This window comes from Pseudomonas sp. MT3, from assembly GCF_054720805.1.
In genome coordinates this window covers 1-174,458 of sequence record NZ_JBTVPY010000002.1, presented here as the reverse complement: position 1 = coordinate 174,458, position 174,458 = coordinate 1, and the positions used below count along the sequence as shown (strand labels likewise).

Here is a 174,458-nt window from a genome sequence, read left to right as displayed (position 1 = left end):
CCCGCCGTGGCCGAGGGCGTCGACCTCAGCCTGGATGCGCCTTTGGCGCTGGACGAACTGCCCGGCAGCGTCGAACCGGTTGCCCCGGCGGACGCGCTGAGCTGGGACCTCGAACTGCCCGCCGCCGAACAGCCGCTGGTCAGCGATGACAACTGGACCCTCGGTGAGTCGTCCGAGACGCCCGCCGTGGCCGAGGGCGTCGACTTCAGCCTGGATGCGCCGCTGGAGCTGGAAAGCCTGACGCTAGAGGGCGCTGACGAACCGCTCGCGTCGGTGGAGGACTGGAGCGAGCTGGATATCGCCGACCTCGACCTGCCGGAAATCGAGCTGCCGAGCCCGCCGCTGGTGGTGGAGCCGGTCGGCGAAACGCTTGAGAAACCGCTGTCCCTCGCCGAGGTGATGGCCGCGCCGACCCAGGCGATCAACCCGCCGGCGCAGGATGTGCCGCCCAGCCTGCTGCCGCCGCCCGCCGACGAAGAGCCGATGGACGAAGAGCTGCGCGAGGTCTTCATCGAAGAGGCCGGCGAGGTGCTGGAAACCATCGGCGCCCATCTGCCGGCCTGGCTGGCGGATGGCGATGAGCGCGACGCGTTGACCGAGATCCGCCGCGCCTTCCATACCCTCAAGGGCAGCGGGCGGATGGTTCGCGCGCTGGTGATCGGCGAGCTGGCCTGGTCCATCGAAAACCTGCTCAACCGTGTGCTCGATCGCAGCATTTCCGCGACGCCCGCCGTACAGCAGGTGGTCCAGGACGTGGTTGCGCTGATGCCGGAGCTGGTCGAGGAGTTTGCCGCCAACGCCCAGCGCCAGCGTGACGATGTCGATCGCCTGGCCGCCACCGCGCATGCCCTGGCCAAGGGGCAGCCGGTCCCGCCGCCCCGTGGCGGGCAGCCGGAAGCCGGCGCCGAGGGCGACCGCGCGAACGTTGTGCCGAACGCCGTCGAGGTGGACGGCGAAAGCCTCGATCCGCAGTTGCTGGACATCTTCCGCAACGAGGCGGAAACCCATCTGGAAACCCTGGTCGGCTTCCTCGCCGATTGCGCGCAGCAGTTGCCGCAGCCGGTGACCGACGACCTGCAGCGCGCCCTGCACACCCTCAAGGGCAGCGCGCACATGGCCGGCATCCTGCCGATCGCCGAAATCGCCACGCCGCTCGAGCGGCTGATGAAAGAGTTCAAGACCAACCTGCTGCAGATCGACCTGCGCGAGGCCGAATTGCTGCACGGCGCCGAGCGCCTGTTCCGGGTTGGCCTGGATCAACTGCTGGAAGGTCACCCGCTGGCGCCCATCGACGGCAGCACCGAGCTGCTGGCGCGCATCGCCCAGGTCCACCAGGAGCGCCTGGAGGCCGCCGAGGCCAAGCGTCGCGGCGAAAGCGGCGAGGGCAGCGATCCGAAGCTGATCGGCGTGTTCCTCGCCGAGGGCATGGACATCCTGCTGGACGCCGAAGACCTGCTGCGGCGCTGGCGCGAACACCCGCAGGAGCGCCAGGAGCTGGGCGCCCTGCACGATGAACTGGAAACCCTCAGCCGAGGGGCGCAGATGGCCGAGCTGCCGCAGATGGCCGAGCTGGCCGATGCGCTGCTGGCGGTCTATGGCGCGGTGCAGCAGGGCCGCCTGGAGGTTGGCGAGGCCTTCTTCAGCGCCGCCGAGGACGCGCACGAAGCGCTGATCGGCATGATGGACCAGGTCGCCGCGGCCCTGCAGGTCAGCCCGCGCGCGGAACAGGTCGATGCGCTGTGCCGCCTGCTGGACTCGGCGCCCACCGAGCCGGAGCAGGACTTCGTCGATCCGGAGAGTCTGACCGCCGAGGATTTCCCGCCCGAAGACGAAGAGTTCCTGCTCGATGCCCGGCCCGTGGCCGAGGATGACCTGCCGGACGGCCTGACCTGGCCGCCGCGCGGCGAGAACGCCGAACAGGCGCGTCACGCCGATGACGACGAAGTCATCACCGCCGCCGACCCGCGCCCGCACGCCGCGCCGCGGCATCCGCCGCAAGCGCTGGACGAGGAAATGGTCGCGATCTTCCTCGAAGAGGCGGTGGATATCCTGGATAACGCCGGCCAGGCGCTGGAGAAGTGGCTGCAGTCGCCGGATGCCCTGGCGGCCCTGTCGACCCTGCAGCGCGACCTGCACACCCTCAAGGGTGGCGCGCGCATGGCCGAGATCCGCGAGATCGGCGACCTTTCCCACGAACTCGAATCGCTTTACGAAGGACTGCTGGACCATCGCTTCCAGCACAGCCCGGCGCTGGGCGATCTGCTGCGCACCTGCCACGACCGCCTGGCGACCCAGCTCGACCAGTTGCAGGCCGGCCAGGCGCTGACCGATCCGGCCGATCTGGTGCAGATCATCCGCACCTTCCGGCAGAACCCGTCCGCCGGGCTGAGCGCCCTGCTGTCCCAGACCCCGCTCGACGCGGAAGCGGAGCAGGCGCCGCTCGAACAGGCGATCGAACTGCCCGCCGACGCCGAGCTGGAAAGCGACGCCGAGAGCGCTGAACAAGCGTCGGCGGCGCTGCCGGAGATCGACCTGCAGTCCTTCCTCGACAAGGCCGAGGCGGGCATTGACGAAACACCGCCGGCGATCGTGCCGGAACCCGTCGTCGACGCCGGCTACGAGCTGGACGACGAGCACGACCAGGAGCTGGTGGAAATCTTCCTGGAGGAAGGTTTCGACATCCTCGAAAGTTCCTCCGGCGCCCTGCAGCGCTGGATGGACAACGTCGACAACAGCCTCGAACTCGAAGCCTTGCAGCGCGATCTGCACACCCTCAAGGGCGGCGCGCGGATGGCCGAGATCCGCCCCATCGGCGACCTCGCCCATGAACTGGAGTTTCTCTACGAAGGCCTGTGCGGCGGGCGCCTGCGTGCCAGCCCCGGGCTCTTCGAACTGCTGCAGCGTTGCCATGACCGTCTCGCGGAGATGCTCGAGGCCGTTCAGGGGCACCGGCGGATTCCGGAGGGCGACTCGCTGATCGAGGCGATCCGCCGATTTCGCGCCAACCCCGACGAGCAACTGAGCATCCCCAGCAGCGTCAGCCTGCAGGCGCTGAGCGCCGAGCCGAACCTGCCGGAAGGCCCGGAAGCGGACATCCTCGACATCTTCCTCGAAGAAGCCGACGACCTGCTCGAGAGCATGGAGCAGGCCCTGGGCCGCTGGGACGGCGAGCGCGAGAACGGCGCGCTGGACGAACTGCTGCGCATTCTCCACACCCTCAAGGGCGGCGCTCGCCTGGCCGGCCAGAGCGCTCTGGGCGATCTGGCCCACGACCTCGAACAGCACCTGTCCGAGGCCCAGCAACAGGGCGCGCCCTGGCCGGAAAGCCTGCTGCTGGACGTGCAGTCCGGCTTCGAAGGGCTGCAGGCCGAAGTCGACCAGTTGCGCCAGCACCTGGGCGAGGCCGAGGCGCCCGCTGCGCCGACGCCGCTTCAGCCCGAGCCGCAGACGCTGCCGGCGGTGCTGCCCGACGCGATCATGGCCGCGGTCGAAGCGCCGCGCGTCGAGGCGCCGGTGGTACTGCCGTTCGTGCGCCGCGCCCAGGAGGCCGCCCAGGAAGCCGCCGCCCGCCGTGCGCCGCAGGAACTGGTGAAGGTCCCCGCGCAACTGCTCGAAGGCCTGGTCAACCTCGCCGGCGAAACCTCGATCTTCCGGGGCCGCGTCGAGCAGCAGGTGAGCGACGTCGGCTCGACCCTGACGGAAATGGAAGCCACCATCGAGCGGGTGCGCGACCAGTTGCGCCGTCTGGACACCGAAACCCAGGCGCAGATCCTCTCGCGTCACCAGGCTGACGCCGAGCGCGCCGGCTACGAAGACTTCGACCCGCTGGAAATGGACCGCTACTCGCAGTTGCAGCAGCTCTCGCGCGCACTGTTCGAGTCCGCGTCCGACTTGTTCGACCTGAAGGAAACCCTGGCCGCGAAGAACCGCGACGCCGAGACCCTGCTGCTGCAACAGGCACGGGTCAACACCGAGCTGCAGGAAGGCCTGATGCGCACCCGCATGGTGCCGTTCGACCGCCTGGTGCCGCGCCTGCGCCGGATCGTCCGCCAGGTGGCGAACGAGCTGGGCAAGCAGGTCGAGTTCGTGGTCAGCAACGCCGAAGGCGAAATGGACCGCACGGTGCTCGAACGCATCGTCGCGCCGCTGGAGCACATGCTGCGCAACGCGGTGGACCACGGTATCGAGTCCGGCGAGGCGCGCCGCCTGGCCGGCAAGCCGGAAGTCGGCACCATCCGCCTGACCCTCGGCCGCGAGGGTGGCGACATCCTCCTGACCCTGGGCGACGACGGCGGCGGCATTCGCCTCGACGCGGTGCGGCGCAAGGCCATCGAACGCGGCCTGATGACCGACGACAGCGACCTGACCGACCACGAGGTGCTGCAGTTCATCCTCGAGGCCGGCTTCACTACCGCCGAGAAGATCACGCAGATTTCCGGCCGTGGCGTCGGCATGGACGTCGCTGCCTCCGAAGTGAAGCAACTGGGCGGCTCCATCAGCATCCACTCGACGCTGGGCGAGGGCACGCACTTCAACATCCGCCTGCCGTTCACCGTGTCGGTGAACCGCGCGCTGATGGTGCTTTCCGGCGAGGACCTGTACGCCCTGCCGCTGAACACCATCGAAGGCATCGTGCGGGTTTCCCCCTACGAGCTGGAGGCGCTCTACGAGCAGGCCTCAGCCGAGGGCAACGCCGCGCCGCGCTTCGAATACGCCGGCCAGGGCTACGAGCTGAAATACCTGGGCGATCTGCTCAACAACGGCCAGCACCCGAAGCTGGTGGGCCAGTCGCTGCCGCTGCCGGTGATTCTGGTGCGCTCGGCGGACCACGCCGTGGCGGTGCAGGTCGACGCCCTGGCGGGCTCCCGCGAAATCGTGGTGAAGAGCCTCGGTGCGCAGTTCGCCGGGGTCGCCGGCATCTCCGGCGCGACCATCCTCGGCGACGGCCGCGTGGTGGTGATTCTCGACCTGCTGGCGACCATCCGCGTGCGCCATGCGCACGCCCTGCAGGCGCAGCCGCGCCGCCAGCTGGCGGGGCCGGCCGTGGCGGAAATCGAGCATCAGCGCCCGACCCTGGTCATGGTGGTGGACGACTCGGTCACCGTGCGCAAGGTCACCAGCCGCCTGCTGGAACGCAACGGCATGAACGTGCTGACCGCCAAGGACGGGGTCGACGCCATCGCCCAACTGCAGGACCACAAGCCCGACATCATGCTGCTGGACATCGAGATGCCGCGCATGGACGGCTTCGAGGTGGCGACCCTGGTGCGCCACGACGAGCAACTCAAGGATCTGCCGATCATCATGATCACCTCGCGTACCGGCGAGAAGCACCGCGACCGTGCCCTGGCCATCGGGGTCAACCAGTACCTGGGCAAGCCGTACCAGGAAAGCGAACTGCTGGAGAGCATCCTGAGCCTGGTGAAGTCCCATGTCTGAGCAGAGCACGCCGCGCATTGCGGTGATCGCCGATACCTCGCTGCAGCGCCATGTGCTGGGGCAGGCCCTGGCCGGCCACGGCTACCAGGTGGTGCTCAACGCCGACCCGGCGCGCCTGGACGGCGAACAGCTGGACGCCTGCGAGACCGACCTGTGGCTGGTGGACCTGGCGCAGCAGGAAGACTCGCCGCTGGTGGACAACCTGCTGGAACAGTCGCGGGTTCCCGTGTTGTTCGGCGAGGGGTACGCGCCGGAGCGGCATTCCGAACATTATCCGCGCTGGGAGCGGCGGCTGGTGTCCAAGCTGCGCAAGCTGGTGGGCGACCCCAGCGCCGGCGTGGGCCGCAGCCTCGCCGCGCTGCTCGATGAAGCGCAGCGGCCCAGCCGCGTGGCGCTGCCCGACGATCTTGCGGCATCGCCGCTCAAGGCCGGCGAGCCGGCCGCGCAGGTCTGGCTGCTGGCGGCGTCGCTGGGGGGGCCGGCGGCGGTGAAGGCGTTCCTCGATGCGCTGCCCGGCGCCTTGCCGGTCGGCTTCCTCTATGCCCAGCACATCGATCCGGCGTTCGAGGCCAATCTGCCGCAGGCGGTCGGCCGTCACAGCCAGTGGCATGTGAACACCGTGCGCAATGGCGACCCGGTGCGGTGCGGCGAAGTGGTGGTGGTGCCGATCAGCCAGGAGCTGGGGTTCGACGGCGAAGCGCGGATGCGCGTTCTGGAGCGTGCCTGGCCGGAGCCGTACAGCCCGTCCATCGACCAGATGATGCTCAACCTCGCCCAGCAGTACGGCGAGCGCTGCGGCGTGATCGTCTTCAGCGGCATGTGCAGCGACGGCAGCGCGGCGGCCGCGTACGTGCGCCGGCAGGGCGCGGAAATCTGGACCCAGCGCGCCGACAGCTGCGCCTGTTCGAGCATGCCCGACAGCCTGCGCGAGGGTGGCTACAGTACGCTGTCCGCCGACCCGCGCGAGCTGGCGGCGGCGCTGGTCAACCATCTGGCCGCGCAGTGCGTGGCCGAAGTGACGCAATGAGACAGCCGGTCAACAGCGGAGTGGTGCGATGAGTGATCTTCCCGTGGTCAAGGAAGGCGGCCAGTCCGCCGTGGCAGCCAACGCCGGACCGGCGAGCCTGACCGGCCTGCTGGTGCCGCTGGCCGACCGCAACCTGCTGCTGCCCAACGTGGCGGTGGCCGAGTTGATCACCTACCGCGCGCCGCACCCGGTGGACGGGTTGCCGTCCTGGTACCTGGGTCAGGTGGCCTGGCGCGACCTGCGCCTGCCGCTGCTGTCCTTCGAGGCAGCCTCCGACGGCCAGGCGCAGGTCAGCGCCGGCGCCCGCGTACTGGTGCTCAACGCCCTCGGCGGCCGGGCCAGCGTCAAGTTCCTCGCCCTGCTGGTGCAGGGCATTCCGCGTTCGCTGAAGGTCGGTACCGATTTGCAGCGCGCCAATGTGCCGCTGGCGCCGCTGGAACTGGACGCGGTGAACCTGGGCGACGAGCAGGCACGCATCCCCGACCTGGTCGCGCTGGAGCAGATGCTGGCCGATTCCGGCCTGATCTGAAGCCGCCTGGGCGCGCCCTGGCGCCCCATCCGCCTGTTCGGTGCTCTGCTGCTTCTGCTGTGCGGCGCTGGTGGACTGGCTGAGGCACAACGCCTCGCCGTGCTGGCAGCGGATGAGCCATGCGTTGTGCGGGTTGGTGTTGGCGGGGTTGGCGTTGCGGGGAATCTGAGTTGACCGGATGCGCCAGAGCTGGGCGGTTCGCGAGCAAGCTCGCTCCTACAGCTCGCCGGCTAGCTCGGAGCGATTTTCGTAGGAGCGAGCTTGCTCGCGAACCCGCCTGGCATCGGCGCTGCCGGCTCCCTCTCCCTCAGGAGCGGGGCGCAGCCAGGGCTGGGGTGAGGGGCTTCTCGGCGAGCGCGAATCCCGACTTCAGAAATCACCCCAAAGCTGCTGCGCCACGCTCAGCGCCACCACCGGCGCCGTCTCGGTCCGCAGCACGCGCGGCCCCAGCCGGGCGGCCTGGAATCCGGCGTCCTTGGCCTGCTCCACCTCCGCATCGCTCAGGCCGCCTTCCGGGCCGATCAGGAAGGCCAGGCTCGTCGGCTTGTCATGGCTGGTCAGCGGCTCGGCCACCGGGTGCAGCACCAGCTTGAGCTGCGCCTCGCAGCTCTCCAGCCATTCGGCCAGGGTTACCGGCGCATTGAGCACCGGCAGCACCGAGCGGCCGCACTGTTCGCAGGCGCTGATCGCCACCTGGCGCCAGTGGGCCATGCGCTTGTCGGCGCGCTCGTCCTTCAGGCGCACTTCGCAGCGTTCGCTGACGATCGGGGTGATCTCGCTGGCGCCCAGTTCGGTGGCCTTCTGGATCGCCCAGTCCATGCGCTCGCCACGGGACAGGCCCTGGCCCAGGTGTATGCGCAGCGGCGATTCGGCCTGGCCGTCGAAGGCTTCGCGCAGTTCCACGCGGACGTTCTTCTTGCCCACCTCGATCAGTTCGCCCAGGTATTCGTGGCCGGAGCCGTCGAACAGCTGCACGGCGTCGCCGGCCGAGTGCCGGAGCACGCGGCCGATGTAATGGGCCTGGGCTTCGGGCAGCTCGTGCTGGCCGAGGGAGAGCGGGGCGTCGATGAAGAAGCGGGAGAGGCGCATGGCGATGTCGAACTGATGGGGGAAAGCGGCAAGCTTAAAGCTTTCGGCCTGCCGCTTGTAGCCGATCAGCCCGGATCGCGATGCTCGGGGAAGCGTTCGCTGATCGCCACGCTCACGCTGTCGCGGGTGGCGATATCGATGCCTTCGCTGGCGACCTCGGCGAGGAAGTCGATCTGTTCGGGGGTGATGATGTACGGCGGCAGGAAGTACACCACGCTGCCCAGCGGACGCAGCAGCGCACCACGCTCCAGACCGTGCTGGAAGACCTTCAGGCCGCGGCGTTCCTGCCAGGGGTAGGGTTTTTTCGTGGCCTTGTCCTGGACCATCTCGATGGCGAGGATCATGCCGGTCTGGCGGATTTCCGCGACGTGCGGGTGGTCGGCCAGGTGCGCGGTGGCGCTGGCCATGCGTGCCGCCAGGGCTTTGTTGGCCTCGATGACGTTGTCCTGCTCGAAGATGTCCAGGGTCGCCAGGGCGGCGGCGCAGGCCAGCGGGTTGCCGGTGTAGGTGTGCGAGTGGAGGAAGGCGCGCAGGGTGGCGTAGTCGTCGTAGAAGGCCTGGTAGACCTTGTCGGTGGTCAGCACCGCGCTCATCGCCAGGTAGCCGCCGGTCAGCGCCTTGGACAGCACCAGGAAGTCCGGGGTGATGCCGGCCTGCTCGCAGGCGAACATCGTGCCGGTGCGGCCGAAGCCGACGGCGATCTCGTCGTGGATCAGGTGTACGCCGTAGCGGTCGCAGGCCTCGCGCAGCAGCTTGAGGTAGACCGGGTGGTACATGCGCATGCCGCCGGCGCCCTGCACCAGCGGCTCGACGATGACCGCCGCGACCTCTTGGTGGTGCTGCTCCAGCGCCTGCTCCATCGCCGCGAACATCGTCCGCGAATGTTCTTCCCAGCTCACGCCTTCGGGGCGCAGGTAGCAGTCGGGCGTCGGCACCTTGATGGTGTCCATCAGCAGCGACTTGTAGGTCTCGGTGAACAGCGCCACGTCGCCCACCGACATCGCCGCCACGGTTTCGCCGTGGTAGCTGTTGGTCAGGGTGATGAAGCGCTTCTTCCGCGGCTGGCCGAGGTTGTGCCAGTAGTGGTAGCTCATCTTCAGCGCGACTTCGATGCCGGCCGAGCCGCTGTCGGCGTAGAACACCCGGGAGAAGCCGGCCGGCGCCAGACGCAGCAGGCGTTCGGACAGCTCGATCACGGGCTGGTGGCTGAAGCCGGCGAGGATCACGTGTTCCAGCTGGTCCACCTGGTCCTTGATGCGCTGGTTGATGCGCGGGTTGGCGTGGCCGAAGACGTTGACCCACCAGGAGCTGACCGCGTCGAGGTAGCGCTTGCCTTCGAAGTCCTCCAGCCAGATGCCTTCGCCACGGCGGATCGGAATCACCGGCAGGCGTTCGTGGTCTTTCATCTGGGTGCAGGGGTGCCAGAGCACGCTGAGATCGCGCTGCATCCACTCGGCATTCAGGCCCATTGGGGTACTCCTAATCTGGCTGGTCGTCTGATGGACGGCTTGAGAGGGTCGGGCAAGCCTATGCAATGCGCTTGAGATGGACAAGGACGCGTCCGACGACACATGTCGCCGATTGCCGACCAAGACGTCTATCCGCCCTTCAGGCGCTGACGTATGCTTCGCCCTTTTGCACCATTTGGGGAATCGTGGCGATGAAGACGGGATGGCTGCGCGCTGCTGCGTTGCTTGCTCTGGGGGTGTTCAGCGCGGTGGCGCTGGGCAAGGACAAACAGCCGACGGCCATCGTGGTCGGTGGCGGACTCGCCGGCCTGTCGGCGGCCTACGAGCTGCAACAGAACGGCTGGCAGGTCACCGTACTGGAGGCCAAGCCGCAGGTGGGTGGCCGTTCGGGCCTGGCCACCAGCGAGTGGATCGGCAACAGCAAGGTGCAGCCGACACTCAACAGTTACCTGGATACCCTGAAGATCAAGGCCGTTCCGGCGCCCGACTTCGTACGTACGCCAAGCTACCTGATCGACGGCGTCTACTACTCCAGCAGCGACCTGAAGCAGAAGATGCCGGCCGTCGCCGCGGACCTGGAGCGCTTCGAGAAGTCGCTGGACGAGCTCTCCGCCTCCATCGAGGACCCGCTCAACCCGCTGTCGAGCAAGACCCTGTTCGCGCTGGACCAGATGAACGCCGCGCGCTGGCTGGACAAGCTGAACCTGTCGCCGACCGCTCGCCTGCTGGTCAACCAGCGCATCCGTTCGCGCTATGACGAACCGTCGCGCCTGTCGCTGCTGTACCTCGCCCAGCAGGGTCGCGTGTACCGCAACGTCAATGACCGCGACCTGCGTGCCGCGCGCCTGCCCGGTGGCAGCCAGGTGCTGGCCCAGGCCTTCGTCAAGCAGATCAAGACCATCAAGACCAACGCCAAGGTCACCTCGATCAGCCAGGACAAGGACGGCGTGACCGTCAAGGTCGGTCCCACCGGCTACAGCGCCGACTACCTGGTACTGGCCGTGCCGCTGCGCGCCCTGGGCAACATCCAGATGACCCCGGGCCTGAGCGAGAAGCAGCAGGCCGCGCTCAAGAGCACCAACTACGGTTGGCGCGACCAGATCCTGATGAAGTTCAAGCGTCCGGTATGGGACGACAAGTCGCGCCTGTCCGGCGAGATCTACAGCGACCAGGGCCTGGGCATGATCTGGGTCGAGCCCGCGACCAAGGGCGGCGCCAACGTGCTGATCAACCTGTCCGGCGACAACGCCCGCGTGATGCAGGCCTTCGGCGATCGCCAGGTGCTGGAGCAGGTGCTGATCCGCATGAACAAGTACTACCCGAAGATGCGCGGCGCCTACGCCGGCTATGAAATGCGTCGCTACAGCACCGACGTCGGTACCGGCGGTTCCTACCTGGCCTTCGGTCCGGGCCAGATCAGCCGCTTCTGGCGCGTCTGGGAAACCCCGGTGTCCCGCGTCGCCTTCGCCGGCGAGCACACCGATGCGCTCTATCCGGGCACCCTGGAAGGCGCCCTGCGCAGCGGCAAGCGCGCCGCCAGCCAGGTTCGTGACCTGTATGCCGGCAAGACCCCGGTGCTGGAAGGCAAGGCCCTGGTTGCCGAGAGCAAGCCGGCCGCCAGCGACAAGGCTGCCGACGGCAAGGGCGAGAAGAAGGGCATCCTGTCCTGGCTGCCGTTCTGATCGGATGCGTCCCGCACACAATGCCGGCGAAAGCCGGCATTGTTGTTTCTGGGCCCTGGTACGCGCGTTTCAGAGGGGATCTATCTTGTGAATCGATGTTTCAAAGCAGGATTTTCCACTTTTATTCGATCAATTTGTCGATAGTCTTGGACCTCCGTTATTCAAGGATGTGGATCGATGCAATGGCGTAATTCCCCCGCTCGCTACGGACTGGTCAGCCTGTTCCTGCACTGGGGCAGTGCGCTGGTGGTCTTCGGCCTGTTCGGCCTGGGCCTGTGGATGCGTGAGCTGGACTACTACGACACCTGGTACCACCGCGCTCCGGAAATCCATAAAGGCATCGGCATCCTGCTGTTCATCGCACTGGCCCTGCGCGTGGTCTGGCGCTTCGTCAGCCCGCCGCCGCCGGCACCGGCCAATCATGGATCGCTCACCCGGCTGGGCAGCAAGGTCGGCCATCTGGCGCTGTACGCGCTGCTGTTCGCGGTGATGATCGTCGGCTACCTGATCTCCACCGCCGAAGGCAAGCCGATCAGCGTGTTCGGCTGGTTCGACGTACCCGCCACCCTGAGCGGGCTGCCGGACCAGGCCGACGTCGCCGGCGTCATCCACCTGTACCTGGCCTGGGCGCTGGTGGTGCTCGCCGTGCTGCACGCCCTGGCGGCCTTCAAACACCATTTCATCGATCGCGACGCCACGCTGACACGCATGTTCGGCCGCGCCGCGAAGTAAAACCTCACCCACAGGGAGATTGTTCAATGTTGAAGAAGACCTTCGCCGCGCTGGCTCTGGGCACTGCGCTGTTCTCCGCCGGCCAGGCCATGGCTGCGGACTACAAGATCGACAAGGAAGGCCAGCACGCCTTCATCGAGTTCCGCATCAAGCACCTGGGCTACAGCTGGCTGTATGGCCGCTTCGACGATTTCGACGGCACCTTCACCTTCGACGAGAAGAATCCGTCCGCCGACAAGGTCAAGGTCACCATCAACACCAACAGCGTGAACTCCAACCACGCCGAGCGTGACAAGCACCTGCGCAGCCCGGACTTCCTCAACGTCGGCAAGAACCCGACCGCGACCTTCGAGTCCACCGCTGTGAAGGCCGATGGCAAGAACGCCGAAATCACCGGCAACCTGACCCTGAACGGGGTGACCAAGCCGGTCACCATCAAGGCCGAACTGGTTGGCCAGGGTGACGACCCGTGGGGCGGCTACCGTGCCGGCTTCATCGGCACCACCACCCTCAAGCTGAAGGACTTCAACATTCAGCGCGATCTCGGCCCGTCTTCCCAGGAAGTGGAGCTGACCCTTTCGGTCGAAGGGGTGCGACAGTAAGACGCGGAATCGCGAAAACGCCGGCATTCGCCGGCGTTTTCGTTTGTATGGCTTATGCCGTACGGTCTGGCAGGCACTGTTGGAGCAGGTGGGTGAGCATCTGTTGCTGGGCGTCGTCGAGTGGCGCGAACAGATCGTCATGAGTTCGTGCGAGGATGGCCAGGGTGCGTGTCTCGATGCTCCGGCCAGCCTCGGTGAGGAACAGCTGGAAACTGCGCTGGTCGTCAGGGTTGCGTTCGCGGCGGACCAGTCCGAGCGCTTCCATCTCGCGAATCTTGCGGGTGACCAGCGCCTTGTCGCGGCACAGTTTGCGGCCCAGGCATTGCAGGCTCTGTCCGGCGTCTGCGCCGATCAGTTCGAGCAGGCGGATGTCCGGCGGGGCGAGGTCGATACCCTCGGCGCACAGCTTGTCCTGGAGGCTTTCGCGCATGTGGTCGAAAACCTTCATCAGGGCTTGTGGCAACTCGGGATTCACGGTGTGGGTCATCGGCGCGGTCACGGTAAACGGAATGTAAATTCGATTGATCGGATCAACCATTTTTCTTATTTTAGTTGATCTTATCAACTTTGTGCTGCCAGACCTCCGCCTTGCGGGAAACCTACTGCCGATTCGGCAAACGACTAAATCGTTTCAGTAGCTTTCCCGCAGGGCTTTCGGACGTTTACAAACAGAGCTGAATGTAAGTATTTTTGCCAGCTTTCCGGACCGGCAAGCCCAACGCCACCCCGGATGCTTTGCTCATGAGGATAACGATATGCAACGAAAGCCAGCCATGCGCGCCCTGGTTCCGACCCTGCTCGTCGCCGTGGCCACTCTTGCCGGCTGTGACAAGAGTCAGGCTCCGCAGGAGACGCCGACCCCTGAAGTGGGGGTGGTGACCCTGCAGGCGCAGGAGGTGACCCTGAGCACCGAGCTGCCCGGCCGCACCACTGCCTATCGCATCGCCGAAGTTCGTCCGCAGGTGAACGGCATCATCCTCAAGCGCCTGTTCAAGGAAGGCAGCGACGTCAAGGAAGGCCAGCAGCTGTACCAGATCGACCCGGCCACCTACCAGGCTACCCTGCAGAGCGCCCAGGCCAACCTGGTGTCCACCCAGCAGCAGGCCGAGCGCTACAAGGAACTGGTGAAGGACGAGGCGGTGAGCAAGCAGCAGTACGCCGACGCCCAGGCCGCCTATCTGCAGGCCAAGGCCGCGGTGGACAATGCCAGGATCAACGTGCGCTACACCAGGGTCTACTCGCCGATCTCCGGCCGTATCGGCCGCTCCTCGGTCACCGAGGGCGCGCTGGTGCAGAACGGTCAGGCCGACGCACTGGCCACCGTGCAGCAGCTGGATCCGATCTATGTCGACGTGACCCAGCCCTCCACCGCGCTGATTCGCCTGCGTCGCGAGCTGGCCGCCGGGCAACTGGAGAAGGCCGGCGACAATGCCGCCAAGGTCAAGCTGTACCTGGAAGACGGCTCGGAATACCCGCTGGAAGGCAAGCTGGAGTTCTCCGAGGTGTCGGTCGACCAGGGCACCGGCTCGGTCACCGTGCGCGCGATCTTCCCCAACCCGAACAAGGAACTGCTGCCGGGCATGTTCGTCCACGCGCAGCTTCAGGAAGGGGTGAAGAAGCAGGCGATCCTCGCCCCGCAGCAGGGCGTGACCCGCGATTTCCGTGGCCAGGCTACCGCGCTTGTGCTGGGCGAAGGCGACAAGGTCGAGCTGCGTACCCTCAAGGCCGAGCGCACCGTCGGCGCCTACTGGCTGGTCAGCGAAGGCCTCAAGCCCGGCGATCGCCTGATCACCGAAGGCCTGCAGTTCGTCCAGCCGGGGGGGCAGGCCAAGGCCGTACCCGCGAAGAACGTGGCGCCCGCCGCCGGGGCCACCGACAAACCCGCCGCCGCGCAACCGGCCAAGCAGGGTTAATCAAGGGGATTCGTAATGTCGAAGTTTTTCATTGACCGGCCCATCTTCGCCTGGGTGATCGCCCTGGTGATCATGCTGGCGGGCGGTCTGTCGATCCTCAAGTTGCCGGTCAACCAGTACCCGGCCATCGCGCCGCCGGCCATCGCCATCCAGGTGAGCTACCCGGGGGCCTCCGCCGAGACGGTGCAGGACACCGTGGTGCAGGTGATCGAGCAGCAGATGAACGGTCTCGACCATCTGCGCTACATCTCCTCGGAGTCCAACTCCGACGGCAGCATGACCATCACCGTGACCTTCGACCAGGGCACCAGCCCTGACATCGCCCAGGTCCAGGTGCAGAACAAGCTGCAACTGGCCACGCCGCTCCTGCCGCAGGAAGTGCAGCAGCAGGGCATCCGCGTGACCAAGGCGGTGAAGAACTTCCTGATGGTGGTCGGCGTCGTCTCCACCGATGGCGGCATGACCCGGGAAGACCTGTCGAACTACATCGTCTCCAACATCCAGGACCCGCTGTCGCGGACCTCCGGCGTGGGCGACTTCCAGGTGTTCGGCTCGCAGTACGCCATGCGCATCTGGCTGGACCCGGCCAAGCTCAACAGCTTCCAGATGACCCCGGGCGACGTGAGGGCGGCGATCGAGGCGCAGAACGTACAGATCTCCTCCGGCCAGTTGGGCGGCCTGCCTGCGGTCAAGGGCCAGCAGCTCAACGCCACCATCATCGGCAAGACCCGTCTGCAGAGCGCCGAGCAATTCAAGGAGATCCTCCTCAAGGTCAACGCCGACGGCTCCCAGGTTCGCCTGAAGGACGTCGCCGACGTCGCCCTGGGCGGCCAGGACTACAGCATCAACGCCCAGTTCAACGGCAAGCCGGCCTCGGGTATCGCGATCAAGCTGGCCACCGGCGCCAACGCGCTGGACACCGCCAAGGCGATCCGCTCCACCCTGAGCACCCTGGAGCCGTTCTTCCCGCAGGGCATGCAGATCGTCTACCCGTACGACACCACCCCGGTGGTTTCCGCCTCCATCCATGAGGTGGTGAAGACCCTGGGCGAAGCGATCCTGCTGGTGTTCCTGGTGATGTACCTGTTCCTGCAGAACTTCCGCGCCACGCTGATCCCGACGATCGCCGTGCCGGTGGTGCTGCTGGGCACCTTCGGCGTGCTCGCCGCCTTCGGCTTCTCGATCAACACCCTGACCATGTTCGGCATGGTGCTGGCGATCGGCCTGCTGGTGGACGACGCCATCGTCGTGGTGGAAAACGTCGAGCGGGTGATGGCCGAGGAAGGCCTGTCGCCCAGGGAGGCCGCGCGCAAGTCGATGGGCCAGATCCAGGGTGCGCTGGTGGGTATCGCCCTGGTGCTGTCGGCGGTGTTCCTGCCGATGGCGTTCTTCGGCGGCTCCACCGGGGTGATCTATCGGCAGTTCTCCATCACCATCGTCTCGGCGATGGCCCTGTCGGTGCTGGTGGCCCTGGTCCTCACCCCGGCGCTTTGCGCCACCATGCTCAAGCCCATCGAGAAGGGCGACCACGGCGAGCACAAGCGCGGCTTCTTCGGCTGGTTCAACCGCATGTTCCTCGCCACCACGCACGGCTACGAGCGTGGGGTGGTGTCGATCCTCAAGCACCGCTTCCCGTACCTGCTGATGTACCTGGTGATCCTCGGCGGCATGGTCTACCTGTTCACCCGCATCCCCACCGCGTTCCTCCCCGACGAGGACCAGGGCGTACTGTTCGCCCAGGTGCAGACGCCGGCGGGCTCGTCCGCCGAGCGGACCCAGGTGGTGGTCGACGCGATGCGTTCCTACCTGCTGGAACAGGAAAGCAGCGCGGTGGCCTCGGTATTCACCGTGACCGGCTTCAACTTCGCTGGCCGCGGCCAGAGCTCGGGTATGGCGTTCATCATGCTCAAGCCCTGGGAAGAGCGTCCGGGCAAGGAGAACAGCGTGTTCGAGCTGGCCCACCGCGCCCAGGAACACTTCTTCACCTTCAAGGATGCGATGGTGTTCGCCTTCGCCCCGCCGGCGGTGCTCGAGCTGGGTAACGCCGTGGGCTTCGACATCTTCCTCCAGGACCAGGCCGGCGTCGGCCACGAGGTGCTGATGGGCGCGCGCAACCAGTTCCTCGGCCTGGCCGAGCGAAACCCCGCGCTGCAGCGCGTGCGTCCCAACGGCCTGAACGACGAGCCGCAGTACAAGCTGCTGATCGACGACGAGAAGGCCAGTGCCCTGGGGTTGTCGCTGGCCGACATCAACAGCACCCTGTCCATCGCCTGGGGTTCGAACTACGTCAACGACTTCATCGACCGTGGCCGGGTGAAGAAGGTTTACCTGCAGGGTCGTCCGAATGCGCGGATGAGCCCGGAAGACCTGGACAAGTGGTACGTGCGCAACGACAAAGGCGAGATGGTCCCGTTCAGCGCCTTCGCCACCGGCGAGTGGAGTTATGGCTCGCCCAAGCTTTCGCGCTACAACGGCGTACCGGCGATGGAAATCCTCGGTGAACCGGCTATGGGCCGCAGTACCGGTGAGGCGATGGCGGCGGTCGAGGAGATCGTCAAGCAGTTGCCCAAGGGCGTGGGCTACGCCTGGACCGGCCTGTCCTACGAGGAGCGCCTGTCTGGCTCCCAGGCCCCGGCGCTCTATGCCCTGTCGCTGATCGTGGTGTTCCTCTGCCTGGCAGCGCTGTACGAGAGCTGGTCGATTCCGTTCTCGGTGATGCTGGTGGTGCCGCTGGGCGTCATCGGTGCGCTGCTGGCGACGTCCATGCGCGGTCTGTCCAACGACGTGTTCTTCCAGGTGGGCCTGTTGACCACCATCGGCCTGTCGGCGAAGAACGCGATCCTGATCGTCGAGTTCGCCAAGGAACTGCACGAGCAGGGCAAGGGCATCGTCGAGGCGGCCGTCGAGGCGTGCCGGATGCGTCTGCGCCCGATCGTCATGACCTCCCTGGCGTTCATCCTCGGCGTGGTGCCGCTGGCGATCTCCACCGGCGCCGGCTCCGGCAGCCAGCACGCGATCGGTACCGGCGTGATCGGCGGCATGGTCACCGCGACCGTCCTGGCGATCTTCTGGGTGCCGTTGTTCTACGTGGTGGTCAGTACCCTGTTCAAGGACGCCGCGTCCAAGGAACAGGAAGCCACCGAGAAGGGGCATTGATATGAGAAAGTCCTTACTGTCCCTCGCGATAGCCGCCGGCGTGTTGTCCGGCTGCTCGCTGATCCCCGACTACGAGCGCCCCGAGGCGCCCGTGGCGGGGGCCTATCCGCAGGGCGATGCCTACGTGGCGGCGCAACCGGCCAACGCCGGCGCCGACATCGGCTGGCGCGAGTTCTTCAAGGACCCGCAACTGCAGCGGCTGATCGAAGTGTCGCTGGAAAACAACCGTGACCTGCGCGTCGCCGCGCTGAACATCGAAGCCTACCGGGCGCAGTACCGCATCCAGCGGGCCGACCTGTTCCCGGCGGTGGACGCCGGCATCAACGGCTCGCGCCAGCGCCTGCCTGCCGACCTGTCGACCACCGGCAACTCGATGATCAGCAGCCAGTACGGCGCGACCCTGGGCGTCACCTCCTGGGAGCTCGACCTGTTCGGTCGCCTGCGCGCCCTGCGTGACCAGGCGCTGGAAACCTACTTCGCCAGCGAAGAGGCCCGTCGCAGCACCCAGACCAGCCTGGTGGCCAACGTCGCCAACGCCTACCTGACCCTGCGCGCCGACCAGGCTCAACTGAAGTTGACCCGCGACACCCTGGGCACCTACCAGAAGAGCTACGACCTGACCAAGCGCAGCTACGACGTCGGCGTCGCCTCGGCGCTGGATCTGCGCCAGGCGCAGACCTCGGTGGAAAGCGCGCGGGCCACCCTGGCGCAGTACACCCGCCTGGTCGCCCAGGACCAGAACGCCCTGGTGCTGCTGCTCGGTTCCGGCCTGCCGGCGGACCTGCCGCAAGGCCGCGAGCTGTCCGAAGAGTTGCTGGCCACCGTGCCGGCAGGGCTGCCGTCCGACCTGCTGCAGCGTCGCCCGGACATCCTCCAGGCCGAGCATCAGCTCAAGGCGGCCAATGCCAACATCGGCGCGGCGCGCGCGGCGTTCTTCCCGAACATCAGCCTGACCGCCAATGCCGGCAGCCTCAGCCCGGACCTCTCCGGCCTGTTCGACGCCGGCTCCGGCAGCTGGCTGTTCCAGCCGTCCATCAGCCTGCCGATCTTCAACGCCGGCGCCCTGCGCGCCAGCCTGGACCTGGCCAAGGTGCAGAAGGACATCAACGTGGCGCAGTACGAGAAAGCCATCCAGACGGCCTTCTCCGAGGTCGCCGACGGCCTCGCCGCCCGTGGCACCTTCGGCGAGCAACTGCAGGCGCAGCGCTCGCTGGTGGACGCCAGCAGCGAGTACTACCGCCTGGCCGACAAGCGCTACCGCACGGGTGTGGACAACTACCTGACCCTGCTCGATGCGCAGCGTTCGCTGTTCAGTGCCCAGCAGCAACTGATCAGCGACCGGCTGAACCAGCTGACCAGCGAGGTGAATCTGTACAAGGCCCTCGGCGGCGGTTGGCAGGCCACGGCGGCGGAGGCCAAGCCGATCTCCAGCGAAGCGCCCAAAGGCTGATCTTCACTGGCTGGAAACGAGAACGCCGCCCTTCGGGGCGGCGTTTTTGTTCGTGCGGGTAGGGTCGGAACGCAGGGCGCCGGAGTCTGGGGTGGTTCGCGAGCAAGCTCGCTCCTACAGGTCCGGCTTGCGTGCTCGCGAGCCCTCGGACTACAACATCGCACTCCGCGTCGCCGGCTGGATATGGTTGTCCGCCAGCCAATCCAGCGCACACTCGCGCAGGCGTTCGCCCTGGTAGACATACCAGGCCTGCAGCAGCTCGGGGTACCCCATCAATACATGGCGGAAGGCCTTGAACGGCTTGCGCCCCTCGATGGCGTTGGCCAAGGCGGAATAGGCGTGGGGCTCGGGCACTTCGCGCAGGAAATCGCGCATCAGGTCCAGCGACTGGCGGCTGCTCAGCGGCTCGATGGGCAGCAGGCGCTCTGGCTCGCGGTGCAGCAGTTCGGCCAGTTCCGGGTCGGGATCGTCCTCGGGGATCAGCAGCACCTGACCGCTGAAGAGATCGAGGTAGTGCTCGATACCCTGGGTATCGAGCGCGAAGGCCAGTTCGTCGAGGTCGATGGTCAGCGGGCGCATGGTCACTCTCCCAGTGTGGCGAGTGACTGATCCTACGCCATGCGCATGACAACTGTCCTGCCGTTGCCGGCCGGCGCGGGAGCACCGACCGGTTCGACGGTCACAGGCGGAAGCGGCCCACCTGCAACTGCAGCTGGTTACCCAGGCGCGCCAGTTCGGTGCTGGAGCCGGCGGTCTGCTCGCTGGCGGCGGCGGACTGGTCGGCGATCTCGCGGACCTGCACCACGCTGCGGTTGATCTCCTCGGCCACGCTGCTCTGCTGTTCGGCGGCGGAGGCGATCTGCAGGTTCATGCCCTGGATGTCGGCCACGGTGCGGGCGATCACGCCCAGCGCCTCGCCGGCGCGGCGGGTCAGTTCCACCGAGCTGCCGGTCAGGCGGCGGCTGCCGTCCATGCGTTGCGCCGCGTCCTGAGCGCCGCGCTGCAGGCCGGCGATCAGTCCCTCGATTTCCTCGGTGGACTGCTGGGTACGCTGGGCCAGGCCGCGTACTTCGTCGGCCACCACGGCGAAACCGCGCCCGGCCTCGCCGGCACGGGCCGCTTCGATGGCGGCGTTGAGCGCCAGCAGGTTGGTCTGTTCGGCCACCGACTTGATCACATCCAGCACGCTGCCGATCTTCTCGCTTTCCTTGCGCAGCGATTCCATCGCCTCGGCGGAGCGATCCACCTCGCTGGCCAGCCGGTCGATCTGCGCCACCGCGTCCTGCACCACCTGGTCGCCCTGGCGGGCCTGCTGGTCCGCCTGCTGGGCGGCCAGGGAGGCCTGCTCGGCGTTGCGCGCGACTTCCTGCACGGTGGCGGCCATTTCATGAATGGCGCTGGCCACCTGCTCGGTTTCCACCCGCTGGGCGTTGACCCCGGCGCGGGTCTGCTCGGTGACCGCCGAGAGCTCCTCGGCGGCGGTGGCCAACTGGCCGACGCTGCCACCGAGCTGGCCGATCAGTTGGGCCAGGTTCTCGCGCATGCGCAGCATGACGCGTTGCAACTGCCCCAGTTCGTCGGGGCGCTGCAGGTTCAGCTCGCGGACCAGGCCCTGCGACAGGTCGCCCTGGGCGATGTGCTCGGCCAGTTCCAGCGCCTCGTGGAGCGGGCGGACGATCTGTCGGTTGATGGCCCAGCCGGACAGCAGGCCGAAGGCCAGGGCCAGCACGGCGATGAGGATCTGCCGGGTCTTGGCGGCGGCGGTTTCCGCGGCGTTGCGCTGCAGGGTGTCGTCGTACAGCCGGGTGCTGGCGCCGAGCATCGCCTGGCTGGCGCCGTCCAGGGCCTGGCGCGCCTGCCGCGTGGCGTTGACGCCGTCACGGAAGTGTTCGATGCCGCTGCGGTAGCCCTGCAGCTCGTTCAACGCGCTGGCCAGGTCCTCGGCGGCGTCGGCCGGCAATTGGCCCTGCAGCGTCGCGCCGCTGTCGCGCAGGGTGTCGAAGGCGGCGAAGGCGGCCTGCTCGGCGCTGGCCGACTGTTCGAAGACATAACCGCGCACCTGGTAGCGCACCTGCAGCAGTTGCTGGTGCAACTGGCCGGCGGCCTGGGCGCTGTGCAGCAACTGGGCGTCGCCGGGCTGTCCGGCGAGCCGGTCGAAGAGCTGCCTGTCCAGCGCCTCGAAGGTCTGCAAGGCGCGTTGGGCGCTGCCCACCAGGGTGCCGCGGGCCTCGCTGCGCTGCTCGACGGCGCGGGTCAGGCCGGCGAACGCCTGGCGATAGTCGGCCACGGCCTGGCGCGCGCTGTCCAGCGGGGTCGCATCGATGTCGCTGTCCCGCAGGCGCTGTTCGATCAGTTCCAGCATCTTCGTACTGTGCTGCTCGACGCGCTCGGCCTGGGCACGGTCGCCGCCCAGTTCGAACTGCAGACGGGCCAGGTTGGCCTGCTGGCTGAGGTCGTTCAGCTCGGTGATGGTCGCCAACTGCTCGCCGCGCCGGGCCTGGTTGTCCAGGCTGCGCAGGCCGCCGAGCAGGACCAGCAGGGTGAGGAACAGGAGGATACCGAAACCCACCGCCAGCTTGAGGCTGACGTTAAGGCGTCCCAGCTGTACTACTAGCCAATCGTACATGTCGAATACTCCAGGCAGGCGTCGCCACGGGATCGACGGCCCGTGGCTGGCAAATACAGGTGTGCAGTGGCGAGGCGGAATTGTCGGGGCGCATCTTCGTGCGCCAGAGGCTATCGGCGGCGAAATGGGAAACTGAAGGCGGGAATTTGTCGCGATGTCGCGCATGCGACGCTTTCTGTAGGAGCGAGCTTGCTCGCAAACAGGCCCCGTCGCGGAATCGATTCGCGAGCAAGCTCGCTCCTACGAAGAGCCAAAGCTCCTTGGCCGCGCGTTAGCCAGCCTCTCCCAGATGGGGTGAGGGGAAGCGCTGGCGCCGATGTCCGGGCATGGAAGAACAGAAAAGGCCCGCATTGCGCGGGCCTTGTTCGTTGCGGGGCGGATCAGACGCGGAAGCGGCTGACCAGCATCTGCAGCTCGTTGCCCAGGCGCGCCAGCTCCATGCTGGAGGCGGCGGTTTCCTCGCTGGCGGCGGCAGTTTGCTCGGAGATGTCGCGCACGTTCATCACGCTGCGGTTGATTTCCTCGGCCACGGCGCTCTGCTGCTCGGAAGCGGCGGCGATCTGCTGGTTCATCGACTGGATGGTCGACACGGTACGGGTGATCGCACCCAGGCGCTCGCCGGCGCGGCGGGTCAGGTCGACGGTGCTGACGGTCAGCTCGCGGCTGGTTTCCATCATCTGCACGGCCTGCTGGGTGCCGCTCTGCAGACCGGCGATCAGCTCCTCGATCTCCTCGGTGGAGGACTGGGTGCGCTGCGCCAGGGCCCGCACTTCATCGGCGACCACGGCGAAGCCGCGGCCGGCGTCGCCGGCGCGAGCGGCCTCGATGGCGGCGTTGAGGGCCAGCAGGTTGGTCTGCTCGGCCACCGCCTTGATCACGTCCAGCACGCTGCCGATCTTCTCGCTTTCGCGCTTGAGCTTGAGCACCGATTCGTTGGAGCGGTCGACCTCGCCGGCCAGGCGGTCCATCTGCCCGACGGCTTCGTTGACCGCGCCTTCGCCGTCGCGGGCCTCGCGATCGGCGGCGGAGGCGGCCTCGGAGGCCTCCTCGGCGTTGCGCGCGACTTCCTGCACGGTGGCGGCCATCTCGTTCATCGCGGTGGCGACCTGGTCGGTCTCGGATTTCTGGTTGTTCACGCCGGCGCTGGTCTGCTCGGTAACGGCCGACAGCTCCTCGGCGGCGCTGGCGATCTGGGTCACGCCGTCGTGGATGCGGCCAATCAGTTCGCGTAGGGACAGGTTCATGCGCTGCATGCTCCGCTGCAACTGACCCAGTTCGTCGGAGCGGCTGGTGTGGATGTCGTGGCTCAGGTCGCCGTCGGCGATGCGCTCGGCATGCCCCAGCACGTCACGCAGCGGATTGACGATCTGCCTGGTGATGATCCAGGCGGCGATCAGGCCCAGTACCAGGGCGATGAGGGCGGACAGCGCCAGCAGGGTTTTCGCCTGGCCGACGCCGGCATCGCGCTTGGCGGTTTCGCTGAGGGTCAGCTCGTTGCTGATCTTCTCGATCTGCACGCCGCCGTCGCGCATGCGGTCACGGGCGGCCTGGCTGGCGTTGACCTCATGGCGATAGCCCTCGAGCGCCGCGCGATAGGCCGACAGCGCGTCGAGGGCGTTCTGGTAGTCGGCGGCGAGTTCGACGGGAGCGCCGCGCATGCCCGTCTGCACGGCCTGGATGGCCTGCTGGAGAGCGTCGACGGCGGGCGTCTCCAGCGCGGGATTGTCATTGCTGGTGTAGGCGAGCACCTGGAAGCGCGCCAGCATCACCTGGCGGCCCAGGTCGGCCAGTTGCTGCAGCGGGCGGAGGTTCTCGGTGGCGCCGCCGGCGACCAGCGTCTGTTCGGCTTTCTCCAGCCCCCCGGTGATGAGCGCGGCGTTGCGAATGAGGTTCTGCTTGGCGGCGTCGCGCGCGTCGAAGGACTTCAGCAGTTCGCCGAAGAGGCGGCGATACTCGGTTGCCAGTTCGCGCTGCTGGTCCATCTTGCGACGATCTTCCGCCGTGCTGAATTTGTCGTAGAGCGCGCCGTGGCTCCGATCCAGCTGGTCCAGGGTGTCGACCACCAGCTTGGCGTCTTGCGGCGAGCGCGTGGACTGGAATTTCAGGCGTGAGACGCGCAGGTCCTTGGCGACCGCCGCCAGCTCGGAGATCTCGCCGAGCTTGTCGCCACGGTCGATCACGTTGCCCAGGTTGATCCAGCCGGTGAGGGCGATCAACAGGGTGAGCAGCAGCACCAGGCCGAAACCTGCGGCGAGTTTGAGTTTGACACTGAGGTTGTTGAACCAGCGGAACATGACAGCGGGGCTCCAGCGATGAACAGGGCCGGTGCGTAGGGCTGAGCGGGAGGTGCGCAGGGTGGGGACGACCGGTATCGCGGGTATCGGCGTTGGTGTCCGGAACTGAAGGGCGCGCGGTGTTTTTCTGACTGGCGGTTCAGGCTGGAAACCTTGCGGTTCCTGGCTTAGAACAAGCGTGCCAACAACGCGGTGACGGCGGTTTCGACGCGCAGGATGCGCTCGCCCAGTTGCACCGGGTCGAGCCCGGCTTCGCGGAGCTTTTCCACTTCGTAGGGAATCCAGCCGCCCTCCGGTCCGATGGCCAGGGTGACCGGTTCGGCGAGGGCGCGGGGGCACGCCGGCCAGGGGCCGGGATGGCCGATCAGGCCGAGGCTGCCGGCGGCCATCGCCGGCAGGCGGTCCTCGACGAACGGCTTGAAGCGCTTCTCGATGATCACCTCGGGCAACACGGTGTCGCGGGCCTGCTCGAGGCCGAGGATCAGTTGTTCGCGAATGGCGTCGGGTTCGAGGAACGGCGTCTGCCAGAAGCTCTTTTCCACCCGGTAGCTGTTGAGCAGCACCAGGCGCGGCACACCCAGGGCCGAGATGGTCTGCAGCACGCGGCGGAGCATCTTCGGGCGGGGCAGGGCGAGCAGCAGGGTGATCGGCAGCTTGTCCGGCGGCGGCTGGTCGAAGCGCACTTCCAGCTCGGCTTCGTTGGCCTCCAGGCGCAGCAGATGGCCTTCGCCCATCAGGCCGCCGAGACGACCGACGCGTAGCCGGTCGCCGCTTTCGGCGCGGTGGACGTCCTGCATGTGGACCAGGCGGCGGTCACGCAGGATCACGCGGTCCGCCGCGACGAAGTCGGCGTCGTCCAGCAGCAGCAGGTTCAAGAACGGGTCGCCGGCGGCTGGTCGCCCTTGGATTCTTCTTCCGGTTCCGGGCCGCGCTTGCGGATCAGGTGGCTGAACAGTACGCCGGCCTCGAACAGCATCCACATCGGTACCGCCAGCAGGGTCTGCGACAGCGGGTCCGGCGGGGTGAGGATCATGCCGACCACGAAGCAGCCGATGATCACGTAGGGGCGGATCTTCTTCAGGTAGGCCACGTCGACCACCCTGATCCACACCAGCAGCACGGTGGCCACGGGAATCTCGAAGGCCACGCCGAAGGCGAACAGCAGGGTGAGGAAGTCCAGGTAGCTGTTGATGTCGGTCATCGGCGTCACCCCTTCCGGGGCCTGGCCGAGGAAGAAGTGGAACATCAACGGGAACACCAGGAAGTAGGCGAAGGCCATGCCGGCGTAGAACAGCACGATGCTGGAGGCCAGCAGGGGCAGGGCGACGCGCTTCTCGTGCTTGTACAGTCCCGGCGCGATGAAGCCCCAGACCTGGCCGAGTATCACCGGCATGGCGAACAGCACGGCGACGATCATGGTCAGCTTGAGCGGCGCGAGGAAGGCCGACGCCGGGTCGATGGCGATCATGGTCGCGCCTTCGGGCAGGAAGCGCCGCAGTGGCTCGGAGGCCAGCGCGTAGATCTTCTGCGAGAAGTACAGCAGGCCGATGAAGATCACGAAGATCGCGATCACGCAGCGCAGCAGGCGGTTGCGCAGTTCGGTCAGGTGCGAGACCAGGGGCATTTCCTGGTCTTGTTCGGGCTGGTCGGGCTTTTCGGCGCTCATGGGGTACGCGGCGTCTCGGGCGAAGCGGACGGCTGGCTCGACGCTGGCGCCTGGGGCGCGACGGTCGGCTCGGCCGGTGCTGTTTCCGGGTTGGCGGCAGGCGCAAGGCCCGCGCCCGGCAGGCTGTTCAGGTGGCCGTTGGGCGCGATGGCCGGTGCCGCGGGCGGGGTTTCCGCCTGCGGTTGCGGGGTCAGGCTGTTTTCGACCTGGGACTGCAGGTCGTTCAGCGGCGCCATCAGCTTCTTGGCTTCCTGCTCCATCTGCAGGATGTGCTCGTTGTGCAACTGGCGGCGGATTTCATCCGCGCCCAGCTCACGCTCCACTTCCGTCTTGATGGCGTTGAAGCTGCGCTTGAGCCGGCCGATCCACAGGCCGGCAGTCCGCGCGGCGACCGGCAGGCGCTCGGGACCGAGCACCAGCAGGGCGACCAGGCCCACCAGCAGCAGTTCGCTGAAGCTGATACCAAACATGGTTTATTCCATCAGTCCTTGCGCGCCGGTTCTTCGACCTTGTGCGCCTGGGCGTCGATGGTGTGCGGCTGGTTCAGCGGCGGGTTGCCGGCAGCGGCGTTCGGGTCTTTCTTCTCGTCTTCCTCGGTGTTCATCGCCTTGCGGAAGCCCTTGATGGCTTCGCCGACATCCGAACCCAGGTTCTTCAGGCGCTTGGTGCCGAAGACCAGGACCACGACGATCAGGATGACGACCCAGTGTTTCCAGTCAAAGATGCCCATCTTGTACTCCTTGAAATGATAGGGGTCAGGCCGACGGCTGGCGGGCGGCTTTTTCGTCGTGCCCGGAAAGGCCGAAGCGGCGGTCCAGCTCGTCCAGTACCGCCTGTGGGTGCTGGCCGAGGGCGGCGAGCATCACCAGGGAGTGGAACCAGAGGTCGGCTGTTTCGTAGATCAGGTCAGTGCAGTCGCCACTCGCGGCGGCGTCCTTGGCAGCGATGATGGTTTCCACCGATTCTTCGCCGACTTTCTCCAGAATCTTGTTCAGGCCCTTATGGTACAGGCTGGCCACGTAGGAGCTGTCCGCTGCGGCATTCTTGCGCGCTTCGAGGACTTCCGCCAGGCGGGCGAGGGTATCAGTGCTCATGGGGTTTTCCTGTACCTACGTGGGAGTAGATGGCGTCCGGATCCTTGAGCACCGGGTCGACGGTCTGCCAGGCGCCGTTCTCGAACACCCGGTAGAAGCAGCTCTCGCGGCCGGTGTGGCAGGCGATGCCGCCCAGTTGCTCGACCATCAGGATCACCACGTCGGCGTCGCAATCCAGGCGCAGTTCGTGCAGCTTCTGCACGTGGCCGGATTCCTCGCCCTTGCGCCAGAGCTTGCCGCGCGAGCGCGACCAGTAGATGGCGCGGTTCTCGGCGGCGGTGAGGGCCAGGGCCTCGCGGTTCATCCAGGCCATCATCAGCACGCGACCGGTGCGATGGTCCTGAGCGATCGCCGGCACCAGTCCATCGGCATTCCAGTTGATTTCGTCCAGCCAGTCTTTCATCTCGGGTTCCGTCGGGCGGTCACACAGGGTGCCCGCAGCCACTCTCTACTAACGGTTAAGTGTGCCAGCCGGGGCGGCGACTGGCTATCGGCGCAGGATCAGATACAGACCGCCGGCCAGCATCGCCCAGGCCGGCCAAGCCCCGAGGGAATGGGTCGCCAGGCCGGTTTGGGCCGCGCCTGCGACCAGCACTGCGCCAATCAGTCGCGCCGGCCAGGCACTGCTCATGCCTGTCTGGCCGGCGCCGTCGCGGGTTTCGGGTTGCGCTTCGCGGGACAGCCGTTCGAGGGTGTCGCGGGTCATCTGCGCCAGGTGCGGCAGTTGCTCGATGTGCTGCTGGGCATTGCGCAGCAGCTGGCCGGGGCTGACGCGGTCGCGCATCCAGCGTTCGAGGAAGGGTTGGGCGGTGGTCCACAGGTCCAGTTCCGGGTAGAGCTGGCGGCCCAGGCCTTCGATGTTGAGCAGGGTCTTCTGCAGCAGCACCAGTTGCGGCTGCACTTCCATGTTGAAGCGCCGCGCGGTCTGGAACAGGCGCAGCAGCACCTGGCCGAAGGAGATGTCCTTGAGCGGCTTCTCGAAGATCGGTTCGCACACGGTGCGGATCGCCGCCTCGAAATCGTTGACCTTGGTCTCGGCCGGTACCCAGCCCGAGTCGATGTGCAACTGGGCGACCTTGCGGTAGTCGCGCTTGAAGAAGGCGATCAGGTTGCGTGCCAGGTAGTCCTGGTCCTCGTCGGTGAGGCTGCCGACGATGCCGCAGTCCACCGCGATGTACTGCGGGCTCCAGGGTGTGCGGGTGCTGACGAAGATGTTGCCGGGGTGCATGTCGGCATGGAAGAAGCTGTCGCGGAACACCTGGGTGAAGAAGATCTCCACGCCGCGCTCGGCCAGCGCCTTGAAGTCGGTACGCTGGTCGCGCAGGGTGTCCAGGTCGGTGACCGGGATGCCGTAGATGCGCTCCATCACCAGCACCTTGGGGCGGCACCAGTCCCAGTACACCTGGGGCACGTAGAGCAGCGGCGAACCGTCGAAATTGCGCCGCAGCTGCGAGGCGTTGGCGGCTTCGCGCAGCAGGTCGAGTTCGTCGTAGATGGTCTTCTCGTAGTCGCTGACCACCTCCGCCGGGTGCAGGCGGCGGGCATCGGCGGAGATGCGCTCGGCGGTGCGGGCGAGAATGTGCAGCCAGGCGATGTCGGAGCGGATCACCGGTTCCAGGTTCGGGCGGATCACCTTCACCACCACTTCCTCGCCGCTCTTGAGCTGCGCGGCATGGACCTGCGCCACCGAGGCCGAGGCCAGCGGCTCGCGCTCGAAGCGGGCGAACACCTGCTCGATCTTCGCCCCCAGTTGTTCCTCGATGCGCGCCACGGCGAGCTCTGGCGGGAAGGGTGGAACCTTGTCCTGCAGGCGCGCCAGCTCGTTGGCGATGTCGTCGGGCAGCAGGTCGCGGCGGGTGGAGAGGATCTGGCCGAACTTGATGAAGATCGGCCCGAGGTCTTCCAGGGTCAGGCGCAGGCGCTCGCCGCGGCTGAGCTGCAGCGGCTTGCGTGGCAGCCAGCGCCACGGCAGCAGTCCGCCGACCAGCCGCAGCCACCAGGGCAGGAAGGGCAGTTCGAGGACCATGTCGTCGAGTCGGTAGCGGATCGCTATGCGCTGGATGCGCAGCAGGCGGCGGAAGGCGAGCAGCTTCATGCGTCGGGCTTGGTCTTCTGGGTCAGGCGGGTAATCCGCGCGTCGAGGCGGTCGAGGGCGATCTTCAACTGGTCCAGCTCTTCGAAGCGGGCTTCGGCTTCGTGCTGGCCGACCAGGCTGCGACTTTCCTCGGCCAGGTAGTCGGCCAGGCTCAGGCGCAGGCTTTCCAGGCTGCCGCCGGCCCAGGCCATGCCGCCGCGCAGACGCGCGCCGAGCAGGTGCGCGGGCACCGGGCCGAGCCAGCGGGAGACTTCGTATTCCCAGTCCAGCTCCAGGCTCTGGAGGATGTCGGCCAGTTCCAGGAGCATGGCGCTGTCGCCGCCCATTTCCACTTCCGGGCTGTGCAGCACGCGGGTCTTGTCCCGCGCCAGGGCCAGTTGCAGCAGGCTGCCCGCCGGGGCGCGCAGGGTGCAATCGACTTCGGCCTCAAAGTGCGCGGCCAGGTGCAGGCCGTCGGCGTCGGGGAGGATGAACAGCCTGAGCGCGGGCGCCTGGCAATCCACTTCCAGCACTTCGCCGGCGAGTCGGCCCAGGCGCTGCAGCGCCACGCCGTCCAGCCGCAGGACGCGGTTCAGGGTGGCTTCGGCGCTGGCCAGCATGGCCTGGGTCAGCAGGGTCAGCAGGGTCATCAGGGCTTGATGCCGCGATGCAGGGCGACGATACCGCCGGTCATGTTGTGGTAGGTGACGCGGTCGAAGCCGGCCTCCACCATCATCGACTTCAGGGTTTCCTGGTCGGGGTGCATGCGGATCGACTCGGCGAGGTAGCGGTAGCTCTCGGAGTCATTGGTGACCAGCTTGCCCATCAGCGGCAGGAGGGTGAAGGAGTAGGCGTCGTAGGCCTTGGACAGCAGGTTGCTGGTGGGCTTGGAGAACTCCAGCACCAGCAGGCGGCCGCCCGGCTTGAGCACCCGCAGCATGGAGCGGATGGCTTCGTCCTTGTGGGTGACGTTGCGCAGGCCGAAGGCGATGGTCACCGCGTCGAAATGGTTGTCCGGGAAGGGCAGCTTCTCGGCATCGGCCTGGACGAAGCTGACGTTGCCGGCAACGCCGCTGTCGAGCAGCTTGTCGCGGCCGACCTTGAGCATCGAGGCGTTGATGTCGGCCAGCACCACTTCGCCGGTCGGGCCGACCAGGCGGGAGAACTGGCGGGTCAGGTCGCCCGTGCCGCCGGCGATGTCCAGCACCCGGTTGCCGGCGCGCACGCCCGACAGCTCGATGGTGAAGCGCTTCCACAGCCGGTGGACGCCGCCGGACATCAGGTCGTTCATCAGGTCGTACTTGGCCGCGACCGAGTGGAACACTTCGGCGACCTTCTCGGCCTTCTCGCTCTCGCGCACGGTCTTGTAGCCGAAGTGCGTGGTGGGATCGGCGCCGTCCTGGCCGGCTTGGGGCTTGCGCGGTTCGCTCATGGCATTTCTACCCTGGAAGTCAGTGGCGGGCATTCTAACAGGATGCGGAGAAAACGCCGCCCCGCTCGACCCTGCTCCACACTTACTGCGCCGGGGTGCGGCGATACGGCGCGGCGCGTATGATCGGCGGGTCAGTCATTCGCGGAGTTCCAGCATGTCCCGTATCCACGTCGAACGTCCCCACTCCATTGGCCGAGAGGCCGCCCGCGCCAAGGCGGAAAAGCTCGCCGACAAGCTCTCCCGCGAGCACGGCGTGAGCAGCGAGTGGCAGGGCGACACCCTGGTGTTCAAGCGCAGCGGGGTGGACGGGCGCATCGAGGTGGGCGATGACAAGGTTGCGGTGGACGTGAAGCTGGGGCTGATGCTCTCGGCCATGAGTGGCCTGCTCAAGGGCGAGATCGAACGTGCTCTGGATAAAGCGCTGGCGTAAGCCAGTCGCTTTATCCAGAGCACGAGTTGCACGCCACAAGCATCAGGCCGCAAGAGGGTTTTCGCTGGCAGCTTAGGGCTTGAAGCTTGCCGCTCCCGTTGTGCCGACAACGGCTGGTATGTGTTTTCTAATTTTCCCCGATACCTTGGCTCACAGTCCCGCCTTTCGCGGGTCGCTATTGGACATAGTCGAATCCGAAACCTGTGAGGTGCCATCATGGCCAAGGCTGTCAGCAAGAAGAAAGTCGAAGAGCTCGAATCCTCCCTCTATAGCGATGCCAGGCGCTACGCGCGGCAGATCTGGCTCGCGGGCCTGGGCACCTACGCCAAGGTCGGCCAGGAAGGCCACGAGTACTTCAAGGACCTGGTCAAGGCCGGCGAGTCGGTGGAGAAGAAAGGCCGCGAGCTGGTCAACACCCAGATCGACGCCGCCAACGACAACGTCAAGGGCCGTTTGCACAGCGTCAAGGCCAGGCTCAACCTGGACAGGATCGAGGAGGCTTTCGATGCGCGTGTCGCCGCTGCGCTGAACCGTATCGGGATTCCCTCCAGGCGTGATGTGGCGGCGCTCTCTGCTAAGCTGGATGAGCTGAGCGAAGTGCTCGAGCGTGTCGCGAGAACTCAATAAGGAGAGCAGGATGGCTGGCAAAAAAACGACTGATAAAGAGCCCAGTTGGATCGGCGAGATCGAGAAGTACTCGCGGCAGATCTGGCTGGCTGGCTTGGGGGCCTACTCGAAGGTCAGCAAGGACGGCAGCAAGCTGTTCGAGACCCTGGTCAAGGATGGCGAGAAGGCCGAGAAACAAGCGAAGACCGAGGTCGACAAATCCGTTGGCGCGGTGAAGTCTTCCGCGCGTTCCGCCAAGTCCAAGGTCGAGGCGGTCAAGGGCAAGGCGATCGGTGCGTGGGGCGAGCTGGAAGAGGCGTTCGACAAGCGCCTGAACAGTGCGATCTCGCGCCTGGGCGTGCCGAGCCGCAACGAGGTGAAGGACCTGCACAGCAAGGTCGACAGCCTCACCAAGCAGATCGAGAAGCTCACCGGCGTCAGCGTCAAGGCCGCCGCCAAGCCGAGCGCTAAACCGGCTGCCAAGGCCGCCGCCAAGCCTGCTGCGAAAGCCGCTGCCAAGCCGGCCGCGAAACCCGCGGCGAAGACCGCGGCCGCCAAGCCCGCCGTCAAGGCCGCTGCCAAGCCTGCGGCGAAACCGGCTGCGAAAGCTGCCGCGAAGCCTGCTGCCAAGGCTGCCGCCAAACCGGCTGCGAAGCCGGCGGCCAAGCCCGCTGCAAAACCTGCCGCCAAGGCTGCTGCCAAGCCCGCCGCTGCGAAAGCTGCCGCGGCGAAACCGGCTGCCGTGAAGAAGCCGGCGGTAAAGAAGGCTGCCGCACCCAAGCCTGTCGCTGCCAAGCCGGCGGCTCCGGCTGCCACCCCGGCACCGGCGGCTCCCGCCGCTACGCCGGCCGTGACGCCCGCCGCCGCTCCGGCGACGCCGTCGACCCAGGCCTGACAAACCTGTCGCCGTACCCACGCCCGGCCTTGTGCCGGGCGTTTTCATTTCAGCGATCCAGGTAGTCCTGGGCCAGGCGCTCGGCGATCTGTCGCGATTCATCCCGCAGGTGCGGGGCCACCAGCATCATCACCTGGTAGACCACATGGCGCACGTCGCCCGGGTGGCCGAGGATGCGCTGGTAGTCGAGGGAGAACAGCAGGGTGAGGGTGATCTGCTCGACCAGTTGGCCGAGGGATTGGGTGTCGCTGTCCAGCTCTTCGCGGGCCTTGAGCTGCGCCAGCAGGGTCGCCAGGGTGCGCTTGAGTCCGTTGAGCCAGCCGCGCATGCCGCGCGCCAGCTTGGGCAGGCGGCCAGCGAGGTTGGAGAGGTCCTGGAACAGGAAGCGGTAGTGCGCCAGCCGCTCGACGATCAGGTGCAGGAACAGCCAGTAGTCCTCGGCGCCCAGGCGGACGTCCTCGGGCGGGTCGAGCAGGGGCGCCAGTTCGTCCTGGAAGCGTTCGAACAGCGCCAGCACCAGCGGCTCCTTGCCGTGGAAGTGGTAGTAGAGGTTACCGGGGCTGATACCCAGTTCGGTGGCGATCTCCAGGGTGGAGACGTTGGGCTCGCCCTGCTCGTTGAACAGCTGCAGGGCGCATTCGAGAATCCGGTCGCGCGTTTTCATCCGTGTTCAGGTTCCAGCCGCAATGGGGCCGACGATAGCTTCGGTGAGCGGCGGCCTGCAATTGCCGACGCGCAAACTTTCGAAGTGTCGGCAAACCTGTAGGAGCGAGCTTGCTCGCGAACCGCTTGATGTCCTGCGCTCCTCGACGAGGTTCGCGAGCAAGAACTTGGCGTCCCCCTCGCTCCTACGAAAATCAGCACGGTGCCAGCGACCAACCGCAGCGGATAGCGGCACTCAGCGCACGTGTACGTAGGTCCCCGGCGCGGCCTCTTTGGCCGGGTACTCGGTGTTGCCCAGCTCGAAACTCACCGGCCGGCGCTCGCCGGAGCGCTGCTGGATCCACTCCAGCCACAGCGGCCACCAGCTGCCTTCGTGGCGCTGGGTGTCGTAGTACCAGGCGCGCGGGTCGGAGCTCAGCTTGCCGTTGTCGAAGTAGCAGGCCTTGGGGTTGCCCGGCGGGTTGAGGATGCTCTGGATGTGCCCGCTGTTGGACAGCACGAAGCGGCTCTCGCCGCCCAGCAACTGGGCCGAGCGGTAGACCGCGTCCCAGGGGGTGATGTGGTCGGTGATGCCGGCGACGTGGAAGTTGTCCACCGCGACTTTCTTCAGGTCGATGGCGGTACCGTTGACCTCCATCGCCCCTGGCCGGGCCAGCGGGTTGTGCTTGAAGAAGTCGAGGAAGTCGCCGTGCAGCGCGGCCGGCAGGCGGGTGTTGTCGTTGTTCCAGTAGAGGATGTCGAAGGCCGGCGGCTGCTTGCCCAGCAGGTAGTTGTTGACCCAGTAGTTCCAGACCAGGTCGTTGGGGCGCATCCAGGCGAAGATCCTGGCCATGTCGCGACCATCCAGCACGCCGTGCTGGTAGGAGCGGCGCTTGCTGCTTTCCAGGGTCTGCTCGTCGGCGAACAGCGCGGCGGGGGTTTCCACCTGGCTGTCGAGCAGGCTCACCAGGTAGGTGGCGCTGGCGACCTTGCGCAGTTGCCGGCGTGCCTGCAGGTGGCCCTGCAACGCGGCGATGGTCAGGCCGCCGGAGCAGGCGCCCATCAGGTTGACGCTGCGGCTGCCGCTGATCGAGCGGCAGACCTCGATGGCCTCGTCCAGTGCGCTGACGTAGGTGGACAGGCCCCACTCGCGGTGGCGCGCGTCGGGGTTGCGCCAGCTGACCATGAACAGCTGCAGATTGTTCTTCAGGGCGTACTGGACGAAGCTCTTCTCCACCGTCAGGTCGAAGATGTAGAACTTGTTGATCTGCGGCGGCACCACCAGCAGCGGCCTGGCGTGCAGGTGCTCGCCCAGCGGCTTGTACTGGATCAGCTCCAGCACTTGGTTGCGGAACACCACGGCGCCGGGTGTGGTGGCCAGGTTCTGGCCGATCTCGAAGGCGCTGCGGTTGACCTGGTTGGGCATGCCGCCGTTGTGCATCAGGTCGTCGAGCAGGTGCTGCGCGCCCTTGAGCAGGCTCTGCCCGCCGGTGTTGAACAACTCCTTCACCGCCAGCGGGTTGAGCAGGGTGTTCGAGGGCGATGCCGCATCGGACAGGATCGACAGCAGAAAGCGCGCGCGGGCGCGGTCGTCACCGTCCAGGTTGCTTTCGTCGATCCAGGCCAGCAACTGCTTCTGCCAGGCCAGGTAAGCCTGCACGGTGCGCCGGTAGAGCGGGTTGAGGCGCCAGGACGGATCCTGGAAGCGCGTGTCCTGCGGGTTGGGCTGCAGCGGCGAGTCGCCGATCAGCACCCGCCCCATCTGCTTGCCGAAGGCCGCCAGGTGCCGGGCCGAGTGGACCGGCTGGCGGACACCCTGCAGGGCGAGCATGCGCAGGGTGGACAGCATGTCCTTGCCGCGCAGGCCGACGATGGCGCTCTGCACATTCATGAACTCGGTGGGGACGGGGACGCTACCCGGCTCGGCTTTCTCTCGCATGAACAGCACTCCGTAAGGGGTCCGATCTACCAATGGCAAAGCAAGGCCTGTACCGGAGTCGGGAAGACCCCATGACAGACGGCTGTCGCCGGTTCGAGGGGGGACACGGGTATCGGCGCGAGAGGAAAACTGCCCGAAAACAGGGCAGTGGATCGGCAGTTGGGCAGCAGTCCGGCCACCGTGGAGCAGCCAGGACCTGCCGGCCCGAGTCAGGCGCTACGTGTCGATACCCGTGAACACGCCTGTTTGTTGTTAGTCACTGCGAAATGCTTGGTCAAGGCAGGATGCCTGCCGACTATGACGAAGCTGTGATACTCAACCGGCCTTGGGAGTGAACGGGCGAGGGTGGATGACCGCGCGTTGCCGTTCTTCCCGGAGGAACTTCATGATGATCGGCGCCACGCTCTCGGCGCGGGTCACCAGGAACAGGTGGCCGTCGTCGATCACGTGCAGCTCCGCGTTGGGGATGCGCCAGGCGAGCATGCGCATGTTGATCAGCGGGATGATCGGGTCGTCGTCGCCCGCCAGCACCAGGGTCGGCTGACGGATCTTGTGCAGCCAGTGGATGCTGGTCCAGCCCAGGCCCGCGAACAGCTGCCAGTAGTAGCCAAGCTGGCCGGAGGAACGCACCTTGCTGGCGAAGGCCAGGGCCAGTCTGGGGTCGCGGCGGAAGGCGCCGCCGTAGATGTCCGGGGCGATGTGCACGCCGTAGGAAGGCTGGATGTAGCGGCGCGGGCTGGCCATGCGCCAGAGCACCTTGGGCTTGCCCGGCACCATCACCGCGCCGGCGGCGGTGGCGGCGAGGATCAGCTTCTTGCAGCGCTCCGGGTAGTCATGGGCGAACTGCTGCGCCAGGGCGCCGCCCCAGGACACGCCGATGGCCGTCACCTGGCCGTAGTCCAGGTAGTCGAGCATCCGCGCGGCCAGCTTCGCCAGGCCCGGGAAGCGGTACGGCGTGCTGGGCGTGGACGAGCCGCCGACGCCAGGGACATCGAAGGCGATCACCTCCAGGTCCGGGTCCAGCGCGGCGACGAAGGGAAACACCAGCTCCAGGTTGGCGCCGATGCCGTTGAAGATCAGCAGCGGCGTCATGTGCGCCTTGCCCGGCCGCACGGCGGTGCGGATGGTCTGCCCGTCGAGTTCGATGGTGCGGAACTCGAAGGGCTGGGCGGCCGGCGCCTTGCTCGGCGCCGCCTCCTGGCTGCTGCGCCGGGCCTTGGCGCGCCGGGGCTCGGCGATCACCTCGGTGGCCGCTGGCAGTTGCGGGGCGACGTCGTTCTCGACGGCGCCTGCGGGCGGGACAGGTTCTGTCTTCATCGTTCGTGTACGTAGGTTCCGGGGGCGGCTTCGGCGGCCGGGTGGGCCTTGTTGCCCAGCGCGGTGGGCGCCTTGCGGGTCTTGCCCGAGCGCTCGGCCAGCCAGTTCTGCCAGTGCAGCCACCAGGAGTCGGCATGCTTGCTGGCGTGTTCCTGCCAGGTCTTCGGATCGGCGGAGAGCTCCGGTCCGGTCATGAAGCGCGCCTTGGGGTTGCCCGGCGGGTTGAGGATGCTCTGGATGTGCCCGCTGTTGGAGAGGATGAACTCACACTTGCCGCCCAGCAGCCGCGCGGAGCGGTAGCAGGCTTCCCAGGGCGTGATGTGGTCGGACAGGCCGGCCACGCAGTAGAAGTCGCAGGTGACCTGCTTGAGGTCGATCGGCGTGCCGGACACTTCCAGCGCGCCCGCGCGGGTCAGCGGATTGGTCTTGAACATCTCCACCAGCTCGCCGTGCAGCGCGGCCGGCAGGCGGGTGGTGTCGTTGTTCCAGAACAGGATGTCGAAGGCCGGCGGCTCGTTGCCCAGCAGATAATTGTTGACCCAGTAGTTCCAGATCAGGTCGTTCGGCCGCATCCAGGCGAACACCTTGGCCATGTCCTTGCCTTCCAGCACGCCGGACTGGTACGAGCGGCGCTTGGCGGTCTCCAGGGTCTTCTCGTCGGCGAACAGGGCGATCTGGGTGTTCATCTCGAAGTCCAGCACGCTGACCATCTGGGTGAAGGCATGCACCTTGTTCTCGCCCAGGGCCGCGTAGTGGCCCAGCAGCGTCACCGTGGTGATGCCGCCGGAGCAGGCGCCGAGCATGTTCAGGTCCTTGCTGCCGGTGATCGCCAGGACCACGTCGATGGCTTCCTTGAGGGCCTCGATGTAGGTGGTCAGGCCCCACTCGCGTTGCGCCTTGGTCGGGTTGCGCCAGCTGATGATGAAGGTCTGCACGCTGTTGCGCAGGCAGAAGCGCGCCAGGCTCTTCTCCGGCGACAGGTCGAAGACGTAGAACTTGTTGATCTGCGGCGGCACCACCAGCAGCGGGCGCTCGTGCACGCTCTCGGTGATCGGCTTGTACTGGATCAGTTCCAGCACATCGTTGCGGAACACCACTGCGCCTTCGGTCAGGGCCAGGTTCTTGCCGACCTCGAAGGCGTCCATGTTCACCTGGCTGGGCATGCCGCCGTTGTTCACCAGGTCCTTGGCCAGGTGGGTGAGGCCGTCGAGCAGGCTCTTGCCGCCGGTCTCGAAGAAGCGTTTGACCGCCGCCGGGTTGGACAGCGTATTGGTCGGTGCCATCGCCTCGGTCATCAGGTTGATGACGAACTGGCCGCGACTGATGTCCTGGCTGGACAGGTCGCTGTCGCCGATCCAGGTATGCAGCTCCTTGCGCCAGGCCAGGTAGGTCTGCAGGTAGCGACGGTAGAGCGGGTTCTGGCTCCAGGCCGGGTCGTTGAAGCGCCGGTCGTCGTCCGAGGGCTTGAGGTCGGACCTGCCGAGCAGCACGTTCTTCAGCTCAAGGCCGAAGTGGGCCACGTGCTTGGCGCTGTGGAACGGCTGCTTGACCGCCTGCAGCAGCACCATGCGGGCAGAGGTGAGCAGGTCCTTGCCCTGGATGCCGATCACCGGGCTGAGATTCAGGGTGTTTTCCGCGGCTTGCTGAGGCAGATCGTTGTTGTTCTTCTGGGTCATCGGCGACGCTCCATTGTCCTGAGACGAATACTGGCGAGGCTCATCTGGAGTGACGCGGCCAAGTACTGCTCGGGTTGGCGGAACGTGGAGAACACTCCACGCGGTTCATCACTTGGCGGCAGCACTGGGCGTCAGGAACCTCGAGTGCGCTGCATTGCACTGCCTTGGTTACCCGAGTTTCCTTCACCGCGCAAGCTGGTGCAGCGTGGGCCAACTCTTAGGAGTATGTCGGGAAAAGTTAGAAAACGCGCCCTAGAGCGGGGGCATCTTCCAAACTCGTCCACAGCGACCACGCGACCGTCAGTCTGCATGGCGAATGTTGCAAATGGCGTGCCCCGAGGCGATTGCCCGACGAAGGTTTGTGCAGTGAGAAGATGAGTGCCGGCGATCCCGAGAGGTTGATGGCGTTCGGGATCGCCTTCACCCCAACCTTCTTCCAGGGGGAGAGGGCGCGCAGCCGGGGGAAGGTGAGGGGGCAGGATGGGCCGAGTCCACGCGTCGGATAGCCCTTCGTAGGGGCGAGCTTGCCCGCGAACCGCCCAACCCCTATGTCGCCGGACAACCCCGTTCGCGAGCAAGCTCGCTCCTACAGGGAAGGCGTGCCTTACAGCATCAGCTTGACCACGGACTCCGACGGGTCGCGCGACTTGCCGGCCTTCTCCAGTTGCGCCAGGTAATCGGCCCACATCTCGTCGTGGCGAACGCACAGTTCGTGGAGGTAATCCCAGGTGAACAGCCCGCTGTCATGGCCGTCGTCGAAGGTCAGCTTGAGCGCGTACTGCCCGGCCGGCTCCAGGCCGCTGAGGCCGACGTTCAGCTTGCCGACCTGCAGCACCGGGTTGCCGTGGCCCTGCACTTCCGCCGAGGGCGAATGCACGCGGAGGAATTCCGCGCTCAGGCTGTAGCGTTCGCCCGGGGCGTATTCCAGCTCCAGGGTCTTCGAGGCTTTGTGCAGTTTGATGGCGGTGGGCAGGCGCATGGGAGGCTCGCTGGCTACAGGCTAGGCTACAGGCGGCTCTTCGTAGGAGCGAGCTTGCTCGCGAACCGGGCAGGTACGGCGCCAGATCTGGTTCGCGAGCAAGCTCGCTCCTACGGGGGCTCTTACAGGATATACCGCGACAGATCTTCATCCTGCGCCAGTTCGCCCAGGTGGCCGTTGACGTAGGCCGCGTCGATCACGATCGGCTTGTCGCTGTGCTCGCTGGCCAGGTCGGCGGCGTCGAAGGACACCTCTTCGAGCAGGCGCTCGAGCAGGGTGTGCAGGCGACGGGCACCGATGTTCTCGGTCTTCTCGTTGACCTGGTAGGCGATCTCCGCCAGGCGCTTGATGCCGTCGGCGGCGAACTCGATACCCAGGCCCTCGGTGTTGAGCAGCGCGGTGTACTGCTCGGTCAGCGAGGCGTGCGGCTCCTTGAGGATGCGCTCGAAGTCGCTCGGGGTCAGGGCTTTGAGCTCGACACGGATCGGCAGGCGGCCCTGCAGTTCCGGCACCAGGTCGCTGGGCTTGGACAGGTGGAAGGCGCCCGAGGCGATGAACAGGATGTGGTCGGTCTTCACCATGCCCAGCTTGGTGTTCACGGTGCAGCCCTCGATCAGCGGCAGCAGGTCGCGCTGCACGCCCTCGCGGGAGACGTCGGCGCCGCCCACGTTGCCGCGCTTGGCGATCTTGTCGATCTCGTCGATGAAGACGATGCCGTTCTGCTCGACCGCTTCCAGGGCGCGGGCCTTGAGGTCTTCTTCATTGACCAGGCGCTGGGCTTCCTCGTCGCGGATCAGCTTCATGGCCTCGGCGACCTTCAGCTTGCGGCTCTTGCGCTTGCCCTTGCCCATGTTGGAGAACAGGTTCTGCAACTGGCTGGTCATCTCTTCCATGCCGGGCGGGGCCATGATTTCCACGCCCGCCGGAACGTCGGCGACCTCGATGTCGATTTCCTTGTCGTCCAGCTGGCCTTCGCGCAGGCGCTTGCGGAACAGCTGGCGGGTGTTGGAATCCTCGCGCGCCGGCTCGTCACCGAAGCCACCGGTACGCGCCGGCGGCAGCAGGGCGTCGAGGATGCGCTCTTCGGCGGCGTCTTCGGCGCGGTACTTCACCTTCTGTACTTCCTGCTCGCGCAGCATCTTGATCGCGGCATCGGCGAGGTCGCGGATGATCGACTCGACGTCGCGGCCGACGTAGCCGACTTCGGTGAACTTGGTCGCTTCCACCTTGATGAACGGCGCATTGGCCAGCTTGGCCAGGCGACGGGCGATCTCGGTCTTGCCGACGCCGGTCGGGCCGATCATCAGGATGTTCTTCGGCGTCACCTCGGCGCGCAGTTCGGCCGGCAGCTGCATGCGCCGCCAGCGGTTGCGCAGGGCGATGGCCACGGCGCGCTTGGCGTCGTCCTGGCCGATGATGTGACGGTTGAGTTCGTGGACGATCTCGCGGGGAGTCATGGACATTTGACGTGCTACTCCGGAACGACAGCGCTTAGATGGCGCTGTCGAGCTCCTCAAGGGTCAGGTTCTGGTTGGTGAACACGCAGATGGAGCCGGCGATGTTCAGGGCGGTCTCGGCGATCTCGCGGGCGCTCATGTCGTCGCTGCCTTTCTGCAGCAGGGCCAGGGCCGCCGCCTGGGCGAAGCCGCCGCCCGAACCCATTGCGATCAGGCCATGCTCGGGTTCGACCACGTCGCCGTTGCCGGTGATGATCAGGGAGGCGTCCTTGTTGGCCACGGCGAGCATGGCTTCCAGTCGGCTCAGGGAACGGTCGGTGCGCCAGTCCTTGGCCAGTTCGACGGCGGCGCGCACCAAGTGGCCCTGGTGTTTCTCCAGTTGCTGCTCGAAGCGCTCGAAGAGGGTGAAGGCATCGGCGGTGGCGCCGGCGAAGCCGGCTAGCACTTCACCGTGGTACAGGCGGCGGACTTTCTTCGCGTTGCCTTTCATCACGGTGTTGCCCAGGGAAACCTGGCCGTCGCCGCCCATGACGACTTTGCCGTTACGGCGGACAGATACGATGGTGGTCAAGGGTCTTACTCCACACTGCGGGGCATTGTGCCCGAATGCAGAGTCAGATGGGGACGCGGGGGGCGGGGTTCAAGTCCTGCGCCGAGCGGTGAGCGCGCTTTTCGCGCACCGCCCGTCGGCGCGGAGCCTGATGCCGCTGGGGCTCAGCGGGTCTGGCGCTGCTGTAACAGCAGATTGCTGAAGCCGTTGCCGGCCAACTGCTTCTGCGCGGCCGAGGCCTTGGTGCGGTCGCCATAGGGACCGACCATCACCCGGTACCAGGTTTCGTCGCGCACAGTGCCCGATTCCACGCGGGCGTTCTGACCCATCATGATGATCTGTGCGCGCAGGTGGTCGGCGTCGGACTGCTTGCGGAACGAGCCGGCCTGCAGGTAGTACTGGGTGGCGGCCACCGCCGGTGGTGGCGTGGGCTTGGCGGGGGTGGCCGGGGTCTGCGCCTGCTTCTGCGCCGTCGCGACCGGGTTGGCGGCGGTCGACGGCTTGACCACCGCGGGCGGCGGCGGATTCTGTCCGCTCAGGGCGGCCAGGGCGCGCTGGGTATCGATCTTCTCGGCTTCTTCCTTGGTCGCCACCACTGTCTGCGGCGGCTGTGCGGGTTGCGGCTTGGCCGGCGGCGGCACGGCTTCGGGCGGCACGGCGACTTCCGAGCCGGGCAGCAGGGTGTAGAAGTCGTACTTGGGCTTCACCCCGGTGGGTGCGGCCGGCTGTTGCTGCATGGTGCCGGAGGGCTTGTTGGAGCCGACCAGGGCCTTGGGCGCCTCCGGCTTCTCGCGTTTGACGTCGTTGCGACCCGGCTCCAGCTTCATCAGGAACATGATGAAGCCGCCGATGGCCAGGCCGGCGACCAGCCAGACCCAGCCGGGGACCGAACTCTTCTTGGCCGGGGCCTGGTAGCGGCTGGCGCCGCGCTTGGGAGCGGGTTTCTTCTTCGCCATGAGGCTTACATGCGCTCCAGGGTTTCCAGGCCCAGCAGCTCCAGGCCCTGCTTGAGGGTGCGGCCGGTCAGCGCGGCGAGGCGCAGGCGGCTTTCCTGTTGCGCCGGGTCTTCGGCGGTGAGGATCGGGCAGTGCTCGTAGAAGCTGGAGAACAGGCCGGCCAGCTCGTACAGGTAGGCGCAGAGGATGTGCGGCACACCCTTCACAGCGACGTTGTTGAGCAGGTCGGCGAACTGCGCCAGTTGCGCGGCCAGGGCGATTTCCTGGGGCTGCTGCAGATTGATCCTGCCGCCCACTTCGTCATAACCCTTGCCCAGCTTGCGGAAGATGCTCGCCACGCGGGTGTATGCATACAGCAGGTACGGCGCGGTGTTGCCCTCGAAGCACAGCATCAGGTCGAAGTTGAAGCTGTAGTCGCTGGTGCGGTGCTTGGACAGGTCGGCGTACTTCACCGCGCCGATACCGACGGCGTGGGCGATCTGGCGCAGGTCCTGCTCGCTGAAGTCGGGGTTCTTGCCCTTCACCAGGGTATAGGCGCGCTCTTCGGCCTCGATCAGCAGGTCGATCAGCTTCACGGTGCCGCCGTCACGGGTCTTGAACGGCTTGCCGTCGGCGCCGTTCATGGTGCCGAAGCCCATGTGCTCCAGGTCCATGCTGGCCGGGACGAAGCCGGCGCGGCGGGCCACTTCGAACACCTGCTGGAAGTGCAGGGCCTGGCGCTGGTCGACGAAGTACAGCACGCGGTCGGCATGCAGCACCTTGTGGCGGTAGCGCATGGCGGCGAGGTCGGTAGTGGCGTAGAGGTAGCCGCCGCCGGCCTTCTGCACGATCACCGGCAACGGCTCGCCTTCGGCGTTCTTGAACTCATCGAGGAACACGCACAGGGCGCCGTCGCTCTCGACCAGCAGGCCCTTGGCGGTAAGGTCGGCCACCACCTGCGCGAGGTCGTCGTTGTAGGCGCTCTCGCCTTTCACGTCGGCCATGCTCAGCTTCACGCCCAGCAGGTCGTAGACCTTCTGGCAGTGCGACAGGGAGATGTCGTTGAAACGGGTCCACAGGGCCATGCACTTGGGATCGTTGGCCTGCAGCTTGACCACCAGCTCACGGGCGCGGTCGGCGAACTCGGGGGACTCGTCGAAGCGCTTCTTGGCGGCGCGGTAGAAGACTTCCAGGTCGTGCAGCTCGGCCTGGGCGTCCACCGGTTGTTCTTCCAGGTAGGCCAGCAGCATGCCGAACTGGGTGCCCCAGTCGCCCACGTGGTTCTGGCGGATCACGGTGTCGCCGAGGAACTCCAGCACGCGGCTGACGGCGTCGCCGATGATGGTCGAGCGCAGGTGGCCGACGTGCATCTCCTTTGCCAGGTTCGGCGAGGACAGGTCCACCACCACGCGCTGGGCCGCACCGGCCTTGCGTACGCCGATCTGGCCGTCGGCCAGGGCCTTGTCGAGGCTGGCGGCGAGCCAGGCCTGGTCCTGGAAGAAGTTCAGGAAGCCGGGGCCGGCGATCTCGACCTTGGCCACTTCCGGGCTCTGCGGCAGGGCGGCGACCAACTGGGTGGCGAGGTCGCGCGGCTTCATGCCGGCCGGCTTGGCCAGCATCATGGCGATGTTGCTGGCGAAGTCACCGTGGGTTCGGTCCTTGGTGTTCTCCACCTGGATGTCGGGCGTCAGGCCGGCCGGCAGCGTGCCGTCTTCGGTGAGGCTGACAAGGGCTTGCTGGATCAGGTGGCGAATCGTGTCTTTCATGGTTTTCTCCGTGCTCGCGCGCATCCGGCGCGCGCGACCGGTTATCGGGCTCAGAACCGCGCATTATCCGTGGCCGGGCATGGCTTGCCAACCGCGGAGCGCTCCTTGTTCAGTCTCGCCGCTGTGCCATCCGTCGCGGCTGATGGAAGTCAATGTAGGACGGATGCGCAAGCCTGGACGGTTTATCCGTGCGGAGCATCTGTCAGAACAGGTCGATCGGGTCCACGTCCAGCGACCAGCGCACCTGGCGTCCGCTGGGCATGCCTTCGAGTGTCTGCAGCCAGGGTGTCAGCAGGCGGTGCAGTGGTGCGCGGGCGGTGCTCATCAGCAGCAGTTGCGCGCGGTAGCGGCTGGCGCGGCGCTCCATGGGCGCCGGCACCGGGCCGAGGAGTTCCACGTCGTGGCCGAGGGTCGCCTGTAGGCGTTCGGCCTCGGCGCAGGCTTCGTCGAGGAAGCCTTCGGCCTGCCCCGGCTTGTGCGCCTCGGCGCGCAGCAGGGCGAGGTGCGAGAAGGGCGGCAGGCCGGCGGAGCGGCGCTCGGTGAGGGCCTGGTCGGCGAAGGCGAAGTAGCCTTGCTCGGTGAGCTGTACCAGCAATGGGTGGTCGGCCAGGTGGGTCTGGATCAGTACGCGGCCCGGCTCCTCGGCGCGCCCGGCGCGGCCGGCGACCTGGACGATCTGCTGGGCCATGCGCTCGCTGGCGCGGAAGTCGGCGGAGAACAGCCCGCCGTCGGCATCGAGGATCGCCACCAGGGTGACGCGCGGGAAATGGTGCCCCTTGGCGAGCATCTGCGTGCCGACCAGGATGCACGGCTCGCCTTTATTGATAGTGGCGAACAGGTCGCGCATGGCGTGCTTGCGCGAGGTGCTGTCGCGGTCGATGCGCAGCACCGGGTAGTCCGGGAAGAGGATGCGCAGGCGTTCTTCGGCGCGCTCGGTGCCGGCGCCGACCGGGCGCAGGTCCACGGTGCCGCATTTCGGGCAGTTGCGCGGCGGCCGCTCGCGGTGGTCGCAGTGGTGGCAGCGCAGTTCGCCGCTGCCCTGGTGCACCGTCATCCGCGCGTCGCAGCGCGGGCACTGGCTGATCCAGCCACAGTCGTGGCACAGCAGGGTCGGGGCGAAGCCGCGGCGGTTCAGATAGACCAGCACCTGTTGGCCGGCGGCCAGGGTTTCCTTGATCGAGCGTTGCAGCGGCATGGAGATGCCCGAATCCAGCGGCAGGCTCTTCACATCCAGGCGGTGGAACTTCGGCTGGTGCGCGCCGCCGGCGCGCTGGGTCAGGCGCAGCAGGCCGTAGCGGCCACTCTGGGCGTTGTGCAGGCTCTCCAGCGCGGGGGTGGCCGAGCCGAGCAGGATCGGCACGTTCTCCAGCCGCGCGCGTACCATGGCCAGGTCGCGGGCGTGGTAGCGCAGGCCCTCCTGCTGTTTATAGGAAGCGTCGTGTTCCTCGTCGATGATGATCAGCCCCGGATTCTTCAGCGGGGTGAACAGCGCCGAGCGGGTGCCGATGACGATGTCCGCCTCGCCGTCGCGGGCGGCCAGCCAGGCGTCGAGGCGCTCGCGGTCGGTCAGCGCGGAGTGCAGCAGGGCGATGCGCGCGTTGAAGCGGCGCTCGAAGCGGGAGAGGGTCTGCGGGCCGAGGTTGATCTCGGGGATCAGCACCAGCGCCTGCTTGCCGGCCTCCAGGGTCTCGCGGATCAGCTGCAGGTAGACCTCGGTCTTGCCGCTGCCGGTGACCCCGGCCAGGAGGAAGCTGTGGAAGCTGCCGAAACCGGCGCGCACCGATTCGTAGGCCGCGCGCTGTTCACTGTTCAGCGGCAGTTCCGCCTGTGCCAGCCACGGGCCGTGGTGCGGCGGCACGCTGTGCACGCGCACTTCCAGGGAGACCAGGCCTTTTTCCTGCAGCAGGTCGAGGCTGTCCTTGTTGATCTGCAACTGGCTGAGCAGGTCGTGGGCGACGCCGTGGGGATGCTGCTTGAGGATCTTCAGCGTCTCGCGCTGGCGCGGCGCGCGAGCCAGGCGCGGGTCTTCCTCGCGGGCGCCCGGTTCGGCGTGCCAGAAACGCTGCTGCCGCGCCTCGGCCGGGTCGCCCTGGCGCAGCAGGTTGGGCAGCGCCCAGGAGAGGGTGTCGCCCAGGCTGTGCTGGTAGTACTGCGCCGTCCAGCGGCACAGCTCCAGCAGGTGCGCCGGCATCGGCGGCTCGCGGTCGAGCACGGCGAGCGCCGGGCGCAGCTTGTCCGCCGGCACCTCGGAGGTTTCCACCTTGTCCACCAGCACGCCGACCATCTCGCGCCGGCCGAACGGCACGCGCAGCCGCACGCCCGCCTGCAGGCGCGCTACGTCGACCCCGCGCGGGGGCAGGTAGTCGAACAGGCGGCGCAGCGGCGAGGGCAGGGCGAGGCGCAGGATGGACGGTGAAGGCACGCGGCGGATTCCGGAGCGGCGGGGAGCGGCGATCTTAGCACCCGGCGACGATCGGTCGAGGCTTGACTTGCGTGGAAAAACAGCTCTGGTATGATCCACGCCCTTAATTTGTGCGGTGCCCGGTAAAGATCCCGCCTGCGGTCCTCGATGACCGTGGCTCGGCTTCTGACAGAGACTGGGTGGCGGCACACCAACCAGAGAGAAGACATCATGAAACCGGAAATCCATCCCGCTTACGAAGACATCGAAGCTACCTGCAGCTGCGGCAACGTGATCAAGACCCGTTCGACCCTGTGCAAGAGCATCCACCTGGACGTCTGCTCCGAGTGCCACCCGTTCTACACCGGCAAGCAGAAAGTCGTCGACACCGGCGGCCGTATCGATCGCTTCAACCAGCGTTTCGCCATGTTCGGTGGCAAGAAGTAAGATCGATTTCCGGGAAAGGCCCTCGATGGTTTTTCACGGCATCCCGAAAAAGGCGTCCCTGGTGGGCGCCTTTTTTGTGGCCGTCTGCCTGGTCGCGGACGTGTCGGCCGCTGCCTGTCCGAAGCCCGGATCGCCCGAAACGGTGCGCGTGGCGCGGGTGGTGGATGGCGACACGCTGAAGCTGGCCGACGGCCGCAGTGTGCGCCTGATTGGCGTGAACGCCCCGGAGCTGGCCCATCGCGGTCGCCCGGAAGAGCCTTTCGCCGTCGCCGCGCAGCGCCGGTTGCAGGCGCTGGTAGCGGCCAATGACGGCGAGGTCGGCCTGGTTGCCGGCCGGCAGGGCAAGGACAAGTACGGCCGCACCCTGGCCCACGTCTACGATTCGCGCGGCAACAACCTGGAGTCCCGGCTGCTGGCCGAGGGCTTGGGCTACCTTGTAGCTATTGCTCCGAATACCGATCTCACCGCCTGCCAGCAAATGGCCGAGCGCGAGGCGCGCAATGCCGGGCAGGGACTGTGGAAGCGTTCGCCGGTTCAAACGGCGCAGCAACTTCACGAAAGCGGCTTTGCCGTGGTTCGCGGTCGGGTCGAACAGGTGCAACGTAATGGCGGCGGCCTGTGGATCGATCTCGACGGTCCGCTGGTGCTGCGCATCGCTCCGCGGCTGGTGAAGCGTTTCGGCGATGCAACCCTGCGTGAGCTGCGCGGTCGACACGTGGAAGCGCGTGGCTGGGTGATCGACCGGTCCGAGCGCGGTGCAATCAATTCTGGACAGGCACGCTGGATGCTGCCTTTGACCGACCCGGCGATGATGGAGGTATTGCCATGAGTGTGCGTTCGTTCGGAACCCTGGCCGTGCTGGCGCTGCTCGGTGTCCTTGGCGGCTGCGCCACCAACCCGGCCACCGGCAAGTCTGACTTCGTGATGATGAGCGAGCAGAGCGAGCTGGACATGGGGCAGAAATACAGCCAGGAAATCCTCAAGCAGTACCCGCGCTACGAGGACGAGAAGCTGCAGGCCTACGTGCAGCAGGTCGGCGAACGGGTCGCCCGCGCCGGCGACCGGCCCAACCTGCAATACCACTTCACCGTCATCGATACGCCCGACATCAACGCCTTCGCCCTGCCCGGCGGCTACGTCTACATCCATCGCGGCCTTATGGCCTACCTGGGCTCGGAAGCGGAGCTGGCCGCCGTGCTCGGCCACGAGGTCGGCCACGTCACTGCCCGTCACAGCGTGCGCCAGCAGAGCCAGTCCAGCGCCTGGAACATCCTCGGCCAGGCCGTGGCCATCGGCACCGGGGTTGGCGCCGCCGCCGACCTGACCAACGTGCTCGGCACCGCCTTCGTGCGCGGCTACGGCCGCGACATGGAGCTGGAAGCCGACGGCCTGGGCGCCAAGTACCTGGCCCGCGCCGGCTACGATCCGACCGCGATGATCCAGGTGGTGCGGGTGCTGAAAAACCAGGAAGACTTCGCCCGCGACGAAGCCGTGCGCAAGGGGCAGGCGGCTCAGCCGGTCGGCTACCACGGCCTTTTCGACACCCACCCGGACAACGACCAGCGCCTCAAGCAGGTGGTCGGCCCCGCTCAGGCCCTGGCCGGCGGCCAGCAGGAAGTCGGCGCCGAGCGTTACCTGAAGGCCATCGACGGCATGCCGTTCGGCGACTCGGCGTCCAGCGGCATCCGTCGCGGACAGACCTTCTACCATTCGGAGCTGGACTTCACCCTCAGCTACCCGGCGGGCTGGGGCATTCTCAACCAGCCGACCGCCCTGGTGGGCTTCACCGCCGACCAGCAGGCCTATATCGGTATGAAGCTGGTGCAGCGCGATGGCCAACTGACCCCGGCGGAGTTCCTGCGCAAGGGCGCGGGCGGCCGCCTGGCGGGCGAGGAGAGTTTCAAGCAGGCCGGCCTGGACGTCGCCACCGGCGTAGTGCCCGGTTCGCCGGCGCGCCGCGTCGCGGTGATCTACCAGAAGGAGCGTGCCTACCTGTTCGTCGGTGCGGTCAAAGGCCGCGCGTCCCTGGAGACAGTGGACGACCAGTTCCTGCAGGTGATCCGCAGCTTCCGGCCGATGCGCGCCGATGAGAAAAAACTCGCACAACCGCGCAGGATCGACGTCGTTCAGGTCAAATCCGGGCAGACTGTCGAGGAGTTTGCGAAAGCGGGGCCGGGGCTGGAATCTGACGCGATAAATCGTATACGCTTATTGAATGACTTGTATCCAATTGGCCAGCCAAAATCTGGTGATTGGCTAAAGGTCGTACGCTAGAGGTCTTGACAGCAGGGGCTTGGGCTACCTTGGCAGGTGCGGGCTTTCTGCGTATGCTCGGACCCCCGTCTGTCCAACAAGCAACAAAAGCGGAAGTGCCCAAATGTCTGATCTCAAGACCGCTGCCCTCGAATATCACGCCCAACCCCGCCCCGGTAAACTGAGCGTCGAGCTGACCAAGCCGACCGCCACCGCCCGCGACCTGTCGCTGGCGTACAGCCCGGGTGTCGCCGAGCCGGTGCGCGAAATCGCGCGTGATCCGGAACTGGCCTTCAAGTACACCGGCAAGGGCAACCTGGTCGCGGTCATTTCCGACGGCACCGCCATTCTCGGCCTGGGCAACCTCGGCCCGCTGGCCTCCAAGCCGGTCATGGAAGGCAAGGGCGTGCTGTTCAAGCGCTTCGCCGGTGTCGACGTGTTCGACATCGAAGTCGACGCCGAAAGCCCGCAGGCCTTCATCGATACCGTCAAGCGCATCTCCATCACCTTCGGCGGCATCAACCTGGAAGACATCAAGTCGCCCGAGTGCTTCGAGATCGAGCGCGCGCTGATCGAACAGTGCGACATCCCGGTGTTCCACGATGACCAGCACGGCACCGCCATCGTCACCGCCGCCGGCATGCTCAACGCCCTGGAAATCGCCGGCAAGAAGCTGGAAACCGCGAAGATCGTCTGCCTGGGCGCCGGCGCCGCCGCCATCTCCTGCATGAAGCTGCTGGTGAGCATGGGCGCCAAGGTCGAGAACATCTACATGATCGACCGCCAGGGTGTGATCCACGCTGGCCGCAACGACCTGAACCAGTACAAGGCCGTGTTCGCCAGCGAGACCGACAAGCGCACCCTGTCCGACGCCCTGGAGGGCGCCGACGTATTCGTCGGCCTGTCCGGCGCCAACCTGCTCAGCGCTGAAGACCTCGCCCGCATGGCGCCGAACCCGATCGTCTTCGCCTGCTCCAACCCGGACCCGGAAATTCAGCCGGAACTGGCCCACGCCACCCGCAATGACGTGATCATGGCCACCGGCCGTTCGGACTACCCGAACCAGGTGAACAACGTACTGGGCTTCCCCTTCATCTTCCGCGGTGCCCTGGACGTACGCGCCACCCGCATCAACGAAGAAATGAAGATCGCCGCCGCCCTGGCCCTGCGTGACCTGGCCAAGCAGCCGGTACCCAAGGACGTGTGCGACGCCTACGGCGTGAGCGCCCTGGAGTTCGGCCGCGAGTACATCATTCCGAAACCGATGGACAAGCGCCTGATCACCGTCGTTTCCGACGCGGTGGCCAAGGCCGCCATCGAGACCGGTGTGGCGACCCTGCCGTACCCGGCGCACTACCCGCTGCAGTCCGTGGAAGACGTCTTCAAGGGCTGATTCCCGCTGCATCTGGAAAACCCCGCTTCGGCGGGGTTTTTCGTTTCCGGCGGGAGGTCGGGCCGGGGAGCTATGCTTAGGGAAGGGCGTCGTTCATTCATTCGCCGCGACGCCCACCGGCTTCGGCCGGGGAGGCGCCATGTCGAGGCTGCTTCGCCTTTTCGCCTGTTTCCTGCTGCTTGGCGCAGGCGGGGTGCTGGCGGCTCCCACGGTGGTGGTGCTTGACCTGGACGGCGCCATCGGCCCGGCCAGCGCCGACTACGTGGTGCGCGGCATCAGCCGTGCCGCCGACGAGGGCGCGGCGCTGGTGGTCCTGCGCATGGACACCCCCGGCGGGCTGGACAGCGCCATGCGCAGCATCGTCAAGGCGATCCTGACGAGCCCGGTGCCGGTGGCGGGCTACGTCGCTCCCGGCGGCGCACGCGCCGCCAGTGCCGGGACCTACATTCTCTACGCCTGCCACGTCGCCGCGATGGCGCCGGGCACCAACCTGGGCGCGGCGACGCCGATACGGATCGGCATGCCGGATGCGGAAAAGCCGCAGGACAAGTCCGCCGACAAGCCCGATACCGGGACGGACACGCTCGAGCGCAAGCAGATCAACGATGCCGCGGCCTACATCCGTGGCCTGGCGCAACTGCGCGGTCGCAACGCGGAGTGGGCCGAGCGCGCGGTGCGCGAGGCGGTCAGCCTGGCGGCGGACGAGGCGCTGAAGCAGAAGGTCGTGGATGGGGTGGCGCCGGACATTCCGATGCTGCTGACCATGATCGATGGCCGCAGTGTCAGCGTCGACGGTCGCGATGTGCGCCTGGAGGTGGCCGGTGCGGCGTTGCTTCAGCGCGAGCCGGACTGGCGGACCCGGTTGCTGGCGGTGATCACCGATCCCAGCGTGGCGCTGATCCTGATGATGATCGGCATCTACGGCCTGATCTTCGAACTGGCCAACCCCGGCATGGCGCTGCCCGGGGTGTTGGGAGCGATCTGCCTGCTGCTGGGGCTGTATGCGCTGCAGATGCTGCCGGTGAACTACGCCGGGGTGGCGCTGATCCTGTTGGGCCTGGGCTTCATGGTCGGCGAGGCCTTCATGCCCAGCTTCGGCGCGTTGGGGCTGGGCGGCATCGTCGCCTTCGTGGTCGGTTCGCTGATTCTGATCGACACCGATGCCCCGGGTTTCGGCGTTCCCCTGGCGCTGGTGATCACGCTGGCGACGGTCAGCGCCCTGTTCATCGGCGGCATCCTCGGTGTGGCGCTCAAGGCCAGGCGGCGCGCGGTGGTCAGCGGGCCCGTGGGGCTGCTGGGCAGCCTGGCGACCATCCAGTGGGTGGCCGACGATGATCCCTGCGCCGGCTGGGTCGTGCTGCAGGGCGAGCAGTGGCAAGTCCACGCCAATCGCCCGCTGCACTGCGGCCAGCGGGTGCGGGTGATGGCGCGTAACGGCCTGAGCCTGGAGGTGGCGGCCAACGACGATTCAGGAGGTGTGTGATGGGCTTTCCCTTCGGACTCTTGGTGGCGCTGATCCTGCTGCTGTTCCTGGTGCTCAGCGCGTTGCGAATCCTGCGTGAGTACGAGCGCGGGGTGGTGTTCCAGCTCGGCCGCTTCTGGAAGGTGAAGGGGCCGGGGTTGGTGCTGGTGATCCCGGTGGTGCAGCAGATGGTCCGGGTCGACCTGCGTACCGTGGTACTCGACGTACCGCCGCAGGACGTGATCTCCCGCGACAACGTCTCGGTGAAGGTCAACGCGGTGGTGTACTTTCGCGTGCTCGATCCGCAGAGGGCGATCATCCAGGTGGAGAACTTCCTCGCCGCGACCAGCCAGTTGGCGCAGACCACCCTGCGCGCGGTGCTGGGCAAGCACGAGCTGGACGAGATGCTGGCCGAGCGCGAGCGGCTCAACATGGATATCCAGAAGGTCCTCGATGCGCAGACCGATGCCTGGGGCATCAAGGTGGCCAACGTCGAGATCAAGCACGTCGACCTCAACGAGTCGATGATCCGCGCCATCGCGCGCCAGGCCGAGGCGGAGCGGGAGCGGCGGGCCAAGGTCATCCATGCCGAGGGCGAGCTGCAGGCTTCCGAGAAGCTGATGCAGGCCGCCGAGATGCTCAGCCGCCAGTCCGGGGCCATGCAGTTGCGCTACATGCAGACGCTGGGCTCGATCGCCGGCGACAAGAACTCCACCATCGTCTTCCCCATGCCCATCGAACTGTTCCAGGGGTTGCTGGAGCCCGGCGGCAAGTCCGCCAAGCCTGACTGAAGACAAGGTCTGCCAGAGCATCAGCGTCTATAGTTGCGGGCTCATGCACTGACGCGTCCATTCCAGGACGAGATGGACGCCCTGGGGGAATGATGAACTCTACCCTGCTGACGGCCATGACCCTGGCCGTTACCGCTGGCCTGGTCGGTTGCGCGGGCACGCCTCAGATGAGCTGGTCGCGCGTGGGCGACTCCGCGCAGCGCGCGGTGGTCAGCCCGGACGTCTGGGCCCCGGTGGCCGGCGCGGCGGTGATCGCCGCCGGCAACTGGGACCACAAGTGGCAGCGCTCGGCGAGCGACCACGACTGGTTGTTCGGCGGCGATGCCAACCAGGCCGCCGACAGTATGCTCAACCTCGCCACCGGCCTGAGCGTGCTCAGCGCACTGGTCGCCGCGCCCAAGGAGGCGGATACCGAGGAGAAATGGAGCTGGCGCGGGCGCAACCTGGCGCTGCTGGCGGCGGACCGCTACGCCGTGACCGGATTCGTCGAGGAGGCCAAGGAGTGGTCCGGGCGCGAGCGGCCCGACGGGATTCCCGACGATTCCTTCCCGTCCAAGCACACCGCCGTCACCGCCGTGCACACCAGCTTCACCCGGCGCAACCTGGACTACATCGACATGGATCCGACCCTGCGCTACACCGCCAAGGCCGGGCTCTACACTCTCGACGGACTGACTGCGCTGGCGCGGGTCGAGGGCGACAAGCACTATCCCACGGACGTGCTGGTGGGCATGGCGGTGGGTAACTTCTTCGCCAATTTCACCTACAACCTGTTCCTCGAAGGGCCCGAGCGCGACCGTTACAACCTCACGGTGATCCCCGAGACCGGCGGCGGCATGAGCCTGCGCGCGGCGATGCTGTTCTGACCGGGTTGGCGCTCCAGCGGGGGCTGCGGCTAGTCTTGCCTGATTCTTTCCCCGAATGAGAGCGTCGATGCCGCTGCGCCTGCTGCTGTTGCTGTTGTGTCTCGTCAGTGCCGCGCCGCGCGCCGATGATGTGCTGCGCGTTGCCGCCGACCGCTGGCCGCCCTATGCGGACATCCGGCTACCCGACGGCGGCGTGGCGGTGCATCTGGTGCGCGCGGCCCTGCAGCGTGCCGGCTACGCCAGCGAGTACGTCGAGGTGCCCTGGCCGCGCGTGCTGCATGGCGTGCGCGGCGGCGAGTACGACCTGGTGGTGGATGCCTGGTACAGCCCGGAGCGGGAGGCATTCGGCGTCTTCTCCGAGTCCTACCTGAGCAACCGCGTGCGCCTGCTCAAGCGACGCGGCTCGCCGATCACCTTCGCCCACCTTGCCGACCTGTACCCCTACCGGATCGCCGTGGTGCGGGGCTACAGCTATTCCCCCGAGTTCGACAGCGACCCGAGGTTGCGGCGGGTGCCGGTGCTCAGCTTCGCCAACGCCGCGCTGATGTTGCAGGCCGGGCGGGTGGACCTGACGCTGGAGGACGAGATCACCGCTCGCCACCAGTTCGCCGGGGAACTGGCGGCGGTCAGGGGCGAGCTGGAGTTCCTGCCGGCACCGCTGGCGGAAAAGGGGCTGCACATCCTGGTCAGCCTGCGCAATCCGAAGCACGCGCAGATCGTCGCGGCGTTCAACGAGGCCATTCGCGCGATGCGGGCGGATGGCAGTTATGACGCGTTGATGCGGGAGCATGGGTTGTAACGGACAGTCGGGCTGGGGCTTGCCGGGATGGCTTTTCGTAGGAGCGAGCTTGCTCGCGAATGAGCTCTCCCGGCGGCAGCGGTGCCGTGCGGTTCGCGAGCAAGCTCGCTCCTACAGAGAAGGAGTGCTCAGGCCGTCTCGGTCTGCTCCGTACCGATCTCCTTCTTCAGCAGATGCGCCGCCAAGGTGCGCAGCGGCGTGAGCTGGCGGCAGATCAGCGCCAGCTGGGTCTGTACCAGGCGGTGCGCGTCGTCCTGTTCTTCGGGGAGTTCTTCCAGGCGCCGGGCCAGGGCGTCTTCCTCGTCGCTGTAGATCGCCACCGGGCGCCGTTCGGTGAGGCGCGTGGCGATGTCGTCGAGGCTGGCGGTGAGGTGCTCGGCGGCTTCGCCGATCAGCGTGTCGCTCGGCGCCGTGGGCAGGCGGTCGCGGTGCGCGCCGAGGGCGGAGAGGTAGCTGAGCAGGGTGTGGGACAGCACCAGGAAGCGGAAGCCGATCTCCGCGTCCTTCCGGAAGTGGCCGGGCTCCAGCAGCATGTTCGACAACGTGGTCGAGAGCGTCGCGTCGGCGTTGTGCGCGTTGCGCCGGGCGGTGCGGTAGGCGAGGTCGTCGCGCTTGCCGTTGGCATACTGCTGCATGATCTCGCGCAGGTAACGGCTGTTGCACGCCAGGGTGCCGCCGACCAGGCGGTGCAGGCTGCGCCCGTGCCAGTCGGGCAGCACCAGGAACACCGCGACGCCGGCGATCAGTGCGCCGAGCAGGGTGTCGAACAGGCGCGGCAGGATCAGCCCGTAGCCGTCGCCCACCTGGTTGAAGCAGAACAGCACCAGCAGGGTGATCGCCGCCGTCGCCAGGGTGTAGCGGGTGCTGCGGGTGGCGAAGAAGGCGACCCCGGCGACCACCGCCAGCAGCGACTGGATCAGCGGGTTGGGGAACAGGTCGATCAGCGCCCAGCCGGCCACCAGTCCGACCAGCGTGCCGAGGATCCGCTGCACCAGGCGGATGCGCGTGGCGCCGTAGTTCGGCTGGCAGACGAACACCGTGGTGAGCATGATCCAGTAGCCCTGGGTCGGGTGGATCAGGTGCAGCATGCCGTAGCCGGCGGCCAGCGCCAGCGACAGGCGCAGGGCGTGGCGGAACAGCAGCGAGGTCGGCGAAACCTGCAGGCGGAGACGTTCGAGCGCGTCCTTGACCGAGCGCGGCGAGCGGTCGAGCAGGGTGCTGTCCTGCTCGTCGTCGAGCATGTCGGGGTTGCTCGCGCCGCTGAGCTTGCGGTCCAGCGTGGTGAGGTTGGCCGCCAGCGCGCCTAGGGAGCGCAGCAATCCGCGCCAGGCCGGCTTGCCCTGCTGGCGCAGGTAGTCCAGCGAGGCGTTGAGGTCGGCCAGGGCCAGTTCGCTGTCGTTGTAGTCGAACGGCTGGCGCAGCTGGATCGCTTTCGCCAGCGCCTTGCACGCCTTGCCCTGCTGGTTGAGCAGGCGCTGGCAGCGGAACAGCACGTCGCTGTGGAAGAAGGTTTCGGCTAGCTGGTTGTATGGATAGTGCGAGGAACTGGCGCGCTCGTGGACGTCCTGGGCGATGAAGTAGAGCTTCAGGTAGCGGCTGATCTTCGGCCCGGGCCTGCCGTGGGACAGGCGTGCGAGGATGGTTTCCTTGGCCTGGTTGAGCGCCACCACCACCCGCCCGTTCTGCCGCGCCAGGGCCAGGCGCTGGGCCTCGACGTCGAGATGGCGCAGCGGCTCCAGCAGGGTCGACTTGATCTTCAGGTACTCGCCCAGTTCGAGGAACAGTCTGGCCAGGCTCTGCTGCACCGGCTGGTTGGCGAACAGCGCGTTCCACAGTACCGAAAGCAGGCCGTACCAGAGCGCGCCGGCCACCAGCAACAGTGGTTCGCGCCAGAAGTCGCTGGGTGTGCCGCCGCGCTGGTCCACGCCGATCATGGTGTAGATCGACAGGATCAGCGTGGCCGAGGCGATGGCCGCGTAGCGCTCGCCCAGTGCGCCGAGCAGGGTCATGGCAAAGGTCGAGAGCGCAAGGCCGGCGACGAAGACGAGCGGGTAGGGGAACAGCAGCTCCACCGCCAGCGCGGCGATGCTGAAGCACGCCAGGGTCACCAGCAGTGCCTGCAGGCGGCCGAGCCAATGGTCGTCGGTTTCCGCCAGGGCGCTGGCGATGACGCCGAGGAACAGCGGGATCACCAGCTCAGGCCGGCCTTGCAGCCAGCACGCCAGCATGGCTCCGCTGAGGGCGACGAACACCCGCAGGCTGTAGGCGAACTTGTCCAGCGCCCAGAGGCGCCGCAGGGACTGGAACAGTGGGGAGGACGGCATGCGAGTCGGAGGCTTCCGGGTGTCTGCCGCCCAGACTAGCGGAACGCTCCGGGTGCGGCTATCGCGAGCGCGACAGGGTGTGGCACGGATGCTCTTCGTAGGAGCGAGCTTGCTCGCGAACAGTGTTCGCCGGCTGCTGCGCTGCCATGCGGTTCGCGAGCAAGCTCGCTCCTACAGAAAAGCTGTGTCAGAGGATGCGCGCCTTGAACGAGCGGCCCTTGATCCTGCCTTCGTTGAAGTGCTTCAGCGCCTGCTTGGCGCAGTCGCGTTCCACGGCGACGAAGGCCTGGAAGTCGAAGATGGCGATCTTGCCGACCTGGGTGCCCTTGAGCCCGGCGTCGCCGGTCAGCGCGCCGAGGATGTCGCCGGGGCGCAGCTTGTCCTTGCGCCCGCCGGCAATCGCCAGGGTGGTCATCGGCGGCAGCAGTGGGGCGTCGTTGGCCTTGAGGAAGTCGATGCGCTCCCAGTTCAGCGGCGCGCCCTGCAGGTCTTCGATGGCCTGCGCGCGGCTGGCTTCGGCGGGGGTGACCAGCGACAGCGCCAGGCCCTTTTCGCCGGCACGACCGCTGCGACCGATCCGATGAATGTGGACCTGCGCATCGCGCGACAGTTCGACGTTGATCACCGCTTCCAGCGCGGCGATGTCCAGCCCGCGCGCGGCCACGTCGGTGGCCACCAGCACGCTGCAACTGCGGTTGGCGAACAGGGTCAGCACCTGGTCGCGCTCGCGCTGCTCCAGGTCGCCGTGCAGGGCCAGGGCGGAAATCTTGCGGGCGTTGAGTTGCTCCACCACTTCCATGCACTGCTGGCGGGTATGACAGAAGGCGACGCAGGATTGCGGGCGGAAATGCTGAAGCAGGCGTACGACCGCATCGAAGCGTTGCTTCGGATCGATCTCATAGAAGTGCTGTTCGATCTGGCTGTCGTCGTGCAGCGCTTCCACTTCCACGCGCTCGGGATTCTTCAGGAACTTCGCCGCCAACTGGCCGATGCCTTCGGGGTAGGTGGCGGAGAACAGCAGGGTCTGCCGGCGCGCGGGCAGTTGGCCGATGATGTCGGCGATGCTGTCGTAGAAGCCCATGTCGAGCATGCGGTCGGCTTCGTCGAGCACCAGGGTGTTCAGGCCGTCGAGTTTCAGGGTGCCGCGGCGCAGGTGCTCCTGCACCCGGCCCGGGGTGCCGACCACCACGTGGGCGCCGTGCTCCAGCGAGCCGATCTGCGGGCCGAAGGGCACGCCGCCGCAGAGGGTCAGCACCTTGATGTTGTCGGCGGCGCGGGCCAGGCGGCGGATCTCCTTGGTTACCTGGTCGGCCAACTCGCGGGTCGGGCACAGCACCAGCGCCTGGCAGCCGAAGTAGCGCGGATTGAGCGGGCTGAGCAGGCCGATGCCGAAGGCGGCGGTCTTGCCGCTGCCGGTCTTGGCCTGGGCGATCAGGTCGCGGCCCTTGAGGATCGCAGGCAGGGCGGCAGCCTGGATCGGAGTCATCTCGCGGTAGCCGAGGGAGTCGAGGTTTGCCAGCAGGTCGGCCGACAGGGAAAGGCTGGAAAATGCGGAGGTGGTCACGAAAGAGGCCCGGTGAATCCATTGGTCGCGCAGTGTAGCAGGCGAGCGCCCTCCGGCGGGCTGTGATGCCGACGGTACAAGGCTTTGCGCCCACTCGTCAGAAATCCCGCGACTGGCTATCTATGGTTTTTTATACAGATTCGCTTTCCGTAGGTTTTTGTCGTAGAGTGCCTGAACTGTGTTTGCATGGGTCGCCGTCGATCGTGACCTGATGCGGTCGGTTATTCCACCCCGTCCTGCTCGACTCCTTGTAACTCCTTGCAACTCAGTTCCTGGCCACTCGTGGCTAATTTTCAAAATATGTTCCAAGGAGAACACCATGTCGAATCGTCAGAACGGCACCGTCAAGTGGTTCAACGAGACCAAAGGCTACGGCTTCATTACCCCGGAAAGCGGCCCGGACGTTTTCGTTCACTTCCGCGCCATCGAAGGTAACGGCTTCAAGACCCTGGCCGAAGGCCAGAAGGTCAGCTTCGAAGTCGTGCAGGGCCAGAAAGGCATGCAGGCCGAGCGCGTTCAGGTGATCAACTAAGATCCCCTGGCGTCAGCCAAAAGAACCCCGGGTGGAAACATCCGGGGTTTTTTATTGCCTAATGCGTCGTCATCCCTTCCGGAGCTCCCATCCATGCCGTCGCCCGTCCTTCGCCTGCTGGCCCTCGGTCTGTTCGCCTTCACCGGCACCTGCGCGGTCGCGGCCGGCGAGCCCGCTCAGCCCAGCACCTGGGGTTGGGTCGAGACGCTCAAGCTGATGCCCGAGGATGCCGCGCTCAAGGCCAAGCTGGATACCGGGGCGCAGACGTCCTCGATGGACGCGCGCAACATCACCCGGATCAAGAAGAACGGCGAGCGCTGGGTGCAGTACGACGTGATGGTCACCGACTCCACCACCGGCAAGGAACTGCGCCTGCCCTTCGAGCGGCGGGTCGAGCGCGTGCTGAAGTTCAAGACCGCCAGCGGCATCGAGCGCAGCCCGGTGGTGCTGATGGATGTGTGCCTGGGCAACAAGGTCTACCGCGAGCAGTTTTCCCTGCGCGACCGGCAGACCCTGGACTACCCGGTGTTGCTCGGCCGCCGCAGCCTGGAGCACCTGGGCAGCGTGGACGCCTCGAAGACCCAGACCCTGGCGCCCACCTGCAAGCCTTGATCAGTGTTCGTTGACGTTGTTTTCCGGGTCGACCCGGCGCGGAGTCGTGCGGCCGTCGTCGGAGTTGAGCTGGAAGAAGATCGCCGCCGCCAGCATCGATAGCAGGCCAACGCTGAAGTAGGTCGCGTGGAAGGCCGACAGCACGTCGCCCTGCGCGCTTTCCTGATCGCCGTTGAAGCCGCCCAGCAGCGCCGCCGCGCAGGCGATGCCCATGCCGATGGACAACTGCATCACCACCGACAGCAGGCTGTTGCCGGCGCTGGCGTTGTCGTCGCGCAGGTCGATCAGCGAGAGGGTGTTCATCGCGGTGAACTGCAGCGAGTTGATCCCGCCCAGCACCGCCAGCTGCGCCAGCAGCAGCGCGTAGGGTGTGTTCTGGTCGACCAGCCCCAGACTGGCGATCAGCGCGCCCAGCAGCAGGGTGTTGCCCACCAGCAGCCTGCGGTAGCCGAACAGCTCCAGCAGCGGCTTGGCCAGCGACTTGATGACCATCGCCGCCAGGGCCATCGGAATCATCGTCATGCCGGCCTTGGAGGGCGAGAAGCCCAGGCCGACCTGCAGCAGCAGCGGCGTGAGGAAGGGCAGGGAGCCGCTGCCCAGTCGCGCGAACAGGTTGCCCAGCACGCCCACGGCGAAGGTGCGGGTGGTGAACAGTGCCGGTGGGAACAGCGGCGCCTCGATGCGCAGCGCGCGCAGCCAGTAGGCCGCCAGCAGCACCAGGCCGCCCACCAGCAGCAGGACCACGCGCACGTGGGGCATGCGCAGCTCGCCCAGGCCTTCCAGGGCGATGGTGATCAGCACCATAGAGCCGCCGAACAGCAGGAAGCCGATCGTGTCGAAGCGCGTCGCCCGTACGCCGCGCAGGTCCGGCATCAGGCGCAGGGCGACGAGAAAGCCGATCAGCCCCACCGGCAGGTTGATCAGGAAGATCCAGTGCCAGCTGGCGTACTCCACCAGCCAGCCTCCCATCGTCGGGCCGGTCAGTGGGCCGAGCAGGCCGGGGATGGTGACGAAGCTGAGGATCCGCACCAGCTCGCTGCGCGGGTAGACCCGCAGGATTACCAGGCGTCCCACCGGCATCATCAGCGCGCCGCCGACGCCCTGCACCACCCGGGCGGCCACCAGGGTGCCGAGGGTGGGGGAGAGCGCGCAGAGCAGCGAGCCGAGGCTGAACAGGAAGATCGCGAAGAGGAACACCCGGCGCGTACCGAAACGGTCGGAAATCCACCCGGAGGAGGGGATCAGCAGCGCCACCGTGAGCAGGTAGGCGATCACCACGCCCTGCATGCGCAGCGGATCTTCGTTGAGCGAGTGGGCCATGCTCGGTAGCGCGGTGTTGAGGATGGTGCCGTCCAGGGCCTGCATGAAGAAGGCGATGGCCACCAGCCAGGGCAGCAGGCGGGCCACGCGGGGCGTCAGGGTGAAGGGTTCGCTCATGATCGATCCATCGGTCAGGGATGGCTCTAGCTTAGGGAATCCTGGCGCAAGTTGGAAAATTCGCGCCGTCGTGACCTGGCCGGATGTTTCGGTGCCGGGACCGGCTGCCCATCGCAGGTTCAGGTTCCGCAGTTCGGAACACCTGTGCTAGACCTTTATCGGCCCCTTTCTTCCGCCGTTGTGATCGAGTGCCGCGTTCCGCCGCGGGCGTCGGACATGGCGGAACGATGTCACTGCCGACCGGTCGATATGGCGTCCGGTCGCTTGCCGGAATTTCCAGAGGAGACAGCGATGTCCGTCAAACCCCGAGTCACCCTCGCCCTGGCCACCGTGCTGGCGGCGTCTTCCGCATTTGCCTTCAACCTCGGTGACGCCGCCAAGGCGGTGTCCGGCGCTACCGGCGGCAGCACCGCGCAGGTCGCCACCACGCCACAGGCCAGCGGCCTGCTCAGCGCCCTGACCGGCCAGCTCGGGGTCAGCGACGAACAGGCCCTGGGCGGTACCGGCGCGCTGCTGGGACTGGCCAAGAACAAACTCAGTGGCGGCGACTACTCGCAATTGCTGCAGGCCGTCCCCGGCCTCGACAAGCTGTCGGGCAGCAGTGCGCTGGGCGGCCTGGGCGGTCAGCTCGGCGACCTCGGCGGCAGCGCGTCCAGCGGCCTGCTGGGCAACGTCAGCAACCTGGGCGATGTGAACAAGGCCTTCGGTGCGCTGGGCATGGATCAGAGCATGAGTGGCAAGTTCGCCGGCGTGCTGCTGGACTATTTCGGCAAGCAGGGCGTGAACAGCCAACTGCTGAGCAGCCTGAGCGGGCTCTGGGGCGCAGGCGCCTGAGTTAACGGGCCGCCGGCCGGTGCGGAACCGCTGGCGGCCCGCCGGGTCGAATCGGCGACCCGGTCCCTGTTCGGGGCCGGGCATCCTCCTCGGAGTCGTCGATGTCCGCCAAATCCGCCGTTGTTCTGGCCGCCGCCTGGCTGGCCGTATCTCCCGTGTTCGCCGCCACCTTTGCCGAGAACGCCGAGCCGGCGCCGGCAGCCGAAGCGCCCGCGCAGACGGCCAGCGCGCTGCTGACCCACCTGACCCATCAGTTGGGTGTCAGCGAACAGCAGGCCATTGGCGGCACCGGCGCCTTGCTGGGACTGGCCCTGAATACCCTGAAGGACAGCGACAGCACCCAGTTGCAGAAGGCCATGCCGGACATGCAGCAGCTCGCCGGCAGCGGTTCCGTGGGCGACCTGGGGGGCATGCTGGGTGGGCTGGGCGGCGCCGCGGCGCTGCTCGGGGGAATCAACAACCTGCAGGATGTCGACCAGATCTTCGGTGTGCTGGGCATGGACCAGTCGATGATCGGCCGCTTCGCCGGGGTGATCCTCGACTACTTCACCGAACAGGGTCTGAGCAGCCAGTTGCTCGGCACGCTCGGCGGCCTCTGGGGCATGCCCGCCTCGCCGGCATTGCAGACTCCGCCGGTCACCGGGCGCGGGGCGTAGGCCCGGTTCAGAAGGTCTGGCGCAGCGCCTCGATGCGCGCGTCCTTCTCTTCCCACAGGCGTGACACCCAGGCCTGCACGTACTGGCGAAACTCGGGGTCGTTCTCGTAATCGCCCTGCCACAGCGCAGGGTCGATCTCGCGGGCCTGGATATCCACGATCACCCGCGGCACGCGTCCGCACAGCAGATCCCAGAAGCCCGGCCGCGGGCCCTTGGGGTAGACCAGGGTGACGTCCAGCAGGGTATCCAGTTGCTCGCCCAATGCCGCCAGCACGAAGGCCACGCCGCCCGCCTTGGGGCGCAGCAGATGCTTGTAGGGGGATTGCTGGTTGGCCTGCTTGGCCGGGGTGAAGCGGGTACCTTCGAGGTAGTTCACCACGGTCACCGGCATGCGCTTGAACTTCTCGCAGGCGGCCTTGGTGATCTCCAGGTCCTTGCCCTTGAGTTCCGGGTGCTTCTCCAGGAAGGCCTTGCCGTAGCGCTTCATGAAGGGGTAGTCCAGCGCCCAGAAGGCCAGGCCGAGGAAGGGCACCCAGATCAGTTCCTTCTTCAGGAAGAACTTGAAGTAGGGCGTCTTGCGGTTGAAGGCCTGCACCAGCGCCGGAATGTCGACCCAGGACTGGTGGTTGCTGATCACCAGGTAGGAGGTGTCGCCACGCAGGTTGTCGCCGCCACGGATGTCCCAGACGGTCGGGGTCATCAGCGCGAAGACGGCCTTGTCGATCTCCGCCCAGGTCTCGGCGATCCACATCACCCCGCGCGAGCAGGCGTCCCTGGCCGCCTGGCCGGGGACGATCAGCTTGAGCAGCGCGATCAGCAGCATCGGGCCGATCAGGATCAGGGTGTTGAGCAGCAACAGGACGCCGGCGATGACGCCGGTCAATGCCTGCAGGGAGTGTGCCCGCATGACGATCCGATTCCTTGTGCGACGGTGGCGCGGCCATGATACGCAGACAATTCCCGTGGCCCAAGCGGGGATGGTATGGCGAACCAAGGGCCGTCGTGCTAGTCCTATGCGCACATGCCTCACCCCGGAGATTCTGCGTGAAACGCGCCCTCGCCCTGCTTTCCCTGTTCGCTCTGCCCAGCCTGGTGCTGGCCGCCGAACCCAAGCTCTATGGCCGCTACGAATGGGTCAGCCTGCCCGAACTCGACCAGACGCTGCAGGCGAAGATGGACACCGGTGCCTACACCTCGTCGCTGTCGGCCAGGGACATCCAGATCTTCCAGCGCGACGGCGAGGACTGGGTGCGCTTCAAGCTGGCCACCAAGGAGGGCGGCGACTCGGTGTACGAGCACAAGCTGCTGCGCATCTCCAAGATCAAGAACCGCTCCGAAGGCGCCGCCGAGGACGAAGAGGAAGACAGCAACCCCGGCCTGAGCCAGCGCCCGGTGATCGAGCTGCCGGTGTGCCTGGGCGGCGACCAGCGCACTATCGAGGTCAACCTGACCGACCGCAGCCACTTCAACTATCCGTTCCTGATGGGCACCAAGGGCCTGCGCAAATTCCACGTCGCGATCGATCCCGGCGAACGCTTCGCCGCCGGCAAGCCGACCTGCTCCGGCGGCTGAGACCCCGATTGACGCGGTGCCGGGCTTGCGGCACCGTGCCGGCAGTTTCCACGGAGCCGGAGCCTTATGCCGCACATCCTCATCGTCGAAGATGAAGCCGCCATCGCCGACACGCTGCTCTACGCGCTGCAGGCCGAAGGCTTCGCGACCACCTGGCTGAGCCTGGCCGGCGTGGCGCTGGAGCGGTTGCAGCGCGAGGCGTTCGACCTGGTCATCCTCGATGTCGGCCTGCCCGACATCAGCGGCTTCGAAGCCTGCAAACGGCTGCGGCGCTTCTCCGAGGTGCCGGTGATCTTCCTCACCGCCCGCGACGCCGAGATCGACCGGGTGGTGGGCCTGGAGATCGGCGCCGACGACTACGTGGTCAAACCATTCAGCCCGCGCGAGGTCGCCGCGCGGGTGAAGGCCATCCTCAAGCGCACCGCGCCGCGCGAGGCGCCCATTGCGAGCAATGGCAGCGGAGCGTTCGAGGTGGACGAGGAGCGTGCGTCGATCCGCTATCACGGCCAGCCGCTGGCGCTGACCCGCCATGAGTTCCGCCTGCTGCAGACCCTGCTGGCGCGCCCCGAGCGAGTGTTCAGCCGCGAGCAGTTGCTCGATGCCCTGGGCGTCGCCGCCGACGCCGGCTACGAGCGCAACGTCGACAGTCACATCAAGAGCCTGCGCGCCAAGCTGCGCCAGGTCGCCGCCACCGCCGAGCCGATCCAGACCCATCGCGGCCTGGGCTACAGCTACGCGCCGGACAAGAGCTGATGCGCCTGTCGCTGCGGATCTTCCTGGTCTATTTCCTGTTCGTCGGGCTGACCGGCTGGTTCGTCCTGCGCACGGTGATGGACGAGATCCGTCCCGGCGTGCGCCAGTCCAGCGAAGAGACCCTGGTGGACACCGCCAACCTGCTGGCCGAGGTGCTGCAGGCCGACGTGAAGAACGGCAGCCTCGACCAGAGCCGGCTGCCCGAGATGCTCCGCGCCTACGGTGCGCGCAGCCCGCAGGCGGATATCTGGGGGGTGAACAAGACGGCGGTGAACCACCGCATCTACGTCACCGATGCGCGCGGCATCGTCCTGCTCGACTCCCTCGGTCAGGCCGTGGGCCAGGACTATTCGCGCTGGAACGACGTCTACCTGACCCTGCGCGGGCAGTACGGCGCGCGTTCCAGCCGTGAGTCGGCGGATGACCCGGAATCCTCTGTGATGTACGTCGCCGCGCCGATCCGCGATGGGGAGAGGATCATCGGCGTAGTGTCGGTGTCCAAGCCCAACCGCACCCTGCAACCCTACATCGACCGCTCCCAGCGTCGCCTGGCGTGGCTCGGCGCCGGGCTGATCGTCCTCGGACTGCTGGTCGGCGCGCTGCTGTCCTGGTGGCTGAGCCGCTCGCTGGATCGACTGACCCGCTACGCCCAGGCGGTCAGCGAAGGCCGGCGAGCGGAGCTGCCGCGCTACCGGGGCGGCGAGATGGCGCAGTTGGCCGATGCGGTGGAGCGCATGCGCGTGCAGCTGGAGGGCAAGGCTTACGTCGAGCGCTACGTGCACACCCTGACCCACGAATTGAAAAGCCCGCTGGCGGCGATCCGTGGCGCGGCGGAATTGCTCGAAGGGGAGATGCCCGCCGAGCAGCGGGCGCGCTTCGTCGGCAACATCGCCGGGGAAAGCGAGCGGCTGCAGCAGTTGATCGAGCGCCTGTTGAACCTGGCCCAGGTGGAGCAGCGCCAGGGGCTGGAAGAGCGGGTGCAGGTGACCCTGCACGAGCTGGTCGATGAATTGATCGACGAGCGGCTGGCGCGTGGGCAGGGCGTGCAACTGGCGAACGATATCCCGCCCCAGGCGACGGTGACGGGCGAGCGTTTCCTGCTGCGCCAGGCGCTGGGCAATCTGCTGGACAATGCGCTGGATTTCACGCCGGCGGGCGGTGTCATCCGCTTTGACGCGCAGCCCGAAGGCGAGGGCTGGCGCGTAGAACTGTTCAACCAGGGCGACGCCATTCCGCAGTTCGCCCTGCCGCGCCTGACCGAGCGTTTCTATTCCCTGCCGCGCCCGTCCAGCGGGCGCAAGAGCACCGGGCTCGGCCTCAACTTCGTGGCCGAAGTGGCGGCGTTGCATGGCGGTGAGCTGTGCGTGGAGAACGCCGAGGGTGGGGTGCGGGCGAGCCTGCTTTTGCCCTCGTAGGAGCGAGCTTGCTCGCGAACCGATTCCGCAGCGGGGATTGTTCGCGAGCAAGCTCGCTCCTACGAAAAGCCAGCGCCACACAAATCCCACACAGTCTCCACATTCCCGCCCAGGCGCCCCCACGCGCGGGCCCCAGGCTTGCTCCGTCGTCCACCTACGGAGAAGCCCTCAATGAATCGCCAACTCGGCATCAAGCTCGGCGCCATCGCCCTGCTGATCGTCCTCCTGCTGATCCCCCTGCTGATGATCGACGGCCTGGTCGACGAGCGTCAGAACTACCGCGACGAAGTCCTGCGGGACATCGCCCGCAGCGCCAGCTACAGCCAGCAGCTCACCGGCCCGCTGGTGGTCGTGCCCTACAGTCGCACCGTCCGTGTCTGGCGCCTGGACAAGGCGAGCCAGCAGCGCGTGTTGCAGGAGCGCGAGGTGCGCGGCCGCCTGTACTTCCTGCCGGAGACCTTCCTGCTCGATGGGCAGATGCGCACCGAGCTGCGCCATCGCGGCATCTACGAGGCGCGCCTGTACCACGCGGACAGCCAGGTCAGCGGCAGCTTCGTGCTACCGGCCAACTACGGCATCGGCAGCGACCTGGAGAGCTATCGCTTCGACGCTCCCCTGCTGGCAGTGGGCATCAGCGATGTGCGCGGTATCGAGAACGCGCCGAAGTTGAAGGTCGGCGACGAGCTGCGCGACTTCCAGCCGGGCACCCAGAGTCGGTTCCTCGGCAATGGCGTGCACGCCGTGCTGCCGTTCAAGGCCAGCGACCGCGAGCAGCGCTTCGACTATTCCTTCGAGCTGTCGCTGCTGGGCAGCAGTCGCCTGGACATCACCCCGGTCGGCCGCGACAGCCAGGTCAACCTGGTCTCTGATTGGCCGCACCCCAGCTTCGGCGGCGAGTTCCTGCCCACCGAACGCAGCGTCAGCGACCAGGGCTTCAGTGCGCGCTGGCGCACCAGCTTCTTCGCCACCAACCTGGAGGACCAGCTGCGCGCCTGCACCGCGCCGGCCCAGGCCGACGTCGCCCGTGCGGTCGAAGCGGTCGACTCGGATGCCTCCCGTGCCAGTTCGGCGGAGTGCAGCGAGTTCGGCCAGCACCGCTTCGGCGTGGCGCTGGTGGACCCGGTGGACCAGTACCTGAAGACCGACCGCGCGGTGAAGTACGCGCTGCTGTTCATCGTCCTCACCTTCGCCGGCTTCTTCCTCTTCGAAGTGCTCAAGCGCCTGTCGGTGCACCCCATCCAGTACGCCCTGGTGGGCATGGCGCTGGCGCTGTTCTACCTGTTGCTGCTGTCGCTCTCCGAACATGTCGGCTTCGAGCTGGCCTATCTGATTTCCGCCGGCGCCTGTGTCGGGCTGATCGGTTTCTACCTCTGCCACGTGCTGCGCAGCCTGTGGCGCGGAGCCGGGTTCAGCGTCGGGCTGGCAGGGCTCTACGGGATGCTCTACGCGCTGCTCAGCGCCGAGGACTACGCCTTGCTGATGGGTTCGCTGCTGCTGTTCGGCGTGCTCGGCGGCGTGATGGTGTTGACCCGCCGGCTGGATTGGTACGGCATCGGCAAGCCCCGTGGCGACGATCTGGAATTTTCCCTGGACGACGTGCGCGTGCAGCGCTGAGGAGAAGACAAATGCCCAACCTGATGCGGTTTTCCCTGTGCCTGCTGGCCGGCCTGCTGCTCAGTGGCCTGTGCCTGCCGGTGCTGATGCTGCTCGGCCGCTTCGACTGGATCGCCCTGCTGGTGGCCACCGGCAAGCCGCTGGCGCACCTGGCGCTGTTGCTGCCGGGCGACCTGTGGACACAACTCACCGGCGTCGAGGATGCGGCGAACAATCCCCATGTGCGTTCCTTCCTGGAAATGTGCATGGGCGTGGCCCAGCTCGGCCTGCTGCTGGCGCTGCCGATCTACCGACTGGGGAAGACGTCATGAGTGCGTGGAACGGACTGCGCGAGGAGCGCGAAGTGGGCCGGCGGCTGGCGCGGCGGGTCGCCGGGTTGTTCGAGCAGGGGATGGGGCGGCGAGTGGTGCGTGACGAGCGGTTTCAGCGCAGGGTGGTGCGGCACGGTCGATGCGAGGTGAAGTTCTGGCGCGCCGGCTATGCCCTCACCCCAGCCCTCGGCTTTAGTGTCCTGCGTCGCCCTACCTCCTGCATCCATGCAGTCGTCTCCCAAAGGGAGAGGGTGCTGGGCGGCGCCGGCTGGCAAGTCTGGAGTCAGCCGGCGCGACACCAGGACTGTTTTGCGCAGGAGCGCAGCGATAGCCATCGATGATTCAGGCAGGAACCGTGGCCTGCATCGATGGCCGCTGGCTGACCTCGGCGAACCACTGGGCCAGCCGCGGGTACTCGGTGCGCCAGTCCCAGTGCGGCTGGCGGAAGTCCAGGTAGCCCAGGGCGCAGGCCACGCCGATGGCGGCGACGTCGAAGCGCTCGGCCAGTTCGGCGTGGGCCGGGCCGTCGAAGTAGGCGAGGGTGCGGACGATCTTCAACTGCTGGTTGTCCAGCCATTGGTCCCAGTGCTTTTCCGGTGGACGCATGGCGGTTTCGTAGCGGATCAGCACGGAGGCATCCATCACCGCGTCGGCCAGCGAGGCCAGGGTCAGGCGCCGCCAGCGGGCCGGGCCCTGGCGCGGGATCAGCGGTTCGCCGGCATGCTGCTGGTCGAGGTAGTCGAAGATCACCCGACTGTCGTGCAGGGTCTGGCCGTCGGCCAGGCGCAGGGCGGGAATCTTGCCGGCGGGGTTGTCCTGCAGCACGCCGGTGTCCGGTGCGATGGGCGTGTGGACGGCGGCGTAGAGCTCGACCCGGTCGAGCTGGCCGGTCTCATGCAGCAGGACCATGACCTTGCGCACGAAGGGCGAGGCGGCGGCGTGGAACAGGATGGGGCGGACGCTCATGGGTTCTCCTCGGCGTTCATTCGTGGATGACCACCAGGCGGTCGGTGCCGGATTCGGCGCCCCAGACCTCGCCCGGCCGGCCCAGCAACTGGCGCACGTTGGCGTGCTCGCGGTCGCTCGGATAGGTGGTGAATCGTTCGCTTTGCGGGTCGAAGCGCAGGATGGCGTTGCTGGCGAAGTCGCTCAGCCAGACCTGGTCCATGCCATCGACGTAAAGGGCGTAGGGCTGCGGATGATCGCCCGGCAGCTTCCAGGTTTTCCACTGGTTGTTGTCGGGATCCAGGCGTGCCAGCTGGCCGGCGCTCCACTGGCTGATCCACAGCCGCCCGACCGAGTCGGACCATAGCCGGCGCGGGCCGCTGGCGGCGCTGGGCGGGTCGATACGGGTGACCTTGTCGCCGACCGGGTCGATATGGCCGACGTAGCCGCCGGCCAGCGAGGCATACCAGAGTTCGCCGTCGGGCGTCACGGCGATACCGTACGGACCCTTGCCCTTGGGCGCCGCCCAGACCTTGAGTGCGCGGGTCGTGGGGTCGAGGCGGCCGTAGAAACCATTCTGCCCGGTGAACCACAGAATGCCATCGTCATCGAATACAGCAGTGTTGAGGTTGGCGTTGGCGGCTTCCTTGGGCAGCGGAATGACTTCCACGCCCAGGCGCTCGCTGTCGACGTGGACGATGGCATTGAGCCCGCCATCGGTGATCCAGGCATCGCCATCGGGGCCGGCGACCACGCCGTGGGGCGCGGAGCCCTTGCCCAGGCTGATCTGCTCGGTTTCGCCGGTTTGCGGATCGAGACGGCCGAGTGAGCCGAGGCGTTGCGCGGTGTACCAGACCTTGCCGTCCGCGGTGGGCGCTACGTCATGGGGGCCGGAGCCCTTGGGCAGGTCGAAGTACTTCACCTCGGCGGCATGGGCGCCGCTGGTCAGCAGCAGGCCGGTCAGCAGCAGGCCGGTCAGCAGCAGGCCGCTCAGGGGGAGGGGCAGGACGCGAAGCATGGGGCTCTCCTTGGCAGAGTCCAAAGGGTGATGAGACTGTACGCCGGTCAGTGTGGCCGACGAAACGAAGGAGAACGGGGTGTGACGACGATTTCCGTACGCGGGGCAGCCTGCCGCCAGGGTTCACCGGTGAACGACGATGCGATCGGCTACACCGCGCAGGCGGCCTGGGTGCTGGACGGTGCGACCAGTCTCGGACAGGGGCTGGTGGGTGGCGAGAGCGACGCGCGCTGGCTGGCGCAGAGCGCCAATGCGCACCTGCAGCGGCTGCTGGAAGAGCAGCCGTATCGACCGACCAGCGAGCTGCTGGCGCACTTGCAGGCGGGTATCGCCGCGGATTTCCAGCGCGATTCCGGCGTGGCGGTGAGCCTGGATCTCAACCTGCCCACCGCTTGCCTGAGCCTGCTGCGGGTGCTGGGCGACGGCTCGCTGGAATTGCTCAACCTCTGCGATACCTGCATCCACCTGGCCTGGGACGATGGCCGCGTCGAGAGCTTCGGCGACACGCCGCTGGAAGAGATCGATCGCCAGTCGGTGCAGCGCCTGCTGGCACTGCGCGAGGCGAACCCGGAGTGGAGTCATGCGCAACTCTGGCAGGCCAGTCGCGAATGGGTGCGGCGCAACCGTGCGCTGGCCAACACGCCGGAAGGCTACTGGTGTCTGGACCCGAGCGAACGCTGGATTCCCCATGTGCAACGCCGAGTGCTCGACCCTGCGGGCCTGAAGGCGTTCATGCTGGTGACCGATGGCTTCGGCCGGTTGCTGGATTTTCGCCGCTACGACCTGGACGCGCTGTTCTGGGCATTACCCGAGCGTGGCGTGGAAGCGCTGATCGAGGAATTGCGCGCACTGGAAAGCGCCGATGACCAGGCGCTGGATTATCCGCGCTTGAAGATCCATGACGATGCGAGCGTGGTCTGGGGAGAAGTGGTGCGTTGAGCAGGGCCCGCGTTGCGCGGGCCACCGGGAGCGTAGGGCGAATAACCTGGAACAGGTTATCCGCCGTTGTGCCGGCGGATAACGCTGGCGCGTTATGCGCCCTACGGGTGCCTGTGGCGCTGCGTGGGCGTCAGAACTTGTAGTTGACGCTTGCCACCACGTTGCGACGGTCGCCGTAGTAGCAGTAGAAGCCGTCGCAGGTGGAGATGTATTCCTTGTCGAATACGTTGTTGGCATTCAGCGCGACGTTCAGGCCGTTGAGGCTGTTGTCGAGGCGGCCGAGGTCGTAGTGCACCGCGGCGTCGTAGAGGGTGTAGGAACCGGTGTCGCCGTCCGACTTGTCGCGCACGTAGCCCATGCTGCCGATGGCGATGTTGTGGGTCTCGCCGACGTAGCGGGTGCCGAAGCCCAGGCCGAAACCGTCGAGCAGACCGTCATGCCAGGTGTAGTCGGCCCACAGCGAGGCCTGGTTTTCCGGGGTGAGCGGCAGCGGACGGTTCTTGTCCAGCGGGTTGGCGACCTTGGTCATCTTGCTGTTGGCGTAGGTGTAGGCGGCGGTCACCTTGAGGTTCTCGGTGACGTTGCCCACTGCTTCCAGTTCGAAGCCACGGACCTGCGCTTCACCCACCGGGCGGCTGATGAAGTCGCTGCCGGTGAGGACGATGTTCTTGCGGGTCAGGTCGTAGACGGCGGCGCTGAGCATCAGGTCGGTGCCGAGCGGCTGGTACTTCACGCCCAGTTCCACCTGTTTGCCGGTGCTCGGCTCGAAGGCCGCGCCGTTGGTGCCGCCGGCTTCGGTCTGGAACGACTCGGCGTAGGAGACGTAGGGCGCCACGCCGTTGTCGAACACATAGCTGAGCGCCGCGTTGCCGCTGAACTGGCTGTCGCGGCGGGTATCGGTAGCGCCATCGGCGTTATAGAACTTCGAACCGGTGTGGGCCCAGTCCTGGCGGCCGCCGAGGGTCAGGCGCCAGTTGTCGAGGGCGATCTGGTCCTGGGCGTACAGGCCGGTATCGCGCATCTTCTGGTTGTAGTCGTTGTACGCGGTGTAGACGACGTTGCTGAAGTCCTGGCCGTAGATCGGCTTGTTGATATTGCTGGTCGGCGCGGTGCCATACAGCCATTTGTAGTTGGTGTTGGCGCGCTGGTGATCCAGGCCCAGCAGCAGGGTGTGCTTGAGCGGGCCGGTGGAGAAGTCGGCCTGCAGGTTGTTGTCGATGGCGAACTGGCTGATGTCTTCATCCACCACGTTGGCGCCACGGGACAGGGTGCCGTCGTCGGCCACCGAGGTCGCGCTGCCGCCGGCGGTGATGCCCTGGAAGGACAGGTCGCTCTTGGTGTAGCGCAGGTTCTGGCGGAACTGCCAGACGTCGTTGATGCGGTGCTCGAAGGCGTAACCCAGGGCGTAGTAGGTCTTGTCGTAGAACTCCCAGTCCGGGTCGCCCAGGTTCTCGTGGTACTTCACCTCGCCTGCCGGGGTGGACAGCTTGGTGCCCTGCAGCGGCAGGAACTGGCTGGTGATGCCGGTGTCGTCGCGGTTGAACTGGGAGAGGAAGGTCAGCTTGGTGTCTTCGTCGAAGTTCCAGGTCAGGCTCGGCGCGATGTTGTAGCGCTTGTTGTCGACATGATCGACCTGAGTGTTGCTGTCGCGCACCACGCCGCTGACGCGGTAGAGCAGGTTGCCAGCATCGTCGACCTTGCCGGTGCTGTCGAAGGAAATCTGCTTGTGCTCGTAGCTGCCGACCTGCAGCTGCACTTCGTGACTGCTTTCGGCCTGCGGACGGCGGCTGGTCATGTCCAGCAGGCCGCCGGGCGGGGTCTGGCCGTACAGCGAGGACGCCGGGCCGCGTAGCAGGGCGACGCGCTCCAGGTCCCAGGTTTCCAGCTTGGGCATCACGTAGGAGCCCTTGGGCAGCGGCAGGCCGTCGAGGAACTGGGTCGGCTCGAAGCCGCGCACCTTCAGCCACTCGGCGCGAGTGTCGTTGCCGTAGCTGCTGGCGATCACGCCGGGCATGTAGCGTACCGCGTCGTCCAGGCTCTGTACGTTGCGGTCCTGCATCTGCTCGCGGGTGGCCACCGAGATGGAGCGCGGGGCTTCCAGCAGCGGGGTGTCGGTCTTGGTGCCGGCGCGGGTGCGGGTGGCGAGGTAGCCGACGGTCGGGCCGTCCGGGTCTTCCTGGGCGGCGCTGATGGTGGTGGCGGACATCGACAGGGTGTCGCTGGGCACCGGGCGCAGGCTGTAGCTGCCTGATGCGCTTTCCACCAGTTCCAGCCCGCTGCCCTGCAGCGCCTGGCGCAGCGCGCCGGCGGCATCGTAGCGACCCTGTACGGCGTGTGCGCTGCGGCCCTGGGCCAGCGCCGGGTCGAGGCTCAGCGACAGGCCGGCTTCGGCGGCGATGCGGTTGAGGGTGCTGGCCAGCGGGCCGGCGGGCACCTGGTAGTCACGCACGGCTTCGGCGGCGACGGCCGAAGAGGTGGCCAGCAGGATGGCGGTGGCCAGCAGGCAGGGACGGAGCGACAGTTCGAACGGGCGGCGCATTGAAAACGACTCCTGAATGAAAACGGTTCTCGATGCCTCCTTGCCGGGCGAGAATTGAAAAGTGATAGGGCTGGGTGAAAATATTTTTGCGATGCCCTCTGTGGTCGGTGCGGATGGCTCTTCGTAGGATCGAGGGGGACGCCTAGTTCTTGCTCGCGAACCCCATTGATGCCTGTGCTTTCGGGAGATTCTGTTCGCGAGCAAGCTCGCTCCTACAGGACAGATATCCCTCAGCCGCGCGGCACCACGCGCGACCACCAGGGGCCGTGCTTCTCGATCCGCACCGGCAGCGCCGGCTCCAGCGAGCTGAGCGCCAGGTCGATGTTCTTCAGCGGGAAGCTGCCGGTGATGCGCAGGTCCGCCACCGCCGGGTCGACGCCGAGGTAGCCCGGACTTTCCCGCGACAGGCGCTCGACCAGGTCGGCCAGGCGCACGTTGTCCACCACCAGCATGCCGTGGGTCCAGGCGTCGGCGGTGACGCTGTTGCCCTGCACCGGCCCGAGGCCGTCGGGCCGTACGCGCACGTGCTGGCCCTGGGCGATGACCTTTTCTTCCGCCAACTGTCCGGGGCGCGCGGCGACCGCCGAGTGCAGGACGCTGAGCAGGGTGCCGTCGTCGCCGTCGCGCTCCACCAGGAAGCGCGTGCCCAGGGCGCGCAGACGGCCGTCGCGGGTCTCGACGATGAACGGCCGGCTGTCGCCGTGGGCGGTTTCGATCAGGATCTCGCCGGAAAGCAGCACGATGCGGCGCTGTCCGGCGTCGAAGCGCACGTCCACGGCGGTGCGGCTGTTGAGCCGCAGCAGGGTGTTGTCGGGCAGGCGCAACTCGCGCTGTTCGCCGGTGCCGGTGAGCAGGTCGGAGAAGGCGTACTGCACGGGTAGGTAGCGGTTGCCCACGCCGAGGGCCAGTGCGCCGACCAGCAGCAGCGACAGGCCGCTGCCCGCCAACCGGCGGACCTTCTGCCGCGCTTCCCGCGGCGAACGCAGCAGGGCATTGCGCGCAGCCAGGGGCGTGGCGCCGGCGAGGCTACGGTCGAGCATGCCCAACTGGCTCCAGGCGCGGGCGTGCTCGCTGTGCTCGGCATGCCAGCGGCTGAAGGCCGCCTCGTCGTCGGGGCGTGTCTCGCCGGAGCCCAGTCGCAGTTGCCAACTGATCGCCTCGTCGAGGACACGCAGGGAGACGGGGCCATTCACGTCGGCGTTCCGTAGAGGGCGATGTAGCACTGGCGCAGGCCCTGGGCAATGTACTGGCGTACGCGGGGCACGGAGACGCCGAGCTGTTCGGCGATCTCGGCGTGACCGAGACCGTCCAGGCGGTTGAGCAGGAAGGCGCTGCGCGCGCGGGCGGACAGGCTGCCCAGCAGGCGATCGATTTCGCGCAGGTCGGCGAGGATCAGGCAGTGCTCTTCCGCCGAGGGCTGCACGGCCTCGGGCAGGTGCTGCAGTTCCTCCAGATAGGCCTGTTCCAGCGCCATCCGGCGCCAGTGGTCCACCAGCAGGCCCTTGGCGACGGTCACCAGGAAGGCGCGGGGCTCGCGCAGGGACGGCAGCTCGCGGCGGCCGAGCACGCGGACGAAGGTGTCCTGGCTCAGGTCTTCCGCGCGCTGCACGCAGCCCAGGCTGCGGTTGAGCCAGGCGGTCAGCCAGTCGCGATGATCGCGGTACAGTGCACCCACGCGTTCGCCATTGCCAATCTGGATGGCCGACACCCTTTGCTCCCCCATGCCCGAAGTCGGGAAATATCTTAATAACGAGAACTATTCGCAAATAATCGCAGACTGCCGCCCACCCTGCAATCCGCGCCCGTCGGCTTTATCGGCCGATCGCTGGTAAATCGACGGCGTTCTCCAATCGATCCCCTGCCTTCCAGCGGATACCGCCGCGACCTTCCTCGCCAACTGGTTCCCGGCGTCCTGGCTGGCGTCGGAGCGCCCGGACGTGGCGCCGTTCCGCGCCACGCTGCTGGCGACCAACCGGCATGGGTTGGCCGGTTCGTTCGCCGCCGTGCAGGGAGCGGATCTGCGGCAGGCGCTGAGGGCGGTTCGTCTGCCGACGCTGGGGATCGCCGGGCAGTTCGATACCGTTACCGCTGCCTTTCATGGCGAGCTGATCGCCGATGCGATCCCCGGCGCGCGCCTGCTTACGCTGCCGGCGGTGCACCTGTCGAACATCGAGTTTCCCCGCGAGTTCGAAGGCGCGGTGCTGGACTTCCTGCTGGTGCCCTGAACGACGAAAGGCCGCCCGTGGGCGGCCTTGTTGTTCATCGACAGACTCAGTGGTGCGCGGCATCCACCGCGATGGATTCGCCGGAAACGTCCACATGGGAGCGCTTGCGGTCGGCCAGGGCGAAGTGGATCAGTGCGCCGAGGCCGGCGCCGAAGAACCAGGAGAACTGCGACAGTGTTTCGAAGGCCGGTAGCAGCGCCAGCACGATGGCGATCAGCGCCGACGGGACGAACGCCGCCACGGCGCGCAGGTTGACGCCGCCGCTGTAGTGGTAGGCGGTGTCGCGGCTTTCGCTGTACAGCTCCGGCAGATTCACCCGGCCACGGCGCACCAGGTAGTAGTCGGTGACGATGATGCCGTACAGCGGGCCGAGCAGCGCGCCCAGGCCGCCGAGGAAATACACGATCACCGCCGGGCTGTTGTACAGGTGCCAAGGCAGGATCAGCACCGCGATGGTGGCGCTGAGCAGGCCGGCGCGGCGGAAGTTCAGCAGGTTCGGCGCGAGGTTGGTGAGCACGTAGGCCGGGGCGACGAAGTTGGCCATGATGTTCACCGCCACGGTGACGATCAGGAAGGCCAGGCAGGCCAGCACCAGGCCGAAGGTGTCGGGGATGGCGGCGACGATCTCGGTGGGATTCTGTACCAGCCGGCCGTCGATGCTGAATTGCGCGCCGGCGAGCACCACGGCGATCAGCGCGAAGCCGAGCATGTTCACCGGCAGGCCCCAGAAGTTACCGACGCTGATGGTGCGGCGGTCCGGGCAGTTACGGGTGAAGTCGCAGAAATTGAGGATCATGGTGCCGTACAGCGAGACCCACAGCGCGGCGGCGCCGAAGACCTTCAGCCACATCGCCGAACCGCTCGGCGCGTTGCCGCTGGACCAGGAGATCGACAGGCCGGCGCGCCAATACATCCAGCCCGCCAGGGAGGCGAAGGCGACCAGGATCACCGGGCCGGCGAAGGATTCGTAGCGGCGCACCATCTCCATGCCGTAGGCGAAGATCACCAACTGCACGCACCAGATGCCGAGGAAGGTGATCCAGCCCAGGGTCGACAGGCCAAGGATCGAGTCCTGGTCGTAGGCCGCAAGACCCGGGGCGATGGCGGTGAGCAGCACGCGCAGGACCACCGAAGCGAGGTAGGTCTGGATGCCGAACCAGGCGATGGCGATTACCGCGCGGATCAGCGCCGGCACCTGCGCACCGTGGATGCCGAAGCTGATGCGGCACATCACCGGGTAGGGCAGGCCGGTCTTCTGGCCCATGTAGCCGGACAGGTTCATCAGCGCGTAGATCACCAGCGCGCCGAAGGCGAAGGCGGCGAGGATCTGCGCGCCGCTCATGCCGAGGGCGAAGAGTCCGATGGCAAATGAATAGTTGGCGATGTTGTGTACATCGTTGGTCCACAATGCGAACAGGCTGTAACGCCCCCAACTGCGGCCCTGGGCCTTGGTCGGGGCGAGGTCGGCGCTGTACAGACGCGGGCTCAGGGTTGGCGCGGCATCATTGCTGGACGCCGCGCTGTCGATAGGTTGGATGGAGGAAACGCCGGACAGGTGAGCGGGACTGGAATTCATGGGCTACTCGGATTTTGTATGCACGGCTTTTTTTGGTTTGTGTGCAAAGCCAGAACCATGCCAGTGCAACCGTCCACAACCTTTCAGCCCTCGCTGAAGGCAGGTGCGAATCCTGGTCGAGCCCTTTATTGGAGCGGCCTGGATGCATGTCTAAGTGGTCAGGAAAATATTTCTCCATAGCAATCATTGACTTGTGAGTCAGGTTGGCAGTGATTCTTCGCGGTGCGTGATGGGGATTTTGTACACAAAGATTGTGCACAGTAGTTACGCTGGTCAGCGTGGCGCCGTTCCCTGTGTAACTATTGAGGGCTATTCGAGCAGGGAGTGGATAGGGAGTGGGTAGCCGTGAGCGATGAACTGAGCTTCGTCTGGACCTGGTACGGCCAGGATGAGCATGCCTGGGCGCTGGCCAGCTGCGAGGCGTTCAGATGCCTGGAGTTCCTGACGCTGGATGCGCAGGAGCAGGAACGTGCCATCTGCGGCTGTCCGGGCTGTGAGACCTGGTCGGGAAAGATCCTGCCGCTGCACGACTGGCTGGAGAAATGCCCGGGAAGCCAAGTTCCGGAGTTTCGCGATGCGCTTCAGGAGGTCTGGGAGCGCTGCAACGAGCTGACGGATGACGCCCTGGGCTGCTACGACCACAACATCTACGCGGATGAAACCTGGATTCCGGTGCGCGCGGCGGCGCGGATCGCCCTGGAGAAGGGCGGCTGGGAAACCCTGCGCGAGCATGTCGAGAGTGTCGTGACCGGCTGCGACCGTCGCCTGTCGCCGTGGCGTTATCGCGAGGAATGAAAAACCGCCCCGGAGGGCGGTTTCTTCAACGCTTGGCGATGTGCTTACAGACCGTTCTTGGCCTTGAACTCGCGGCGGCGGCGGTGCAGGACCGGCTCGGTGTAGCCGTTGGGCTGCTTGGCACCCTCGATGACCAGTTCCAGCGCGGCCTGGAAGGCCACGTTGTCATCGAAGCTCGGCGCCATCGGGCGGTACAGCGGGTCGTTGGCGTTCTGGCGGTCCACCACCGAGGCCATGCGCTTGAGGCTTTCCAGCACCTGCTCCCGGGTCACCACGCCGTGGCGCAGCCAGTTGGCCAGCAGTTGGCTGGAGATACGCAGGGTGGCGCGGTCTTCCATCAGGCCGACGTCGTTGATGTCCGGCACCTTGGAGCAGCCGACGCCCTGGTCGATCCAGCGAACCACGTAGCCGAGGATGCCCTGGGCGTTGTTGTCCAGCTCGTTCTTGATCTCTTCCGCGCTCCAGTTGGTGTTGGGGGCGAGCGGAATGGTCAGGATGTCGTCCACCGAGGCCGGCGCGCGCTTGGCCAGTTCGGCCTGGCGGGCGAACACGTCGACCTTGTGGTAGTGCAGCGCGTGCAGGGTGGCGGCGGTCGGCGACGGAACCCAGGCGGTGTTGGCGCCGGCCAGCGGGTGAGCGATCTTCTGCTCGAGCATGGCGGCCATCAGGTCGGGCATGGCCCACATGCCCTTGCCGATCTGGGCCTTGCCCTGCAGGCCGGTGGCCAGGCCGACGTCCACGTTGCTGTTCTCGTAGGCGCCGATCCACTTCTCGTTCTTCATGGCGCCCTTGCGCACCACGGCGCCGGCTTCCATCGAGGTGTGGATCTCGTCACCGGTGCGGTCGAGGAATCCGGTGTTGATGAACACCACGCGCTCGGCGGCCGCCTTGATGCAGGACTTCAGGTTGACGGTGGTGCGGCGCTCTTCGTCCATGATGCCGACCTTCATGGTGTTGCGCGGCATGCCCAGCACGTCTTCGACGCGGCTGAAGATCTCGGCGGCGAAGGCCACTTCTTCCGGGCCGTGCATCTTCGGCTTCACCACGTACATCGAGCCGGTACGGCTGTTCTTGCGGCTGGTGTTGCCGTTGAGGTTGTGCAGTGCGATCAGGCCGGTGAACAGGCCGTCCTGGATGCCTTCGGGCACTTCGTTGCCCTGGGCGTCGAGGATTGCCGGGTTGGTCATCAGGTGGCCGACGTTACGCACGAACAGCAGGGAACGACCGTGCAGGGTGACCTCGGAACCGTCGACCTTGGAGTAGACGCGGTCCGGGTTCATGGTGCGGGTGAAGGTGCTGCCACCCTTGGTTACGGACTCGGCCAGGTCGCCTTTCATCAGACCCAGCCAGTTGCGGTAGACCACGACCTTGTCGTCGGCATCGACGGCGGCGATAGAGTCTTCGCAGTCCATGATGGTGGTCAGCGCGGACTCCATCAGGACATCTTTCACGCCAGCGGCGTCGGTCTGACCGATCGGGCTGGTGGGGTCGATCTGGATTTCGAAGTGCAGGCCGTTGTGCTTGAGCAGCACGGCTGCAGGCTTGGCGGCGTCGCCCTGGAAGCCGATGAACTGGGCGGCGTTCTTCAGACCGGTGTCGCCACCGCTCTTCAGGGTCACGGCCAGCGCACCGTTCTTCACGGTGTAGGCGGTGGCATCGACGTGGGAGCCGGACTCCAGCGGCGCGGCTTCGTCGAGGAAGGCGCGGGCGAAGGCAATCACCTTGTCGCCACGGACCTTGTTGTAGCCCTTGCCCTTCTCGGCGCCGTTCTCTTCACTGATCGCGTCGGTGCCGTACAGTGCGTCGTACAGCGAGCCCCAGCGGGCGTTCGAGGCGTTCAGGGCGAAACGCGCGTTCATCACCGGCACCACCAACTGCGGGCCGGCCATGCGGGCGATTTCTTCGTCGACATTCTGGGTGCTGGCCTGGAAGTCAGCCGCTTCCGGCAACAGGTAGCCGATTTCCTGCAGGAAGGCCTTGTAGGCGACCGCGTCGTGCGGCTGACCGGCGCGGGCCTGGTGCCAGCCATCGATCTTCGCCTGGAGGTCGTCGCGCTTGGCGAGCAGGGCTTTGTTCTTGGGTGCCAGATCGTTGATCACGGCTTCCACACCTGCCCAGAACTTTCCGGCGTCGACGCCGGTGCCGGGAATGGCTTCGTTGTTCACGAAGTCGAACAGGACTTTGGCGACCTGCAGGCCACCGACTTGAACGCGTTCAGTCATTGCTTGCCTCACTCTGCTCAGGACCAGCTCGGGACACAGGCAAAACGCCTTGTAGTCCGAGCCGCGAAATACTACATGATGCCGTGGGAAAAATCAGTGGGCTTGCGTCGCGGTTAGACCAAAGTACGCATCTCAGTCACGTAGCACTTATTATGTTCGCAAAAAATTCATTGATTGTTCCAGATAAATCTTAAAACTGTACACGTATAGTCCGGCTGGGTATCTGTGGCACCCCGTCGCAGCCAGCTCCGCAAGCCCCGCCTATACTGCTTTCTCCGCCCTGGAGAATCCCGCATGTCCGTGACACTTGCCACCGCCCCCGCCGATCTCGACGACCTGGTGCCGCTGTTCTCCGGTTATCTCGACTTCTACGAAGTGCCCGCGCCCCACACGGCGATCCGCGGCTTTCTCCAGGCGCGCATCGAGCGTGGCGAGTCCACCGTGTTCATTGCCCGCAGCATCGACGGCCTGGCCGTGGGCTTCGTCCAACTCTACCCGTTCTTCGCCTCGTTGACGCTGCAGCCGGCCTGGCTGGTCAGCGACCTCTACGTGATGCCGGCCGCGCGCCGCGACGGTCATGGCGAAGCGCTGATGAACGCCGCCCGCGTCCACGCCGAAGCCAGCGGCGCCTGCGGCCTGATGCTGGAAACGGCAAAGACCAACCGCGCTGGCCAGTCACTCTACGAGCGACTGGGTTACCAGCGTGACGAGAAGTTCTACACCTATTGGCTGGATCTTTCCGCCTGACGGAGGTTGCTCATGGATCACCTCGTTCTCACGGTCATCGCCCCGGACCAACCCGGCCTGGTGGAGCGCATCGCCCAGTGCATCGCCGCCCACGGCGGCAACTGGCTGGAAAGCCGCATGTCGCGCATGGCCGGGCAATTCGCCGGCATCCTGCGGGTGGCGGTTCCCGCCGAGGGCTACGACGAGCTGGTCGAGGGCCTGCAAGGGCTGTCGGCCCACGGCATTCGCGTGCTGCTGGCGGAGAGTGGCATCGAACCGTCGTGCAACTGGAAACCGATCCATCTGGACCTGGTCGGCAACGATCGCCCGGGTATCGTCCGCGATATCACCCGTCTGCTCACCGAACATGGTGTCAACCTGGAGCGCCTGACCACCGAAGTCCTGCCGGCGCCGATGAGCAGCGAGCCGCTGTTCCACGCCGAAGCGCTGCTGGCGGTGCCGCTGACCCTGCCGCTGGAAACCCTGCAGGAGCGGCTGGAGGCGCTGGCGGATGACCTGATGGTGGAAATGAATTTCCACAACGGGGATTGATTCGCTGTCCTTCCATCTCCTGCCTGTGGGTAAGTCTGTGGGCTCTCTGTGATTGGATTCGCAGAGAGCCCATTTTCATTGACTTGTAGCCAGCCCGGCTTATCCACGATCCGCAGCGGCGCTGTGCACAGATCGCGTGGATCGCTCCGTGGGCTTTCTGTTGATAACTCTCTGCAAGTCAATGGATACGAGGCCTTGATGGAATCGTTCGTTTTCTGAGCGGTTCATTCGCTCCGGTCGTCTTGCGTGTTCTATCTGGAACGCCCTCCAGCCACTGTGCACAAAACCTCTGGATGAATCTGTGGAAAGACCGTTGGTGGATGGTTGTAAGCCTTTGCCTGCGGGGGATACGGAGAGTTGTCCACGGACTGATCGGCTTGCCCTGGAAGATTCACAGCATACGGGGATGAGCCTGTGGAAAAGCACCGGGAATCCGGCTGGGTCCAGCCAGTTACGTGGCTTCGAGAGGATTGATCGAAAAATGATCGAATGGCGCGCCGGCGAATCGGCCGATCGGCACCGAGGCAACGGGACTGGGGATAAGGGGCCGGGGGAGACGCTTATTCCCGTCTACGCGGGATTAGGCTGTGGATAATCTGCTGATGGCTTGCTGGAGGCCTCGGATGACGAGGCTTCCAGTGTTGTGATCAAGAACTGATCAGTTGTCGCGGGACAGGCGATACCAGATGTCCGCGCTGTACACCACCAGTGCCAGCCAGATGCAGCCGAAGGACACCAGTCGGGTACCGTCCAGGTGCTCGCCGAACAGGAAGATGGCCTGCAGCAGCACCAGGGTCGGCGCCAGGTACTGCAGGAAGCCCAGGGTAGCGTAGGGCAGGTGGCGCGCGGCGGCGTTGAAGCACACCAGCGGTACCAGGGTGATCGGGCCGGCGGCGGCGAGCCAGAGCGCGTCGCGGGTGGTCCAGAACGCGGCATGGGTGCTCGGGCCGTCGGCGAACAGCAGCAACCAGCCCAGGGCCAGCGGCAGCAGTATCCAGGTTTCCACCACCAGGCCCGGCAACGCGGCGACCGGCGCCTGTTTGCGGATCAGTCCGTAGAAGCCGAAGGTCAGCGCTAGCACCAGCGACACCCAGGGCAGGCTGCCCAGTTGCCAGAGCTGCTGGGCCACGCCGAGCGCGGCGAGGCCCACGGCGACCCACTGCAGCGGGTGCAGGCGTTCGCGCAGGATCACCAGCCCCAGTAGCACGTTGATCAGCGGGTTGATGTAGTAGCCCAGGCTGGCCTCGATCATGTGGCCGTTGTTCACTGCCCAGACGTAGACCAGCCAGTTGCTGGCGATCAGCAGGCCGCTGGCGGTGAGGACGGCGAGGCGCTTGGGATTCTCGCGCAGCTCGCGCCACCAGCCGGGGTGCTTCCAGACCAGCAGGAGCAGGGCGCCGAACGCCGCGGACCAGATGGCGCGGTGGGTGATGATTTCCAGTGCGGGAATGCGTTCGAGCAGTTTGAAGTAGATCGGGAAGAGCCCCCAGATGACATAGGCAGTCAGTCCTAGGGCATAGCCCTGGCGGGGATTGGCGGTAGCCATGAAACATCCTTGGATAGGCAGCTAATGAATGGCCGGCTAATTCTAGGGTGCGCGCGGGGGGCTTGTCTGTGCCGGGAAGGTGGCCGATGCCTGGGGAGCAGTGAATGTGCGTAACGTTGTCTTTACGGGGCGAGCTCTTCGTAGGAGCGAGCAAGCTCGCTCCTGCAGGGGCTGGGGAGCCGCGAACGGTCGTACGCCCGCTGCGGCGCAGGAGCGGACTGCGTCCGCGATCCGGCCAGCAGGCCGGTAATGAACACCGGCGTAGGCTCAGAACAACCGCAACGGCTCCTCATCCAGCGCCGCCAGTTGTTCGCGCAGCACCAGCACCTGGTCGCCCCAGTAGCGCTCGCTACCGAACCAGGGGAAGCTCGGCGGGAATGCAGGGTCGTCCCAGCGGCGCGCCAGCCAGGCACTGTAGTGCATCAGGCGCAGGGCGCGCAGGCCTTCGATCAGCGGTAGTTCGCGTGGGTCGAAGTCATGGAACTCCTGGTAGCCGTCTACCAGCTCCGATAGCTGCCCAAGGCGGTCCTGGCGTTCGCCGGCGAGCATCATCCACAGGTCCTGCACGGCGGGGCCCATGCGGCAGTCGTCGAGGTCGACGACATGGAAGGTCTCGTCGCGGCACAGCAGGTTGCCGGGGTGGCAATCGCCGTGCATGCGGATGGGCGTGTAGCTCACCCGCGCATACAGCTCATCGACCTTCTTCAGCAGGTCGCGGGCCACGGATTCGTAGGCCGGCAGCAGGCTTTTGGGGATGAAGTTGCCTTCCAGCAGGGTCGCCAGGGACTGGTGGCCGAAGTTGTCCGGCGTCAGCGCCTCGCGGTGCTCGAAGGGGCGGTTGGCGCCCACGGCGTGCAGGCGGCCGAGCAATTGGCCGAGGCGATAGAGCTGGTCGAGGTTGCCGGGCTCCGGCGCGCGACCGCCACGGCGGGGGAACAGGGTGAAGCGAAAGCCCGCGTGCTCGAACAGGGTCTTGCCCTCATGGACCAGCGGCGCCACCAGCGGCACTTCGCACTCGGCCAGCTCGGCGGCGTAGGCGTGTTCCTCGAGGATCGCCTCGTTGCTCCAGCGTCCCGGACGGTAGAACTTGGCGATCAGCGGTTCGCTGCCTTCGATGCCCACCTGGTAGACGCGGTTCTCGTAGCTATTGAGCGCCAGCACGCGGGCGTCACTGAGGAAACCGATACTTTCCACCGCATCCAGAACCAGGTCGGGCGTGAGGTCGGAGAAGGGATGGGACATGGCGACGATCCGGGCAGTGTGCAGGCCGCCTAGTGTAACCCCGTGGGCGATTTGCCTCAGTGTTCGTTGCAGTCGTGCTGTTTCAGGTAGTCGAGGAAGTGGGTTGCCAGTTCGTGCCGGTCGCCCCGCACCAGCGTCAGCTCCTGCATGGGCTGCGCCTTGCAGCCGACGGGATGGGGCTTCTCGCCGTGGCCCTGATGGTGCAGGCGGGTCAGCGGCGCGGGTTGAGCGCTGAGCAGCAGGTCATAGGGCGTGCCCTGACGCAGCTGTTCGCCGAGTTCTTCGTCGGCGCCGCCGATCAGCAGCACCTTGTTGTGGGTGTCGAGCTGGTAGCGGTCCACCAGCGGCGCAAGCATCGGCATCAGCGCTTCGCTGGCACCGACGCGCAATACGTCGGGACCGGCATGACCGGCCAGGGGCAGGGACAGCAGCAGGGACAGGGCGAACAGGCTTGGCAGGCGGCGCATGGCGGGGCTCCGGGATGTCTGAAGCACAGGACCCGCCCCGAAGGAGCGGGAGTCGCTGGCGATCATTGGAGCGCGGCATGGCGGTGCGCGGCTTGATGTACGGCAGGGAAACTACAGCGGCGTGCCGAGGATCACCTGGGCCGGGGAGAACTGCGCGCGAACCTGGGCGCCGGGCTTGAGGCGCAGGATCTCGATGCGTTCGGGATCGGTGAGGGCGCAGAGCATCTGCCCGCTGGGCAACTGGATACGCACCTCGCTGGGACCGTCGTCGGCTTCGCGGATGTCGTCGATGTGTCCTTCCAGCGCATTCAGCCCTTCCGGGCAGGGAATGTGCGGCAGGTCGACGTACAGCCAGCCGGCCTTCATCAGCGCCACCACCGGCTGGCCGTCGCGCAGCTCCAGCTTCTCGGTGCTTTCGCGGGTGACCCGCGCCTGGATGCGCGAGCCGCCGGGCAGCTCGATGCACACCAGGTCGTTGAGCCCGGCGGGTTCGATGGCGCAGATATGCCCGTGCAACTGGTTGCGCGCGCTGGTGCGCATCATCAGGCGGCCGATCAGTTCCAGGTCGGCCTGGTGCTCGACGTGTTCGACGATGTGTTCGCGCAGGGCTTCCAGGCGCTGGTAGAGCGTCAGCAGGCGCTCACCGTCGGCGGTCAGGCGTGCGCCGCCGCCGCCCTTGCCGCCGACGCTGCGTTCCACCAGCGGGCGGTCGGAGAGGTTGTTGAGCTCATCGATGGCGTCCCAGGCGGTCTTGTAGCTCATCCCGGCGGCCTTGGCAGCATGGGTGATGGAGCCGAGCTGGGCGATCTGGGCGAGCAGGGCGATGCGTTGTGGGCGGCGGGTGACGTGCTGGGTCAGCAGACTGAGGGTGGTCATGGTTTCGCGAGTGCTTATTGGTATGTCGCGAGGCTCCGTTGCTTGTCGATAAAACGCAAGGGGAAGTTGCCTGGAATGTGGATGAGCGGTCGTCTATTCCGGGGCCGGCGTACGTGCCAGGCAGTAGATGTCCACCCGCCGGGCGCCGGCCTTGCGCAGTTCGCGGGCGATGAACTGGGCGGTGGCGCCGGTGGTCAGCACGTCGTCCACCACGGCCAGGTGCTGGCCGTCGATCCGCGCGCCATCGGCCACGGCAAAGGCCCGGCGCAGGTTGCGCTTGCGCGTGGCGGCGTCCAGGCCCTGCTGCGCCGGGGTGTCCTGGATGCGCCGCAGCAGTCGGTTATCCACAGGCAGGCCGAGTGGCGCGGCCAGCCAGCCGGCCAGCAGGGCGGCCTGGTTGAAGCCGCGCCGGCGCTCGCGTTGATGCGACAACGGCACGGGCAGCAGGCGGTCCGGGCGCGGCAGTCCTTCGCCGAAGGCGTGCTGCAGGTGGCGCGCCAGCAACTGCGCGAGCAGCCGGCCGAAGGGCGCGTTGGCCTGGTGCTTGAAACGGGTGATCAATGTGTCGACGGGGAAGCCATAGCGCAGGGGCGTTTCGACGCGCTGGAAGGCGGGGGCGCGGCGCAGGCACTGTCCGCAGGTGAGACCGGCGGTGGGCAGGGGCAAGGCGCAGATCGCGCAGTGCCCGGCGAGCCAGGGCAGGTCGTCATCGCAGCCGGGGCAGAGCGGCAGGCCGGACGGGTCCGCCCTGCCGCCGCACAACAGGCATTGCACGCGTGGACGCCACCAGACGGGGCGCCATTGCCGGATAGGACTCCATTGATAGAACCGCACTCCATCCCTCCGTGGGCGGCGGCCGTCAGTGGATCAGCCAGCTCAGGACCACCAGGCCCAGCACCGTCCAGATCAGCCCGCCGAAGATCGAGCGCCGCAGGAAGGCGCGGATGCCACTGTAGAGCAGCAGCAGGCCGAGGAAGAGCAGGACGAAGCTGAAGATCGAGACGTCGATTCCGACGGCGCGCGCCAGGCCGTGGAAAAAGTCGTCCATCGCCCGCCAGAGGCCGCCGAGTACCCCCGACAAGAGATCGACGATGAAGCGGATGGCCTTGCCGACCATCTGGCCGAGGCTGTCGAAGAATCCTTCTGTTCCCATCTGGGGATGACTCCTGAATGTCCTGATGGATTGGAGCGGTCTGTGGGGCGCCAGGTTCAGCGGCGCGTGGCGAATGAATATCGATGTGATCATTAAGTGATCACTTGTTGACCTGTGTCGCGTTACTGGTTGACAGCGTCACAGCTCCCAATATGATGCCTTTAGCCTGAATCCCGGTGGCGTGCTGCCGGCTCACTAGACAAAAAGGCGCCCCCGACAGCGTCGAAAGGATATGCCCATGAGTGCCACCGCAGCCCAGGTAACCCGCCACGACTGGACTCTCGCCGAAGTCCGCGGCCTGTTCGAGCAACCCTTCAACGACCTGCTGTTCCAGGCGCAGACCCTGCACCGTGCGCACTTCGACCCGAACCGCGTGCAGGTGTCCACCCTGCTGTCGATCAAGACCGGCGCCTGTCCGGAAGACTGCAAGTACTGCCCGCAGTCCGGCCACTACAACACCGGCCTGGACAAGGAAAAGCTGATGGAAGTGCAGAAGGTGCTGGAAGCCGCGGCGGAAGCCAAGGCCATCGGCTCCACCCGCTTCTGCATGGGCGCCGCCTGGAAGCACCCGTCGGCCAAGGACATGCCCTATGTGCTGGAAATGGTGAAGGGCGTGAAGAAGCTCGGCCTGGAAACCTGCATGACCCTGGGCAAGCTGACCCAGGAGCAGACCCAGTCGCTGGCCGAAGCGGGCCTGGACTACTACAACCACAACCTCGACACCTCGCCGGAGTTCTACGGCAACATCATCACCACCCGCACCTACGGCGAGCGCCTGCAGACCCTGGCCTACGTGCGCGAGGCAGGGATGAAGATCTGCTCCGGCGGCATCCTCGGCATGGGCGAGTCGGTGGACGACCGCGCCGGCCTGCTGATCCAGCTGGCCAACCTGCCCGAGCACCCGGAATCGGTGCCGATCAACATGCTGGTGAAGGTGAAGGGCACTCCGCTGGCCGAGGAGAAGGACGTCGACCCGTTCGACTTCATCCGCACCCTGGCGGTCGCCCGCATCCTCATGCCGAAATCCCACGTGCGCCTGTCTGCCGGCCGCGAGCAGATGAACGAGCAGATGCAGGCTTTGGCCTTCATGGCCGGCGCCAACTCGATCTTCTACGGTGAGAAGCTGCTGACCACCAAGAACCCGCAGGCCGAGAAGGACATGCAACTGTTCGCACGTCTGGGCATCAAGCCCGAGGAGCGCGAGGAGCACGCCGACGAAGTGCACCAGGCTGCCATCGAGCAGGCGCTGGTGGAACAACGTGACTCCCAGCTGTTCTATAACGCGGCTTCGGCCTGATCGCTTTTAATGTAGGAACGAGGGGGACGCCTAGTCCTTGCTCGCGAACCGCCTGGCACCCTGAACCTCCGGGGAACAATGTTCGCGAGCAAGCTCACTCCTACAGGTCCTTGTCTTGGACCACCGCCGACACGGGGTTGCGTATGTCTTTCGATCTCGCCGCCCGCCTGGCCCAGCGCCAGGCGGAGGACCTCTACCGCCGCCGTCCGCTGCTGGAATCGCCGCAGGGGCCGGACGTGGTCATTGATGGCCGGCCGATGCAGGCCTTCTGTTCCAACGATTACCTGGGCCTGGCCAATCACCCCGAGGTGATTGCCGCCCTGCGCGCCGGCGCCGAGCGCTGGGGCGTGGGCGGTGGCGCCTCGCATCTGGTCAACGGCCACTGCGGGCCGCACCACGAGCTGGAGCTGGCGCTCGCCGAGTTCACCGGCCGTCCGCGCGCGCTGCTGTTCTCCACTGGCTACATGGCCAATCTCGGCACCGTCACCGCCCTGGCGGGCAAGGGTGATAGCGTGCTGGAAGACCGCCTCAACCATGCCTCGCTGCTGGATGCCGGCCTGCTCTCCGGCGCGCGCTTCTCGCGCTACCTGCACAACGACGCCGCCAGCCTCGCCGCGCGCCTGGACAAGGCCGAAGGCAGCACCCTGGTGGTGACCGACGGCGTGTTCAGCATGGACGGCGACCTGGCCGACCTGCCCAGCCTTTGCGCGACGGCCCGAAAGCGGGGTGCCTGGGTGATGGTGGACGATGCCCACGGCTTCGGCCCGCTCGGGGCGAACGGCGGCGGCATCGTCGAACATTTCGGTCTGGGCATGGACGACGTGCCCGTGCTGGTCGGCACCCTCGGCAAGGCCTTCGGCACCGCCGGCGCCTTCGTCGCGGGCAGCGAGGAACTGATCGAGACGCTGATCCAGTTCGCCCGCCCCTACATCTACACCACCAGCCAGCCGCCGGCGGTGGCCTGCGCCACGCTGAAAAGCCTGGAGCTGCTGCGCGCCGAGAACTGGCGCCGCGACCATCTCAATGCCCTCATCGCACGCTTCCGCTCGGGGGCCGAAGCCATCGGCCTGCGCCTGATGGACAGCCCGACGCCGATCCAGCCGATCCTCATCGGCGGCAGCCGCCAGGCAATGGCCTTGTCGGCGGAGCTGCGCGAGCGCGGCATCCTGGTCGGTGCGATCCGTCCGCCGACCGTGCCGGCCGGCACCGCGCGCCTGCGTGTGACGCTCTCCGCGCTGCACAGCGAAGCGCAGGTCGATCACCTGCTGGTGGCGCTCGCGGAAAGCTGGCAGCGCGTGTCGTCTAGCCTTCTGGCAGAGATCGATGCCGAGGAGGGCGACGATGCGTGACCAACTGATCCTGCTGCCGGGTTGGGGCCTGGGCAGCGCGCCGCTGGAGCCGCTGCGCGATGCGCTGCTGGAACAGGCACCGCACCTGAACGTACAGATCGAGCCGCTGCCGACCGATGCCGACCCCAACGCCTGGCTCGACGAGCTGGACGACAACGTCCCCCACGATGCCTGGATCGCCGGCTGGTCGCTGGGCGGCATGCTTGCCGCCGAGCTGGCCGCGCGGCGTGGCGAATCCTGCCGCGGGCTGGTCACCCTGGCCAGCAACCCCTGTTTCCGCCGCCGCGAGGATTGGTCCGAGGCGATGGCGGGCGAGGTGTTCGAGGACTTCTTCGAAGCCTTCCTGCTGGAGCCGCAGCTGGTGCGCAAGCGTTTCACCCTGCTGGTCGCCCAGGGCGCGCGCGATGCCCGAACCCTGGCGCGGCAGCTACAGGTGGCGCTGCCGCAACTGGATGCCGCTGGGCTGACCGCCGGCCTGCAACTGCTCGGCCAGCTCGATGCCCGCCCCGCCCTGGGGCGCTACCCCGGTCCGCAACTGCACCTGTTCGCCGACAACGACGCCCTGGTGCCGGCGAGCGCCGCCGATGCCCTGCTGGAGTGGCTGCCGGACATCGAGGTCGCCCGGATGGCCGGCGCCAGCCACGGCCTGCCGCTGGAGCAGCCGGACGAGGTAGCTGGCGCCATCCTGAGATTCATCCACGAGGGCGACGATGCCTGACTGCAGTCATAGCGTGCTGCCTGACAAGCGCCAGGTCGCCGCGTCCTTCTCCCGCGCCGCGCAGACCTACGATGCGGTGGCCGATCTGCAACGCGCGGTCGGCTCGCAGCTGTTGCGGCGATTGCCGGGCGAGCTGGCACCGCAGTGCTGGACCGACCTGGGCAGCGGCACCGGTTACTTCACCCGCGCCCTGGCGGCTCACTATCCACAGGCCCGGGGCCTGGCCGTCGATATCGCCGAAGGCATGCTGCGCCATGCCCGCGAGCTGGGCGGCGCGGAACATTTCATTGGCGGAGACGCCGAGCATCTGCCGCTGCGTGACGGCGCCTGCGACCTGCTGTTCTCCAGCCTGGCGCTGCAATGGTGCGCGGACCTGCCGTCGGTGCTGGGCGAGGCGCGGCGAGTGCTGCGTCCGAACGGCGTGCTGGCGTTCAGCAGCCTGTGCATCGGCACGTTGGGCGAATTGCGCAAGAGCTGGGAGGCGGTGGACGGTTTCGTCCATGTGAACCGCTTCCGCGCGTTCGAGGACTACCAGCGGCATTGCGCGGACAGTGGGCTGGAGGTGCTTGAACTGCGCACCGAAGACCGCGTCCTGCATTTTCCCGATCTGCGCAACCTGACCCACGAACTCAAGGCGCTCGGTGCGCACAACCTCAACCCTGGTCGTCCCGACGGACTGACCGGGCGCGAGCGGGTGCGCGCGCTGATCGCCGCCTATGAACGATTCCGCCAGCCCCAGGGGCTGCCGGCGACCTACCGGGTGGTCTACGCCGTCCTGCGCAAGAACTGAATCCTGTAGGAGCGAGCTTGCTCGCGAACCCGCCCAGCTCTGGTGCTGCCGGTGAGTCCCGTTCGCGAGCAAGCTCGCTCCTACGAAGAGCATCAGAGGAACGCCATGTCCCACGCCTACTTCATCACCGGCACCGACACCGAAATCGGCAAGACCACTATCGCCGCCGGCCTGCTGCATGCGGCGCGGCTGGCCGGACTGTCCACGGCGGCGGCCAAGCCGGTGGCGTCCGGTTGCGAGCGGACGCCCGAAGGGCTGCGCAATGAGGACGCGCTGGCGCTGCTGAGCGAATGCAGCCTGCCGCTGGCCTACGACCAGGTGAACCCATTCGCCTTCCAGCCAGCCATCGCACCGCACCTTGCCGCGCGGGAGAAGGGCGTGAAGCTGCAGGTCGGGTCGCTGGCCCCGGCCGTGCGCTCGGTGCTGCAGCTGGGCGCCGACTTCTCGGTGGTGGAAGGCGCGGGCGGCTGGCGGGTGCCGTTGTCGGGCGAGGAGAGTCTGTCGGACCTGGCGATCGCACTCGGCCTGCCGGTGATCCTGGTGGTCGGCGTGCGCCTGGGCTGCATCAACCACGCGGTGCTCAGTGCCGAGGCGATCCAGCGCGACGGTCTGCAACTGGCCGGCTGGGTGGCGAACATCGTCGACCCCAACACCTCGCGCCTGGAGGAGAGCCTAGCGACCCTGGCCGAACGGCTGCCGGCGCCCTGCATCGGCCGCGTGCCGCGGCTGTCGCCCGCGACACCCGCGGCGGTGGCGGCGCACCTGGACCTGAGCATCCTCGATCTGTAACGACACCTGGCCGGGCGGGTGGAAGTCTGCTTGAATGGTGGCCATTGGCTGTCTTTGTCCTGGGAGACGCACGATGGAAATCTCCGGTAATGCATTTGCCGCGGGCCTGGGTTCGGTCCAGGCCGGCCAGCGCCGCGTCGACCAGGCTGGCGCCGAGATCGCCGGCAACGCCTCCAGCGCCGTCCTGGCCGATCACCTGATGGACCTGCGCCGCGGCCAGCATGAGGTCGAGGCTGGCGCCAAGGTCATCCAGGCCGCCGACGAAACGCTCGGCACCCTCATCGATATCCGCGCCTGACGGCCACTTTCCTCGCGTATGTTCTTCTCATCCCACCGGCTGTCCTCGCGACGCGCCGGCCGCTCTGGCATGGGCTTTAATCAATGGCAGGACGGTGGCGCGAAAGCCCTCCGGCGGTTGCCTTGCTAGCGTGACCGGGCGGTCAGTCTGCATGCTTGACAAGGGTATGGCGTAAACGTATGTTTCAAACGCCTGTTTGACTGTCGGGATGCGTGCGCGCACCGACTGGGCGGCCGGGAACGATCCCGCACTGCGACCGCAACTACCGGTCGCCCATTCACCAGAACCCTTCGTAGAGGTTTACCGCTATGCCTGATTACAAGGCCCCCTTGCGTGATATCCGTTTCGTTCGCGACGAGCTGCTGGGCTACGAAGCGCACTACCAGAACCTGCCGGGCGCCCAAGACGCCACCCCGGACATGGTCAATGCCATCCTCGAAGAGGGTGCGAAGTTCTGCGAACAGGTGATCGCTCCGCTGAACCGCGTTGGCGACCTGGAAGGCTGCAAGTGGAGCCCGGAAGGCGTGAAGACCCCGACCGGCTTCAAGGAGGCCTACCAGCAGTTCGTCGAAGGCGGCTGGCCGAGCCTGGCCCATGACGTCGAGCACGGCGGTCAGGGTCTGCCCGAATCCCTCGGCATGGCCATCAGCGAGATGGTTGGCCAGGCCAACTGGTCCTGGGGCATGTACCCGGGCCTGTCCCACGGCGCCATGAACACCCTGCACGCCCACGGCACCCCGGAACAGCAGCAGGCTTACCTGACCAAGCTGGTTTCCGGCGAGTGGACCGGCACCATGTGCCTGACCGAGCCGCATTGCGGCACCGACCTGGGTATGCTGCGCACCAAGGCCGAGCCGCAGGCCGACGGCACCTACAAGATCACCGGCACCAAGATCTTCATCTCCGCTGGCGAACACGACATGGCCGACAACATCGTCCACATCGTGCTGGCCCGTCTGCCCGACGCCCCGCAGGGCACCAAGGGCATCTCGCTGTTCATCGTGCCGAAGTTCCTGCCCAATGCCGAAGGCGGCGTAGGCGAGCGCAACGCCGTTTCCTGCGGCTCCATCGAGCACAAGATGGGCATCCACGGCAACGCCACCTGCGTGATGAACTTCGACGCCGCCACCGGCTTCCTGATCGGCCCGCCGAACAAGGGCCTGAACTGCATGTTCACCTTCATGAACACCGCTCGCCTGGGTACCGCGCTGCAAGGCCTGGCCCACGCCGAGATCGGTTTCCAGGGTGGCATCGCCTACGCTCGCGAGCGTCTGCAGATGCGTTCGCTGACCGGCCCGAAAGCCCCGGAAAAAGCCGCCGACCCGATCATCGTGCACCCCGACGTACGCCGTATGCTGCTGACCGCCAAGGCGTTCGCCGAAGGCAACCGCGCCATGCTGTACTTCGCCGCCAAGCAGGTCGACATCGTCCAGCGCAGCCAGGACGAAGAAGAGAAGAAAGCCGCTGACGCGATGCTGGCCTTCCTCACCCCGATCGCCAAGGCGTTCATGACCGAAGTGGGCTTCGAAGCCGCCAACCACGGCGTGCAGATCTATGGCGGCCACGGCTTCATCGCCGAACACGGCATGGAACAGAACGTCCGCGACAGCCGCATCTCCATGTTGTACGAAGGCACCACCGGCGTTCAGGCGCTCGACCTGCTGGGCCGCAAGATCCTCATGACCCAGGGCGAAGCGCTCAAGGGCTTCACCAAGATCGTGCACAAGTTCTGTCAGGCCAACGAAGCCAACGACGCCGTGAAGGAGTTCGTTGCACCGCTGGCCGCGCTGAACAAGGAGTGGGGCGACCTGACCATGAAGGTCGGCATGGCTGCCATGAAGGACCGCGAGGAAGTCGGCGCCGCATCGGTCGACTACCTGATGTTCTCCGGCTACGCCTGCCTGGCCTACTTCTGGGCCGACATGGCTCGCCTGGCTGCCGAGAAGCTGGCCGCCGGTACCAGCGAAGAGGCCTTCTACCAGGCCAAGCTGAAGACCGCGCGCTTCTACTTCCAGCGCATCCTGCCGCGCACCCGCGCGCACGTTGGCTCCATGCTGTCGGGCGCCAACAACCTGATGGACCTGGCCGAGGAAGATTTCGCCCTCGGTTACTGATCAGCGCTCGTAACGGACGGTTTGCCGTCCGTCTGCTGAACAGTAGGAAGCCCGCCGCAAGGCGGGCTTTTTCGTATCCGCAATCACGCAAATGCCTGCAGAGGGTGCCATTATTACGCCACTTGCTGGCTTGTTGATCCCGAGTCCGGCGCCAACGCTTCGGAACTTCCTGTGCGACCCACGGCTCCTTACCGGCTCAGCCACTTTCTCACTCCGCTGCTGCTGATCCCAGCGGGCATCGCCGCCGGCTCCCTGGCCGAACTATCCGAATTCTTCACCTCGCTGTTCAATGTCCTGCCGACCCTGTTGCTGCTCCTCGGCGGCGCCCTGTGCATGGTCTACGGTCGCCAGCGCCAGCTGTTCATGCTGACGGTGGTGTACATCGCGTATTTCCTGCTCGATACCCAGGTCGACTATTTCCAGGCGCACCGCGTGGTGATGTCGGAGGCGGCGCTGGTGTTCCACCTGTGTTGCGTGCTGCTGCCACTGCTCTATGGCCTGTACGGCATCTGGCAGGAGCGCATGCACATGCTGCAGGACCTGCTCGCTCGCAGCGCCGCGCTGGTCGCGGTGGCCGGGGTGGCGACGGCCCTGGCCAAGCGCTTCCCGCAGGGCCTGGCGAAACTGCTCAGCGAGGTCTACTGGCCGTCGCTGCACGGCCAGTGGATGAGCCTGGCGCAACTGTCCTACTTCGGCTTCAGCCTCGCCTTCATCGCTCTGCTCGCCGCCTACGCGCGCCAGCCGCGCCCGCTGCACGCCGCGCAACTGGTGGGATTGGTCGGCCTGCTGTGGATGCTGCCCAAGGTCTTCATCCTGCCCCACGCGCTGACCGTGATGACCAGCCTGGTGATGCTCACCCTGGCCGGCGCGGTGGCGCACGAGGCGTACCAGATGGCCTTCCGCGACGAACTCACCGGCCTGCCCGGACGCCGCGCGCTGAACGAGCGCTTCCAGCGCCTGGGCCAGCAGTACGTGCTGGCGATGATCGACGTGGACCACTTCAAGAAATTCAACGACAGCCACGGCCACGACGTCGGCGACCAGGTGCTGCGCATGGTTGCCAGCCAACTGCGGCGCACCGGCGGGGGCGGCAAGGCGTATCGCTACGGCGGTGAGGAGTTCACCCTGGTATTCGCGGGCAAGTCGCTGGAGCAGTGCCTGCCGCACCTCGATGGCGTCCGCCAGGCCATCGAGAAGTACGCGATGCATCTGCGCGATCGCGGACACCGCCCCAGGGACGATCGCCAGGGCCGCACCAGACGCGGTGGTAAGGATGCGCAAGTGGTCTCGGTCACCATCAGCGTCGGCGTGGCCGAGCGCGATGGCGAACGGCGCACGCCGGAAGAAGTGATCAAGGGCGCCGACCAGGCGCTGTACTCGGCCAAGAGCGGCGGGCGCAACCGGGTCGCCGTGCACGGGCAGACGCATCGGGGCGCGGTGCGAACGGTCTGAACGCCCTGCGTTATGACCGCGCATTCAGCGCGTGCAGCGTGATTGTCCAGGGGCTCTTGCGCCGTTAGGTTCAAGGTTTCCGCGCCGCGCTGGCGCCCTGAACCGAACGGAGATTCGCGATGCCCGAGTACAAGGCCCCCCTGCGCGACGTGCGCTTTCTCACCGACGAAGTCTTCGACTTCACCGGCCGCTATGCAGCCCTCGGCGCCACCGACGCCACTCCGGACATGTTCGCCGCCATCCTCGAGGAAGGCGCGAAGTTCTGCGAGCAGGTGATCGCCCCGCTGAACCGCTCCGGCGACGAGGAAGGTTGCCACTTCGACAATGGCGTGGTGACCACGCCCAAGGGCTTCAAGGAGGCCTTCGCGCAGTACGTCGAGGCCGGCTGGAACGGCGTCTCCAGCGACCCGGAGTACGGCGGCCAGGGCCTGCCGCCGTCCCTCGGCCTGCTGGTCAGCGAGATGATCGGCGCGTCCAACTGCTCCTGGGGCATGTACCCCGGCTTGACCAAGGGCGCGATGGCCGCCATCCACGCCCACGGCAGCGCCGAGCAGAAGAACACCTACCTGCCGCGCATGACCAGCGCGGTCTGGACCGGCACCATGTGCCTCACCGAGCCGCACTGCGGCACTGACCTCGGCATCATCAAGACCCGCGCCGTGCCCAACGCCGACGGCAGCTATGCGATCACCGGCACCAAGATCTTCATCTCCGCCGGCGAGCACGACCTCTCCGAGAACATCATCCACCTGGTGCTGGCCAAGCTGCCCGACGCGCCGGCCGGCACCAAGGGCATCTCGCTGTTCATCGTGCCGAAGTTCAACCTCGACGCGAACGGCGAAGCCGGCGAGCGCAACGCCGTGGCCTGCGGCTCCATCGAACACAAGATGGGCATCAAGGCCTCCGCCACCTGCGTGATGAACTTCGACGGCGCTCGCGGCTTCCTCATCGGCGAAGCCAACAAGGGCCTGGCCTGCATGTTCACCATGATGAACCACGCACGCCTGGGCACCGGCATGCAGGGGCTCTGCCTCGGCGAGACCAGCTACCAGGGCGCCGTGCGCTACGCCCAGGACCGCCTGCAGATGCGTTCGCTGACCGGGCCGAAGGCGCCGGAGAAACCCGCCGACCCGATCATCGTGCACCCGGACGTGCGCCGCATGCTGCTGACCATGAAGGCGTTCAACGAAGGCAACCGCGCGCTGGCCTACTTCACCGCGCAGCTGCTGGACATCGAGCACCTCTCCCAGGACGCCGAGGAGCGCGAGCGCGCCGCCAGCCTGCTGGCCTTCCTCACCCCGATCTGCAAGGCCTTCATGACCGAGACCGGCCTGGAAGTCACCAACATCGGCATGCAGGTGTTCGGCGGTCACGGCTTCATCCGTGAGTGGGGCATGGAGCAGCTGGTGCGCGATTGCCGCATCGCGCCGATCTACGAGGGCACCAACGGCATCCAGGCGCTGGACCTGCTCGGCCGCAAGGTCCTCGGCAGCCAGGGCAAGCTGCTGATGGGCTTCACCAAGCTCGTTCATCAACTCTGCCAGCAGCATGCCGAGCACCCGCAGCTCAAGGCGCAGGTCGCGCAGCTGTCGACGCTGAACAAGCAGTGGGGCGAGCTGACCCAGAAGGTCGGCATGGCCGCCATGAAGAATCCGGACGAAGTCGGCGCGGCCTCGGTCGACTACCTGATGTTCTCCGGCTACGTCACCCTGGGCTACTTCTGGTTGCGCATGGCGCTGGTCGCCCAGCAGAAGCTGGAGGAGGGCGCCGGCGAGGCGGCCTACTACCAGGCGAAGCTGGTTACCGCCGAGTTCTATTTCAGCCGCCTGCTGCCGCGCGCGCAGGCTCACGTGGCAGCGGCGGAAGCCGGTTCCGAGGTGCTGATGCGCCTGTCGGCCGAGCAGTTCGCCCTGTAATCCCCACGCCAGACGAGGAGGCCCGCTTCGCCACGGGCCTCCTCGTTTTTCGCTACATATTGTGACCAATCTATAGTTGTGCAGTCACATCATGACGCTTAAAGTCTGAAAAGTTGTTGGAGTAAACTCCGGCGGCGTACCTTCGTGTACCTCCTATTCTGATACCGCTGGCTGCCTGATCAGCCGTCGTTTTCGTTCGAGGATCCATCATGGCTGACTACAAAGCTCCCCTGCGCGACATGCAATTCGTCCTCAATGAAGTCTTCGAGGTCGCCAACCTGTGGGCCGAATTGCCCGCCCTGGCCGAGACCGTCGATGCCGAGACCGCGTCGGCAATCCTCGAAGAGGCCGGCAAGGTCACCGGCGGCGTGATCGCTCCGCTGAACCGCAGCGGCGACGAAGAAGGCTGCAGCTGGAGCGCCGAGGGCGTGAAGACCCCGGCTGGTTTCCCGGAGGCCTACCGCACCTACGCCGAAGGCGGCTGGGTGGGCGTGGGCGGCGCGCCGGAATTCGGCGGCATGGGCATGCCCAAGGTGATCGGCGCCCAGGTCGAGGAGATGGTCAACTCGGCCAACCTGTCCTTCGGCCTGTACCCGATGCTCACCGCCGGCGCCTGCCTGTCGCTGCTCAACCACGCCAGCGAAGAGCTCAAGGCCAAGTACCTGCCGAACATGTACGCCGGCACCTGGGCGGGCTCCATGTGCCTGACCGAACCGCACGCCGGCACCGACCTGGGCATGATCCGCACCAAGGCCGAACCCCAGGCCGACGGCAGCTTCAAGATTTCCGGCACCAAGATCTTCATCACCGGCGGCGAGCACGACCTGACCGAGAACATCATCCACCTGGTCCTGGCCAAGCTGCCCGACGCGCCGGCCGGCTCCAAGGGCATCTCGCTGTTCCTGGTGCCGAAGGTGATGGTCAACGCCGACGGCTCCCTGGCCGGGCGCAACGCCGTGTCCTGTGGCTCCATCGAGCACAAGATGGGCATCAAGGGCTCCGCCACCTGCGTGATGAACTTCGACGGCGCCACCGGCTGGATCGTCGATGCGCCGAACAAGGGCCTGGCCGCCATGTTCACCATGATGAACTACGAGCGCCTGGGCGTTGGCATCCAGGGCTTGGCCACTGGCGAGCGCTCCTACCAGAGCGCGGTGGAGTACGCCCGCGAGCGTATCCAGAGCCGCGCGCCGACCGGCCCGGTCGCCAAGGACAAGGCCGCCGACCCGATCATCGTCCATCCGGACGTGCGTCGCATGCTGCTGACCATGAAAGCGCTGAACGAGGGCGGCCGCGCCTTCTCCAGCTACGTCGCCATGCAGCTGGACACCGCCAAGTACAGCGAAGAGCCGACCACCCGCAAGCGCGCCGAAGAGTTGGTCGCCCTGCTGACCCCGGTGGCCAAGGCCTTCCTCACCGACATGGGCCTGGAAACCACCATTCACGGCCAGCAGATCTTCGGCGGCCACGGCTTCATCCGCGAGTGGGGCCAGGAGCAACTGGTGCGCGACTGCCGCATCACCCAGATCTACGAAGGCACCAACGGCATCCAGGCGCTGGATCTGATGGGCCGCAAGATCGTCGGCAGCGGCGGCGCCTACAGCAAGTTGTTCACCGACGAGATCCGCGCCTTCACCGCCTCGGCGTCGGCTGAGCTGGCCGAATTCACCGGCCCGCTGAACGCCGCCGTGCAGAATCTGGACGAGCTGACCGCCTGGGTCCTGGACCGCGCCAAGGGCAACCCGAACGAAATCGGCGCCGCCTCGGTCGAGTACCTGCACGCCTTCGGCTACACCGCCTACGCGTACATGTGGGCCCTGATGGCTCGCGCTTCGCTGGGCAAGGAAGGCCAGGACGAGTTCTACGCCAGCAAGCTCGGCACCGCGCGCTTCTACTTCGCCCGCCTGCTGCCGCGTATCCACTCACTGAACGCTTCGGTGAAGGCCGGCAGCGAGTCGCTGTACCTGCTGGACGCCGCGCAGTTCTAAGCGTTCTGAGAAAGCCCCGCTCCGGCGGGGTTTTTTATGGGTTATTTCTTTTCCGAAGGGCGCTAGTACGAATCCGTGTAAGCCTAAGCTTACAAGCAGCGGTGGTGATCGGCGTCTTTCTGACAAAGGCTTACAGCGGTAACCTTCTCCTCAGTCAGGACATTGCGCAGGAAGCGCCAACGACAATACGGAAACAAGGGAATCCACCAAGGACGGTGGCGAGCATGGACGTCAGGATATCGGTCTGCAAAACCCCGCTTCGCAAGAGGCGGGGTTTTTTCTTGCCTGCGTTTTCGGCAAGGGTGCCAAAGCGGTGGGGCGCTTTTCTGTAGGAGCGAGCTTGCTCGCGAGTGCGTCCGCGTCGGAGCTTGTTCGCGAGCAAGCTCGCTCCTACAAGAGCCGGCGGCCCTCACACCGCCCCATCCAGCAGCGACTTGAGCAACTCCACCGTCGGCTGCTGCCGCTGCGCATCGCGGTAGACCAGGCCTACGCTCAACGGAATGCGCGGTTCGCTCAGTGGCTTCCACAGCAGGTTCGGATGTCCATGCATCTGCCGTGCGCGTCCCGGCAGCACGGTGGCGAAGCGCCTCTGCGGCAGGCTGTCGAGGATGCCGCTCATGTGGTTGAGCTCCGCCTGCACCCGTGGCCGCCGGCCGATGGCGGCCAGTTGCTCCTGCCAGATCTGCCGGGCGCGGAACTCTTCGCCCAGCAACAGCATCGGCAGTTCCGCCGCCTGGGCCAGCGAGACTTTCTTGAAGTCCTTCAGTGGATGGTCCGCCGGGATCACCAGTTGCAGTTCGTCCGGGTACAGCTCCACGCCGTGCAGCGCTGGCTGGCGCGGTGGCAGGAAGCCGATACCGATGTCCAGTTGCCCGGCCAGCAGGCGCCGCTCGATCTCCACGCCCGAGAGTTCGTAGATGCGCACCTGCACGTGCGGCTGCGCGGTGTGCAGGCGCTCCACCAGGTGCGGCACCAGGTTGGCGTTGACCGTCTGCAATACGCCGATGCTCAGGCTGCGCGCACTCTGCCCACGAAAAGCCCGCAAGGCTTCGCGGGCGCGCTCCAGGCCGTCCAGCAGGGGTACCGCGTGGTTGTACAGGGTGTGCGCGGCGACGGTCGGCAGCAGGCGTTTGCCGTTGCGCTGGAACAGCGCCACGTCGAGGTTCTGCTCCATCTGGCGGATCTGTTGCGAGAGCGCCGGCTGGGAAATCGCCAGGCGTTCGGCGGCGCGTCCGACGTGGCCTTCCTCGTAGAGCGCGACGAAATAGCGGAGCTGGCGGAAATCCATAAGGTCTGCTTATCAACGAAACTGGAAAATCGAAATGGATAGTCGGCTATCCAGGCCACTACTCTAGCGCTTGTCCGCTGTCTCAGATGGGTAGACAAAGGTGGAAAGCATCGTCATCCAGGGCGTTTTCATAGGCAAAGTCGAAGAGCGCTGGGGTGGTCTGCTCAGCGATATCGACAGGCTGGAAACGCATCAGGAAGTCTGGCTCGGCGCCCAAGGGCTGCCGGGGGACGCACGGGCCGACCTGCGCCGCGACGGCGGCCTGGAACGCGCACTGCATCATTACCCGGCCGAGCACTACCGTCACTGGCGCAAGCAGCACCCGCAGACGCGCTGGCGACCGCCGGCCTTCGGCGAGAACCTGTCGACCTTCGGCCTCAATGAGCACGAGGTGTGCATCGGCGACCTGTTCCGCTGGGGCGAGGCGCTGATCGAAGTGAGCCAGCCGCGCTCGCCCAGCTACCGCCTGGCGAAGCGCTGGAATCTCCCCGAGCTGCCGCTGGAAGTGCAGGAGCAGGGCCGCTGCGGCTGGTTCTACCGGGTTCGCCGTTCCGGCATGGTCGCCCCCGACGCACCGCTGGAGCTGGTACAGCGGCACTACCCGCAACTCTCCGTGGCAAGCCTGCTGGACTGGTACTTCGGCCATCCCCTGGAACCTACCGGGCTGCGCCTGATGATGGCCTGCGACGCGCTCTCCCTGCGCTGGCGCAAGACCGCCGCGCAACGCCTCTCCAGTGGCGTGGTGGAAGACTGGACGGCCCGCCTGGCAGGCCCCGAATGCCTGGAGCAGGGCGGCCTGCAAGCCTGAGCCGCACTGCTTCCGCAAACGCCCTCGCGCCCGCCTCCGGACGTCGTCTTGGTCCTGTGGGGCGGCTTTTATTCCCGTCGCCGGGCTCCTCAACGGGGCTCGGCGGCGTTGTCATCCCGTCGTAACAACCCGTTCCTAACCTTCCGCGCATATCTTTCATTGGCAACCCGAGCCGTCCTGCCGACGGCCGTGCGGAAGGAACCCCTCCATGAGCGAACGATTCCAGGACTTCCACGATCGACTGGCCGCCTTCGATGACCAGGTGATCAACCCGTCCGGCAATGTGCCGATGAGCGGGCTGATCGACCCCTCCCGCCGCCGTCTGCTGAAGAACAGCCTGGTGCTCGGCGCGGTCGCTTTCCTTGGCGGAGGTCTGTATGCGCCGCGCCGTCTGTTCGCCGCCGATGCAGCGACACCTTCCGTGCTGCTGGGCTTCAAGGGCGTGCCGGTGCAGCAGGACCCGAAGTTCGACCGGGTGATCGTCGCCGAGGGCTACAGTGCGCGGCCGTTCTTCTCCTGGGGCGACCCGGTGGTGACCGGCGCGCCAGCCTGGAAGGGTGACGCCAGCGAGGATTGGAAAGCCCAGGAACTGCAGGCCGGCGACAACCACGACGGCATGCACTACTTCGCCTTCCCGGATGCGCCGGATAGCCACGGCCTGCTGGTGATCAACCACGAGTACATCAACCCGACGCTGCACCCCAAGGGCCAGACCTTCGAGGATCGCCCCGATGGCTCGCGGGGCCGCCCGGAAGGCGAAGTGCGCAAGGAAATCGCCGCCCACGGCCTGAGCGTGATCGAGGTGAAGAAGGATGCCAGCGGCCAGTGGCAGCGCGTCGAGGGTTCGAACTACAACCGCCGCATCACCGGCAGTTCGCCGCTGGAACTGTCCGGCCCCCTGGCCGGCAATGACCTGCTGCGCACCGCCAGCGACCCCGAGGCCAAGCAGGTACTCGGCACCCTGAACAACTGCTCGATGGGCGTTACGCCCTGGGGCACCTATCTGGCTTGCGAAGAGAACTGGCACCAGTACTTCGTCAACCGCGACAAGGACGATTACGCCAGGCGTGTTTCGCACAAGCGCTACGGTCTGTCCAACGGCGCGTTCAGCAACTACTACGCCTGGGAAGCGGTGGACGAACGCTTCGATGCCACGCCAAAGGCCGGCCAGCCCCACGGCGGCCACGTCAACGAACCGAACCGCTTCGGCTGGGTAGTGGAGATCGATCCCTTCGACCCGACGTCCACCCCGAAGAAGCGCACCGCGGTGGGGCGCTTCTGTCGCGAGTGCTCGACCCTGTCGCTGGGGGCCGACAACCGCATGGCCTTCTATTACGGCGACGACACCAAGGGTGAGTACATCTACAAGTTCGTCCCGGCCGGCACGTACAACCCGGACGACCGCGCCGCCAACCGCGACCTGCTGGACGAGGGCACCCTGTATGTCGCCCAGTTCAGCGACGATGGCAGTGGCCGCTGGCTGCCGCTGGTGCACGGGCAGAATGGCCTGACCGCCGAAAACGGTTTTGCCAGCCAGGCCGAGGTGCTGGTCAATGCCCGCGCCGCCGCCGACAAGCTGGGCGCCACGCCGATGGACCGCCCGGAGTGGGTCGCGGTGCAGCCAGGCAGCCGCGCCGTGTACGTCAGCCTTACCAATAACGATGCACGGGGCAAGAAGCAGCCGGTGGACGCCGCCAACCCGCGCAAGGAAAACCTCCACGGGCAGATCCTGCGCTGGGACGAAGCCGGCGGCGATCCGACTAGCACGAGCTTCCAGTGGGAAGTCTTCCTGCTGGCCGGCGAACAGCAAGGCTCCGGCGCGTCGGAGAACCTGGTGGGCACCATCAACGGCGACATCTTCTCCTCGCCGGATGGCCTGTATTTCGACACTGCCGGCCGCCTGTGGATCGAGACCGACTACGACGATGCCGAGCAACCCATGCGCGTCATGGGCTGCAACCAACTGCTCTGCGCCGCCCCGCACAGCCGCGAGGTGCGCCGCTTCCTGGTGGGGCCGCGCGGCTGCGAACTGACCGGCATCACCCAGACCCCGGATGGCAAGACGCTGTGGGTGAACATCCAGCATCCGGGCATCAGCTTCCCGGCCAGCGACGGCAAGAGCATCCCGCGCTCCACGACGCTGGTGATCACCAAGGACGATGGCGGGGTAATCGGGACCTGATACCCCTCGCGGCACGGACAGGGACTGCTCCCGTAGCGGACCTTGTCCGCGATCCGGCCGGTGGCCAGCAATGGCACCGCTATCGCGGAGAAGTACCGCGCCTATGCGGGCCGGCCTGCTCCTATAGTAAGCGGACTCCGTCCGCAAGGGGCTCCGTGCCATGCGATCGCGGACGAAGTCCGCTTCTGCGAAAGGCGGTTTTGCGCGGGGCTCAGGGGGAGCAGAGCCCGCAGGGATGGCCGGTACACGGGCGGTTCGCGAGCAAGCTCGCTCCTACGAAGAGCGGGCGCGAGCGTCGGAAAGTCGGGGCCTGTAGGAGCGGGCTTGCTCGCGAACAAACCCCGCCGAGCACTCAAAGCTCGACCTCACCTCCCGCCAACGCACACAACTCCGTGAAGTCGACAATCTCCGTCTCCCGCCCATCCACCCGCACCAACCCGTGCTTCTGCAGGCGAGTGAAACTGCGCGACACGGTCTCCACCGCCAGCCCCAGGTAATCGCCGATCTCGTTGCGCGACATGCTCAGGCGGAAGCGCGTGGCGGAAAAGCCGCGGTCGCGGAAGTGCGCGGAAATATTGAGCAGGAAGGCAGCGATCCGCGAGTCCGAGTTCAGCCGCGAGAGCAGCAGCTTCATCTGCTGATCCTCGCGGATCTTGCGGCTCATCATCAGCATGATCTGGTGCGACAGCCCCGGAATCTGGATCGACAGTTCTTCCAGCTGGTGGAAGGGGATCTCGCTGCACAGCGTGCTTTCCAGCGCCTGCGCCGACACCGGGTAGCTGCCTTCGCCCATGCCGGAGAAGCCGAAGATCTCGGTGGCGAAATAGAAGCCGGTGATCTTCTCCAGACCCTGCTCATTGGTGGTGAAGGTCTTGATCGAGCCGGAACGAACCAGGTACACGTTGTGGAACGGGTCGCCCTGGCGGAACACGAAGTCCCCTTTATGCAGCAGGTGCCCCGGCTTGATGATCGCCTCGAGCTCCTGGACCTTGTCGTCACTCAGGGTCGGCGGCGCCAACCGGCAGTTCTTGCAGTACGGTTGCGGTTTGATCATCTGATTCATCCATATCCCCATGCGTCGGCCAATCGCGCGCTAAAAAGCGTTCCTCGGGCGCATCGGCCCCCACGTAAACCATAGCAACTGGCGGCCATCTGTCACTTGTCGGGAGCCCGGCAAAGGCGGCGCCGAATGGATTTTTCATACTGGCTTGACCCTTTCTTCACTGCGCCGACCGCAGTCTTTCGCGCTGTGCATCCTGGGGTCATGGGGGAGCCCGCAGGAACTCCGGGTGCAGACGTCGCGGCCGCCGGGATAGGCGCCCGCCCTGCCCATTTCTGGAGTCTTGTCCGTGAACAAACTGCCACAGATCACCCTGGCCTTCTGGGTGATGAAAATCTGCGCGACCACCCTGGGAGAAACCGCTGGCGACCTGCTGTCGATGACCCTCGACGTCGGCTATGCGGTCAGCTCGCTGATCCTCATCAGCGTATTCCTCGTCACCCTGGTCGGCCAGCTCGCCAGCAAGAGCTACGTGCCCTGGTTGTACTGGCTGGTGATCCTCTCCACCAGCACCGCCGGCACCACCATGTCGGACTTCATGGACCGCACCCTGGAGCTTGGCTACGCCACCGGGTCGGCGATCCTGGTGAGCATCCTGGTGGCGATCTTCGCGCTATGGCGTTTCAGCGGTACCTCGCTGTCGGTGGACAACATCCGCAGCTTCAAGGGCGAGATGTTCTACTGGATCGCCATCCTCTTCTCCAACACCCTGGGCACCGCGCTGGGCGACTTCCTCGCCGACGATTCGGGCCTGGGCTTTGCTGGCGGCGCGCTGCTGATCGGCAGCCTGATCGCCGTGGTGGTGATGCTGCACTACTTCACCAAGCTGTCCTCGGTGTTGCTGTTCTGGGTGGCCTTCGTACTGACCCGGCCGTTCGGCGCGACCCTGGGCGACGTGCTGACCAAGTCCCATGAGAAGGGCGGGCTGGACTTCGGCACCATCGGCTCCTCGGCCATCCTCGCCGGCATCCTGGTGGCGCTGGTGGTGGTGGTCAGCGTGCGGCAGAAGCGCGAGGAGCAGGACGGCGCCGCAGTGCTGTCTTCCTGACGATCTGAAACGCAGCCCGTCCGCAAAAAGCGCGTCGGGCTAGCCTTGTGAAATTTGTTCTGTTATTTTTCATGAAAAATAATCAGAACAATTTCACGAGGTGGCCATGTTCCTGCGTTCGAGCGAGCCGGTCGGTACTTACTATGCCGGCGCCAACCCCGAGCTGATCCAGCCGCGCGATGCGTTGCGCGAACCGCTGGAGTGCGAAGTGCTGGTGATTGGCGCGGGGTTCAGCGGCCTGCACACGGCCCTGCAACTCGCCGAAGGCGGTCGCCAGGTCTGCATGATCGAGGCCAGTCGCATCGCCTGGGCCGCGTCCGGGCGCAACGGTGGCCAGGCCCTGCCGGGCTGGTCCAGCGACCTCGGCCCGATCGAAGCCGACCTTGGCCATGAAGGCGCGCTGCGTCTCTGGCAGGGCATGCTCTGGGCCGCCCATGAACTCCGTGATTTGCCGCAACGCCACGGTTTCGACTGCGACTACCGCATCGGCCACCTGTGGACCGCCGTACTGCCGCGCCGCGTCGGCATGCTCTACGACTGGCAGGCCGAGGCCAACCGCCGCTGGGGCTACGAAGGCCTGCAATTTATCCCCCGTGAAGAGCTGCCGCAGTGGGTCGCCAGCGACCGCTATCAGGCCGGCCTCTACGACCCCAATTCGGCGCACCTGAACCCGCTCAAGCTGGCCTACGGCCTGGCCGGTGCCTTCGAGCGCGCCGGCGGGCGAATCTTCGAGCAGACCCGTGCCCTGAGCTTTCGCGAGAGCGGCAGCGGCTATGAAGTGACCACCGAGCTTTCTAATGGCGAGCGGGGCAGCGTGCGCTGCGCCTCCCTGGTGCTGGCCTGCAACGCCTACATCGACGGGCTGGACCGCGACGTCTCCGAGCGCATCCTGCCGGTGGGCACCTACCAGGTCGCCACCGCGCCGCTGGGCGAGGAACAGGCCTGCTCGCTGCTGCCGAAGAACTGCTGCGTCACCGACAACCAGTTCGTCCTCGACTACTTCCGCCTGACCCCCGATTATCGCCTGCTGTTCGGCGGCGGCTGCACCTACCTGGGCGGCATGCCTTCGGACATTCGCGCCGCCACGCGCCCCTATGTCGAGCGAGTGTTCCCGCAGCTCAAGGGCGTGGAACTGGAGTACGCCTGGGGCGGGCACATCGACTGCAGCATGCGCCGCACCCCGGACATCGGCCGGCGCGGCGAGCTGTACTGGCTGCAGGGCTATTCCGGCCACGGCGTGCTGCCGAGCCTGGCCGCCGCCCACGCGGTGAGCGAAGCCATGTTCGGGCGCAGCGACGAGCTTGACCTCTATCAACGCATCCGCAATCCCGGGTTCCCCGGTGGGCAGCGCTTCGCCGCGCCACTGGAAGCCGTCGGCAAGGCCTGGTATCGATTGCGCGACTTTTTCTGAATCGGACTTCGCCATGACCCAGACGGCCGCCAACGAACACCTCGCCACGCTGATCCGCGACCTACGCAAGCACAAGAACCTCACCCTAGGCGCGCTGGCCGAACAGATCGGCCGCTCGGTGGGCTTCCTCTCCCAGGTCGAGCGCGGCCTGTCGCAACCCACCGTGGCCGACCTCACCGCCATCAGCGAAGCCCTGGGCGTACCGACCACCTACTTCTACGCCGGCGAGACCCGCCGCGAGCTCGACTGGGTGACCCGTCCGGCCGACCGCCGCACGCTCTACTACGCCGGTGGCATCACCGACATCCTCGCCTCGCCGAACATGTCCGGCGGCTTCTCCATGCTCGACAGCATCCTTGCCCCGGGTGCCACCAGCGGCGAGGGGCACCTGAACGACAGCTCGGAGCAGGGCGGTTTCGTCCTCGAAGGCGAACTGACCCTCTGGTACGAGGAACAGACCGTCACGCTCCACGCCAACGACAGCTTCCAGTTGCCGCCGCACAGCCAGTTCCGCTACGGCAACCTCACCGACAAACCCACGCGAGTGCTCTGGATCTTCACGTGAGTTTCCCAAGCCAGCCCACGCGGGTTGGCTTGGGAAAACGATCCGGCGCCGCCCGCACAGAAAAGGCCCCTGCACCATGAACCGCCCGACCTATCCCGACCTGCTCAGTGAAGTCCGTGCCTTCCGCCAGCAATACCCGGACATCCGCTACGTCGACCTGATCTGCCTGGACATCCCCGGCCACTTCTACGGCAAGCGCTACCCCGTCGACATGCTGGAAAAAGTCGCCGCCGGCAGCCCGCTGAAACTGCCGCAGAACTGCGTGCTGCTGGGCGCGCAGGGCGGCTTGCACCCCATCGGCGACTACTGCTTCAACGACGGCGACCCGGATGCGCCACGCCGCCTGATCCCCGGTTCGCTCAAGCCGGTGCGCTGGGAAAACCAGCCGCTGGGGCAGATGCTGATCAGCTCCGACGGTACCCACGCGCCCATCGAGTTCGAACCGCGCGAAGTGCTCGCCCGCGTCATGCAGCGCCTGGAATCCAAGGGCATCCGCCCGGTGGTGGCCTTCGAGCTGGAGTTCTACCTGTTCGACAAGAAGCTCGACGCCGGCCTGCCGCAGTACCCGCGCGACCCGCTGTGCGACGACGAGGATGACCAGCCGAACATGCACATCGAGCGCCTGTCGCGCTTCTCCGATGTGCTCCATGAGATCGTCGAAGCCTCCCGCGAGCAGGGCGTGGACGCCAACGTCATCACCGCCGAGATCGGTCCGGGCCAGTTCGAGATCAACTTCGCCCACTGCGACGACGGCCTGCACGCCGCCGACCAGGCCGCGCTGTTCACCCGCGCCACCCGTGGCGTGGCACTCAAGCACGGCTACCGCGCCAGCTTCATGAGCAAGCCCTACCTGCATGCGCCGGGCAGCGGCATGCACGTGCACGTCAGCCTCTACGACCGTGCCGGCAACAACCTGCTCGAGCGCGACAACCAGCAGGCCCTGCGCCACGCCGTGGCCGGTTGCCTGGAGCTGCTGCCGCACTGCATGCCGATCTTCGCCGCCAACCACAACGCCTACCGCCGCTACGGCTCCCGTGTGAACGCCGCGAGCAAGGCCAGTTGGGGTTTCGAGGACCGCGATGCGTGCATTCGCATTCCCGAGTCCGATGGCAGGAACCTGCGTATCGAACACCGTCTCGCCGGCGCCGACGCGAACCCGTATCTCGTGCTGGCAGCGATCCTCACCGGCATGGAACATGGTCTGGAAGCCCGCCAGGAGCCGATCCCGCCGCTGAACGAAGACCGCGACAGCGGCATCGACTTCCCCCGCGACATGCTCGGCGCCGTCGCCGAGATGGAAGACCACCCGGTGGTCAAGGAAGGCCTGGGCAGCGAGTTCGTCTTTGTCTATTGCGAGAACAAGCGCCACGACCACCTGGACTTCATGAACGAAGTCAGCGCGCGGGAGTACCGCTGGTTCCTGTAACGCCTGATGCAACCTGTAGGAGCGAGCTTGCTCGCGAACAACCCCCACCGCGGGGTTGGGTTCGCGAGCAAGCGCGCTCCTGCGAAAAGCGGAAGCTACCGGCGAGCGCGTTATCAAGCGGCGCACCGATCAGACCCTTTCCCTCCGGGAGAGGAAGACCCTGGCGCGGACCCGACCTGCCCGACGTCAGCGTCAGATTCTCTGAACCCGCTTCGCTCGCCAACGGTCCATTCCATGCAACAGGCAATCTCACAAGGAGCCACCGCATGGACCTCATCCGCATCCTCATCGCCATCCTTCTGCCGCCGCTGGGCGTGTTCCTCCAGGTCGGTTTCGCCGGCGCGTTCTGGCTCAATATCCTGCTGACGCTGCTCGGCTACATCCCCGGCATCGTCCACGCCGTGTACATCATCGCCAAGCGCTGAGGTTTCCTGATGCTCAGGCCGTTTCGGTCAGAGCAATACGCTCGCCATCATCGAACCCGTCGTGTACCGCGAGCGTCAGTGCGACAGGCCAGCTCCAGCCGCCAGCTTTCCACCAGCATTCGGCGAGCCAGGATTTGAGGGTGTTGGCCATCAGCGTGACGCCGCCGAAATCGCCTTCGAAGTACGCCAGGTCGAACTCGGGGATGCTCTGCAGGCCCAACTGCAGGTCCATCGCCTTGCCGGCAAACAGGGTGGGGTCCGAGGCATCCACCCTGTTGTTCTCGCCGCTGAGGTAGAGCCAGGCTTCCGGTACATCGAGACCGTCCTCGCCCAGGAACAGCTGGACCTCCCCCGTGAGTGGTTCATCGGGCAGGGCGCGTGCGAGCAGGGTACGGAGCTTGTCGATTGTCGCCGGTGTCGTGCGCTGCAGGTGGCGACGGTAGCGCTGGCAGAACTGATCGGGACTCAGGCCGTAAGGGATCATGTCTCGAGCTCACGGTGCTGGCGCGAATGGGTAACCCGTCGCGCCGGATGAGGGAAAGGGACATTCTTGGCGAGCCTTGGCCGGGTTCCAGGCTGCCGTCGGCGGGATGTGACCCGGCACATCGCTCGTATCCCTCCAGCCGATGCGGGGTTCGCTCTTACACCCAGATCGGTAACTGGGCGTGTACATGCGTCATCACAGATGCGCTTGAACACACCCGTCTCAGCCGGGGCGCTACTTCTGGAAGCGAGGATCGCGCCGCACTTTAAAGCTATTGCACGCGGGGCACATCAATACCAGTCGAGTACTTCGCTGGAAGACATGCTGGCACTTGCTGCATACAAAAAAATACGGCGGACCATCGTGAAAGGCCGGGCTCATCTCTTTTTTGACAGCGTGAGCAAGAAGCCGCCCCCAGCAGACTGAGATGGGCCATCCTGATCGTTCGGCTTGTTCGTGACGCTCCCCTTGGCACCGATCTTCGCGTCGTAGTCGTTGTACATCGTCAAAAAGGCCAAACCCAAAAGCGTAAGTCCACCGATAGCGGCTATCGCTACCGAGGCGCCTGCGGCCGACAGGCCTGCAACGGCAGCACCAGAGACCCAGCCGACAGGATTCCAACTGTTCGCCACCACCACACCCGCGCCAGCGAGCATGGCCAGTGCAACCGGCTTTTTCACTTTTTTGGCGATATCGACCTTCCTCGCCAAATCAGGGTCGGTGATTGTGATTTCTTTCACCCCGGCATCGAGCGCTGCCTTGAGTTCCGAAACAGTAGACACTGAGCGATGGCTAGACATGATTCCTTCTCCGTCGTGTTGCCATATTTTCATTGAGCAGGCCTGTCATCAAATCAGGCACAGAACGCTGATGTATATCACATTGCCACTGCTGATGGGCGAACGAGAGGCCAGGTCAAACGGACCGGTGTCGTTGAGCGCCAGTGCGGTGTTTACGGGGCCTGGGGGGGCTGGGCGAGCGGGTGATGAGGGGGAGCTGGGTCCCGGAGAGAAGTAGCTGCCAATTTGGCCGCTGGAAAGAAAAATGGGCTAGATCATCCGTCGCCGGATGCTCTAACCCATTGATATTGGTGGTGGGCCCACACGGACTCGAACCGTGGACCAAAGGATTATGAGTCCTCTGCTCTAACCGACTGAGCTATAGGCCCCCAGAGTCGGGTGGGAGCCAGCCATTGCTGGCTGACTCCCCCCTAAGAACCGTACGTGCACCTTTCAGCGCTTACGGCTCAAGCCTACCCAAACCCCCTAAGGGGGCGGTTTGTTCACAGACAGGCCACGTGCGTGGAGCTGCTGGTGACAGGCGGGGTGCAAGAGTACCCGATTCTCCAGGGAGTCTCCACCGCCGTGGGAGCGGTAGATAATGTGGTGGTCGTGCCACCCCGTTTCCCTAGATATCGGTTGCTTGCACAGTGCGCACAATCCACTTTGGCTGGCGAATAGACTGGCGATCTGCTTCCGATACTTCAGCTTGTTCAGCATCCGTCCCATCCGCAGTTTTTCGCCGGCCGCCTCCATGAGCGGGTCGTAGGGGTTGTAATCCCCACTCACCTTCTTGTGACGTTCAATCGGTGTACCCGCGAGCGAGTACAGCTCAACCTCCCGCTTTGTCCCGTTCGGTTCCAGAACCGTGGTAGCGAACATCCAGTTTCGGTCTCCTTTGGAGCGGAAATATTTCTTCCGGATCCATTCCAGTGACTTATTTGGGTGCCGCCTTTTCGCCCAACGCCAGAGTTTCAGGAATACTCTGTTGTCCATCTGACTGTATGCCGCTTTGGCTACAACGGGCTGATGGTAGAGGGCCCATCCCCGCAGGATCGGATTCAGCAGTCGGATCAAGCCCTCTTGCCTAATCGTCTTGTGGGTATCGACCACCTCTCTGACCTTGCCGTATAACGCCTTGACGTTCTTCTTGCTCGGCTTGATCAGCAGCGTTCCGTCGTACTTCCGGAAGTTCCATCCAAGGAAGTCGAAGCCTTCGTCGATGTGGACGATGCGGGTTTTCTTGGGAGAAAGCCGCAGCCCGCGTACCGCCAGGAACTGCTCTACCCAGGGTTTGATCTCGTTTTCCAGTACCTCCGAGGAGGCTCCAGTGATGACGAAATCATCCGCGTAACGCACCACGTTGATTTTCAGCTTCTTCGCCCTCGTCCTCCCCAGGTGTTGCTTGAGGAGTGATTCCAGCCCATCCAGCGCAAGATTTGCCAAGGTTGGGGAGATGATCCCTCCTTGCGGCGTACCTGCGTCCGTTGCGTGCAACTGCCCTCGATGTACAACACCGGCCTTTAACCATTGCCGAAGTATTCGTGTATCCGTGGGGACGTTCCTTATCAGCCAGTCGTGGTTGATGTTGTCAAAGAACCCTTCGATGTCCGCGTCTAAAACCCAGCGAGCTGACACTTTCGCTGATAGACATACGAACAACTGCGCCATCGCATCCGCTGTGGAGCGTTCTATCCGGAAGCCGTAGCTGTTCGGATCGCCCTGGGTTTCTGCGACGGGAGACAGTGCCAGCAGATACAGTGCCTGCATGGCTCTATCCGTCATGGTCGGGATACCCAGAGGGCGTTCCCGGCCATCCGACTTCGGAATAAAGACTCGCCGTAGAGGCCGCGCCTTGTATCCCCGCGTCTTCAACTGACCAACCGCTTCCCATTTCGCGTTGGGTGTATCCCAGAGTTGCTTATCGACTCCCGTCGTGCGGCTCCCCTGATTTTCCGTGACTCTCCGTACGGCCAAGTATCTGGCCGACTTCGAGCGGGTCAGCATCCGTTGCAAGGCTTTCACCCTGCGCCATTTGCCTTCCCGACAAGCCTTCGCAATCCGCACCTGCATTCCCCGGACGTTCCGCTGGACACGACTCCAATCGACGTCGTGCCATTGTTGTGGAGCGCCGGAAAGCGCAGGCCCGGCCTGTTGGCTGAGCTCTTTCATGCTGCTTTCCTCTCAAGTGAACTACCCGAGCGGAAGGTGCACGCCGCCCCTGACGGGGTGAGTGCACCCGCCAGGGTAGGTTTGTTAAGGGCCGATGGAAGCTGACCCTGGGTTCATTGAGACGGTCTCTGTCAGAGCTGTTGCGACGGAAGACCACGCAGAAGTCTGCCCGGTTTCCCGTGGGGTGATGTTTCAACCCCTATCCGGATCATTACAACCCGGCATTCGCTTTCTCTGCGATCCCATACCCGCACCGCCAACAGTTCGCCTTGCGGCTCCCCTGCCCGGAGGGCGGCGATACGGGCTTACCACGTTCCCTATCTGTCACACGACTGGGTTAGGACCCGCCTTTTCACCGGAAGCCTTGGTGGCGACGTATCTCCACTGCCTACAGAGATAGCCGGCTTCGTACCTTTTGGTTCAAGCCTAACAGCAGCTTTGGCTTGTCAATCCTTACGGTGTTTATCAGCGGTTCACATGTGTTGCCCATACCAGCCAGCCTGGCGCCTCAACCCGGTACTGCTCCGAGTATCTGCAGTCTGCCTCGCGGAAGGACTGCACCCTGGATAGGGGGCTACGTTGTCGGACGAGCTTCGCACACCACCGTTGCCAGTGATGCACGTCGTCGTAGGCTACCGTTGGTCGCACAACGAGTCCGCTACCGCACCCTGATGGGTGTGGTTGGACAATGACAGACAGAGCTTTCGCTCATGTCTCCTGTGAAGGGAGGGACCGGGACGATCTACTGATCGCTGGCCTCCAATTTGTAACCTCCTGTTTCAGAATCGCGCAGGAGGTGCCCCAGCGGGGACAGTCTCCCGCATGGGTGGGTATTTAGGATGCTTTCCAAGATCGGTGTTCTGATCCTGCGACCGTGCTGCCGAAAGCTAGACGGTCTTGGGTTTTTAACGCCACCGCCGCTGCGGTAAGTCCTTGAAGGCGTTGGACTTCTGGGCGGGTTTTGGTTCCCAGGGATGGATACCTGAGTATTCGATTTCCTTGGGGAAATCCTCCAAGCTGACCCTACAGCTTGGAGCTAGGAGACACGCACACGCGTGTCGCACAGGCCGGCGGATTATACCGATGCGTTTTCCGTAGCGCCAACCGGGTTGAGCGGAGTGAGGAATCGGTTGGCAAATGCGTCGGCTGGCAGCGGTGGGCTGAGGGCGTAGCCCTGGATCTGGTCGCAGCCTTCGGCTTCGAGGAAGTGCTCCTGGGCCTGGTGTTCCACGCCTTCGGCGATCACGGTGAGGTTCATGCTGCGGCCCAGGGCGATGATGGCGCGGGCGATGGCGGCGTCGTGTGGGTCGTCGGGCAGGCCGTGGACGAAGGATTGGTCGATCTTCAGGGTGTCCAGCGGCAGTTGTTTGAGGTAGCTGAGGGATGAGTAGCCGGTGCCGAAGTCGTCGATGGCCAACTGTACGCCGAGGTTCTTCAGGCTGTGCAGGATGGATAGGGCTTCCTCGGTCTGGTGCATGAGGAAGCTTTCGGTGATCTCCAGTTGCAGGCGCGACGCCTGCAGGTGGTATCGGGCGAGCAGGTCGCGGATGCGTTCGACGAGGTGGGGCTGGCGCAGTTGTGCGCCGGCGAGGTTGACCGAGAGCGGGCCGAAGGCGGCGTGGCTGTCCTGCCAGCGGCTCATCTGGCGGCAGGCTTCGCGCAGCACCCAGTCGCCCAGTGGCAGGATCAGGCCATTTTCCTCGGCCAGGGGGATGAAGCGGTCCGGAGAAATCGCACCGAATTGTGGATGTTTCCAGCGGATCAGGGCTTCGGCTCCGACCAGTTGGCCGCTGCCCAGGGCCAGCTTGGGTTGGTAGTACAGCTGTAGCTGGTCGCTTTCGAGGGCACGGCGCAGTTCGTGTTCCAGGGCCATGCGTTCGGTGGCCTGGAAGGTGAGTTCGCGGGTGTAGAACTCGACGCGGTTGCGGCCCTGGGCTTTGGCGCGGTACATGGCGGCGTCGGCGTTCTTTACCAGGGTGGCGACATCGTTGCCGTCGACGGGATAGAGGCAGATGCCGATGCTGGCGCTGACGAAAAATTCCTGTTCGCCGGCGATGAACGCCGTTTCGAAGCAATGCAACAGCTTTTTCGCGACATGCTCGGCGTCTACCGCCCGATGCAGGCCGGGCAGCAGGATGATGAATTCATCGCCGCCCTGACGGGCCACGGTGTCGATGTCACGTAGTTGGTCGCGCAGGCGTTGGGCGATGGATTGAAGCAGCAGGTCGCCGACCGGATGGCCGAGGCTGTCGTTGATGTGCTTGAAGCGGTCGAGGTCGAGGAAGAGTACGGCGCCCTGGTGATGGTCTTCCTGGGCTTCCTTGAGTGCCGTGGTCAGACGGTTTTCGAAGAGCAGACGGTTGGGCAGGCCGGTGAGTGGGTCGTGGTGGGCCTGGTAGTCGAGCTTCGCCTGGGCGTACTTGAGGGTGGAGATGTCGGCGAACACGCCGACGTAGTGCGACAGTTCGCCGTCGGTGTTGCGCACGGCGCTGATGGTCAGCCACTCCGGGTACAGCTCATGGTTCTTGCGACGGTTCCAGATTTCTCCCTGCCAGTGGCCTTCGGCGTTGAGCTGGTGCCAGAGGGCGATGAAGAAGCTGCTGTCGTGCTGGCCGGAGGCAAGCAGGCGCGGCGAGTGGCCAAGCGTTTCCTGTTCGCTGTAGCCGGTGATTTCGCTGAAGGCGCGGTTGACGGCGATGATGCGTTGGCTGGCGTCGGTGATCATCACGCCTTCGGCGGTGCTTTCGAACACGGTGGCGGCCAGTTGCAACTTTTCCTGCATCTGCTGGCGTTCGGTGATGTCGCGGGCGATGGTCAGCAGGCAGTCGTCGCTGCCGATGGTGATGCGGTGGGCGGAGAGCTCGCACAGGCGCAGGCCGCCGTCACGGGTGCGGATCTGCACGGTGAAGTCCTGCACGCCGGATACCTGGTCGACGGCCCTGAGCAGCCGCTCGCGGTCGCTGGGATTGGCCCAGAGCCCGAGGCTGAGGGTGGAGCGCTGGTCGACGTCGTCCCGGGCGTAGCCGGTGATGCGGGTGAAGCCGTCATTGACCTCCACCAGGCGTCCGTCGCTGATGCGGGTGATGAGCATGCCGTCGGGTGAGGCGTGGAAGGCTTTGGCGAATTTTTCCTCGGAGACGCGCAACTGCTGCTGGGTTTGCTTGACCTGGGTGATGTTGCGCACGACCACGACCAGCGCGGGGGTGTCGTCGAGGACAATGTGCTGGGCCGAGAGCAGGCCGGTGAAACGGCTGCCGTCCCGACGATTGAGAGGGATTTCGATGTTGTCGAGGTTCTGCCCCTGCAGGCGGGCGAGTATCGCCGGGCCCATGCCGGGTTCGCCCCAGATGCCCAGTTCGGTGGAGGTCTTGCCGAGCGCCTCGCTGGCCGGTACGCCGATCTGCTGCTCGAAGGTGCTGTTCACCGCCAGCAGTCGGCCGTCGGCGCGCTGGGCGAGAACGATGATGTCCGGGCAGTGGTGGAACACCGAGGCAAACTTCTGCTCGGACAGGCGCAGCGCCTGTTCGGTCTGCTTGGCCTCGGTGATGTCGATCATCAGGCCGCGCAGGATCAGGTCGTCGCCATGCTGGATCAGGGTGACGATGTCGCGAATCCAGACCACCCGGCCATCGGCGGCGAGCATGCGGTAATCGAAGCTGTGGTTGCGCCCCGCCTGGCTCTCGCTCATGCAGTAGGCGACGGCGTGGTCGGCGTCGTCCGGGTAGAGGGTGCGCTGCCAGAAGCCGGGTTCCAGCCAGTCCTTGATCGGGTAGCCGAGTAGCCGCTGGGCGTGGGGGGAGACGTAGGTGAAGCGGTTTTCCGTCAGGCGCATTTCCCAGGCGATGGCTGCCAGGCTCTCGACCAGGCCGCGATAGTGCTGTTCGCTGTCGCGCAGGGCCTGTTCGAGCTTTTCCCGCCGCTGCATTTCCCCGCGCAGGCGGCGGTTCATGGTGACCAGTACCAGGACGGTGAAGGCGATCAGCAGGAGGATGGGGACGGCGATGCCGAGCATTTCGCGCCAGACCGGCCGCTTGTCGAGCAGGCCGCCGACCCAGGGCTCCTGCAGGGCTTCCACGTCTTCGGGTTTGAGCTCGGCGACTACCTTGTCGATGATGTCGGCGAGGATGGCCTGGTCCTTCGGAACGGCCATTGCCAGTTGGTAGCGATAGGGCGTCTCACCGCTGATCTGCACGCCTTCGAGCTTGAGCTGGCGCAGGGTCCAGACGCTGGAGGCGAGGTCGCCGACGAAGGCGTCGACCTGACCGGTGGCCAAGGCCTGGAGACCGGCGGCGATGCTGGGGAGCGGCTGCAGGTTGAGGTCTGGATGGTTGGCGACCAGCAGTTCATAGGGCGCGTAATGGACGACCACGCCGACCTTCAGGCCGTATAGGTCCTTGAGGGTGCGCGGCGCCGGCCCGTCCTTGCGCCCGAGGATAATGATCGGGAAGTCCAGGTAGGGGCGGGTGAACGTCAGGTATTCCAGGCGCTCCGGCGTCGCCATGATGCCGGGGAGGATGTTGATCCGCCCGTCGCGGGCCTGCTGCAGGACTTCACCCCAGGTGGCGGGCTCCACCGGTTCCAGCTGGACGTTCAGACGTTGGCTGATGAGGTTGACGTAGCTGGCGGACAGGCCCTGGTAGTGGCCGTCGCTGTCGCGAAATTCGAAGGGCGGCCAGGAGGTATCGACGCCCAGGCGCAGGCTCGGATGCGCTTGCAGCCAGTGCTGTTCTTCAGGCGATAAATCCAGGGCGAGCGCCTGTCCTGCCCAGAATGCGAGACACCACAGCAGAACTGCCAGCAGGCGCGGCATGAAGGGCCTCATTCCAGGGGGGGATTATGCCGAAGTGTAGACGTGGCACTTTGCCCAGTGGAAGGCCCCAAAGAAAAACCCCCGGCTCGGGCCGGGGGTTTTTCATCACTCGTCGAGGAAGGAGCGCAGGTGCTCGCTTCGCGACGGGTGGCGCAGCTTGCGCAGCGCCTTGGCTTCGATCTGGCGGATACGCTCACGGGTTACATCGAACTGCTTGCCGACCTCCTCGAGGGTGTGGTCGGTATTCATGTCGATGCCGAAGCGCATGCGCAGGACCTTGGCTTCGCGAGCGGTGAGACCGGCGAGGACTTCGCGGGTGGCTTCCTTGAGGCTCTCGCTGGTCGCCACTTCGATCGGCGACTGCATGGTGGAGTCCTCGATGAAGTCGCCCAGATGCGAATCTTCGTCGTCCCCGATCGGCGTCTCCATCGAGATCGGTTCCTTGGCGATCTTCAGGACCTTGCGGATCTTGTCTTCCGGCATGTCCATGCGTTCGCCCAGCTCTTCCGGGGTCGGTTCGCGGCCCATCTCCTGCAGCATCTGGCGGGAGATGCGGTTGAGCTTGTTGATCGTCTCGATCATGTGCACCGGAATACGGATGGTGCGCGCCTGGTCGGCGATCGAGCGGGTGATCGCCTGGCGGATCCACCAGGTGGCGTAGGTCGAGAACTTGTAGCCGCGACGGTATTCGAACTTGTCCACCGCCTTCATCAGGCCAATGTTGCCTTCCTGGATCAGGTCGAGGAACTGCAGGCCACGGTTGGTGTACTTCTTGGCGATGGAGATCACCAGACGCAGGTTCGCCTCGACCATTTCCTTCTTGGCGCGGCGAGCTTTCGCCTCGCCGATGGACATGGCGCGGTTGACGTCCTTGATCTCGGAGACGGTCAGCTGCGAGCTGGTTTCCAGGTCGGCCAGCTTCTGCTGGTTGCGCTGGATGTCGTCCTTCAGGCGTTCGATGGCCTCGGCGTACTTGGGCTTGCCCTTGAGCACGCTGTCGACCCAGGCGGTGTCGGTTTCGTGGCCGGGGAACTGGCGCAGGAAGTCGGCACGCGGCATGCGCGCGTCACGCACGCACAGTTGCATGATGGCGCGTTCCTGGCGACGAACGCTGTCCAGCGCATCGCGGACCTTGGCGACCAGGGCGTCGAACTGCTTGGGCACCAGCTTGATCGGCATGAACAGTTCGGCCAGGGCGAGCAGTTCCTCGCTGGCCTGTTTGCTGCTGCGACCATGCTTCTTCAGGGCCTTCTTGGCCTTGTCCAACTGCTCGGAGACGGCGCCGAAACGACGGGCGGCTTCTTCCGGGTCCGGACCGCCATCGCCCTCGTCATCGCTGTCGGAGCTTTCGCCGTCGCTTTCCTCGTCTTCTTCCTCGTCCTTGGCCTTGGCCTCGGTGCTGTCGTCCTTCAGGCCGACGGGCTCGACTTCCTCGGCCGGCAGGCTGCCGTCATCGGGGTCGATGTAGCCGCTCAGGATGTCGGACAGGCGGCCGCCTTCGGAGGTCACGCGGCTGTATTCCTCGAGGATGCCGTCCACCGTGCCCGGGAACTGGGCGATGGCGCTCATCACTTCGCGGATGCCTTCCTCGATGCGCTTGGCGATTTCGATCTCGCCTTCGCGGGTCAGCAGTTCCACGGTACCCATTTCGCGCATGTACATGCGCACCGGGTCGGTGGTGCGGCCGACGTCGCTCTCTACCGCGGCCAGGGCGGCGGCGGCTTCTTCGGCGGCGGCTTCATCGGTATCGGTTTCCGCCAGCAACAGGGCATCCGCATCCGGGGCTGTCTCGAATACGTTGATCCCCATGTCGTTGATCATGCGGATGATGTCTTCTACCTGTTCCGGATCAGAGATATCCTCCGGCAGGTGGTCGTTGACCTCTGCGTAAGTCAGGTAGCCCTGCTCACGACCACGGCTGATCAACTCTTTGAGACGAGATTGCTGTTGCGCTTTTCCGGACATAACACCCTATCCACTGAAGGTCTTGGCGGGCTGAAATTAAGCCGAGGATTATACCAGATTCGAGGCTTCAGGCGCCAGTTCAGCTCTGGGGGCCTGGTGACGGGGAGGAGCTGATGTGCTCTCGCAGCAAGGCTTTCTCTTCGTCGGTCAGTTCACTGGGGCTCTTCTGCAGAACGCTACGCAGGCGTGCTTCGCGGCTGCCGTGCAGTTGGTTGTGTGCAAGTGTAGTAATGGTGTCGATGAACTGCTTTTCAAGATTGTCCTGACCGATCAGCCATTCCTTTTCCGCAAGGACCTGCAACAGGCGTCCTTGTGGGGTTCCGTGCCAGCGCGCGATCAAGTGCATCGAGCGCTGGCTGGGGTTCTTCTGTAGCGCTTCGACCAGCGCAGCCAGCAGTTGCGAGTAGGTCTGGCCTTCGTTGGCGAAATGGCTGGCATCCTCGACCTTCTGCGCCAATTGCGGATGGTGCAGCAGGGTTCGCAGTGCGGTGAGGGTCGGTGATTCGACGCTGATCTCGGTGCGCGGCTGGCGCGGGGCGAAGTCGCGTTTCCGGCCGTTGCCATCCCACTTGCGCTCGCCTTTCCAGGATTTCCTGCCCTGTTTGGCGCCGCCGTTGCCGGCGGAAAAGTCCTTCGGTGCCTCGAAATAGCTCGAAGCGTCCTGGTAGTGGCTGTCGCCGTGGTCGGCGAACTGGCCCATGTCGTAGTCGGCGTACTCGTGGGCGTGTCCCGCTTCGTGTGTCTGTGCAGGGGCATGGCTGGACTGCCCGTGGCCGGAGCGCGGCGCGCTGATCTGGTTGAGCGCGTCGCTCGACAGGCCGGTGATCTCGCCCAGGCGCTGGCGCATCAGCAGGCGCAGGGTGTTGCCGGGAATCTTCTCCAGCAGCGGCCCGGCCAGGGTCGCCAGGTGCGCCTTGCCTTCCAGCGTGCTGGGGTCGGCTTCCTGGGCCAGTTGCTGGAAGAAATAGTCCGCCAGCGGTTGTGCCTGGTGGGCGAGACGGGCGCGGAAGGCGTCCGGGCCTTCGGCGCGCACCAGGCTGTCCGGGTCTTCGCCTTCGGGCAGGAACAGGAAACGCACCTTGCGTCCGTCCTGCAGGTTCGTCAGCGCCGACTCCAGCGCGCGCCAGGCGGCGTTGCGGCCGGCCTGGTCGCCGTCGAAACAGAAGAGGATGTTCGGCACGATGCGGAACAGGCGCTTGATGTGTTCTTCGCTGGTGGCCGTGCCCAGGGTCGCCACCGCGTTGCGGATGCCCTGTTGCGCCAGGGCGATGACGTCCATGTAGCCTTCGACCACCATGATCTCGTCGAGATTCCGGGTGTTCTTCCGTGCCTCGTACAGGCCGTAGAGCTCCTGCCCTTTATGGAAGACCGGGGTTTCCGGCGAGTTCAGGTATTTCGGCTTGTCGTCGCCCAGCACCCGGCCGCCGAAGGCGATCACCCGGCCGCGGCTGTCGCGGATGGGGAAGATCACCCGGTCGCGGAAGCGGTCGTAGCGCTTGCCGCTGTCGGGGTTTTCCACCAGCAGGCCGGCGTCGAGCATGGCCTTGAGCTGCAGGTTGTCGCCGCCGAGGTTCTTCAGCAGGTTGTCCCAGCCTGGCGGGGCGAAGCCCAGGCCGAAGTCGCGGGCGATCTCGCCGGTGAGGCCGCGGCCCTTGAGGTACTCCACCGCGGCCTTGCGCGCCGGGTGGCTCTTGAGTGCCTGGCGGTAGAACTCGGCGGCGCCGGCCAGTAGTGGGTAGAGCGGCGAATCGACCGGCTGGCGGGGTTTGTTGCCGCGCCGGCCTTCCTCGCGGGGCACGTCCATTCCGGCGCGCTTGGCCAGGTCCTCGACCGCCTGGACGAAGTCCAGCTGGTCGTGGTCCATGATGAAGCCGAGCGCGTTGCCGCCGGCGCCGCAGCCGAAGCAGTAGTAGAACTGCTTGTCCGGGCTGACGGTGAAGGAGGGGGTCTTTTCCTTGTGGAACGGGCAGCAGGCGCTGTAGTTCTTGCCGGTCTTCTTCAGCTGGATGCGCGAACTCACCACATCGAGAATGTCGGTGCGGTTGAGCAGGTCATCGATGAAGGATTGTGGAATCAGGCCGGCCATAGACTCATCGGGACGCAGGTTGGACCCAAGCATAGCGCGGGGCGGTGAGGCCGCGGGCGAGGCTTGAGGCTAAGCATGGGGCTTGAAAAGCAAAAACTCCGAAGTCCGCGAATGCGAATCGGAGTGGGGTGCCTTGTTTCAGGCACTCGCCCGGCGAGTGGGCCGGGCGATGCGGAAAGCGTGCGACGTAGCGCTGTAACTCAGTACAGGCGCTCGCGGCGGCGCTGTTCGCGCTGCACTTTCTTGGCGTGACGCTTGACGGCGGCAGCGGCCTTGCGCTTACGCTCGGCGGTCGGCTTTTCGTAGAATTCGCGGCTACGGACTTCGGCCAGTACGCCTGCTTTTTCGCAGGAGCGCTTGAAACGACGCAGAGCTACGTCGAAGGGTTCGTTCTCTTTAACTTTGACGGCGGGCATCCAGGTCGTACCTTCAATGATTACCGGAGGATTTATCGCGCTCCTGACGGTTGTTCGGAGTCGGCGGTTTTCAAGGGTTGCGGATATTAAACGTTCGGAAGGAGGAATGCAAAGCCTCCGATCGAAAAGCACTGGTCCGAAGCCCAGCCGGCGATTATGATGCGCGGCTTCAATTTTGCCCAGAGTAAAGGCTCAAACCCATGCTAGTGCTGGGGTTGGAAACCTCCTGCGACGAGACCGGCGTCGCCCTGTACGACAGCGAAAAAGGCCTGCTGGCCGACGCGCTGTTCAGCCAGATCGACCTGCACCGCGTATACGGCGGCGTGGTTCCCGAGCTGGCCTCCCGTGATCACGTCAAGCGCATGCTGCCGCTGATTCGCCAGGTGCTGGCCGACTCCGGCCGCACCGCCGAAGACATCGATGCCATCGCCTACACCGCCGGCCCCGGTCTGGTGGGCGCACTGCTGGTCGGTGCTTCCTGCGCCCAGGCCATGGCGTTCGCCTGGGGAGTACCGGCCGTCGGCGTGCACCATATGGAAGGCCATCTGCTGGCGCCGATGCTCGAAGAGCAGCCGCCGAAGTTCCCGTTCGTCGCTTTGCTGGTGTCCGGCGGCCACACCCAACTGGTGCGGGTGGACGGCATCGGCCAGTACCAGGTGCTCGGCGAGTCGGTGGACGACGCGGCCGGCGAAGCCTTCGACAAGACCGCCAAACTGCTCGGCCTGGCCTATCCCGGTGGTCCGGAGATCGCACGTCTGGCCGAGAGCGGCAGAGCTGGTCGCTTCGTCTTCCCGCGCCCGATGACCGACCGTCCGGGCCTGGATTTCAGCTTCAGCGGCCTCAAGACTTTCGCCCTGAACACCTGGCAGCGCTGCGTGGCCGACGGCGACGACAGCGAGCAGACCCGCTGCGACATCGCCCTGGCGTTCCAGACGGCGGTGGTCGAGACCCTGACCATCAAGTGCAAGCGCGCGCTCAAGCAGACTCACCTGAAGAGCCTGGTGATCGCCGGTGGCGTCAGCGCCAACCAGGCCTTGCGCCAGCATCTGGAAAAGATGCTCGGCGAGATGAAGGGCCAGGTGTTCTATGCCCGCCCGCGCTTCTGTACCGATAACGGCGCGATGATCGCCTATGCTGGCTGCCAGCGGCTGCTGGCCGGGCAGCAGGACGGCCCGTCGATCGGCGTCCAGGCGCGTTGGCCAATGGAGTCGCTGCCGGCGATCTGAATAATGAAGCTGCAAACGACGCGGCGCATGCTCTGAGCGGCATGGGCCGTTTTTTCGCTTGCAGCGCGTTACGCGGGCCGGGAAGCTCGCGGCTTTAGAAGTGACGTTCGCGTCCGGCGATCAGGTCGCGCAGGTTGCGGCGGTGGCGCCAGACGATCAGGCCGGTGAGCACGGTCATCGGCAGCAATGCCGAAGGTTCCTGCCAGGCCAGCAGCGGCAGGGTCAGCGGCGTGGCCACCAGGGATGCGAGCGAACTGGTGCGCGACAGCTTGAAGGTGATCAGCCAGGCGATGGCGGCGAGCAGCGCGGCCGGCGGATACAGCGCCAGCAGCATGCCGGCGGCGGTGGCGACGCCCTTGCCGCCACGGAAGTTGAAGTACAACGGGTAGAGGTGACCGATCACCGCTGCCAGCCCGACCCAGGCCTGCTCCACGTCGGACAGGCCGATCAGGCGGGCGATGAGCACGGGCAGCAGCCCCTTGGCGAGGTCGCCGAGCAGGGTGAGGAGGGCGATCTTCCTGCCGGCCAGGCGCAGCATGTTGGTGGCGCCGGGGTTGCCCGAGCCGCTGGCGCGTGGGTCGGCGGTGCCGAACAGGCGACTGAGAAGTACCGCGAAGGACAGTGATCCGAGCAGGTAGGCGAGGATCGCCAAGAACCAGAACATGGTTTCCACCGGAGACGAGGTCGTTTCCGATTCTAACGGGGCGCCGGCCGCTTGTCGTGTCGCCTTGGAGCATGCAGTCAGTGGACAGAGTTTTCATCGAGGGGCTGGAAGTGGACACCGTGATCGGCGTCTACGACTGGGAACGGGGTATCCGGCAGTGCCTGCGCCTGGACCTGACGCTGGGTTGGGACAACCGCCCGGCGGCGGCCGACGACGACATCGCCAAGGCCCTGGACTACGCCGTGCTCTCCGAACGGGTCATGGCCTTCGCCCGTGACGCGCATTTCCAGCTGGTGGAAACCTTTGCCGAGCGCCTGGCCGAGCTGCTGATGGCGGAGTTCGGCATCCAGTGGCTGCGCCTGAAAGTCACCAAGCCCGGCGCCGTTGCGGCCGCCATTGGCGTGGGTGTGGAGATCGAACGCGGATGCCGCTGACCACGGTCTACCTGGGGCTGGGTAGCAACTTCGAGCGTGAGCGCCATCTGCTCGCCGGGCTCGAGGCGCTGGACGGTTTCCTCGAGGATATCCACTGTTCACCGGTGTTCGAGAGCGAGCCGGTGGGCATCCGCAGCGGCCCCTTCTACAACTTCGTGATCGTCGCGCGCACCGGCCTGCCGCTGGCGGAGCTGAGCCTGCGCCTCAAGCACATCGAGGCGGACAACGGCCGTTATGCGCCGGAGCGCAAGGGCCTGCCGCTGGATATCGATGTGTTGCTGTATGGCGATCTGCATGGCGAGTTCGACGGCCTGACGCTGCCGCGCGCGGAGGTATTGAAGAATGCTTTCGTGCTCTGGCCGCTGTCCCTGCTGGCTCCGGAGCTGAAGCATCCGGGGGTGCAGCGCTCGTTTGCCGAGCTGTGGGCCGAGGCGCGGATCGAGCAGAAGCTCTGGCCGGTGCCGTTCCAGTGGCGCGGCGTGGAGCTGACGCCTGCGGCGCTGATCGAGGCGCATCCGGCGGCGTAGGACTCTTTTCGTAGGAGCGAGCTTGCTCGCGAACCGGCCCAACGATGGGGTGGCCGGTGACCATCGTTCGCGAGCAAGCTCGCTCCTACAGGGTTATCCCGTCGCCTTCAGCCTGCGTAGTTTTCCTTGTAGGCCTTGAGTGCCGTCAGGCGCTCGCGCTTGAGCGCTTCGCCCAGTTCCGCGCCCTTGTATCCCTTCTCCAGCAAGGGCTGCACGGCGACCGCCCGGGCGGCTTGCGCCGTGCCGCGCAGGTAGTCCGCCTGCGGGTACTCGCGCTCTTCCAGTCCGTGGCGGCCGCGGGCGTCCATTTCGCTGGCGGCGATGAACTCCTCGAAGCGTTGCGGGCGGCGGTAAATGTCGAAGGCCTGCAGCAGTTCCAGGATGGTATTCGGCCGTAGCTCCAGTGCGCGGTGGCAGTGGGTGTGGTATTCGCCGACCAGCCGCGCCAGCTCCTGGCAGTCGCGCGGGACCTTGAAACGGGTATTGATCGCGTCGATCAGCGGCAGACCGAGGTGTTCGTGGGCATGGTGTCTGGGCCAGTCTTTCTCGCGGGTTTCGCCCTTGCCGACGTCATGGACCAGGCAGGCCCAGCGCACGCTCAGCGGCTGTTGGTGTTTGGCGCACTCGCGCAGCACAGCCAGCACGTGTTCGCCGGTATCGACCTCGGGATGGTGTTGCGGTGGCTGCGGCACGCCGAACAGGGCATCGACTTCCGGCATCAGCACGGCCAGGGCGCCACAGTCGCGCAGGACCTGGATGAAGACGTCGGGGCGTGGTTCCATCAGGGCACGGGAGATTTCCTTCCAGCTGCGCTCGGCCGTCAGCGCTTCCAGCTCACCGGATTCGGACAGTTCACGCATCAACGCCAGGGTTTCCGGCGCCACGGCAAAGCCCAGCGGTGCGTAGCGGGCGGCGAAGCGGGCGACCCGCAGTACGCGCAGCGGGTCTTCGGCGAAGGCCGGGGAGACGTGGCGCAGCAGCCGGGCATCGAGGTCCTTCTGACCGCCATAGGGATCGACGACGCTGCCCTGCGGGTCCTCGGCCATCGCGTTGATGGTCAGGTCGCGGCGGATCAGGTCCTCTTCCAGGGTGACGTCGGGGCTGGCGTAGAAGGTGAAACCGCCATAGCCGCGCCCGCTTTTGCGCTCGGTGCGGGCGAGGGCGTATTCCTCGCCGGTCCTGGGGTGGAGGAACACCGGGAAGTCGGCGCCCACCGGGCGGTAGCCCTGGGCGAGCATTTCATCGGCGCTGGCGCCGACCACCACCCAGTCGGTGTCGTTGACGGGGATGCCGAGCAGGCGATCGCGCACGGCGCCGCCTACCTTGTAGATCTGCATGAAGCTGTCTCCTGTTCTGGGGGATAGCTTCGGGGTTTGGGGCGAAGGGGGCAAGCGCGTCGCTGCGGCGGTTCGCGAGCCACAGGTGCGGCGGGGTTTTCGTCGTCCGCGATCTGCCTGGCGGCGGGGCTTATGGCGGACGGAGTCCACTCCTACGGGCATGGGTTATCGCGTGGCGGCGGGGACCTGTTTCAGCAGGGCATCGATGGCCTCCTGCAACAGCGTGGTGCTGGCGTGCGCCGGGCTCAGGCCGGTGCTGACGGTGCCTTCCCAGAGCGTCTGTTCCTGCACGTTGGTCAGACGCAGGCGCAGGGTGCCGGTTTCGTCGCGCAAACGGTGGATGGCGAGGTAGGGGCCGAGTGGGTCGGGTGGCGGGACGTCGACCTTGAATTCCAGCGGCGCGTCCTGCAATGCCAGCCAGTAGTAGACGCGGATCTGCGGCGTGGCGCTTTCCCGGTAGCCGCGCTCGATCAGGCCCTGCCGCACCTGGGCGTTGATCAGCGGGTAGCGGCTGCGGTAGGGCAAGGCATCGACGGCGTTTTCCGGCGGCATCAGCTGGAAGTCATGCAGCGCGGGCAGCCGCGCGTCGGCCGGATGGGAGACGTGGGCCCGCGGCACCTGGTTGGTGCAGGTTGCGACGGCGAGGCAGAGCAGCAGGATGACGAACAGACGCATGGCGATCTCCACGGGGAGTCTCGCCATGCTGGAAGCGGCCCGATGCACCGGTCAACCGATCAAATGGGTGGGATGATCAGGTCGAGCCGCGGGTAGCCCTCCTCGTTGTCGCGTTCACCCTTTGGGGGCATGTGGAAGGTGTTGACCAGGTTGTCGCCCTGCAGGGTTTCCAGGTGGATGTCGAACCCCCACAGGCGGTGCAGGTGCTTGAGCACGTCGTCGGTGGAGTCGCCCAGCGGTTTGCGGTCGTGCTGCTGATGACGCAGGGTCAGCGAGCGGTCGCCACGGCGGTCGACATCCCAGATCTGGATGTTCGGCTCGCGGTTGCCGAGGTTGTACTGCGCCGCCAGGGTTTCGCGGATCTTGCGGTAGCCATCGTCGTCGTGGATGGCGTCGACCAGCAGGTCGTCCTTCTGGTCATCGTCGAGGATACTGAACAGCTTGAACTCGCGGATCACCTTGGGTGAGAGGAATTGCAGGACGAAACTCTCGTCCTTGAAGCTCTTCATGGCGAATTTCAGGGTGGCCAGCCAGTCGCTGCCGGCGATGTCCGGGAACCAGCGTTTGTCTTCCTCGGTAGGCTCCTCGCAGATGCGGCGGATGTCGCGGTACATGGCGAAGCCCAGGGCGTAGGGGTTGATGCCGCTGTAGTAGGGGCTGTCGAAGCCGGGCTGGTAGACCACGCTGGTGTGGTACTGGAGGAACTCCATCATGAAGCCGTCGCTGACCAGCCCCTCGTCGTAGAGGTCGTTGATCAGGGTGTAGTGCCAGAAGGTCGCCCAGCCTTCGTTCATCACCTGGGTCTGGCGCTGCGGGTAGAAGTACTGCGCGACCTTGCGCACGATGCGTACCACTTCGCGTTGCCAGGGTTCGAGCAGCGGCGCGTTCTTTTCGATGAAGTAGAGGATGTTTTCCTGCGGCTCGCTGGGGTAGCGGGCCAGGCCCTGTTCCTTGTCCTTGCCGGCGGCCTTGGGAATGGTCCGCCAGAGGTCGTTGACCTGGCGCTGGATCTGCTCCTCGCGCTCCTTCTGGCGCTGCTTCTCTTCCTCGGCGGAGATCGGGTAGGGCCGCTTGTAGCGGTCCACGCCGTAGTTCATCAGGGCGTGGCAGGAGTCCAGCAGGTCTTCCACTGCGTCGATGCCGTAACGTTCCTCGCACTTGTTGATGTAGGACTTGGCGAACACCAGGTAGTCGATGATCGAGGTGGCGTCGGTCCAGGTGCGGAACAGGTAGTTGCCCTTGAAGAAACTGTTGTGTCCGTAGCAGGCATGGGCGATCACCAGCGCCTGCATGCACTGGGTATTCTCTTCCATCAGGTAGGCGATGCACGGGTCGGAATTGATCACGATCTCGTAGGCGAGGCCCATCTGGCCGCGCTTGTAGTTCTTTTCCGTGCTGAGGAAGTGCTTGCCATAGGACCAGTGGTTGTAACCGATGGGCATGCCGACGGAGGCGTAGGCGTCCATCATCTGCTCGGCGGTGATCACCTCGATCTGATTGGGGTAGGTGTCCAGCGCGTAGCGCTCGGCGAGCCGACTGATCTCGCGGTCGTACTGCTGGATCAGCTCGAAGGTCCACTCCGAGCCGGTGGCGATCGGCTGGCGCTTGCTCATGCGACGAGCCTCCTCTGGAACAGCTCGCGGAACACCGGGTAGATGTCCGAGGCGGAGACGATCTGCTGCTGGGCGAAGCTGTCTTCGAAGCTCTCGCGGATCTTCTCGTACTCGAACCACAGCGCCTGGTGCTCGCGCGGGGTGATCTCGACGTAGGTGTAGTACTGCACGAACGGCATGATCTGTTTCATCAGGATATCGCGGCAGACCGGAGAATCATCGTTCCAGTTATCGCCATCCGAGGCCTGGGCGGCGTAGATGTTCCACTCATTGGTGGGATAGCGCTCGGCCATCACTTCCTGCATCAGCTTGAGCGCGCTGGAGACGATGGTGCCGCCGGTCTCGCGGGAGTAGAAGAACTCTTCCTCATCCACTTCGCGGGCGCTGGTGTGGTGGCGGATGAACACCACTTCGATCTTCTCGTAGTTCCGCTTGAGGAACAGGTACAGGAGGATGAAGAAGCGCTTGGCGATGTCCTTGGTGGCCTGGGTCATGGAGCCGGAGACGTCCATCAGGCAGAACATCACGGCCTTGGAAGTCGGGTTGGGCTGCTTGATCAGCAGGTTGTACTTGAGGTCGAAGGTGTCGAGGAACGGCACCCGGTCGATGCGCGCGCGCATCCTGGCGATTTCCAGTTCCAGCGCCTGGATGTCGCCGAGGTTGTCCGGCTCCTCGCGCTTCAGGCGGTCCAGTTCGGCCAGCGCCGCGCGCAGCTTGCTGCGGGTCGAGCCGGACAGGGCGATGCGCCGTGCGTGGGCCGAACGCAGGGTGCGCACGATGTTGATGCGCGAGGGATTGCCCTCGTTGCTGATGCCGGCGCGTACGGTCTTGAAGGTGTCGCTGCCGGTGAGGTGGCGCTTGACCAGGTTGGGCAGCTCCAGATCCTCGAACATGAAGTCGAGGAACTCCTCCTGGGTGATCTGGAAGACGAAGTCGTCCATCCCCTCGCCCTGGTTGCTGGCCTTGCCGCCGCCGCGTCCACCGCCGCCGCCCTGGGGGCGCGGAATGTGTTCGCCGGAGGTGAACTCCTTGTTGCCGGGATGGACGATCGTCTGCCGCCCGCCCCGGCCATGATGCAGTATCGGCTCGTCGATATCGCGGCCAGGAATACTGATCTGCTCGCCATGTTCCATATCGGTGATGGAACGACGGCTGACCGCCTCTTCCACCGCCTTCTTGATGTGCTCACGGTAACGCCGCAGGAAGCGCTGGCGGTTCACCGTGCTCTTGTTCTTGCCGTTCAGACGCCGGTCGATGACGTAGCTCATGAATGCTCCTCAGGGTCTGATGCGCAGCGGCGCGACCGCCACGGACCCGACGGCAACCGGCGCGGCGGAATATGCCGCCGCGCCGATGGCAGACTACTGCGACTTGCGAACGCGCAGATACCATTCCGACAGCAGGCGCACCTGCTTCTCGGTGTAACCGCGCTCGACCATGCGTTTGACGAAGTCGTTGTGCTTCTGCTGGTCCTCCTTGCTGGCCTTGGCGTTGAAGCTGATGACCGGAAGCAGGTCCTCGGTGTTGGAGAACATCTTCTTCTCGATCACCACGCGCAGCTTCTCGTACGACAGCCAACTGGGGTTCTTGCCGTTGTTGCCGGCACGGGCACGCAGCACGAAGTTGACGATTTCGTTGCGGAAATCCTTCGGGTTGCTGATGCCGGCGGGCTTCTCGATCTTCTCCAGTTCCTCGTTGAGGGCGGCGCGGTTGAGGATTTCGCCGGTTTCCGGGTCGCGGTATTCCTGGTCCTGGATCCAGAAGTCGGCGTACAGCACGTAGCGGTCGAAGATGTTCTGGCCGTATTCGCTGTAGGACTCCAGGTAGGCGGTCTGGATTTCCTTGCCGATGAACTCGACGTAGCGCGGCGCCAGGTACTCCTTCAGGAAGCGCAGGTAGCGCTCGCGGGTTTCCGGCGGGAACTGTTCCTGCTCGATCTGCTGTTCCAGCACATAGAGCAGGTGTACCGGGTTGGCCGCCACTTCATGGGGGTCGAAGTTGAACACCTTGGAGAGGATCTTGAAGGCGAAGCGGGTGGAAAGCCCGGCCATGCCCTCGTCCACACCGGCGGTGTCGCGGTACTCCTGGATCGACTTGGCCTTGGGATCGGTGTCCTTGAGGTTTTCGCCGTCGTAGACGCGCATCTTCGAGTAGATGTTGGAGTTTTCCGGCTCTTTCAGGCGCGACAGCACGGAGAATTGCGAGAGCATCTTCAGGGTGTCCGGCGCGCAGTGGGCGTGCGCCAGGGAGCTGTTGACCAGCAGCTTGTCGTAGATCTTGATCTCGTCGGAGACGCGCAGGCAGTAAGGCACCTTGACGATGTAGATGCGGTCGATGAAGGCCTCGTTGTTCTTGTTGTTGCGGAAGCTGTGCCACTCCGATTCGTTGGAGTGGGCGAGGATGATGCCGCTGTAGGGCAGCGAGCCCAGGCCTTCGGTGCTGTTGTAGTTGCCTTCCTGGGTCGCGGTGAGCAAGGGGTGCAGGACCTTGATCGGCGCCTTGAACATCTCGACGAATTCCATCAGGCCCTGGTTGGCCCGGCACAGCGCGCCCGAGTAGCTGTAGGCATCGGCGTCGTTCTGCGGGAATTCTTCCAGTTTGCGGATATCCACCTTGCCCACCAGCGCGGAGATGTCCTGGTTGTTCTCATCGCCCGGTTCGGTCTTGGCGATGGCGATCTGGTTGAGGATCGAGGGGTGCAGCTTGACCACGCGGAACTGGCTGATGTCGCCGCCGAATTCGTTGAGGCGCTTGGTCGCCCAGGGTGACATCACCGAGCGCAGGTAGCGCCGGGGAATGCCGTAGTCCTCTTCGAGGATGGCGCCGTCCTCATCCGGGTTGAACAGCCCCAGGGGCGACTCGAACACCGGTGAGCCCTTGATGGCGTAGAAGGGCACGTGCTCCATCAGCTGCTTGAGCTTTTCGGCCAGGGACGACTTGCCGCCGCCGACCGGGCCGAGGAGGTAAAGGATCTGCTTCTTCTCTTCCAGGCCCTGGGCCGCATGACGGAAGAAGGCGACGATCTGGTCGATGCACTCTTCCATGCCGTGGAAGTCGGCAAAGGCCGGGTAGCGGCGGATCACCTTGTTGGAGAAGATCCGCGACAGGCGCGAATCGACGGAGGTGTCGAGTAGTTCGGGCTCGCCGATGGCCATCAATATCCGTTCGGCAGCGGTGGCGTAGGCGGTCTTGTCCTGCTTGCAGAGATCCAGGTACTCCTGCAGGGAGTATTCCTCTTGGCGGGTCGCTTCGAAGCGTTCCTGGAAGTGACTGAAAATGCTCATGACGTCTCCTCGCTCGATGCATGGAGCCGGCGCGGGTTCGGTCGTGTGCGGGTGCGGTCGGGCCGCCAGTGATGCCGGCGAGAATCCCCCAGAACTCCAACGGAACCTGGCCTCTGCCCTGATCCGCCCCAAATGGTCACTGCCGATTACCCGGAAGCCGGTGTGCCGGCTCTCCCTGTTTTGGATGGCCTGAGGGAAAGGATAGTTCGTTCTCAGACCTGTAAAGGGCGAAAGCGCGAGAAGTTACAGATTTTTTGGAGGGGCTATTCCGCCTCTTTCGTAGGGGCTTTCAGTCAGAGCCGCCCGCGCTGGTATCCGCGGGATAGACGCTGCGCCACAGTTCGAAGCCGCCGTCGAGGCTGTAGACCTCGGAGAAACCCTGCTGGACGAAATAAGCCGCCGCGCTCTGGCTGGAATTGCCGTGGTAGCAGACCACGACCAGCGGTGCGTCCATGTCCGCCTCGCGGATGAAATCGGCCACCGAGTAGTTGTCGATGTGCCGCGAGCCGCTGATGTGGCCGAGGGCGAAACTCTGCGGGTCGCGGATGTCGACGACCTGGGCGCCGCCTTCGCGCAGTTGCTGGGCCAGGTCGGGGGCGATGCGCTTGAAGTCGCTCATGTGGGGTACCTCGCAAGGCGCGGAGCGCTTGGCCCCGCGGGAGTCAGGGATGTTCTTTGGCGCAGCTGCAGTGGATGCGCTCCAGGGTGTCGACGTTCAGCAGGGTCATGCTGCCGCCCCACACGCAACCGGTGTCCAGGGCGAACAGGCCGGGAACGTCGCACTGGCCTTCCAGCGCCGCCCAGTGGCCGAAGATGACCTTGCGTCCGGCGGCCTTGCGCTCGGCGTAGCTGAACCAGGGGGCGTAGCCGGGCGGCGCGGTGTCCAGGCCTTCCTTGGACTTCAGGTCGAGCTTGCCGTCGGGGGTGCAGAAGCGCATGCGCGTGAAGTAGTTGGTGATCACCCGCAGGCGCTCGATGCCGTGCAGCTTCTTGTCCCACTTGGCCGGCTCGTTGCCGTACATGCCGTCGAGGAACAGCGGCAGTTGTTCGTCGTCGCGCAGGACCGCTTCGACTTCGGCGGCGCGCTGCAGGGACTTCTCGATGGACCACTGCGGCGGGATGCCGGCGTGCACCAGGGCGATGTCGCGCGCGGCATCGTGGTAGACCAGTCGCTGTTGGCGCAGCCACTCGATCAGCTCGGCGCGGTCCGGAGCCTCGATGATCTCACGCAGGGTGTCGTTCTTCTTCAGGCGCTCGGTGTTGTAGGCCACGGCGATCAGGTGCAGATCGTGGTTGCCCAGTACGCAGACCAGGGACTCGCGGATGGCGTAGAGGTAGCGCAGGGTTTCCAGCGAGGCCGGGCCGCGGTTGACCAGGTCGCCGACCAGCCAGAGCTTGTCCTGCGTCGGGTCGAAGCGCACCTGTTCGAGCAGGCACTTGAGGGGTTCCAGGCAGCCTTGCAGATCGCCGACAGCATAGGTGGCCATCAGTGCAGGGCCCCCGGCACGGCCAGGCGGAACACCGGGATCTCGGCGTCGAAATGGTGGCCGTCGGTGGCGATCATCTGGTAGCTGCCGTGCATGCTGCCCACCTGCGTGGCCAGTACGGTGCCGCTGGTGTAGGTATGGCTGGCGCCCGGCTCGATCAGCGGTTTCTCGCCAACCACCCCGGCGCCGCGCACTTCCTGCACATGGCCGTTGCCGTCGGTGATGACCCAGTGGCGAGTGAGCAGCTTGGCGGCCTGTTCGCCCTGGTTGTGGATGGTCACGGTGTAGGCGAATACGTAGCGCTGCTGCTCCGGCTGGGACTGTTCCGGCAGGTGGCGGGTAGTGACGCTGACGGTGACGTTGTAGCGCGGATCGCTCATGCGGAGGGTCCTTGCTCGGCTTCCGGGTGGGTGTCGCTGTAGCGGTTGGCCAGGCTGACGAAGTCCGCGACGCTGAGCTGTTCGGGGCGCAGGGTCGGGTCAACGCCGGCGGCCTCGATGTCTTCGACGCTCATCAGGGTGCGCAGGGTGTTGCGCAGGGTCTTGCGGCGCTGGTTGAAGGCTTCGCGGACGATGCGTTCCAGCACGCGGTGATCCTTGGCCGGATGCGGCGGTTCGGCGTAGGGCACCAGGCGGACGATGGCCGACTCGACCTTGGGCGGCGGGTTGAACGCGCCGGGGCCGACGGTGAACAGGTAATCCACGCGGCAGAAGTACTGCACCATGATCGACAGGCGGCCCCAGTCGCCGTTGCCCGGCTCGGCGGCCAGGCGCTCCACCACTTCCTTCTGCAGCATGAAGTGCATGTCCTGGATCAGCGAGGCGTGGTCCAGGAGGTGGAAGATCAGCGGGGTGGAGATGTTGTAGGGCAGGTTGCCGACCACGCGCAGCTTGTCCTCGGGAGAGGCCATGAGGGTTGCGAAGTCGAACTTCATGGCGTCGCCCTGGTGCAGGCTGAAGTTGGGCTTGAGGCCGAAGCGCCATTTCAGTTGTGGGATCAGGTCCAGGTCCAGTTCGATCACGTCGAGCTTCGCGCCGCTGTCCACCAGGCCTTCGGTCAGGGCGCCCTGGCCCGGGCCGATTTCCAGCAGGTGCTGGCCTTCCTTGGCGGCGATGGCGCGCAGGATCTTGTGAATCACCCCGGCGTCATGCAGGAAGTTCTGCCCAAAGCGTTTACGGGCGCGGTGCTGGAAGAGTTCGGACATCGAAGGCTCCGGAGAGCAGCCGGGCGCAGGTGGCGGCCGGCTGGAGGCGGAAAAACCATCAGTTTACCAGCCCGGCGCGGCCAGCACGAAACGCTGGCCGAACGGGATGCCTGGGATCAGCGCGCGCCGGCGCCGACTTCGGCCATCTGGTAGGCGGTTTCCAGGGCGACCTGCAGGCTGCCGCTGTCGATCCGGCCGGTGCCGGCCAGATCCAGCGCGGTTCCGTGGTCCACCGAGGTGCGGATGATCGGCAGGCCCAGCGTCACGTTCACCGCCGCGCCGAAGCCCTTGTACTTGAGCACCGGCAGGCCCTGGTCGTGGTACATGGCCAGTACGGCGTCGCAGTGTTCCAGGTGCTTGGGGGTGAACAGGGTATCGGCCGGCAGTGGGCCGATCAGCTGTATGCCCTCGGTGCGCAGGCGCTCCAGGGTCGGCTCGATCACGTCGATTTCTTCGTGGCCGAGGTGGCCGCCTTCGCCCGCGTGGGGATTCAGGCCGCAGACCAGGATGCGCGGGTTGGCCAGGCCGAACTTGTCGCGCAGGTCGGCATGCAGGATACGGGTGACGCGCTCCAGGCGCTCCGGGGTGATGGCATCGGCGATCTGCCGCAGCGGCAGGTGGGTGGTTACCAGCGCGACGCGCAGGCCGCGGGTGGCGAGCATCATCACCACTTGGGCGGTGCGGGTGAGGTCGGCGAGGAATTCGGTGTGGCCGGAGAAGGCGATTCCGGCTTCGTTGATCACACCCTTGTGCACCGGCGCGGTGATCATTCCCGCGAAATGGCCGTCCAGGCAGCCCTGGCCGGCGCGGGTCAGGGTCTCCAGTACGTAGGCGGCGTTGGCCTGGTTCAGCTTGCCCGGCTCGACCGGCGCGGCCAGCGGTGTATCCCAGACATACAGGGTGCCGGCCGGGGCAGCGGCGCTGGGCCACTGGCCCGGACCGACGTCCTGCAGGTCGATGTTCAGCCCCAGCAGGGCGGCGCGCTGGGCCAGCAGTTCACGGCTGGCGACGGCGACCAGCGGGTGCGGTTGCGCTTCGCGGGCCAGCAGCAGGCAGAGGTCGGGGCCGATGCCGGCGGGCTCGCCGGGGGTGAGGGCGAAAAGGTGGGAGGTGCTCATCAGGGACTCTCGAATCAGGATTTGCGGCGGATGGGCCTACTCTACGACGAAGCCCTTCCTGATCGAAGCTTTCGGCGGGCAAAAAGAAACCCGGCCGAGGCCGGGTTTCTTTTGAGCGACTCGCGCCGCTTACTGCTTGATCTCGACGTAGGCTTCGTCGCGGATCTGCCGTAGCCAGGCCTGCAGCTCTTCGTCGTACTTGCGTGCGCGAAGGGTCTGGGCTGCCTGTTGTTCGCGGAACTTGTCGCTGCTGTCGGTGGCGCGACGGCCGAGGACTTCCAGCACGTGCCAGCCGAACGGCGAACGGAACGGCTTGGTGACCTGGCCTTGCGGCGCGTTGTTCATCACCTCGCGGAATTCCGGCACCAGCGATTCCGGGTCGACCCAGTTGAGGTCGCCGCCGTTGAGCTTGGAGCCCGGGTCTTCGGAGTACTTCTTCGCCAGATCGGCGAAGCTTTCGCCGGCCTGGATGCGTTCGTAGAGCTTCTCGGCCAGGCGCTGGGTGTCTTCTTCGCTGCGGATCTCGCTGGGCTTGAGCAGGATGTGGCGGACGTGGACTTCGTCACGCAGCATCTTGCTGCCGCCGCGCTTCTCTTCCAGCTTGAGGATGATGTAGCCGCCCGGGGTGCGGACCGGCTCGGTCACGTCGCCCACGGCCAGGCTGCCGATCATGCTGTCGAACGGGGAGGGCAACTGGGCGGCCTTGCGCCAGCCGATCTCGCCGCCTTCCAGGGCGTTGTCGCCCGCCGAGCGGGACACCGCCAACTGACCGAAGTCCGCGCCCTGCTTGAGCTGCTGGTACAGCTCGGTGGCCTGGCGTCCGGCGGCCTGCACGGTTTCCGGCGAGGCGCCATCGGGGACCGGGATCAGGATGTTGGCCAGGCGGTACTCTTCGGAGAGCTGGATCTTGCCCATGTCGGAGGCGAGGAAGTTCTGCACTTCCTGCTCGCTGACCTGAATGCGCTCGGCGACGCGGCGCTGGCGCACGCGGCTGATGACCATCTCGCGACGCACCTGCTCGCGGGCGTCGTCATAGGACAGGCCGTCGCGGGAAAGCGCGGCGCGGAACTGATCCAGGCTCATGTTGTTGCGCTGGGCGATGGTGCCCATAGCCTGGTTCAGTTCTTCATCGGTGATGCGGATGCCGGAGCGGTCGCCGATCTGCAACTGGATGTTCTCGATGATCAGGCGCTCGAGCACCTGCTGGGTGAGAACATGTTCCGGCGGCAGCGGCGCACCGCGCTTCTGGATGGTTGCACGAACTTCGCGCAGGCGCTGGTCGAGCTGGCTCTGCATCACCACGTCGCTGTCGACGATGGCGACCACACGGTCCAGCGGAACGACTTCGGCGTGAGCGATGGAGCTTACCAACAGTGCGCCCAGCATCAGCGGGCGCAGGGCCTTACATAGCATTGTCTTCACGTTGACGATAACCCTGGATACCTTGGTCGAGGAAGCCTTCCACCTGGTTGCCAACCACGCCGCCAAGGCCTTTCAAGATGATTTGCAGGAATACACCGCGGTCGGCCTTGGACGTCGAGGTCACATAGTCCTCGTCGTCGTAGTCGACCCAGTAGCGATTGATCAGGCGCAGTTTCCAGCAGCAGCTGTCGTACTCGAAGCCACCAAAGGCTTCCAGCGTACGGCTCTGGTTGTAGTCGAACTGCCAGCGGCCGATGGCGGCCCACTGGGGCACGACAGGCCAGATGAACGAGAAGTCATGCTGGTCGATCTTGTACTCGTCGCTGCCGTACTCGAAGGTGCCGCGTGATGGATTGAAGCGCTTGCTGTCCGCGCGGTAGCGGTAGCCGACGTTCAGCACTTTGCGCGGATCGTCTTCGGGCTGGTAGTGGAACATCAGGTTGCCGTTGTCGGTGTGGTGCCTGTCCGCATTCCAGTTGAAGTCCGAGCTCGCATACCAGTCGTGGTTGAAGCGGTACCGGCCGGTCAGGGCGTACGGCGAGCGCCAGGTGTCGGCGTCCGGGTTGCTCGCGCCACTGACCGCCAGGTCGTCCTCGGTCAGGCCCGGCAGTTGCACGCGGCGGTCGCTGAAGTAGTAGATCTGGCCGGCGGCGATATAGGCACGCTCGAAGCCGTCGTCCTCGATGAAGCGCGAGCCCAGGCCCAGGGACAACTGGTTGGCGTCGCCGATGCGGTCCTTGCCGGTGAAGCGGTTCTCACGCCACAGCGAGTCGTAGCTGAAGGTGAACTCGCCGGTGTCGAAGGTCGGCAGGTTGTCCTGGTTCTTGTACGGCACGTACAGGTACATCGCGCGCGGTTCCAGCGTCTGGCGGAACTTGGTGCCGCCGAAGGTGGTGTCGCGGTCGAAGTACAGGCCGGAGTCCAGCTTGGCCAGGGTCAGCGAGCGATCCGGGCTGCTGTCGTAGTTGAGCCAAGGCTGGTTCTGCGTGATGTATTGCTGACCCTTGCCGTCCAGGTCCAGGTCGTATTTGGTATAGAGACCCTTGACGGTCGGGGTCATGAAGCCCCAGCTGCGGTTCATCGGCAGGCTGATGCCGGGTTCGGCATGGAAGCGGTCGCCGGTCGCTCGTGCCAGACCGCGGATATTGGTGTCCGGGCGTGGGTACAGCGTCGGGTTGTCGACGTCAATGCGGTAGTAGCCTTCATCCAGGTCGCGGTCGAAGCGAACCAGTTCGGTGCCATAGGTGAAGTTCAGCCCGCCCGGATTGAACGGTAGTTGGCCATTCAGGGTGAGCTGCGGCAGGCGGTCGTATGGCGTCACGTCGGTTACGGTCGCCAACTGGTAGGCCTGGGCGTTCAGGCGCGCGGTGTAATTGTCACCGCGGTAGGTCAGCGAGCCCTGCTGGTTTACAAACGTCGGCGTGCCGATGCCCAGCGATGTGTCCAGGTCCTGGAAGTAGTACGGGTCGCTGATGCGGGTGTAGTCCACCTGCGCCATCAGGCGCGAATCCAGGCCGCTGACGTTTTTCCAGCCGTACAGCCAACGGGTGTCGGTGTACTGCGGGAAGTCCTCGCGGTCGTCGTTCTTGTCGTTCAGGTAGGCCGCGTTGAACTGGCCTTCGCTGGTGTGGGTCAGGTAGCGGAACTCGCCTTCCATCAGCAGGCCGCGCTTGACCATGTAGCGCGGGTACAAGGTGGCGTCGTAGTTCGGCGCCAGGTTGAAGTAGTACGGCGTGGTCAGGGTGAAGCCGGTATCGGTGGAGCTGGCGAACGACGGCGGCAGGAAGCCGGACTGACGACGGTTGTCGATCGGGAAATAGATGTACGGGGTGTAGAACACCGGAATGTCCTTCACCCGCAGGGTCGCGTTGGTCGCGGTGCCGAAGCCGGTGGCCGGGTTCAGCTTGATGTTGTTGCCCTTGAGGACCCAGGCGTTGCTGCTGGGTTCGCAGCGGGTGTAGGTACCGTCCTTGAGCTGGATGATCGCGTCTTCCTGGCGCTTGGCGTACAGCGCGCTGCCGCGTACCTGGGCCTGGTGCATGACGTACTCGGCGTTGTCGATCTTCGCCGCGCCGTTGTCCAGTTGCAGCTCGGCGTGGTCGCCGACGATCAGCGCGCCGTTGTCGCGCAGCTTGACGTTGCCGGCCAGCTCGCCGCGGTTCTCGGCCTGGTGCAGGTTGGCTTCGTCCGCCTCGACCTGCATGCTGCCTTGGCGCAGGACCACATTACCCGCGAGGGTCGCGACCTGTTTTTCCTGCTCGTAGCGCGACACCTTGGCCGAAACGTAGGTCGGGGCCTCGTCGTTCGGCGTCTTGTCGTTCATGCCCGGACGCACCGGCTCGATGTATTCGCCGCTGCAGTACGGCCCCATCTCCGCCAACTGGGCGGCGGTCAGCTTCTCGCGCGGAACCCAGTCGAGGTGGCTGTAATCGTTGCTGCGCGACTTGAGGCCGCGGCCGCCGGACTCGGTGACCAGTTGCTTGGGCTCTTCAGCGGCGCTGGCAGCGCCGCCGGAGGCATCGCCGCTGGCGGCCGTGGCGCCGGCGCCAGAGCTCACGGCAGTGGCACTGTGCTGCGGGCGCGGAATGCTGGTGGCGCTCTCCTGCGGTGCACAGTTCCAGGCACCGGAGGCGGAGGGTTGGCAGGCGAACTGCTGACCGGGTGCCGCGGTCACAGAGGCGAGCGGCTGGATAGCCAGCAGGCCACCGGTCACCAGTAAGGGGAATTTTCTACGGAACACGGGGAAATTCACTGCCATCTTGTTAATCCGGGCTTCCTGCAAGCCATCGGCCCAGTGAGGACCGCGAGCCTCTCGATGGGCTCAAAAAGATGCTGGATAATAAAGCATGACCCGCGCAACGGCTAGGGCCGTGGAGAACCCATAAAGATGTCACAGGATGCCCGTTACCAGCAGATGATCGGCTGGTTGGACTTGAGTTTGCCCGCTGTGTTCAATGCCGAAGGTTGGGGCCCGGTGCCCGAAGCGAGCCTGACGCCGGCCAGCAGCGATGCCAGTTTCCGTCGGTATTTCCGCTGGCAGGGCGATGGCCGCAGCCTGATCGTGATGGATGCGCCTCCGCCCCAGGAAGATTGCCGTCCCTTCGTCAAGGTCGCCGGTTTGCTGGCCGAGGCCGGCGTGCACGTACCGCAGATTCTCGCCGAGGATGTCGAGCAGGGTTTCCTGCTGCTCAGCGATCTCGGCCGTCAGACCTACCTCGACGTGCTCAACCCGCAGAACGCCGAGGAACTGTTCGAGCCGGCGCTCGACGCGCTGGTGGCCTTCCAGCAGGTGGACGTCGCCGCACGCCTGCCGGCCTATGACGAGGCCTTGCTGCGCCGCGAGCTGCAGCTGTTCCCCGACTGGTACCTGCAGAGTCACCTGGGCGTGACCCTGGAGGGCGAGCAACTTGCCCGTTGGGAACGCACCTGCGACCTGCTGGTGCAAAGCGCGCTGGAGCAACCGCGCGTGTTCGTGCACCGTGACTACATGCCGCGCAACCTGATGCTCAGCGAGCCGAACCCCGGCATCCTGGATTTCCAGGACGCGGTCTACGGCCCGGTGACCTACGACGTGACCTGCCTATATAAGGACGCCTTCCTCAGTTGGCCGGAACCGCGCGTGCACGACGGCCTGTCGCGCTACTGGCGCAAGGCGCAGGCCGCCGGCATTGCGCTGCCGGAGCGCTTCGAGGACTTCCTGCGCGCCAGCGACCTGATGGGCGTGCAGCGCCACCTCAAGGTGATCGGCATCTTCGCCCGCATCTGCCACCGTGACGGCAAGCCGCGCTACCTGGGCGACGTGCCGCGCTTCTTCCGTTACCTGGAGAACGTCATTGCGCGCCGGCCCGAGCTGGCCGACCTCGCCGCGCTGCTGGCCAGCCTGCCCAACGACGAGGCGCATCCCGCATGAAGGCCATGATTCTTGCGGCGGGCAAGGGCGAACGCCTGCGCCCGCTGACCCTGCACACACCCAAGCCGCTGGTGCGCGCCGGTGGCGTGCCGCTGATCGAGTACCAACTGCTGGCGCTTCGTCGCGCAGGTTTCGATCAATTGGTGATCAACCACGCCTGGCTTGGTCAGCAGATCGAGGATTACCTGGGCGATGGCGCGCGGTTCGACGTGCGCATCCGTTATTCGCCCGAAGGCGAGCCGCTGGAAACCGGTGGCGGCATCTTCAAGGCGCTGCCACTGCTGGGGGAGGGAGCCTTCGTCATCGCCAATGGCGACATCTGGACCGACTTCGATTACGCGGGCCTGCACGGCGCGCTGGCCGAGGGCGATCTGGCGCATCTGGTGCTGGTGGACAATCCCGGTCACCACACCCGTGGTGACTTCTGCCTGCGGGACGGCCGCGTGAGCGACTCCCGCGAAGGCGAGTCGAGTCTGACCTACAGCGGCATCGCCGTCCTGCGCCCGGCACTGTTCCACGGCTGCGAGCCCGGCGCCTTCAAGCTGGCGCCGCTGCTGCGCCAGGCGATGGAAGCCGGTCGCGTGAGCGGCGTGCAGCATCGTGGCCGGTGGGTCGATGTCGGCACCCACGAGCGCCTGGCCGACGTCGAACGCCAGTTGGCGGAGGGCTGAGGTGTTCTGGCCGGGCACCGTGCTGGGCCTCGTTGCCGGTTGGGCGCTGGCGAGCATTCCCGGAGCCCTGCTCGGGGCGTTGCTCGGCCAGGTGCTCGACCGCCGCTTGAAGGAGCGCTCCTGGCGCGGCTTGCTGGCGCAGTTGCGCGGCGGCCCGCAGGTCGATGACCGCGAGTTGCTGTTCCGGTTGCTCGGCCGTCTGGCCAAGAGCCGCGGGCGCGTGCATGACGCGCACATCCAGCAGGCGCGGGCGGAAATGCTGCGTCTGCAATTGGACGACAGCGCCCGCCGGCAGGCCATCGAGGCCTTTGGGCGGGGCAAGAGCGGTGGCGAATTGCTGGAGATCGGCCTGCGCCAGCGTCGCGGCCGCGAGGCGACCGCGGAGGGGCTGCTGCAGGCGTGCTGGCGCATGGCCTGGGCGGTCGGCGCGCCGGGAGCGGCGGAAAAGCAGCTGATCCTGCAATGGGGGGACTGGCTCGGCGTTTCACGCGCCCGCATACAGGCCCTGGCCGGAGGCGCGGAACCAGCGAAGCCACCGGTGACGCCGCGTGAGTCCTATACCCAGGCCTTGCGCCTGTTGGGTGTGGCGGTGGACAGCGAGCCGGAGGAGATCAAGCGCGCCTACCGCAAGCTGATCAGCCAGAACCACCCGGACAAACTCGAAGGTCTGGGCGCCAGCCCCGAACGCATCGCCGCCGCGACGGCGAAAACCCGCGAGATCCAGGCCGCCTACCTGCTGATCCGGCAGCGACGCGGCTTTCGCTGATCGGCCCCGGAGTCCCGTTCAGGGGTGTTCGATCGGCTCCAGGTGCATCGACAGCCAGCCACGGATGCGCCGGTACAACTGTTCCTGTTCGGTGGAGAGGTCGGCGGGCAGGGCGTACATGCCGATCTGCAGGTAGTTCGGCGACTTCTGTCGTTTGCTGGCCTGCAGGCGCCGTTGCGCCGATTCTCGGTCGGCGACCTTGTCCTTGTAGTAGAAGTCGCCGGTGGCCAGGTTGAGCAGCGGTACCGTGTCCTCCAGCGGGGGCTGGAAGTCGCGGGGCATCTCGGGCGCCACCAGCAGCAGGTTCCTGATGTCGGCCGGCGTGCGCTCGCCGAGGTAGCGGGTTGCCCAGTAGGCGCCAGTGCCATGCCCCAGCAGGACGATGGTCCTGGGTTTGTGCTGCTCGGCCAGTTCGACCGCCGCCTGGATGCGTGCCAGCACACGTTCGGCGTGGAGCTTGCGCAGCGCGACCGGGGCGGTCGGCGTCGGCGCGGTTTCTTCCGGGCTGGCCTGGGCCGGTTCGGCGCTGCCGGCCTCGCCGGTGCTTTCCGGCGTCGGCGTGGCATTGCCGGCGCTGCCCGTCACTTCCGGTTTGTTGGCGCTGTCGGCGGCGGTGGCATCGGTGTCCGCGCGGGCCTTGTCGGGCGAATCGACCGGACGCGGCACCGGCGCGGTGCTCTGCGGATCGGGCAACGTCACGCTGAGACTCTGCCAGCCGGCGTCGGGCAGCTTGCGCCGCAGCGGGCCGATCGCCACGGGCCAGTCGGCGCTTTCGCCGTCGCCGGGGATCAGGATGACCACGCCTTCCGCCTCGGCGGTGTTGGCCGGCAGCCAGAGGGCGAGGAAACTTTCCTCGCCGGCCTGCAGCAACTGCCGCTCATGTTCCGGCAACTGCCGCTCCAGGCCGCTGGCGTCATCCTGGCTGCGCTCGCTGAGCAGCGGCCGCACCAGCGGCGTGGCGGCCGCTTTCTCCTCGGCGGCAGGCGTAGCCACCGCGCCCCAGGCCGTCGACAGCGCGAGCGGCAGGCAGAGGGCGAGCAGGGTGGGGCGGGGCAGGTGCGGCATCGGCGATATCCATGTCTATGGGCGGGTGCGAGTGCGGCCAGCCTAACGGCTGTTATTGGGTTTGTCAGGCGCAGGGCATGCCGGGTTCCACCGGGGTTGCTGTAAGGTATGCCGGCTATCGAGTGGCACGATCGAATCCTGGGGTGTTGTCGGCATGAGTCGTCTGTTCTGGAAAGCCTGTCTGCTCTGGCTGTGCTGCCTGCCGCTGCTGGTCGCGGCGGAAACCGCGGTTCCGCCCCTGGCGCTGGATGCGGCGCAGCGCGCCTGGCTTGCCGAGCACCCGCAGTTGCGCGTCGGCGCGCTGCTGGAGGCGCCCTATGTGCAGCAGGACCGGCGCCTGCAGCAGCTGTCCGGAGCCAATGTGGAGTTGCTGGAGTGGCTGGCCAAGGCCATGAACGTGAGCCTGCAGTGGCGCACCTACCCGGACCCGGCGGCGCTGGAGCGCGCGGTACGCGCCGGGGAGATCGACCTGGCGCCCGGCATCAGCCAGACCCCGGCGACGCTGCGCGATTGGCTGTTCTCCGACCCCTACCTGCGCGTGCCGCGCCTGGTGGTGGGCGATCGGCGCAGCGGGACCTCGGTGGAGCTGGACACCCTCGGCGAGGGCGAGTCCGTCGCGGTGCGCGGACCGGGCCCGGTGGTTGACTACCTGCGCGGCACCTATTTGAGCCTGAGGCTGCAGGTGGTCGACAGCGACCGCGAGGTACTGCGCAAGGTGCTCGGCCGCGAAGCCAGCTACGCGGTCATCGATGAAGCGCAGCTCGCGCGCCTGACCCGCGAAACCGAGTTCGCCGGCCTGTCGGTGGTGGCCGATATCGGCTATCCGCAATTGCTGCGCGTGGCGACCCGGCGCGGTCTGCCGGAACTGGCCGGGATCATCGACGTCGCCCTGCGCGCGGTGCCGGCCAAGGACCTCGACCAGCTCCACGAACGCTGGCTGCAGCCGACCTACCCGCGCCTGGGTTCCTCGCCCGGCTTCTGGCAGAACCTCTGCATCCTGCTCGGCCTGCTGCTGGTCTTTGCCATCGCCGCGTTGTGGTGGCAGCGCCGCCAGCAGCGAGCGCTGGAGTCGCGCTTGCTCGCGGCGCGGCGCGACATCGAGCTGCGCCAGGCCGCCGAGGAGGCCTTGCGCCTGACCCAGTTCGCCATCGACAGCAGCACGGTGGGGATTCTCTGGGTCAACTGGGACAGCCATATTCGCTATGCCAACCGCGCCGCCGAGGAAATGCTCGGCTACGCGCCCGGTGCGGTGGTGGATCGGCCGTTGACGGCCCTTGAACCGACGCTGAACATGGACCGCTGGCTCAGTCTCTGGCGCCGCGCGCGCAATGCCGACGAGGCGCCGCTGAGCTTCGAGACCCAGTGCCTGCGCGCCGATGGCCAGTGGTTGCCGGCGGACGTTTCGTTGAGCTTCCTGCGCTTTGGCGATTCCGAATACCTGCTGGTGTTCCTCACCGACGTCACCGAGCGCCGCCGTGCCCGCGCCGCGCTGGAAGAGAGCGAGGCGCGTCTGCAGGGCATCGCCGCCAACGTGCCGGGGCTGGTGTTCCGCCTGGAGCCCAATGCGCCGGACGATAACTCCGACTTCGCCTACATCAGCTTCATCACCGGCGGCAGTGAGGCCTCGCTCGGATACGCCCCCGGCTACCTGCGCGAAAGTGGCCTGGGGATCATGGGGCTGGTGGTTCCGTCCGAGCGCGCAGGCTATCTCGCCAGCCAGTTGCAGGCGGTGGAGAGCGGCAGCAACTGGCGCTGGCAGGGACGCATTCTCACCCGCAGCCATGAGCCGCGCTGGGCGGATATCAAGGCCACGGTGCGGACCCTCGACGATGGCCGCCTGGCCTGGGATGGCGTGGTCTGGGACATCACCGAGAACAAGCAGATCGAGCTGGAACTGGGTGAGTCCCGCGCGCAACTGCGCGAGCTCTCCGCCCACCTGGAAAGTGTGCGGGAGGAGGAGAAAGCGCGGATTGCCCGGGAAGTGCACGATGAACTGGGCCAGGTGCTCACCGTGCTGAAGCTGGAAACCTCGATGTGCGAGCTGGCCTACGGCGAGCTGGACAGCGGGCTGCGCGAGCGCCTGGACAACATGAAGCGCCTGATCGCCCAGCTGTTCCAACTGGTGCGCGACGTGGCCACTGCGCTGCGTCCGCCGATCCTCGATGCCGGCATCGGTTCGGCGGTCGAATGGCAGGCGCGCCGTTTCGAATCGCGTACGCAGATTCCCTGCCTGGTGCAGGTGCCGGAGAACCCGCCGGAGCTGTCGGACGCCAAGGCCATCGGCCTGTTCCGTATCCTCCAGGAGGCGCTGACCAATGTCATGCGCCATGCCCAGGCGCATACTGTGGAGCTGCAACTGAGCGTCGAGGATCAGGCGTTGTGCCTGCGCATCGCGGACGATGGCGTGGGCTTCGAGCCGGGTGCCACGCGCCAGGGCGCGTCCTTCGGCCTGGTCGGCATGCGCGAGCGGGTGCTGATGTTCGGCGGCACGCTGCAGATCGACAGCCAGCCCGGGGAGGGCACCACGCTGTGGATCCGGGTGCCCCTCGACAACGATAACGACAACGAGCAGGAGTGATGGCGGTGATTCGAGTGCTGGTGGCGGAAGACCATACGATCGTGCGCGAGGGCATCAAGCAACTGATCGGCATGGCCAAGGACCTGCAGGTGGTGGGCGAGGCCACCAACGGCGAACAGCTGCTCGAAACCCTGCGCCAGACGCCCTGTGAAGTGGTCCTGCTGGACATCTCCATGCCCGGCGTCAACGGTCTGGAGGCCATCCCGCGGATCCGCGCGCTGAGCAATCCGCCGGCGATCCTGATGCTGTCGATGCACGATGAGGTACAGATGGTCGCCCGTGCCCTGAAGGCCGGCGCCGCTGGCTACGCCACCAAGGACAGCGACCCGGCCCTGCTGCTCACCGCGATCCGCAAGATCGCCAGCGGTGGACGCTACATCGACCCGGAACTGGCCGACCGCATGGTCTTCGAGGTCGGCCTGACCGACTCGCGACCGCCCCACGCGCTGCTTTCCGAACGCGAGTTCTCGGTATTCGAGCGCCTGGTGCAGGGCGACGGCGTTAATGAGATCGCCCAGCAACTGGCAGTCAGCAGCAAGACCATCAGCACCCACAAGGCGCGGCTGATGCAGAAGCTCAATGCCAATTCGGTGGCCGACCTGGTGCGCTATGCGATGGAGCACAAGCTCATCTGAGTTGACCTGCGCCATTTCGTTTGCAGATTTTTCCCTTTGCTCTGTGCGATGCGTCCTGTTTCTGTAACAAACCGTCTATCTAGCGGGCGTGAGGCAGGGAATCATTACCCGTTTCATGCGGTGCATCGTGATAACAAGGAGAAGAAGATGTTGCGAGCGGTAAGGGGAGGGCTGCTGTTCGGCCTGCTGGGGAGCGTCGCGATGCCGGCGCTGGCGGACTATGTCACGGTGATTTCCTTCGGTGGCGCCAACAAGGAGGCCCAGGAGGCGGCCTTCTACAAACCGTTCAAGGACGTGAGCGGCAACGCTGTCGTCCACGGTTCGTACAACGGCGACCTGGCCAAGCTCAAGCGCATGGTGGAGATCAGCCACGTGTCCTGGGACGTGGTGGAAGTCGAGGCCCCCGAGCTCGCGCGCGGTTGCGAGGAAGGGCTGTTCATGAAGCTCGATCCCAAGACCCTGGGCAACATCGCCGACTTCGTTCCCGGCGCGGTGCAGCCGTGCGGCGTCGGCATCTTCGTCTGGACCACCCTGCTGGCCTACAACCAGAGCAAGTTGCAGGGCACGCCCAGCAACTGGGCGGATTTCTGGGACACCAGGAAATTCCCCGGCAAGCGCGGCCTGCGCTGGGGCGCCAAGTACAGCCTGGAATTCGCCCTGATGGCCGACGGCGTCGCGCCCAAGGACGTCTACGAGGTGCTGTCCACCGATGAGGGTGTCGACCGTGCCTTCCGCAAGCTCGACGAGCTCAAGCCGAACATCAAGTGGTGGAAGTCCGGCCAGGACCCGGTGCGCGATCTCGCCGACGGCAGCGTGGTGATGAGCTCCGCCTACAACGGCCGGATCGCCGCCGCGCAGGCCGAGCAGAAGGGCTTTCGCATGGTCTGGGCCGGCGGCATCTACGACTTCGATTTCTGGGCGCTGCCCTCGGGCGTGTTCAAGAAGGAACTGGCCGAGCAGTTCGTCAACTTCGCCAGCCAGCCGGCGCAACAGAAGGCCTTCGCCGAGCACATCGCCTACGGTCCGACCAACCGCAAGGCGGTGGAGCTGCTGGCGCCGGACGTCGCCGCCAACCTGCCCACCGCTCCGCAGAACATCGCCAATGCCGTGGGCATGAACGTGGCGTTCTGGGCCGCGCACGGCGATGCCCTGGAGAAACGCTTCCAGGCCTGGGCCAAGCGCTGAGGGCGATGCGTCGCGACCCGCCGCGCCAGCGGCGGGTCCTGCATGTCAACTTGCCATGCCTGTAGGGCGATCCCTACAAAGCATCCTCTCTAAGCCTTATAGCAATCTCTCATACCGCCCGATTTGCGCGCCGGTTCTGCTTCTCTAGGCTTGAGATCAACGGCATTTACAAAAAAACAAAAGGTGCGGTTATGGCCGAGAATCAGGCAAGCGATGTACTGGTCAGCTTCCGTGGCGTACAGAAGAGCTACGACGGCGAATCCCTCATCGTGAAGGACCTCAATCTGGACATTCGCAAAGGCGAATTCCTGACACTGCTGGGACCGTCCGGTTCCGGCAAGACCACCAGCCTGATGATGCTGGCCGGTTTCGAAACCCCCACCGCCGGTGAAATCCAGCTCGCCGGCCGCGCCATCAACAACGTTCCCCCGCACAAGCGCGACATCGGCATGGTGTTCCAGAACTATGCCCTGTTCCCGCACATGACGGTGGCCGAGAACCTGGCCTTCCCGTTGTCCGTGCGCGGCATGAGCAAGACCGACGTCAGCGAGCGAGTGAAGCGCGCCCTGTCGATGGTCCAGCTCGATACCTTCGCCGGTCGCTATCCCGCCCAGCTCTCCGGTGGCCAGCAGCAGCGCGTGGCCCTGGCCCGCGCGCTGGTCTTCGAGCCGCAACTGGTGCTGATGGACGAACCCCTGGGTGCGCTCGACAAGCAGTTGCGCGAGCACATGCAGATGGAGATCAAGCACATCCACCAGCGCCTGGGCGTGACCGTGGTCTACGTGACCCACGACCAGGGCGAAGCGCTGACCATGTCCGACCGCGTGGCCGTGTTCCACCAGGGCGAGATCCAGCAGATCGCCCCGCCGGCCGAGCTCTACGAGCACCCGCGCAATTCCTTCGTCGCCAACTTCATCGGCGAGAACAACCGTATCGCCGGCCAGCTCCAGGCCCGCGATGGCGACCGCTGCACCGTGGGCCTGGCCCGTGGCGAGAAGGTCGAGGCGCTGGCGGTCAACGTCGGCAGCGTCGGTGACACCGTCAGCCTGTCAATCCGTCCCGAGCGCGTGCGCCTGAACGGCCACAGCGAAAACTGCGTGAACCGCTTCTCCGGTCGCGTCGCCGAGTTCATCTACCTGGGCGACCACGTACGCATTCGCCTGGAGGTCTGCGGCCGTACCGATTTCTTCGTCAAACAGCCGATCGCCGAGCTCGATCCCGCGCTCAGTGTCGGCGACGTGGTTCCGCTGGGCTGGGAAGTCGAGCACGTCCGCGCGCTCGACCCACTGTCCGCGGCGTAACAGCGCGGCCCGGCCACTCCCGGACCTGATGCATCCAAGAAAAACAAACCTGCACACTGTGGAGACAACAATAATGTCGAAGTCCTTGAAAGCAGCGGGGCTCAAACTCGCGGCGCTGAGCGTCGGTCTGGCCTGCGCGGCCCAGTCGATGGCGGCCACCGACCTGACCGTGGTGTCCTTCGGCGGCGCCAACAAGAACGCCCAGGTGAAAGCGTTCTACACGCCCTATGAAAAGAGCACCGGCAACAAGATCGTCGCCGGCGAGTACAACGGCGAGATGGCCAAGGTGAAGGCGATGGTCGACACCAACAGCGTCTCCTGGGACCTGGTGGAAGTCGAGTCGCCGGAACTGGCCCGTGGCTGTGACGAAGGCCTGTTCGAAGAGATCGATCCGGCCATCCTCGGCAAGGCCGAAGACTACGTGCCGGGCGCCGTGACCAGCTGCGGCGTGGGCTTCTTCGTGTGGTCCACCGTGCTGGCCTACAACGCCGACAAGCTCAAGAGCGCTCCGACCAGTTGGGCCGATTTCTGGGACACCCAGAAATTCCCGGGCAAGCGTGGCCTGCGCAAGGGCGCCAAGTACACCCTGGAATTCGCCCTGATGGCCGACGGCGTTGCGCCCAAGGACGTCTACAAGGTGCTGGCGACCAAGGAAGGCCAGGACCGCGCCTTCAAGAAACTCGACCAGATCAAGCCGAGCATCCAGTGGTGGGAAGCCGGCGCCCAGCCGCCGCAGTACCTCGCTTCCGGCGACGTGGTCATGAGCTCCGCCTACAACGGCCGCATCGCCGCCGTGCAGAAAGAGAGCAACCTGAAGATCGTCTGGAACGGCGGCATCTACGACTTCGACGCCTGGGCCATCCCGAAGGGCGCCAAGAAGGTCGACGAGAGCCTGAAGTTCATCGCCTATTCGGTCCAGCCGGAACAGCAGAAGACCTACTCCGAGAACATCGCCTACGGCCCGGTCAACAAGAACGCCGTAGCGCTGCTGAGCAAGGATCTGCTGAAGGACATGCCGACCACTCCGGAGAACATGGAGAACCAGGTAGGCATGGACGTGACCTTCTGGGCTGACTACGGCGAGCAGCTGGAGCAGCGCTTCAACGCCTGGGCTGCGAAGTAAGCAAGCCCTTGCCGCCACGGTCGCCCGGACCGTGGCGGACCGGAGCCGCCGCTCCCCTCGCGGCGGCTCCTCCTGACACCACACCTTGGCCGCTTCCGGGCGGCCCGTTTTACCGGAGTTCGCTATGGCCACCGCTGTGTCGATGAACGAGGTCGCCGGCCCCACCCTCAAGCAGCGCCTGGCGCGTGCGGAGCGGATGAACCGTTTGAAGTCCCAGGCGCTGGTCCTGCCCCTGCTGGTCTTCCTCCTGCTGACCTTCCTCGTGCCCATCGCGGCATTGCTCTACAAGAGCGTGAACAACCCCGAGGTCGTCGGCGCGCTGCCGTTGACCGTCAACGCCATTTCCGCATGGGACGGCAAGTCGCTGCCTGCGGACGAGGTGTACAAGGCGCTGAGCGACGACCTGGTCGCCGCGCGCAAGAACCAGACCCTTGGTGACCTCTCCAAGCGCCTGAACATGGAACTGGCCGGCTACCGCAGCCTGCTGTCCAAGACCGCCCGCGCGCTGCCGTTCAAGGAGCAGCCGGCGTCGTACAAGGACGCGATGGAAGGCCTCGACGAGCGCTGGGGCGACCCGGCCTACTGGCAGGCGATCCGCCGCAACGCCAGCTCCGTCACTCCCTATTACCTGCTGGCGGCGCTCGATCACCGCATCGACGACCTGGGCGAAATCGCCCGCGCCACGCCCGACCAGTCGATCTACCTGGACATCTTCGCCCGCACCTTCTGGATGGGCGCGGTGATCACCCTGATCTGCCTGGCGCTGGCCTACCCGCTGGCGTACCTGCTGGCCAACCTGCCGACCCGCAAGTCCAACCTGCTGATGATCCTGGTACTGCTGCCGTTCTGGACCTCGATCCTGGTGCGCGTCGCCGCCTGGATCGTACTGCTGCAGTCAGGCGGCCTGATCAACGGCGCGCTGCTGAAGATGGGTCTGATCGACCAGCCGCTGCAGCTGGTGTTCAACCGCACCGGGGTGTACATCTCGATGGTGCACATCATGCTGCCGTTCATGATCCTGCCGATCTACAGCGTGATGAAGGGCATCTCGCCGAGCTACATGCGGGCCGCCATCTCCCTGGGCTGCCACCCGTTCGCCAGCTTCTGGAAGGTCTACTTCCCGCAGACTGTGGCCGGTGTCGGCGCCGGTTGCCTGCTGGTGTTCATCCTGTCGATCGGCTACTACATCACCCCGGCGCTGCTGGGTAGCCCGAACGACCAGATGGTCAGCTACTTCGTCGCCTTCTACACCAACACCACCATCAACTGGGGCATGGCCACGGCCCTGGGCGGCCTGCTGCTGTTCGCCACCCTGGTGCTCTACGTGATCTACGGCTGGCTGGTAGGCGCGAGCCGCCTGCGCCTGGGCTGATAAAGCGTGTTCAAGACCTCGCCGAATGTAGCTCAGGCAAGGCGAGAACAGGCGAAAAAGCGCAGTTTACGCGCGGTAAATGAGCATTTGAGCCTGTTCTCAACGCCGCATGAGCAAGTGCAGGCAGGTATTGAACAGGCTTTGAGGAGAACAAGAAGATGCTGAGTCCCTACATGTCCCCGGTCGAGCGCGTGTGGTTCTACACCCTGCGCATCCTCTGCGGCCTGGTCCTGCTGTTCCTGGTGCTGCCGGTGCTGGTCATCGTGCCGCTGTCGTTCAACTCCGGCACCTTCCTGGTCTATCCGCTGCAGGGCTTCTCCCTGCGCTGGTACGCCGACTTCTTCAACTCCGCCGAGTGGATGCGTGCGCTGACCAACAGCATCATCGTCGCCCCGGCGGCCACCGTGCTGGCGATGGTCTTCGGCACCCTGGCGTCGATCGGCCTGACCCGCGGCGAGTTCCGCGGCAAGGCGCTGGTCATGAGCCTGGTGATCTCGCCGATGGTCGTCCCGGTGGTGATCATCGGCGTGGCCAGCTACCTGTTCTTCGCGCCGCTGGGACTGGGCAACAGCTACATCTCGCTGATCATCGTCCACGCGGTGCTCGGTGTGCCCTTCGTCATCATCACCGTGTCGGCGACCCTGCAGGGCTTCAACTACAACCTGGTGCGCGCCGCCGCCAGTCTCGGTGCGCCGCCGGTGCTGACCTTCTTCAAGGTCACCCTGCCGCTGATCGCCCCCGGCGTGATCTCCGGTGCACTGTTCGCCTTCGCCACCTCCTTCGACGAAGTGGTGGTGACCCTGTTCCTCGCCGGCCCCGAGCAGGCCACCCTGCCGCGGCAGATGTTCAGCGGCATCCGCGAGAACCTCAGCCCGACCATCGCCGCCGCGGCGACCCTGCTGATCGGTTTCTCCATCCTGCTCCTGCTGACCCTCGAGTGGCTGCGTGGCCGCAGCGAGAAGATGCGTACCGCACCGACTGCCTGATCCACAGTGTTTCGCGGACGGTTCCGTCGCCGTGCTCACCCACGGAGGCGGGATCGATCCGCGATTTTTTTTGCCCGTTTTCCCGCCTGCTCCCGCATCCCTTGGGCCTCGACTATCGGCCCGATCCCCTTCGAGCCGTCCGAGCGGCTACAATGCGCGCCATCCGTGATTCCCGCCCACAGAGGTGCGCCATGCAACCCTACGCCATCGCTCCGTCGATCCTTTCCGCCGACTTCGCCCGCCTGGGCGAGGATGTGGACAAGGTGCTCGCCGCCGGTGCCGACATCGTCCACTTCGACGTGATGGACAACCACTACGTGCCGAACCTGACCATCGGCCCGATGGTCTGCACGGCCCTGCGCAAGTACGGCGTCACCGCGCCGATCGACGTGCACCTGATGGTTTCCCCGGTGGACCGCATCATCGGCGACTTCATCGAGGCCGGCGCCACCTACATCACCTTCCACCCGGAAGCCTCGCAGCACATCGACCGCTCCCTGCAACTGATCAAGGACGGCGGCTGCAAGGCCGGCCTGGTGTTCAACCCGGCCACCTCGCTGGACGCGCTGAAGTACGTGATGGACAAGATCGACATGGTCCTCCTGATGAGCGTGAACCCCGGCTTCGGCGGGCAGAAGTTCATCCCCGGCACCCTCGACAAGCTGCGCGAAGCCCGCGCGCTGATCGACGCCTCCGGCCGCGACATCCGCCTGGAGATCGACGGTGGGGTGAACGTCAAGAACATCCGCGAGATCGCCGAAGCGGGCGCCGACACCTTTGTCGCCGGCTCCGCCATCTTCAATGCACCGGACTACGCCGAGGTCATCCGCGCCATGCACGCCGAGCTGGCGCAGGCGCGCAAGTGATGAGCGCTGCACAACTGCCGTTCGCCGGGCTGCCGCGTCTGGTGATGTTCGACCTGGACGGCACCCTGGTGGATTCGGTCCCGGATCTCGCCGCCGCGGTGGACAAGATGCTGCTGGCGCTCGGGCGCCCGCCGGCCGGCCTGGAGGCCGTGCGCCACTGGGTCGGCAACGGTGCGCGGGTGCTGGTGCGCCGCGCGCTGGCCAACGACATCGAGCACGATGACGTCAGCGAGGAAGACACCGAGCGCGCCCTGGAACTGTTCATGGATGCCTACGCCGACAGCCACGCGCTGACCGTGGTCTACCCCGGCGTGATCGAAACGCTGAAGTGGCTGAAGAAGCGCGGCGTGGAACTGGCGCTGATCACCAACAAGCCCGAGCGCTTCGTCGGCCCGCTGCTGGACGAGATGAAGCTGGGCAAGTTCTTCCGCTGGATCATCGGCGGCGACACCCTGCCGCAGCAGAAGCCCGACCCGGCCGCATTGCTGTTCGTGATGAAGATGGCCGGCGTGTCGGCGGAACAGGCCCTGTTCGTCGGCGACTCGCGCAACGACATCCTCGCCGCCAAGGCCGCCGGCGTGCGCAGCGTGGGCCTGAGCTACGGCTACAACCACGGCCGCCCCATCGCCGAGGAAACCCCGACGCTGGTGCTCGACGACCTGCGCCATCTGCTGCCTTGCTTCGACTCGGGCAAAGCGATAGTGTTGCCCGACACCGTTACAAACCCCGCTCAGCGAGACAGCACCGTGGAAACGGCTCCCCACACACTCTGGATGAAAGTCATCAAGGCCCTGGCCCGCTGGCGCTGGCGCGCCTGACATCCTTTGGCCGGTACGCCCGGCGTGTGTGCACCCAAGTCCGTTTTTCCCTCAGAGCCCGTTTACTATCTGCTGCGCGTCGGCGGCACTGCGTTGAAGTCGCTTTCGAGATGCCTATTTACTGCGTGTAAACTCCGCTCTCTCAAGCGATTTCGCCTTGTTCCGCTCTAGCTCGCGAGATCCTAAACAGGCTCTTATTCCACGAGGCTGATCATGACCCGCGAAGAATTCCAGCGCCTGGCCGCCGAAGGCTACAACCGCATTCCGCTGACCTGCGAAACCCTTGCCGACTTCGACACCCCGCTGTCGATCTACCTGAAGCTGGCCGACGGCCCCAACACCTACTTGCTCGAATCCGTGCAGGGCGGCGAGAAGTGGGGCCGCTACTCGATTATCGGCCTGCCCAGCCGCACCGTGCTGCGCGTCTACGGTCACCAGGCGAGCATCAAGGTCGACGGCGTCGAGACCGAAAGCTTCGAATGCGCCGACCCGCTGGCCTTCGTCGAGGAGTTCAAGGAGCGCTACCGCGTGCCGACCATCGCCGGCCTGCCGCGCTTCAACGGCGGCCTCGTTGGTTACTTCGGCTATGACTGCGTGCGCTACGTCGAGCAGCGCCTGGCGCAGTGCCCGAACCCCGATCCGCTGAACAACCCCGACATCCTGCTGATGGTCTCCGACGCGGTGGTGGTGTTCGACAACCTCGCCGGCAAGATGCACGCGATCGTCCTCGCCGACCCGGCCCAGGCCGACGCCTACGACCAGGGCCTGGCGCAGCTGGAAGAACTGCTGGAGCGCCTGCGCCAGCCGATCACCCCGCGCCGCGGCCTGGACTTCAGCGCCGTGAACGCCCCGGAACCGCAGTTCCGCGCCAGTTTCACCCGCGAGGACTACGAGCGCGCCGTCGGCACCATCAAGGAATACATCCTGGCCGGCGACTGCATGCAGGTCGTGCCGTCGCAGCGCATGTCCATCGACTTCAGCGCAGCGCCGATCGACCTGTACCGCGCACTGCGCTGCTTCAACCCGACGCCCTACATGTACTTCTTCAACTTCGGCGATTTCCACGTCGTCGGCAGTTCGCCGGAAGTGCTGGTGCGCGTCGAGGACGGCCTGGTCACCGTGCGCCCGATTGCCGGCACCCGCCCGCGCGGTGCCACCGAGGAAGCCGACGTGGCCCTGGAAGAGGACCTGCTGTCCGACGCCAAGGAGCTCGCCGAGCACCTGATGCTGATCGACCTCGGACGCAACGACGTCGGCCGCGTCTCCGAGACTGGCAGCGTGAAGGTCACCGAGAAGATGGTGATCGAGCGTTACTCCAACGTCATGCACATCGTTTCCAACGTGAACGGCCAGCTCAAGGCCGGCATGAGCGCGATGGACGCCCTGCGCGCGATCCTGCCGGCCGGCACCCTGTCCGGCGCGCCGAAGATCCGCGCGATGGAAATCATCGACGAGCTGGAGCCGGTCAAGCGTGGCGTCTACGGCGGTGCAGTCGGTTACCTGGCATGGAACGGCAACATGGACACCGCCATCGCGATCCGCACCGCGGTGATCAAGAACGGCGAACTCCACGTCCAGGCCGGCGGCGGCATCGTCGCCGACTCGGTTCCGGCGCTGGAATGGGAAGAGACCATCAACAAGCGCCGCGCCATGTTCCGTGCCGTGGCCCTGGCCGAACACACCGCCAAGATGCAGGGTTGAGGAGTACCGCCATGCTGCTGATGATCGATAACTACGATTCCTTTACCTACAACCTGGTGCAGTACTTCGCCGAGTTGAAGGCCGACATCCACGTCATTCGCAATGACGAACTGAGCGTCGGCGAGATCGCCGCGCTCAATCCCGAACGCATCGTCCTGTCTCCCGGCCCGTGCACGCCGAACGAGGCGGGCGTGTCGCTGGCGGTGATCGAACACTTCTCCGGCAAGCTGCCGCTGCTCGGTGTCTGCCTCGGCCACCAGTCCATCGGCCAGGCCTTCGGCGGCGACGTGGTGCGCGCGCGCCAGGTCATGCACGGCAAGGTCAGCCCGGTGTTCCACAAGGACCAGGGCGTGTTCGCCGGCCTGAACAACCCGCTGACCCAGACCCGTTACCACTCCCTGGTGGTGAAGCGCGAGACGCTGCCCGACTGCCTGGAAATCACCGCCTGGACGGCGTTGGAGGACGGTTCGGTCGACGAGATCATGGGCCTGCGCCACAAGACGCTGAACGTCGAGGGCGTGCAGTTCCACCCCGAGTCGATCCTTTCCGAACAAGGCCACGAGATGCTGGCCAACTTCCTCAAGCAGACCGGCGGGGTGCGCGCATGAACATCAGGGAAGCCCTCAACCGGGTGGTCAACCAACTGGACCTGACCACCGAGGAAATGCAGGACGTCATGCGCGAGATCATGACCGGGCAGTGCACCGACGCGCAGATCGGCGCCTTCCTCATGGGCATGCGCATGAAGAGCGAGACCATCGACGAGATCGTCGGCGCCGTGGCGGTGATGCGCGAGCTGGCCGACCAGGTCGAGCTGGACAGTTTGAAACACGTGGTCGATGTGGTCGGCACCGGTGGCGATGGCGCCAACATCTTCAACGTGTCCTCGGCGGCGGCCTTCGTGGTCGCCGCGGCTGGCGGCAAGGTCGCCAAACACGGTAACCGCGCGGTCTCCGGCAAGAGCGGCAGCGCCGACCTGCTGGAAGCCGCCGGCATCTACCTGGACCTCAAGCCGGTGCAGGTGAAGCGTTGCATCGAGACTGTCGGCGTCGGCTTCATGTTCGCCCAGGTCCACCACAAGGCCATGAAGCACGCTGCCGGCCCGCGTCGCGAGCTGGGTCTGCGTACTCTCTTCAATATGCTCGGCCCGCTGACCAACCCGGCGGGCGTGAAGCACCAGGTGGTCGGCGTGTTCAGCCAGGCGCTGTGCCGCCCGCTGGCCGAGGTGCTCAAGCGCCTGGGCAGCGAGCACATTCTGGTGGTGCACTCGCGCGATGGCCTGGATGAGTTCAGCCTCGCCGCGGCCACCCACATCGCCGAGTTGAAGGACGGCGTGGTCACGGAATATGAAGTGCAGCCCGAGGACTTCGGCATCAAGAGCCAGAGTCTGATCGGCCTGACCGTGGACAGCCCGCAGGAGTCGTTGGAGTTGATCCGCGATGCCCTGGGGCGTCGCAAGACCGAGGCCGGGCAGAAGGCTGCCGAACTGATCGTGCTCAACGCCGGCGCCGCGCTCTACGCCGCGGACCTGGCCACCAGCCTGCACGAAGGCATGCAACTTGCCCATGACGCCCTGCACACGGGGTTGGCGCGAGAGAAGATGGAAGAACTGGCGGCCTTTACCGCCGTTTACCGAGAGGAGAACGCACAGTGAGTGTGCCGACGGTTCTGCAGAAGATCCTGGCCCGAAAGGTCGAAGAAGTCGCCGAACGCCGTGCCCGTGTGAGCATCGCCGAGCTGGAGCAACTGGCGCGTACGGCGGACGCACCGCGCGGTTTTGCCGCTGCCCTGCTGGAGCGCGCCAAGCGCCGCGAGCCGGGTGTGATCGCCGAGGTGAAGAAGGCTTCGCCGAGCAAGGGCGTGCTGCGCGAGAACTTCGATCCCGCCGACATCGCCCGTAGCTACGAGGAGGGCGGTGCCACCTGCCTGTCCGTGCTGACCGACGTGGACTTCTTCCTCGGCAGCGATGCCTACCTCAAGGAGGCCCGTGCGGCCTGCAAGCTGCCGGTGATCCGCAAGGATTTCATGATCGATCCGTATCAGGTGGTGGAGGCCCGCGCCATCGGCGCCGACTGCATCCTGCTGATCGTCTCGGCGCTGGATGATGCACGGATGGCCGAACTGGCGTCGGTGGCCAAGGACGTCGGCCTGGATGTCCTGGTGGAGGTGCACGATGGCGATGAGCTGGAGCGTGCGCTGAAGACCCTCGACACTCCGCTGCTGGGTATCAACAACCGCAACCTGCACACCTTCGAGGTGAGCCTGGAAACGACCCTCGACCTGCTGCCGGAAATCCCGCGCGACCGCATGGTGATCACCGAGAGTGGCATCCTCAACCGCGCCGATGTCGAGCTGATGGAAGTCAGCGACGTGTTCGGCTTCCTGGTGGGCGAGGCGTTCATGCGCGCCGAGGAGCCGGGTACCGAGCTCAAGCGCCTGTTCTTCCCCGAGCGCAGCAAGGTCAAGCTCGGCGCCGATCCGGACTGAATCCGCAGGAGCGAGCCTGCTCGCGAAAAAACTGACCAGGGACACGCCGGACGAATCGGGGAGTCGCCAGGGGTCGCGAACCAGCTCGCTCCTACCCGGAAGCCACAGACAGAAAAGCCGGCGATTGCCGGCTTTTCTGTCTGTGGCTGATCGTCAGCGGGTGCCGAAAACCACCATAGTCTTGCCTTTCACGTGGACCAGGCCCTGTTCTTCCAGGCTCTTGAGCACGCGGCCGACCATTTCGCGGGAGCAGCCGACGATGCGGCCGATTTCCTGGCGGGTGATCTTGATCTGCATGCCGTCCGGGTGGGTCATGGCGTCCGGCTGCTGGCACAGGTCCAGCAGGGTGCGCGCGACACGGCCGGTGACGTCGAGGAAGGCCAGGTCGCCGACCTTGCGGGTGGTCTTGCGCAGGCGATCGGCCATCTGGCTGCCGAGAGTGAAGAGTATCTCCGGGTCCTGCTGGCTCAGTTCGCGGAACTTGGTGTAGCTGATCTCTGCAACTTCGCACTCGGTCTTGGCACGCACCCAGGCGCTACGCTCCTGGCTGGTGCTGCCTTCCTTCTCGAAGAGCCCCATCTCCCCGAAGAAGTCGCCAGTGTTGAGATAGCCGATGATCATCTCGCGGCCATCGTCGTCTTCGATCAGTACAGTCACCGAGCCCTTGATGATGAAGAACAGGCTCTCGCAGCGGTCGCCAGCGTAGATGATGGTGCTCTTGGCGGTGAAGCGGCGGCGGTGACAGTGCGCGAGCAACTTGTCGAGGTTCTTGATTTTGGGTGTAAGGGTAATAGCTACCATGCCCGAGTCCCGGAAAGTAAAAAAAAGTGGCCTTTGCACAACAGGCGTCTAATGATTTTTTATTCAGCATGCGTGGTGCCGTGCATCCCTGGCTCGATCCCCCTCGATCCGCAGGGCGGCAAAATTGCCCACTTGACGCAACTTGCCCGTACGTAAATCGGCAAGAGCTTAACAGACGATGTGTTACCGATAATTGGAAAACCGGAACATTCGTCAGGACAATTTCCAAGAGTGTGCCAGTAAAATGGCGTCAGCTTAAGCAATAAATGCCGGTGATCCTCGCCGAAATGCGACACAGCTAACAGCCAGCGGCCTCGCTGGGCGCCTGGAGGGCCTGTGATAAGCTGACGCCCCTTTTTTTGGCGGAGTTCTTCTCAATGAAAGCGCGAATCCAGTGGGCTGGCGAAGCGATGTTCCTCGGCGAGTCCGGCAGCGGCCACGTGGTGGTGATGGACGGTCCGCCGGATGCCGGTGGCCGCAACCTGGGCGTCCGTCCGATGGAGATGCTCCTGCTCGGCCTGGGCGGCTGCACCAACTTCGACGTGGTGAGCATCCTGAAGAAGGGTCGGCAGCCGGTGGAAAGCTGTGAAGCCTTCCTCGAAGCCGAGCGCGCGGATGAGGACCCTAAGGTGTTCACCAAGATCCACGTGCATTTCGTGGTCAAGGGCCGTGGCCTGAAGGAAGCGCAGGTCAAGCGCGCGGTCGAGCTGTCGGCCGAGAAGTACTGCTCCGCCTCGATCATGCTCGGCCGTGCCGGCGTCGAGATCACCCACGACTACGAGATCGTGGAACTGGGCTGACAGCCTGCTTCATCCTTTCATCATCAAGAGTGCGCAAACTGTGGCAGAGGTCGCCTGACCTCTGCATAATGCGCCACCTTTTTTCCGGGTCCCCACCCGAAACCAAGCAACCACAATCGCCATCGCGAAGAGGTGTGAACCGTCCTACGCAGGTGCCGCCGTACGCATCTGACGGGCATGCTCAACCACGCGGCAGAGCCGCATTTGATGAGAGTTCCCACGGTGAAAAGCAAACTCAAGCTCCACGGGTTCAATAACCTGACGAAGACCTTGAGCTTCAACATCTATGACATCTGCTATGCCGAGACGCCTGAAGACCAGCAGGCTTACGTGCAGTACATCGACGAAGAGTACGACGCCGAACGTCTCACGCAGATCCTCACCGATGTTGTCGACATCATTGGCGCAAACATCCTGAACATCGCCCGTCAGGATTACGATCCGCAAGGCGCCAGCGTGACCATCCTGATCTCCGAGCAGCCGGTCACCCCGACCGACAGCCAGATCGAGGAATCCCCCGGGCCGCTGCCGGAAACCATCCTGGCGCACCTCGACAAGAGCCATATCACCGTGCACACCTATCCGGAGATCCATCCGGTGGAAGGCATCGCGACCTTCCGTGTGGACATCGACGTCTCCACCTGTGGCGTCATCTCGCCGCTGAAGGCGCTCAACTACCTGATCCACCAGTTCGACTCGGATATCGTCACCGTGGATTACCGCGTGCGCGGCTTCACCCGTGACGTGGAAGGCAAGAAGCACTTCATCGACCACGAGATCAACTCGATCCAGAACTACCTCTCCGACGACACGTACGAGGCCTATCAGATGACCGACGTGAACGTGTACCAGGAGAACCTGTTCCACACCAAGATGCTGCTCAAGGAGTTCGACCTGGACAACTACCTGTTCGGCGACGCGACCCGCGACCTGTCGTCCGAGCAGCGCAAGCAGGTGGAAGAGCGCGTGCGCCACGAGATGCTGGAAATCTTCTACGCGCGCAACATGCCGCGTTAAGTTTCGCTCCAGAACAAGAAAGCCGCCTTCGATGGGCGGCTTTTTTTTCTGGAGCGGCTGTAGGCGGCAAACTATCGGCCGCAGGCAAGCGCGAAGGTGCCGGCGCCATGCTGATCGCCTGAAACCGCTCAAATCCGATAGGTGGACTTGGTCATCACCTTCGACAGCAGGGTCATGCCGAACTTCACCGGCGCCGGGAAGCGCAGGCCGCCGGCTTCGATGGCGCTGGTGGCGTGCTGTTCTTCGTCGACGCGCATCTGTTCGAGGATGGCGCGGGACTTCTGGTCCCCGACGGGAATCTCGGCCAGGTGTTCGTCGAGGTGCTTGCATACCTGGTCTTCGGTGGCGGCGACGAAGCCGAGGCTGATGCGGTCGCTGATCAGCCCGGCGGCGGCGCCGACACCGAACGACAGGCCATAGAACAGCGGATTCAGCACGCTCGGCCGGCTGCCCAGTTCGCGGATACGCTGCTCGCACCAGGCCAGGTGGTCGACTTCCTCGTCGGCGGCTTCTTCCATCGCCTTGCGTACCTGCGGCAGCTTCGCGGTCAGCGCCTGCCCCTGGTAAAGCGCCTGGGCGCAGACTTCACCGGTATGGTTGATACGCATCAGTCCGGCGACATGGCGGGCATCGGTTTCGCTGAGCTCGGCGTCCGGCTGGACGACGGCGGGCGAGGGGCGGCCCGGATGACCGCTGAAGGGCAGCAGGGTGCGCAAGGCGGCATCGGCCTGCAGCAGGAAACGGTCGGCGGGGGAGTAGTGACGGTCGGCGGACATGGCGCACCTGTCGGAAAAAACATTCGACCGGCAGTTTACCGGATGGCGGATGACAGGTCTTGCCGTGGTGCGCGCAAAGAGCTTCGGCGCCCGTTCGTCAACCCGGAGGCCAGTGCATCTGGCGCTGGCCAAGCACGTGCATATGGATGTGGTGCACGGTCTGCCCGCCCAGGTCGTTGCAGTTCATCACCACGCGGAAGCCTTCGTCGCACCCCTGCTCCTTCGCCAGGCGCTGGGCGGTGAAGAGGATGTGGCCGGCCAGCGGCTTGTCCGCTTCCTGCAGGTCGTTGAGGGTCGAGATGTGCCTCTTCGGGATTACCAGGAAGTGCACTGGCGCCTGCGGGCCGATGTCGTGGAAGGCGATTACCTGGTCATCTTCATAGAGCTTGCGCGCGGGAATGTCCCCGGCGACGATCTTGCAGAACAAACAGTCCACGGACGTTCCTCCGATCAGGTGGGTGGAACAGCAGTTTAGCGGCCGTGACCCGTACCGCCCAGATTCGTGGCGGCATTCGCAAGGAGCCAGCGTGCAGAACGATATCCATGACCTGGGCCTGGTGCTCGATTCCAGGGTCAAACTGATCGTGATCGAGTCCTGGGACGAACCCCGGGTACTGGAAACCCTGACCGGCCTGGCAGTGCGCCGCGGACTCGACCTGCGACTCTGGTCGGCGACCGAGGGTTTGCGGCGCCTGGGCTTCGGCGGTGAGCCGGACGGCGAGGGCGACAGCCGCGAGGCGGAAACCGCGCTGCGGCTGATCAAGGCTGACCCGCAGCCGACCCTCTACGTACTCTGCGACCTGCATCCCTACCTCGAGGACAATCCCCGCGCGGTTCGCCTGCTCAAGGAAGTGGCGATGGCCGAGGGGACGTTCAAGCCCACGCTGATGCTGGTGTCCCATGCCCTGAAGCTGCCTGCGGAAGTCCAGCGCTTCGCCGCGCGCTTCGCGCTGTCGCTGCCCTCCGAAGACGAGCTGCTCGGCATTGTCCGCGAGGAAGCCGCGCGCTGGAGCGAACGCCACAGCGGGGCGCGGGTGCGCACGGACAACCGGACCCTGCGGCAGGTGGTGAAGAACCTGCGGGGGCTGACTCATGGCGAGGCCCGCTTGCTGGCGCGGGGCGTGATCTGCAACGACGGGGCGATCACCCAGGAAGACCTGCCGGAACTCAATCGCACCAAGTTCGAGCTGCTCAATCTCGATGGCGTGCTCGGCTTCGAGCATGACACCGCGCGCTTCGCCGAGGTCGGCGGGCTGGCGAACCTCAAGCGCTGGCTCGGCGAACGGCAGAGCGCCTTCACCGAGAGCAAGGACAAGGACCTGCCCAAGGGTGTGCTGCTGGTCGGCGTGCAGGGTGGCGGCAAGAGCCTGGCGGCCAGGGCGGTGGCCGGGCTCTGGGGGCTGCCGCTGCTGCGCCTGGACTTCGGCAGCCTGTACAACAAATACTTCGGCGAGACCGAACGCAACCTGCGCGAGGCGTTGCGCCTGGCCGACAGCATGGCGCCCTGCGTGCTCTGGGTGGACGAGATCGAGAAAGGCGTGGCCACCGGCGACCAGGACAACGGCGTCAGCCAGCGCGTGCTGGCCACCCTGTTGACCTGGATGGCTGAGCGCAAGGCACTGGTGTTCATGGTGGCCACGGCCAACGCCATCGATCGCCTGCCGCCGGAGCTGGTGCGCAAGGGGCGCTTCGATGAGTTGTTCTTCGTCGATCTGCCGGAGCGCGACGTGCGCATGGATATCTTCCGCATCCACCTGAGCCGCCGCGAGCTGGACGTGGCGCAGTTCGAGCTGGACATATTGGCCGATGCCGCCGACGGGTTTTCCGGTGCGGAGATCGAACAGGCGGTGGTCGGCGCCTTCTACGCGGCGCAGGCGCGGCAGAAGTCGGTGGATCAGCCGTTGCTGCTGGAAGAGATCCGCCGAACGGCGCCGCTGTCGGTGGTGATGGCCGAGGAATTGGCCGAGCTGCGGGCGTGGGCCGATGGCCGTACGGTGCGCGCCGACTGAGTGCGGTTCAGCCGGCCAGCGCCATGCGGTTGAGGCGGCCGGCCAGCTTGCGCACGGCCCAGCGCGGCAGCAGGCGCACGGCCAACGCCATCAGGCGGTTGCGCCAGCCTGGAATGATGATCGCCGGCGCCCGACGCAGGGCCCTGACGGTGCGGAAGGCGACTTCCTCGGGCGACATCATCAGCTTGCTGCCGTCGAAGCGAGCGGTCCGCAGGTTCGCATTGCGGAAGAAGGCGGTACGGGTCGGGCCGGGGCACAGCACGGAAACCTTGATGCCGCGGCCGCGCAGTTCCTCGCGCAGTCCCTCGGAGAAGTGCAGCACGAACGCCTTGCTGGCGTAGTAGCTGCTCATCCACGGACCGGGCAGCAGGCCGACCACCGAGGCGACATTGAGAATCTGCCCGCCACCGCTGCGCTCTATCATGGCGCCGATGCCGTGGCAGAGCCGTGCCAGGGCCAGGACATTGAGTTCCAGCAGTTCCTGCTCGCGGGACCAGTCCTGGTCGACGAAGGCACCGGAGGAGCCGATGCCGGCGTTGTTCACCAGCAGCTCGATCTGTCTCCCGCTCTGCTCCAGCTCGTGCAGCAGGCCCGAGATCTGTAGCGGTTCGGACAGGTCGCAGGCGCGGAACAGTACCTCCACCCCGAAGCGTTGCGACAATTCGCAGGCAGCGGTCTCCAGCGCATCGCGCTGGCGGGCCACCAGGATGAGTGCCTGGCCGCGCCGGGCGAGGGCTTCGGCCAGCGCCAGGCCGATACCGCTGGAGGCGCCGGTGATGAGGGCAAAACGAGGCATTCAGAGGTCTCTGTGGCGAGGGTGGCGTTCGACCACGCCCGCCACGGGTTGTTGCATTACTGTTCGGTGCTGCTTTCGTCGTCGGAGTCGGCGCCTTCGGTGTCGCCACTGTTGAACTCGTCCGACGGTTCTGCCGTGGCGGCGTCCGGCTCGGCCGATTGGTACTGGGTGGCCTGGGCGCGCTCGACGTACTGCTGATAAGCGGGCAGAGCGATGGCGGCGAGAATACCGGCAACGACCGGGAATAGCAGCCAGGTGAAGGCCAGGACCTTGACGCTGGTGCTGTTGGGCGGCGGCGGCGGGCCGTAGCGGTTGGCGGTCTGCTCGCCGGGCATGAACAGCATCACCAGGCTCAGTACCGCGTTGACGAATGGCACCAGCAAGGCCAGCCAGAGCCAGCCGGACCAGCCGAGGTCATGCAGTCGCTGTACACCGATGGGCACGCTGAAGACCGCGGCGGCGATGACCACCACGGCGAGGGCGACGACTCCGAGGGGCAGCGAGACGGCCAGCAGCAGGCTGGCGACCAGGTAGGCCGCGAAGCAGATCAAGGACAGCGCGGCGGACCAGCCGAGGTAGCGGACGCGGCCGATCCGGCCGGACAGGCTGCGGATGTTCAGTTCGCCGTACTCCGGCAGCTCATCGCTCACGTTGGCCTGGGGCGGTGCGTAGGGGGAGTTGGCCGTCGCCGAGGCGACGTTGCCGGGAGCGCTTGCGGTGGGGGCTGCGCCGGTGGCCGCCAATTCTGCCTGCCGGGCAAGGTACTTCTCGATGATGATGCCGCATGCGCTGCACTCGCCGGACCTGGGCTGCACATGCCCGCATTTGGGGCAGGTCATCTGGTCGCCGTCGGCCGCTTTGGCGGCGGCGCGGCTGGCGAGTGTCGCTTCGCTGGGATGATCGTCGGTCTCGACCAGACTCAGCCCCACCTTGCCGTCGGCTTCCTTGCGAGCGTTGGCGCCCGCGCCGTGCAGGGCGCGGAGGTACTTGTCGGCTTCGTCGTCGGAGAGGTCGCGCTTGAGCACCACGGGCTTGCCGCTGAACAGCGCGTCGATCTTCGACGTGTCGCTCTTGAACAGGCGGGCGAGATTCTCCTTGGCGGTCTCCATCGGGGTCTGCGGCATCAGCGTGCCGTCGAACACGATCTTGAAGCGGGCTTGGTCCATCGGGGCATCCTTGTCAGTGGGCTGTGGTGATATCGATACAGCGTAATCGCGCCGTTTGGGGCCAACAAGCGGCCCCGAGGCACATATCGGTGAGCGGTGGCGCTGGTCAGACCAGCAGTTGGCCGGGCAGCGTCGTGCTGCGGGCCAGGGCCTGGCGGTACTCGTTGTCGAGTCGCCCGATCAGTTCCTCCACCGACGGCAAGTCGTGAATATTGCCGACGCCCTGGCCGGCCGACCAGACGGTCTTCCAGGCCTTGGCCTCGTCGCTGACCGGCTTGAGCTTCTCGCCATAGTTGACGTCGGCCTTGTCGGTCAGGCGCTTCATGTCGAAGCCGGCGGACTCCAGGCTCTGGCGCATGAAGCTGGCCGGCACGCCGGACACCGCAGGGGTATGGATGATGTCGGCGGCGCGGGCTTCGAGGAGCATCCTCTTGTAGTCGGTGGACGCGTTGCTTTCGCGGGTGGCGATGAAACGGGTGCCGAGGTAGGCGAGGTCGGCGCCGAGGATCTGCGCGGCGAGAATCTCATGGCCGTGGTTGATGCAGCCCGCCAGCAACAGGGTCTTGTCGAAGAACTGGCGGATCTCCGCGACCAGCGCGAAGGGGCTCCAGGTACCGGCATGGCCACCGGCGCCGGCGGCGACCGCGATCAGGCCGTCGACGCCGGCCTCCGCGGCTTTCTCGGCATGGCGGCGGGTGGTGACGTCATGGAACACCAGTCCGCCATAGCTGTGCACCGCATCCACCACTTCGCGCACGGCGCCCAGGCTGGTGATGACGATGGGCACGCGATGCTCCACGCAGAGCGCCAGGTCCGCCTGCAGGCGCGGGTTGCTGTGGTGGACGATGAGGTTCACCGCATAGGGCGCGGCCTTGGGGTCGGCGGCCAGCCCGGCCTCGATTTCTTCCAGCCAGGCCTTGAAGCCGCTGCTTTCGCGCTGGTTCAGCGCCGGGAAGCTGCCGACGATGCCGCCCTTGCAGCAGGCCAGCACCAGTTGTGGGGTGGACACCAGGAACATCGGCGCCGCTACCAGGGGAACGCGCAGGCGGCGGTCGAGCAGGGTGGGCAGGGACATGACAGTCTCCTTGTCGGGTCAGAAAGGTTTGACGACCACCAGGATCACGATGGCGATCAGGAACAGCACCGGCACTTCGTTGAACCAACGGTAGAACACATGGCTGCGGGCGTTTTCGCCGCGGGCGAAGCGTTTGAGCATGGCCCCGCAGGCATGGTGGTAGCCGATCAGCAGCACGACCAGGGTGAGTTTGGTGTGCATCCAGCCCTGGCTGAGCCAGGCGGGATTGAGGTAGAGCATCCAGGCGCCGAGGACGATGGTGAGGATCATCGAGGGGCCCATGATGCCGCGGTAGAGCTTGCGCTCCATCACGCAGAAGCGCTCGCGGCTGGCGGCGTCCTCGCTCATGGCGTGGTAGACGAACAGGCGCGGCAGATAGAAGAGGCCAGCGAACCAGCAGATCACGGCAATGATGTGAAAGGCTTTGAGCCACAGGTACAGCATCGGGACTTCCTCGAATCAGCGATGAGCCGATAGTAGTGGCGCGCTGCAATGGCGTCATCCCTGCGTCTATTACACTGGGGGTGTCAGTGCCTTATCCCGTGCGTGGCGCGTTGTCGCGCATGCCGCATGGCATCCGGAAGATGCCAGGCCCGCAGCTCATGTCCGAACCGACGCCGCCCGAGAGCCCCGCCGCACCCGCAGCCGATGCTTCACCCCACGTCGCACCCCGCCGTTCGTTGGCTCGACACCCGCAGGTGCGTCAGTGGCGGCGAAGTCTGGCGTTCTGGGCCGGGGCCCTGCTGGTCGGGCTGGTGGCGCTGGCCTTCGCGCATCTGGCGGACCTGGCCAGCGCGACCTTTCGCTGGGTGGTCGCGCAGAACCAATGGTTGCCCTGGCTGATCTGCCCGCTCGGTTTCGCGGGGCTGGCGTGGGTGACCCAGGGTGCGCTGAAGAACACCCGGGGTAGTGGCATTCCCCAGGTGATAGTCGCTCTGGGGCAACGCAGCAGCCGCATCCGCAATGAGTTGCTGTCGCTGCCGATTGCGCTGGGCAAGCTGTTCGTGACCTTGCTGGCACTGCTGGTCGGGGCGTCGGCGGGCCGTGAGGGGCCGACCGTGCACATCGGCGCCGCGCTGATGTATTCCTTCGGCCGTCGTCTCGGGCTGTACGACAAGCACACGATCTCGGGCCTGATCATCGCCGGTGGCGCAGCGGGCATCGCCGCGGCCTTCAATACGCCCCTGGGCGGCGTGGTGTTCGCCATCGAGGAAATGAGCCGCACCTTCGAGCAGCGCTTCAGTGGGCTGGTGCTTACCGCCGTGTTGCTGGGCGGCATGGTGACGCTCGGGCTGATGGGCAGCTACAGCTACTTCGGCCGGCTCTCCGAAAGCATGCCACTGGGGCCGGCCTGGATCGCGGTGGGGGCCTGCGGGCTGCTCGGCGGATTGCTGGGCGGCATTTACTGCCGGTTGGTCCTGCCGGCCCGGCGCGGCCCGCTGAGCTTCATCAGCCGCTGGCGCGGGCGCTGGCCGATTCGTTTCGCCGCCGCCTGTGGCCTGCTGCTGGCGCTGCTGGGTCTGCTTTCGGGGCATCATGTGTTCGGCACCGGCTATGCGGAGACTCGCTCGATCCTCGAAGGCCAGCCGGTGGTGGAGCATGACTTCCTGCTGTGGAAGTTCATCGCCAACGTGGTTTCCTATATCGCCGGAATTCCCGGCGGCCTGTTCTCCCCGTCGCTCACCGTCGGCGCCAGCCTGGCGCCCTGGCTGGCGCCGTTGATTCCCGGCGCGAGCCTCCCAGCGGTGGGGTTGCTGGGGATGTCCGCCTACCTTGCCGGGGTGACGCGCACGCCGCTGACCGCCACGGTGATCACCGTGGAGATGTCCCACAGCCCGGACATGCTGATCCCGATCCTCGCCGCCACCCTGCTGGCCAGCGGCATCTCCGCGCGCATCAACCCGCTGCCCATCTACCACGCGCTGGCCCGTCAGATGCAGGAAACCCTGTCGCCGACCAAAGGGTCCCAAACCTAGGCGGATTCGCTCTGTTCAGCGGGGACAGTGGCTCATATCATGGGTGCCCCTGAATTTGGCCCCATAGGTGGAGTGACAGGCAGATGATCAAGGTCGGTATCGTAGGCGGTACGGGTTATACGGGCGTGGAACTGCTGCGCCTGCTGGCACAGCATCCCCAGGCGCGCGTCGAGGTGATTACCTCGCGTTCCGAGGAGGGCGTGAAAGTCGCCGACATGTACCCGAACCTGCGAGGCCACTATGACGGCCTGGCCTTCAGCGTGCCGGACGTGAAGCGTCTGGGCGAGTGCGATGTGGTGTTCTTCGCCACCCCCCACGGCGTGGCGCATGCACTGGCTGGCGAACTGCTGGCCACCGGCACCCGGGTGATCGACCTGTCCGCCGACTTCCGCCTGCAGGACGCAGAAGAATGGGCCAAGTGGTACGGCCAGCCCCACGGTGCGCCTGAGCTGCTGCCCGAGGCCGTCTACGGCCTGCCGGAAGTGAACCGCGAGGCGATCAAGTCCGCACGTCTGATCGCTGTGCCCGGTTGCTACCCGACCGCTACCCAGCTCGGCTTCATCCCGTTGCTGGAGAACGGCCTGGCCGACACCAGCCAACTGATCGCCGACTGCAAGTCCGGCGTCAGCGGCGCCGGTCGTGGCGCCAAAGTCGGCTCGCTGTTCTGCGAAGCCGGTGAAAGCATGATGGCCTACTCGGTCAAGGGCCACCGTCACCTGCCGGAAATCAGCCAGGGTCTGCGCCGCGCGGCCAAGGGCGACGTCGGTCTGACCTTCGTGCCGCACCTGACTCCGATGATCCGTGGCATCCACGCGACCCTGTACGCACGCGTCGCTGATCGTGGCGTCGACCTGCAGAAACTGTATGAAGAGCGCTACGCCAACGAGCCTTTCGTCGACGTGATGCCGGCCGGCAGTCATCCGGAAACCCGCAGCGTGCGCGGCGCCAACGTCTGCCGCATCGCGGTACACCGTCCCCAGGGCGGCGACCTGGTGGTGATCCTGTCGGTGATCGACAACCTGGTGAAGGGCGCGTCCGGCCAGGCGATCCAGAACATGAACATCCTGTTCGGCCTGGACGAGCACCTGGGCCTGTCCAACGTCGCGCTGTTGCCGTAAGGAACGATCGCCCCAAGGAGCGCTCGATTGATCTGCACCAAAGGATGAGTCGGATTAGTTGACCGTTTTTCTGGGGTAAGCGGATAATAGCCCGCAATGTTGTAACGTACGGCTTCGGCCGGGAGAGTTGTCACCATGACCATCGAAACCTTCACCCCCACCCCGCTGGTGTTTTCCCACGGCGCTGCGACCAAGGTGAAGAACCTGATCGACGAAGAAGGTAATCCGCGACTGAAGCTGCGGGTGTTCGTCACGGGCGGTGGCTGCTCAGGCTTCCAGTACGGGTTCACCTTCGATGAGGACACCGCGGACGACGACACCATCGTCGAGCGCGATGGTGTCAGCCTCGTGGTCGACCCGATGAGCTTCCAGTACCTCGCCGGTGCGGAAGTGGACTACCAGGAAGGCCTCGAAGGTTCGCGGTTCGTCATCAAGAACCCGAACGCAGCGACCACCTGCGGCTGCGGCCAGTCCTTCTCGATCTGATGCCGTAATCACGAAAACGCCGCGCAATTGCGCGGCGTTTTCGTTTGTGCGGCCGATTCAGGCGGGATAGAGCGCGCCGAGGATGCGTGGACCTCGCGCCGCGGTGACTTCCGCGCAGTTGCCCGGCAGGCGTTCGAGGAAGCGATGGGCCAGCCAGGCGAAGGCCATCGCCTCCATCCACTCCGGCGGTACCCCGCGATCGATGCTGCTGATGACGCTGGCGCCAGGCAGGTGCGCGGCAAGACTCTGCATCAGCGTGGCGTTGAAGGCGCCGCCGCCGCAGACCACCACTTCCTGGCAGTTGGGCTGGGCGTCCAGCAGGGACTCGGCGATGCTGTGGGCGGTGAGTTCCAGCAGGGTTGCCTGCACATCCTCGACCTTCACGGCGCCGTGATGGGCCAGGATCGTGTTCAGCCAGTCCAGATTGAAGCGTTCGCGCCCGGTACTCTTCGGTCCACGGGCGGCGAAGAAGTCGTCCGCGAGCATCTTCTGCAGCAGCATCGAATCGATCGAGCCACTGCCCGCCCAGGCGCCGTCACGGTCATAGGGTTCGCCGCGTTGCTCCTGGATCCAGGCGTCCAGCAACACGTTGCCAGGCCCGCAGTCGAAGCCGCGAACCGGCTTGCCGGGCGTTAACAGTGAGACGTTGCTGAATCCGCCGATATTGAGGATCGCGCACTCGCGGCTGTCCCGGCCAAACAGGGCCTGGTGGAATGCCGGAACCAGGGGGGCACCCTGGCCGCCGGCAGCCACGTCTCGGCGGCGAAAGTCGGCGACTACGTCGACACCGGTGAGCTCGGCGAGCAGGGCAGGGTTGCCGATCTGTACCGTGAAGCCCAGTTGCGGCTCATGGCGGATTGTCTGCCCGTGGCTGCCAATGGCGCGAATGGCGCTGGCGTTGAGGCCTTCGCGGGAAAGGAGCTCATGAATTCCCTGCGCGGCCAGGCGTACCCAGTGATTCTCCGCCAGGGCAGAGCGGGCGATTTCATCGGGGCCGGAGGAGCAGAGCGCCAGGAGGTCGGCACGAAGGGCCGCAGGCATGGGAAGGTAGTGGGAGGCGAGCAGGGTGGTCTGCTCGCCTTGCTTGACCAAGGCGATGTCCAGCCCGTCGAGACTGGTGCCGGACATCACCCCTAGATAGAGCGGCATGGCTCAGCGCTTGTTCAGGGCCAGGAAAGTCGCCTTCTCCTGGTCCATGCGCGCGATCAGCGGTTGGGCCTGAGCCAGGAAACGCTTGCGCTCCTGGCCGCTCAGCGGATCGGCCGTCGGCAGCTTGGCGCTCAGCGGGTCGACGTGCTTGCCGTTGACCTGGAACTCGTAATGCAGGTGCGGGCCGGTGGCGAGGCCGGTCATGCCGACGTAACCGATGATCTGGCCCTGCTTCACCGCCACACCCGAACGGATGCCCTTGGCGAAACGACTCATGTGGCCGTACACGGTGCGATAGCGCTGACCGTGCTGGATCACCACGGCGTTGCCATAACCGCCCTTGCGGCCGGCCTCGAGGATCTTGCCGTCGCCGGTCGCCTTGATCGGCGTGCCGGTCGGCGCTGCGTAGTCGACGCCTTTGTGTGCGCGAATCTTGTTCAGGACGGGGTGGAAACGCCCGATCGAGAAGCGCGAGCTGATGCGGGCGAAGTCCACCGGCGTACGGATGAACGCCTTGCGCATGCTGGTGCCGTCGGCGCGCAGGTAGCTGGTGTTGCCCTGTTTGTTGGTGTAGCGCACCGCGGTGTATGGCTTGCCACGGTTGACGAAGCGTACGGCGAGGATGCTTCCGGTACCGACCTGCTTGCCCTGCACTTGCTGGGACTCGTAGATCACGTCGAACGAATCGCCTTCGCGAATATCCTGGGCGAAGTCAATGTCGTAGCCCAGGATGCTGGCCATCGACATGATCAGGTCGTGCGACAGTCCGGCATTCCGGCCGGCAACGAACAACGAGCTGTCGATGCGGCCGTGGGCGTAGTTGGCGTGCACCGAGGGTTTGACCACGTCGCGCTTGAAGTCATAGCCCCTGGCGGATTTGCTCAGGCTGATGGTCTCCAGGTCGTTGCGCTTGATCTTCAGGCCCTGCAGGTCGCCCTTGGCGTCAATGAGGAAGTCCACCTCCTGGCCGACATCCAGGCGGGTGAACTGCTTGGCGCTCTTGTTGGCGGCAAGCACGTCGTGCACGGCGTTCGCCGGCAGGCCGGCCTTCGCGAACACGTTGGAAAGAGTGTCGCCCTTGCCCACGGTCACGCTTTTCCACGCAGGTTCTGCGGGAGCGGAGGGGGAGGGTTGCTGGTTCGAGTCGGCGAGATCGTTCTTTTTGTCCGCGTCTTTTCCGGCGCTGTTCTGGTTATCGGACGAGCCTTCTATCTGTACAAAAGGAGAAGAATCGTCGTCTTCCGTGACCGGATTGGGTCGAAGATCGTCTTTTTCCTGAGTGATGCGGTCGGTACCGCTGTCCAGCTCCAGATTGAGCGTGGTCTTCTTCGCCTCGACCTCGGCCGAGGGGAACACCAGCAGAGCCAGGCTGAGGAGCGCTGCTACACCGCTTGCGGCCAGCAGATGGCTCTTCGGGTAGTACGGCGCTTTCTGATTGGATTGCGTCATGGCGTGAGTGGTGTTTTGGGAATGTGAAATAACTGCCTAAAATATAACCAAATTCCTTCAGAGGCAACCCTGCTGACGGAGATCTGGCGTACTGTCCTCTGGCGCCGGGCAAAACTTGTTTTTAGTGCCTGTTCTTGTATCGTTGGTTCCCTTTCGTAATTCGCAACGTACAGGAACCTGCAATGAAGTCGGTCGAAGAGCAGCTGGCGCTGATCCAGCGCGGAGCAGACGAAATTCTCGTGGAAGCCGAGCTGATCGAAAAGCTCAAGCGCGGCCAGCCCCTGCGTATCAAGGCTGGATTCGACCCGACCGCCCCCGATCTGCACCTCGGTCACACTGTTCTTATTAATAAGCTGCGCCAGTTCCAGGAGCTGGGGCATCAGGTGATCTTCCTGATCGGTGACTTCACTGGGATGATCGGTGACCCCAGTGGGAAAAGTGTTACCCGTCCACCCCTCACTCGCGAGCAGGTTCTCGAGAACGCCGAGACCTACAAGGCTCAGGTCTTCAAGATTCTCGACCCCGCAAAGACCGAGGTAGCCTTCAATTCCACCTGGATGGACCAGCTTTCCCCCGCTGATTTCATCCGCCTGGCTTCCCAGTACACCGTTGCTCGCATGCTGGAACGCGATGATTTCAGCAAACGCTATGCCAGCAATCAGTCCATCGCTATCCACGAGTTCCTTTATCCGCTGGTTCAGGGCTACGACTCCGTCGCGCTGCGCGCCGATGTCGAGTTGGGTGGCACTGACCAGAAGTTCAACCTGCTGATGGGGCGGGAACTGCAGCGTGCCTACGATCAGGAGCCGCAGTGCATCCTGACCATGCCGCTGCTGGAAGGCCTGGACGGCGTGAAGAAGATGTCCAAGTCCCTGGGCAACTACATTGGCATCCAGGAAGCGCCGGGCGTCATGTACAGCAAGCTGGTTTCCATCCCGGATACCCTGATGTGGCGTTACTTCGAGCTGCTGAGCTTCCGTTCTATGGAAGAGATCGAGGACTTCAAGAAAGACGTCGACTCGGGTGCCAATCCGCGTGACATCAAGATCAAGCTGGCCGAAGAGATCGTGGCTCGCTTTCATGGCGAGGAGGCGGCCGCTTCGGCGCACAAGTCCGCGGGTAACCGCCTGAAGGATGGCGAACTGCCGGCAGACCTGCCGGAAGTGGAAGTTGCTGCGGCGGAAGACCTGCCGATCGGCGCTGTCCTTAATAAGGCGGGCCTGGTGAAGAACTCCGCAGTTGCTCGCGATCTGCTGTCGTCTAGCGGTGTGCGCGTAGACGGTGAGGTCGTGGATCGCAGCTTCGTCTTCAAGATTGGCGCTGTTCATGTTGTCCAGGCCGGCAAGAAAGCCTTCGCTCGCGTCTCCTTGGTGGCCGAGTAAGAAAGTTTGAAAAAGTCGTTGACGGGTCGTTTCAAGTCCCTATA

At 65.8% G+C, this 174,458-nt stretch carries 151 protein-coding genes, 1 tRNA gene and 3 pseudogenes (1 of these 155 running past the window's edge); 78 read left to right on the top strand and 77 right to left on the bottom strand.

Translation table 11 applies throughout. The features are described 5' to 3' along the window. From ACYCAX_RS02615 to ACYCAX_RS02605, 3 genes and pseudogenes are all read left to right on the top strand, one after another. Positions 1-5,439 (top strand): annotated as a pseudogene (locus tag ACYCAX_RS02615) (Hpt domain-containing protein); it begins 2,318 nt to the left of the window's first position. Then, positions 5,432-6,466, top strand: coding sequence for a chemotaxis protein CheB (locus tag ACYCAX_RS02610; protein WP_015475147.1), 1,035 nt, complete (start codon positions 5,432-5,434; stop codon positions 6,464-6,466). The pseudogene ACYCAX_RS02615 and the gene ACYCAX_RS02610 overlap by 8 nt, the downstream one beginning before the upstream one ends. A 28-nt stretch (positions 6,467-6,494) precedes the next feature. After that, on the top strand, positions 6,495-6,995 hold the full coding sequence (locus ACYCAX_RS02605; RefSeq protein WP_294977470.1) for a chemotaxis protein CheW: 501 nt from the start codon (positions 6,495-6,497) through the stop codon (positions 6,993-6,995). 369 nt (positions 6,996-7,364) lie between these two features. Here ACYCAX_RS02605 and ACYCAX_RS02600 read toward each other — a convergent pair whose 3' ends face one another. Together ACYCAX_RS02600 and ACYCAX_RS02595 are read right to left on the bottom strand one after the other, a co-directional pair. Next, positions 7,365-8,084, bottom strand: coding sequence for a 16S rRNA (uracil(1498)-N(3))-methyltransferase (locus ACYCAX_RS02600; protein WP_294976495.1), 720 nt, complete (start codon positions 8,082-8,084; stop codon positions 7,365-7,367). Between the two features lie 65 nt (positions 8,085-8,149). Next, positions 8,150-9,553, bottom strand: a complete 1,404-nt coding sequence (locus tag ACYCAX_RS02595) for an adenosylmethionine--8-amino-7-oxononanoate transaminase (protein ID WP_460247365.1) — start codon at positions 9,551-9,553, stop codon at positions 8,150-8,152. Between the two features lie 191 nt (positions 9,554-9,744). Here ACYCAX_RS02595 and ACYCAX_RS02590 point away from each other — a divergent pair, with 191 nt between their 5' ends. The 3 genes from ACYCAX_RS02590 to ACYCAX_RS02580 all read left to right on the top strand — a co-directional run bounded on the left by ACYCAX_RS02590 (position 9,745) and on the right by ACYCAX_RS02580 (position 12,569). Then, positions 9,745-11,235: a flavin monoamine oxidase family protein gene (locus ACYCAX_RS02590; protein WP_015475151.1), complete on the top strand. Its 1,491-nt coding sequence runs from the start codon at positions 9,745-9,747 to the stop codon at positions 11,233-11,235. Between the two features lie 177 nt (positions 11,236-11,412). After that, positions 11,413-11,967, top strand: a complete 555-nt coding sequence (locus tag ACYCAX_RS02585; protein ID WP_015475152.1) for a cytochrome b — start codon at positions 11,413-11,415, stop codon at positions 11,965-11,967. 26 nt (positions 11,968-11,993) lie between these two features. Beyond that, entirely contained in the window at positions 11,994-12,569 is a 576-nt protein-coding gene (locus ACYCAX_RS02580; protein ID WP_041711680.1) for a YceI family protein, read from the top strand. A gap of 52 nt (positions 12,570-12,621) precedes the next feature. Here the strand turns inward: ACYCAX_RS02580 and ACYCAX_RS02575 are convergent, their stop codons facing one another. Then, a complete protein-coding gene (locus ACYCAX_RS02575; protein WP_041712331.1) occupies positions 12,622-13,056 on the bottom strand; it encodes a MarR family winged helix-turn-helix transcriptional regulator in 435 nt (144 codons plus the stop codon). A gap of 268 nt (positions 13,057-13,324) precedes the next feature. On the opposite strand from ACYCAX_RS02575, the gene mexA reads away from it, so the two are divergent. The 3 genes from mexA to ACYCAX_RS02560 are packed head-to-tail and all read left to right on the top strand — an operon-like array spanning position 13,325 to position 19,088. Beyond that, positions 13,325-14,482 carry a multidrug efflux RND transporter periplasmic adaptor subunit MexA gene (gene mexA, locus ACYCAX_RS02570; protein ID WP_157883291.1) on the top strand — a complete coding sequence of 386 codons (1,158 nt, stop codon included), beginning with the start codon at positions 13,325-13,327 and terminating at the stop codon, positions 14,480-14,482. Positions 14,483-14,497: 15 nt separating this feature from the next. After that, entirely contained in the window at positions 14,498-17,638 is a 3,141-nt protein-coding gene (locus tag ACYCAX_RS02565) for an efflux RND transporter permease subunit (RefSeq protein WP_460247364.1), read from the top strand. A gap of 1 nt (position 17,639) precedes the next feature. After that, positions 17,640-19,088 carry an AdeC/AdeK/OprM family multidrug efflux complex outer membrane factor gene (locus tag ACYCAX_RS02560; protein WP_015475157.1) on the top strand — a complete coding sequence of 483 codons (1,449 nt, stop codon included), beginning with the start codon at positions 17,640-17,642 and terminating at the stop codon, positions 19,086-19,088. Positions 19,089-19,238: 150 nt separating this feature from the next. On the opposite strand, the gene ACYCAX_RS02555 is transcribed toward ACYCAX_RS02560, so the two are convergent. The 14 genes and pseudogenes from ACYCAX_RS02555 to ubiE all read right to left on the bottom strand — a co-directional run bounded on the left by ACYCAX_RS02555 (position 19,239) and on the right by ubiE (position 30,274). Next, complete coding sequence (locus ACYCAX_RS02555; RefSeq protein ID WP_015475158.1) at positions 19,239-19,667, bottom strand: UPF0158 family protein; 429 nt, start codon at positions 19,665-19,667, stop codon at positions 19,239-19,241. 100 nt (positions 19,668-19,767) lie between these two features. Next, positions 19,768-20,472, bottom strand: a complete 705-nt coding sequence (locus ACYCAX_RS02550; protein WP_460247428.1) for a methyl-accepting chemotaxis protein — start codon at positions 20,470-20,472, stop codon at positions 19,768-19,770. Positions 20,473-20,625: 153 nt separating this feature from the next. Beyond that, positions 20,626-21,714: pseudogene (locus tag ACYCAX_RS02545) on the bottom strand (methyl-accepting chemotaxis protein); the annotation flags it as partial. Positions 21,715-22,094: 380 nt separating this feature from the next. After that, positions 22,095-22,808 (bottom strand): methyl-accepting chemotaxis protein, encoded by a 714-nt coding sequence (locus tag ACYCAX_RS02540; RefSeq protein WP_460247427.1) that lies wholly within the window; start codon positions 22,806-22,808, stop codon positions 22,095-22,097. A 159-nt stretch (positions 22,809-22,967) separates the two neighbouring features. Next, a pseudogene (locus ACYCAX_RS02535) lies at positions 22,968-24,008 on the bottom strand (methyl-accepting chemotaxis protein); the annotation flags it as partial. A 167-nt stretch (positions 24,009-24,175) separates the two neighbouring features. After that, positions 24,176-24,883, bottom strand: coding sequence for a 16S rRNA (uracil(1498)-N(3))-methyltransferase (locus ACYCAX_RS02530; protein WP_015475161.1), 708 nt, complete (start codon positions 24,881-24,883; stop codon positions 24,176-24,178). After that, positions 24,880-25,674 (bottom strand): twin-arginine translocase subunit TatC, encoded by a 795-nt coding sequence (tatC, locus tag ACYCAX_RS02525; protein ID WP_015475162.1) that lies wholly within the window; start codon positions 25,672-25,674, stop codon positions 24,880-24,882. Before tatC ends, ACYCAX_RS02530 begins: the two co-directional genes overlap by 4 nt. After that, positions 25,671-26,144 carry a Sec-independent protein translocase protein TatB gene (gene tatB / locus ACYCAX_RS02520; protein ID WP_015475163.1) on the bottom strand — a complete coding sequence of 158 codons (474 nt, stop codon included), beginning with the start codon at positions 26,142-26,144 and terminating at the stop codon, positions 25,671-25,673. The genes tatC and tatB overlap by 4 nt, the downstream gene beginning before the upstream one ends. Positions 26,145-26,155: 11 nt before the next feature. Continuing rightward, entirely contained in the window at positions 26,156-26,404 is a 249-nt protein-coding gene (locus ACYCAX_RS02515; protein ID WP_015475164.1) for a twin-arginine translocase TatA/TatE family subunit, read from the bottom strand. A gap of 25 nt (positions 26,405-26,429) precedes the next feature. After that, a complete protein-coding gene (locus tag ACYCAX_RS02510) occupies positions 26,430-26,768 on the bottom strand; it encodes a phosphoribosyl-ATP diphosphatase (protein ID WP_015475165.1) in 339 nt (112 codons plus the stop codon). Continuing rightward, positions 26,758-27,171: a phosphoribosyl-AMP cyclohydrolase gene (hisI, locus tag ACYCAX_RS02505; protein ID WP_015475166.1), complete on the bottom strand. Its 414-nt coding sequence runs from the start codon at positions 27,169-27,171 to the stop codon at positions 26,758-26,760. Before hisI ends, ACYCAX_RS02510 begins: the two co-directional genes overlap by 11 nt. Positions 27,172-27,255: 84 nt before the next feature. Beyond that, complete coding sequence (ubiB, locus tag ACYCAX_RS02500; protein WP_460247363.1) at positions 27,256-28,863, bottom strand: ubiquinone biosynthesis regulatory protein kinase UbiB; 1,608 nt, start codon at positions 28,861-28,863, stop codon at positions 27,256-27,258. After that, positions 28,860-29,486, bottom strand: coding sequence for a ubiquinone biosynthesis accessory factor UbiJ (locus ACYCAX_RS02495; protein WP_460247426.1), 627 nt, complete (start codon positions 29,484-29,486; stop codon positions 28,860-28,862). Before ACYCAX_RS02495 ends, ubiB begins: the two co-directional genes overlap by 4 nt. A 5-nt stretch (positions 29,487-29,491) precedes the next feature. After that, positions 29,492-30,274: a bifunctional demethylmenaquinone methyltransferase/2-methoxy-6-polyprenyl-1,4-benzoquinol methylase UbiE gene (ubiE, locus tag ACYCAX_RS02490; protein ID WP_015475169.1), complete on the bottom strand. Its 783-nt coding sequence runs from the start codon at positions 30,272-30,274 to the stop codon at positions 29,492-29,494. A 154-nt stretch (positions 30,275-30,428) separates the two neighbouring features. Here ubiE and ACYCAX_RS02485 point away from each other — a divergent pair, with 154 nt between their 5' ends. From ACYCAX_RS02485 to ACYCAX_RS02475, 3 genes are all read left to right on the top strand, one after another. Continuing rightward, on the top strand, positions 30,429-30,704 hold the full coding sequence (locus tag ACYCAX_RS02485; RefSeq protein ID WP_015475170.1) for a polyhydroxyalkanoic acid system family protein: 276 nt from the start codon (positions 30,429-30,431) through the stop codon (positions 30,702-30,704). Between the two features lie 216 nt (positions 30,705-30,920). Beyond that, complete coding sequence (locus tag ACYCAX_RS02480; RefSeq protein ID WP_015475171.1) at positions 30,921-31,331, top strand: phasin family protein; 411 nt, start codon at positions 30,921-30,923, stop codon at positions 31,329-31,331. Between the two features lie 10 nt (positions 31,332-31,341). Continuing rightward, positions 31,342-32,205: a phasin family protein gene (locus ACYCAX_RS02475; RefSeq protein WP_460247362.1), complete on the top strand. Its 864-nt coding sequence runs from the start codon at positions 31,342-31,344 to the stop codon at positions 32,203-32,205. Between the two features lie 49 nt (positions 32,206-32,254). On the opposite strand, the gene ACYCAX_RS02470 is transcribed toward ACYCAX_RS02475, so the two are convergent. The 10 genes from ACYCAX_RS02470 to ACYCAX_RS02425 form a co-directional block, all read right to left on the bottom strand. Continuing rightward, positions 32,255-32,869 carry a TetR/AcrR family transcriptional regulator gene (locus ACYCAX_RS02470; RefSeq protein ID WP_015475173.1) on the bottom strand — a complete coding sequence of 205 codons (615 nt, stop codon included), beginning with the start codon at positions 32,867-32,869 and terminating at the stop codon, positions 32,255-32,257. A 234-nt stretch (positions 32,870-33,103) separates the two neighbouring features. Further along, positions 33,104-34,786 carry a class II poly(R)-hydroxyalkanoic acid synthase gene (gene phaC, locus ACYCAX_RS02465; RefSeq protein WP_460247361.1) on the bottom strand — a complete coding sequence of 561 codons (1,683 nt, stop codon included), beginning with the start codon at positions 34,784-34,786 and terminating at the stop codon, positions 33,104-33,106. Positions 34,787-35,101: 315 nt separating this feature from the next. Then, the gene (phaZ, locus tag ACYCAX_RS02460; RefSeq protein WP_460247360.1) at positions 35,102-36,103 is read right to left on the bottom strand and encodes a poly(3-hydroxyalkanoate) depolymerase; all 1,002 of its coding nucleotides are present in this window, start codon (positions 36,101-36,103) and stop codon (positions 35,102-35,104) included. Then, the gene (phaC, locus tag ACYCAX_RS02455; protein WP_294976544.1) at positions 36,100-37,779 is read right to left on the bottom strand and encodes a class II poly(R)-hydroxyalkanoic acid synthase; all 1,680 of its coding nucleotides are present in this window, start codon (positions 37,777-37,779) and stop codon (positions 36,100-36,102) included. The genes phaZ and phaC (ACYCAX_RS02455) overlap by 4 nt, the downstream gene beginning before the upstream one ends. Positions 37,780-38,383: 604 nt before the next feature. Then, complete coding sequence (locus ACYCAX_RS02450; RefSeq protein ID WP_294976547.1) at positions 38,384-38,758, bottom strand: gamma-butyrobetaine hydroxylase family protein; 375 nt, start codon at positions 38,756-38,758, stop codon at positions 38,384-38,386. Between the two features lie 122 nt (positions 38,759-38,880). Next, positions 38,881-40,221: an ATP-dependent protease ATPase subunit HslU gene (gene hslU / locus ACYCAX_RS02445; protein WP_015475178.1), complete on the bottom strand. Its 1,341-nt coding sequence runs from the start codon at positions 40,219-40,221 to the stop codon at positions 38,881-38,883. A 28-nt stretch (positions 40,222-40,249) separates the two neighbouring features. Then, on the bottom strand, positions 40,250-40,786 hold the full coding sequence (hslV, locus tag ACYCAX_RS02440) for an ATP-dependent protease subunit HslV (protein WP_015475179.1): 537 nt from the start codon (positions 40,784-40,786) through the stop codon (positions 40,250-40,252). Between the two features lie 143 nt (positions 40,787-40,929). Further along, on the bottom strand, positions 40,930-41,721 hold the full coding sequence (locus tag ACYCAX_RS02435) for an SPOR domain-containing protein (RefSeq protein WP_294977408.1): 792 nt from the start codon (positions 41,719-41,721) through the stop codon (positions 40,930-40,932). A gap of 5 nt (positions 41,722-41,726) precedes the next feature. Further along, positions 41,727-43,466 carry an arginine--tRNA ligase gene (argS, locus tag ACYCAX_RS02430; RefSeq protein WP_460247359.1) on the bottom strand — a complete coding sequence of 580 codons (1,740 nt, stop codon included), beginning with the start codon at positions 43,464-43,466 and terminating at the stop codon, positions 41,727-41,729. 202 nt (positions 43,467-43,668) lie between these two features. Beyond that, entirely contained in the window at positions 43,669-45,888 is a 2,220-nt protein-coding gene (locus ACYCAX_RS02425) for a primosomal protein N' (RefSeq protein WP_460247358.1), read from the bottom strand. Between the two features lie 210 nt (positions 45,889-46,098). Between ACYCAX_RS02425 and rpmE the strand changes: the two genes are divergently transcribed. The 8 genes from rpmE (at position 46,099) to ACYCAX_RS02385 (ending at position 53,878) form a co-directional block, all read left to right on the top strand. Then, complete coding sequence (gene rpmE, locus ACYCAX_RS02420) at positions 46,099-46,314, top strand: 50S ribosomal protein L31 (RefSeq protein WP_015475183.1); 216 nt, start codon at positions 46,099-46,101, stop codon at positions 46,312-46,314. A 25-nt stretch (positions 46,315-46,339) separates the two neighbouring features. Continuing rightward, positions 46,340-47,143: a thermonuclease family protein gene (locus ACYCAX_RS02415; protein ID WP_460247357.1), complete on the top strand. Its 804-nt coding sequence runs from the start codon at positions 46,340-46,342 to the stop codon at positions 47,141-47,143. Continuing rightward, positions 47,140-48,588 (top strand): M48 family metalloprotease, encoded by a 1,449-nt coding sequence (locus ACYCAX_RS02410; RefSeq protein WP_460247356.1) that lies wholly within the window; start codon positions 47,140-47,142, stop codon positions 48,586-48,588. Before ACYCAX_RS02415 ends, ACYCAX_RS02410 begins: the two co-directional genes overlap by 4 nt. Before the next feature lie 103 nt (positions 48,589-48,691). Further along, a complete protein-coding gene (locus ACYCAX_RS02405) occupies positions 48,692-49,960 on the top strand; it encodes a malic enzyme-like NAD(P)-binding protein (protein WP_015475186.1) in 1,269 nt (422 codons plus the stop codon). A 139-nt stretch (positions 49,961-50,099) separates the two neighbouring features. Beyond that, on the top strand, positions 50,100-51,443 hold the full coding sequence (locus tag ACYCAX_RS02400; protein ID WP_294977412.1) for an NfeD family protein: 1,344 nt from the start codon (positions 50,100-50,102) through the stop codon (positions 51,441-51,443). Then, positions 51,443-52,213 carry a slipin family protein gene (locus ACYCAX_RS02395; protein ID WP_041711687.1) on the top strand — a complete coding sequence of 257 codons (771 nt, stop codon included), beginning with the start codon at positions 51,443-51,445 and terminating at the stop codon, positions 52,211-52,213. Before ACYCAX_RS02400 ends, ACYCAX_RS02395 begins: the two co-directional genes overlap by 1 nt. Before the next feature lie 89 nt (positions 52,214-52,302). Next, positions 52,303-53,079 (top strand): phosphatase PAP2 family protein, encoded by a 777-nt coding sequence (locus ACYCAX_RS02390; RefSeq protein WP_460247355.1) that lies wholly within the window; start codon positions 52,303-52,305, stop codon positions 53,077-53,079. 67 nt (positions 53,080-53,146) lie between these two features. Further along, the gene (locus ACYCAX_RS02385) at positions 53,147-53,878 is read left to right on the top strand and encodes a substrate-binding periplasmic protein (protein WP_294977414.1); all 732 of its coding nucleotides are present in this window, start codon (positions 53,147-53,149) and stop codon (positions 53,876-53,878) included. 128 nt (positions 53,879-54,006) lie between these two features. Here the strand turns inward: ACYCAX_RS02385 and yccS are convergent, their stop codons facing one another. Both yccS and dbpA read right to left on the bottom strand, forming a co-directional pair. Continuing rightward, entirely contained in the window at positions 54,007-56,202 is a 2,196-nt protein-coding gene (gene yccS, locus ACYCAX_RS02380; RefSeq protein ID WP_460247354.1) for a YccS family putative transporter, read from the bottom strand. A 187-nt stretch (positions 56,203-56,389) separates the two neighbouring features. Continuing rightward, positions 56,390-57,766: an ATP-dependent RNA helicase DbpA gene (gene dbpA / locus ACYCAX_RS02375; protein WP_460247353.1), complete on the bottom strand. Its 1,377-nt coding sequence runs from the start codon at positions 57,764-57,766 to the stop codon at positions 56,390-56,392. A 319-nt stretch (positions 57,767-58,085) separates the two neighbouring features. On the opposite strand from dbpA, the gene ACYCAX_RS02370 reads away from it, so the two are divergent. Beyond that, positions 58,086-58,298, top strand: a complete 213-nt coding sequence (locus ACYCAX_RS02370) for a cold-shock protein (protein WP_015475193.1) — start codon at positions 58,086-58,088, stop codon at positions 58,296-58,298. Between the two features lie 93 nt (positions 58,299-58,391). Then, the gene (rloA3, locus tag ACYCAX_RS02365; RefSeq protein ID WP_294977416.1) at positions 58,392-58,910 is read left to right on the top strand and encodes a retropepsin-like aspartic peptidase RloA3; all 519 of its coding nucleotides are present in this window, start codon (positions 58,392-58,394) and stop codon (positions 58,908-58,910) included. Here rloA3 and mdtD read toward each other — a convergent pair whose 3' ends face one another. After that, positions 58,911-60,347: a multidrug transporter subunit MdtD gene (mdtD, locus tag ACYCAX_RS02360; protein WP_015475195.1), complete on the bottom strand. Its 1,437-nt coding sequence runs from the start codon at positions 60,345-60,347 to the stop codon at positions 58,911-58,913. 291 nt (positions 60,348-60,638) lie between these two features. Between mdtD and ACYCAX_RS02355 the strand changes: the two genes are divergently transcribed. Beyond that, entirely contained in the window at positions 60,639-61,181 is a 543-nt protein-coding gene (locus ACYCAX_RS02355; protein ID WP_015475196.1) for a DUF2780 domain-containing protein, read from the top strand. Positions 61,182-61,282: 101 nt separating this feature from the next. Beyond that, positions 61,283-61,837, top strand: a complete 555-nt coding sequence (locus ACYCAX_RS02350) for a DUF2780 domain-containing protein (protein WP_015475197.1) — start codon at positions 61,283-61,285, stop codon at positions 61,835-61,837. 7 nt (positions 61,838-61,844) lie between these two features. Here ACYCAX_RS02350 and ACYCAX_RS02345 read toward each other — a convergent pair whose 3' ends face one another. Continuing rightward, complete coding sequence (locus ACYCAX_RS02345; protein WP_015475198.1) at positions 61,845-62,744, bottom strand: acyltransferase; 900 nt, start codon at positions 62,742-62,744, stop codon at positions 61,845-61,847. A 137-nt stretch (positions 62,745-62,881) separates the two neighbouring features. Between ACYCAX_RS02345 and rloA2 the strand changes: the two genes are divergently transcribed. From rloA2 to ACYCAX_RS02315, 6 genes are all read left to right on the top strand, one after another. Continuing rightward, positions 62,882-63,409, top strand: a complete 528-nt coding sequence (gene rloA2, locus ACYCAX_RS02340; protein ID WP_460247352.1) for a retropepsin-like aspartic peptidase RloA2 — start codon at positions 62,882-62,884, stop codon at positions 63,407-63,409. 66 nt (positions 63,410-63,475) lie between these two features. Then, complete coding sequence (gene creB / locus ACYCAX_RS02335; RefSeq protein ID WP_015475200.1) at positions 63,476-64,162, top strand: two-component system response regulator CreB; 687 nt, start codon at positions 63,476-63,478, stop codon at positions 64,160-64,162. Further along, a complete protein-coding gene (gene creC / locus ACYCAX_RS02330) occupies positions 64,162-65,577 on the top strand; it encodes a two-component system sensor histidine kinase CreC (protein ID WP_460247351.1) in 1,416 nt (471 codons plus the stop codon). Before creB ends, creC begins: the two co-directional genes overlap by 1 nt. Positions 65,578-65,748: 171 nt before the next feature. Further along, a complete protein-coding gene (gene creD / locus ACYCAX_RS02325; RefSeq protein ID WP_460247350.1) occupies positions 65,749-67,191 on the top strand; it encodes a cell envelope integrity protein CreD in 1,443 nt (480 codons plus the stop codon). Between the two features lie 11 nt (positions 67,192-67,202). Next, a complete protein-coding gene (locus tag ACYCAX_RS02320; protein WP_015475203.1) occupies positions 67,203-67,502 on the top strand; it encodes a hypothetical protein in 300 nt (99 codons plus the stop codon). Further along, on the top strand, positions 67,499-67,843 hold the full coding sequence (locus ACYCAX_RS02315; RefSeq protein ID WP_460247349.1) for an ABC transporter substrate-binding protein: 345 nt from the start codon (positions 67,499-67,501) through the stop codon (positions 67,841-67,843). The genes ACYCAX_RS02320 and ACYCAX_RS02315 overlap by 4 nt, the downstream gene beginning before the upstream one ends. A gap of 1 nt (position 67,844) precedes the next feature. On the opposite strand, the gene ACYCAX_RS02310 is transcribed toward ACYCAX_RS02315, so the two are convergent. Together ACYCAX_RS02310 and ACYCAX_RS02305 are read right to left on the bottom strand one after the other, a co-directional pair. Further along, positions 67,845-68,468 (bottom strand): glutathione S-transferase, encoded by a 624-nt coding sequence (locus ACYCAX_RS02310; protein WP_460247348.1) that lies wholly within the window; start codon positions 68,466-68,468, stop codon positions 67,845-67,847. 16 nt (positions 68,469-68,484) lie between these two features. Next, a complete protein-coding gene (locus ACYCAX_RS02305) occupies positions 68,485-69,465 on the bottom strand; it encodes a Vgb family protein (RefSeq protein WP_294972956.1) in 981 nt (326 codons plus the stop codon). A gap of 81 nt (positions 69,466-69,546) precedes the next feature. On the opposite strand from ACYCAX_RS02305, the gene ACYCAX_RS02300 reads away from it, so the two are divergent. Beyond that, positions 69,547-70,404 carry a protein phosphatase 2C domain-containing protein gene (locus tag ACYCAX_RS02300; RefSeq protein WP_294972954.1) on the top strand — a complete coding sequence of 286 codons (858 nt, stop codon included), beginning with the start codon at positions 69,547-69,549 and terminating at the stop codon, positions 70,402-70,404. A 130-nt stretch (positions 70,405-70,534) separates the two neighbouring features. On the opposite strand, the gene ACYCAX_RS02295 is transcribed toward ACYCAX_RS02300, so the two are convergent. The 3 genes from ACYCAX_RS02295 to ACYCAX_RS02285 form a co-directional block, all read right to left on the bottom strand. After that, positions 70,535-72,943: a TonB-dependent siderophore receptor gene (locus ACYCAX_RS02295; protein ID WP_460247347.1), complete on the bottom strand. Its 2,409-nt coding sequence runs from the start codon at positions 72,941-72,943 to the stop codon at positions 70,535-70,537. A gap of 230 nt (positions 72,944-73,173) precedes the next feature. Further along, positions 73,174-74,136 (bottom strand): FecR domain-containing protein, encoded by a 963-nt coding sequence (locus ACYCAX_RS02290; protein ID WP_460247346.1) that lies wholly within the window; start codon positions 74,134-74,136, stop codon positions 73,174-73,176. Next, on the bottom strand, positions 74,133-74,666 hold the full coding sequence (locus ACYCAX_RS02285) for an RNA polymerase sigma factor (protein ID WP_460247345.1): 534 nt from the start codon (positions 74,664-74,666) through the stop codon (positions 74,133-74,135). Before ACYCAX_RS02285 ends, ACYCAX_RS02290 begins: the two co-directional genes overlap by 4 nt. 214 nt (positions 74,667-74,880) lie before the next feature. Between ACYCAX_RS02285 and ACYCAX_RS02280 the strand changes: the two genes are divergently transcribed. Then, positions 74,881-75,168, top strand: a complete 288-nt coding sequence (locus ACYCAX_RS02280) for an alpha/beta hydrolase (RefSeq protein ID WP_460247344.1) — start codon at positions 74,881-74,883, stop codon at positions 75,166-75,168. A gap of 46 nt (positions 75,169-75,214) precedes the next feature. Here ACYCAX_RS02280 and ACYCAX_RS02275 read toward each other — a convergent pair whose 3' ends face one another. Further along, complete coding sequence (locus tag ACYCAX_RS02275; RefSeq protein WP_460247343.1) at positions 75,215-76,744, bottom strand: NCS1 family nucleobase:cation symporter-1; 1,530 nt, start codon at positions 76,742-76,744, stop codon at positions 75,215-75,217. A 345-nt stretch (positions 76,745-77,089) separates the two neighbouring features. Here ACYCAX_RS02275 and ACYCAX_RS02270 point away from each other — a divergent pair, with 345 nt between their 5' ends. After that, positions 77,090-77,539: a hypothetical protein gene (locus ACYCAX_RS02270; protein ID WP_015475213.1), complete on the top strand. Its 450-nt coding sequence runs from the start codon at positions 77,090-77,092 to the stop codon at positions 77,537-77,539. Between the two features lie 44 nt (positions 77,540-77,583). Here the strand turns inward: ACYCAX_RS02270 and ACYCAX_RS02265 are convergent, their stop codons facing one another. Beyond that, positions 77,584-79,761, bottom strand: a complete 2,178-nt coding sequence (locus ACYCAX_RS02265; protein ID WP_460247342.1) for a malate synthase G — start codon at positions 79,759-79,761, stop codon at positions 77,584-77,586. 294 nt (positions 79,762-80,055) lie between these two features. Between ACYCAX_RS02265 and ACYCAX_RS02260 the strand changes: the two genes are divergently transcribed. Together ACYCAX_RS02260 and ACYCAX_RS02255 are read left to right on the top strand one after the other, a co-directional pair. Next, a complete protein-coding gene (locus ACYCAX_RS02260) occupies positions 80,056-80,508 on the top strand; it encodes a GNAT family N-acetyltransferase (protein WP_015475215.1) in 453 nt (150 codons plus the stop codon). Positions 80,509-80,520: 12 nt separating this feature from the next. Beyond that, complete coding sequence (locus ACYCAX_RS02255; RefSeq protein WP_015475216.1) at positions 80,521-81,039, top strand: glycine cleavage system transcriptional repressor; 519 nt, start codon at positions 80,521-80,523, stop codon at positions 81,037-81,039. A gap of 658 nt (positions 81,040-81,697) precedes the next feature. Here ACYCAX_RS02255 and rarD read toward each other — a convergent pair. The 6 genes from rarD to ACYCAX_RS02225 all read right to left on the bottom strand — a co-directional run bounded on the left by rarD (position 81,698) and on the right by ACYCAX_RS02225 (position 86,323). Next, complete coding sequence (gene rarD, locus ACYCAX_RS02250) at positions 81,698-82,585, bottom strand: EamA family transporter RarD (RefSeq protein ID WP_460247341.1); 888 nt, start codon at positions 82,583-82,585, stop codon at positions 81,698-81,700. Positions 82,586-82,852: 267 nt separating this feature from the next. Then, positions 82,853-83,827, bottom strand: coding sequence for a serine/threonine protein kinase (locus tag ACYCAX_RS02245; RefSeq protein WP_460247340.1), 975 nt, complete (start codon positions 83,825-83,827; stop codon positions 82,853-82,855). 56 nt (positions 83,828-83,883) lie between these two features. Then, a complete protein-coding gene (locus ACYCAX_RS02240; RefSeq protein WP_460247339.1) occupies positions 83,884-84,294 on the bottom strand; it encodes a substrate-binding domain-containing protein in 411 nt (136 codons plus the stop codon). Between the two features lie 111 nt (positions 84,295-84,405). After that, the gene (locus ACYCAX_RS02235) at positions 84,406-85,170 is read right to left on the bottom strand and encodes a TOBE domain-containing protein (protein WP_015475220.1); all 765 of its coding nucleotides are present in this window, start codon (positions 85,168-85,170) and stop codon (positions 84,406-84,408) included. Positions 85,171-85,263: 93 nt separating this feature from the next. Next, positions 85,264-85,944: a ComF family protein gene (locus tag ACYCAX_RS02230; RefSeq protein ID WP_294972932.1), complete on the bottom strand. Its 681-nt coding sequence runs from the start codon at positions 85,942-85,944 to the stop codon at positions 85,264-85,266. A gap of 85 nt (positions 85,945-86,029) precedes the next feature. After that, entirely contained in the window at positions 86,030-86,323 is a 294-nt protein-coding gene (locus ACYCAX_RS02225) for a hypothetical protein (protein WP_015475222.1), read from the bottom strand. 238 nt (positions 86,324-86,561) lie between these two features. Here ACYCAX_RS02225 and bioB point away from each other — a divergent pair, with 238 nt between their 5' ends. From bioB to ACYCAX_RS02175, 10 genes are all read left to right on the top strand, one after another. Next, on the top strand, positions 86,562-87,620 hold the full coding sequence (bioB, locus tag ACYCAX_RS02220) for a biotin synthase BioB (RefSeq protein ID WP_015475230.1): 1,059 nt from the start codon (positions 86,562-86,564) through the stop codon (positions 87,618-87,620). A gap of 143 nt (positions 87,621-87,763) precedes the next feature. Further along, a complete protein-coding gene (gene bioF, locus ACYCAX_RS02215; RefSeq protein WP_294972927.1) occupies positions 87,764-88,969 on the top strand; it encodes an 8-amino-7-oxononanoate synthase in 1,206 nt (401 codons plus the stop codon). Next, on the top strand, positions 88,962-89,687 hold the full coding sequence (locus tag ACYCAX_RS02210) for an alpha/beta fold hydrolase (protein WP_015475232.1): 726 nt from the start codon (positions 88,962-88,964) through the stop codon (positions 89,685-89,687). The genes bioF and ACYCAX_RS02210 overlap by 8 nt, the downstream gene beginning before the upstream one ends. Then, positions 89,680-90,477, top strand: a complete 798-nt coding sequence (gene bioC, locus ACYCAX_RS02205) for a malonyl-ACP O-methyltransferase BioC (protein WP_294972924.1) — start codon at positions 89,680-89,682, stop codon at positions 90,475-90,477. Before ACYCAX_RS02210 ends, bioC begins: the two co-directional genes overlap by 8 nt. A gap of 105 nt (positions 90,478-90,582) precedes the next feature. Then, on the top strand, positions 90,583-91,266 hold the full coding sequence (gene bioD, locus ACYCAX_RS02200; protein WP_294972922.1) for a dethiobiotin synthase: 684 nt from the start codon (positions 90,583-90,585) through the stop codon (positions 91,264-91,266). Positions 91,267-91,339: 73 nt separating this feature from the next. Further along, positions 91,340-91,564 carry a hypothetical protein gene (locus ACYCAX_RS02195; RefSeq protein WP_294972920.1) on the top strand — a complete coding sequence of 75 codons (225 nt, stop codon included), beginning with the start codon at positions 91,340-91,342 and terminating at the stop codon, positions 91,562-91,564. Positions 91,565-91,872: 308 nt separating this feature from the next. After that, positions 91,873-93,678, top strand: a complete 1,806-nt coding sequence (locus tag ACYCAX_RS02190) for a phenylacyl-CoA dehydrogenase (RefSeq protein WP_015475236.1) — start codon at positions 91,873-91,875, stop codon at positions 93,676-93,678. Between the two features lie 171 nt (positions 93,679-93,849). Next, on the top strand, positions 93,850-95,130 hold the full coding sequence (locus ACYCAX_RS02185) for a GGDEF domain-containing protein (protein ID WP_294972918.1): 1,281 nt from the start codon (positions 93,850-93,852) through the stop codon (positions 95,128-95,130). A 119-nt stretch (positions 95,131-95,249) separates the two neighbouring features. Continuing rightward, positions 95,250-97,046: an acyl-CoA dehydrogenase C-terminal domain-containing protein gene (locus ACYCAX_RS02180; RefSeq protein WP_460247338.1), complete on the top strand. Its 1,797-nt coding sequence runs from the start codon at positions 95,250-95,252 to the stop codon at positions 97,044-97,046. Positions 97,047-97,255: 209 nt separating this feature from the next. After that, on the top strand, positions 97,256-99,034 hold the full coding sequence (locus ACYCAX_RS02175) for an acyl-CoA dehydrogenase C-terminal domain-containing protein (RefSeq protein ID WP_460247337.1): 1,779 nt from the start codon (positions 97,256-97,258) through the stop codon (positions 99,032-99,034). A gap of 409 nt (positions 99,035-99,443) precedes the next feature. Here ACYCAX_RS02175 and ACYCAX_RS02170 read toward each other — a convergent pair whose 3' ends face one another. Beyond that, positions 99,444-100,322, bottom strand: a complete 879-nt coding sequence (locus tag ACYCAX_RS02170; RefSeq protein ID WP_015475240.1) for a LysR family transcriptional regulator — start codon at positions 100,320-100,322, stop codon at positions 99,444-99,446. Positions 100,323-100,422: 100 nt separating this feature from the next. Between ACYCAX_RS02170 and ACYCAX_RS02165 the strand changes: the two genes are divergently transcribed. Then, entirely contained in the window at positions 100,423-101,130 is a 708-nt protein-coding gene (locus tag ACYCAX_RS02165; protein WP_294972911.1) for an MOSC domain-containing protein, read from the top strand. Positions 101,131-101,338: 208 nt separating this feature from the next. Next, entirely contained in the window at positions 101,339-103,312 is a 1,974-nt protein-coding gene (locus ACYCAX_RS02160) for a PhoX family protein (protein ID WP_460247336.1), read from the top strand. A 352-nt stretch (positions 103,313-103,664) separates the two neighbouring features. Here the strand turns inward: ACYCAX_RS02160 and fnr are convergent, their stop codons facing one another. Further along, on the bottom strand, positions 103,665-104,366 hold the full coding sequence (gene fnr, locus ACYCAX_RS02155) for a fumarate/nitrate reduction transcriptional regulator Fnr (protein WP_086009537.1): 702 nt from the start codon (positions 104,364-104,366) through the stop codon (positions 103,665-103,667). A gap of 295 nt (positions 104,367-104,661) precedes the next feature. Between fnr and ACYCAX_RS02150 the strand changes: the two genes are divergently transcribed. The 5 genes from ACYCAX_RS02150 (at position 104,662) to ACYCAX_RS02130 (ending at position 109,247) form a co-directional block, all read left to right on the top strand. Next, positions 104,662-105,420 (top strand): COG4705 family protein, encoded by a 759-nt coding sequence (locus ACYCAX_RS02150; RefSeq protein WP_294972906.1) that lies wholly within the window; start codon positions 104,662-104,664, stop codon positions 105,418-105,420. Between the two features lie 106 nt (positions 105,421-105,526). Continuing rightward, positions 105,527-106,831 carry an NAD(P)/FAD-dependent oxidoreductase gene (locus ACYCAX_RS02145; protein ID WP_460247335.1) on the top strand — a complete coding sequence of 435 codons (1,305 nt, stop codon included), beginning with the start codon at positions 105,527-105,529 and terminating at the stop codon, positions 106,829-106,831. A 13-nt stretch (positions 106,832-106,844) separates the two neighbouring features. Beyond that, on the top strand, positions 106,845-107,396 hold the full coding sequence (locus tag ACYCAX_RS02140) for a helix-turn-helix domain-containing protein (RefSeq protein ID WP_015475246.1): 552 nt from the start codon (positions 106,845-106,847) through the stop codon (positions 107,394-107,396). A gap of 76 nt (positions 107,397-107,472) precedes the next feature. After that, the gene (locus ACYCAX_RS02135; protein ID WP_294972901.1) at positions 107,473-108,822 is read left to right on the top strand and encodes a glutamine synthetase family protein; all 1,350 of its coding nucleotides are present in this window, start codon (positions 107,473-107,475) and stop codon (positions 108,820-108,822) included. A 266-nt stretch (positions 108,823-109,088) separates the two neighbouring features. Beyond that, the gene (locus tag ACYCAX_RS02130; protein WP_003450258.1) at positions 109,089-109,247 is read left to right on the top strand and encodes a YqaE/Pmp3 family membrane protein; all 159 of its coding nucleotides are present in this window, start codon (positions 109,089-109,091) and stop codon (positions 109,245-109,247) included. A gap of 13 nt (positions 109,248-109,260) precedes the next feature. Here ACYCAX_RS02130 and ACYCAX_RS02125 read toward each other — a convergent pair whose 3' ends face one another. The 8 genes from ACYCAX_RS02125 to rpsU all read right to left on the bottom strand — a co-directional run bounded on the left by ACYCAX_RS02125 (position 109,261) and on the right by rpsU (position 121,959). Further along, positions 109,261-109,731: a hypothetical protein gene (locus tag ACYCAX_RS02125; protein ID WP_460247334.1), complete on the bottom strand. Its 471-nt coding sequence runs from the start codon at positions 109,729-109,731 to the stop codon at positions 109,261-109,263. Positions 109,732-110,108: 377 nt separating this feature from the next. Then, entirely contained in the window at positions 110,109-110,531 is a 423-nt protein-coding gene (locus ACYCAX_RS02120; RefSeq protein ID WP_015475249.1) for a hypothetical protein, read from the bottom strand. 291 nt (positions 110,532-110,822) lie between these two features. Then, positions 110,823-110,899: transfer RNA gene (locus tag ACYCAX_RS02115), tRNA-Ile, on the bottom strand. A 97-nt stretch (positions 110,900-110,996) separates the two neighbouring features. Beyond that, positions 110,997-112,682, bottom strand: a complete 1,686-nt coding sequence (ltrA, locus tag ACYCAX_RS02110; protein ID WP_394586849.1) for a group II intron reverse transcriptase/maturase — start codon at positions 112,680-112,682, stop codon at positions 110,997-110,999. Between the two features lie 1,075 nt (positions 112,683-113,757). Then, a complete protein-coding gene (locus ACYCAX_RS02105; protein ID WP_294972873.1) occupies positions 113,758-117,492 on the bottom strand; it encodes a bifunctional diguanylate cyclase/phosphodiesterase in 3,735 nt (1,244 codons plus the stop codon). A gap of 105 nt (positions 117,493-117,597) precedes the next feature. Further along, a complete protein-coding gene (rpoD, locus tag ACYCAX_RS02100) occupies positions 117,598-119,457 on the bottom strand; it encodes an RNA polymerase sigma factor RpoD (protein ID WP_460247333.1) in 1,860 nt (619 codons plus the stop codon). A 79-nt stretch (positions 119,458-119,536) separates the two neighbouring features. Continuing rightward, complete coding sequence (gene dnaG / locus ACYCAX_RS02095; protein ID WP_460247332.1) at positions 119,537-121,543, bottom strand: DNA primase; 2,007 nt, start codon at positions 121,541-121,543, stop codon at positions 119,537-119,539. Between the two features lie 200 nt (positions 121,544-121,743). Continuing rightward, on the bottom strand, positions 121,744-121,959 hold the full coding sequence (gene rpsU, locus ACYCAX_RS02090; RefSeq protein WP_003085057.1) for a 30S ribosomal protein S21: 216 nt from the start codon (positions 121,957-121,959) through the stop codon (positions 121,744-121,746). A 200-nt stretch (positions 121,960-122,159) separates the two neighbouring features. On the opposite strand from rpsU, the gene tsaD reads away from it, so the two are divergent. Next, positions 122,160-123,185 carry a tRNA (adenosine(37)-N6)-threonylcarbamoyltransferase complex transferase subunit TsaD gene (gene tsaD / locus ACYCAX_RS02085; protein ID WP_294975713.1) on the top strand — a complete coding sequence of 342 codons (1,026 nt, stop codon included), beginning with the start codon at positions 122,160-122,162 and terminating at the stop codon, positions 123,183-123,185. Between the two features lie 94 nt (positions 123,186-123,279). Here tsaD and plsY read toward each other — a convergent pair whose 3' ends face one another. Beyond that, a complete protein-coding gene (gene plsY / locus ACYCAX_RS02080; protein ID WP_460247331.1) occupies positions 123,280-123,849 on the bottom strand; it encodes a glycerol-3-phosphate 1-O-acyltransferase PlsY in 570 nt (189 codons plus the stop codon). Positions 123,850-123,929: 80 nt separating this feature from the next. Here plsY and folB point away from each other — a divergent pair, with 80 nt between their 5' ends. Together folB and folK are read left to right on the top strand one after the other, a co-directional pair. Then, positions 123,930-124,283, top strand: coding sequence for a dihydroneopterin aldolase (gene folB, locus ACYCAX_RS02075; RefSeq protein WP_015475255.1), 354 nt, complete (start codon positions 123,930-123,932; stop codon positions 124,281-124,283). After that, a complete protein-coding gene (folK, locus tag ACYCAX_RS02070) occupies positions 124,274-124,810 on the top strand; it encodes a 2-amino-4-hydroxy-6-hydroxymethyldihydropteridine diphosphokinase (protein ID WP_460247330.1) in 537 nt (178 codons plus the stop codon). Before folB ends, folK begins: the two co-directional genes overlap by 10 nt. Positions 124,811-124,917: 107 nt before the next feature. On the opposite strand, the gene ACYCAX_RS02065 is transcribed toward folK, so the two are convergent. From ACYCAX_RS02065 to ACYCAX_RS02010, 12 genes are all read right to left on the bottom strand, one after another. Further along, the gene (locus tag ACYCAX_RS02065; protein ID WP_460247329.1) at positions 124,918-126,147 is read right to left on the bottom strand and encodes a multifunctional CCA addition/repair protein; all 1,230 of its coding nucleotides are present in this window, start codon (positions 126,145-126,147) and stop codon (positions 124,918-124,920) included. Between the two features lie 165 nt (positions 126,148-126,312). Continuing rightward, entirely contained in the window at positions 126,313-126,822 is a 510-nt protein-coding gene (locus tag ACYCAX_RS02060) for a DUF4136 domain-containing protein (RefSeq protein ID WP_294975698.1), read from the bottom strand. Positions 126,823-126,881: 59 nt separating this feature from the next. After that, positions 126,882-128,435 carry a SpoVR family protein gene (locus ACYCAX_RS02055; protein WP_015475259.1) on the bottom strand — a complete coding sequence of 518 codons (1,554 nt, stop codon included), beginning with the start codon at positions 128,433-128,435 and terminating at the stop codon, positions 126,882-126,884. Then, the gene (locus ACYCAX_RS02050; protein WP_015475260.1) at positions 128,432-129,703 is read right to left on the bottom strand and encodes a YeaH/YhbH family protein; all 1,272 of its coding nucleotides are present in this window, start codon (positions 129,701-129,703) and stop codon (positions 128,432-128,434) included. The genes ACYCAX_RS02055 and ACYCAX_RS02050 overlap by 4 nt, the downstream gene beginning before the upstream one ends. A 93-nt stretch (positions 129,704-129,796) precedes the next feature. Continuing rightward, entirely contained in the window at positions 129,797-131,719 is a 1,923-nt protein-coding gene (locus ACYCAX_RS02045) for a PrkA family serine protein kinase (protein ID WP_015475261.1), read from the bottom strand. 289 nt (positions 131,720-132,008) lie between these two features. Continuing rightward, complete coding sequence (gene glpE, locus ACYCAX_RS02040; RefSeq protein WP_015475262.1) at positions 132,009-132,338, bottom strand: thiosulfate sulfurtransferase GlpE; 330 nt, start codon at positions 132,336-132,338, stop codon at positions 132,009-132,011. 43 nt (positions 132,339-132,381) lie between these two features. Further along, on the bottom strand, positions 132,382-133,206 hold the full coding sequence (locus tag ACYCAX_RS02035; RefSeq protein ID WP_460247328.1) for a symmetrical bis(5'-nucleosyl)-tetraphosphatase: 825 nt from the start codon (positions 133,204-133,206) through the stop codon (positions 132,382-132,384). Next, complete coding sequence (apaG, locus tag ACYCAX_RS02030; protein ID WP_015475264.1) at positions 133,206-133,586, bottom strand: Co2+/Mg2+ efflux protein ApaG; 381 nt, start codon at positions 133,584-133,586, stop codon at positions 133,206-133,208. The genes ACYCAX_RS02035 and apaG overlap by 1 nt, the downstream gene beginning before the upstream one ends. Further along, on the bottom strand, positions 133,583-134,410 hold the full coding sequence (gene rsmA / locus ACYCAX_RS02025; RefSeq protein ID WP_015475265.1) for a 16S rRNA (adenine(1518)-N(6)/adenine(1519)-N(6))-dimethyltransferase RsmA: 828 nt from the start codon (positions 134,408-134,410) through the stop codon (positions 133,583-133,585). Before rsmA ends, apaG begins: the two co-directional genes overlap by 4 nt. Positions 134,411-134,526: 116 nt before the next feature. Beyond that, positions 134,527-135,528: a 4-hydroxythreonine-4-phosphate dehydrogenase PdxA gene (gene pdxA, locus ACYCAX_RS02020; RefSeq protein ID WP_294975683.1), complete on the bottom strand. Its 1,002-nt coding sequence runs from the start codon at positions 135,526-135,528 to the stop codon at positions 134,527-134,529. Between the two features lie 129 nt (positions 135,529-135,657). Continuing rightward, the gene (locus ACYCAX_RS02015) at positions 135,658-136,950 is read right to left on the bottom strand and encodes a peptidylprolyl isomerase (protein ID WP_086009538.1); all 1,293 of its coding nucleotides are present in this window, start codon (positions 136,948-136,950) and stop codon (positions 135,658-135,660) included. Further along, a complete protein-coding gene (locus tag ACYCAX_RS02010) occupies positions 136,931-139,708 on the bottom strand; it encodes an LPS-assembly protein LptD (RefSeq protein ID WP_015475268.1) in 2,778 nt (925 codons plus the stop codon). The genes ACYCAX_RS02015 and ACYCAX_RS02010 overlap by 20 nt, the downstream gene beginning before the upstream one ends. 129 nt (positions 139,709-139,837) lie before the next feature. On the opposite strand from ACYCAX_RS02010, the gene ACYCAX_RS02005 reads away from it, so the two are divergent. The 3 genes from ACYCAX_RS02005 to ACYCAX_RS01995 are packed head-to-tail and all read left to right on the top strand — an operon-like array spanning position 139,838 to position 142,297. After that, entirely contained in the window at positions 139,838-140,860 is a 1,023-nt protein-coding gene (locus ACYCAX_RS02005) for an aminoglycoside phosphotransferase family protein (RefSeq protein WP_460247327.1), read from the top strand. Then, entirely contained in the window at positions 140,857-141,531 is a 675-nt protein-coding gene (murU, locus tag ACYCAX_RS02000; protein ID WP_460247326.1) for an N-acetylmuramate alpha-1-phosphate uridylyltransferase MurU, read from the top strand. Before ACYCAX_RS02005 ends, murU begins: the two co-directional genes overlap by 4 nt. A gap of 1 nt (position 141,532) precedes the next feature. Beyond that, positions 141,533-142,297, top strand: coding sequence for a DnaJ domain-containing protein (locus ACYCAX_RS01995; RefSeq protein ID WP_015475273.1), 765 nt, complete (start codon positions 141,533-141,535; stop codon positions 142,295-142,297). Positions 142,298-142,315: 18 nt separating this feature from the next. Here ACYCAX_RS01995 and ACYCAX_RS01990 read toward each other — a convergent pair whose 3' ends face one another. After that, a complete protein-coding gene (locus ACYCAX_RS01990; RefSeq protein ID WP_294975670.1) occupies positions 142,316-143,362 on the bottom strand; it encodes an alpha/beta hydrolase family protein in 1,047 nt (348 codons plus the stop codon). 154 nt (positions 143,363-143,516) lie between these two features. Here ACYCAX_RS01990 and ACYCAX_RS01985 point away from each other — a divergent pair, with 154 nt between their 5' ends. From ACYCAX_RS01985 to trpC, 13 genes are all read left to right on the top strand, one after another. Next, entirely contained in the window at positions 143,517-145,940 is a 2,424-nt protein-coding gene (locus ACYCAX_RS01985) for a PAS domain-containing sensor histidine kinase (RefSeq protein ID WP_015475275.1), read from the top strand. Further along, positions 145,940-146,575, top strand: a complete 636-nt coding sequence (locus tag ACYCAX_RS01980) for a response regulator (RefSeq protein WP_086009539.1) — start codon at positions 145,940-145,942, stop codon at positions 146,573-146,575. The genes ACYCAX_RS01985 and ACYCAX_RS01980 overlap by 1 nt, the downstream gene beginning before the upstream one ends. A gap of 147 nt (positions 146,576-146,722) precedes the next feature. Next, the gene (locus ACYCAX_RS01975) at positions 146,723-147,760 is read left to right on the top strand and encodes an ABC transporter substrate-binding protein (RefSeq protein WP_294975664.1); all 1,038 of its coding nucleotides are present in this window, start codon (positions 146,723-146,725) and stop codon (positions 147,758-147,760) included. A 191-nt stretch (positions 147,761-147,951) separates the two neighbouring features. Beyond that, positions 147,952-149,061: an ABC transporter ATP-binding protein gene (locus ACYCAX_RS01970; protein WP_015475278.1), complete on the top strand. Its 1,110-nt coding sequence runs from the start codon at positions 147,952-147,954 to the stop codon at positions 149,059-149,061. 73 nt (positions 149,062-149,134) lie between these two features. Then, complete coding sequence (locus ACYCAX_RS01965; protein WP_015475279.1) at positions 149,135-150,184, top strand: ABC transporter substrate-binding protein; 1,050 nt, start codon at positions 149,135-149,137, stop codon at positions 150,182-150,184. Between the two features lie 124 nt (positions 150,185-150,308). Then, positions 150,309-151,556, top strand: a complete 1,248-nt coding sequence (locus ACYCAX_RS01960) for an ABC transporter permease (protein WP_015475280.1) — start codon at positions 150,309-150,311, stop codon at positions 151,554-151,556. A 158-nt stretch (positions 151,557-151,714) separates the two neighbouring features. After that, the gene (locus tag ACYCAX_RS01955) at positions 151,715-152,542 is read left to right on the top strand and encodes an ABC transporter permease (protein WP_015475281.1); all 828 of its coding nucleotides are present in this window, start codon (positions 151,715-151,717) and stop codon (positions 152,540-152,542) included. A 191-nt stretch (positions 152,543-152,733) separates the two neighbouring features. Beyond that, positions 152,734-153,408 carry a ribulose-phosphate 3-epimerase gene (gene rpe, locus ACYCAX_RS01950; protein WP_015475282.1) on the top strand — a complete coding sequence of 225 codons (675 nt, stop codon included), beginning with the start codon at positions 152,734-152,736 and terminating at the stop codon, positions 153,406-153,408. After that, complete coding sequence (locus ACYCAX_RS01945) at positions 153,408-154,226, top strand: phosphoglycolate phosphatase (RefSeq protein WP_294975647.1); 819 nt, start codon at positions 153,408-153,410, stop codon at positions 154,224-154,226. The genes rpe and ACYCAX_RS01945 overlap by 1 nt, the downstream gene beginning before the upstream one ends. A gap of 213 nt (positions 154,227-154,439) precedes the next feature. Next, positions 154,440-155,927, top strand: coding sequence for an anthranilate synthase component I (trpE, locus tag ACYCAX_RS01940; protein ID WP_460247325.1), 1,488 nt, complete (start codon positions 154,440-154,442; stop codon positions 155,925-155,927). Between the two features lie 11 nt (positions 155,928-155,938). Continuing rightward, the gene (locus tag ACYCAX_RS01935) at positions 155,939-156,535 is read left to right on the top strand and encodes an aminodeoxychorismate/anthranilate synthase component II (RefSeq protein WP_460247324.1); all 597 of its coding nucleotides are present in this window, start codon (positions 155,939-155,941) and stop codon (positions 156,533-156,535) included. After that, positions 156,532-157,581, top strand: a complete 1,050-nt coding sequence (gene trpD / locus ACYCAX_RS01930) for an anthranilate phosphoribosyltransferase (protein ID WP_460247323.1) — start codon at positions 156,532-156,534, stop codon at positions 157,579-157,581. Before ACYCAX_RS01935 ends, trpD begins: the two co-directional genes overlap by 4 nt. Then, positions 157,578-158,414 (top strand): indole-3-glycerol phosphate synthase TrpC, encoded by an 837-nt coding sequence (gene trpC, locus ACYCAX_RS01925; protein ID WP_015475287.1) that lies wholly within the window; start codon positions 157,578-157,580, stop codon positions 158,412-158,414. Before trpD ends, trpC begins: the two co-directional genes overlap by 4 nt. A 153-nt stretch (positions 158,415-158,567) precedes the next feature. Here the strand turns inward: trpC and crp are convergent, their stop codons facing one another. Next, complete coding sequence (crp, locus tag ACYCAX_RS01920) at positions 158,568-159,215, bottom strand: cAMP-activated global transcriptional regulator CRP (protein WP_015475288.1); 648 nt, start codon at positions 159,213-159,215, stop codon at positions 158,568-158,570. A gap of 377 nt (positions 159,216-159,592) precedes the next feature. Between crp and ACYCAX_RS01915 the strand changes: the two genes are divergently transcribed. Continuing rightward, a complete protein-coding gene (locus tag ACYCAX_RS01915; RefSeq protein ID WP_015475289.1) occupies positions 159,593-160,015 on the top strand; it encodes an OsmC family protein in 423 nt (140 codons plus the stop codon). A gap of 222 nt (positions 160,016-160,237) precedes the next feature. Continuing rightward, the gene (speD, locus tag ACYCAX_RS01910) at positions 160,238-161,032 is read left to right on the top strand and encodes an adenosylmethionine decarboxylase (RefSeq protein WP_015475290.1); all 795 of its coding nucleotides are present in this window, start codon (positions 160,238-160,240) and stop codon (positions 161,030-161,032) included. Between the two features lie 128 nt (positions 161,033-161,160). Here speD and coq7 read toward each other — a convergent pair whose 3' ends face one another. Both coq7 and ACYCAX_RS01900 read right to left on the bottom strand, forming a co-directional pair. Further along, a complete protein-coding gene (gene coq7 / locus ACYCAX_RS01905; protein WP_015475291.1) occupies positions 161,161-161,808 on the bottom strand; it encodes a 2-polyprenyl-3-methyl-6-methoxy-1,4-benzoquinone monooxygenase in 648 nt (215 codons plus the stop codon). A 97-nt stretch (positions 161,809-161,905) separates the two neighbouring features. Beyond that, complete coding sequence (locus tag ACYCAX_RS01900) at positions 161,906-162,244, bottom strand: histidine triad nucleotide-binding protein (protein WP_460247322.1); 339 nt, start codon at positions 162,242-162,244, stop codon at positions 161,906-161,908. 91 nt (positions 162,245-162,335) lie between these two features. On the opposite strand from ACYCAX_RS01900, the gene ACYCAX_RS01895 reads away from it, so the two are divergent. Continuing rightward, positions 162,336-163,817, top strand: a complete 1,482-nt coding sequence (locus ACYCAX_RS01895; RefSeq protein ID WP_015475293.1) for an AAA family ATPase — start codon at positions 162,336-162,338, stop codon at positions 163,815-163,817. A gap of 7 nt (positions 163,818-163,824) precedes the next feature. On the opposite strand, the gene ACYCAX_RS01890 is transcribed toward ACYCAX_RS01895, so the two are convergent. The 4 genes from ACYCAX_RS01890 to hemJ form a co-directional block, all read right to left on the bottom strand. Continuing rightward, on the bottom strand, positions 163,825-164,613 hold the full coding sequence (locus ACYCAX_RS01890) for an SDR family NAD(P)-dependent oxidoreductase (protein ID WP_460247321.1): 789 nt from the start codon (positions 164,611-164,613) through the stop codon (positions 163,825-163,827). Between the two features lie 56 nt (positions 164,614-164,669). Further along, positions 164,670-165,779, bottom strand: coding sequence for a DUF805 domain-containing protein (locus ACYCAX_RS01885; RefSeq protein ID WP_460247320.1), 1,110 nt, complete (start codon positions 165,777-165,779; stop codon positions 164,670-164,672). Positions 165,780-165,885: 106 nt separating this feature from the next. Further along, positions 165,886-166,854 (bottom strand): NAD(P)H-dependent flavin oxidoreductase, encoded by a 969-nt coding sequence (locus ACYCAX_RS01880; protein WP_294978992.1) that lies wholly within the window; start codon positions 166,852-166,854, stop codon positions 165,886-165,888. 18 nt (positions 166,855-166,872) lie between these two features. Then, positions 166,873-167,295, bottom strand: coding sequence for a protoporphyrinogen oxidase HemJ (gene hemJ, locus ACYCAX_RS01875; protein WP_177324593.1), 423 nt, complete (start codon positions 167,293-167,295; stop codon positions 166,873-166,875). A 257-nt stretch (positions 167,296-167,552) separates the two neighbouring features. Here hemJ and ACYCAX_RS01870 point away from each other — a divergent pair, with 257 nt between their 5' ends. From ACYCAX_RS01870 to erpA, 3 genes are all read left to right on the top strand, one after another. Next, positions 167,553-168,830 (top strand): chloride channel protein, encoded by a 1,278-nt coding sequence (locus ACYCAX_RS01870; protein ID WP_460247319.1) that lies wholly within the window; start codon positions 167,553-167,555, stop codon positions 168,828-168,830. Between the two features lie 83 nt (positions 168,831-168,913). Next, positions 168,914-169,948, top strand: a complete 1,035-nt coding sequence (gene argC / locus ACYCAX_RS01865; protein ID WP_460247318.1) for an N-acetyl-gamma-glutamyl-phosphate reductase — start codon at positions 168,914-168,916, stop codon at positions 169,946-169,948. Between the two features lie 135 nt (positions 169,949-170,083). Next, positions 170,084-170,434 carry an iron-sulfur cluster insertion protein ErpA gene (gene erpA, locus ACYCAX_RS01860; RefSeq protein WP_015475300.1) on the top strand — a complete coding sequence of 117 codons (351 nt, stop codon included), beginning with the start codon at positions 170,084-170,086 and terminating at the stop codon, positions 170,432-170,434. 57 nt (positions 170,435-170,491) lie between these two features. Here the strand turns inward: erpA and ACYCAX_RS01855 are convergent, their stop codons facing one another. Continuing rightward, complete coding sequence (locus tag ACYCAX_RS01855; protein WP_460247317.1) at positions 170,492-171,583, bottom strand: anhydro-N-acetylmuramic acid kinase; 1,092 nt, start codon at positions 171,581-171,583, stop codon at positions 170,492-170,494. 3 nt (positions 171,584-171,586) lie between these two features. Further along, on the bottom strand, positions 171,587-173,032 hold the full coding sequence (locus ACYCAX_RS01850; RefSeq protein ID WP_294978983.1) for a peptidoglycan DD-metalloendopeptidase family protein: 1,446 nt from the start codon (positions 173,030-173,032) through the stop codon (positions 171,587-171,589). Between the two features lie 182 nt (positions 173,033-173,214). Here ACYCAX_RS01850 and tyrS point away from each other — a divergent pair, with 182 nt between their 5' ends. After that, a complete protein-coding gene (gene tyrS, locus ACYCAX_RS01845) occupies positions 173,215-174,414 on the top strand; it encodes a tyrosine--tRNA ligase (RefSeq protein WP_015475304.1) in 1,200 nt (399 codons plus the stop codon). Positions 174,415-174,458 lie beyond the last annotated feature (44 nt).

What these genes read in the sequence shown, in the direction of transcription:
- fnr (WP_086009537.1), bottom strand. Translation starts at nt 104,366, where the DNA reads ATGATCAAACCGCAACCGTACTGCAAGAACTGCCGGTTGGCGCCGCCG.
- ACYCAX_RS02555 (WP_015475158.1), bottom strand. Translation starts at nt 19,667, where the DNA reads ATGCGCCCGCTGACCATCGACCTCGACGAACTGGCCTTCGCGCTCGAT.
- ACYCAX_RS02565 (WP_460247364.1), top strand. Translation starts at nt 14,498, where the DNA reads ATGTCGAAGTTTTTCATTGACCGGCCCATCTTCGCCTGGGTGATCGCC.
- ACYCAX_RS02390 (WP_460247355.1), top strand. Translation starts at nt 52,303, where the DNA reads ATGATGAACTCTACCCTGCTGACGGCCATGACCCTGGCCGTTACCGCT.
- tsaD (WP_294975713.1), top strand. Translation starts at nt 122,160, where the DNA reads ATGCTAGTGCTGGGGTTGGAAACCTCCTGCGACGAGACCGGCGTCGCC.
- ACYCAX_RS02470 (WP_015475173.1), bottom strand. Translation starts at nt 32,869, where the DNA reads ATGAAAACGCGCGACCGGATTCTCGAATGCGCCCTGCAGCTGTTCAAC.
- ACYCAX_RS01850 (WP_294978983.1), bottom strand. Translation starts at nt 173,032, where the DNA reads ATGACGCAATCCAATCAGAAAGCGCCGTACTACCCGAAGAGCCATCTG.
- ACYCAX_RS02265 (WP_460247342.1), bottom strand. Translation starts at nt 79,761, where the DNA reads ATGACTGAACGCGTTCAAGTCGGTGGCCTGCAGGTCGCCAAAGTCCTG.
- ACYCAX_RS01970 (WP_015475278.1), top strand. Translation starts at nt 147,952, where the DNA reads ATGGCCGAGAATCAGGCAAGCGATGTACTGGTCAGCTTCCGTGGCGTA.
- ACYCAX_RS02355 (WP_015475196.1), top strand. Translation starts at nt 60,639, where the DNA reads ATGTCCGTCAAACCCCGAGTCACCCTCGCCCTGGCCACCGTGCTGGCG.
- ACYCAX_RS02255 (WP_015475216.1), top strand. Translation starts at nt 80,521, where the DNA reads ATGGATCACCTCGTTCTCACGGTCATCGCCCCGGACCAACCCGGCCTG.
- ACYCAX_RS02580 (WP_041711680.1), top strand. Translation starts at nt 11,994, where the DNA reads ATGTTGAAGAAGACCTTCGCCGCGCTGGCTCTGGGCACTGCGCTGTTC.
- ACYCAX_RS02210 (WP_015475232.1), top strand. Translation starts at nt 88,962, where the DNA reads ATGCGTGACCAACTGATCCTGCTGCCGGGTTGGGGCCTGGGCAGCGCG.
- ACYCAX_RS01975 (WP_294975664.1), top strand. Translation starts at nt 146,723, where the DNA reads ATGTTGCGAGCGGTAAGGGGAGGGCTGCTGTTCGGCCTGCTGGGGAGC.
- trpE (WP_460247325.1), top strand. Translation starts at nt 154,440, where the DNA reads ATGACCCGCGAAGAATTCCAGCGCCTGGCCGCCGAAGGCTACAACCGC.
- phaZ (WP_460247360.1), bottom strand. Translation starts at nt 36,103, where the DNA reads ATGAAGACAGAACCTGTCCCGCCCGCAGGCGCCGTCGAGAACGACGTC.
- ACYCAX_RS02320 (WP_015475203.1), top strand. Translation starts at nt 67,203, where the DNA reads ATGCCCAACCTGATGCGGTTTTCCCTGTGCCTGCTGGCCGGCCTGCTG.
- tyrS (WP_015475304.1), top strand. Translation starts at nt 173,215, where the DNA reads ATGAAGTCGGTCGAAGAGCAGCTGGCGCTGATCCAGCGCGGAGCAGAC.
- dnaG (WP_460247332.1), bottom strand. Translation starts at nt 121,543, where the DNA reads ATGGCCGGCCTGATTCCACAATCCTTCATCGATGACCTGCTCAACCGC.
- ACYCAX_RS02305 (WP_294972956.1), bottom strand. Translation starts at nt 69,465, where the DNA reads ATGCTTCGCGTCCTGCCCCTCCCCCTGAGCGGCCTGCTGCTGACCGGC.
- tatC (WP_015475162.1), bottom strand. Translation starts at nt 25,674, where the DNA reads ATGAGCGCCGAAAAGCCCGACCAGCCCGAACAAGACCAGGAAATGCCC.
- ACYCAX_RS02510 (WP_015475165.1), bottom strand. Translation starts at nt 26,768, where the DNA reads ATGAGCACTGATACCCTCGCCCGCCTGGCGGAAGTCCTCGAAGCGCGC.
- apaG (WP_015475264.1), bottom strand. Translation starts at nt 133,586, where the DNA reads ATGAGCGATCCGCGCTACAACGTCACCGTCAGCGTCACTACCCGCCAC.
- ACYCAX_RS02105 (WP_294972873.1), bottom strand. Translation starts at nt 117,492, where the DNA reads ATGCCGCGCCTGCTGGCAGTTCTGCTGTGGTGTCTCGCATTCTGGGCA.
- ACYCAX_RS02415 (WP_460247357.1), top strand. Translation starts at nt 46,340, where the DNA reads ATGGTTTTTCACGGCATCCCGAAAAAGGCGTCCCTGGTGGGCGCCTTT.
- ACYCAX_RS02385 (WP_294977414.1), top strand. Translation starts at nt 53,147, where the DNA reads ATGCCGCTGCGCCTGCTGCTGTTGCTGTTGTGTCTCGTCAGTGCCGCG.
- ACYCAX_RS02275 (WP_460247343.1), bottom strand. Translation starts at nt 76,744, where the DNA reads ATGAATTCCAGTCCCGCTCACCTGTCCGGCGTTTCCTCCATCCAACCT.
- ACYCAX_RS02065 (WP_460247329.1), bottom strand. Translation starts at nt 126,147, where the DNA reads ATGCAGATCTACAAGGTAGGCGGCGCCGTGCGCGATCGCCTGCTCGGC.
- ACYCAX_RS02035 (WP_460247328.1), bottom strand. Translation starts at nt 133,206, where the DNA reads ATGGCCACCTATGCTGTCGGCGATCTGCAAGGCTGCCTGGAACCCCTC.
- coq7 (WP_015475291.1), bottom strand. Translation starts at nt 161,808, where the DNA reads ATGTCCGCCGACCGTCACTACTCCCCCGCCGACCGTTTCCTGCTGCAG.
- ACYCAX_RS02610 (WP_015475147.1), top strand. Translation starts at nt 5,432, where the DNA reads ATGTCTGAGCAGAGCACGCCGCGCATTGCGGTGATCGCCGATACCTCG.
- ACYCAX_RS02450 (WP_294976547.1), bottom strand. Translation starts at nt 38,758, where the DNA reads ATGCGCCTGCCCACCGCCATCAAACTGCACAAAGCCTCGAAGACCCTG.
- ACYCAX_RS02515 (WP_015475164.1), bottom strand. Translation starts at nt 26,404, where the DNA reads ATGGGCATCTTTGACTGGAAACACTGGGTCGTCATCCTGATCGTCGTG.
- ACYCAX_RS02180 (WP_460247338.1), top strand. Translation starts at nt 95,250, where the DNA reads ATGCCCGAGTACAAGGCCCCCCTGCGCGACGTGCGCTTTCTCACCGAC.
- ACYCAX_RS02560 (WP_015475157.1), top strand. Translation starts at nt 17,640, where the DNA reads ATGAGAAAGTCCTTACTGTCCCTCGCGATAGCCGCCGGCGTGTTGTCC.
- ACYCAX_RS02600 (WP_294976495.1), bottom strand. Translation starts at nt 8,084, where the DNA reads ATGCGCCTCTCCCGCTTCTTCATCGACGCCCCGCTCTCCCTCGGCCAG.
- phaC (WP_294976544.1), bottom strand. Translation starts at nt 37,779, where the DNA reads ATGACCCAGAAGAACAACAACGATCTGCCTCAGCAAGCCGCGGAAAAC.
- ACYCAX_RS02160 (WP_460247336.1), top strand. Translation starts at nt 101,339, where the DNA reads ATGAGCGAACGATTCCAGGACTTCCACGATCGACTGGCCGCCTTCGAT.
- ACYCAX_RS01945 (WP_294975647.1), top strand. Translation starts at nt 153,408, where the DNA reads ATGAGCGCTGCACAACTGCCGTTCGCCGGGCTGCCGCGTCTGGTGATG.
- ACYCAX_RS01990 (WP_294975670.1), bottom strand. Translation starts at nt 143,362, where the DNA reads ATGCCGCACCTGCCCCGCCCCACCCTGCTCGCCCTCTGCCTGCCGCTC.
- ACYCAX_RS01915 (WP_015475289.1), top strand. Translation starts at nt 159,593, where the DNA reads ATGAAAGCGCGAATCCAGTGGGCTGGCGAAGCGATGTTCCTCGGCGAG.
- ACYCAX_RS02485 (WP_015475170.1), top strand. Translation starts at nt 30,429, where the DNA reads ATGTCCCGTATCCACGTCGAACGTCCCCACTCCATTGGCCGAGAGGCC.
- ACYCAX_RS02285 (WP_460247345.1), bottom strand. Translation starts at nt 74,666, where the DNA reads ATGGGGGAGCAAAGGGTGTCGGCCATCCAGATTGGCAATGGCGAACGC.
- yccS (WP_460247354.1), bottom strand. Translation starts at nt 56,202, where the DNA reads ATGCCGTCCTCCCCACTGTTCCAGTCCCTGCGGCGCCTCTGGGCGCTG.
- ACYCAX_RS01880 (WP_294978992.1), bottom strand. Translation starts at nt 166,854, where the DNA reads ATGTCCCTGCCCACCCTGCTCGACCGCCGCCTGCGCGTTCCCCTGGTA.
- ACYCAX_RS02605 (WP_294977470.1), top strand. Translation starts at nt 6,495, where the DNA reads ATGAGTGATCTTCCCGTGGTCAAGGAAGGCGGCCAGTCCGCCGTGGCA.
- murU (WP_460247326.1), top strand. Translation starts at nt 140,857, where the DNA reads ATGAAGGCCATGATTCTTGCGGCGGGCAAGGGCGAACGCCTGCGCCCG.
- bioC (WP_294972924.1), top strand. Translation starts at nt 89,680, where the DNA reads ATGCCTGACTGCAGTCATAGCGTGCTGCCTGACAAGCGCCAGGTCGCC.
- creB (WP_015475200.1), top strand. Translation starts at nt 63,476, where the DNA reads ATGCCGCACATCCTCATCGTCGAAGATGAAGCCGCCATCGCCGACACG.
- ACYCAX_RS01985 (WP_015475275.1), top strand. Translation starts at nt 143,517, where the DNA reads ATGAGTCGTCTGTTCTGGAAAGCCTGTCTGCTCTGGCTGTGCTGCCTG.
- ACYCAX_RS02010 (WP_015475268.1), bottom strand. Translation starts at nt 139,708, where the DNA reads ATGGCAGTGAATTTCCCCGTGTTCCGTAGAAAATTCCCCTTACTGGTG.
- ACYCAX_RS02400 (WP_294977412.1), top strand. Translation starts at nt 50,100, where the DNA reads ATGTCGAGGCTGCTTCGCCTTTTCGCCTGTTTCCTGCTGCTTGGCGCA.
- ACYCAX_RS02435 (WP_294977408.1), bottom strand. Translation starts at nt 41,721, where the DNA reads ATGGCGAAGAAGAAACCCGCTCCCAAGCGCGGCGCCAGCCGCTACCAG.
- rpe (WP_015475282.1), top strand. Translation starts at nt 152,734, where the DNA reads ATGCAACCCTACGCCATCGCTCCGTCGATCCTTTCCGCCGACTTCGCC.
- ACYCAX_RS02170 (WP_015475240.1), bottom strand. Translation starts at nt 100,322, where the DNA reads ATGGATTTCCGCCAGCTCCGCTATTTCGTCGCGCTCTACGAGGAAGGC.
- ACYCAX_RS02345 (WP_015475198.1), bottom strand. Translation starts at nt 62,744, where the DNA reads ATGCGGGCACACTCCCTGCAGGCATTGACCGGCGTCATCGCCGGCGTC.
- rarD (WP_460247341.1), bottom strand. Translation starts at nt 82,585, where the DNA reads ATGGCTACCGCCAATCCCCGCCAGGGCTATGCCCTAGGACTGACTGCC.
- ACYCAX_RS01980 (WP_086009539.1), top strand. Translation starts at nt 145,940, where the DNA reads ATGGCGGTGATTCGAGTGCTGGTGGCGGAAGACCATACGATCGTGCGC.
- ACYCAX_RS02125 (WP_460247334.1), bottom strand. Translation starts at nt 109,731, where the DNA reads ATGATCCCTTACGGCCTGAGTCCCGATCAGTTCTGCCAGCGCTACCGT.
- ubiE (WP_015475169.1), bottom strand. Translation starts at nt 30,274, where the DNA reads ATGAGCGAACCGCGCAAGCCCCAAGCCGGCCAGGACGGCGCCGATCCC.
- ACYCAX_RS01935 (WP_460247324.1), top strand. Translation starts at nt 155,939, where the DNA reads ATGCTGCTGATGATCGATAACTACGATTCCTTTACCTACAACCTGGTG.
- ACYCAX_RS02245 (WP_460247340.1), bottom strand. Translation starts at nt 83,827, where the DNA reads ATGTCCCATCCCTTCTCCGACCTCACGCCCGACCTGGTTCTGGATGCG.
- ACYCAX_RS02050 (WP_015475260.1), bottom strand. Translation starts at nt 129,703, where the DNA reads ATGAGCTACGTCATCGACCGGCGTCTGAACGGCAAGAACAAGAGCACG.
- ACYCAX_RS02550 (WP_460247428.1), bottom strand. Translation starts at nt 20,472, where the DNA reads ATGGCCGCCACCGTGCAGGAAGTCGCGCGCAACGCCGAGCAGGCCTCC.
- ACYCAX_RS01965 (WP_015475279.1), top strand. Translation starts at nt 149,135, where the DNA reads ATGTCGAAGTCCTTGAAAGCAGCGGGGCTCAAACTCGCGGCGCTGAGC.
- ACYCAX_RS02350 (WP_015475197.1), top strand. Translation starts at nt 61,283, where the DNA reads ATGTCCGCCAAATCCGCCGTTGTTCTGGCCGCCGCCTGGCTGGCCGTA.
- tatB (WP_015475163.1), bottom strand. Translation starts at nt 26,144, where the DNA reads ATGTTTGGTATCAGCTTCAGCGAACTGCTGCTGGTGGGCCTGGTCGCC.
- ACYCAX_RS01955 (WP_015475281.1), top strand. Translation starts at nt 151,715, where the DNA reads ATGCTGAGTCCCTACATGTCCCCGGTCGAGCGCGTGTGGTTCTACACC.
- mdtD (WP_015475195.1), bottom strand. Translation starts at nt 60,347, where the DNA reads ATGAGCGAACCCTTCACCCTGACGCCCCGCGTGGCCCGCCTGCTGCCC.
- phaC (WP_460247361.1), bottom strand. Translation starts at nt 34,786, where the DNA reads ATGCGAGAGAAAGCCGAGCCGGGTAGCGTCCCCGTCCCCACCGAGTTC.
- ACYCAX_RS01855 (WP_460247317.1), bottom strand. Translation starts at nt 171,583, where the DNA reads ATGCCGCTCTATCTAGGGGTGATGTCCGGCACCAGTCTCGACGGGCTG.
- hisI (WP_015475166.1), bottom strand. Translation starts at nt 27,171, where the DNA reads ATGAAAGACTGGCTGGACGAAATCAACTGGAATGCCGATGGACTGGTG.
- argC (WP_460247318.1), top strand. Translation starts at nt 168,914, where the DNA reads ATGATCAAGGTCGGTATCGTAGGCGGTACGGGTTATACGGGCGTGGAA.
- ACYCAX_RS01960 (WP_015475280.1), top strand. Translation starts at nt 150,309, where the DNA reads ATGGCCACCGCTGTGTCGATGAACGAGGTCGCCGGCCCCACCCTCAAG.
- rpmE (WP_015475183.1), top strand. Translation starts at nt 46,099, where the DNA reads ATGAAACCGGAAATCCATCCCGCTTACGAAGACATCGAAGCTACCTGC.
- trpD (WP_460247323.1), top strand. Translation starts at nt 156,532, where the DNA reads ATGAACATCAGGGAAGCCCTCAACCGGGTGGTCAACCAACTGGACCTG.
- ACYCAX_RS02540 (WP_460247427.1), bottom strand. Translation starts at nt 22,808, where the DNA reads ATGAACGAGATGGCCGCCACCGTGCAGGAAGTCGCGCGCAACGCCGAG.
- hslU (WP_015475178.1), bottom strand. Translation starts at nt 40,221, where the DNA reads ATGTCCATGACTCCCCGCGAGATCGTCCACGAACTCAACCGTCACATC.
- erpA (WP_015475300.1), top strand. Translation starts at nt 170,084, where the DNA reads ATGACCATCGAAACCTTCACCCCCACCCCGCTGGTGTTTTCCCACGGC.
- ACYCAX_RS02240 (WP_460247339.1), bottom strand. Translation starts at nt 84,294, where the DNA reads ATGCGCCGCCTGCCAAGCCTGTTCGCCCTGTCCCTGCTGCTGTCCCTG.
- ACYCAX_RS02295 (WP_460247347.1), bottom strand. Translation starts at nt 72,943, where the DNA reads ATGCGCCGCCCGTTCGAACTGTCGCTCCGTCCCTGCCTGCTGGCCACC.
- mexA (WP_157883291.1), top strand. Translation starts at nt 13,325, where the DNA reads ATGCAACGAAAGCCAGCCATGCGCGCCCTGGTTCCGACCCTGCTCGTC.
- bioF (WP_294972927.1), top strand. Translation starts at nt 87,764, where the DNA reads ATGTCTTTCGATCTCGCCGCCCGCCTGGCCCAGCGCCAGGCGGAGGAC.
- ltrA (WP_394586849.1), bottom strand. Translation starts at nt 112,682, where the DNA reads ATGAAAGAGCTCAGCCAACAGGCCGGGCCTGCGCTTTCCGGCGCTCCA.
- ubiB (WP_460247363.1), bottom strand. Translation starts at nt 28,863, where the DNA reads ATGAAGCTGCTCGCCTTCCGCCGCCTGCTGCGCATCCAGCGCATAGCG.
- creC (WP_460247351.1), top strand. Translation starts at nt 64,162, where the DNA reads ATGCGCCTGTCGCTGCGGATCTTCCTGGTCTATTTCCTGTTCGTCGGG.
- folK (WP_460247330.1), top strand. Translation starts at nt 124,274, where the DNA reads ATGCCGCTGACCACGGTCTACCTGGGGCTGGGTAGCAACTTCGAGCGT.
- ACYCAX_RS02175 (WP_460247337.1), top strand. Translation starts at nt 97,256, where the DNA reads ATGGCTGACTACAAAGCTCCCCTGCGCGACATGCAATTCGTCCTCAAT.
- ACYCAX_RS02590 (WP_015475151.1), top strand. Translation starts at nt 9,745, where the DNA reads ATGAAGACGGGATGGCTGCGCGCTGCTGCGTTGCTTGCTCTGGGGGTG.
- ACYCAX_RS02575 (WP_041712331.1), bottom strand. Translation starts at nt 13,056, where the DNA reads ATGACCCACACCGTGAATCCCGAGTTGCCACAAGCCCTGATGAAGGTT.
- ACYCAX_RS02235 (WP_015475220.1), bottom strand. Translation starts at nt 85,170, where the DNA reads ATGACCACCCTCAGTCTGCTGACCCAGCACGTCACCCGCCGCCCACAA.
- ACYCAX_RS02120 (WP_015475249.1), bottom strand. Translation starts at nt 110,531, where the DNA reads ATGTCTAGCCATCGCTCAGTGTCTACTGTTTCGGAACTCAAGGCAGCG.
- ACYCAX_RS02310 (WP_460247348.1), bottom strand. Translation starts at nt 68,468, where the DNA reads ATGAGCGTCCGCCCCATCCTGTTCCACGCCGCCGCCTCGCCCTTCGTG.
- ACYCAX_RS02475 (WP_460247362.1), top strand. Translation starts at nt 31,342, where the DNA reads ATGGCTGGCAAAAAAACGACTGATAAAGAGCCCAGTTGGATCGGCGAG.
- ACYCAX_RS02405 (WP_015475186.1), top strand. Translation starts at nt 48,692, where the DNA reads ATGTCTGATCTCAAGACCGCTGCCCTCGAATATCACGCCCAACCCCGC.
- bioB (WP_015475230.1), top strand. Translation starts at nt 86,562, where the DNA reads ATGAGTGCCACCGCAGCCCAGGTAACCCGCCACGACTGGACTCTCGCC.
- ACYCAX_RS02260 (WP_015475215.1), top strand. Translation starts at nt 80,056, where the DNA reads ATGTCCGTGACACTTGCCACCGCCCCCGCCGATCTCGACGACCTGGTG.
- pdxA (WP_294975683.1), bottom strand. Translation starts at nt 135,528, where the DNA reads ATGAGCACCTCCCACCTTTTCGCCCTCACCCCCGGCGAGCCCGCCGGC.
- rpsU (WP_003085057.1), bottom strand. Translation starts at nt 121,959, where the DNA reads ATGCCCGCCGTCAAAGTTAAAGAGAACGAACCCTTCGACGTAGCTCTG.
- glpE (WP_015475262.1), bottom strand. Translation starts at nt 132,338, where the DNA reads ATGAGCGACTTCAAGCGCATCGCCCCCGACCTGGCCCAGCAACTGCGC.
- rsmA (WP_015475265.1), bottom strand. Translation starts at nt 134,410, where the DNA reads ATGTCCGAACTCTTCCAGCACCGCGCCCGTAAACGCTTTGGGCAGAAC.
- ACYCAX_RS02585 (WP_015475152.1), top strand. Translation starts at nt 11,413, where the DNA reads ATGCAATGGCGTAATTCCCCCGCTCGCTACGGACTGGTCAGCCTGTTC.
- ACYCAX_RS02225 (WP_015475222.1), bottom strand. Translation starts at nt 86,323, where the DNA reads ATGGGAACAGAAGGATTCTTCGACAGCCTCGGCCAGATGGTCGGCAAG.
- ACYCAX_RS02140 (WP_015475246.1), top strand. Translation starts at nt 106,845, where the DNA reads ATGACCCAGACGGCCGCCAACGAACACCTCGCCACGCTGATCCGCGAC.
- ACYCAX_RS02190 (WP_015475236.1), top strand. Translation starts at nt 91,873, where the DNA reads ATGCCTGATTACAAGGCCCCCTTGCGTGATATCCGTTTCGTTCGCGAC.
- crp (WP_015475288.1), bottom strand. Translation starts at nt 159,215, where the DNA reads ATGGTAGCTATTACCCTTACACCCAAAATCAAGAACCTCGACAAGTTG.
- ACYCAX_RS02595 (WP_460247365.1), bottom strand. Translation starts at nt 9,553, where the DNA reads ATGGGCCTGAATGCCGAGTGGATGCAGCGCGATCTCAGCGTGCTCTGG.
- ACYCAX_RS02135 (WP_294972901.1), top strand. Translation starts at nt 107,473, where the DNA reads ATGAACCGCCCGACCTATCCCGACCTGCTCAGTGAAGTCCGTGCCTTC.
- rloA3 (WP_294977416.1), top strand. Translation starts at nt 58,392, where the DNA reads ATGCCGTCGCCCGTCCTTCGCCTGCTGGCCCTCGGTCTGTTCGCCTTC.
- ACYCAX_RS02045 (WP_015475261.1), bottom strand. Translation starts at nt 131,719, where the DNA reads ATGAGCATTTTCAGTCACTTCCAGGAACGCTTCGAAGCGACCCGCCAA.
- bioD (WP_294972922.1), top strand. Translation starts at nt 90,583, where the DNA reads ATGTCCCACGCCTACTTCATCACCGGCACCGACACCGAAATCGGCAAG.
- ACYCAX_RS02370 (WP_015475193.1), top strand. Translation starts at nt 58,086, where the DNA reads ATGTCGAATCGTCAGAACGGCACCGTCAAGTGGTTCAACGAGACCAAA.
- ACYCAX_RS02410 (WP_460247356.1), top strand. Translation starts at nt 47,140, where the DNA reads ATGAGTGTGCGTTCGTTCGGAACCCTGGCCGTGCTGGCGCTGCTCGGT.
- argS (WP_460247359.1), bottom strand. Translation starts at nt 43,466, where the DNA reads ATGAAAGACACGATTCGCCACCTGATCCAGCAAGCCCTTGTCAGCCTC.
- ACYCAX_RS02130 (WP_003450258.1), top strand. Translation starts at nt 109,089, where the DNA reads ATGGACCTCATCCGCATCCTCATCGCCATCCTTCTGCCGCCGCTGGGC.
- plsY (WP_460247331.1), bottom strand. Translation starts at nt 123,849, where the DNA reads ATGTTCTGGTTCTTGGCGATCCTCGCCTACCTGCTCGGATCACTGTCC.
- ACYCAX_RS02145 (WP_460247335.1), top strand. Translation starts at nt 105,527, where the DNA reads ATGTTCCTGCGTTCGAGCGAGCCGGTCGGTACTTACTATGCCGGCGCC.
- ACYCAX_RS02395 (WP_041711687.1), top strand. Translation starts at nt 51,443, where the DNA reads ATGGGCTTTCCCTTCGGACTCTTGGTGGCGCTGATCCTGCTGCTGTTC.
- ACYCAX_RS02005 (WP_460247327.1), top strand. Translation starts at nt 139,838, where the DNA reads ATGTCACAGGATGCCCGTTACCAGCAGATGATCGGCTGGTTGGACTTG.
- rpoD (WP_460247333.1), bottom strand. Translation starts at nt 119,457, where the DNA reads ATGTCCGGAAAAGCGCAACAGCAATCTCGTCTCAAAGAGTTGATCAGC.
- ACYCAX_RS01890 (WP_460247321.1), bottom strand. Translation starts at nt 164,613, where the DNA reads ATGCCTCGTTTTGCCCTCATCACCGGCGCCTCCAGCGGTATCGGCCTG.
- ACYCAX_RS02480 (WP_015475171.1), top strand. Translation starts at nt 30,921, where the DNA reads ATGGCCAAGGCTGTCAGCAAGAAGAAAGTCGAAGAGCTCGAATCCTCC.
- ACYCAX_RS02060 (WP_294975698.1), bottom strand. Translation starts at nt 126,822, where the DNA reads ATGCGTCTGTTCGTCATCCTGCTGCTCTGCCTCGCCGTCGCAACCTGC.
- ACYCAX_RS01885 (WP_460247320.1), bottom strand. Translation starts at nt 165,779, where the DNA reads ATGGACCAAGCCCGCTTCAAGATCGTGTTCGACGGCACGCTGATGCCG.
- ACYCAX_RS02315 (WP_460247349.1), top strand. Translation starts at nt 67,499, where the DNA reads ATGAGTGCGTGGAACGGACTGCGCGAGGAGCGCGAAGTGGGCCGGCGG.
- creD (WP_460247350.1), top strand. Translation starts at nt 65,749, where the DNA reads ATGAATCGCCAACTCGGCATCAAGCTCGGCGCCATCGCCCTGCTGATC.
- ACYCAX_RS02195 (WP_294972920.1), top strand. Translation starts at nt 91,340, where the DNA reads ATGGAAATCTCCGGTAATGCATTTGCCGCGGGCCTGGGTTCGGTCCAG.
- ACYCAX_RS02055 (WP_015475259.1), bottom strand. Translation starts at nt 128,435, where the DNA reads ATGAGCAAGCGCCAGCCGATCGCCACCGGCTCGGAGTGGACCTTCGAG.